Source organism: Cypionkella sp. TWP1-2-1b2, assembly GCF_049896245.1.
Classification (GTDB): Bacteria; Pseudomonadota; Alphaproteobacteria; order Rhodobacterales; family Rhodobacteraceae; genus Cypionkella.
In genome coordinates, this window is sequence record NZ_JAFCTX010000003.1 from 1 (window position 1) to 194,856 (window position 194,856).

General features: G+C 59.8%; 191 protein-coding genes, 4 tRNA genes and 3 pseudogenes. 119 read left to right on the plus strand and 79 right to left on the minus strand.

The annotated features are described in order from the left end of the window. On the plus strand, window positions 1–2,714 hold a 2,714-nt coding region (locus ACP7AP_RS02115; protein ID WP_426031758.1), incomplete at its 5' end, for a Hint domain-containing protein. A gap of 66 nt (window positions 2,715–2,780) precedes the next feature. On the opposite strand, the gene ACP7AP_RS02120 is transcribed toward ACP7AP_RS02115, so the two are convergent. Continuing rightward, window positions 2,781–3,368 carry a nucleotidyltransferase family protein gene (locus ACP7AP_RS02120; RefSeq protein WP_426031760.1) on the minus strand — a complete coding sequence of 196 codons (588 nt, stop codon included), beginning with the start codon at window positions 3,366–3,368 and terminating at the stop codon, window positions 2,781–2,783. A gap of 223 nt (window positions 3,369–3,591) precedes the next feature. Continuing rightward, window positions 3,592–6,009, minus strand: a complete 2,418-nt coding sequence (locus ACP7AP_RS02125) for a GcvT family protein (protein WP_426031762.1) — start codon at window positions 6,007–6,009, stop codon at window positions 3,592–3,594. Between the two features lie 170 nt (window positions 6,010–6,179). On the opposite strand from ACP7AP_RS02125, the gene ACP7AP_RS02130 reads away from it, so the two are divergent. After that, window positions 6,180–7,712, plus strand: coding sequence for an ArnT family glycosyltransferase (locus ACP7AP_RS02130; protein WP_426031764.1), 1,533 nt, complete (start codon window positions 6,180–6,182; stop codon window positions 7,710–7,712). On the opposite strand, the gene ACP7AP_RS02135 is transcribed toward ACP7AP_RS02130, so the two are convergent. The 6 genes from ACP7AP_RS02135 to ACP7AP_RS02160 all read right to left on the minus strand — a co-directional run bounded on the left by ACP7AP_RS02135 (window position 7,687) and on the right by ACP7AP_RS02160 (window position 13,282). Continuing rightward, a complete protein-coding gene (locus tag ACP7AP_RS02135; RefSeq protein WP_426032111.1) occupies window positions 7,687–8,982 on the minus strand; it encodes a branched-chain amino acid ABC transporter permease in 1,296 nt (431 codons plus the stop codon). The two genes, ACP7AP_RS02130 and ACP7AP_RS02135, sit on opposite strands and share 26 nt — an antisense overlap. Window positions 8,983–9,121: 139 nt before the next feature. Beyond that, a complete protein-coding gene (locus tag ACP7AP_RS02140) occupies window positions 9,122–10,126 on the minus strand; it encodes a branched-chain amino acid ABC transporter permease (RefSeq protein ID WP_426032113.1) in 1,005 nt (334 codons plus the stop codon). Continuing rightward, a complete protein-coding gene (locus tag ACP7AP_RS02145; RefSeq protein WP_426031766.1) occupies window positions 10,126–10,485 on the minus strand; it encodes a hypothetical protein in 360 nt (119 codons plus the stop codon). Before ACP7AP_RS02145 ends, ACP7AP_RS02140 begins: the two co-directional genes overlap by 1 nt. Window positions 10,486–10,488: 3 nt before the next feature. Then, the gene (locus ACP7AP_RS02150; protein ID WP_426031768.1) at window positions 10,489–11,199 is read right to left on the minus strand and encodes an ABC transporter ATP-binding protein; all 711 of its coding nucleotides are present in this window, start codon (window positions 11,197–11,199) and stop codon (window positions 10,489–10,491) included. Next, window positions 11,192–11,983 carry an ABC transporter ATP-binding protein gene (locus ACP7AP_RS02155; RefSeq protein WP_426031770.1) on the minus strand — a complete coding sequence of 264 codons (792 nt, stop codon included), beginning with the start codon at window positions 11,981–11,983 and terminating at the stop codon, window positions 11,192–11,194. Before ACP7AP_RS02155 ends, ACP7AP_RS02150 begins: the two co-directional genes overlap by 8 nt. A gap of 108 nt (window positions 11,984–12,091) precedes the next feature. Beyond that, on the minus strand, window positions 12,092–13,282 hold the full coding sequence (locus tag ACP7AP_RS02160) for an ABC transporter substrate-binding protein (RefSeq protein ID WP_426031772.1): 1,191 nt from the start codon (window positions 13,280–13,282) through the stop codon (window positions 12,092–12,094). A 291-nt stretch (window positions 13,283–13,573) separates the two neighbouring features. Between ACP7AP_RS02160 and ACP7AP_RS02165 the strand changes: the two genes are divergently transcribed. After that, window positions 13,574–13,981, plus strand: coding sequence for a DUF805 domain-containing protein (locus ACP7AP_RS02165; RefSeq protein WP_426031774.1), 408 nt, complete (start codon window positions 13,574–13,576; stop codon window positions 13,979–13,981). A 6-nt stretch (window positions 13,982–13,987) separates the two neighbouring features. Here the strand turns inward: ACP7AP_RS02165 and ACP7AP_RS02170 are convergent, their stop codons facing one another. Next, entirely contained in the window at window positions 13,988–15,013 is a 1,026-nt protein-coding gene (locus ACP7AP_RS02170; protein ID WP_426031776.1) for a GlxA family transcriptional regulator, read from the minus strand. Between the two features lie 153 nt (window positions 15,014–15,166). On the opposite strand from ACP7AP_RS02170, the gene ACP7AP_RS02175 reads away from it, so the two are divergent. Continuing rightward, on the plus strand, window positions 15,167–16,537 hold the full coding sequence (locus tag ACP7AP_RS02175; RefSeq protein WP_426031778.1) for a class II 3-deoxy-7-phosphoheptulonate synthase: 1,371 nt from the start codon (window positions 15,167–15,169) through the stop codon (window positions 16,535–16,537). Between the two features lie 120 nt (window positions 16,538–16,657). Here ACP7AP_RS02175 and ACP7AP_RS02180 read toward each other — a convergent pair. Then, window positions 16,658–17,305: pseudogene (locus ACP7AP_RS02180) on the minus strand (PAS domain-containing protein). Between the two features lie 173 nt (window positions 17,306–17,478). On the opposite strand from ACP7AP_RS02180, the gene ACP7AP_RS02185 reads away from it, so the two are divergent. From ACP7AP_RS02185 to ACP7AP_RS02195, 3 genes are read left to right on the plus strand one after another with little or no spacing between them, the layout of a single operon-like run. Further along, window positions 17,479–18,378: a YicC/YloC family endoribonuclease gene (locus ACP7AP_RS02185; protein WP_426031780.1), complete on the plus strand. Its 900-nt coding sequence runs from the start codon at window positions 17,479–17,481 to the stop codon at window positions 18,376–18,378. A gap of 2 nt (window positions 18,379–18,380) precedes the next feature. Then, window positions 18,381–19,028: a guanylate kinase gene (gmk, locus tag ACP7AP_RS02190; RefSeq protein ID WP_426031782.1), complete on the plus strand. Its 648-nt coding sequence runs from the start codon at window positions 18,381–18,383 to the stop codon at window positions 19,026–19,028. After that, window positions 19,025–19,546, plus strand: coding sequence for a gamma carbonic anhydrase family protein (locus tag ACP7AP_RS02195; protein ID WP_426031784.1), 522 nt, complete (start codon window positions 19,025–19,027; stop codon window positions 19,544–19,546). The genes gmk and ACP7AP_RS02195 overlap by 4 nt, the downstream gene beginning before the upstream one ends. 57 nt (window positions 19,547–19,603) lie before the next feature. Here the strand turns inward: ACP7AP_RS02195 and ACP7AP_RS02200 are convergent, their stop codons facing one another. The 4 genes from ACP7AP_RS02200 to gap (ACP7AP_RS02215) all read right to left on the minus strand — a co-directional run bounded on the left by ACP7AP_RS02200 (window position 19,604) and on the right by gap (ACP7AP_RS02215) (window position 22,253). Beyond that, window positions 19,604–19,765, minus strand: coding sequence for a hypothetical protein (locus ACP7AP_RS02200; RefSeq protein WP_426031786.1), 162 nt, complete (start codon window positions 19,763–19,765; stop codon window positions 19,604–19,606). A 235-nt stretch (window positions 19,766–20,000) separates the two neighbouring features. Beyond that, entirely contained in the window at window positions 20,001–21,005 is a 1,005-nt protein-coding gene (gene gap, locus ACP7AP_RS02205) for a type I glyceraldehyde-3-phosphate dehydrogenase (protein ID WP_426031788.1), read from the minus strand. A 93-nt stretch (window positions 21,006–21,098) separates the two neighbouring features. After that, window positions 21,099–21,242, minus strand: coding sequence for a hypothetical protein (locus tag ACP7AP_RS02210; protein WP_426031790.1), 144 nt, complete (start codon window positions 21,240–21,242; stop codon window positions 21,099–21,101). 12 nt (window positions 21,243–21,254) lie between these two features. After that, entirely contained in the window at window positions 21,255–22,253 is a 999-nt protein-coding gene (gene gap / locus ACP7AP_RS02215; protein WP_426031792.1) for a type I glyceraldehyde-3-phosphate dehydrogenase, read from the minus strand. 191 nt (window positions 22,254–22,444) lie between these two features. Here gap (ACP7AP_RS02215) and ACP7AP_RS02220 point away from each other — a divergent pair, with 191 nt between their 5' ends. Further along, a complete protein-coding gene (locus ACP7AP_RS02220) occupies window positions 22,445–23,416 on the plus strand; it encodes a DUF808 domain-containing protein (protein ID WP_426031794.1) in 972 nt (323 codons plus the stop codon). Between the two features lie 118 nt (window positions 23,417–23,534). Here the strand turns inward: ACP7AP_RS02220 and tkt are convergent, their stop codons facing one another. Further along, window positions 23,535–25,550, minus strand: coding sequence for a transketolase (tkt, locus tag ACP7AP_RS02225; RefSeq protein WP_426031796.1), 2,016 nt, complete (start codon window positions 25,548–25,550; stop codon window positions 23,535–23,537). A gap of 225 nt (window positions 25,551–25,775) precedes the next feature. Between tkt and ACP7AP_RS02230 the strand changes: the two genes are divergently transcribed. Genes ACP7AP_RS02230 through ACP7AP_RS02240 form a run of 3 tightly spaced genes read left to right on the plus strand, consistent with a single transcriptional unit; the run spans window position 25,776 to window position 26,984 of the window. Beyond that, window positions 25,776–26,285, plus strand: coding sequence for a hypothetical protein (locus tag ACP7AP_RS02230; protein ID WP_426031798.1), 510 nt, complete (start codon window positions 25,776–25,778; stop codon window positions 26,283–26,285). Then, entirely contained in the window at window positions 26,278–26,649 is a 372-nt protein-coding gene (locus tag ACP7AP_RS02235; protein WP_426031800.1) for a cell division protein ZapA, read from the plus strand. The genes ACP7AP_RS02230 and ACP7AP_RS02235 overlap by 8 nt, the downstream gene beginning before the upstream one ends. Further along, entirely contained in the window at window positions 26,646–26,984 is a 339-nt protein-coding gene (locus ACP7AP_RS02240) for an MliC family protein (protein ID WP_426031802.1), read from the plus strand. The genes ACP7AP_RS02235 and ACP7AP_RS02240 overlap by 4 nt, the downstream gene beginning before the upstream one ends. A gap of 101 nt (window positions 26,985–27,085) precedes the next feature. Here the strand turns inward: ACP7AP_RS02240 and grxD are convergent, their stop codons facing one another. From grxD to purL, 4 genes are all read right to left on the minus strand, one after another. Beyond that, window positions 27,086–27,448, minus strand: coding sequence for a Grx4 family monothiol glutaredoxin (grxD, locus tag ACP7AP_RS02245; protein ID WP_322323593.1), 363 nt, complete (start codon window positions 27,446–27,448; stop codon window positions 27,086–27,088). 10 nt (window positions 27,449–27,458) lie between these two features. Beyond that, window positions 27,459–27,959: an SF0329 family protein gene (locus ACP7AP_RS02250; protein ID WP_426031805.1), complete on the minus strand. Its 501-nt coding sequence runs from the start codon at window positions 27,957–27,959 to the stop codon at window positions 27,459–27,461. Between the two features lie 4 nt (window positions 27,960–27,963). Beyond that, window positions 27,964–28,200 carry a BolA/IbaG family iron-sulfur metabolism protein gene (locus tag ACP7AP_RS02255; protein WP_426031807.1) on the minus strand — a complete coding sequence of 79 codons (237 nt, stop codon included), beginning with the start codon at window positions 28,198–28,200 and terminating at the stop codon, window positions 27,964–27,966. Between the two features lie 70 nt (window positions 28,201–28,270). Next, window positions 28,271–30,430: a phosphoribosylformylglycinamidine synthase subunit PurL gene (purL, locus tag ACP7AP_RS02260; RefSeq protein ID WP_426031809.1), complete on the minus strand. Its 2,160-nt coding sequence runs from the start codon at window positions 30,428–30,430 to the stop codon at window positions 28,271–28,273. Window positions 30,431–30,609: 179 nt separating this feature from the next. Between purL and ACP7AP_RS02265 the strand changes: the two genes are divergently transcribed. The 3 genes from ACP7AP_RS02265 (at window position 30,610) to ACP7AP_RS02275 (ending at window position 33,088) form a co-directional block, all read left to right on the plus strand. Then, the gene (locus ACP7AP_RS02265) at window positions 30,610–30,957 is read left to right on the plus strand and encodes a YciI family protein (protein ID WP_426031811.1); all 348 of its coding nucleotides are present in this window, start codon (window positions 30,610–30,612) and stop codon (window positions 30,955–30,957) included. Between the two features lie 9 nt (window positions 30,958–30,966). Further along, window positions 30,967–32,193: an RNA polymerase sigma factor gene (locus ACP7AP_RS02270; protein ID WP_426031813.1), complete on the plus strand. Its 1,227-nt coding sequence runs from the start codon at window positions 30,967–30,969 to the stop codon at window positions 32,191–32,193. Between the two features lie 376 nt (window positions 32,194–32,569). After that, window positions 32,570–33,088, plus strand: coding sequence for a hypothetical protein (locus ACP7AP_RS02275; protein ID WP_426031815.1), 519 nt, complete (start codon window positions 32,570–32,572; stop codon window positions 33,086–33,088). 27 nt (window positions 33,089–33,115) lie between these two features. Here ACP7AP_RS02275 and ACP7AP_RS02280 read toward each other — a convergent pair whose 3' ends face one another. After that, on the minus strand, window positions 33,116–34,009 hold the full coding sequence (locus ACP7AP_RS02280; RefSeq protein WP_426031817.1) for a LysR family transcriptional regulator: 894 nt from the start codon (window positions 34,007–34,009) through the stop codon (window positions 33,116–33,118). Window positions 34,010–34,210: 201 nt separating this feature from the next. Here ACP7AP_RS02280 and ACP7AP_RS02285 point away from each other — a divergent pair, with 201 nt between their 5' ends. The 15 genes from ACP7AP_RS02285 to ACP7AP_RS02355 all read left to right on the plus strand — a co-directional run bounded on the left by ACP7AP_RS02285 (window position 34,211) and on the right by ACP7AP_RS02355 (window position 46,051). Further along, complete coding sequence (locus ACP7AP_RS02285) at window positions 34,211–35,089, plus strand: lysophospholipid acyltransferase family protein (protein ID WP_426031819.1); 879 nt, start codon at window positions 34,211–34,213, stop codon at window positions 35,087–35,089. Between the two features lie 53 nt (window positions 35,090–35,142). Continuing rightward, complete coding sequence (locus ACP7AP_RS02290) at window positions 35,143–35,955, plus strand: glutamate racemase (RefSeq protein ID WP_426031821.1); 813 nt, start codon at window positions 35,143–35,145, stop codon at window positions 35,953–35,955. Window positions 35,956–36,310: 355 nt separating this feature from the next. Next, window positions 36,311–36,460, plus strand: coding sequence for a hypothetical protein (locus tag ACP7AP_RS02295; RefSeq protein ID WP_426031823.1), 150 nt, complete (start codon window positions 36,311–36,313; stop codon window positions 36,458–36,460). Between the two features lie 73 nt (window positions 36,461–36,533). Further along, window positions 36,534–36,806 (plus strand): BrnA antitoxin family protein, encoded by a 273-nt coding sequence (locus ACP7AP_RS02300; RefSeq protein ID WP_426031825.1) that lies wholly within the window; start codon window positions 36,534–36,536, stop codon window positions 36,804–36,806. Window positions 36,807–36,949: 143 nt separating this feature from the next. After that, window positions 36,950–37,699, plus strand: a complete 750-nt coding sequence (locus ACP7AP_RS02305; RefSeq protein ID WP_426031827.1) for a DUF1684 domain-containing protein — start codon at window positions 36,950–36,952, stop codon at window positions 37,697–37,699. A 58-nt stretch (window positions 37,700–37,757) separates the two neighbouring features. Continuing rightward, entirely contained in the window at window positions 37,758–38,786 is a 1,029-nt protein-coding gene (gene argC / locus ACP7AP_RS02310) for an N-acetyl-gamma-glutamyl-phosphate reductase (protein WP_426031829.1), read from the plus strand. Window positions 38,787–38,804: 18 nt separating this feature from the next. Then, complete coding sequence (gene ccmE / locus ACP7AP_RS02315) at window positions 38,805–39,248, plus strand: cytochrome c maturation protein CcmE (protein WP_426032115.1); 444 nt, start codon at window positions 38,805–38,807, stop codon at window positions 39,246–39,248. A gap of 99 nt (window positions 39,249–39,347) precedes the next feature. Beyond that, entirely contained in the window at window positions 39,348–39,959 is a 612-nt protein-coding gene (locus tag ACP7AP_RS02320; RefSeq protein WP_426031831.1) for a holin-associated N-acetylmuramidase, read from the plus strand. Further along, on the plus strand, window positions 39,950–40,435 hold the full coding sequence (locus ACP7AP_RS02325; RefSeq protein WP_426031833.1) for a holin family protein: 486 nt from the start codon (window positions 39,950–39,952) through the stop codon (window positions 40,433–40,435). The genes ACP7AP_RS02320 and ACP7AP_RS02325 overlap by 10 nt, the downstream gene beginning before the upstream one ends. Window positions 40,436–40,523: 88 nt before the next feature. After that, window positions 40,524–42,269: an arginine--tRNA ligase gene (gene argS, locus ACP7AP_RS02330; RefSeq protein ID WP_426031835.1), complete on the plus strand. Its 1,746-nt coding sequence runs from the start codon at window positions 40,524–40,526 to the stop codon at window positions 42,267–42,269. Window positions 42,270–42,338: 69 nt separating this feature from the next. After that, window positions 42,339–43,412, plus strand: coding sequence for an SPOR domain-containing protein (locus tag ACP7AP_RS02335; protein WP_426031837.1), 1,074 nt, complete (start codon window positions 42,339–42,341; stop codon window positions 43,410–43,412). Further along, a complete protein-coding gene (gene nagZ / locus ACP7AP_RS02340; RefSeq protein ID WP_426031839.1) occupies window positions 43,409–44,416 on the plus strand; it encodes a beta-N-acetylhexosaminidase in 1,008 nt (335 codons plus the stop codon). The genes ACP7AP_RS02335 and nagZ overlap by 4 nt, the downstream gene beginning before the upstream one ends. Then, window positions 44,409–45,206, plus strand: a complete 798-nt coding sequence (locus tag ACP7AP_RS02345; protein ID WP_426031841.1) for a segregation and condensation protein A — start codon at window positions 44,409–44,411, stop codon at window positions 45,204–45,206. Before nagZ ends, ACP7AP_RS02345 begins: the two co-directional genes overlap by 8 nt. Next, the gene (scpB, locus tag ACP7AP_RS02350) at window positions 45,203–45,844 is read left to right on the plus strand and encodes an SMC-Scp complex subunit ScpB (protein ID WP_426031843.1); all 642 of its coding nucleotides are present in this window, start codon (window positions 45,203–45,205) and stop codon (window positions 45,842–45,844) included. Before ACP7AP_RS02345 ends, scpB begins: the two co-directional genes overlap by 4 nt. A gap of 3 nt (window positions 45,845–45,847) precedes the next feature. Next, the gene (locus ACP7AP_RS02355; protein WP_426031845.1) at window positions 45,848–46,051 is read left to right on the plus strand and encodes a hypothetical protein; all 204 of its coding nucleotides are present in this window, start codon (window positions 45,848–45,850) and stop codon (window positions 46,049–46,051) included. 47 nt (window positions 46,052–46,098) lie between these two features. Here the strand turns inward: ACP7AP_RS02355 and ACP7AP_RS02360 are convergent, their stop codons facing one another. From ACP7AP_RS02360 to ACP7AP_RS02370, 3 genes are read right to left on the minus strand one after another with little or no spacing between them, the layout of a single operon-like run. Next, window positions 46,099–47,076, minus strand: coding sequence for a methyltetrahydrofolate cobalamin methyltransferase (locus ACP7AP_RS02360; RefSeq protein ID WP_426031847.1), 978 nt, complete (start codon window positions 47,074–47,076; stop codon window positions 46,099–46,101). A 15-nt stretch (window positions 47,077–47,091) separates the two neighbouring features. Beyond that, the gene (locus tag ACP7AP_RS02365; protein ID WP_426031849.1) at window positions 47,092–48,006 is read right to left on the minus strand and encodes a methylenetetrahydrofolate reductase; all 915 of its coding nucleotides are present in this window, start codon (window positions 48,004–48,006) and stop codon (window positions 47,092–47,094) included. Window positions 48,007–48,026: 20 nt separating this feature from the next. Then, entirely contained in the window at window positions 48,027–48,329 is a 303-nt protein-coding gene (locus ACP7AP_RS02370) for a virulence factor (protein ID WP_426032117.1), read from the minus strand. 261 nt (window positions 48,330–48,590) lie between these two features. Here ACP7AP_RS02370 and ACP7AP_RS02375 point away from each other — a divergent pair, with 261 nt between their 5' ends. Together ACP7AP_RS02375 and ACP7AP_RS02380 are read left to right on the plus strand one after the other, a co-directional pair. Beyond that, complete coding sequence (locus ACP7AP_RS02375; protein WP_426031851.1) at window positions 48,591–49,724, plus strand: Ppx/GppA phosphatase family protein; 1,134 nt, start codon at window positions 48,591–48,593, stop codon at window positions 49,722–49,724. Next, the gene (locus ACP7AP_RS02380; protein WP_426031853.1) at window positions 49,721–50,488 is read left to right on the plus strand and encodes an RlmE family RNA methyltransferase; all 768 of its coding nucleotides are present in this window, start codon (window positions 49,721–49,723) and stop codon (window positions 50,486–50,488) included. Before ACP7AP_RS02375 ends, ACP7AP_RS02380 begins: the two co-directional genes overlap by 4 nt. Before the next feature lie 113 nt (window positions 50,489–50,601). Here the strand turns inward: ACP7AP_RS02380 and ACP7AP_RS02385 are convergent, their stop codons facing one another. Continuing rightward, window positions 50,602–51,162, minus strand: a complete 561-nt coding sequence (locus tag ACP7AP_RS02385) for a YcbK family protein (RefSeq protein WP_426032119.1) — start codon at window positions 51,160–51,162, stop codon at window positions 50,602–50,604. 357 nt (window positions 51,163–51,519) lie between these two features. On the opposite strand from ACP7AP_RS02385, the gene ACP7AP_RS02390 reads away from it, so the two are divergent. The 4 genes from ACP7AP_RS02390 to ACP7AP_RS02405 all read left to right on the plus strand — a co-directional run bounded on the left by ACP7AP_RS02390 (window position 51,520) and on the right by ACP7AP_RS02405 (window position 55,881). Beyond that, window positions 51,520–53,139, plus strand: coding sequence for a L,D-transpeptidase family protein (locus ACP7AP_RS02390; RefSeq protein ID WP_426031855.1), 1,620 nt, complete (start codon window positions 51,520–51,522; stop codon window positions 53,137–53,139). 130 nt (window positions 53,140–53,269) lie between these two features. Next, the gene (locus ACP7AP_RS02395) at window positions 53,270–54,361 is read left to right on the plus strand and encodes a UDP-3-O-(3-hydroxymyristoyl)glucosamine N-acyltransferase (protein ID WP_426031857.1); all 1,092 of its coding nucleotides are present in this window, start codon (window positions 53,270–53,272) and stop codon (window positions 54,359–54,361) included. A gap of 30 nt (window positions 54,362–54,391) precedes the next feature. Then, on the plus strand, window positions 54,392–54,673 hold the full coding sequence (locus ACP7AP_RS02400) for an acyl carrier protein (RefSeq protein ID WP_416136338.1): 282 nt from the start codon (window positions 54,392–54,394) through the stop codon (window positions 54,671–54,673). Then, on the plus strand, window positions 54,670–55,881 hold the full coding sequence (locus tag ACP7AP_RS02405) for a beta-ketoacyl-[acyl-carrier-protein] synthase family protein (protein WP_426031859.1): 1,212 nt from the start codon (window positions 54,670–54,672) through the stop codon (window positions 55,879–55,881). The genes ACP7AP_RS02400 and ACP7AP_RS02405 overlap by 4 nt, the downstream gene beginning before the upstream one ends. 196 nt (window positions 55,882–56,077) lie before the next feature. On the opposite strand, the gene ACP7AP_RS02410 is transcribed toward ACP7AP_RS02405, so the two are convergent. After that, window positions 56,078–56,746, minus strand: a complete 669-nt coding sequence (locus ACP7AP_RS02410) for an invasion associated locus B family protein (RefSeq protein WP_426031861.1) — start codon at window positions 56,744–56,746, stop codon at window positions 56,078–56,080. Window positions 56,747–57,212: 466 nt separating this feature from the next. On the opposite strand from ACP7AP_RS02410, the gene ACP7AP_RS02415 reads away from it, so the two are divergent. Both ACP7AP_RS02415 and ACP7AP_RS02420 read left to right on the plus strand, forming a co-directional pair. After that, entirely contained in the window at window positions 57,213–58,769 is a 1,557-nt protein-coding gene (locus ACP7AP_RS02415; protein WP_426031863.1) for a helicase HerA-like domain-containing protein, read from the plus strand. Window positions 58,770–58,841: 72 nt separating this feature from the next. Further along, complete coding sequence (locus tag ACP7AP_RS02420; RefSeq protein ID WP_426031865.1) at window positions 58,842–60,119, plus strand: CAP domain-containing protein; 1,278 nt, start codon at window positions 58,842–58,844, stop codon at window positions 60,117–60,119. 87 nt (window positions 60,120–60,206) lie between these two features. Here the strand turns inward: ACP7AP_RS02420 and ACP7AP_RS02425 are convergent, their stop codons facing one another. The 4 genes from ACP7AP_RS02425 to ACP7AP_RS02440 are packed head-to-tail and all read right to left on the minus strand — an operon-like array spanning window position 60,207 to window position 64,181. Then, a complete protein-coding gene (locus ACP7AP_RS02425) occupies window positions 60,207–61,475 on the minus strand; it encodes a transporter associated domain-containing protein (protein WP_426031867.1) in 1,269 nt (422 codons plus the stop codon). Continuing rightward, window positions 61,472–62,440 carry a site-specific tyrosine recombinase XerD gene (locus tag ACP7AP_RS02430; protein WP_426031869.1) on the minus strand — a complete coding sequence of 323 codons (969 nt, stop codon included), beginning with the start codon at window positions 62,438–62,440 and terminating at the stop codon, window positions 61,472–61,474. The genes ACP7AP_RS02425 and ACP7AP_RS02430 overlap by 4 nt, the downstream gene beginning before the upstream one ends. Next, entirely contained in the window at window positions 62,441–64,057 is a 1,617-nt protein-coding gene (locus ACP7AP_RS02435) for a hypothetical protein (RefSeq protein ID WP_426031871.1), read from the minus strand. Then, on the minus strand, window positions 64,047–64,181 hold the full coding sequence (locus tag ACP7AP_RS02440; protein WP_426031873.1) for a hypothetical protein: 135 nt from the start codon (window positions 64,179–64,181) through the stop codon (window positions 64,047–64,049). The genes ACP7AP_RS02435 and ACP7AP_RS02440 overlap by 11 nt, the downstream gene beginning before the upstream one ends. Before the next feature lie 190 nt (window positions 64,182–64,371). Between ACP7AP_RS02440 and ACP7AP_RS02445 the strand changes: the two genes are divergently transcribed. The 6 genes from ACP7AP_RS02445 to ACP7AP_RS02470 all read left to right on the plus strand — a co-directional run bounded on the left by ACP7AP_RS02445 (window position 64,372) and on the right by ACP7AP_RS02470 (window position 69,275). Beyond that, entirely contained in the window at window positions 64,372–64,911 is a 540-nt protein-coding gene (locus ACP7AP_RS02445) for a shikimate kinase (protein ID WP_426031875.1), read from the plus strand. A gap of 1 nt (window position 64,912) precedes the next feature. Next, window positions 64,913–66,031 carry a 3-dehydroquinate synthase gene (aroB, locus tag ACP7AP_RS02450; RefSeq protein WP_426031877.1) on the plus strand — a complete coding sequence of 373 codons (1,119 nt, stop codon included), beginning with the start codon at window positions 64,913–64,915 and terminating at the stop codon, window positions 66,029–66,031. A 171-nt stretch (window positions 66,032–66,202) separates the two neighbouring features. After that, on the plus strand, window positions 66,203–66,964 hold the full coding sequence (locus ACP7AP_RS02455) for an ABC transporter ATP-binding protein (RefSeq protein ID WP_426031879.1): 762 nt from the start codon (window positions 66,203–66,205) through the stop codon (window positions 66,962–66,964). A gap of 33 nt (window positions 66,965–66,997) precedes the next feature. Next, the gene (locus ACP7AP_RS02460; RefSeq protein WP_426031881.1) at window positions 66,998–67,762 is read left to right on the plus strand and encodes a transporter substrate-binding domain-containing protein; all 765 of its coding nucleotides are present in this window, start codon (window positions 66,998–67,000) and stop codon (window positions 67,760–67,762) included. Continuing rightward, window positions 67,762–68,499, plus strand: a complete 738-nt coding sequence (locus ACP7AP_RS02465; protein ID WP_426031883.1) for an ABC transporter permease — start codon at window positions 67,762–67,764, stop codon at window positions 68,497–68,499. The genes ACP7AP_RS02460 and ACP7AP_RS02465 overlap by 1 nt, the downstream gene beginning before the upstream one ends. Beyond that, a complete protein-coding gene (locus ACP7AP_RS02470; RefSeq protein ID WP_426031885.1) occupies window positions 68,499–69,275 on the plus strand; it encodes an ABC transporter permease in 777 nt (258 codons plus the stop codon). The genes ACP7AP_RS02465 and ACP7AP_RS02470 overlap by 1 nt, the downstream gene beginning before the upstream one ends. 202 nt (window positions 69,276–69,477) lie before the next feature. On the opposite strand, the gene ACP7AP_RS02475 is transcribed toward ACP7AP_RS02470, so the two are convergent. Beyond that, window positions 69,478–70,092, minus strand: coding sequence for a TetR/AcrR family transcriptional regulator (locus ACP7AP_RS02475; protein ID WP_426031887.1), 615 nt, complete (start codon window positions 70,090–70,092; stop codon window positions 69,478–69,480). A gap of 111 nt (window positions 70,093–70,203) precedes the next feature. Here ACP7AP_RS02475 and tgt point away from each other — a divergent pair, with 111 nt between their 5' ends. The 5 genes from tgt to ACP7AP_RS02500 all read left to right on the plus strand — a co-directional run bounded on the left by tgt (window position 70,204) and on the right by ACP7AP_RS02500 (window position 75,262). Continuing rightward, the gene (gene tgt / locus ACP7AP_RS02480; protein WP_426031889.1) at window positions 70,204–71,331 is read left to right on the plus strand and encodes a tRNA guanosine(34) transglycosylase Tgt; all 1,128 of its coding nucleotides are present in this window, start codon (window positions 70,204–70,206) and stop codon (window positions 71,329–71,331) included. A gap of 10 nt (window positions 71,332–71,341) precedes the next feature. Then, window positions 71,342–71,896 (plus strand): hypothetical protein, encoded by a 555-nt coding sequence (locus ACP7AP_RS02485; RefSeq protein WP_426031891.1) that lies wholly within the window; start codon window positions 71,342–71,344, stop codon window positions 71,894–71,896. A gap of 228 nt (window positions 71,897–72,124) precedes the next feature. Continuing rightward, entirely contained in the window at window positions 72,125–74,533 is a 2,409-nt protein-coding gene (lon, locus tag ACP7AP_RS02490) for an endopeptidase La (RefSeq protein ID WP_426031893.1), read from the plus strand. Between the two features lie 161 nt (window positions 74,534–74,694). Further along, window positions 74,695–75,174, plus strand: coding sequence for an HU family DNA-binding protein (locus ACP7AP_RS02495; protein ID WP_426031895.1), 480 nt, complete (start codon window positions 74,695–74,697; stop codon window positions 75,172–75,174). A gap of 13 nt (window positions 75,175–75,187) precedes the next feature. Beyond that, a tRNA-Val gene (locus ACP7AP_RS02500) sits at window positions 75,188–75,262 on the plus strand. Between the two features lie 380 nt (window positions 75,263–75,642). Here the strand turns inward: ACP7AP_RS02500 and ACP7AP_RS02505 are convergent. The 8 genes from ACP7AP_RS02505 to ACP7AP_RS02540 form a co-directional block, all read right to left on the minus strand. Further along, the gene (locus tag ACP7AP_RS02505; protein WP_426031897.1) at window positions 75,643–77,412 is read right to left on the minus strand and encodes an ABC transporter ATP-binding protein; all 1,770 of its coding nucleotides are present in this window, start codon (window positions 77,410–77,412) and stop codon (window positions 75,643–75,645) included. Continuing rightward, complete coding sequence (locus tag ACP7AP_RS02510) at window positions 77,409–78,368, minus strand: acetamidase/formamidase family protein (RefSeq protein ID WP_426031899.1); 960 nt, start codon at window positions 78,366–78,368, stop codon at window positions 77,409–77,411. Before ACP7AP_RS02510 ends, ACP7AP_RS02505 begins: the two co-directional genes overlap by 4 nt. A gap of 1 nt (window position 78,369) precedes the next feature. Beyond that, entirely contained in the window at window positions 78,370–79,986 is a 1,617-nt protein-coding gene (locus ACP7AP_RS02515; RefSeq protein ID WP_426031901.1) for an ABC transporter substrate-binding protein, read from the minus strand. 68 nt (window positions 79,987–80,054) lie between these two features. Next, complete coding sequence (locus ACP7AP_RS02520; protein ID WP_426031903.1) at window positions 80,055–80,975, minus strand: ABC transporter permease; 921 nt, start codon at window positions 80,973–80,975, stop codon at window positions 80,055–80,057. Continuing rightward, the gene (locus ACP7AP_RS02525; protein ID WP_426031905.1) at window positions 80,976–81,857 is read right to left on the minus strand and encodes an ABC transporter permease; all 882 of its coding nucleotides are present in this window, start codon (window positions 81,855–81,857) and stop codon (window positions 80,976–80,978) included. It lies immediately after the preceding gene. Then, a complete protein-coding gene (locus ACP7AP_RS02530) occupies window positions 81,835–82,440 on the minus strand; it encodes an ANTAR domain-containing response regulator (protein ID WP_426031907.1) in 606 nt (201 codons plus the stop codon). Before ACP7AP_RS02530 ends, ACP7AP_RS02525 begins: the two co-directional genes overlap by 23 nt. After that, window positions 82,437–83,519: a transporter substrate-binding protein gene (locus tag ACP7AP_RS02535; protein WP_426031909.1), complete on the minus strand. Its 1,083-nt coding sequence runs from the start codon at window positions 83,517–83,519 to the stop codon at window positions 82,437–82,439. The genes ACP7AP_RS02530 and ACP7AP_RS02535 overlap by 4 nt, the downstream gene beginning before the upstream one ends. Window positions 83,520–83,913: 394 nt before the next feature. Continuing rightward, window positions 83,914–85,071, minus strand: coding sequence for an aminotransferase class I/II-fold pyridoxal phosphate-dependent enzyme (locus tag ACP7AP_RS02540; protein WP_426031911.1), 1,158 nt, complete (start codon window positions 85,069–85,071; stop codon window positions 83,914–83,916). A 37-nt stretch (window positions 85,072–85,108) separates the two neighbouring features. Here ACP7AP_RS02540 and ACP7AP_RS02545 point away from each other — a divergent pair, with 37 nt between their 5' ends. Continuing rightward, window positions 85,109–85,867 (plus strand): MBL fold metallo-hydrolase, encoded by a 759-nt coding sequence (locus ACP7AP_RS02545; RefSeq protein WP_426031913.1) that lies wholly within the window; start codon window positions 85,109–85,111, stop codon window positions 85,865–85,867. 6 nt (window positions 85,868–85,873) lie between these two features. Here ACP7AP_RS02545 and ACP7AP_RS02550 read toward each other — a convergent pair whose 3' ends face one another. Continuing rightward, a complete protein-coding gene (locus ACP7AP_RS02550; RefSeq protein WP_426031915.1) occupies window positions 85,874–86,611 on the minus strand; it encodes an SDR family NAD(P)-dependent oxidoreductase in 738 nt (245 codons plus the stop codon). A gap of 287 nt (window positions 86,612–86,898) precedes the next feature. Here ACP7AP_RS02550 and ACP7AP_RS02555 point away from each other — a divergent pair, with 287 nt between their 5' ends. Further along, the gene (locus ACP7AP_RS02555; RefSeq protein ID WP_426031917.1) at window positions 86,899–87,606 is read left to right on the plus strand and encodes a pentapeptide repeat-containing protein; all 708 of its coding nucleotides are present in this window, start codon (window positions 86,899–86,901) and stop codon (window positions 87,604–87,606) included. Between the two features lie 418 nt (window positions 87,607–88,024). Here the strand turns inward: ACP7AP_RS02555 and ACP7AP_RS02560 are convergent, their stop codons facing one another. Next, window positions 88,025–88,309 (minus strand): hypothetical protein, encoded by a 285-nt coding sequence (locus ACP7AP_RS02560; RefSeq protein ID WP_426032125.1) that lies wholly within the window; start codon window positions 88,307–88,309, stop codon window positions 88,025–88,027. A 79-nt stretch (window positions 88,310–88,388) separates the two neighbouring features. After that, complete coding sequence (locus tag ACP7AP_RS02565; protein ID WP_426031919.1) at window positions 88,389–88,580, minus strand: hypothetical protein; 192 nt, start codon at window positions 88,578–88,580, stop codon at window positions 88,389–88,391. A 388-nt stretch (window positions 88,581–88,968) separates the two neighbouring features. Between ACP7AP_RS02565 and ACP7AP_RS02570 the strand changes: the two genes are divergently transcribed. Then, window positions 88,969–89,044 (plus strand) — tRNA-Val (locus ACP7AP_RS02570). Window positions 89,045–89,063: 19 nt separating this feature from the next. Here ACP7AP_RS02570 and ACP7AP_RS02575 read toward each other — a convergent pair. The 5 genes from ACP7AP_RS02575 to ACP7AP_RS02595 are packed head-to-tail and all read right to left on the minus strand — an operon-like array spanning window position 89,064 to window position 92,177. Then, a complete protein-coding gene (locus tag ACP7AP_RS02575; RefSeq protein ID WP_426031921.1) occupies window positions 89,064–90,212 on the minus strand; it encodes a tyrosine-type recombinase/integrase in 1,149 nt (382 codons plus the stop codon). Further along, window positions 90,202–90,486, minus strand: a complete 285-nt coding sequence (locus ACP7AP_RS02580) for a helix-turn-helix transcriptional regulator (RefSeq protein ID WP_426031923.1) — start codon at window positions 90,484–90,486, stop codon at window positions 90,202–90,204. The genes ACP7AP_RS02575 and ACP7AP_RS02580 overlap by 11 nt, the downstream gene beginning before the upstream one ends. Beyond that, window positions 90,486–90,767, minus strand: coding sequence for a hypothetical protein (locus ACP7AP_RS02585; RefSeq protein ID WP_426031925.1), 282 nt, complete (start codon window positions 90,765–90,767; stop codon window positions 90,486–90,488). The genes ACP7AP_RS02580 and ACP7AP_RS02585 overlap by 1 nt, the downstream gene beginning before the upstream one ends. Beyond that, entirely contained in the window at window positions 90,764–91,051 is a 288-nt protein-coding gene (locus ACP7AP_RS02590) for a DUF4326 domain-containing protein (RefSeq protein WP_426031927.1), read from the minus strand. The genes ACP7AP_RS02585 and ACP7AP_RS02590 overlap by 4 nt, the downstream gene beginning before the upstream one ends. After that, complete coding sequence (locus ACP7AP_RS02595) at window positions 91,044–92,177, minus strand: phage Gp37/Gp68 family protein (protein WP_426031929.1); 1,134 nt, start codon at window positions 92,175–92,177, stop codon at window positions 91,044–91,046. Before ACP7AP_RS02595 ends, ACP7AP_RS02590 begins: the two co-directional genes overlap by 8 nt. 27 nt (window positions 92,178–92,204) lie before the next feature. Between ACP7AP_RS02595 and ACP7AP_RS02600 the strand changes: the two genes are divergently transcribed. The 13 genes from ACP7AP_RS02600 to ACP7AP_RS02660 all read left to right on the plus strand — a co-directional run bounded on the left by ACP7AP_RS02600 (window position 92,205) and on the right by ACP7AP_RS02660 (window position 101,376). Next, entirely contained in the window at window positions 92,205–93,059 is an 855-nt protein-coding gene (locus ACP7AP_RS02600) for a hypothetical protein (protein WP_426032127.1), read from the plus strand. After that, window positions 93,020–94,063, plus strand: a complete 1,044-nt coding sequence (locus ACP7AP_RS02605) for a hypothetical protein (protein WP_426031931.1) — start codon at window positions 93,020–93,022, stop codon at window positions 94,061–94,063. Before ACP7AP_RS02600 ends, ACP7AP_RS02605 begins: the two co-directional genes overlap by 40 nt. Beyond that, window positions 94,063–95,043 (plus strand): hypothetical protein, encoded by a 981-nt coding sequence (locus ACP7AP_RS02610; RefSeq protein ID WP_426031933.1) that lies wholly within the window; start codon window positions 94,063–94,065, stop codon window positions 95,041–95,043. Before ACP7AP_RS02605 ends, ACP7AP_RS02610 begins: the two co-directional genes overlap by 1 nt. 266 nt (window positions 95,044–95,309) lie before the next feature. Beyond that, complete coding sequence (locus tag ACP7AP_RS02615) at window positions 95,310–95,663, plus strand: hypothetical protein (protein WP_426031935.1); 354 nt, start codon at window positions 95,310–95,312, stop codon at window positions 95,661–95,663. After that, window positions 95,660–96,136: a M15 family metallopeptidase gene (locus ACP7AP_RS02620; RefSeq protein ID WP_426031937.1), complete on the plus strand. Its 477-nt coding sequence runs from the start codon at window positions 95,660–95,662 to the stop codon at window positions 96,134–96,136. The genes ACP7AP_RS02615 and ACP7AP_RS02620 overlap by 4 nt, the downstream gene beginning before the upstream one ends. 143 nt (window positions 96,137–96,279) lie before the next feature. Then, window positions 96,280–96,516, plus strand: a complete 237-nt coding sequence (locus ACP7AP_RS02625) for a hypothetical protein (protein WP_426031939.1) — start codon at window positions 96,280–96,282, stop codon at window positions 96,514–96,516. 95 nt (window positions 96,517–96,611) lie between these two features. Continuing rightward, window positions 96,612–96,809, plus strand: coding sequence for a hypothetical protein (locus tag ACP7AP_RS02630; RefSeq protein ID WP_426031941.1), 198 nt, complete (start codon window positions 96,612–96,614; stop codon window positions 96,807–96,809). Window positions 96,810–96,838: 29 nt separating this feature from the next. After that, a complete protein-coding gene (locus ACP7AP_RS02635) occupies window positions 96,839–97,069 on the plus strand; it encodes a hypothetical protein (RefSeq protein ID WP_426031943.1) in 231 nt (76 codons plus the stop codon). Window positions 97,070–97,071: 2 nt separating this feature from the next. Next, entirely contained in the window at window positions 97,072–97,470 is a 399-nt protein-coding gene (locus ACP7AP_RS02640) for a winged helix-turn-helix domain-containing protein (RefSeq protein ID WP_426031945.1), read from the plus strand. Between the two features lie 61 nt (window positions 97,471–97,531). Then, window positions 97,532–97,933: a hypothetical protein gene (locus tag ACP7AP_RS02645; RefSeq protein WP_426031947.1), complete on the plus strand. Its 402-nt coding sequence runs from the start codon at window positions 97,532–97,534 to the stop codon at window positions 97,931–97,933. A gap of 4 nt (window positions 97,934–97,937) precedes the next feature. Beyond that, the gene (locus ACP7AP_RS02650) at window positions 97,938–100,679 is read left to right on the plus strand and encodes a hypothetical protein (protein WP_426031949.1); all 2,742 of its coding nucleotides are present in this window, start codon (window positions 97,938–97,940) and stop codon (window positions 100,677–100,679) included. Further along, window positions 100,676–100,969: a hypothetical protein gene (locus tag ACP7AP_RS02655; protein ID WP_426031951.1), complete on the plus strand. Its 294-nt coding sequence runs from the start codon at window positions 100,676–100,678 to the stop codon at window positions 100,967–100,969. The genes ACP7AP_RS02650 and ACP7AP_RS02655 overlap by 4 nt, the downstream gene beginning before the upstream one ends. Then, the gene (locus ACP7AP_RS02660; RefSeq protein ID WP_426031953.1) at window positions 100,966–101,376 is read left to right on the plus strand and encodes a winged helix-turn-helix domain-containing protein; all 411 of its coding nucleotides are present in this window, start codon (window positions 100,966–100,968) and stop codon (window positions 101,374–101,376) included. The genes ACP7AP_RS02655 and ACP7AP_RS02660 overlap by 4 nt, the downstream gene beginning before the upstream one ends. A gap of 259 nt (window positions 101,377–101,635) precedes the next feature. Here the strand turns inward: ACP7AP_RS02660 and ACP7AP_RS02665 are convergent, their stop codons facing one another. The 5 genes from ACP7AP_RS02665 to ACP7AP_RS02685 all read right to left on the minus strand — a co-directional run bounded on the left by ACP7AP_RS02665 (window position 101,636) and on the right by ACP7AP_RS02685 (window position 105,165). Further along, window positions 101,636–102,022, minus strand: coding sequence for a hypothetical protein (locus ACP7AP_RS02665; RefSeq protein ID WP_426031955.1), 387 nt, complete (start codon window positions 102,020–102,022; stop codon window positions 101,636–101,638). A 476-nt stretch (window positions 102,023–102,498) separates the two neighbouring features. Then, on the minus strand, window positions 102,499–102,987 hold the full coding sequence (locus tag ACP7AP_RS02670) for a hypothetical protein (protein WP_426031957.1): 489 nt from the start codon (window positions 102,985–102,987) through the stop codon (window positions 102,499–102,501). A 170-nt stretch (window positions 102,988–103,157) separates the two neighbouring features. Further along, window positions 103,158–103,784: an SOS response-associated peptidase gene (locus tag ACP7AP_RS02675; RefSeq protein WP_426031959.1), complete on the minus strand. Its 627-nt coding sequence runs from the start codon at window positions 103,782–103,784 to the stop codon at window positions 103,158–103,160. 329 nt (window positions 103,785–104,113) lie between these two features. Beyond that, the gene (locus tag ACP7AP_RS02680) at window positions 104,114–104,341 is read right to left on the minus strand and encodes a hypothetical protein (RefSeq protein ID WP_426031961.1); all 228 of its coding nucleotides are present in this window, start codon (window positions 104,339–104,341) and stop codon (window positions 104,114–104,116) included. A 554-nt stretch (window positions 104,342–104,895) separates the two neighbouring features. After that, entirely contained in the window at window positions 104,896–105,165 is a 270-nt protein-coding gene (locus ACP7AP_RS02685) for a hypothetical protein (RefSeq protein ID WP_426031963.1), read from the minus strand. 165 nt (window positions 105,166–105,330) lie between these two features. Between ACP7AP_RS02685 and ACP7AP_RS02690 the strand changes: the two genes are divergently transcribed. Next, entirely contained in the window at window positions 105,331–105,840 is a 510-nt protein-coding gene (locus ACP7AP_RS02690) for a hypothetical protein (protein ID WP_426031965.1), read from the plus strand. 86 nt (window positions 105,841–105,926) lie between these two features. Here ACP7AP_RS02690 and ACP7AP_RS02695 read toward each other — a convergent pair whose 3' ends face one another. The 4 genes and pseudogenes from ACP7AP_RS02695 to ACP7AP_RS02710 all read right to left on the minus strand — a co-directional run. Beyond that, window positions 105,927–106,274: a type II toxin-antitoxin system RelE/ParE family toxin gene (locus ACP7AP_RS02695; RefSeq protein WP_426031967.1), complete on the minus strand. Its 348-nt coding sequence runs from the start codon at window positions 106,272–106,274 to the stop codon at window positions 105,927–105,929. Next, entirely contained in the window at window positions 106,258–106,533 is a 276-nt protein-coding gene (locus ACP7AP_RS02700; protein ID WP_426031969.1) for a ribbon-helix-helix domain-containing protein, read from the minus strand. The genes ACP7AP_RS02695 and ACP7AP_RS02700 overlap by 17 nt, the downstream gene beginning before the upstream one ends. Before the next feature lie 82 nt (window positions 106,534–106,615). Then, window positions 106,616–107,722 (minus strand): Fic family protein, encoded by a 1,107-nt coding sequence (locus ACP7AP_RS02705; RefSeq protein ID WP_426031971.1) that lies wholly within the window; start codon window positions 107,720–107,722, stop codon window positions 106,616–106,618. Between the two features lie 131 nt (window positions 107,723–107,853). Then, a pseudogene (locus ACP7AP_RS02710) lies at window positions 107,854–109,134 on the minus strand (site-specific DNA-methyltransferase); the annotation flags it as partial. Here ACP7AP_RS02710 and ACP7AP_RS02715 point away from each other — a divergent pair. Next, entirely contained in the window at window positions 109,027–109,380 is a 354-nt protein-coding gene (locus ACP7AP_RS02715) for a hypothetical protein (RefSeq protein WP_426032129.1), read from the plus strand. The pseudogene ACP7AP_RS02710 and the gene ACP7AP_RS02715 sit on opposite strands and share 108 nt — an antisense overlap. Window positions 109,381–109,733: 353 nt before the next feature. On the opposite strand, the gene ACP7AP_RS02720 is transcribed toward ACP7AP_RS02715, so the two are convergent. Next, on the minus strand, window positions 109,734–109,916 hold the full coding sequence (locus tag ACP7AP_RS02720) for a hypothetical protein (RefSeq protein ID WP_426031973.1): 183 nt from the start codon (window positions 109,914–109,916) through the stop codon (window positions 109,734–109,736). Between the two features lie 296 nt (window positions 109,917–110,212). Between ACP7AP_RS02720 and ACP7AP_RS02725 the strand changes: the two genes are divergently transcribed. The 6 genes from ACP7AP_RS02725 (at window position 110,213) to ACP7AP_RS02750 (ending at window position 116,007) form a co-directional block, all read left to right on the plus strand. Beyond that, window positions 110,213–110,764 (plus strand): efflux RND transporter permease subunit, encoded by a 552-nt coding sequence (locus tag ACP7AP_RS02725; protein ID WP_426031975.1) that lies wholly within the window; start codon window positions 110,213–110,215, stop codon window positions 110,762–110,764. A gap of 468 nt (window positions 110,765–111,232) precedes the next feature. Beyond that, window positions 111,233–111,556, plus strand: a complete 324-nt coding sequence (locus tag ACP7AP_RS02730) for a Rid family hydrolase (RefSeq protein ID WP_426031977.1) — start codon at window positions 111,233–111,235, stop codon at window positions 111,554–111,556. A gap of 154 nt (window positions 111,557–111,710) precedes the next feature. Further along, window positions 111,711–112,598 (plus strand): class A beta-lactamase, encoded by an 888-nt coding sequence (gene bla, locus ACP7AP_RS02735; RefSeq protein WP_426031979.1) that lies wholly within the window; start codon window positions 111,711–111,713, stop codon window positions 112,596–112,598. Window positions 112,599–112,902: 304 nt separating this feature from the next. After that, on the plus strand, window positions 112,903–115,080 hold the full coding sequence (locus tag ACP7AP_RS02740; protein WP_426031981.1) for a prolyl oligopeptidase family serine peptidase: 2,178 nt from the start codon (window positions 112,903–112,905) through the stop codon (window positions 115,078–115,080). 98 nt (window positions 115,081–115,178) lie between these two features. After that, complete coding sequence (locus ACP7AP_RS02745) at window positions 115,179–115,835, plus strand: glutathione S-transferase family protein (RefSeq protein ID WP_426031983.1); 657 nt, start codon at window positions 115,179–115,181, stop codon at window positions 115,833–115,835. Window positions 115,836–115,860: 25 nt separating this feature from the next. Then, complete coding sequence (locus tag ACP7AP_RS02750) at window positions 115,861–116,007, plus strand: hypothetical protein (RefSeq protein WP_426031985.1); 147 nt, start codon at window positions 115,861–115,863, stop codon at window positions 116,005–116,007. A gap of 93 nt (window positions 116,008–116,100) precedes the next feature. Here the strand turns inward: ACP7AP_RS02750 and ACP7AP_RS02755 are convergent, their stop codons facing one another. Further along, window positions 116,101–117,165 carry a nucleoside hydrolase gene (locus tag ACP7AP_RS02755; RefSeq protein WP_426031987.1) on the minus strand — a complete coding sequence of 355 codons (1,065 nt, stop codon included), beginning with the start codon at window positions 117,163–117,165 and terminating at the stop codon, window positions 116,101–116,103. A 465-nt stretch (window positions 117,166–117,630) separates the two neighbouring features. On the opposite strand from ACP7AP_RS02755, the gene ACP7AP_RS02760 reads away from it, so the two are divergent. The 6 genes from ACP7AP_RS02760 (at window position 117,631) to ACP7AP_RS02785 (ending at window position 122,025) form a co-directional block, all read left to right on the plus strand. Then, window positions 117,631–118,524, plus strand: a complete 894-nt coding sequence (locus tag ACP7AP_RS02760) for a helix-turn-helix transcriptional regulator (RefSeq protein ID WP_426031989.1) — start codon at window positions 117,631–117,633, stop codon at window positions 118,522–118,524. A 182-nt stretch (window positions 118,525–118,706) separates the two neighbouring features. Further along, entirely contained in the window at window positions 118,707–119,243 is a 537-nt protein-coding gene (locus tag ACP7AP_RS02765) for a cupin domain-containing protein (protein WP_426031991.1), read from the plus strand. Between the two features lie 538 nt (window positions 119,244–119,781). After that, a complete protein-coding gene (locus ACP7AP_RS02770; RefSeq protein ID WP_426031993.1) occupies window positions 119,782–120,621 on the plus strand; it encodes a calcium-binding protein in 840 nt (279 codons plus the stop codon). Between the two features lie 93 nt (window positions 120,622–120,714). Then, entirely contained in the window at window positions 120,715–121,644 is a 930-nt protein-coding gene (locus tag ACP7AP_RS02775; RefSeq protein ID WP_426031995.1) for a pirin family protein, read from the plus strand. Between the two features lie 199 nt (window positions 121,645–121,843). Beyond that, window positions 121,844–121,920: transfer RNA gene (locus ACP7AP_RS02780), tRNA-Asp, on the plus strand. A gap of 28 nt (window positions 121,921–121,948) precedes the next feature. Then, a tRNA-Asp gene (locus ACP7AP_RS02785) sits at window positions 121,949–122,025 on the plus strand. Between the two features lie 132 nt (window positions 122,026–122,157). Here ACP7AP_RS02785 and ACP7AP_RS02790 read toward each other — a convergent pair. Continuing rightward, window positions 122,158–122,601, minus strand: coding sequence for a GNAT family N-acetyltransferase (locus ACP7AP_RS02790; RefSeq protein WP_426031997.1), 444 nt, complete (start codon window positions 122,599–122,601; stop codon window positions 122,158–122,160). Between the two features lie 221 nt (window positions 122,602–122,822). Between ACP7AP_RS02790 and ACP7AP_RS02795 the strand changes: the two genes are divergently transcribed. Beyond that, complete coding sequence (locus ACP7AP_RS02795; protein WP_426031999.1) at window positions 122,823–123,086, plus strand: DUF1344 domain-containing protein; 264 nt, start codon at window positions 122,823–122,825, stop codon at window positions 123,084–123,086. A gap of 47 nt (window positions 123,087–123,133) precedes the next feature. Here the strand turns inward: ACP7AP_RS02795 and ACP7AP_RS02800 are convergent, their stop codons facing one another. Beyond that, a complete protein-coding gene (locus tag ACP7AP_RS02800) occupies window positions 123,134–124,504 on the minus strand; it encodes a M20/M25/M40 family metallo-hydrolase (protein ID WP_426032001.1) in 1,371 nt (456 codons plus the stop codon). Window positions 124,505–124,625: 121 nt separating this feature from the next. On the opposite strand from ACP7AP_RS02800, the gene ACP7AP_RS02805 reads away from it, so the two are divergent. The 4 genes from ACP7AP_RS02805 to ispG all read left to right on the plus strand — a co-directional run bounded on the left by ACP7AP_RS02805 (window position 124,626) and on the right by ispG (window position 128,903). Continuing rightward, window positions 124,626–125,030 (plus strand): hypothetical protein, encoded by a 405-nt coding sequence (locus tag ACP7AP_RS02805; RefSeq protein WP_426032002.1) that lies wholly within the window; start codon window positions 124,626–124,628, stop codon window positions 125,028–125,030. Window positions 125,031–125,138: 108 nt separating this feature from the next. Beyond that, window positions 125,139–126,362 carry a 5-aminolevulinate synthase gene (hemA, locus tag ACP7AP_RS02810; protein ID WP_426032004.1) on the plus strand — a complete coding sequence of 408 codons (1,224 nt, stop codon included), beginning with the start codon at window positions 125,139–125,141 and terminating at the stop codon, window positions 126,360–126,362. Window positions 126,363–126,477: 115 nt separating this feature from the next. Next, window positions 126,478–127,683: a helix-turn-helix domain-containing protein gene (locus tag ACP7AP_RS02815; RefSeq protein WP_426032006.1), complete on the plus strand. Its 1,206-nt coding sequence runs from the start codon at window positions 126,478–126,480 to the stop codon at window positions 127,681–127,683. Between the two features lie 89 nt (window positions 127,684–127,772). Then, complete coding sequence (gene ispG / locus ACP7AP_RS02820) at window positions 127,773–128,903, plus strand: flavodoxin-dependent (E)-4-hydroxy-3-methylbut-2-enyl-diphosphate synthase (RefSeq protein WP_426032008.1); 1,131 nt, start codon at window positions 127,773–127,775, stop codon at window positions 128,901–128,903. 130 nt (window positions 128,904–129,033) lie between these two features. Here ispG and ACP7AP_RS02825 read toward each other — a convergent pair whose 3' ends face one another. Continuing rightward, window positions 129,034–129,780, minus strand: coding sequence for a DsbA family protein (locus tag ACP7AP_RS02825; protein WP_426032010.1), 747 nt, complete (start codon window positions 129,778–129,780; stop codon window positions 129,034–129,036). 91 nt (window positions 129,781–129,871) lie between these two features. On the opposite strand from ACP7AP_RS02825, the gene ACP7AP_RS02830 reads away from it, so the two are divergent. The 4 genes from ACP7AP_RS02830 (at window position 129,872) to prfB (ending at window position 136,127) form a co-directional block, all read left to right on the plus strand. Further along, window positions 129,872–131,044, plus strand: a complete 1,173-nt coding sequence (locus ACP7AP_RS02830) for a pyridoxal phosphate-dependent aminotransferase (protein ID WP_426032012.1) — start codon at window positions 129,872–129,874, stop codon at window positions 131,042–131,044. Between the two features lie 6 nt (window positions 131,045–131,050). Further along, window positions 131,051–132,250, plus strand: coding sequence for an N-acetylmuramoyl-L-alanine amidase (locus ACP7AP_RS02835; RefSeq protein ID WP_426032014.1), 1,200 nt, complete (start codon window positions 131,051–131,053; stop codon window positions 132,248–132,250). A gap of 130 nt (window positions 132,251–132,380) precedes the next feature. After that, a complete protein-coding gene (locus ACP7AP_RS02840) occupies window positions 132,381–134,930 on the plus strand; it encodes a penicillin-binding protein 1A (protein WP_426032016.1) in 2,550 nt (849 codons plus the stop codon). A 69-nt stretch (window positions 134,931–134,999) separates the two neighbouring features. Then, on the plus strand, window positions 135,000–136,127 hold the full coding sequence (gene prfB / locus ACP7AP_RS02845) for a peptide chain release factor 2 (RefSeq protein WP_426032018.1): 1,128 nt from the start codon (window positions 135,000–135,002) through the stop codon (window positions 136,125–136,127). Window positions 136,128–136,227: 100 nt separating this feature from the next. Here the strand turns inward: prfB and ACP7AP_RS02850 are convergent, their stop codons facing one another. The 5 genes from ACP7AP_RS02850 to ACP7AP_RS02870 all read right to left on the minus strand — a co-directional run bounded on the left by ACP7AP_RS02850 (window position 136,228) and on the right by ACP7AP_RS02870 (window position 140,965). Beyond that, window positions 136,228–137,676 (minus strand): MFS transporter, encoded by a 1,449-nt coding sequence (locus ACP7AP_RS02850; protein ID WP_426032020.1) that lies wholly within the window; start codon window positions 137,674–137,676, stop codon window positions 136,228–136,230. A gap of 27 nt (window positions 137,677–137,703) precedes the next feature. Continuing rightward, entirely contained in the window at window positions 137,704–138,213 is a 510-nt protein-coding gene (locus ACP7AP_RS02855) for a bactofilin family protein (protein WP_426032022.1), read from the minus strand. After that, complete coding sequence (locus tag ACP7AP_RS02860) at window positions 138,203–139,531, minus strand: DUF5930 domain-containing protein (RefSeq protein WP_426032121.1); 1,329 nt, start codon at window positions 139,529–139,531, stop codon at window positions 138,203–138,205. Before ACP7AP_RS02860 ends, ACP7AP_RS02855 begins: the two co-directional genes overlap by 11 nt. Before the next feature lie 163 nt (window positions 139,532–139,694). Beyond that, on the minus strand, window positions 139,695–140,486 hold the full coding sequence (locus ACP7AP_RS02865) for a ferritin-like domain-containing protein (protein ID WP_426032123.1): 792 nt from the start codon (window positions 140,484–140,486) through the stop codon (window positions 139,695–139,697). Between the two features lie 17 nt (window positions 140,487–140,503). Further along, window positions 140,504–140,965 carry a peroxiredoxin gene (locus ACP7AP_RS02870; protein ID WP_426032024.1) on the minus strand — a complete coding sequence of 154 codons (462 nt, stop codon included), beginning with the start codon at window positions 140,963–140,965 and terminating at the stop codon, window positions 140,504–140,506. 139 nt (window positions 140,966–141,104) lie between these two features. Here ACP7AP_RS02870 and ACP7AP_RS02875 point away from each other — a divergent pair, with 139 nt between their 5' ends. From ACP7AP_RS02875 to uvrA, 7 genes are all read left to right on the plus strand, one after another. Further along, window positions 141,105–144,512 (plus strand): DUF3971 domain-containing protein, encoded by a 3,408-nt coding sequence (locus ACP7AP_RS02875; RefSeq protein ID WP_426032026.1) that lies wholly within the window; start codon window positions 141,105–141,107, stop codon window positions 144,510–144,512. Further along, the gene (gene queA / locus ACP7AP_RS02880; protein WP_426032028.1) at window positions 144,509–145,540 is read left to right on the plus strand and encodes a tRNA preQ1(34) S-adenosylmethionine ribosyltransferase-isomerase QueA; all 1,032 of its coding nucleotides are present in this window, start codon (window positions 144,509–144,511) and stop codon (window positions 145,538–145,540) included. Before ACP7AP_RS02875 ends, queA begins: the two co-directional genes overlap by 4 nt. Before the next feature lie 102 nt (window positions 145,541–145,642). Further along, the gene (locus ACP7AP_RS02885) at window positions 145,643–146,875 is read left to right on the plus strand and encodes an MFS transporter (RefSeq protein ID WP_426032030.1); all 1,233 of its coding nucleotides are present in this window, start codon (window positions 145,643–145,645) and stop codon (window positions 146,873–146,875) included. 63 nt (window positions 146,876–146,938) lie between these two features. Next, the gene (locus ACP7AP_RS02890) at window positions 146,939–147,526 is read left to right on the plus strand and encodes a DUF924 family protein (protein WP_426032032.1); all 588 of its coding nucleotides are present in this window, start codon (window positions 146,939–146,941) and stop codon (window positions 147,524–147,526) included. A gap of 75 nt (window positions 147,527–147,601) precedes the next feature. Next, a complete protein-coding gene (gene lpdA / locus ACP7AP_RS02895) occupies window positions 147,602–148,996 on the plus strand; it encodes a dihydrolipoyl dehydrogenase (RefSeq protein ID WP_426032034.1) in 1,395 nt (464 codons plus the stop codon). A 117-nt stretch (window positions 148,997–149,113) separates the two neighbouring features. Then, entirely contained in the window at window positions 149,114–150,280 is a 1,167-nt protein-coding gene (locus ACP7AP_RS02900) for an MFS transporter (protein WP_426032036.1), read from the plus strand. Window positions 150,281–150,388: 108 nt separating this feature from the next. Continuing rightward, window positions 150,389–153,253 carry an excinuclease ABC subunit UvrA gene (uvrA, locus tag ACP7AP_RS02905; protein WP_426032038.1) on the plus strand — a complete coding sequence of 955 codons (2,865 nt, stop codon included), beginning with the start codon at window positions 150,389–150,391 and terminating at the stop codon, window positions 153,251–153,253. A gap of 28 nt (window positions 153,254–153,281) precedes the next feature. On the opposite strand, the gene ACP7AP_RS02910 is transcribed toward uvrA, so the two are convergent. Then, window positions 153,282–153,710, minus strand: coding sequence for a hypothetical protein (locus ACP7AP_RS02910; RefSeq protein ID WP_426032040.1), 429 nt, complete (start codon window positions 153,708–153,710; stop codon window positions 153,282–153,284). A gap of 433 nt (window positions 153,711–154,143) precedes the next feature. Between ACP7AP_RS02910 and ACP7AP_RS02915 the strand changes: the two genes are divergently transcribed. After that, window positions 154,144–155,574, plus strand: coding sequence for an NCS1 family nucleobase:cation symporter-1 (locus ACP7AP_RS02915; protein ID WP_426032042.1), 1,431 nt, complete (start codon window positions 154,144–154,146; stop codon window positions 155,572–155,574). Between the two features lie 59 nt (window positions 155,575–155,633). Here ACP7AP_RS02915 and ACP7AP_RS02920 read toward each other — a convergent pair whose 3' ends face one another. Both ACP7AP_RS02920 and ACP7AP_RS02925 read right to left on the minus strand, forming a co-directional pair. Beyond that, the gene (locus tag ACP7AP_RS02920) at window positions 155,634–155,825 is read right to left on the minus strand and encodes a YgaP family membrane protein (protein WP_426032044.1); all 192 of its coding nucleotides are present in this window, start codon (window positions 155,823–155,825) and stop codon (window positions 155,634–155,636) included. A 112-nt stretch (window positions 155,826–155,937) separates the two neighbouring features. Continuing rightward, window positions 155,938–157,437 (minus strand): CoA-acylating methylmalonate-semialdehyde dehydrogenase, encoded by a 1,500-nt coding sequence (locus tag ACP7AP_RS02925; RefSeq protein ID WP_426032046.1) that lies wholly within the window; start codon window positions 157,435–157,437, stop codon window positions 155,938–155,940. A 206-nt stretch (window positions 157,438–157,643) separates the two neighbouring features. On the opposite strand from ACP7AP_RS02925, the gene ACP7AP_RS02930 reads away from it, so the two are divergent. The 8 genes from ACP7AP_RS02930 to iolB all read left to right on the plus strand — a co-directional run bounded on the left by ACP7AP_RS02930 (window position 157,644) and on the right by iolB (window position 166,241). After that, window positions 157,644–158,531, plus strand: coding sequence for a LysR family transcriptional regulator (locus tag ACP7AP_RS02930; RefSeq protein ID WP_426032048.1), 888 nt, complete (start codon window positions 157,644–157,646; stop codon window positions 158,529–158,531). Between the two features lie 51 nt (window positions 158,532–158,582). Continuing rightward, window positions 158,583–159,017, plus strand: coding sequence for a CBS domain-containing protein (locus ACP7AP_RS02935; RefSeq protein ID WP_426032050.1), 435 nt, complete (start codon window positions 158,583–158,585; stop codon window positions 159,015–159,017). 190 nt (window positions 159,018–159,207) lie between these two features. After that, window positions 159,208–159,711 (plus strand): pantetheine-phosphate adenylyltransferase, encoded by a 504-nt coding sequence (gene coaD / locus ACP7AP_RS02940; protein ID WP_426032052.1) that lies wholly within the window; start codon window positions 159,208–159,210, stop codon window positions 159,709–159,711. Between the two features lie 72 nt (window positions 159,712–159,783). After that, the gene (locus ACP7AP_RS02945) at window positions 159,784–160,611 is read left to right on the plus strand and encodes a MurR/RpiR family transcriptional regulator (RefSeq protein WP_426032054.1); all 828 of its coding nucleotides are present in this window, start codon (window positions 159,784–159,786) and stop codon (window positions 160,609–160,611) included. Window positions 160,612–160,716: 105 nt separating this feature from the next. Continuing rightward, window positions 160,717–162,615: a bifunctional 5-dehydro-2-deoxygluconokinase/5-dehydro-2-deoxyphosphogluconate aldolase gene (locus tag ACP7AP_RS02950; RefSeq protein ID WP_426032056.1), complete on the plus strand. Its 1,899-nt coding sequence runs from the start codon at window positions 160,717–160,719 to the stop codon at window positions 162,613–162,615. Beyond that, window positions 162,612–164,435, plus strand: a complete 1,824-nt coding sequence (gene iolD, locus ACP7AP_RS02955) for a 3D-(3,5/4)-trihydroxycyclohexane-1,2-dione acylhydrolase (decyclizing) (protein ID WP_426032058.1) — start codon at window positions 162,612–162,614, stop codon at window positions 164,433–164,435. Before ACP7AP_RS02950 ends, iolD begins: the two co-directional genes overlap by 4 nt. Window positions 164,436–164,467: 32 nt before the next feature. Further along, window positions 164,468–165,364: a myo-inosose-2 dehydratase gene (gene iolE, locus ACP7AP_RS02960; protein WP_426032060.1), complete on the plus strand. Its 897-nt coding sequence runs from the start codon at window positions 164,468–164,470 to the stop codon at window positions 165,362–165,364. A 61-nt stretch (window positions 165,365–165,425) separates the two neighbouring features. Further along, window positions 165,426–166,241, plus strand: coding sequence for a 5-deoxy-glucuronate isomerase (gene iolB, locus ACP7AP_RS02965; RefSeq protein WP_426032062.1), 816 nt, complete (start codon window positions 165,426–165,428; stop codon window positions 166,239–166,241). A 3-nt stretch (window positions 166,242–166,244) separates the two neighbouring features. On the opposite strand, the gene ACP7AP_RS02970 is transcribed toward iolB, so the two are convergent. Continuing rightward, the gene (locus tag ACP7AP_RS02970; RefSeq protein WP_426032064.1) at window positions 166,245–166,604 is read right to left on the minus strand and encodes a hypothetical protein; all 360 of its coding nucleotides are present in this window, start codon (window positions 166,602–166,604) and stop codon (window positions 166,245–166,247) included. A 194-nt stretch (window positions 166,605–166,798) separates the two neighbouring features. Here ACP7AP_RS02970 and ACP7AP_RS02975 point away from each other — a divergent pair, with 194 nt between their 5' ends. The 7 genes from ACP7AP_RS02975 (at window position 166,799) to phoB (ending at window position 174,187) form a co-directional block, all read left to right on the plus strand. Beyond that, complete coding sequence (locus tag ACP7AP_RS02975; RefSeq protein WP_426032066.1) at window positions 166,799–167,827, plus strand: sensor histidine kinase; 1,029 nt, start codon at window positions 166,799–166,801, stop codon at window positions 167,825–167,827. A gap of 220 nt (window positions 167,828–168,047) precedes the next feature. Next, the gene (locus tag ACP7AP_RS02980) at window positions 168,048–169,103 is read left to right on the plus strand and encodes a substrate-binding domain-containing protein (protein ID WP_426032068.1); all 1,056 of its coding nucleotides are present in this window, start codon (window positions 168,048–168,050) and stop codon (window positions 169,101–169,103) included. 78 nt (window positions 169,104–169,181) lie between these two features. Next, window positions 169,182–170,630, plus strand: a complete 1,449-nt coding sequence (pstC, locus tag ACP7AP_RS02985; RefSeq protein ID WP_426032070.1) for a phosphate ABC transporter permease subunit PstC — start codon at window positions 169,182–169,184, stop codon at window positions 170,628–170,630. Further along, window positions 170,627–171,979, plus strand: coding sequence for a phosphate ABC transporter permease PstA (gene pstA, locus ACP7AP_RS02990; protein ID WP_426032072.1), 1,353 nt, complete (start codon window positions 170,627–170,629; stop codon window positions 171,977–171,979). The genes pstC and pstA overlap by 4 nt, the downstream gene beginning before the upstream one ends. 11 nt (window positions 171,980–171,990) lie before the next feature. Further along, window positions 171,991–172,785 carry a phosphate ABC transporter ATP-binding protein PstB gene (gene pstB, locus ACP7AP_RS02995; protein ID WP_426032074.1) on the plus strand — a complete coding sequence of 265 codons (795 nt, stop codon included), beginning with the start codon at window positions 171,991–171,993 and terminating at the stop codon, window positions 172,783–172,785. A gap of 11 nt (window positions 172,786–172,796) precedes the next feature. After that, the gene (phoU, locus tag ACP7AP_RS03000) at window positions 172,797–173,501 is read left to right on the plus strand and encodes a phosphate signaling complex protein PhoU (RefSeq protein ID WP_426032076.1); all 705 of its coding nucleotides are present in this window, start codon (window positions 172,797–172,799) and stop codon (window positions 173,499–173,501) included. Beyond that, window positions 173,501–174,187, plus strand: a complete 687-nt coding sequence (gene phoB / locus ACP7AP_RS03005) for a phosphate regulon transcriptional regulator PhoB (RefSeq protein ID WP_370651078.1) — start codon at window positions 173,501–173,503, stop codon at window positions 174,185–174,187. The genes phoU and phoB overlap by 1 nt, the downstream gene beginning before the upstream one ends. An 845-nt stretch (window positions 174,188–175,032) precedes the next feature. On the opposite strand, the gene ACP7AP_RS03010 is transcribed toward phoB, so the two are convergent. The 3 genes from ACP7AP_RS03010 to mazG form a co-directional block, all read right to left on the minus strand. Continuing rightward, window positions 175,033–175,980 (minus strand): nucleoside hydrolase, encoded by a 948-nt coding sequence (locus ACP7AP_RS03010; protein WP_426032078.1) that lies wholly within the window; start codon window positions 175,978–175,980, stop codon window positions 175,033–175,035. Between the two features lie 119 nt (window positions 175,981–176,099). Then, window positions 176,100–177,107, minus strand: a complete 1,008-nt coding sequence (locus ACP7AP_RS03015; RefSeq protein ID WP_426032080.1) for a Fe(3+) ABC transporter substrate-binding protein — start codon at window positions 177,105–177,107, stop codon at window positions 176,100–176,102. A gap of 122 nt (window positions 177,108–177,229) precedes the next feature. After that, window positions 177,230–178,075, minus strand: a complete 846-nt coding sequence (gene mazG / locus ACP7AP_RS03020) for a nucleoside triphosphate pyrophosphohydrolase (protein ID WP_426032081.1) — start codon at window positions 178,073–178,075, stop codon at window positions 177,230–177,232. Window positions 178,076–178,130: 55 nt separating this feature from the next. Here mazG and ACP7AP_RS03025 point away from each other — a divergent pair, with 55 nt between their 5' ends. From ACP7AP_RS03025 to ACP7AP_RS03065, 9 genes and pseudogenes are all read left to right on the plus strand, one after another. Continuing rightward, entirely contained in the window at window positions 178,131–179,294 is a 1,164-nt protein-coding gene (locus ACP7AP_RS03025) for a M20 aminoacylase family protein (protein ID WP_426032083.1), read from the plus strand. 80 nt (window positions 179,295–179,374) lie between these two features. Then, a complete protein-coding gene (locus ACP7AP_RS03030; RefSeq protein WP_426032085.1) occupies window positions 179,375–179,791 on the plus strand; it encodes a DUF6636 domain-containing protein in 417 nt (138 codons plus the stop codon). Between the two features lie 76 nt (window positions 179,792–179,867). Beyond that, a complete protein-coding gene (locus tag ACP7AP_RS03035) occupies window positions 179,868–181,265 on the plus strand; it encodes an aminotransferase (RefSeq protein ID WP_426032087.1) in 1,398 nt (465 codons plus the stop codon). A gap of 259 nt (window positions 181,266–181,524) precedes the next feature. Continuing rightward, window positions 181,525–182,490 (plus strand): agmatinase, encoded by a 966-nt coding sequence (gene speB, locus ACP7AP_RS03040; protein ID WP_426032089.1) that lies wholly within the window; start codon window positions 181,525–181,527, stop codon window positions 182,488–182,490. Beyond that, window positions 182,487–182,942 (plus strand): DUF1499 domain-containing protein, encoded by a 456-nt coding sequence (locus ACP7AP_RS03045; protein ID WP_426032091.1) that lies wholly within the window; start codon window positions 182,487–182,489, stop codon window positions 182,940–182,942. The genes speB and ACP7AP_RS03045 overlap by 4 nt, the downstream gene beginning before the upstream one ends. Window positions 182,943–183,137: 195 nt before the next feature. Then, on the plus strand, window positions 183,138–183,731 hold the full coding sequence (locus ACP7AP_RS03050; protein WP_426032093.1) for a CHAP domain-containing protein: 594 nt from the start codon (window positions 183,138–183,140) through the stop codon (window positions 183,729–183,731). 71 nt (window positions 183,732–183,802) lie between these two features. Then, window positions 183,803–184,858 carry a peptide chain release factor 1 gene (gene prfA / locus ACP7AP_RS03055; RefSeq protein ID WP_426032095.1) on the plus strand — a complete coding sequence of 352 codons (1,056 nt, stop codon included), beginning with the start codon at window positions 183,803–183,805 and terminating at the stop codon, window positions 184,856–184,858. After that, window positions 184,855–185,706, plus strand: a complete 852-nt coding sequence (prmC, locus tag ACP7AP_RS03060) for a peptide chain release factor N(5)-glutamine methyltransferase (RefSeq protein WP_426032097.1) — start codon at window positions 184,855–184,857, stop codon at window positions 185,704–185,706. The genes prfA and prmC overlap by 4 nt, the downstream gene beginning before the upstream one ends. A gap of 187 nt (window positions 185,707–185,893) precedes the next feature. Continuing rightward, window positions 185,894–186,140: pseudogene (locus ACP7AP_RS03065) on the plus strand (DUF4167 domain-containing protein); the annotation flags it as partial. Between the two features lie 404 nt (window positions 186,141–186,544). Here ACP7AP_RS03065 and ACP7AP_RS03070 read toward each other — a convergent pair. From ACP7AP_RS03070 to lptF, 7 genes are all read right to left on the minus strand, one after another. Then, complete coding sequence (locus tag ACP7AP_RS03070; RefSeq protein ID WP_426032131.1) at window positions 186,545–186,895, minus strand: hypothetical protein; 351 nt, start codon at window positions 186,893–186,895, stop codon at window positions 186,545–186,547. Window positions 186,896–187,138: 243 nt separating this feature from the next. Further along, the gene (rsmA, locus tag ACP7AP_RS03075) at window positions 187,139–187,981 is read right to left on the minus strand and encodes a 16S rRNA (adenine(1518)-N(6)/adenine(1519)-N(6))-dimethyltransferase RsmA (protein ID WP_426032099.1); all 843 of its coding nucleotides are present in this window, start codon (window positions 187,979–187,981) and stop codon (window positions 187,139–187,141) included. Window positions 187,982–188,038: 57 nt separating this feature from the next. Next, a complete protein-coding gene (gene pdxA, locus ACP7AP_RS03080; protein ID WP_426032101.1) occupies window positions 188,039–189,007 on the minus strand; it encodes a 4-hydroxythreonine-4-phosphate dehydrogenase PdxA in 969 nt (322 codons plus the stop codon). A gap of 24 nt (window positions 189,008–189,031) precedes the next feature. Next, entirely contained in the window at window positions 189,032–190,306 is a 1,275-nt protein-coding gene (locus ACP7AP_RS03085; protein ID WP_426032103.1) for a peptidylprolyl isomerase, read from the minus strand. Beyond that, a complete protein-coding gene (locus tag ACP7AP_RS03090; protein ID WP_426032105.1) occupies window positions 190,260–192,392 on the minus strand; it encodes an LPS-assembly protein LptD in 2,133 nt (710 codons plus the stop codon). Before ACP7AP_RS03090 ends, ACP7AP_RS03085 begins: the two co-directional genes overlap by 47 nt. Beyond that, window positions 192,392–193,492, minus strand: a complete 1,101-nt coding sequence (lptG, locus tag ACP7AP_RS03095; protein ID WP_426032107.1) for an LPS export ABC transporter permease LptG — start codon at window positions 193,490–193,492, stop codon at window positions 192,392–192,394. The genes ACP7AP_RS03090 and lptG overlap by 1 nt, the downstream gene beginning before the upstream one ends. Further along, window positions 193,489–194,619: an LPS export ABC transporter permease LptF gene (gene lptF / locus ACP7AP_RS03100; RefSeq protein ID WP_426032109.1), complete on the minus strand. Its 1,131-nt coding sequence runs from the start codon at window positions 194,617–194,619 to the stop codon at window positions 193,489–193,491. Before lptF ends, lptG begins: the two co-directional genes overlap by 4 nt. Between the last annotated feature and the right edge of the window lie 237 nt (window positions 194,620–194,856).

The window sequence follows — 194,856 nt, forward strand, 5'->3', positions numbered from 1 at the left end:
GCGACGACGGCAGCGATACGCTGTCGGGTGATGCGGGCGCTGATCTGCTCTACGGCGGCACCGGCAACGACACCCTGAGCGGCGACGACGGCAGCGATACGCTGTCGGGTGATGCGGGCGCTGATCTGCTCTACGGCGGCACCGGCAACGACAGCCTGCTTGGCGGTTTGGGCAATGACAGCCTGCTCGGCGGCGATGGCGATGATACGCTGGACGGTGGCACCGAAGCCGACAGTCTGCTCGGCGAGGCGGGCAACGACAGCTTGCTCGGCGGCGATGGCAATGACAGCCTCTATGGCGGCGCGGACAATGACACGCTGTCGGGCGATGCGGGCGCTGATCTGCTCTACGGCGGCACCGGCAACGACAGCCTGCTTGGCGGTGCTGACAACGACACCCTGAGCGGCGACGACGGCAGCGATACGCTGTCGGGTGATGCGGGCGCTGATCTGCTCTACGGCGGCACCGGCAACGACAGCCTGCTTGGCGGTTTGGGCAATGACAGCCTGCTCGGCGGCGATGGCGATGATACGCTGGACGGTGGCACCGAAGCCGACAGCCTGCTCGGCGAGGCTGGCAACGACAGCCTGCTCGGCGGCGATGGCAACGACAGCCTCTATGGCGGTTTGGACACTGACACGCTGTCGGGTGATGCGGGCAATGATCTGCTGTTCGGGGGCCTTGGCAACGACAGCCTGCTTGGCGGAGCTGACAACGACACGCTCTACGGCGACGACGGTTCGGATACTCTGGACGGTGGCGCGGGCAATGATCTGCTTTATGGCGGCACCGGCAACGACAGCCTGCTCGGCGGTTTGGGCAATGACAGCCTGCTCGGCGAGGCGGGCAATGACAGCCTGCTTGGCGGCGATGGCGATGATACGCTGGACGGTGGCACCGAAGCCGACAGCCTGCTCGGTGGCGTGGGCAATGACAGCCTGCTCGGCGGCACCGAGAACGACACGTTGTCGGGCGATCTCGGCAATGACAGCCTGTTTGGCGGCTTGGGCAATGACCAGCTTTATGGTGGTGACGGCAACGACACGTTGTTTGGTGATGCGGGCAATGACACGCTGGATGGCGGGCAGGGAGCTGACAGCATTGACGGCGGCGATGGCAATGATTCCATCATCGGCGGTCTGGGCGTGTGGAATGACACGTTGCTTGGGGGCTTGGGCGACGATACCATCTTGGGCGGCGACGGCACCGACCTTGCCTATGGTGGCGCGGGCAATGACACGATCTCGACCGGCCTTGGCAATGACACCGTCTATGGCGATGCAGGCAATGACACCCTGTCCGGGGGCGATGGCAATGACCTGCTCTATGGCGGTCTTAACGAGGATTCTCTCAGCGGCGGCATCGGTGACGATCTGCTGGACGGTGGCGACGGCAACGATAGCCTTGACGGCGGCTCGGGCAATGACAGCATCCTTGGCGGCGCAGGCAATGACACATTGCTCGCTGGGGCCGGTGACGATGCGCTGAGTGGCGGCGATGGCAATGACTCGATCAACGCCTCACTTGGCAATGATACCGTCGATGCCGGGGCAGGTGATGACAGCGCGGACGCAGGTTCGGGCAATGACCTGATCTACGGCGGCGACGGTCAGGACAGCATTTTCGGCGGCGCCGACACTGACACGATCTATGGTGGCACGGGCCATGACCAGATTTTCGGCGGCGACGGCACCGATTTGATCAGCGGCGATGCGGGCAATGACACGCTGTCCGGCGATGCGGGCAACGACACGCTTTTTGGCGGTGCTGACAACGATCTGCTGTACGGTGGCGACGGCAATGACCTGCTCTATGGCGGGCTTGGCAATGACGTGGTCTATGGCGATGCGGGCGATGACACGCTGCGGGGCGAGGCCGGGGCCGATACGCTGTACGGCGGCGCGGGCAACGAGCTGTTTCTTGTCGATGGCAATGCCAACGCATACGGCGATGTGATCGCAGGCGGTGAGAATGTCGGCGACAATGACGTGCTTGATCTGACCAGCTGGGGCTGGGCGCTGACCAATATCATCTACGATCCGATGAATCCCGAGAATGGCACCGTCGAGTTCCTTGATGCTGCGGGCCATGTGATTGGCACGATGACCTTCTCGAACATCGAGAAAGTCATCCCCTGCTTCACCCCCGGCGTGATGATCACGACGGATCGCGGCGATGTCGTGGTCGAGGATTTGCGGGCGGGCGATCTGCTGTTGACCCGCGATCACGGCTTGCAACCGATCCGCTGGATTGGCAGCCGTACGCTGGGTTTGGGCGATCTGATCGCGCATCCGCACCTGCAGCCGGTGAAGATCGGGCAGGGCGCGCTCGGCTATGGCCTGCCGCAGCGCGATACATTGGTTTCGCCGCAGCACCGCATGCTGATCGAAGGTGCGTTGCCGGAAATGCTGTTTGGCGAGGCCGAGGTGCTTGTGGCCTCCGCCCATCTGACCGCCTTGCCGGGGGTTGTGCAGATTTTGCCGCCCGGTGTGACCTATATTCACCTGCTGCTGGAGCATCACGAGATCATCTGCGCCAATGGGGCCTGGACCGAAAGCTTCCAACCCGCCGAGCGGATGTTGGATGCGATGGAAGATGGCCCGCGCGCGGAAATTGCAGAATTGTTCCCCCAGCTTATGCTGGATCACGCCGATTACCCGGCGGCGCGTCTGACGCTGAAAGCGCATGAGGCCAAGGTGCTGCTCTCGGCGTGATCCGCCGATTTCCGTGACGGAAATCGTGACGGAAATCGTGTCGGAATTCGTGTCGAATTCCGCGCGCTAGCCTTGTCGCCTTGCGTGCCATGCCGCCCAAGCTTCCGGTGTGTCCAGATCGGTCAGCGCGTGCTGATCGGGCAGGGCGATCAGCCTGACACGCGAGGGATACTGCGTCAAAACGCTCCGCGCCCCCTCATCGCCGCGCAAATCCTGCAACACCCCCCGCAAATCTGCGGGAAAAACCACCGGATGCCCTGGCCTGCCATCGCTGCTTGCCCCGCGCAGAATGGCGCGTGGTGCCTGATCGAAAGCCGCGATCAACGCCAGCAGATCATCCGCGTTCAACTCTGGCATATCCGCAGGCAGGATCATCAACGCGCCCTGTGCCGCCTTAGCCCCGGCGCGGATCGAGGCCGCCATGCCCTCGTCTGCCGCAGCAACCGACAGCACCACAGCGTCAACACCCGCCACAGCCTGCCGTCGCGCCACATCCTCGATGCGCAGCGTCACGATCACTTGGGCACAAACGTCCCGCGCCATCTGCGCCTGCCTGCGCAGCATCGCCACACCGTCCACCAATTCCAACAGCTTATCGCCGCCGCGCATACGGCTGCTGGCTCCGGCGGCGGGGATCAGGATGGTCAGCGGCATGGAACAAGCGTGACGCAAAGCCAAGCCCCGGTCAAGCAACCGGGTCTGGCGTTTGGTGTGTCTCACGCATCGAAAACCACGTCATTCAGACCTTTACGACAACATAGTGTGGAAATATGCCCAAAAACTGGCCAATACCACAAGTCATTCCCAGCGGGGAATGACCGTTCCAGCCAAGAAGCGGCGCGCATCATCAAAGACATGCAACCGTTTCAAGCCAGTTTCAGCCCCGCATCCGCGCGCCGTCCGCGTCAAACAATGGTGCCAGTTGCACCACAGCTTTGCGGTGCTCACCAAGGATTTCGATATGGCACTCAAGCCCATCCTTGACTTTATCGGCAGGCAGGAACCCCATTGCCACCGATTTCCCGGTGAAATGGCTGAACCCACCGCTGGTGCAGAAGCCTACGACCGCACCCTCCAGCCAGATCGGCTCCCACGCCACCACATCGGCATCCTTGGCATCGACGATAAAGCTGACCAGCTTGCGCTTCGGACCTGCGGCTTTCTCTGCCGTGGCCGCCGCCTTGCCGATCCATTCGGCATCCTTGTTCCAGCGGATGAAGCGATCCAGCCCCGTCTCGCAGGGGGTGTAATCCGGGCTGAACTCACGCCCCCACGAGCCAAACCACTTGTCCAACCGCAAGCTCATCATCGCCCGCATCCCGAACGGCCGCAGGCCCAAATCGCTGCCCGCCGCGTTCAGCGTGTCCCACAGATGCCGCACCGACATGTGATCGCAGAAAATCTCATAGCCCAGATCGGCGGTGTAGCTGACGCGCTGCACGATGCAATTCGCCATCCCCACCGTCATCCGCTTTACGTCCATAAACTTGAACGCAGCGCCCGACACATCGGTGCGCGTCACCCGAGCCAACAACTCCCGCGCATTCGGCCCGGCAATCTGGAAGCCCGTCCGCGCATCCGAGACGTTTTCCACCGTCACGCCATCCATCGCGTTCTGCTCAAACCAGCGGTAGTGCCAGCCCTGCGCGCCATAGCTCGCGGTCAGCTGGAACTCGGTTTCCGACAGGCAAGACACCGTGAAATCACCGATGATCTTGCCGGAATGTGCCAGCATCGGCGTCAGGGAAAGGCGGCCAACCTTGGGGATATTCCCCGCCATGATCTTGTCCAGCCAAGCCCGCGCATTCGCACCCTTGACGATATACTTGCCGAAATTCTGCAATTCGTTGATGCCAACGCCCTCGCGCACCGCCAGCACTTCCTGCCGCGTGGCTTCCCAAGCGTTAGAGCGTTTGAACGTCGGCTCCTCATAGGTCGGCTCACCGGGCAGGGCATAATAGTTGACAACCTCAAGCCCGTATTGCTGGCCCCAAACTGCGTTCAGCGCGGTGTTGGTGTCATGCATCGGCGTGGTGCGGAACGGCCGCGCTGCCGGGCGTTCCTCGTTCGGGTAGCCGACCGAGAACCGCATCTGATAGTTCTCGATCACCTTCGGCACGGTGTAGCCCGGCGTGGTCCAGGTGCCGAAACGGCTGACATCAAAACCGCGCGGATCACGCTCAACCTCGCCCTCGATCATCCACTGCGCCAGCGCCAACCCCATGCCGCCGCCCTGAGAGAACCCAGCCATCACCGCACAAGCCGACCAGTAATTCTTCAACCCCTGCACCGGACCAATCAGCGGGTTGCCGTCGGGGGCAAAGGTGAACGGCCCATGGATCACGCGCTTGACACCCGCTTTTTGCAGGGCGGGGAAGCGGCGGTAGGAAAATTCGATGCTGTCGGCGATCTTGTCATAGGCGTCGGGCAGAAGTTCCTGCCCCCAAGTCCAAGGGGTGCCGTCGATGCTCCACCCCTCGCAGGGTTTTTCGTAAAAGCCGATGCAGAAGCCCCGGCCCTCCTGCCGCAGATAGGATTCGCCGCCGGGGTCCATCACATGCGGAAACTCGCGCCCGCCACGGGCGACGATCTCGGGGATGTCGTCTGTCACCAGATATTGGTGCGCCATGGGCAAAAGCGGCAGGTAAACCCCCGCCATCGCGCCCACTTCCCGTGCCCAAAGTCCGGCGGCGTTGACCAGATGCTCGCAGGTGATGGTGCCTTTGTCGGTGACAACCTCCCAGCCGTCGCGGGTGGGATTGGTTGCGATGACCTTGGTGTGCAGCACAATCTCGGCCCCGCCCATCTTGGCGGCTTTGGCATAGGCGTGGGTGGTGCCGTAGGGGTCAAGGTGACCATCAAGCGGATCATAAAGCGCGCCGATGATGCCTTCCAGATTGACCATCCCGTCGGTCAGCTTGGCGATTTCCTCTGGGCCGAGAATTTCAGTGTCAAGCCCCATGTAGCGGTGCTTGGCGCGTTCCGCCTTCAACTGATCAAAGCGTTCCTGATTGTCGGCCAGCGTAATGCCGCCCACATGGTGCAGCCCGCAGGACATTCCCGTGATCGCCTCCAACTCTTTATAAAGCCGGATCGTATAGCCCTGCAACGCCGCCATATTGGTGTCGCCGTTCAGCGTATGAAAGCCGCCCGCCGCGTGCCAGGTGGAGCCGCTCGTCAACTCAGACCGCTCAATAAGCGTCACATCCGACCAGCCTAATTTGGTCAGATGATACAAAACCGAGCAGCCGACAACGCCGCCGCCAATCACAACAACGCGGGTATGGGTTTTCATCTGTGAATCCTTTTGAAATCGCGGGGCCGCAGCCCTTTTGCGCTAAAATAAGCCCTCCCGCACAAATCACCGCCCCGTCCACGACAAAATGCGTCGCAAATGAAGCGCAAGCGCCACGGTAGACCCTAGCGGCGGATCATTGTAGCAAAGGCGCAGCAACGGAGGCGCAAATGCTGGGTAAACTTTGGCCAATTCTGATCGGTGTGGCGGTGGTGCTTGCCGCCCTTGTCGCCATGCGGCCACTATTGCCGATTGACGAAACGCGATATCTGTCCGTCGCGTGGGAGATGTGGCTGTCCGGCGACCCTGTGCATCTGACCAAGAATGGCGAGATGTATACGCATAAAACGCCTTTGCTGTTCGTGATGATCAATCTGGTCTGGCTGCTTACGGGGGTATCCGAATTCGCCGCCCGCCTCGTCGGCCCTGCTTGTGCGGTTGGGATGGTCGCTGGCACGACGCTGCTCGCCCGCCGCCTGTGGCCCGCCGAGAACCTGGGAATCCGTGCGGCGCTGATCCTGTCAGGCTTTCCGGTGTTTCTGATCTACGGCTCGGCCACCATGTTCGACGCATTGCTTGCGCTTGGCGTCCTCGGCGGCATCGCAGCTTTGTGGAGCATTGGACAGGGCAGGGGCGGCTGGATAACCTTCGGCCTCGCCCTCGCGTTCGGCGTCTATGCGAAAGGCCCGGTCATCCTCGTCCACCTGATGCCAGTGCTATTGACCATGCCCTACTGGGCACCGAACCCGCCCAAGGCCACCGAAATCGCCAAGGGCTTTGGCGGCGCGTTGCTGGTTGCCCTCGCCCTGATCGCCCTCTGGCTCGTGCCAACCCTGCTCACCGCCACGCCGGAATTCCGCACTGAACTGCTCTGGACCCAATCCGCCGCCCGCGTGGCTGGCGGCATGGCCCACGACCGCCCGTTCTGGTTCCTGATCGCCCTGCTGCCGCTTTTGCTGTTCCCATGGGGCTGGTCGATCCGCCTGTGGCGCGGGTTCAGTGGCTCATGGAGCGACCCCGCGATCAAACTCTGCACGATCTGGGCCACCTCCACCCTGATCCTGTTCTCGCTGATTTCCGGCAAACAAGCCCATTACCTGCTGCCCGCCTATCCCGCGATGGCGTTGCTGTTCGCCCATGCCTCTGTGCGCGCCAAATCCGGCAGTATGGCTTGGGCTGCCCTAGTGCTGATCGCCGCCGGGGCAGGGGCCATCGGCCTTGGCCTGATCCCCGCCAAAGCCGATCTCGCGCAACTCGCGCCCTACTGGCCGCTCACCGCCTTCGCAGCCCTGTGCCTGATCCTCTCCCTGATGATCTGGCGCTTGCCGCGCATCCCCGGTCATTTGCTCGCGGGCGTCGCCCTAACCCTCGGCCTCCACGGCATCATCGCCACCACCGGGCTTTACGCGGCCTATGATGGCCAAGCCCTTGCCAACATCCTTGCCACCTATGAAGCCAACGGTCTTGCAGTGACCAACGCCGAATACAATGCCGAGATCAACTTCCTTGCCCGTCTGACCACGCCTATCGCTCTGACCCCCGATCTGCCAAGCCTGAAAACTTGGGCGCAAACCCATCCCAACGGCATGATCTTTGGCCGGGTAAAAGAAAACCCGCTGACGGCAGCGCCGCAGCAGGTTTTCCATTTCTTCGCGCAGGATTGGGGCCTGTGGCCCGCTACTTCTCTGGGATCAGCCCCTTAGGACTGAACCGCAGCACCAACAGCAACACCGCTCCCAACGTCACCAACCGCAGATGCGGGGCGGCATCAATCAGATGCGCCTTCAAGGCCCCGGCTGGCAGCGGATAGGTCAGATAGCCCATAAACACCGGGCCCGCGTTCTCGACAATCAGCCACAGCCAGCCCAGCAGCAACCCACCCAGAACCGCGCCCCAGTTGTTGCCAGAGCCGCCGACAATCACCATCACCCAGATCAAAAACGTAAAGCGCAGCGGCGAGTAATTGCCGGGCGTCAACTGCCCCTCCATCGAGGTCAGCATCGCGCCCGCCATCCCCACCACAGCCGAGCCGATGATGAAAATCTGCAAATGCCGGGCGGTGACGTTCTTGCCCATCGCAGAAGCCGAGACTTCATTATCCCGGATCGCCCGCATCATCCGGCCCCAAGGGCTGTTCAGCATCCGCTCGGATATCCAGATCAGCGCCAGCAAAACCAGACCAAAGATCAGCATATACAACAGCTTGACGAGGATGGTGGAGGCAGAAATCGTATCAAACCCCCAATTCTGCGCCCAGCCAACAAACTCGGCTGACTTTTGCAAATCAACCTCATACGGCACCGGCCAAGGCCGTGGCAGACCGACAAGGTTCTTCACCCCGCGCGACAGCCAGTCCTCATTCTTCATTACCGCCAGCACAATCTCGGCAATCCCCAGCGTCGCAATCGCCAGATAATCCGAGCGCAAACCCAAAGCGACCTTGCCAATCGCCCAAGCAGCCACCCCTGCAAACAGCGCTCCCACCGGCCAAGACAGTAGCGATGGCAAACCAAAGCCGCCGATATTGCCATAGATTGCCGGATTAAACGCCTCAATCGCCGTCACCGCCGGGTCATAAATCGCGCGATAGGCAAAGAAGCCACCGATCAGGATCGCGGCCACGGTCCAGTTGCGCGCACGTCCCTGCATCCGGCGATATGTCGCCACCGCCGCTGCGATCACCGCCAAACCGAACGCAAGGCTCACCAACAAACGCGGCCCGCCCGCAGCCCAAGCCTCTGGCACCGGCTGCGCTGACACCACCACCACCGCCAAACCACCCAAAGCCACCGAGCCCATGATCCCGGTTGAAAACAGCCCGGCATAGCCCCATTGCATGTTCACGCCCAAAGCCATGATCGCGCTCAGGATGCCGATGTTGAAGATTTGCAGGCTCAGGTTCCAGCTTTGCATCAGTCCCGTCGCTACAAACAAGAAGCCCAGCAAAGCGAACAGGCCAAGGTTCCTGTGCAGCATAGAGCCGATTGGGATCAGTGCCAAAGACGCGCCCAAAACAATCCATTCGCCGACTGTCAAATTCAGCCCGCCAAACATTTCCGCTGCCGCGAAAATGAGGCCTAGTCCGATCCAGAGCAAACGCATCGGATTCATGTCACTTCCCCTTGAAGATGCCGGTCGGCATGAACAGCAACACGATAATCAGGATCGAGAAGCTGACCGCGAATTTGTAATCGGTGGACAAAAGTTGCAGCAGTTGCGTTGGTGCCAGATCAACCGAGGCCAGATACAGCACCACCTTTTTCCACGCATAAGTCACAAAGACTTCCGAGAACGCGATGACAAAGCCGCCCGCAATAGCACCCAGCGGGTTGCCAAGACCACCCACCACCGCCGCCGCCGCAATCGGCAACAGCAGTTGGAAATAGATGAACGGGCGGAAGGATTTGTCGATGCCGTACAGCGTGCCCGCGATCACCGCCAAAGCCGTGGCGATGATCCAAGTCACCATCACCACCTTTTCGGGATTGATGCCGGACAGCAGCGCCAGATCCTCGTTATCCGAGAACGCCCGCATCGACTTGCCGGTGCGGGTTTTCTGCAAGAACCAGAATAGCAACGCCACACAGACCGTCGCCATGATCACGGTGATCGCGGTGGTGGATTTGATCGCCAGACCCTCTTGCAGCCCGGTCATGTCCTTGAATTGCTGCGCCGTCATCACAAACCGCGCGCCATCGGCAAAGCTTTGCTCCTCTGGCCCGATGATCATCCGGGTCAGCCCATTCAGGATGAACATGACACCCGTGGAGACAATCACCAGAATGATCGAGGCCGCCTTTTTCTTGCGGTAAAACCGATACACCACGCGGTCGGTGCCAAGCACAAAAGCGCAAGTGATCGCAACCCCGAAGGGCAGGGCAAGCAGGGCCGTCGGCAATGGCCCCGCAGAAATCCCCATGCTTTGGAACCACCAGGTGATCAGGATCACCCACATCGTGCCAAACGCCATGGTATCGCCATGTGCAAAGTTGGAAAACCGCAGGATGCCAAACACCAAGGTCAACCCCAGCGCACCCAGCGCGAGTTGACTGCCATAGGCAAAGCCCGGCACCACGACAAAGTTCAGAAAGGCCACAAGGGCGTTGAGCATATCCATCATTGCACCTCACAGACGCCGGTGGATTTCCAGACCGATCCGTCCGGGTCCGCAATGCTGTAGGTGAAGGCATTGGTGACTTTCGACCATATAACATATTCGCGGTCGCCGCTTGCGCTGGTGCCGCGCCATTCCACAGCGGTCCCTGACTTTTTACGCGTCATCGCGATGGTTTCAGCATGACTGCGCATCGTGGTTTTCTTGGTCACCATGTCCTGCAAACGCAAAGAGCTTTCCTCATCCGTTGTGGCATGGCATTTGCCATTCGGGCGGCAGATGGTGTCAGGCATGCACCACAACTCGGCAGCGAAGCCGGGCGCGGGCAGCAGCGCCACAAGCAAAACGATAATCCTGCGCATCTTTCAGCCCCCCAGAAACGAACGACGGACTTCGGGATCAGCAAGCAAAGCCTGCCCCGTGTCGGTAAAGCGATTGGCGCCCTGCACCAGAACATAGCCTTTATCGGCGATATCCAGCGCCTGACGGGCGTTCTGTTCCACCATCAGAATGGAAATCCCGGTGCGGGCGACCTCGATGATGCGGTCAAACAACTCGTCCATCACGATTGGCGACACGCCAGCGGTCGGCTCGTCCAGCATCAGAACCTTCGGCTGTGTCATCAGCGCGCGCCCGACTGCCACCTGCTGACGCTGCCCACCCGACAATTCCCCCGCCGCCTGAAAGCGCTTTTGCTTCAGGATCGGGAACAGATCGTAGATCTGCGCCATAGTATCGCGGGTATCATCGGTGCGGATAAACGCCCCCATCTCAAGGTTTTCTTCCACCGTCATCGAGGTGAAAATGTTGCTGGTCTGCGGCACAAAGCCCATGCCCTTGTGCACGCGGGCCTGCGGGGAAAGCTTGGTGATATCCTCCCCATCCAGCATCACCCGCCCGCCACGCAGATTGAGCATGCCAAACACCGCCTTCATCGCAGTGGATTTGCCCGCGCCATTCGGGCCGACGATTACCGCGATCTGGCCCTTTTCGACAGCAATCGTGCAGTTGTGCAGAATATCCACCGGACCATAGCCGCCGGTCATATTCTCGCCAATCAGGAAGGGGTCAGACATGTGCCGCCGCCTCCTTCACCTTGTTCTTCAACCCGGTGCCCAAATACGCCTCGATGACCTTTTCGTTGTTCTTCACTTCCTCAACCGTCCCCTGCGCCAGCACTTTGCCCTCGGCCATGCAGATCACCGGGTTGCAGATGCGGGCGATGAAATCCATGTCATGTTCGATGACGCAGAACGTATAGCCGCGCTCTTTGTTCAGCCGCACAATCGCATTGCCAATGGTGTTGAGCAGGGTACGGTTGACGCCTGCGCCGACCTCATCAAGGAAAACCATCTTGGCATCGACCATCATGGTACGGCCCAGTTCCAGCAATTTCTTCTGCCCGCCCGAGATATTGCCCGCGCGTTGATCGGCCAGATGGGTGATCGTCAGAAATTCCAACACCTCGTCAGCCTTCTCGCGGATGCGCTTTTCCTCAGCCGCGACAGCGCTTCGGTTGAATACGGCGTTCCACAGGCTTTCGCCCGATTGCGCCGCGGGCACCATCATCAGGTTTTCCCGCACCGTCATGCTGCCAAATTCATGCGCGATCTGGAATGTACGCAGCAGGCCCTTGCCGAACAACTCATGTGGCGGCAGGCCGGTGATATCCTCGCCCGCCATCTTCACCCGGCCAGAGGTTGGCGATAGCCTTCCCGCGATCACATTGAACAGAGTGGTTTTGCCTGCACCATTCGGCCCGATCAGGCCGGTGATTGATCCGGCCCTAATCTCTAATGACGCCCCGTCAACAGCCCTGAAGCCGCCGAAATGCCGATGAAGGTCTTCGACAACGATCATATTTCCCCCTGTCCGCCGCCTCTTGTCATGTCTCCATGCGGGCGTGCTTTTTGACAGCAACGGCCCGAGGCGTAACCCCGGGCCGTGCTTAGATGTTTCAGACCAAAATCAACGGAACTTGATGGTTTCGTATTTGCCGCCCTTGACTTCAAACTCGCGGTAACGGCCAGCGCTTTCGCCCGGACCGATCAATTCCACGCCCGACGCGCCATCATAGTCGATGTCTTTGCCAGCCGCGATCAGCTCCAGCGCTTTGCCGATTTCGCCGGGCAGAATCTTTTCACCCGGCGCATTGGCGACTTCCATCACCTTGTCTTTGTAGACTTTCGAGTCGGTGGAATTTGCCGCCTGCATCGCCAGCATGATCAATGCCGCCGCGTCATACGATTCCATCGAATAGGGCGAGGTGGCATCAAAAGGTGCTGCCGAAGTTTTGCCCATTTCGGTCAGGATCGCAGCACCGGGGCTGTCCGATTGTGCGACTTGGCCGTACGAGCCGTCCAAAGCCGGACCGATGGATTTCGGCAGGTTATCCCCGACCATACCGCCCGGCAGACCGAATTTGGTGAAAGCGCCCGCGTCAAGCGAGGCTTGGATGATGCCCTTACCGCCTTGGTCAAGATAGCCCGCCACAACCAGCAGATCGCCACCAGCCGCCGCCAAGGACGCGACTTCAGCCGAGTAATCAGCCTTTCCGTCTTCATGCGGGATATTGATGGTCACGGTGCCGCCCTTGGCGGTGAACGCCGCGGCAATCGCCTCGGACAGACCCTTGCCGTAGTCGGTGTTGGAATAGGTGAGTGCTATCGACTTCACGCCATGCTCGACCAGAATGTCGCCCATGACTTCACCTTCGCGTGCATCCGAAGGTGCGGTGCGGAAGAACAGGCCGTCATCTTCAGCGCTCGACAAAGCCGGCGAGGTGGCCGAAGGCGACACCATCACGATGCCGTTCGGACGCGCGACGTTCTGCAACACAGCCCCGGTCACACCCGAGCAATCGCCGCCCATGATGCCCTTGACGCCGTCAGCCGTCACAATCCGCTCTGCTGCCGCAGTACCGGCAGCCGAGTCGCCGCAGGTATCATCTGCACGGACTGAGACAAAGTTCCAGCCGTTCAGCGCTTTGCCCGAAGCATTGGCTTCCGACATCGCGAGCTCAGCCGCATTGGCCATATGGCCGGTCAGCGATTCGATTGGCCCGGTAAAGCCGATCAGCACGCCAATTTTCACATCTTCCGCCGAAGCGGCACCAGCCAAAAGCGCGGTTGCCGCCGAGGCCAAAAGCAGTTTTTTCATTGTTATCTCCCATGTTGGATCGCAATCCTGCCGTCGAGCCTAGAGCGGCGTTTCGCAAAAGAAAAGCGTCTTAAAGGACAACTTTTTCTTCCGATACATCAGCTTTGGCTGCGACAGGTTGAAAACAGGCTAGTGTCGGAAGGACACTATTTCAAGCTTAAAGTAGTAAGGCTCGGCGAATGTGTAGGCGTTTGGGTGAAAACTGGGCGGCGTTGCAGCTTGGACTGGCATTTTCTGGACAGATTATCGGGCAGCGTGCAAAGGTGCCAAATTGCGTTTGGGAAACTGTGCATGAATTTTGTCGAAGCCGTGAAATCTGGCTATGCCAACTACGTCAATTTCTCAGGGCGCGCGCAGCGCTCGGCCTATTGGTGGTGGGTGCTGTTTCAGGTTGGTGTTGGCTTGGCCATCGCGCTGATCGAGGGCGGCGGTTCGTTCAGCCGTGGCGCAGGCTCGATGCAGTTTGCCGTGGTCGGCGGCACGTTCTCGATGATCTGGTCGCTGATCAACCTGCTGCCCGGCCTCGCGGTTGCGGTGCGCCGCCTGCATGATCTGGATAAATCGGGTTGGTGGCTGCTGATCGGTCTGATCCCGCTGGTCGGCGCGATCATCCTGCTGGTCTGGTTTTGCTCGCGCGGCACCGGCGGAGCCAATCGTTTTGGCGCAGATCCACTGGGTTCAAACGCCAACGTGTTCTAGGCGGCCTCAGATCGACAACCGCACACCAATGCCGGGGCTGGGCATCCCTTGGGTGCCCCGCTCGCGGTAAGGCGTGGTGTTGTAATGGCTGCGGTAGCATTTTGAGAAATGCGACGGGCTGGCAAAACCGCAAGCCAAGGCGACGTTGATCACCGACATATCGGTCTGCATCAACAGGTTGCGCGCCTTTTGCAGCCTGAGTTCCATGTAATAACGCTTGGGTGAGCGATTGAGATAGCGGCGAAACAACCGCTCCAACTGCCGGGTAGACATCCCCACATCCTCGGCCAGATCCGCCGGGCTCATTGGGTCTTCGATGGCGTTTTCCATCATCTGAATGACCTGAGACAGTTTCGGATGCCGCACCCCGATCCGCGTCGGGATCGACAAGCGCTGGGTGTCCTGATCGGTGCGGATGCTGGAATAGATCAACTGGTCGGCCACGGTATTTGCCAGATTCTCGCCATGATCGGTGGCCACCACTTTCAGCATCAGGTCGATGGGCGAGGTGCCCCCTGCGGTGCTCCAGCGGTTGCCATCCATCACAAAGATCGACCTGGTCAGTTTGACATTTTCGAATTCCTCAAGAAAGCTATCCTGATTTTCCCAGTGGATGGTGGCTTTCTTGCCGTCCAGAAGACCGGCCTTGGCCATCGTATAAGATCCGGTACAAATTCCGCCAATCACCACCCCACGCCGCGCCTCGCGGCGCAGCCAGTTCAGCACATTCTTCGTAGTGCTCCTCTGGATATCAAGACCGCCGCAAACCAGCAGAACATCCTCACGCTCGATCTCATCCAGCCCCATGTCCAATTTGAACGCGGCTCCGTTCGAACATCGTACCTCCAGCCCGCCTTCACCCGCCAGCGCCCAGGAATACAACGCTTCACCCGATGCCCGGTTGGCCACCCGCAAGGGCTCCAATGCACCCGCAAAGGACATCATCGTGAACTTGTCCAGCAGCAAGAAGACAAACCGACGCGGCGCGTCAGCCTTTTCTACTTGGGTGGCTTTGCGCGGAAGGGCGGACATGTTGCGACCTGTTTGTGTCGGTTTTGTTGCAAGGAAACAGGAAATAACGGCGTCCGCAAGGGCGAACCATGCACAATCACCGCCTTTCGCTCTTTGCAATCCCGCATATTTTTTCTATACCGCCCCGATATCGCTAACAGAGGGGGAACTCCCATGACCAAGGGTTGGACAAAGTCGGATTGGCGCGCAAAACCGCGCGTGCAGATGCCTGATTATCCAGACACCGCTGCGCTCAACACGGTTGAGGCGCAACTGGCCAAGTATCCCCCGCTGGTCTTTGCTGGCGAGGCCCGCAAGCTGAAGAAACAACTGGCCTTGGCGGGCGAGGGTAAGGCGTTTCTGCTGCAAGGCGGTGACTGCGCCGAAAGCTTCGCCGAATTCTCGGCCGACAACATCCGCGACACTTTCCGCGTCATGCTGCAAATGGCGGTGGTGCTGACCTATGGTGCGAAAGTTCCGGTGATCAAGGTTGGCCGCATGGCAGGGCAATTCGCCAAACCGCGCTCGGCCAACACCGAGATCATCGGCGGCGTCGAATACCCGTCCTACCGGGGTGACATCATCAACGGCTTTGAGGCGACGGCCGAGGCGCGTCGCCCTGACCCTGCGCGGATGCTGCAAGCCTATACCCAAGCCGCTGCCTCGCTGAACCTGCTGCGCGCGTTTTCGACGGGTGGTTTCGCCGATATCCACCGTGTCCATTCCTGGACCCTTGGCTTCGCCGAGCATGACAAGGCCGAGCGTTACCGCGAACTCTCGAACCGCATCTCTGATGCGCTGGATTTCATGTCGGCGGCTGGTATCAATTCCGATTCAGCGCCTTCGCTGGCGACCGTCGATTTCTACACCAGCCACGAGTCGCTGTTGCTGGAATATGAAGAGGCGCTCTGCCGGGTGGACAGCATCACCGGCCAGAACGTGGCAGGTTCGGGCCATATGATCTGGATCGGCGACCGCACCCGTCAGCCCGACGGCGCGCATGTCGAATTCGCGCGTGGCGTTTTGAACCCGATCGGGTTGAAATGCGGCCCGACCACCATGGCGGATGATCTGAAAGTGCTGATGGCCAAGTTGAACCCGCAAAATGAGGCCGGCCGCCTGACCCTGATCGCGCGCTTCGGTGCCGGAAAAGTTGGTGAAAACCTGCCGCGCCTGATCAAAGCCGTGCAGGAAGAAGGTGCCAACGTGGTCTGGTCTTGCGATCCGATGCACGGCAACACCATCAAAGCCGCGTCGGGCTACAAAACCCGCCCTTTTGAATCGGTGCTGCGCGAGGTCCGCGAATTCTTCCAGATCCACAAAGCCGAAGGCACAGTGCCCGGCGGCGTGCATTTTGAGATGACCGGCCAAGACGTCACCGAATGCACTGGCGGCCTGCGCGCGGTGACCGATGAAAATCTGTCCGACCGCTACCACACCGCCTGCGATCCGCGCCTGAACGCAAGTCAATCGCTGGAACTGGCGTTTTTGGTGTCGGAAGAACTCTCCGCCCAACGCGAAGCGGCCCGCCGCGTCGCGCTGTAAGCAGCTCATAAACTTAATATAAAAGGGCGGGGACATTGCTCCCCGCTCTTTTGCATTTCACATTGGCGCAAATACTCTCGGGGGTGAGGCGAAGCCGAGGGGGCGGAAAGCCCCCTTTTTTTACCCGCGCGAACTCACCAGCCGCAACTCCGCCCGCCCCGAAGCACGCGGCGGCGCAGGCTCCAAGTGCCCCGCATCCGGCACCAGCCGCAAGCCAGATCCCGCCACCAATTCACGCACCAGTCCCGAAATCGCAAACCGTCGCGGCTGCCGCCCTAACTGGCCTTGCGTCACCAAACATCCCAACGCCAGCTTCGGCTCACCCGCAGCGCCCGCCAGCGGCAACAACAGCATCCGCCCCGACAAGGCGGGCCGCCCCACCGAACGCTCTGCCTCCAGCCAAACCTCCATGATCGCAGGCGAGGCAAACACCTGCTCCAACTCATGCCCGATCCGCGCCCGTGCCACCGGCTCAAACAGGGCCGACAGCGGCATCCCACGTACGTCCATGCCCAGCAGATCGTTCAAAGCCATCCCCGCAAGTCGAAACCGCGCCAGCCCCGGCGCGATCTACTCGATCAAAAACACCTTGTCCAAACAATCTGCCATGCCACGCGGATCAATCTGGCCACGCGCAGGCAGGCCACCCGCCACCCGCAACGCTTCCCAATAACCGCGCACCACTTGCAACGCCGCCAGAGTGTCAGCTGAGGACCCGCTGCGATCACCGCCCTTGCCATGCGGGCCTTTACCAAAGAAAGTTACCATCGTAGGCCCTCCAGCAGGCTTCGGTTTTACGGCAATCTAGGCGTGCAGGGTCTGCAACTTAAGATTGCTTACTGATAAGTTAATATACACCGGTTGCCGCGCATTTTGCAGACAATCTCAACAAATGGTAAACACCCAAGCGTCCCCAGCGCATGGTGCCAAAGGAGCAAGCGATGACAGTTTCGATGACAGGATTCGCCGCGCGCAAAGGGCAGGGGGCGGGTTACACTTGGGCTTGGGATATCCGTTCGGTGAACGGCAAGGGCCTTGATCTGCGCCTGCGTCTGCCTGATTGGATTGATGGTCTGGAACTTGCCTTACGCTCTGAACTCAGCCGCGCCCTGCAACGCGGCAACGTCAGCCTGTCGCTGAAAGCCAGTCGCGATGGCTTAGCCGAGGGCGCAGAAACCCTCCGCCTCAACCCCGCCACGCTGTCCGCTGTCCTCAGCGCCTTGGCCCAAATCGAAGACGCCGCCATGGCCGCAGGCGTCACCCTTGCCCAGCCGACCTCGGCCGACGTGCTTGCTGCCCGCGGTGTGCTAGACACCACAAGCAGCGATAGCGACGCCACCCCGATCCGCACCGCCCTTCTCGCCGACCTGCCCGGATTGCTGAGCGATTTCCAAGCGATGCGCGCCTCCGAAGGCGCAGCCCTCAACAGCGTGATCGCGGCTCAACTCGACAAGATCACCGATCTGACCGGGCAGGCCGACGCCGAGGCCAAAGCCCGCCGCGACGCAGCCCCCGCCACCCTTCGCGACGCGCTTGCCAAGGTTCTCGCCAATGCCGAAGGCGTCGATGAGACGCGCCTTGCTCAGGAACTCGCACTGATCGCGGTCAAAAATGATGTGACCGAAGAACTCGACCGCCTGCGCGCCCATATCGACGCCGCCCGTATTCTTTTGAGCGAAGCGGGGCAGGTTGGACGCAAATTTGATTTCCTGATGCAGGAATTCATGCGCGAGGCCAACACGCTGTGTTCCAAATCGCAAAGCTTGGGGCTGACCCGCATCGGGCTTGACGTGAAGACCCTGATAGATCAGATGCGCGAACAGGTTCAAAACGTGGAATAATCATGGCCCAAACACCCACCCGTCGCGGCCTTTTGCTGATCCTGTCCTCACCGTCCGGTGCGGGCAAATCCACGCTCGCGCGCAGGCTGATGCAATGGGATCCGACTTTGCGGTTTTCGATCTCAGCCACCACCCGCCAACCCCGCCCCGGCGAGGAAGATGGCCGCGAATATTATTTCCACCCGCGCGAAGCCTTTGAGTCCTTGGTGCAATCGGGTGAAATGCTGGAACATGCCGAGGTGTTCGGCAATTTCTATGGCTCGCCGAAAGCCCCGGTCGAGGCCGCAATGCGCGAGGGCCGCGACACGCTTTTTGACATTGATTGGCAAGGCGGCCAGCAAATCCGCAACTCGTCGCTGGGCCGCGATGTGGTGTCGATCTTCATCCTGCCGCCTTCCATAGCTGAATTGGAGGCGCGCCTGCGCGCCCGTGCGCAAGATAGTGATGAGGTCATCGCAGGCCGGATGGAGAGATCCCGCGATGAAATCAGCCATTGGGCTGAATATGACTACGTTATCATAAATCGCGATATCGACAGCGCTTTCAATGAGTTGACGGCCATTCTTCAAGCAGAACGCCTGAAACGCGACCGTCAGCCTGACCTGTCGGATTTTGTCCGCAATCTGAACCGAGAGTTTGAAACCCGATGATCTACGCCCTCGACGGCATCGCCCCGCAGATCGACCCTTCGGCTTGGGTCGCCGACACCGCCGTGCTGATCGGCAAGGTGACGTTAGAAGCTGACGCCAACATCTGGTTCGGCGCGATCCTGCGCGGCGACAATGAGGAAATCCGCATCGGGCGCGGCTCGAACATCCAAGAAAACGCCGTGTTGCACACTGATATGGGTTACCCGCTGACCATCGCTGCAAACTGCACCATCGGTCACAAGGCGATGCTGCACGGCTGCACCATCGGCGAAGGCAGCTTGATCGGCATGGGGGCAACGGTGCTGAACGGGGCGAAAATCGGCAAAGGCTGCCTGATCGGGGCAGGGGCGCTGATCACCGAAGGCAAGGAAATTCCCGATGGTTCTTTGGTGATGGGTGCGCCGGGCAAGGTGGTGCGGCAACTTGATGCCGAGGCGCAAGCGCGCTTGATAAAATCCGCCGAAAACTATCAAGCGAACGCGAGACGCTTCGCCAAAGGCTTGGAATTTCTCAAATGAAAAGGGGGCCAACTGGCCCCCGTAACGTCGCAGATTTTCGGCCTAAGCCATGGCCGCTTAACCCCAGACAGCCTTGCGGGCGATGCGTTCTGCATCCTCGGGGAAGATGCCCAGATCGAGTGCGACCCGGCGCGGCATCCCAGCGATCTCATCGCGGGTGCGACGATACAAGGCATGTTTCTCGGCAGCGACACGCAGTTGAGCAATAAGCGATTTCATCGTGTTTCCTTTTCCTCTGCGATGACTTGGCCCGGATGGCTTTGTCCCTTTCGCATGATCAAAATATAGGAAAGCTGTTAGCGCCAACAACCGACAATGCTGCGTTGCGACATTGCGTTTCGTGCATAGCTTGTGCATTTGCGCCGTAACGAAAAGGGGGCACCCAAAGGCACCCCCAACCGATTTCTATCAGAAATCGTGCCGGAATTCGCGCGAATTCCGCCCTACGCTCGTCTCAAATCAGCTTACCCATGGCCACAGCGGTATCCGCCATCCGGTTTGAGAAGCCCCATTCATTGTCATACCACGACAGGATCGAGCAGAAAGTGCCGTCCATCACCTTGGTCTGGTCCATGTGGAACACCGAGGAATGTGGGTCGTGGTTGAAATCCGACGAGACATTCTTGAACTCGGTATAGCCCAAGATACCTTTCAGCGGCCCGGAAGTCGCAGCTTCCTTGATCGCGGAGTTAATTTCCTCCACCGAAGTTGCCCGCTTGGCGATGAACTTCAGATCAACAACCGAGACGTTCGGCGTAGGAACGCGGATCGCGAAGCCATCCAGCCGGCCTTTTAGATCGGGCAGCACCAGACCAACCGCCTTCGCAGCCCCGGTCGAGGTCGGAATCATGCTTAAAGCCGCCGCGCGACCGCGATACAGATCCTTGTGCATGGTATCCAGCGTCGGCTGATCACCGGTATAGCTGTGGATCGTCGTCATCATACCCTTTTCGATGCCGATCAGCTTGTTCAGCACATAGGCCACTGGCGACAGGCAGTTCGTGGTGCAAGACGCGTTGGAAACCACCAAATCCGCCGAAGTCAGCGTGTCATGGTTCACCCCAAACACAATCGTCTTATCGGCATCCTCACCCGGGGCAGAGATCAGCACGCGTTTCGCACCATTCTCCAGATGCGCCTTGCACTTCTCTTTGCTGGTGAAAATCCCGGTACATTCCAGCGCGATATCCACATCGCCCCACGGCAGTTCTGCCGGATTGCGCAGTGCCGTCACCCGCATCGGGCCACGGCCCACGTCGATGGTGTCGGCGGTGGTGGTCACAACATGCGGAAAGCGGCCATGCACCGAATCAAAGCGCAGCAAATGCGCGTTGGTTTCCACCGGGCCCAGATCGTTGATCGCGATCACTTCGATATCGGTGCGGCCCGATTCGATGATCGCGCGCAGCACGTTGCGGCCGATCCGACCAAATCCGTTAATGGCGACTTTTACGGCCATGAGCTAACCTCCTGAAAACGGCGCGACTCGCGCGCAACATTGCTAGCGCTAACATCACGAAACTGGCGTGACAATCAACGGCAAGTTTGAACCTTACCGCCAGATCATCACATATTGAACCAGATCGAGCAACTTGCGCAGCAAAAACAGGCAGGCTTGCCCGCCATTGAAGACCGTATCCAGCCCAATCACTGCGGCAATCAGCAGGGCTAGCACCAAAGCAATATGGTCGGTCACGGCATCTCCGCTTTATTGCAGCAGCCGCCCCATCACCCCGGCCACGTCGGCCATACGGCAGGAAAAGCCCCATTCATTGTCATACCAAGCCAGCACCCGCACCGAGCGGCCCACCACTTTGGTCTGGTCTGGCGCGAAGATAGACGAATGTGGCGTGTGATTGAAGTCGATTGATACTTTGGGTTCGGGATCATAGGCCATCACCATTCCCATGTAACCCGCAGCCGCCGCGCGCACGATCTCGTTGACCTCATGCACCGTCACCGACTTCTTGGCGATGAAGGTCAGATCTACCGCCGAGACGTTGGGCGTCGGCACCCGGATGGAGGAGCCATCCAGCAACCCCGCCAATTCCGGCAGCACATCCCCCAGCGCCCGCGCAGCCCCAGTCGAGGTTGGAATCATCGCCATCGACGCCGCCCGCGCCCGGTACAAATCCTTGTGGCGGCGGTCCAGAGTTGGCTGATCGCCGGTATAGCTGTGGATCGTGGTCATGATCCCGCTCTCAATCCCGATGGCGTCGTTCAGAACCTTCGCCAAGGGCGCGAGACAATTCGTCGTGCAAGACGCGTTTGAGACCACATGATGATCCGCCGTCAGCCCGCGATGATTGACGCCATACACCACCGTCATATCCGCCCGCTTGGCCGGAGCCGACACCAACACCCGCCTTGCCCCGCGCCCCAGATGCACCGCAGCCTTCTCACGCGCGTTGAATTGCCCGGTACATTCCAGCACCACATCGACGCCGTCCCAGTCCAATTCCTCGGGGTTATAGGTGCTCATCACCCGCATCGGCCCACGGCCTAGGTCCAGCTCGTTGCCCGAGATCTTCACCACACCCGGAAACCGCCCATGCACCGAATCATATTTCAGCAGATGCGCATTGGACTCAATCGGCCCGGTCGCATTGATCGCCACCACCTGCACATCATTGCGCGCGGATTCCGCGATATGCGCCAAAGTGCAACGGCCAATCCGGCCAAATCCGTTGATCCCGATGGTTATCATGCGCGCATCCCTTGGTTTCGACCTCTATCCCATTGTGCTATAGGCAAGCCGGACGTGGGCGAAAAGTATGAAAACGACGCAAATTCAATATGTTATCGCAAACATAGCCTGTTCGCGCTAACACGCCACAGGTTTTGCTTTTTGCATGTGCAGCACCTAGATACTTTAGGCAGAATAGCGATGAGGCAGGCATGAGCGGTTTACTGGCACTTCTGGATGATGTCGCGGCGATCGCCAAAGTGGCCGCGGCGTCGATTGACGACATCGCGGGGGCTGCGGCGAAAGCCGGGGCGAAAGCGGCGGGGGTGGTGATCGACGATGCCGCCGTGACGCCGAAATACGTCCACGGCTTTGAGGCCAAGCGCGAGTTGCCGATCATCTACCGCATCGCCAAAGGCTCGCTGAAAAACAAGCTGATCATCCTGCTGCCCGGTCTTTTGGCGCTGAACGCCTTCCTGCCACAAGCGATCACGCCTTTGCTGATGCTGGGAGGGGCCTATCTGTGCTTTGAAGGCGCTGAGAAGGTGTATCACGCGCTGCAGCCGCATGGCGATGATCAGGTTCAGGAAGATTTCGACACCAAAGACCCTGCCCATCTGGAAGAAGAAAAGGTCGCAGGCGCAATCAAAACCGATTTCATCCTGTCAGCCGAGATCATGACCATCGCGCTGGCCGCCATCCCAGCTGGTGGTTTCTGGATGGAGGCAATTACCCTCGCCATCGTCGGCACCATGATCACCGTGGTCGTCTACGGGGCGGTGGCGCTGATCGTTAAAATGGATGACGTCGGCCTGCACATGGCAACCCATCGCAAAACCTCTGCCGCCCGCAGCTTTGGCCGGGGCCTTGTCACTGCGATGCCGAAACTGATGAGCTTTCTGTCCACCGTCGGCACCCTCGCGATGCTTTGGGTCGGCGGCAATATCATCACCCACGGCTTGGATGTCTTGGGACAACACGAGCCCTATGCCACCATCCACCATTGGGCCGTCACCGCAGCCGAAACCTTGCCGCAAGCCGCTGGTCTGGTGGAATGGGCTGTAACTGCCGCCTGCGATGGCGTGCTGGGTCTGGCCTTGGGGCTTCTGCTGATCCCGGTTGCCACCAAGATCTTCATGCCCGCATGGTCCGCGATCACCGGCAAGAAAAAGGCCGCGCATTAAGCGCGGCCCATTTCAAATGTAAGCGACATCGAAATTTGAGAAATTTCGTCCCGGATTTTGAGAAAATCCGGCATCTACGCGGGGGTATGGCGGGGTTCACCCCGCCATTACGCCAATCTCAAAGCAGCGCTTTAACCTTCGCCACAGCATTCTCAGCCGTGATGCCGAATTCTTTGTACAGCCGCTCCATCGGAGCCGAGGCCCCAAAGCTCGACATCCCAACGAAATCAGCCTTGCCATCACGGCCGCGCTCACCCAGCAACCAGCGATCCCAGCCCTGACGCACACCGGCTTCAATCGCCACCCGCACTGGACCGGGCGGCAGCACCTTGCGGCGGTACGCCTCGTCCTGCGCCGCAAACAGCTCCATCGACGGCACCGATACCACACGGGTGCCAATCCCCTCGGCTTGCAGCAAATCGCGCGCCTTCAGCGCAATCTCCACTTCCGAGCCCGTCGCCATCAGAATGACCTGACGCTTGCCGACGGCCTCCTCCAGCACATAAGCCCCCTTGGCGACCAAGTTGGTGTTGGTATGCACCTTCCGCACCGTCGGCAGGTTCTGCCGCGACAAAGCCAGCACCGACGGAGTTTTCTTCGAGGTCAGCGCAATCTCCCAAGCCTCAGCGGTTTCCACCAAATCTGCCGGACGAAATACATAAGTGTTTGGCGTCGCCCGCGAAATCGCGAGATGCTCAACCGGCTGGTGCGTCGGGCCATCTTCGCCCAAGCCGATGGAATCATGCGTCATCACATAAACCACCGGAATCCCCATCAGAGCCGACAGACGCATCGCAGGCCGCGCATAGTCAGTGAAGCACATGAAGGTGCCGGAATACGGACGCACCCCGCCATGCAAAGCCATACCGTTCATCGCCGATGCCATGCCATGCTCGCGGATGCCGTAATAGATGTATCGGCCCTTGCGATCTTCCGCGCTAAACACGCCCAGATCGGCAGTCTTGGTGTTGACCGACCCGGTCAAATCCGCCGAGCCACCAATGGTTTCCGGCAAAATCGGGTTCACCGCCGCCAGCACTTTTTCGGACGCCGAACGGGTCGCAAGCTTGGCCCCCGCTTCTGAAGCTGCTTTCTTCACCCCACGAATGATCGCAGGCAGTTTCGCCACCACATCGCCTGCGAAAATCCGCTTGAACTCGGCCTGCTTGGCCGGAGACAAAGCCGCAAACCGCGCCTCCCATTCGGCATGGGCAACCCCACCGCGCAAACCAAACGCCTCCCACTGCGCCTTGATCGCAGCCGGAATAACGAAGGGCTCAGACGTCCAGCCATAAAGCTCTTTCACGGCCTTCATCTGCGCCGGGTCCGTCAAAGCGCCGTGGCCTTTGGACGTGTCCTGCGCCGCATGACCCAAAGCGATATGGGTTTTGCAATCAATCAACGTCGGCTTGTCCGACTTTTTCGCCGCCGTCAAAGCCCGGTCAATATCCACCGGATCATGGCCGTCGCAATGCAGCACGTTCCAACCGCTGGCGGCAAACCGCGCCCGCTGATCGGTCACATCCGACATCGACACTTTGCCATCGATGGTGATGCCGTTGTTGTCCCACATCACGATCAAGCGGCTTAGCTGCAATTTACCAGCCAAACCAATGGCTTCCTGCGAAACCCCCTCCATCAGACAACCATCGCCCGCGATCACATAGGTATAGTGGTCCTGCACCTTGGACCCCCAACGCGCCCGCAAATTCTCCTCGGCAATCGCAAAACCCACCGAATTGGCAATGCCCTGACCCAGAGGCCCGGTGGTGGTCTCGACCCCCGACACATGACCATATTCCGGGTGCCCCGCCGTAATCGCGCCCCATTGCCGGAAATGCTTGATCTGCTCAATCGTCATATCCGCATACCCGGTCAGGTACAGCAGCGAATAGATCAGCATCGAGCCATGCCCCGCCGACAGAATAAACCGGTCCCGGTCCGCCCAACGCGGCGCTTTCGGATCAAACTTCAGGTGCTTTTCGAACAACACCGTCGCCACATCGGCCATGCCCATCGGCATGCCAGAGTGGCCGGAATTGGCGGCGGCAACGGCGTCCAATGTCAGCGTGCGAATGGCGGCCGCGCGCATCCAGTGATCGGGGTGGGCGGTGCGAAGCGTCTGGATATCCAAGGTTGATGTCCTGTTCATAAAATTGGGTGGGCTGAAAGCTGCATAACAGCCCGTGCGGCAAGATCAAGCGCGCCCCGCAAGGCCTTGGACGCAAAAGACAAGACGACCCCGCGCCAAGCGGCTAAGATTGCCCATAACGCAAGGCTCTGCCGATTCGCGCGCAGCGACGGGGCAGGGCACTCCCGGAAAAACCGGCCCAGAAGAAACAGAAAGGGCGTCAGACCCATGCAAGATATCGCAGAGCTAGAGCGGCGCATCACCGCAGCCTTAGAGCGCATCGGGCGCGGAGTGGAAAGCCTCAGCGCAGCGGTGCCGATGCTCACCGACACCCCCACCGCCATGCTGCCCGAAAGCGATTTCGCCGCGCTGAACGAACAGCTCGACGAAGAGCGCATGCTCAACGCCCAGTTGAAAGAACGCCTGCGCGCGGTGCATCAAAAGGATGAGGCCGCGAAATCCGCGCTCACCGATGAAGTCTCGACGCTGAACGCCCAGCTTGCCGCGCAGTCCGATGAACTCGCCCGCCTGCGCGCCACCTCTGCTGCGCTGAACGAAGAACTCGCCGCCCTGCGCGATGTGGCAGAGTTGGGCGTCACTGAACCTGAACATATCAACAAAGCCATGCTCGCCGAACTTGACGCCCTGCGCGCCGCCCGCGCGTCTGAGGCCGAGGAGCTCTCGGAAATCATCGCAGCGCTGAACCCGCTGATAGAGGAGGCCGCCGCCAATGCCTGATATCGAAATCACCATCGGGGGCCGCAACTTCACCGTCTCCTGCCAACCCGGCGAGGAACATTTCCTGCGCGGGGCGGCAGGCATGCTGAATACCGAGGCCACTCCTTTGGTCGCCCAAATGGGCCGCCTGCCGGAAGCGCGGATGCTGCTGATGGCTGGTCTGATGTTGGCTGATAAAACCGCTGCGATTGAGGATGAGAACCGCCAGCTGAAACTGAAACTGGCCGAGATTGAGTCCCGTCCGCAGCCCGAACGCGAAAAACTCGAAGTCGCCGTGGTTCGCCCCGGCCTGCGCGAAACCTTGGCCGAGATCGCAGCCCGCGCTGAAGCCATGGCCGCTTCCATCGAAGATCGTCTGCAATGATCCGCAGATTTGCTTTGCTGGCCCTGCTCGCCGCCTGCACGCCCGATGGCGCTGACCCTGTCGCCGCTGACCCGAACGCCACGCAATACCTGTGCGCGGACGGCACCAAACTGGCTGTGATCTATGGCACAGACGGCAACCTCAAACTCACCGTCAAAGGCGAAACAGTCACTCTGCTGGCCGAAGAAGCCGCCTCTGGCGCGCGCTATGGCTGGCCGTCGGATGGCTCCAACTATGTCTGGTGGACCAAGGGCCGCGAGGGCACGCTCTATTGGAAAGACGGCACCAAAGGCGGCTCCGAGTCCGTGCTGCACGCCGCGTGCAAAGAGCAATAACAAATTTCAGACAATTTGCCTAAAATTGTCATCCTCTCTGCTCAAATATCCCGGGGGTGCGGGGGCTGGCCCCCGCTCCGCCAGATCAATCAGCGCAGTCCTTAGCCGGCATTGGCTTCGCGAATTTTCTCCGCCGCCGCCTTGTCAAACGCCACGCCATTGGCCTCAAGCAACGCATCCAACTCGCCCGAAAGCGTCATCTCGATGGCAATATCGCAGCCGCCGACAAACTCGCCCTTGACGTAAAGCTGCGGAATCGTTGGCCAATCCGAGAATTCCTTGATGCCCTGCCGGATTTCCGCATCCGCCAACACGTTCACATCGGCATATTCGACACCGAGATAATTCAAAATCCCCGCCACCTTCGACGAGAACCCGCACTGCGGCATCAACTTGTTGCCCTTCATAAACAACACCACATCGTTCTTCGTCACGGTGTCTTTGATCGTTTCTAGAGCGGTCATTGAGTTTGTCCTATGCATTGGCTTGGGGCTTTGGAACAGCGACGAGGCGATTGCCCTCCGACGCCTCCAGCCTTAGTTTTACGAAACGGGCGATCACGGTATGACTTTTGAATCTGTCAGCAATTTCGCGAAACCTACGCTTTCCGACGCGCCGGTCCAATACCGCGAGAATTGTTTTGACGGTCCTGCCTGTCGCCAAGGCACCATCGACAGATATATTCAGATAGTCGAAAATTTCGCGGGGAAACTGCCAACCCGCGACAAGGCCTTGCTTATCAAGCACTGCCGCGGCTTCGTCCTGTGAAAGATGTTTGTCGCGCATCAGATCCCATCCCGCCATCACATGATTGAAATAGCAAGCATTGAGCCAGACCTCGCCGTCGACAGTGATTGTGCCGCGCTGTTCTGCATCATGCGTTGCCCGCAATACGGTTAGGTTCAACCTCACGCGACTACCAAGTTCGGGCGCAAAGTTACCTTCGGCAAGCTGTTTAACCTTCGACCAGCGCATGAAATCACTCCATCGCCTTCGTCGTCAGCGCCAGCGCGTGCAACGCGCCGCTTGGCCCGTCCATCTTGCCCTTCAAACTGGCGTAGACCGCGCGCTGTTGTTGCACCCGGTTCATGCCCTTGAAGCTGGCATCAATCACCTCAGCCGAGAAATGCGCACCATCGTCGCCCTGCACGGTGATCTTAGCCTGCGGGAAGGCCGCGCGGATCAAGGCTTCAATCTCATGGGCTTCAATCGCCATTGCGCACTCCTTGGCATTTCACCGCAAATGTAAGCCTGCTGCCGGGACGCTGCAAGGGGCTCGCGCGTCCTTAGCCGACCGCCTTCTCAAACGCCCGACGATACAGGTTCGACAACTCCGCCAAGCTGGCCTTGTCGCCGCCGAAGTCCACCAGATCACCGCCAAAGCGGCCAACCCGGATCACCTCGACGCCGTCGAGCAAAGCCGCAGCCTCCAACTTCGCCGCCCCGGCCTCATCCACTGCCACCAAATACCGCGCCTGATCCTCGCCAAACAGCGTCGCAATATCGCCCGCGATCAGCGTCACACCCAAGTCCGCCCCCTCGGCCATCTCAAACGCCGCCAACCCAAGGCCACCATCTGCCAAATCGGTGCAGGCTCGAATGGCCTTGCGGTGCGCCAAAATAAAATCGCCGCTGGCCTTCTCGGCCTCCAGATCAACACGCGGAGCATCCCCCGCCTCAATCCCAAACGCCTCGGCCAACAGCGCCGACTGCCCCAGATGCCCAAACGTCTCGCCCACCACCAGCGCCACGTCGCCTGCCACCGGACGCCCCGCGATCAGATCATCCAAAGATGCCAAAATCCCCACCGCGCCAATCGTCGGCGTCGGCAAAATCCCCGAGCCATCGGTCTCATTATAAAGGCTAACATTGCCCGACACGATTGGCATATCCAGCGCCAGTACAGCCGCCCCAATACCCTTGATCGCCCCCACCAACTGCCCCATGATCTCGGGCTTTTCCGGGTTGCCGAAGTTCAGATTATCCGTCGTAGCCAGTGGCTTGGCTCCCACAGCGATCAGGTTGCGATAGGCTTCCGCTACCGCCTGCTTGCCACCCTCAAACGGGTTCGCCTTGACATAGCGCGGCGTCACATCCGAGGTAAACGCCAGCGCCTTACCCGTGCCATGCACCCGCACCACACCCGCGCCAGCTCCCGGAGCCACCACCGTATCGGCCCCCACCATGCTGTCATACTGCTCGTAAACCCAAGCCTTCTGCGCATAGTTCGGCGAGCCGATCAAAGCCCGCAGCCCCGCAATCGCGCCAATGCTGGGCACTTCGCCCAAAGGTGCCGCGCTCGGCGTTTCCACCCAAGGCCGATCATATTCCGGCGCAGAAGACGACAGCTTCGACAACGGCAAATCCGCCTTCACCTCAGTGCCATGCAGGATCAGGAAGCGATCCTCAGCAATAGTCTCGCCGACAATGGCAAAATCCAGATCCCATTTCACGAAGATCGCCCGCGCCACGTCTTCCAGTTCCGGCTTCAGAACCATCAACATGCGTTCCTGCGACTCCGACAGCATCATCTCATAGGCCGTCATATGGGTTTCGCGCTGCGGCACCGCATCGAGTTGCAGCTTGATCCCCAAACCGCCCTTGTCGCCCATCTCTACCGCCGAACAGGTCAGCCCAGCCGCCCCCATATCCTGAATGGAAATTACAGCGCCCGAGGCCATCAGTTCCAGACACGCCTCCAACAACCGCTTCTCAGTAAAGGGGTCGCCAACCTGCACAGTAGGGCGCTTATCCTCAATCGTGTCGTCAAACTCCGCCGAGGCCATCGTCGCCCCGCCAACCCCGTCACGTCCGGTCTTCGCGCCCAGATAAACTACCGGCATCCCGACGCCCGAGGCCACCGAGTAGAAAATCTTATCCGCATCCGCGAGGCCCGCCGCAAACGCATTCACCAGACAATTGCCGTTATAGCTTTTATGAAACCGCACCTCGCCCGCGACCGTCGGCACCCCAAACGCATTGCCATACGATCCCACACCCTCAACCACACCCTTCACCAGATAGGCAGTTTTCGGATGCGACGGCACCCCGAACGACAGTGAGTTCATCGCCGCAATCGGCCGCGCCCCCATGGTGAACACATCGCGCAAAATCCCGCCAACGCCGGTGGCAGCGCCCTGATGCGGCTCGATGTAAGACGGATGGTTGTGGCTCTCCATCTTGAAGATCACCGCTTGCCCGTCGCCAATATCGACCACGCCTGCATTCTCGCCCGGCCCACAAATCACCTGCGGCCCGGTGGTCGGCAGCGTGCGCAGCCACTTCTTTGACGACTTATACGAACAATGCTCATTCCACATCGCCGAGAAAATCCCCAACTCGGTGAACGTGGGCGCGCGCCCGATGATCTCTAGCAGGCGCTGGTATTCATCCGGCTTCAGCCCGTGCTTTGCGATCAGATCAGGCGTGATGGCAGGCTCGGTCATGGCATTCCCCGGAAATATGAGAGTTGCGGGCGTCATAGGCCAAGCAGGCCAACAGGGAAAGGCCCGGGGCAAATTTCCCGCAATTTTTTCGCCGCCGCCGCACTTATTTTGCCAGCCCTGTCGAAATCCACCAGCGCCAAGCGTCCTTGTGCTATCGAAACCCAAACAAGGAGACTGAAATGCAATTCATCGCCCTGATCTACTCCACTCCCGGCAGCGAACCACCCTACGGAACCCCGGAATTTGACGCTTTCATGCAGGGCTATTTCGCCCTCACCGCCAAGCTGAAATCCGATGGTGCCTTCATCGCGGGGGAGGGTCTGAAGCCCGTGCAAACCGCCACCTCGGTGCGGCTGCGCGGTGGTAAAGTCGAAACGATGGACGGCCCGTTTGCCGAAACCAAAGAACACCTCGGCGGCTTCTATTTGTTCAAGGCCGAGACCCTAGAGGCCGCCATCGCCTATGCCGCCATGGTGCCCTCGGTCGCTTGGGGCAGCGTCGAATTGCGCCCGGTCATGGAATACTGAGGCCCAACCATGACTGACCCCGCCGCAGCCTTAGCGCACTGCCTGCGGCGGGACCGTGGCCGCATCCTCGCCGCCCTGATCGCCCGCGTGCAAGATTTCCAACTCGCCGAGGATGCGCTGCAAGACGCCTGCGTCTCGGCGCTGATCCATTGGGGCAGGGCGGGGCCGCCGCACCGCCCCGAGCCTTGGCTGATCCGCGCCGCCTTCCGCAAAGCCATTGATCGCCTGCGCGGGGCCGCCCGAGATAGCCGCCAAACCGCAGCCCTCAGCCAACTCGCCCGCGATGAGGCCGCCGATGATCCCGCCAGCATCCCCGACGAACGCCTCAGGCTGATCTTCACCTGCTGCCATCCCGCCCTTGAAGAAAAATCCCGTTGCGCCCTCACCCTGCGCATCGTCTGCAGCCTCACCACCGCCGAGATCGCCGCCGCCTTCCTTGATACCGAACCCACCATGGGCCAGCGGATTTCCCGCGCCAAAGCGCGGATCGCGGCGCTCAATCTGCGCTTTGATCTGCCCGACCCCGCCGATTGGCCCGAACGCCTGTGCTCGGTGCTGACGGTGATCTACCTGATCTTCACCACCGGCCACACGCAATCCAACACGACCCTATGCCAAGAGGCGATCTTCCTTGCCCGCTTGCTGCAAGACCTGTTGCCCAATGATCCCGAAACCCAAGCCTGCCTTGCGCTGATGCTGTTCGCCCATGCCCGCGCCGCCGCCCGCGCCCCAAACGGTCAAACCATCCCACCCGAAGCCCAAGACCGCAGCCTGTGGAACGCCAATGAGATCACCGAAGCCCTCACCCTGCTCAACGCCGCCATCTCTCAAAGCCGCCCCGGCCCGATGCAGCTGAAAGCCGCCATCGCCGCTGCCCATATTCTGCCCTCCAGCCCAGACTGGCCGCAGATCGAGGCGCTCTATGCCCGGCTGTTAGAACTCGAACCCACCCCGGTTGTCGCCCTCAATCACGCCGTGGCTTTGGCCGAAACGGGGCAGGCGGCACAGGCCCTGCGCCTGCTCGAAGCCCTCGCCGAACCCCTTGCCAGCTACCAACCCTACCACGCCGCGCTTGCGCATCTGTTGGCGCTAACAGCGAATCATCCCGCCGCACACGCCGCCTATACCCGCGCCATCGCACTTGCAGAAAATCTCGCAGACGCAGCATTTTTGGCCGAACGTCGTAAAAATCTGCTTGATGCGCAGGCAGTTAGCAAAATTACCCCCGAAACCTAAAAAAAAGGCCGAGCTTTCGCTCGGCCAAGTCCAACAGGGAGGTATGAAGCAACAAGAGTGAACTCGACTGCTGCCTCACAGTGGTGTCTATACCTATGGCTGAACTGCCTCAATAAAGAACAGGCTGCAAACGCAGCAATGCCGTCATGCGCCCCGCGCATGGCTTTGACCTTTTGGTAAAACAAATAGCGGATCAGCGCTATTTTTGGGGTAGGTCGCTATGGTGCTGCAATGGCCCTGCTGGTTCATTGGCGGACTTTGACGCCCCCCGGATATTGCGACACAATTTTGCCGCGCGCGCCAGTTAACACAGTACCAACTGGCCAGGGTGTCGGCCCGCATGAGGGCCGTCACTTAAGTGTAGATTGGAAACTAAATGTATCCCACGACGTTGCGCACGTTGAAAATGCTTTTCCTGCTCCCTCTGCTCTTAGCGCTGCCCTTGTCGGCCCTTGCCCAGCAAGAAAGTGCGCAAGTCCCCCCGAACACGGTAGTAAACACCCTGTCCGGCAAGACGGCGCGCTTCATTTCGGAAAGACTTGGCGCAGGCGTGATCTTCTTTGATCAGAACGGCCGCGCCCTGCTGTGGTATCCCGGTCAGCCCGAAATCTTGAGTGGGCGTTGGGCGGCAGAGACCATCCGAGGCACGAGAGGGGCCGACGCCGAAGCTTTTACAAATAATCTCATCGCGCTTTATTTCCCTGCTGTCGAGGCCCACCGCATCGACACAGCGCGCACCCGGATCGGCCTGCTTGCCTATATTGATGCCAATCAGATTGACTTGGATCTGGCGGTCAAAGTGGTGGCAGACGGCGATGTTCTGCGCTTGGCAGTGGGGCAGCCGCCTTGCCGTATGTGCAGTGCAGAAACGACTTTCGCACAAATGGTGCGCTAGCGCGGGCCCCTGATCCCGCCCGCTGCCCTACAACTGCTGCCGCTTGCGAAACGCGAAAATCTCCTCGGTGACGAAATCCCGAAACGCCGAGACCCGTTTGGAGTGCCGCAATTCCTCCGGGTAGGCCAGAAATACCGGCACTTCGGTGCTTTCGGTCTCCGGCAACACCCGCACCAGATGCGGGAAATCTTCGGTCAGATAATCCGGCAGCACCCCGATGCCGAGATGATTCAACACCCCCTGCAACACCCCGAAATAGTTGTTCACCGTCAGGGTGGACGGAATGTCATGGCTCATCAGATCAGCCACCAGATTGGCCCCCGCCGCCACTTGTGCGGTGCCCGCATGCTGACAAATCAAGCGGTGCTGGGTGAAATCATCCATCGTCAGCGGCGTGCCGTGTTCGGCCAGATATTCCGGCGTCGCATAAAGCCGCATCCGAATGTTCATCAACCGCTTGCGGATCAGATCGGCCTGACTTGGCTCTTTCATCCGGATCGCCACATCCGCCTCCCGCATCGGCAGATCGAGCACGCGCTCCTCCAGCATCAGATCAATCTTCAAACTCGGATACTTCTTATACAAAGCAGGCAACCGAGGTGCCAACCACAACGTCCCAAACCCGGTCGTCGTCGTCACCCGCAACTCGCCAAACACCTCATCCTCAGAATCCCGGATTCGCGCCGCAGTCGCGTCCAGCCGTTTGACCATGGCTTGGGTCGCATCATACAGCAACTCACCTTGTTCGGTCAGGATCAACCCGCGGGCATGACGGTGGAACAACGTCACCGAAAGGCTCTCCTCCAGCGCCCTGACCTGCCGACTGACGGCGGATTGCGACAGATGCAGCACTTCCCCCGCATGGGTCAGGCTGCCCTTTTCGGCAACCGCGTGAAAAATGCGCAGCTTGTCCCAGTCCATCGGTGCCTCAAAATTATTTCACGGATGATACCATGAGCCTGCTTATCTATGCACAAATTCCGCCCTGTAAACCGGGTATTTCGGCAAATTTTCCCCCTATTTGGCAGTCCTGTCTCCCGCGCGCTGTCATTTCAGCGTCACGCAGAGCCATTACCCTGCAACAAACCCGTCATGCTGCCCGCGCAAACCCCCGAGGTTCCCATGCTGCAAACCAACATCAGCCGCGACATTTCCTACGCCGCCTCCGCCCGCACCAAGCCAGGACGCGCGCTGATCCGCGTGCTGGAAAACGTAAGCGGCAGACGCCAGCTGATCGACCGCGCCTCCGGTTACGAACATGACATCGCGCAAGGCCGCTCGTTCTGGCAAGTCATCCCCGAACGCTATGGCCTCTCGCTCGACCTCATCGCAGGCTCCATCGCCAACATCCCCCGCGAAGGCCCCCTCGTGCTGATCGCCAACCACCCTTACGGCATCCTCGACGGCTTGATGATGGGCCACCTGCTGGACGCTGTCCGCGGCGATTTCCGCATCCTGTCCAATGCCGTGTTCCGCCGCGCCGAAGCCCTGAACAAAGTCCTGCTCCCCATATCCTTCGACGACACCAAAGCCGCCGTCAAACTCAACCTGCAAACCCGCGCCACCGCCCTCAGCTACCTAAGCGAAGGCGGTGCCATCGGCATCTTCCCCGGCGGCACCGTCTCCACATCCCTCAAACCGTTCTCCCGCCCGATGGACCCGTCTTGGCGCAACTTCACCGCCAAAATGGTCGCCAAATCAGGCGCCACCGTGGTGCCGATCTACTTTGAGGGCCACAACTCCCGCCTGTTCCAACTCGCCTCGCGCGTCCACGCCAACCTGCGTGTCGCTCTGCTGCTGAAAGAGTTCAAATCCCGCACCGACACCCCCGTCCGCCTTGTCGTAGGCCAACCGATCCCAAGCACGACCCTGCAATCGCTGAAATCCGACCCCACCGCGATGATGGAAACCCTGCGCCAAGCCACCTACGCCCTTTCACCCGCGCCACTTCCCTCTTATGCTTTGGGTTACGAATTCGAGGCGAAATACAAATCCCGCTAAACCGCAGCCCCCAAAGTCTGTGAAAGAGCTGCGAAAGCGGGCAGGGGGCAAAGATGGCAGTAGGCGTATTCGACAGCGGCATCGGCGGGCTGACAGTGCTGGACGCATTGCAAAAGCGCCTGCCCGACACCCCGTTCGTCTATTTCGGCGACAACGCCCACGCTCCCTACGGTGTGCGCACCCATGACGACATTTTCAACCTGACCTGTGCGGCGGTCGAACGCCTGTGGGCGGAAGGCTGCGATCTGGTGATCCTCGCCTGCAACACCGCCTCCGCCGCTGCCCTAAAGCGGATGCAGGAGACTTGGCTGCCCGCTGACAAACGCGTCCTGGGCGTGTTTGTCCCCCTGATCGAGGCACTGACCGAACGCCAATGGGGCGACAATTCCCCGCCGCGCGAAGTCAGCGTCAAACACGTCGCCTTGTTCGCCACCCCGGCCACAGTAGCGTCCCGTGCCTTCCAGCGTGAACTCGCCTTCCGCGCCATCGGCGTCGATGTCGAAGCCCAACCCTGCGGCGGCGTCGTCGATGCGATTGAGCAAGGCGACGAAATCCTCGCCGAAGCCCTCGTGCGCAGCCATGTCGAGGCCCTCAAACGCCGGATGCCCCACCCGCAAGCCGCCGTCCTTGGCTGCACCCACTACCCGCTGATGGAAAAAACCTTCGCCGAAGCCTTGGGGCCCGAGGTGAAAGTCTACTCCCAAGCCAATCTCGTCGCAGAATCGCTCGCCGACTACCTGCACCGCCGCCCCGAAATGCTCGGCCAAGGCACGGTCTCAAAATTCATCACCACCGGCGATGCCGCCTCTGTCTCCAACAAAGCCACGCAATTCCTACGCAAAAAAGTCACCTTCGAAGCCGCGTAACAGATAGGGTGGATGGTTGCGCGCCGCTTCGCGCGGGTTCACCCACCACGCCACAAAGCCTGGGCCCTCTAGGCTCGGGCCTCACACAACCGCCCGTAGCGCCGCATTGCCTGCTCGCCGCATTTCCCTGATCCCAAACCCCAACATTTTCACATTGGCCCAAATACTCCCCGCAGAGCGTTCCGAACCCACAACCCGCGCACCGCTTCACCCCCGTGAGTAGGGCGGGGTTCACCCCGCCACCGCATTTCCAAATCAAATGCGCAGTCACAAAACCCATAGTCCCGCTCGGAAAACTCAACTTTTACTGCCCCACTGCCTCCCTTGCATTCTCTAATTAATGTAGTTACATTAAATGCAGATCGAATACGACCCCATCAAACGCGCCGCGAACTTGCTCAAACGGGGTTTGGACATGGTCGAAGTCAGCGCAATCTTTGAAACTGAGATTGTCACCGTTGAAGATGGCCGCATGGATTACGGCGAACCACAGTTTGATATCTGAATGCTCGAATGATGTTCGTAGCGTGGACACCAAAGGGGCAGCGTGAGGCGCATCATTAGTATGACGAAAGCAAATGACCGTGAAATTGTCAAATTCAGCATCGACCAAGGCTTTGGTGATTGACCCAGAATCCGAGCCTGACGACGATATTCCCGACCTGACCACCCCCTACTGGGCTGCCAAATTCGCCGCCGCCCGCGTCCAGCGTGGCCGCCCGAAATCCGCCGCCCCGAAAGTCTCCACCACCCTGCGCCTCGACCCCGAAGTGCTGGACGCCTTCAAATCCAGCGGCCCCGGCTGGCAAAGCCGCATGAACGAGGCGCTGCGGAAGGCGGCGGGGCTGTAGGGTGGGGTTCCACCCCACCACGACTTTTTCCCACCCCACCACCCCTCAAACCTTAACAAACCCTTAAATCCACCACCCCATCCCATTGAAACTAAAAAACAAAAAAAGGTCCCGAGTTGGGACCACCCCAAAAGGTTCCTCAAATGCTCTCCCTAACCCAACACCGCGCCGCCCGCCTGGAGGCCCTGCAAGCCGAGGACGGCTGGCTCAACCTCACCGACCGGGTTGATCTAAACCCCGGCCCACAATCCGCAGGCACCGCCCCCGACAACCAAATTCAGCTCTCCACCGGCCCCGCCCATCTGGGCGCAATCGACCCCACCACCGAAACCCTGACACCCCCCAACCAAGCCCCGATCCCGTTCCTCCCCACCCCCTCCGGCTACCCCCAACTCCGCCACCAAACCCTCCTGCTAGAACTCCACACGGCAGACGGAACCCCCGCCCTCCGTGTCCGCGACCTCACCCTGCCGCGCCAAGCAACCCTCCACTACTTCCCCACCAACGAAGCCCTGATCCTCCGCGCCCGCTGGCAAGCCCTGCCCACTCCGATCCAGCAATCCATCGACCAAAAAGGCGGCGCACCCACCACCGTCAACCTCACCCACACTGCCCACTTCACCCACGACGACCACACGATCACCCTGCTTGCGACCCATTGGAAAGACGGCAAGCCGATGTTCGTGATCCGCGACCAGACCAGCGGCATCGAGTCCTACCCCGCCTCGCGCTTCCTGATCGGCGAGGACGCCTCTGACACCGAGATCACCCTCGATTTCAACCGCGCCTTCACCCCACCCTGCGGCTTCACCGATTTCGCGATCTGCCCACTGCCGCCACGCGAAAATATCCTGCCATTCCGTGTGGAAGCAGGCGAGCGCCTGACACCATAATTTCACTTGCATCCTCCCCCCCCAAACGCCACATCTGCGCCAACAAACGGAGGCTCGCATGACACATCGCATCGCCATTCTGGGGGCCTCGGGCTATACAGGCGCGGAACTGGTTCGCCTGATTGCCACGCATCCTTCGATGAAAATCGTCGCCCTCTCCGCCGACCGCAAGGCCGGGATGGCGATGGCTGAAGTCTTCCCGTTCCTACGTCATCTTGACCTTCCGCGCCTGCAAAAGATCGACGAGATTGACTTTTCTGGCGTCGATCTGTGCTTTTGCGCTTTGCCCCATGCCACCACGCAGGTTGTCGTCTCGGCTCTGCCGCGCGATTTGAAGATCGTCGATCTTTCGGCTGATTTCCGGCTGCGCGACCCGGCGGAATATGAGAAATGGTATGGCCAAGCCCACACCGCCACCCAGTTGCAGAAAGAAGCCGTCTACGGGCTGACCGAGTTTTACCGTGACGACATCCGCAAGGGGCGGCTTGTTGCAGGCACGGGGTGTAACGCGGCCACTGGCCAGTATGCCTTGCGTCCCTTGATCTCGGCGGGCGTGATTGATCTTGATAGCATCCTGATTGATTTGAAAGCAGGGGTGTCTGGGGCAGGGCGTAGCCTGAAAGAAAACCTACTGCATGCCGAGCTTTCGGGTGGCACGCATACCTATTCGATGGCCGGCAAGCATCGCCATTTGGGCGAGTTTGACCAAGAGTTTTCTAAACTCGCCGGACGGCCCGTCCACATTCAGTTTTCGCCGCACCTGCTGCCGATGAATCGCGGGATTCTGGCGACGACCTATGTGCAGGGCGATGCGCGCGCCATTCACCAAACGCTGACTGACGCCTACGCGTCCGAGCCATTTCTCCAAGTGCTACCCTTTGGCGCACTCCCCTCGACGCGCGACATTGCAGGGTCTAACTACTGCCATATCGGCGTGATCGGGGATCGGATTGCGGGCCGCGCTGTGGTGGTTGCTGTGTTGGACAACCTGACGAAAGGCTCGTCGGGGCAGGCCATCCAGAACGCCAATTTGATGCTGGGAATTGAGGAAACAGCGGGGCTTATGTTAGCACCGATGTTCCCGTAAGGAGCTGATATGGCTGGGTTGAAGGGGTTGAAAAAACGTCGCCGTGTGCAGTTGATCCTGTTCGCGTTTGTGCTGCTGGCGGCTTCAACCGCGCTGATTGGCTTTGCGATGCGCGATGGGATTAACTTTTTCCGGTCGCCCAGCCAAGTTTTGACCGATCCACCCCGCGCCGGGGAGGTGTTTCGCATCGGTGGGCTGGTCGAAAAAGGCACGCTCGTGCGCGGGCAGGGCGAGACGATCAGCTTCAGCGTGACCGATACCAACAAGACCATTCCTGTGAAGTTTACCGGCGTTTTACCCGATCTGTTCGCCGAGGGTGCGGGCATGGTTGGCACCGGAGAGATGGAGGGTGATACCTTTGTCGCCAGCGAGATCCTTGCCAAGCATGACGAGAATTACATGCCGAAAGAAGTCGTGGATGCGCTGAAAGCCCAGGGCGTTTACGTAGCACCGCAGAAGTAGTGCCGCAGAAGTAATTCCGCAAAACCAGCGCGCGCTTCCCTCGCAGCAGATTAACCGTTTCCCGCTAGCATAGCCCCCGGCAATCCAAGGGGAGATGCGATGAAATCTGTGCAAGATTTGGCGGCTGAGATTGTCGCCCGCGAGGGTGGTTTTGTGAGCGACCCGGATGATCCGGGCGGTGCCACCAACCACGGGGTTACGCTGAACACTCTGCGCCGTCTGGGTATCGACATTACGCGTGATACCCGTATTGACGTGGCCGATGTTCGGGCATTGAGCGCCACCCAAGCGGTGGATATCTATGTCGAACATTACTACCGCCGCACCGGGATCGGGGCTTTGCCGGAAAGCTTGCAAGCGTCGGTTTTTGATATGTATGTCAACGCCGGGGCCAATGCGGTTAAGGTGTTGCAGCGCCTGCTGACCAGCATGGGTTTTCCCTGTGATGCAGATGGACAGATTGGCCCGCAGACCATTCGCGCGGCTCAAATGGCGGCAGAGGCGGCCCCAAGCTATATCGCCGATGCTTATGGGATTTCGCGGCGCAACTACTACTACAGCCTCGCCGATGCCCGCCCTGCCAGCCGTAAATATGCGCGCAGGCGTGATGGTGGCAAAGGCGGCTGGATCACGCGGGCGGAAGAATTTATCGCGCCGAAATATCGACTGACAGAGGCGCAACATCAAGCACGGGTGGCAGCATGGGTTTGATCGGAACTGTTTTGAACGCACCGGGGGCGGTGGCGGCTTTGGGCGATGCCGCAAAAGGCGTGGCTGAGGTGTTCGTGCCCTCGGCCACCAAACGGATGGAATTGTCCGCACAGGCACAAGCCGCAGCACTAGCGCAATTTGGTGACGAATTCAGCAATGCCTCGACCAGCTGGTTTGATCGGTTTGTCAATGGCTTGAACCGCCTGCCACGCCCACTTCTGGCCTTTGGCACCATTGGTCTGTTCGTTTATGCGATGATTGATCCGCCAGATTTTGCTTTGCGTATGGTGGGGTTGAATGCTGTGCCGGAACCGCTCTGGTGGCTGCTGGGGGCAGTGGTGGCGTTTTACTTTGGCGCGCGTGAGACGCATTACTTTCGCAATCGTCCGGTGAAGCTGCCCACTGAGCTGACCCCCTCGGCGGCCCCATCTGACGCCAATCCGGCCTTGGATGATTGGCGTTCCGAGCAAAACTAGCTCTATTCACGGCTCCAAAACTGGGGCCGTCCTTGACCTGTCTTGCAGGCTCTGGCATGCCCGCACCAACGAGACAGGAATTGATCAAATGAACCTCTTTGCCGAAATCCGCAGCTTGGTGACCGACAGCCTGACGGCTTTGGCCGCCGAGGGCGTGTTGCCCAATGGTCTGGACTCTGCGCAGGTAGCCGTTGAGCCGCCGCGCGATCCGGCGCATGGCGATATGGCGACCAATGCGGCGATGGTGCTGGCGAAACCCGCAGCGATGCAGCCGCGCGCGATTGCCGAAGCTTTGGCTGCCAAGCTGATGCTGGACCCGCGCGTGACCGGGGCCGAAGTGGCGGGGCCGGGGTTTTTGAACCTGCGGCTGGCGGCAAATGTCTGGCAGGGCGTGGTGAAAGCGGCGCTGATCGAAGGGTTGGCGTTTGGCAAATCCAGCGCCGGGGCAGGGCGGAAAGTCAACGTCGAATTCGTCTCGGCCAACCCGACCGGCCCGATGCATGTCGGCCATGTGCGCGGGGCTGTGGTCGGAGACGCGCTGGCACGGCTGCTGGCGTTCTCGGGCTGGAACGTCACCCGAGAATACTACATCAACGATGCGGGCGCGCAGGTCGATGTGCTGGCGCGCTCGGCCTACGAGCGCTACCGCGAGGCCAATGGGCTGGAGCCGGAAATTCGCGAGGGGCTGTATCCCGGCGATTACCTGATCCCGGTGGGTGAGGCGTTGAAGACGAAATTTGGCACCAGCCTGCTTGACAAGGGCGAGGAGGTTTGGCTGGCCGACATACGTGAGATCGCCTCCGAGATGATGATGGAAGAAATTCGCGGCGATCTGGCGGCTTTGGGCGTCAAGATGGACGTGTATTCATCGGAAAAGGCGCTTTATGGCACTGGCCAGATTGAGGCCGCCATACAAGCCCTGCGCGATATGGGCCTGATCTATGAAGGCACGCTGGAACCGCCAAAGGGCAAGACCCTTGAAGATTGGGAACCCCGTATCCAGACCCTGTTCCGCTCAACCGCGCATGGCGATGATGTTGACCGCCCGGTGATGAAATCGGATGGCACATGGACCTATTTCGCCCCCGATATCGCCTATCACTACAACAAAGTGCAGCGCGGTTTTGACGAGCTGATCGACATTTTCGGGGCTGATCACGGCGGCTATGTCAAGCGCATGAAGGCGGCGGTCTCTGCCCTGTCGAACGGCAAAGTTCCGTTGGATATCAAGCTGGTGCAGCTGGTGAAGCTGTACAAGAATGGCGAGCCGTTCAAAATGTCGAAACGCGCCGGCACCTTCGTGACCCTGCGCGATGTGGTCGAACAGGCTGGCGCTGATGTAACGCGTTTCATGATGCTGACCCGCAAGAACGATGTGACCTTGGATTTTGACTTTGCCAAGGTGCTGGAGCAATCCAAGGACAATCCGGTGTTCTATGTGCAATACGCCAATGCCCGGATCAACTCGGTGCTGCGCAAATCGCGCGAGGCGGGGATTGATTGCAGCGATGCGGCCCTCGCAAACGCCGATCTGGCGATCCTTGGCCATCCCGCCGAGATCGAAATGGCCAAAAAACTTGCTGAATGGCCGCGTTTGGTGGAAATCGCCGCCAAGGGCAATGAGCCGCATCGGATCGCGTTTTACCTCTATGAACTTGCCTCGGAATTTCATTCGCTGTGGAACAAAGGCAACGACGATACCAGCTTGCGCTTCATCCAAGACGGCAATGCGGCAACATCTTCGGCGAAAATCGCCCTTGCGCGTGCCACGGGCGTTGTGATTTCGGCGGGCCTTGGTATCCTTGGTGTTACTTCGGTTGAGGAAATGCGGTAAGTGCCCGGCCGGAATAGGCAAAATAACAAGCAGGGGTGGCATGTATCGCCCTTGCACGCGAGGCAAGACATGGCGGACGTGGATTTCGATGAGTTCGACGGCGGTTATGCCGAGCATGAGATAGCCCATGGCTATGCGACGGGCCGCGCTCGCGCGATGATCAATTTGGCAGGGGCCGCGTGCTCGATTGCCTTGGTGATCGGTCTGGGCATCTGGGGCTACAAGCTGGCGGTGCGCGATGTCTCTGGCATCCCGGTGGTGCGCGCGCTGGAAGGCCCGTTGCGGATCGCGCCAGACAATCCCGGTGGCGATGTGGCGATGCATCAGGGTCTGTCTGTAAATGCCGTGGCTGCTGCCGGAACCGCCTTGCCTTTGCCCGACAAGCTGATCCTTGCACCGAAAGAGGTGGCTTTGACGGCAGAAGATCAGGCTGGAACCGCCGAGTTGGCGCAACTGCCCGCTGTCGATCCTTTGGCAAATGGTGTCGAAGTGGTCGAGGTGGCACCGCAGGCTCCGGCGAGCCTAGCGCCGATTGAGATTGATCCGGTCGTCACGCCCGAGGCTTCCGCCAGCGCCGATGCGCTGGATGCGACCAGTCTTGCGGTGACAGCACCTTTGCCAGCGACGCAGGAAGATGCCGTCGCCGCAGCCCTCGCCGCCGCTTTGGCGGATGGCGAAACCGCAGAGGGTGGGCTGAGTGAGGTCGAAGTTGCTGCCGTTGATCCGGTAAAATCAATACGCCCGAAGCTGCGTCCGGCCAGCCGCAGCGCCGCTACCGTTGCCGCCGTTGAACCTGTTGCCGCTACCGCCGAGGCTGCACCGGAGACAACGAGCGGGGCACCTGTCGCAACCACCGCCGCCGCGGCCGAAATCGACCCCAACACTATTCCTGCAGGCACCCGGCTGGTGCAACTTGGGGCGTTCGATGATGAGGCGAGTGCGCGCGCCGAATGGGCCAAGCTGCAAGCCGACTTCCCCGATCTGCTACCGGGCAAAGCAATGGTGGTGCAATCGGCGCAAAGTGGCGGGCGCACCTTCTACCGCCTGCGCGCGCATGGCTTCGCCGACGAAGATGTGGCACGCCAATTCTGCGCGGCCATGCTGGCACAAAACGCCTCCTGCATCCCAGTTGCGCAAAAATGATCGGCTCGGGGGCTGCAATCTTCGGCTGCGCCGGGCTGTCCCTGACCGCAGCCGAGCGGGATTTCTTCCGCGACTATAATCCTTTGGGTTTCATCGTTTTCGCGCGGAATGTTGAGACTCCAGAACAACTTATCCGCCTGACCGCCGAGTTGCGCGACTCTGTTGGCCGCGATGCCCCGATCCTTGTTGATCAAGAGGGTGGCCGCGTGCAACGCCTGCGCCCGCCTTATTGGCGCGAATGGGCTGCCCCGCTGGATACTGTTGAAAAGGCCGGAGCCAACGCCGCTAAAGCCATGGCGCTGCGCTCGCTGGTGATCGCCGCTGAACTCCGCGCCGTTGGCATCGACGCCAACTGCGCCCCTGTTGCTGACATTGCCGGCCCCAATACCCACCCGTTCCTGCGTAATCGCTGCTACGGTCAAGACGTGGAAACCGTCACCCAAATCGCCCGCGCCGTCGCCGATGCGCATCTGGAAATGGGTGTGCTGCCTGTGGTCAAACACATGCCCGGCCATGGCCGCTCGGTCAACGACACCCATCACGATCTGCCCACTGTCACAACGGATCGGGCGGCCCTGACCGCCACCGACTTCGCCCCGTTTCGCGTGCTGGCCGATCTGCCGATGGCGATGACGGCGCATATCATCTTCTCGGCCTATGATAATTTGCCCGCAACGCAGTCGCCCGCGATGATCAAGGCGATCCGGGATGAGATCGGCTTTGCGGGCCTGCTGATCACCGACGATCTGAACATGCAGGCGCTGGCGGGCAGTTTGGCGCAGCGGACGGCGCGCTCGATGGCTGCGGGCTGCGATGTAGCACTGCATTGCAAGGGCGATATGGCCGAAATGCTGGAAGTCGCCGAAGCTGCTGGCGTGATGACCGAGGCCTCCCGCGCCCGCGCGACGGCCGCGCTTGCGCAACGCCGTCCGGCTAAATCCGTTGACATCGCCGCGCTGGAGGCTGAGTTTTCGGCTCTGCTGGGCGAAGGTGCGCATGGGTGAAACGGATACCGACGATTGGGGCGCGGCGACGCGCATTCCGGCTGCCGAGAGGCTGGCCTCGGAAGCGCTGATCATTGATGTCGATGGTTTTGAGGGGCCATTGGACCTTTTGTTGATGCTGTCGCGCACGCAAAAGGTCGATCTGCGCAAAATCTCGGTGCTGCAACTGGCCGAGCAATATCTGGTCTTCGTGTCGCGTGCAGCCGCCCTGCGGATTGAACTTGCCGCAGATTATCTGGTGATGGCGGCTTGGCTGGCCTTTCTGAAATCCCGTCTGTTGCTGCCGCCCGAACCCGGAGAAGCTGGACCTTCGGCAGAGGATTTGGCAGCGCATCTGGCGTTCCAGTTGGAGCGACTGTCGGCGATGCGCGAGGCCGCTGCCCGCCTGATGGGTCGTGATCAACTGGGCCGCGATTTCTTTGCACGCGGTGTGCCCGAGGACGTTACCCGCAAGGTCACGGTCAGCTATACCGCGACCCTGCTCGATCTGATGCGTGCCTATGCCCGCACCCGCACCCGTGATGAATTCCGCCCCTATGCCTTTGATCGTCAAGATGTCTATACCATGGAAGACGCGTTGGAACGGATGCGCGGCTTGCTGGGTTATGTGGGGGAATGGTCGGATTTGACCAGCTTCATGCCCGAAGGCTGGGAGGTTTCCCCCGCCCGCCGCAGATCGGCCACTGCCGCGCATTTTGCCGCCATTCTGGAAATGGCAAAGCGCGGTCAGGTGCAGATCAAACAAGGTGAGATGTTCGCCCCCCTGATGATCCGCAGGACAACGCCATGAGCGATCCGATTGAAAAAAGCCTGTTCGAAGCGCCGCCGATGGGCGAGCAGGAACGCATGGTCGAAGCCATCCTGTTCGCCTCGGCCGAGCCCGTGACTCTGGCCGAGTTGGTCAAGCGGATGCCGCATGGTTGCGATCCCGCCGAGGCTCTGCTGACCCTGCGCCGTCGCTATGACGGGCGGGGGGTGAACATGGTCAAGGTTGGCGATGCTTATGCCTTCCGCACCGCCGCCGACCTTGGGCATTTGATGCAAAAGGAAAGCGCCGAGCAGCGCAAACTGTCGCGCGCGGCGATTGAGACGCTGGCGATTGTGGCCTATCATCAGCCGGTGACGCGAGCCGAGATTGAGGAAATTCGCGGTGTCGCGGTCAGTCGGGGCACCGTGGATCAGTTGTTGGAACTGGATTGGATCAGGCTGGGTCGTCGGCGGATGACTCCGGGGCGTCCAGTGACCTTTGTGGTGACGGATCACTTTCTTGACCATTTCGGGCTTGAATCCGCCCGCGATCTGCCGGGCCTGAAGGAACTGCGCGCTGCCGGGCTTCTTGATAGCCGCCCCTTGCCGGGTGGGCTGACCACCCCATCTGAAGACGAAGAACAGCCCAGCACCGGGCAGAGCGAATTGTTTGAGGACTAAGCCATGGATCGCATCATTCAGATGATCTTGAACAAACTTTTGGGGCGGCTGGTCAATACCGCCGTCAACAGGGGTGTTGATTATGCGGCGCGTCGGGGGAAGTCCCCCGATGATATGACGCCCGAAGATCATGCACAGGCCGGCGCGGGCAAGGAAATGGCCAAACGCGCCCGCCAAGCGGCCAAGCTGACCCGCCGCATCCGCTAAAGCAAAAGGCCCGCCAATGGCGAGCCTTTTGTCGCAATATCGAAAGCTTAGCGCGCGCGACGACCGCCGCGACGCCCCGAAGTGGCCGCCGTTGCCGCAGCCGAAGCCTCGGCAAAGGTCGCCCCAGCCTCAACAGCCTCCAGCACCTTGGCGAACCTGATCCACTCACCACCATTGGCATCATGGTTCATCAGGAAGTTGGCGGCGCGAATGGCTTCCATCTCTGGCAGACGCACCGGGTTCATGATTGCCGAAGTCATGCCTGCGCCAATCGCCATCGGCAAAAACGCCGCGTTGATGCCGTGACGATGCGGCAGGCCGAACGATATGTTCGATGCCCCGCAAGTGGTGTTGACGCCCAATTCTTCGCGCAGACGCCGCACCAAGGCGAACACTTGCTGGCCAGCCGAACCCATCGCGCCGACGGGCATCACCAGCGGATCAACCACGATGTCATGCGCCGGGATGCCAAAATCTGCGGCACGTTCGACAATCTTTTTCGCCACTGCAAACCGCACATCGGGGTCTTGCGAAATCCCGGTGTCGTCGTTGGAAATCGCCACTACCGGCACGTTGTATTTTTTCACCAGCGGCAGAACCAGTTCCATGCGGTCTTCTTCGCCCGTCACCGAGTTCAGCAGCGGACGGCCCTCGCAGGCCATCAATCCAGCCTCCAACGCGCCGGGAACCGAAGAGTCGATGCACAACGGCACATCGACCACGGCTTGAATCCGCAGGATCAATTCGCGCATCAGTGGCGGCTCGACAAAATTGTTGTCGGCATAGCGCGGGTCTTCTGCCATTTTGTTGGTGAACACCGCCCCCGAGTTCACGTCCAGAACGTTGGCACCGCAGGCGACCTGCTCTAGCGCGTCGCGCAGAACGGTTTCAAAATTGCCCGCTTCCATTTCGGCTGCCAGCTTTTTGCGGCCCGTCGGGTTGATGCGCTCACCGATGACGCAGAACGGTTCGTCAAAACCGATGATCACGGTTTTTGTTTTGGATTCGATAACGGTACGGGTCATTCTTAAACCTTCTCTTTAAGCATTTGCGGGCACACCAGCGTCGCCGCCATTTTCAGTAACCCAAGCCGCATTGGTCTTAATGCCGCCCAGCGGGAAGAAGTGAACGTGCTCAACGCCAAAAGCCGAATTAGCCGCTTTGTGCGCGGCGAGGCCCGAGATAAACTCGGTCGGCTCATAGGGCAGCAGCAGTTTCGTCACATCCATAGCACGTTTTTGCAGCACGCGCAGCGAAGCACCCACGCCACAGGAAATCGCGAATTTGATCAAGGTTTGCAGCTTGGCGGGGCCTGCCACACCGATATGGATCGGCAGATGCACGCCGGCCTCGGCCAAGTGGTTGGCCCAGGCGATCACCGGACCCGCCTCAAAGCAGAACTGCGTCGCAATCGCCATTTTCGCATCCGAGCGTTCAGAAAACGCCTGTTTCCACTTCAAAGCCTGCATGACGATGGCATCGCCGCCGTCTTTGTCGATGTCCTTGTTGCCCTCGGGGTGGCCAGCGACATGCAGACGCTCAAAACCATCGAACAGCCCGGTTTCCATCAACTGCATCGAGCTGTCAAAATCACCAGCAGGGGTGTTGACACCACCGCCAAGCAGCAGGGCTTGCTTGACGCCCGCCTCGGTCTGATAGCGCTTGATCCAGTCGGCCAAGGTGGCCTTGTCATGGATGATGCGCGCCGGAAAATGCGGCATCACGTCAAAGCCTTCGCCTGCGATGCGCTTGGCGGTGGCCACCATATCTTCAATCGGCGTGCCCTCGATATGGGCGATATACACGCGGGTGCCTTTCGGCAGCAAGGCGCGGAAATCTTCCACCTTTTCGGCGGTGCGCGGCATCACTTCGATCGAATAGCCTTTCAGAAAGGCCTCATTCGCATCGGTGTTGGCGGCGGGTTTAGTGTCTTTGCGGAAAAAGCTCAGTGCCACGCGGGCCTCCCTTAGAACGGTCAGGCTTGCGCCCAGCCCTCGGCGTTGATCAGCGTTTTCAGGCGCTCGGTGTCATAGGTGGCGTCAAGACGGGCGGCCTCGGCAGCGGCGACCTCGGCGGCTTCGCCTTCCACCGGATAGGGATCGGCTTTGCGCCATTCGGCCAAGTAAGCGTCGGCACCTTTAGCGCCGATTTTCATCGCACAACGGTCAATCGCTTGCTCAAACCGCTCGGGCAGTTGCACCTTAGACGCAGACCGCCCCTTACCGACAATCACCTGTGCCGGAATATCGCGCCAAAACACTACTGTTACATCCGGCATAGCTGATTCCCCCATCTATTTTGTCTCCTGTTCTATGCGGCGATACGCGACACATACGGTCGGTTTTCGACATAGAACATGCTTGTAGCGACCACGCTTGTTGCTAGCGACAAACAGGGCGTGCGACCAGAGCCTGCGGATGGAGAAATTTTCATCATCTGTATGAATGCTCAGATCACGTTTGCTGATGGGTCGGGCAGGGTGCTTGCCACTGACCGGTAACGCGACTACCTTTGAGGCAACCACCAATGGAGGGCGATTATGGCGCCCGAGCGTCCCCTGGGGGCGGACGCGATGCGAACAGCGGTCGAGGCACCAAGTGCTTTCCGCGAAACTGACCCGTCGGCCCCCCCAGGCCTGTGGTCCAAGGGGCTTTATGCTGCCGTGGACTTAGGCACAAATGCGTGCCGCATGTTGATTGCCCAACCAAAGGGCAGTCAGTTTGTGGTTGTGGACAGCTTTTCTAAGACTGTCCAACTGGGCGCGGGGCTGGAAGCCTCGGGCCGGCTTGGTCGTGCCTCAATGGGGCGCACGATGCAGGCGTTGCGGATTTGCCAGAAGAAGATTGAGCAGCATGGCGTGACGCGGATGCGATTTGTCGCAACCGAAGCCTGCCGTCGGGCGCGCAATTCCAAAGAGTTCATGCGGCAGGTGAGGCGCGAAACTGGGCTGATTGTCGAGATTATTCCGGCCGAGGAAGAAGCGCGGTTGGCGGTGATTTCTTGTGCGCCGCTGGTCAATCGCTCGACTGAACAGCTTTTGGTGGTCGATATTGGCGGCGGATCAACCGAACTGGTCTGGATTGATCTGTCGGCGGTGGCCCCCGAAGATCGGCCAAAGTCGATCATGCGGCTGCACCGGGGCTTTCAGGTGGAGCCTGCGGGGGCGCGGGTGGTGGATTGGATTTCGGTGCCGCTGGGGGTGGCGACGCTGAAGGATCAGTTTCAGGATGTCGAGGATGACGCGGCGCGGTTTGCGTTAATGAGTTGGTTTTTTGAGGAGAATCTGGCATCGTTCAGTCCCTATGCCTCGGCGCAAAAGCGTGAGGGGTTTCAGATTATCGGCACCTCGGGCACCGTCACCACGGTGGCGGCCAGCTACTTGGGCCTGCGGCGGTATGATCGCACCAAGGTCGATGGCTTGCAGATGACCAGCGATCAGATTGATCTGGTGATCCGGGAATATCTGACGCTGGGGCCGGAGGGGCGGCGCAATGATCCGCGGATTGGCCGTGACCGACATACGCTGATCATGTCCGGCGCGGCTATCCTTCAAGCGCTTATGCGGATATGGCCAACGGATAGCCTCTCTGTTGCAGACCGTGGCCTGCGTGAAGGGCTTTTGTATGCACAGATGAGCGCCGATGGCGTGTTAGAGGACGGGCCGTTCGAATGACCGAGAAAACCACATCAGGGAAGAGCACGTCCGGTCGGGGCCAGCGCGAGCTGCGTGTGCGGGTCAAAACCGCCAAGGGCCGCAAGCTGTCCTCTACGCTGTGGCTAGAGCGGCAGTTGAACGACCCTTACGTCATCCGCGCCAAGAAGGAAGGGTTACGGGGCCGGGCGGCGTATAAGATTGCCGAGTTGGATGAGAAATACGGCTTCCTCGTGCCGGGGGCGCGGGTGGTGGACCTTGGCTGTGCGCCGGGGGGCTGGTGTCAGATCGCGGTGAAGCGGGTTAATGCTTTGGGCGACAACCCTAAAAAGCCGATTGGCACCGTGCTGGGCATTGATCTGCAAGAGATTGAAAGCATCGCGGGCGCGCAAATTCACCAACTGGATTTCCTCTCGGATGAGGCGGATGCCTTGGTCAAGGGCTGGTTGGGCGGCAAGGCTGATGTGGTGATGTCAGATATGGCGGCCTCGGCCTCGGGGCATAAGGGCACCGATCACTTGCGCATCATCGCGTTGATTGAGGCGGCTTTGGCGTTTGCCTTTGACGTGCTGGAAGAAGGCGGCACGTTTATCGCCAAGGTTCTGGCGGGCGGCGCGGAAAATGAGATGCAGGTGCAGTTGAAAAAATCGTTCAACAAGGTTGCCAATGTGAAGCCGCCAGCGAGCAGGGCGGATAGTTCTGAGAAATTTGTCGTGGCACAGGGCTTCCGAGGTAAGGCGACGCTGACCGGATCTTTCGCACCACGTTCCGAGGATGAAAATTGATCTGCCGCGATTAAGCGGGTTGCAGAAACAATCCTGAACCCTGCGAAAAACAAAAGGCGCCCAGTCGGCGCCTTTTTGCTTAAATGTTGATCGACCTTGCGCGAAAACCCGCCTCAGCCGCCCCAGGTGCGGATCGGACCGCAATCCATATGCACGAAGTTCGAACCGTAGTAATGGCCGACACCACCCGCCGAACAGGCCTCTGCCGCCTTGGCCATCTGGCTGACCGAACGCGATTTCAACCGCAAGTCAGCCGCCATACCCTTCATGTGCAAAGAGTGCTTGGCTACTCCGCGCGAATGCGAGCGCAACATCGCGTTGGTCGCCGGGCTGCGATAGCCCGACAGCAGCATGTAGGGCTCGCGGACATCCAGCAGGCGGTGTGCGGCTGCGATGATGTCATAGTTGCGGGGGTCCATCCCAACCACTTCGTCCGAGCGCCAATCGCGCATGAAGTGGTTGATTTCTTTGGTCACTTCCGGGATGTATTCGCCTTCGACCCAATAGATCGTGTCGATACTTTCCCCGGTGCGACCCGAATACATCCGGATCCGTCGAATATCGCCTGCGCCCCTCAGAAGGCCGAAAGCATTGGAGTAAGTCGGTGCGGCGATTACAGCAGTTGCCGCAAAAACCCCAAGCAGCCCACGCCGCGAGATCACGTTCGATGTCATATTCGCCATTCTTTGCGCCTGTCCCGTCGCTGGTCTTTGACCGCCTGAAGTCGCGGTTCTGTTCGTCACTTCATCCCCAAGTGCTGGCCACCTTATGGCACAGCTTGCGGTGAAGCCAAAGAGCAGAATGGCCGCCGAATCCAAGTCTGGCAGCAATAGGCAAAAAATTGCTGAAAATGAGGGAACCAAGTGGGGATTTCCGTATCTGCCTTATTCGTGGCGAATATGCGACAATCGCTGGGTTAGTCGCGCCCTCTGCGCAGGCAGATGCGTTAACACGAGTTTACAGTTTCAACGATTTCACCCAAGCTTTTCAAAGTAAACCACTATCAGATGCGACAGGGCTTGGCCCGACCAATGGGAATCATCGTGCACATCAGTTTTTCCGCGCGCGCCTGCGGAGTTATCCGCCGCCTGACCGCCACCACTGCTTTGACCGTCGCCTTGGCGTGGGCCGCGCCCGTCTTGGCGCAAAGCGACGCTTTCACACGCTCTTTGGCGGAAGCCTCGGCCGCAGATGAGGCGGTCGCCGCGTTTTACCGCAGCCATGGCTATCAACCGTTGTGGACCGGCCCGGATGATCAAGCGCGGCGTCATGCGTTGATCATGGCGCTTTCGACGGCTGAAGATCAGGGCCTGCCGGTGAAGCGCTACGATCCGGCTGATCTGATCGCGTTGGCGAAAGCGGCGGTGACGGAAGGTGATCGGGGCCGCTTGGAAATGGCGATGACCACGGCCTATTTGTCTTATGCGCGCGATGTCAGTTCGGGGGCTTTGACGCCGAAAAAGATTGATCCGACCATCCTGCGCGAGATCATCCGGCCTGATCCGGCGGTGTTGCTGGCTGGAATGGCGGCCACGACTGCGCCCGACGCCTACCTTAAGGCTTTGCTGCCCATCGCCGCGGAATATGCCCGGTTGGTGAAGGAAAAACTGCGGCTGGAGCGCGAAGCGCCGTCGTTGATCGGAATTTCGGCGGCAAAACTGTCACCCGGAGACAGCAGCGACGCGGTGGTGGCGCTGCGGGATCGCTTGATCGAGCTCGGCTATATGGGCCGCTCGGCCACAGCGATTTATGATGGCCAGATGCAGCGCGCTGTGCAGCGCTATCAGTTGGATCAGGGCTTGGCCGCCGATGGTGTGGCAGGGCAATCCACCATTGAGGCGCTGAATACGACGCCAGCCGAGCGGTTGCAATCGGTGACCGTGGCACTGGAGCGGATGCGGTGGATGGCGCATACTGATCTTGGGGCGCGGCATATCTGGGTCAATCAGGCGGATTTCACTGCTGAAATCGTCGATGACGGCCGGGTGACGTTTCAAACGCGTGTGGTGGTGGGCAAAGCCGCACCCGAGATGCGCAGCCCGGAATTTTCCGATCAGATGGAATATATGGTGATCAACCCCAGCTGGGGGGTGCCGCGCTCGATCATCGTCAAGGAATACCTGCCGATGTTGCAGCGCAACCCGAATGCGGTCGGGCATTTGCAGGTGATTGATGGCCGGGGGCGGGTGGTGCCGCGTGGGGCGGTGAATTTCGCGGCCTATTCGGCATCGAGCTTCCCGTTTGGCCTGCGTCAGCCGCCGTCGGACGGTAACGCCTTGGGCAAGGTGAAGTTCATGTTCCCGAACCCCTACAACATCTATCTGCATGACACGCCCGCGAAAGCGCTGTTCGCCAATGAGGTGCGGGCGTTCAGCCATGGCTGCATCCGCTTGGGCGACCCGTTTGATTTTGCCTATACTTTGCTTGCCAAGCAGACCAGCGATCCGAAAGGCCTGTTCCAAGAGCATCTCGATGCCAAGAACGAAAGTTCAGTCTCGCTGGAGGTGCCGGTGCCGGTGCATCTGGTCTATTACACCGCTTGGCCGACCAAGACAGGGATGGCTTACCGGCGCGATGTCTATGGCCGCGATGGCAAGCTGTTTGAAGCGCTGACCGAGGCGGGTGTGGCCTTGCCGGAAGTGCAGGGCTGATGTCCCGTTGGGATAGCAGATTGAAACAATGTGATTTCCCTGCGGGGAAATCCGTCTGGCAGTTGTAAGAATTGTGGTTCAAGCTGCCGGTTATCCGCGCTAAACCTTCTGCAAAGCGCCGGAGGATACCATGGCCCATACGATCCGCGACATTGCGCAGGCTTTAGGGGCTGAGGCCGAGGGCGATCTTGACCTGCTGATTGTGCGTGCCTCGGAACCTGCAAGTGCTGGTCCGCAGGATTTGGCTTTGGCGATGGACCCGCGTTATGGCGACGGTTTGGCAAAGGGTCAGGCGCAGGCGGCGATGCTATGGCCGGGCGCGGATTGGCGGAGTTTGGGGCTGAAAGCAGCGATTTTCGCGCCACGCGGACGGCTGGCGATGGCGGGGCTGTCGGTGATGCTCGATCCGGGGCCTGTGATTGCTATCGGCGTGCATCCGATGGCGCTGGTCGATGCCTCGGCGGTGATCGGTGCGGGGGCTGCGGTTGGGCCGTTTGTGGTGATCGGGGCGGATGTTCGGATCGGCGCACGGGCTCGCATCGCCAGCCATGTCTCGATTGCCGAAGGCGCTGTGATTGGCGATGACGCGCTGATCCTACAAGGCGCACGGATTGGTGCGCGGGTGACGATCGGGCATCGGTTTATCTGCCAGCCGGGGGCGGTGGTGGGGGCGGATGGGTTTTCGTTTGTGACCCCTGAGAAATCCGGGGTTGAAGAAATCCGCGCAAGTCTGGGCAAGCGCGATGAAATTCGCGAGCAGCGCTGGGTGCGGATACACTCGCTGGGCGCGGTGACGTTGGGCGATGATGTGGAGCTTGGTGCGAATGTCGCGATTGATCGTGGCACGATCAGAGATACGGTGATTGGATCGGGGACGAAGCTCGATAATCTGGTCCATGTCGGCCATAACGTACAGGTGGGCCGCGATTGTTTGCTGTGTGGGCAGGTGGGGATTGCGGGCTCGGCCAAGATCGGCGACCGGGTGGTGCTGGGGGGGCAGGTTGGGGTCAGCGACAATATTTTCATCGGCGATGATGTGATCGCGGGCGGGGCTACGAAAATTTTGACCAATGCGCCTGCGGGCCGGGTGCTTTTGGGCTATCCTGCGGTCAAGATGGAAACCCATGTCGAGATACAAAAGGCGCTGCGCCGCTTGCCCCGGCTGGCGTCCCGCGTGGCGGAATTGGAGAAAGCCATATCCCTGTTACCTGATGTTGATTAGACAGGGTAAACGGACAGGTTAGGAAACCCGATGAACATGCAAAGCCAAGTGATCAGCGTGCAGGATCAAGTGATCGCGATTATTGCCGAGCAGGCGGTGTTGGATGTGGCCGATGTGACCCCGGCACAATCGCTCGATAGCCTTGGCATCGACAGTCTGGGGCTGGTTGAGACGATCTTTGCGATTGAGGAAGCCTTCGACATTTCCGTGCCGTTCAACGCCAATGAGCCGTCGAAAAGCGGCTTTGATCTGACCTCGGTGGCCTCGATTGTGGCGGCGGTTGAAGGCCTGATCTCTCAGAAAGCCGCATGAGGCGGGTTGTCATCACCGGAGCAGGCACGGTCAACGCCTTGGCGCGCGATGTGGCGGGCACCTATGCGGCGTTTGCCGAAGGTCGTTGTGGCATTGCCGAGTTGGACATTCGTGACAAGGACCGGCTGAGTATCCAGATCGGCGGGCAGGTGAAGGGTTGGGATGCCGAGGCTTTGTTCAGCCGCCAGCAGATCACGCTTTATGATCGGTTCACCCAGTTTACGCTGGTCGCGGCGGCTCAGGCGATTGCACAGTCGGGGCTGGTTTTTGAGGGTGATCTGGGCGACTGCTCTGGCGTGGTGCTGGGCACCGCAGCGGGGGGTGTCAACACCTGGGATGACAGCTACCGCGCGGTTTATGCCGAGGATAAAAACCGGGTGCATCCGTTTGTGGTGCCAAAGCTGATGAACAGCGCCGGGGCCAGCCATGTGGCGATGCAGTTCGGTCTGCGCGGGCCTAGCTTTTCGGTCTCAACCGCCTGCGCGAGTTCCAATCACGCGATGGGTTTGGCGTTTCAGGCGATCCGCGGTGGTGGCGCCAAGGTGATGGTCACTGGCGGTTCGGAATCCATGCTGTGCTTTGGCGGCATCAAGGCGTGGGAGGGGTTGCGGGTGATGTCGCAAACCGCTTGCCGTCCGTTCAGCCTCAACCGCAGCGGCATGGTGCAGGGCGAGGGTGCCGCGATCTTTGTGTTTGAAGATTACGACCATGCCCGCGCACGCGGGGCTGAGATTCTGGCCGAAGTGATCGGCTTTGCGATGACTTCGGATGCGTCAGACATCGTGATGCCGTCGCAGGAAGGCGCTGCACGGGCGATCCGGCTGGCGTTGCGCGATGCCAAGGTCGCGCCGGATGCGGTGGGCTATATCAACGCGCATGGCACGGGCACGGCAGCGAATGACAAGACCGAATGTGCGGCGATTGCGCAGGTGTTCGGGGCTGCGGCGGACAAAGTGATGCTATCCTCGACCAAATCCATGCACGGCCATCTGATTGGCGGCACCGGGGCGGTGGAGTTGCTCGCCTGCCTGATGGCGTTGCAGCAGGGCGTCATTGCGCCGACGATTGGCTATGAGGTGGCGGACCCTGAGTGTGCGTTGGATGTGGTGCCCAATCAGGCGCGCGAGGTGCCTGTCGATGTGGTGATGTCGAATGCGTTTGCCTTTGGCGGGCTGAATGCGGTGCTGGTGTTGCGCAAAGCGGCATAACACCGGGCTTTTTTGCAGACACGCTGGACAGTGAAAGTTCTTCCCCGCTGGGAATGACTTGTGTGATTTGTGAATTTGCGCGCGCTTTTGCACAAGATGTTGTGGTCAGGCACTTCGCGTGCAAGGATCAGGCGGCTATATTGCATGAAAAAGCCCGCCCAAACCGGGGCGGGCTTCTTGCAACATGCGTCAGATTTTACTTCTTCGGCATCGTGGCCGCGACGGCCTCATAGCCCGCGGTGAAGCCCTTCAGCTCGACCGCCAGTTCAACCTTTTGATCCGGTGCCGCAGCAGGCACGATGGTGATCGTGGCCTTGGTGCCCTTTTTGAACTGGGCAACTTCATCCGCCGTGAAGCCAACGCGGGCGACGCAGCCCAGTTGGGCGCAGAAGGTGAACGGGTAGATCTTGGCTTTGCTGCCATCCACCGACACTGCCAGATTGGCGGTCAGCAGGGTTTCCAGCGGTGCGATGATCGTGGCACCCGCAGCAGCCTTGCCGCCAGCGGGCAGCGCAAACATGCTGATTTCAGCAACATTGGTGCCGTCTTTGTCTTTCAGCAACTGATACAGCTCGCAGGGGTCCGAGCCGTCTTTCATCTTGGTGCAGCGCTGTGCCCAGGCATCGAAGGTTGCGAGTTGGTAAATCTGACCCTCAGTCGCGGCTTCTTGCGTCAGCGGCGCGGGCGGCGTGTTGGTGTCAACACCCATATTCAGATCTTCGGCTGCCGGCGCGGTGGTGTCCACCGTCGCAGCCGGGGCAGGCTCCGCCGGAGCGGCCTCTTGTGCGAGGGCTGGAAGTGTCGCGGCCGCAAAGGCCAAGCCGAGAGAAAACGCGAGGGAACGGTGCAGAGTCGTCATCGACATCACTGTCTCTTTCTTGATTGTTTGGCTGCGCAATACCATGGCAAAGCCGGGAAGTCAGTGAAAAAAAACATCACATCTTCGCGCATGTTGGCGTAAAACGGCTGTCGCAATCACGACTGAAACAATCCTGCTAACCGGGCATACCAAAAAGGAAAAAAGGCCGGACAGCCGACCCTTTTTCAACTTTTTTATGCTCCCTGTCGGACTGGCCGACTTATGACGCAAAAGCTACGGCGCTTTCAAATCCGCGTCAACTGGAATTGTAACCGATTGTGACAGACCCGCGATGTAAAAAAAAAGGCCGCGCTGTTTGATCAGCGCGGCAGTCTGACAGGGAGGAAGTCATCACGACAAACACCGAAGCATGTGCGCGGTAAGATCAAGACTGGCAGAGTTAGGTTAACAATGTATTTTGACCGGGAACGGTTGCCGATCGGCAACTTGTAATCGTGCAAAAGGTGGCAGCATGGGCGAGACGATTTTTGTAGGTGGCGGCGGTGAGGCTTATGGCATGCCACAGAACCTGCTGTTGAGATACGGCAACCGCCATGGGTTGATTGCCGGGGCCACTGGCACGGGCAAAACCGTCACCTTGCAAGTGCTGGCCGAGGGGTTTTCGGCAGAGGGTGTTCCGGTGTTCATGGCCGACGTGAAGGGCGATCTGTCGGGCTTGGGTGCCGCAGGCTCGACCAGTCAAAAGCTGCACGACAGCTTTATGAAGCGCGCTGCCACCATCGGGTTTGATCTGCAATACCGCACCTTTCCGGTAACATTCTGGGATATGTTCGGCGAAAAGGGCCATCCGATCCGCGCTACCGTGGCCGAGATGGGACCGCTGCTGCTGTCGCGCCTGCTGGAATTGACCGAACCGCAAGAGGGCGTGTTGAACGTCGCCTTCCGGCTGGCGGATGAAGAAAAACTGCCGCTGCTCGATCTGAAAGACTTGCAAGCCCTGCTGGCGTTTGTCGCTGAACATGCGACCGAAATTTCGGGGCGGTTTGGTCTGGTCTCGCCGACCTCGGTGGGGGCGATTCAGCGGCGTTTGTTGGTGCTGGAGAATCAAGGGGCCGCCGAGATGTTTGGCGAACCAGCGCTTGATCTGGCCGACCTGATGCGATGTGACGCCAATGGCGCGGGGATGATCAACATTCTGGCGGCGGAAAAGCTGATGAATTCGCCCCGGCTGTACGCGACCTTCCTGCTGTGGCTGCTGTCGGAACTGTTCGAAAACCTTCCCGAAGTCGGCGACCCGGATAAGCCGAAACTGGTGTTTTTCTTCGACGAGGCGCATCTGTTGTTCACCGACGCGCCGAAGGCTCTGGTTGCCAAGGTCGAGCAAGTGGCGCGGCTGATCCGCTCGAAAGGTGTGGGCGTCTATTTCATCACCCAGAACCCCGCCGACGTGCCCGAGATGATTCTGGGTCAGTTGGGCAACCGCGTGCAGCATGCGTTGCGGGCTTTCACCGCCAAGGATCAGAAAGACCTGAAACTGGCGTCTGAAACCTATCGCCCCAATCCGCGCTTCGCCATTGAAGACGCGATCCGCGATGTCGGCACGGGTGAGGCTGTGACCTCGTTTCTGGAGTCTAAGGGTATTCCGGGTGTGGCAGAACGCACATTGGTGCGCCCGCCGTCGTCGCAACTTGGGCCGATTGATCCGGCCTTGCGCGCGCAACTGATTGCGGCCTCACCGATGGGGGCTAAATATAACGCTGTGGTTGATCGTGACAGTGCTTATGAGCGACTGCGGGCACGGGCTGAACATGCAGCCCAAGAGGCCAATGCGGCAGAGCCGCCGAGCCAACAGCAGGCAGATCAAGCAGATTCCGAATTCCGCAATGCCCGCCGCTATGATGGCGGCAGCGCCGGGCGGACCACACCTGCCGCCCCCAAGAAGGCAAACTCCAGCCGATCCGATTCGATCGGCGAGACTTTTGCGAAAAGCTTTGCTAGAAGTTTGGGCTCTAAAACTGGGCAAGCGGTGATCCGTGGCGTGCTGGGGTCGCTTTTCCGCAGCCGCTGACACAATCGCGTCGCGGCTTCGCCTTATTCGTCCGGCAGGTTGTATCGGTCTGCTTTGAATGGGGAGGCCGCGATGGCTTTGACGGCTGCTGAGCAATATTTGCTGGAACTGATCAACCGGGCGCGACTTGATCCGGCAGCTGAGGCTGCGCGCTATGGCATTGATCTGAACGCGGGCATTGGCGCAGGAACCATCTCTACCGCCTCTAAGCAGGTGCTTGCCCCCAACGCCTTGCTGGAAAATGCAGCGATTGGCCATTCGCAATGGATGCTGGCGGCGGATGTGTTCTCGCATACCGGCAGAGGTGGCTCGCAACCTTGGGATCGCGCGGCGCAGGCGGGTTATGGCTGGTCGGGTATCGGCGAGAACATCTCGTGGCGCGGTTCTACCGGAACGGTGGATCTGAACGCCGCAATCGCAGCGCACCATCAGGGGTTGTTCCTCAGCACGACGGGCCACCGCCAGAACATGCTGAATGGCAGCTACCAAGAGATTGGCATCGCGCAAGAATACGGTAGTTTCGCCCAAAGCGGGACGAGTTACAACGCTTCGATGCTGACCGAATTGTTTGGCAGGCCCGCGCCGACCTCGGTGGTTGTCACCGGCGTGTTCTACAATGATACTGACAGAAACGGCTTCTATTCCATTGGCGAGGGCGCGGCTGGCGCCAGACTTACCATCGAAGGCAATTCTACTGTCAGTGCGGCTGCAGGCGGCTATGCGCTGGCGGTTCAACAGGGTGCTGGCTTTATGGTCTCGGGCCAAGTTGGCACGCTAAGCTATCAATTCGCGATGGCACAGGCCACTGGCAACGTCAAAGTCGATATCGTGAACCAGAACCTGCTGCTCACCTCGAACACTGTCGCGCTGAAGCTGGGGTTGAGCAACGTGACCCTGCTGGGCAACTCTGATGTGAACGCGACCGGCAACGAAGCCAGCAATACCATAAGTGGTAATAGCGGCGCGAATTGGCTGAATGGTGCGCAGGGCAATGATACGATGTTTGGCAATGCCGGCAACGATACGATCTGGGGCGGTGTCGGCGACGACCGGATTGCAGGTGGCAGCGGAAACGATAGGCTGGGCGGCAATGCGGGCGTCGATGTGTTTGTGTTTAACAATGAGTTTGGTCGCGACGTGGTGGCAGATTTTTCTGTTGCCGCGAGAGAGAAGCTTGTCTTGGATGATCTAATCTGGGGCAGCACTGCGTTAAGCGCGCAGCAGGTCGTTTCGCAGTTTGCGCATGTGGTGGCGGGTACGGTGGTGTTTGAATTCAGCGCGAATGAAGTCATCACGCTTTCGGGTGTCACCTCGACGGTCGGCCTCGCTGATGCGTTGATGATCGTCTGACGCGGTTTGCAGATTTCCTCAGCAAGCTGATCTCGCTGCGCGAAGCTTTTGGCGTGCGCTGCGGAACCACACAAACAAAAAATCGCTTCACCTCAGCTTTGTCATCGGCCGCAGTTTCAGCTTGGCAATACGGTTTTCGTGGCGCTGTGCCACTTCGATGCGGAAACCGTGGAAGTGGAATACCTGGCCCTCAGACGGGATCATCTGGGCTTCGTGGATCACCAGCCCAGCGAGGGTATTGGCCTCGGCATCGGGGAGTTGCCAGTCGGTCGCGCGGTTCAGATCGCGGATCGTCATGGCACCGTCGATCAGATAATCGCCATTGCCATCGCGCTTTAGCCCGGTATCGCGCGCAACAACATCGAATTCATCGGTGATATCGCCGACGATTTCTTCAAGGATATCTTCCAGCGTGATCAACCCCTGCAACGCGCCGTATTCGTCAACCACCAAAGCGAAATGCGTGCGTCGTTTGAGAAACTCGCGCATTTGTTCGTCTAAGTTGGTGGTGTTGGGGATGAAATAGGGCTTCTTGGCGACCTTCAAAATATCAAGGCTTTCAAGCCCTTCGGGGGCATCGCCGCGCAGCAGGCGGTCAAGTTCGCGCAAGAGGTCCTTGGTGTGAACAAGGCCAAGGATGTTTTCGGTGTCATCGCGGTAGACTGGCAGGCGCGAATGCGGAGAGGCAAGCATTTGGCTGATAATCTCGCCGGGCGGATCATCGGCATTGATCATCTCGATCTGCCGGCGGTGGCGCATGATTTCTTCGACTGACCGATCCGACAGGTCTAACGCCCCCAGCAGACGGTCGCGGTCTTCCTTTTGCATCGCACCGCCGGAATGACCCAACGCAATCGCACCTGCGATGTCATCGCGCAGGGCATCATGCTGTTCGGCCAGATCGAAGGTCAGCCCAAAGCCGCGCAGGGCGGCTTGCTTCAGCATTTGCATCAGGGCGGCGAGCGGGGCAAATACCCATGCAGCGATCAGACCGAACATGCCGAGACGGGCAAGCGTGGACTCGGCTGTTGCAGTGCCGATGGCGGAGGGGATGATGCGGCCCAACAAGGCCAGCGCAATACCTGCGGCGAAGGTCAGCCAAGCGAAATCGAAGCCTGCCCAGTCGCGGGCTTGCCACAGCAGGCCGGAAAGTGCTGCAAGTGCGGTCAGGCTATGGGCAAGCCGCAGCGCCATCAGGCCCATCTCGCCACGCCCGATCAGCTTGGCCGCGGCTGCGGAATGGCCCGAGGCGCGGCCATGCGGCAGGTTCTGCACAGCGGCAATCACAGCTGTGAGCAGGGCTGCGATGCAAAGCATGGCAAGGATCAGCGCGTATATCCAGAGGTGTTGCATCATGTCTTGGTCTTGTCCGAAGTCGCCAATGGGTGATGCGTCAGCACCAGACGGCGCAGGTCTTCATCCAGGACATGGGTGTAAATTTCGGTGGTCGCGACATCGGCATGACCGAGCAGGGCTTGGATCACCATCAGATCGGCACCGCCCGCCAAAAGATGCGTCGCAAAGGCGTGGCGCAGGGTGTGCGGCGTCACGGTGCTGGGATCAACGCCGCCCTGCACGGCGATATCCTTGATCAGCAGATAGAAATGCTGCCGGGTCAGGTGACCATCGACGCCGGAGCCGGGAAACAGGTATTTTGAGGCAGGCTTGCCCAGCTTGCGCCCGGCATCTTCCTGCGCATCACGCTCGGCCAGCCAGTGCTGCACCGCCACGCGGGCGGGGGGCGACAGCGGCACCATGCGTTCCTTGTCGCCCTTGCCCTTCACCAGAATCATCTTTGGATTGCCGCGCACCGCCGCGACAGGCAGGCCGACCAGTTCTGACACGCGCATGCCCGTTGCATAAAGCAGTTCCACCAAAGCACAGTTGCGCAAGCGTTCCGGTTCAGACCGACCCTTGCGGCGGGCGGCATCCAGCAGACGCTCCACCTCGGGCAACGACAGCGTTCCCGGCAGGCGCTGGCTGGCACCGGGGCCTTTGATGCGCAGGGCAGGGTTGTCGTCGCGCCAGCCTTCCTCATGTGCAAAGCGGTAAAGCTGGCGGATTGCGGATAACCTGCGCGCGCGGGTGGCTTTCGACAGACCTTGGGCGTCACAAAACACCAGATAAGCCTCAACCTGATCGCGCCCCGCTGCGGCAAAGCTGCTGGCATGGCGGATAAGCCAATCGGCGAAATCCTTCAGATCACGACCATATGCCAACTGGGTGTTTTTCGCAGCGCCAAGATCGGCGGCTTGGGCGGCAAGAAAGCTGGAAATCCAACTGTCAGGATGGGTGGGGGCGGTGCTGGCAGGAGCGGGCATTTATCCGCGCCGTTCCAACAGCATCAACTGCAAGGCGGTGCGCCGCGCGATATCTTCCAGCCCAAGTTTTCTTAGCACCGACAGGCCCTCGGTGACCTTGACCAACTCACCGCGCAGACCGGATTCGATGCGGATCATGGCTTGCAACATGGCCTCGCCAACGCGTTTTTGCGCGATCAACTCGGCAATATCTGCGGGCAGTTGCGGATCGGAGAATGCGGGGGCAATGGCGCGGGCCATGCTGTCAGGGGCGATCAGGCCCTTGACCGATCCTGCCGCGAGCCCTGCCAGAAATACGCTGCGCGCGTCGGCCCCGGAATCGGGAGATTTGGCGAGGCGTTCATATTCCGGCGACAGAAGGCCCAATTCATAGCTGGTCCGCGCGGCATCGCCCGTCAAATGCAGCGTTGCCAGTGGCCCCGCGAACAAAGTGGCGAAGGGCACTTCCACCTCGACATCGCGCATCCGGGCATAGGCCAGCGGCAGGCGTTGCTCGACCGCTGCGGCGTCGCGTTTGGTCAACGCCGCATCAAAGCGCTGGAACGCATCGGCACGGTCCCAGACCCCACCCGAGGCCGCAGGCGCGCGGTCGGTATAGAGGCCCAGCAGGACGTTCGGCGTGATCGCACCTGCCCGCGACAGCCGCTCGGCGGCCTCGATCTGCGATTTCCATCCGGCATGGTCGGACAGATCCGCATGGGCAAAGGCCGGGGGCAGGGTGGCGGTGGGCAGAGGTTCGCCCAACGCATCATAGATGCGCCAGACCAGCGGCGTGATCGGCTTGGGGGCGGGCGGCATCGGCTCGCCGTCAAACTGTTCAGGATCAAGAAAGCGCGACAGCAGGGCGTCATCCTCGGCGCTGATATTGCCCAAAGCTTGTGCGGTGCGCAGGGTCAAAGCGGCGGCGTTCCAGTCGCCAGCACGGGCGAGGCAGAACACGCGGGTGGTCAGCGTTGGGGCCAGTCCGGGGGCGGATTTCAACACCTCACAGGCATTGTCTTCTTCACCGGTCAGCAGGGCCACGTCAAAACTGCGGCGAAACAATTCGGGCGAACTGGTTGCCCCCGCCGCCGTGATCAGCGCCTGCGCCTGATCCAAAGCCCCCATCGTCAACAGCTTGTCGATCCGCGCGATCAGCAAATCGCCCGAACCTGCCGAATCCGCAGGCGCCTCTGCCTCGGCCAGCAAAAGCGTCATCAGCAAGGATTGCAGCGCTGGCACATCACCCTGGCCAGCCTCAGTTATATCAGCGGCAATTTCGGCGCTGTGGCCGATGCCCCACAGATCATGTGGAAATCCGGTCACTTGCGGCGGCAGCAAGCCGACCGCGTCGAGCGAAGTGCCGCCCAACACCGTAGTCGCCACCTGGTCGGGCAACGCATCGGTGGTGACTTTCGGCTCATTCGCGACGGGGGGCAGATTGGCCTGCGTGCCATTTTTCACCGCAGCGCTGGCAGGTTCAGCCGGGGCCTGTGGGGCGACACTGCCTTTCGGCATTGGGGTTTTGACCGATTGCGACAGCCAGTCGATGGCGGATAACGGCTTTTTCTCGGCACCAGCGGCTGTTGGCAGCGCAAGTGCCAAAGCCACGCAGAGGCCGAGGTGGTTAATCAACATTCAGGGTCACCGGCAGCTTTATCTCTGATGCGGTCGGAGAAAGATCCGCGAGATAAGCGTAACCCGTAAGCCCAATGAAGCCAAGCACCGCCAAAACCACCAAAACCTTGATCAGACGCCCCATGCCCGCTTCGCCTTTACTGCTGCGCCGGGTTTACCCCGCGCGATTGTTGTTGTTCTACGCTGCAATGCAGCACAATGCATATTGTATATGGCATTTGCGCCGAGTTCACGCCATTCAGGGAACAAAGATTTGACTTGGGCGGCGATGCGCCATTTGCGCGCCGGAAATCAAGCCAGACAGGGATAAAACAGTGCCGCTGAAGAAAACCGTGGTGATGGTCGGGATGATGGGGGCGGGCAAAACCGCCGTCGGCACCGCATTGGCGCGCCTGCTGGGCGTGCCCTTCGTTGATTCGGACGAGGAGATTGTACGCGCCGCGGATCGCTCGATTGCCGAGATATTCGCGCGTGACGGCGAGGCGTTTTTCCGTGCCCGCGAAACTGAAGTGATCGCGCGCCTGTTGCGCGGCGCGCCCTGCATCCTGTCGACGGGCGGGGGGGCTTATCTGACAGAGGCAAACCGCGCGCTGATCCATGAGGCGGGTGTTTCGGTCTGGTTGCGCGCCGATCTGGAACTGCTCTGGCAGCGTGTGCGCCACAAAACCACGCGGCCGTTGCTGCGCACCTCAAATCCGCGCGAAACCCTGCGCGGGCTTTACGACGCCCGGCTTCCCTTCTACCAGATGGCCGATCTGGTGGTCGATTCCTCTGCGGAGCTGTCGGTCGAGGATATGGCGCAGCGGGTGGTCGAAGCGTTGAGTACCCGCGCGGACGTGCTGGAAAGGACCTGAGATGAGCCTGAATGTGGTCAATGTCGATCTTGGACCCCGCAGTTACGATGTGCGTATCGGTCAGGGCCTGATCGCGCAGGCAGGCCGTCAGATCGCGCCCTTGCTGCATCGCCGCAAGGTCGCAGTGATCACCGATGACACCGTTGCGGCCCGCCATCTGATGGATTTGGCGAAGGCGTTTGAAACCGAAGGCATCGCGATGACCGCGCTGACCATCCCGCCGGGCGAGGGTTCGAAGGGCTGGGAGCAATTCGCCCGCTGCGTCGAATGGCTGCTGGAACAGAAGATTGAACGCCGCGATGTGGTGGTAGCGTTTGGCGGCGGCGTGGTGGGTGATCTGGTTGGCTTTGCTTCGGCTGTGCTGCGGCGCGGGGTGCGGTTCGTGCAGATGCCGACCACGCTTCTGGCGCAGGTTGACAGCTCGGTCGGCGGCAAGACCGGGATCAACACGCCGCAGGGCAAGAATTTGGTCGGGGCGTTCCACCAGCCCAGCCTTGTGCTGGCAGATATTGATGTGTTGGGCACTTTAGCCCCGCGCGATTTTCTGGCGGGCTATGGCGAGGTGGTGAAATACGGTCTGCTCGGCGACGCGCGGTTTTATGATTGGCTGGAAACCAACGCCCCGGCGATGGCGCAGGGCGATGTCGGCTTGCGGCAATATGCGGTGACACGCTCGGTTGAGATGAAGGCGGGCATTGTCAGCCGTGATGAGACCGAAGAAGGCGAGCGTGCCTTGCTCAATCTTGGCCACACCTTCTGCCATGCGCTTGAAAAAGCGACCGGATTTTCAGATCGGCTGTTGCATGGCGAGGGCGTTGCTATCGGTTGTGCGCTGGCGTTTGAACTGAGCCAACGTCTTGGCCTGTGCGCGCAGGAAGCCCCGAGTCGGGTGCGCGCGCATCTGAAAGCCATGGGGATGAAAACCGATCTATCCGACATCCAAGGCGATCTGCCGGGGGCCGAGGCGCTGCTGGCGCTGATGGGACAGGACAAAAAGGTGATCGACGGCAAACTGCGCTTCATCCTTGCGCGGGGCATTGGCGAGGCGTTTGTGGCCGAAGATGTGCCGCATGACGTGGTGCGGGGCGTGCTGTCAGATGCGCTGGCGGCGCGGCACTAAGGCGCAAATGACGCTAAATTAATCCGCGTTCGCCCAGTTTTTCCGCGCTAACGGACGGATTTCTTGGCTACCGGAACGCAATAGCTGAATAATTCGCTTGCACAATTCCGGGTCGGCGCATTTGATGGCTGAAATCATAACGGCAGGAAACACATGCCGATTCAGGGAACTATGGCTGAAAAGCCCATCGCAATCCGTGTGGCTGGTCTGCACAAATCATTTGGCACCCATGAGGTGTTGAAAGGCGTATCGCTGACCGCCTGCGAAGGCGACGTGGTGGCGATCATCGGCGGCTCGGGTTCGGGCAAATCGACGATGCTGCGCTGTATCAACTTTCTGGAAACCCCCTCGGGCGGCAGCATCGAGATCGGCGGCGAAGCGGTTGCGATGCGCGCAGATGGCACAGCCTCGGACCGCCACCAGTTAGAGCGGTTGCGGCAAAGCCTTGGCATGGTGTTTCAGAACTTTAACCTCTGGACCCACAAAACCGTGCTGGAAAACCTGATCGAAGTGCCGGTGCATGTGCTGAAACTGCCGCGAGCCGAGGCCGAGGCGCGGGCGCGCAAACTGCTGGCACGGGTTGGCTTGGCGGAAAAAGAAGGCGCCTATCCGGCCTATATGTCGGGCGGTCAGCAACAACGCGCCGCGATTGCGCGGGCGCTGTGCATGGAGCCGCGTGCGATGCTGTTTGACGAGCCAACCTCTGCGCTCGACCCCGAACTGGTCGGCGAGGTGTTGCAAGTGATCAAGGGGCTGGCCGACGAGGGCCGCACCATGGTGCTTGTCACGCATGAGATGAAATTCGCGCGCGAGGTCGCAAGCCATGTGATCTACCTGCACAACGGTGTGATCGAAGAACAGGGCCCACCCGCCGAAGTGTTTGGTGCGCCGAAATCTGAAAGACTGAAACAATTCCTGAAAACCGTGGGTTAACCCGGCTAGTTAAACCAACTTGTGAGGATTAATATGAAGAAACTCGCCCTTGTTGCCGCAGCATCGCTGCTGTTTGGCACGGCTGCGCTGGCCGCGCCGCTGAAAATCGGCGTCGCAGCCGAGCCTTATCCGCCGTTCACTTCGCCCGATGCCAGCGGCAACTGGGTCGGCTGGGAAATTGATTTTCTGGGTGCCGTCTGTAAAAAAGCAGCACTTGAGTGTGTGATCACACCGACGGCTTGGGATGGCATTATCCCGGCACTGACCGCTGGGCAGATTGACGTGATCATGTCCTCGATGTCGATCAATGAAGAACGCGAAAAGAGCATTGATTTCACGGATAAATATTACAACACTCCGACCGCTGTGATGGCGGCCAAAGGCTCGGGTATCCTGCCCACGGCTGAGGGTCTGAACGGAAAAATCATCGGCGTGCAGGTCTCGACGATCCAAGAGGCTTACGTTCAGGCGCATTTCCCGGATTCAGAATTGAAAAGCTACCAGACCTCGGACGAATCCTATCAGGATTTGGCGGCGGGCCGGATTGATGCGGTTGTCGCCGATTCCATCGTGGTCGCTGATTTCCTGAAAACCGAGCCGGGTGCCTGTTGTGATAACGTCGGCAACGTGGCCGATGATCCGGTCATTCTGGGGCGCGGCGTCGGCTTTGGTCTGCGCAAGGGCGATCCGCTGAAAGAGACGTTGAACAAGGCGATAGCGGATGTGCGTGCTGACGGCGAATACGACGCGATCAGCAAGAAATACTTCAGCATCGACATCTACGGCCCCGCAAACTGATGACCTGCCCCCCGCCCGCAGAGCTTTCGAGCCTTACCCTGCTTGGCTTTGGCGAATGCGGTTGGGGGGCAACCCTGCTTTGGGGTTTTGGCAATTCGTTGATGATAGCACTTGGCGCCTATGCGATTGGCTTTTGCATCGGAGTGTCTGGGGCGTTTGGCAAACTTTACGGCGGGCCGGTGGCGAAAGACCTGCTCGCCGTTTACACGACGATTGTGCGGGCGGTGCCGGAACTGGTGCTGATCCTGATCCTGTATTACGCCGTGCCTGCGCTATTGAACCAAGTGATGCTGGGTTTGGGCTATGAACGCATCAATCTGCCGCAATTCATCACTGGCGTGGTGGTGCTGGCGGTGGTGCAGGGCGCCTATCAGATCGAGGTTTTGCGCGGCTCTATCCTTGCGGTGCCACAGGGTCAGATTGAGGCCGCGCGGGCGATGGGGATGTCGCCAGTGATGCTGGCCCGGCGGATTACCTTGCCGCTGATGACATCGAATGCGATCCCCGGTTTGGGAAATTTATGGCTGAATGCCACCAAGGACACGGCTTTGCTGGCGGTGATCGGTTTTACCGAACTGACCAAGGCGACGTTCCAGGCTTCGGCCACCACAAAGGCGTTTTTCACGTTTTATGGCGCGGCAATGGCGCTTTACATGGCGATTTCGTTGATTTCGATCCTGCTGTTCGGGCGGCTTGAGAAAATCTCGCGCCGTGGCCAACGCGACGCGAGGGGCTGATGCGCGATTTTCTCAACCTGCGCCGGGTGATTATGATCGCGGTTGCGGCGGCGCTGGTGACGTGGTGCGCCTATTCCTTGCGATGGGATTGGCTGGCGAACCCGAAATATCAGTCGATGATGCTGCGGGGGTTGTGGCAGACGATCTGGATGCTTGTGGTGACGATGGTGATCGGTTTCGCACTGGCGATCCCGATTGGGTTCGTGCAGGCGGCGGGGCCGCGTTGGCTGGCGTGGCCAGCGCGGGTGTTCTGTTCAGTGATCCGTGGCACGCCGTTGTTGATGCAGATATGGCTGCTGTATTATGGAATCGGGTCGTTGTTTCCGTCGATACCGTGGATCAGGGATTCTGCGTTCTGGCCGATCTTGCGGCAGGCCTGGCCCTATGCGGTGGTGGCATTGTCACTTTCAGTGGCGGGCTATGAGGGCGAGGTGTTGCGGGGTGCGTTCAAATCTGTGCCGCATGGCCAGTTGGAAGCGGCGCGGGCGATGGGGATGCCGCGGTTTACGATCTTCCGGCGGATTTGGTTGCCGCAGGCGATCCAGCGGGTGTTGCCGACGATTGGCGGCGAGACGGTGTTGCAGTTGAAATCGACTCCGTTGATATCGACCATCACGATCATGGATATTTATGATGTGGCGGGACGGGTCAGGCGCGACACGCTGGTGGTCTATGAGCCGCTGTTGTTGCTGGCGGTGACTTATATGGCGATCACGGCGCTGATTGTTTTGCTGTTCAAATGGTTTGAAAGCCGGTTTCCCAGCAAGGTGGCGTGAGCGGGTTTTGGGTTTTCCCCGCTGGGAATGAATTGTGTTAGCTGGTGGATTTGCCACAATATGTTGTGGTGCATGGGGCAGATGTTGAAGCCTCCGGCGGGAGTATTTAAGCCAGTCTGAAAGCAAATTTTAGGTAAATTTTAGAGGATTATGGCAGGGAGCGGATGAATTTCGGTTTTTTTGAAATTCTTTTTGTGCCGGGTTAGGTGCCGCCAAGCCTGAGCCGCGCGAACAGAACGCAGCCGTCCAACCCGTTTTTCACTGCCAATTCATCGCCCCGGCGCAGCCAATCCAGCCAGAGGCCGTCTAGCGTGGCCATGATCAGATCGGCGACGGCGGGGATACGCTCAAAGGCGTAGCCAGCGGCCATGCGGTCGAGCAGGCGTTCCAGCGCGTCGCGGTGGCTGTCGTAAAGCGCGCGCTCGATGGAGGCGATCTGGACTTGCGTCAGGGCGGCGGACCACAGGTCAATTTTCAGGCGCAGATGGGCGGGGGTCATCAGGTCAGTGGTGAAGCCTGCGCGCAAAAAGCGGTCGAGACGCTCGGATGGGGTGCCGCCGGGTTGGATCAGCGCACGGCGGCCTGCCTCTTGCACCTGATCGGCGGCAAGGCGGAAGGCGGCGCAGAGCACTTCGGCCATGTCTTTGTAGTGATAGGTCAGATGGCCGAGCGACAAGCCGGCCTCGGCCGCTACCTTGCGCGCGGTCAGGCCGGCATGACCGTGGGTTTGCAAGGCGCGTAGGGCGGCCTCGGCGATATGCTTGCGGCGGGTTTCGGCGGTGAGGCGGGTTTGCGGCTTGGGAAGCGTGTCGGACATGTGTTCTTTCCACGGGTCGGCAAAGTACGGGCAGGATTAGGCTTGGGCGCGCATCCCCCTTCACTTTCTGCCCGTATTCCCGCAGAAGGGCAACGCTTACAGGGGTCCAGCATGACAAAATTCGGCTTTGATTTACAGGCAACTGATGGTGCTGCGCGCACAGGCGTGATCCGCACGCCACGCGGTGATATTCGCACGCCTGCTTTCATGCCGGTGGGCACCGCCGCCACGGTGAAGGCGATGCTGCCCGAATCTGTGCGCGCCACCGGGGCCGATATTCTGCTGGGCAACACCTATCATCTTATGTTGCGGCCCACGGCGGAGCGGATCGCCGCTTTGGGTGGTTTGCACAAGTTTATGAACTGGCAGCGGCCGATCCTGACGGATTCGGGCGGGTTTCAGGTGATGAGCCTAGCCGCTTTGCGGAAGTTGACCGAGGAAGGCGTGCGGTTTTCCAGCCATATTGATGGATCGAAACACATGCTGTCGCCCGAGCGGAGTATGGAGATTCAAAAACTTTTGGGCTCGGACATCGTGATGTGTTTCGATGAATGTCCGGCGCTGCCTGCGACAAATGCTGAGGTGGCAAAGTCGATGGCGCTGTCGATGCGGTGGGCGCAGCGGAGCCGTGATGCCTTTGGCGACCGGCCCGGACATGCGTTGTTTGGCATCATGCAGGGCGGGGTGACGAAGGCTTTGCGCGAAGAAAGTGCCCGCGCGCTGACGGCGATTGGTTTTGATGGCTATGCGGTGGGCGGTTTGGCGGTGGGCGAAGGCCAAGAGGCGATGTTCGGCGTGTTGGACTATGCGCCGGGGATGCTGCCCGCCGACAAGCCGCGCTATCTGATGGGGGTCGGCAAGCCCGATGACATTGTGGGCGCGGTCGAGCGCGGCATTGATATGATGGATTGCGTGTTGCCGAGCCGCTCGGGGCGGACCGGGCAGGCTTGGACGCAGCGCGGTCAGGTCAATATCAAGAACGCGCGGCATATGGATGATCCGCGGCCGCTGGATGAGACTTGTGCTTGCCCGTGCTGTGCGCATTATTCCCGCGCCTATCTGCATCATGTGTTCAAATCGGGCGAGATCATCGCGAGCATGCTGCTGACTTGGCACAATCTGCATTATTATCAGCTGTTGATGCAGGGCTTGCGCGATGCGATTGCCGGGCAAAGGTTGGCAGGCTTTGTCGCGCAGTTTCATGCCCAGCGGGCGCAGGGCGATATTGAGCCGATCTGAAGGGGGCATGATGCGGGGTTTGTGGATCGCGGTTTGGGCGGGCTTGGCGGGGATGGCTGCGGCTGATCCCTATTGCAAGCCGAGTGCGACAGAGTTGGCAGCTTTGCCGGGGCTGCTGGCGGGTGATTGGCAGGGCGAGATCGTGCAGGGTGTGGCGGTGCAGGGCGGCCGACCGAGCCTTTTGCCGAGCGGTGGTGTGCCGTTGCCTGCGACTTTGACGGTGGCGGGGCAGTCGATCCGCTTTGCCGATGCCGCCACGCCCGCGCCTGTGTTTTTGACTACGGCTTCGGGTGCTGTGGACTTCGCATTGCCGGGGGAATCGCCGCTGGGGGTCGAGGAATTGCTTGGCCCGTTGTTGCAGGAAGCTGGCTGTGCCGCAGGCGATCTGCCGCAGTTTGAGGGCGCTGCCGCGATGGCTGCGGGCATGGCGGTGCGGTTTCGCGCTTATCTGCTGGCGGCGGATCAAATGCTGATGGTGATGCAGGTCGGGCAGTTTGGCCCGATGGCCAAGCCCAGCGGCACAGGCGTGCGGGTGGTGCTGCGTTATGGCAGGCAGGCTGAGTAGAAAGACTGCGATGCGGTTAAAATCGCAGCGCTAATCTTAGCCAATCTGCTCTTGCCCCTGCCAGATCACGGGCGCATGATCAGACAAGATGTGGTGGTTGACAGGCAGGCTTGGCGCACCCAAATACCTAAGACGGAAATAAAGACGACACCAAAACTCCGAAGGGGAAAGCCCATCGTGCTGCCGATCACCGGGGCCACGGCTTTCCTGCCAGATAAGGAACACGATATGACTGATACTCTTGCCACGAGCTACCCGGTTCTGCCGCTGCGTGACATCGTGGTTTTCCCGCATATGATCGTGCCGCTGTTTGTGGGGCGCGAAAAATCGGTGCGGGCGCTGGAAGAAGTGATGGCGGATGACAAGCAGATTTTGCTGTCGTCGCAGATTGACCCTTCCGTTGATGACCCGGCGACCGATGGCATTTACCAGATTGGCGTGTTGGCCAATGTGCTGCAACTTTTGAAGCTGCCCGATGGCACCGTGAAGGTGCTGGTTGAGGGTAAGGCGCGGGTGAAGATCACCGAATTTGTCGAAAACCCCAGCTTCTTTGAAGCTAAGGCTGTGCGTTTGGCGGAACTGCCGGGCGATAAGGAAGCTGCCGAAGCGATGGTTCGGATGGTGGCTGAGGAGTTTGAGCGCTACGCCAAGATCAAGAAGAATATCCCGGAGGAGGCTTTGTCGGCCGTATCGGAAACCCGTGAACCTGCGCGGTTGGCGGATTTGGTTGCTGGGCATCTGGGCGTTGATGTTGGTCTGAAACAGGATTTGCTGGAGACGCTCGATGTGGCCGAGCGGCTGGAGAAGGTCTACGGCCAGATGCAGGGCGAAATGTCGGTCTTGCAGGTTGAGAAAAAGATCAAGACCCGTGTGAAGTCTCAGATGGAGCGCACCCAGCGCGAATATTATCTGAATGAGCAGATGAAGGCCATTCAGAAGGAACTCGGCGATGGCGAAGATGGCCAGAACGAAATGGCCGAACTTGAGGCGCGGATCAAGGCCACCAAATTCTCGAAAGAGGCCCGTGACAAGGCCGAGGGTGAGCTGAAAAAGCTGAAAAACATGTCGCCGATGTCTGCGGAAGCGACCGTGGTGCGCAACTATCTTGATTGGTTGCTGGCCGTGCCGTGGGGGGTGTCTTCCCGCGTGAAGAAAGATCTGGCTGCGGCGCAAAAGGTGCTGGATGCGGATCACTACGGGCTGGAAAAGGTCAAGGAACGTATCGTTGAATATCTGGCGGTGCAGGCGCGCTCGACCAAACTGAAAGGCCCGATCCTGTGCCTTGTTGGCCCACCGGGTGTGGGTAAAACCTCGCTGGGGCGGTCGGTGGCGAAGGCGACCGGGCGTGAGTTCATTCGGATTTCTCTGGGCGGCGTGCGCGACGAGTCGGAAATTCGTGGCCACCGGCGGACTTATATCGGCTCGATGCCCGGTAAGATCATTCAGGCGCTGAAGAAGGCGAAAACCACCAACCCGTTGATTCTCTTGGATGAGATCGACAAGATGGGGCAGGATTTCCGGGGTGATCCGGCGTCGGCTATGTTGGAGGTTCTGGACCCGGAACAAAACTCAACCTTCGTCGATCACTATATGGAGGTGGAATACGACCTGTCGAACGTGATGTTCATCACCACGGCGAACTCTTACAACATGCCGGGGCCGCTGCTGGACCGGATGGAGATCATTCCGCTGTCGGGTTACACCGAGGACGAAAAGCGCGAGATCGCCAAGGGCCATTTGGTCGCCAAGCAAATCGCTGGGCACGCCTTGAAGAAGGGCGAATTCAGCATCACCGATGGCGCTCTGACCGAGATCATCCGCACCTATACCCGGGAAGCCGGGGTGCGGAATCTGGAACGCGAAATTGCCAAACTGGCGCGCAAAGCTGTGACCGAGATCGTCAAGAAAACCGCGAAAGTGGTTGAGGTGACGGAGGATAAGCTGGAAGGCTACCTCGGCGTGAAGCGCTATCACTATGGTCTGGCCGAGCAAACCGATCAGGTCGGCGTGGTCACAGGGCTGGCCTGGACATCGGTGGGCGGCGATCTGTTGCAGATCGAGGCGTTGCGATTGCCGGGTAAGGGCCGGATGAAGACCACCGGTAAGTTGGGCGATGTGATGAAGGAATCCATCGAAGCGGCGGCGTCGTTCGTGCGATCAATCAGCCCGGAACTTGGGGTGAAGCCGCCGAAGTTTGAGACGATGGACATTCACGTCCACGTTCCAGAAGGGGCGACGCCGAAAGACGGGCCCTCGGCGGGTCTGGCGATGGTGACATCCATCGTGTCGGTGATCACCGGAATTCCGGTGCGCAAGGATATTGCGATGACCGGCGAGGTTACGCTGCGCGGCAATGCCTTGCCGATTGGGGGGCTGAAAGAAAAACTGCTGGCGGCGTTGCGCGGCGGCATCAAGACGGTGTTCATTCCGGCTGAGAATGAAAAAGACCTGATCGAGATCCCGGATAACGTGAAGCAAGGCTTGCAGATCATCCCGGTCAGCAATGTGCGCGAAGTGCTGAAACAGGCTTTGGTGCGTCAACCAGAGCCGGTGGAATGGGACGAAGCCGCCGAAGAAGCCGCAGCTGCTGCACGGGCGTTGTCGGCGGGCAATCCTCCGGCATCTTTGGCCCACTAAGCGCGTTCAAAAGTTAAGCAAAGGCGCGGGGGAAACCCTGCGTCTTTGTGCATTTATGCCCCGCAGGCGGTGGTTTTGCGAAGATTTGGCAGGTATTGGTTTCGCGTTAAGAAATTGTCTTCTATGATCGTTTCAAAATAAGAACCAATGGGAGAGCATAGATGCCCACGAAACCCGCGGCTGCAAAAACCAACAAAGCTGCGCCACAAACCACAGCCAAAGCGGCAGTCGCAAAGCCTGCAGCCGCCAGAAAGGCCCCGGAAAAATCGAAGATCGCCGCAGCAGCGGCCAAGCCCCAAATTAAAGAGCAAAGCATGAACGAGGTTACCGAAATCAACGAATCCGGCGCAAAAGTTGTGGCGCTGATGAAGGTGAAACACCTGATCGACCGGGTCGCTGCGGCCTCGGATCAGAACAAGAAGGACGTGCGCGCCGTTGTCGAGGCGACTTTGGCTGAACTTGGCAAGGCTTTGGAAGCGGGCGAAACCCTGATCCTGCCGCCGCTGGGTCGGGTGCGGATTGCCAACCAGAAGTCGGACACCACTGGGCAGATCATGACGCTGAAACTGCGCCGTGGTGGCGAAAAGAAGCCCGGTAAAAATGCCGCAGAGGCCCTTGCAGAGGCCAGCGAAGCCAGCTAAATACCCAGCCTATGGGAGATTAGCTCAGTGGTAGAGCGCGTCGTTCACATCGACGATGTCAGGGGTTCAAATCCCTTATCTCCCACCATCATAACATAGTGATCTTAAAGAAACCCCTTGAAAAACAAGGGGTTTCTTACGTTTTTGTTTTACAAATCACAGTGCAAAAGAGACGGTGACACAGGGGCAGGCGGCAGCACAGTGGCGGGCAAGGTCAGACAAATGCTGAAGCGCGGCGGTCGCTGCTTTGCGGCTTGCGATTCCAAAGGACTTAGGCGCGCATCATGGATGGCAAGTGCCCGTTGGGTTGCCCGCAAGACTGAGGAGCGAGTCATCGGGCGCATCCGCGGATTTGCTGCCCATGCAGAGCTAAGCGGCGCAGAGGCTTTCGACACTACCTCTGCGTGCGTATGGCGAGGGGCGTTCAGAAGCAGGTGATGCCCTTAAGCCCATTCATTCGCCCAAGTGTCATGCCTCTTGCGCAACGAGGTGGCCGTCGCCGATATCGCGCATGACCAAGCGCGCCGGGCCTTGCCCCAAGACGTGCACCGGACTTGGCACCTCACCCGCCAAACGCGGCAGAGCGGTGCGGATATGGCTGGGGTCGGGCACGGGCACGGCGTCGATCAGACGGCGGGTGTAGGGATGTTGCGGGTTGCCGAACACCTGCGCGCGGGTGCCGGTTTCCACGATTTGGCCCAGATACATCACAGCCACGCGATCTGAGATATTCTCGACTACCGCCATATCGTGGCTGATGAACAGGAAAGCGATGCCAAATTCGCGTTGCAGGGCTTGCAGCAGATCCAGCACACGGGCCTGCACCGACACATCCAAGGCGGATACAGATTCGTCGGCGATGATCAGATCGGGTTGCAGCGCCAAAGCGCGGGCGATGCAGATGCGCTGGCGCTGGCCGCCGGAAAATTCATGGGGATAGCGGTCGAGTTGATCTGTCGTCAGCCCCACCCGCTGCATCAGTTCGGACGCGCGGGCGCGTTGTTCAGCAGGGGTGCCAATGCCGTGGATCAGCAACGGCTCGGCGATCAGCGCGCCGACGGTCATGCGTGGATCAAGCGCTGCCATCGGGTCCTGGAACACGATCTGCACGCGGCGGCGCAGGGCTTTCTGGCCCGACGCATCAAGATCGGCAAAACTTTGGCCTGCGATTTCGATGCGGCCCTGGTGTGGGGCAATGCCGACAATCGCCTTGGCAATCGTCGATTTGCCGCAGCCGGATTCGCCGACAAGGGCGAAGGTTTCGCCGCGCCGGATGTCAAAGCTGACATGCTCCACCGCATGAACCTGGGCTATGGTGCGGCCCAGAATACCGCCTTTCAGCGGAAAGCGCACCACCACATCGTTTAGGCTGGCGACGGTATCTGTCGTAGTTTCAGGGCGCGGTTTTCCCTTGCCCATCCGCGGCACAGCGGCGAGCAGGTCTTGCGTGTAGGGCATCTGCGGGCTTGCGAAGATTTGCCGGGTGCTGGCTTCCTCCACCGCCTTTCCGGCTTTCATAACGATCACGCGGTCGGCCATTTCGGCGACCACGCCCATATCATGGGTGATCAGGATGATCGCGGTGCCAAATTCGCGTTGCAGATCGCGCAAAAGGTCCAGAACCTCGCGCTGCACGGTGACATCCAGTGCTGTGGTCGGCTCGTCCGCGATCAGCACTTCGGGGCGCAGGGCAAGCGCCATGGCGATCATCACGCGCTGGCGCATCCCGCCGGATAGCTCATGCGGATATTGTTTCAGGCGCTGTTCGGGCTGCGACAGCCGTACGGCTTGCAGCGCGGCCAATGCCTGCTTGCGCGCCTCGGCGCGGGAGGCATCGGTATGGGCGCGGATCGCCTCGGTCAGTTGCGCGCCGATGGTCAGCACCGGGTTCAGCGAGGTCATCGGTTCTTGAAAAATCATCGCAATCCGCGCGCCGCGCAGGGATCGCATCTGCGCTTCGGGCAGTTTGGTCAGTTCGGTATCGCCCAAGCGAACGCTGCCCGCCGTGATGCGCACCGCAGGCGGCGGCAGCAGGCCCATGATCGCCAGCGAGGTGATCGACTTGCCCGATCCACTTTCACCCGCAATCGCCAGGGTCTCACCCCGGCGCAAGGTGAAGGACAGGTTTTCCACCAGCGGGCGGTCGCCAGCTGGGGTGCGGACAGATACCGTAAGGCCTTGAACGGAAAGCACTTCCGGGGCCAGCACGGCCCCGGTATCAGTCTGCGCTGCGTTCATTCAAACACACAGCGCGGGAAGTAAAAGCTGACCACCCAGTTCGGCATATCGACAATCTCGGAAATCCGCAGATCGCCGCAGGTCGATACCAGCATATAGGCATCCACCGCCGCCATGCCGCGCTGCGCACACAGCAGGTCGATCATCCCCGCCACCGCATCGCGCGAGGCGGCCATCAGATCAGGTCCGATGCCTGTGGTGACTTCATAGCCTTTGGCATCCAAATGGCGCGTCACCGGGCCGGGGGTGGTAAAACGCGGGTTTTTCAGGTTGGCACCTTTGACCAGATCGAGCGTCAGCACCACATCCATCGGGCTTTCAATCGCCGTGCCGCAGACCTCGCCATCACCCTGCGCTGCATGGGTGTCGCCGACGCTGAACAACGCGCCCGCGACTTCCACGGGCAGATACAGCACAACACCCGCGTTCAGATCGCGGATATCAAGATTGCCGCCAACCCGACGCGGGGGGACGACCGAGTGCAGACCGGGTTCGGCCAACGCATTGCCGATGGTGCCCGCGAAGGGTTTCAGCGGCACGCGGGCTTCACGGCCAAACAGGGCAGGACCCATCTGGCTTGGATCATAGCTCCAGCTATGCAGGGCAGGGTCGAGGAATTGATCGGCGAGCAGGCCAAAGCCGGGGATATTCGCTGTCCAGCCAAAGCCGCGCCCGTCAAAGCTGCGCGGTGCAAAACTGTCGATTGTCACCTTGATCGCATCGCCGGGCATCGCCCCTTCGACATAGATCGGGCCTGACACCGGGTTGATCTTGCCGAAATCGAGTGCTGTCACATCCGCCAGTTTCGACTGCGGGCCAAGCTGGCCCGCAGAGGAATCCTGACAGTGAAACAAGATCGTGGCGCCCGGTTCCACCCGTGCGGCTGGGGGATTTGAATTGTCCCAGCCGAAATGATGTTGCGCGCCGTGGATCGTGTAGTTGCAGGCTTTGCACATGTTATTTCACATACACATAGTCAAAGTTGACGGTGGCAATCGGATCGACAAACAGCGCATCCGCGCCGCCCATACGGTCTGATTTCATGGTGAACCGCTGGTCGTTATAAACCGGCGCCCACGGCGCATCTTCCATCACCTTCATGTAGATATCAGACCATGCCTTCAGACGATCTGCGGTTTTGGCAGGGTCGGACATGCTGTCGGCAGCGACGGCGGCTTTGTCGAGTTCGGGGTTGCAATACTTCGACCAGTTCCAACCGCCTGCCTCGGCTCCGGCGCAGCCCAAGATCGGGCCGTAGAAGTTCGACGGATCGGGGAAGTCGGCAACCCAAGCCATGCCACCCGACCAGATCATCGGCGCTGTGCCCGCACCGCCCGCTTCAATCACATTGGCCTGCGCCAGCGACTGGATGTTGGCTTTGATGCCAATCGCCGCCAGATCTTGCTGGATGGCTTGCGCAATCCGCGGGTTCGGATCGGTGTTCATCGCGTAAAGATCAGTTTCGAACCCATCCGGGTAGCCAGCATCGGCCAGCAGCTTTTTCGCGCCTTCAACGTCAAACGGATAGCCTTTGTAGTCTTTGGTATAGCCCGGCATTGCAGGCGGCAGCGGCTGCATCGCAGGCACGGCGCGGTTGTTGACCACCTGCACGATGCGGGTTTTGTTGATCGCCATGTTCACCGCACGGCGCACTTCGACCTTGTCAAACGGAGCGGCTGTGACATTCATCGTTATGTAGCCTGTGTGCAGCACATCGCCGGTGACGACGCGGGCCTTTTGCGCCGGATCGGCCATCACTTCGGCGAATTTCGCAGGCGCGATGCCATCGCCGGGAATGTCGATCTCGCCATTCTGCAAGCGCAGCAGGGCGACGATAGGCTCTTGGCCAAATTCATAGGTGATCTGGTCCAGATAGGGCTCGCCTTTGCGCCAGTAGTCGGTGTTGCGCTCGAAAATCAGGCTTTGACCCAGTGTCCATTCCTTCATCTTGAACGCACCGGTGCCGACCGGCATCTTACCGAAATCGCCATTCGCAGCCTCGACCGCCTCTTTCGGCACCACGGACGAGAAGTTGATCGCCATGACATGCAGGAAGGTGGCGTCGGGGCGCGACAGTTCGATCTTCACCGTCAGCGGGTCAACGACAGTGACGCCTTCAAGGCTGGTGGCGGTGCCGCCGACCATCGCGTCATAGCCCTTGATCGAGCCGAAAAAGCCTGATCCCGGCGATTGCGTGGCGGGTAAAGTTACGCGGTCCAGCGAGTATTTCACGTCGTCCGCCGTCATCTCGCGGCCATTGTGGAACTTGACACCCGCGCGCAGATGGAAGGTGTAGGTCAGCCCATCCTCGGAAATCTCATACTTTTCCGCCAATCCGGGGCGCAGATCGGTGGTGCCGGGGACATAATCCATCAGCCCATCGAACAAGGACCGGATCATTGACCAGTTTTGCCAATCATAGCCAATCGCCGGGTCCAGCGTGGCCACGTCGTCTTTGTAGGTCATCACGATCAAGCCGCCCTGTTTGGCAGCCGGATCGGGAACATAGTCTTGCGCCAGCGTCGGGCCACAGAGGGCCAGCATCAAAGCGGTGGAGGCGAGTAGTTTTTTCATTTTTGTCTCCTGTTGGTCGTGTTGGTGTTTTGCGGCGTCACAGTTGAAAAATCATTTCAGTTTAATGTTTATTTTAGTTTGATTCTAGGGTCGATGAACGGGGCGATCAGGTCTGCCAGCAGGTTGCCCAGTACGATGGCGACGGCAGATACCAGCGTGACGCCCATGATGATCGGAATGTCTATGCGCTGGATCGCTTGCCATGCCAGCTGACCGATACCGGGCCAGCCGAACACCGATTCCACCACCACGATGCCGCCCATGAACACACCGATATCAATGCCGATCATCGCGATAATCGGCAGGATGGCGTTGGGCAAAGCATGGCCTAAAACCACCCGCACGCGGCTTAGCCCCTTTGATCGCGCGGTGCGGATATAATCGGTGCGCATCACGTCGATCATCGACGATCGCATCATCCGGCTATACCAGCCCGAGCCAAGGATGCCCAAGGTCACCGCAGGCAGCACCAGATGCCGGAAGGTGCCGTAGCCGCCAATCGGAAACCAGCCGAGTTTCACCGCGAACACATACAGCATCAGCAGGCTAACGACGAATTGCGGGGCGGAAACGGTGACGAAAGAGGTCATCATCAGCGCCTGATCGGTAAAGCTGTCGCGGCGCAGGGCCGCGATAATTCCCATCGCAAGCCCGATCAAAAGCTCGCAGAAGATCGCGGCGACCATCAGCAGCAATGTGGCGGGCAGACGCGAGGCGATCAGCACCGATACTTCGGATTTTTGCAGATAGCTGCGGCCCAGATCGCCCTGCACCAGCCCGCCAAGATAATGGCTGAACTGGATGAGGAAGGGCTGATCAAGGCCCAATTCGTGCCGGATGCTTTCCACTTGTGCGGCAGAGGCCGAGCGCCCGGCGATCTGGCGCACCGGATCGGCGGGCAGCACGAACAGCAGGAAAAACGTGATAAAGCTGACGCCCAGCAGGATCAGGGCCGATTGCAGCAGGCGGCGCAGGATATACGTCGGCATTTATTCGCGCCCCCGCTGCGTTGGGTCCAGAACATCGCGCAACGCATCGCCGACCAGATTGAACGCCAGCGCCAGCAGGATGATCGCGGCCCCGGGGATGAAAACCAGCCACGGCGCGGATTGAAAGTAGGTCTGGTTTTCAAAGATGATGTTGCCCCAGGACGCCGTTGGCGGCTGCACGCCCACGCCCAGGAAAGACAGCGTCGCCTCCAGCAGCACCGTGGTCGAGATCCCCAAAGTGCCCCAGACGATGATCGTGGGCACCAGATGCGGCAGGATGTGTTTGAACAAAATCCGCCCGGTGCCTGCACCCAGCGTCCGCTCGGCGGCAATAAAGTCGCGGGTGGCAAGCGACGTCGTCTCGGTATAGATCACCCGCGCGGTCTGCACCCAGTTCACTAGCGCGATGACCAGCGCCACGATCCACAGCGACGGCTGAAAGATCGCCGCCAGACAAATCGCCAGCAGCAGCGCCGGGAAGGCCATCATCAGATCGGTAAACCGCATCAGAACCGAGCCCACCCAACCGCGAAAATATCCCGCCGTGATGCCCACCAAAGTGCCAATCAGCAATGCCAAGCCATTCGCCACCACCCCGATCACCAGCGAGGTGCGTGCGCCGTAAAGGATACGGCTGAACAGATCGCGCCCCAGCAAATCGGTGCCCATCACATAAACCCCACCCGGTGCCATCGGCGCACCTTCAATCGTCAGCCCGTCAAAATTCTGCTGATCAGGCGCAAACGGGGCGATCCACGGCGCGAACACCGCGCCCGCCACCACAATGGCGATCAGCACCATGCCAAATACCGCCAGCTTGCGGTCCATCAGTCGCCGCACAGCGCCTTTCGGTGCGAAATTAACCCCGGTTGCGCTGGTCATCGCTGCCCTCCGCTGCATAACGCGCCACCACCCGCAGGGCCGCATCTTCAAAACTGATCTGCCACGCCATCGCCATTTGGCGTAGTTGTCCATAAGCCTCGGCCTCGGATTTGCCGCGTTGCATCAACAGCATAACGGCGCGGACCACGGTTTGCCGCTCATCCAGCCTGCGCCGCAGATCGGCAATTTCGGCGGCCTGTGCCCGCTGGCGGTCAAACGCATCGCGCGCGATCAGCACGGCGGAATAGACACCGCTGCCGGTGATCGGTTTCAAAAGCTGCGCATGCGCGCCGATCTGCAACGACCATTCAATCCGCCCCGGAGCTTCGGACCCGATCATTGCAATCATCGGCATAGGGGCTTCGCCCGCAGGCCAAGGAAACTGGCCGTCATAGCCCATATCGGCGTCAAAAAAGATGAAATCGGCGGCCAAAGCCTGCGGGCCGAGTTCCGGCCAAGCCTCGTCTACCACCAGCCCAATCGCGCGCAGCTGCCGAGTCAGCGCCAGCACGTTCAGGTGCGGGCGGTGCAAAATCACAGCCCGTGCCCCGCCGAGTTGCTGAATACGCACTTGCCGCTTCATGACACCACCCGCAGGGGCAGCGCGGCTGTGGTCAGGTTGCGCGACAGGAACGGATCGCCAAGCACCTCTCCGCGATGCTGGATCACTTTGAACGCGCCGTCGCGCACCTGTGCGATGATCACGGGGAGGCGGGTATGATGGGTGCCGGGATCAATCGGGCCGCCCGCGCCCGCCAACAGGTGCGCCAAAGGCCAATCTTCTGATCCAGCCCCGTGATACGCCAGCAGTCGCGCCAATTCGGTAACGGCGGCATAACTTGCAGCCTCATGCGATGATCCGAATTCGGCAGCCCCCGGCCAGCCCGAACTTCCGCGAAAATACGGACCCGCCGCGATCAAGCCTTCCGCAGCCTCAGCCAAAGGCGGCAATTCACATTCCGTAAGGTTGCACGACAGCATCGGACAACGCTCGGGTGTAAAGCGCGGATCGGTCAAGCCGAGTGCGTGATAGGCGCGCAAGAACGCGTAAGACGACGCGCCGACCAGTGAATTCAGCACGAAATCCGGGCAGGTGGCGCGGATTTCATCAATCATCCGCTCGACATCCTGCGCGCCGATCGGCAGATAACGCTCGCCCAACACCGCGCCACCCGCTTGCACAATGGTCATGCGGGCCAGCCGGTTGATCTCCCAACCCCAGATGTAATTCGAGCCCGTCAGATAGACCCTGCGGCCATGTGCAGGCAGCGCCCAATCGAGCAGCGGCAACAGGTGCTGATTGGGGCAGGCATGGGTGTAGACCACGTGATCCGATGCCTCAAACCCCTCATAGGGCAGCGGATACCACAAAGTTCCACCCAGCTTTTCGAGGCTTGGGATCACCTCTTTGCGGCTGAGCGAGGTGACACAACCCACGACGTGCCGCGCTGGGCTGTCGCGCAGGATTTCCTCGCACAGCGGGCCATAGGCATCGGCATTGCCGCCCGGATCGCGCTGAACGGGTATAAAATGCACCGGCATCGCCGCATCGGCATTGACCGCCGCAATCGCAGCCTGTGCTCCGATCAGGCTGGCCTGCGACAACAACGCATAGCTGCCCGAGCCCGAATGAAGCAAACCAAGCGCAATACGACGTTTCACCAGAGCAGCCCCAAATAAAAACGCCCCGCGCTGAACCCCAAAAAGGTTCAAACCGCGAGGCGCAAATGCCTTCCGGCCCATGACCGGTATTTAACTCAAGATGACTCAATGCCAACCTTAGGTCAACGCGCATTTGCAACGGTGTCACTACAGTGGCGGGCAACAATTTGCGCCCTGCAAAGTTTTGCGGACGTAAAAGCAGAGCAGACCGCGCGCGGCTTAAGTCGCAAGGCGTTTTGGACGGGTCCCTGTTGTCGTTGTAGCCCACGATTCGGCGAGAGAGCCGAGTCGCAGGTACAGTTTGCCGAAAGCGTGATAGTGGCGTCGGTTGCTTGTGGCGGATATCGTCGGGACTGGGCATGACGATTGCCTGCACCGTAACTTTCCCTTGAGTTCAGACAACGTATTCGGACGTTGGCGAGCGAACACCTTGCCAGTCATGCAGCGCTTGGGAAAGCCGACCCAGCCCATCTTGAAGTCGCACGGCAGCGCCGCCGCCCACGCCCAGCCGAATGTGGGTTGGCAGATCATAGGCGCTGCCGGGCAACAGAAAGGTGCGATAGGGCGGCGCAAGCAGAAAGCGCGCGAAAGCGTCGCTGTCAAAGCCCTCGGGCAGGCGCGCAAGCCCGATCAGACCGGCTTTTGGCGGCACCCAAGACAAATGATCCTGTGCCGCGACCCATGCCTTCATCTGTACCAGATTGGCCGCCCCTTCACCACGGGCACGCTGAAGCGCGGTTGCATAGCGCGCTGGCCGCAAAGCCACCTCGGCAATCAGTTCTCCCATGATGTTCATGATTTCGCTGGAGTTTTCACGCAGGATCAGTGCATCCCGCATATGTTCGGCGTCGGGGCAAATCATCCAGCCGGTGCGCAGCCCCTGCAAGCCAAGCGCCTTGCTGACCGATCCCGTTGTGATGCCGCGCGCATATAATCCTGCGACCGCTGGCGCGCGCGGGCCGTCCCATTCCAGCCCCGCATAAACCTCGTCCACCAACAACCACGCACCGACCCGGTCCGCGATGGCGACCACTTCGGCCAGATCGGCAGCGCTCATCAGATCGCCGGTCGGGTTGTTTGGGTTGGTCAGAAAGATCATCCGGGTGCCGGGGGTCACGGCTGCTGCCAAAAGGTCCAGCGGCAAGCGCCAACGCTCGGCCTCTGACCGCGCAACCTTGACGATTTCCGCACCTTTGGCTTTGGCGAGCACTTCGGCTTGCGGCCAGCCGGGGGACTCAATCACGATGCGCTCACCGGGTTGCAGACGCTGCATGATCGACAGGAAATTCGCCTCGGCAGCGCCTGCGGTGATCAGCACATCTGCGGGCGTGCATATGCCCGTCAGCCCGGCTTGCGCCAGAACATGATCGCGCAGTTCTGGCAGGCCGCGAAAGTCGCGGCTGTTCCAGTCCAGCGACTGGTTCGGATCGAGATCGGACAGATATTCTCCGAAGCGCGGCGAGCCGGACAGCGAAAAGCCGACAATCGCCTCGGGGGCGGCTTCGGTGGTTTCGAGAAGGTATTGGAACAACGTGTGGATCTTGACTTTCAACCGGGCGCTCCGCTTCATCTGGCAAGGGGGTGGCACTATGATGGATCAGATTGCGCTGAAGGGGAAACCCATTCGGCTGGCGGTTTTGGATTATGGCTTGTTCGAGGTGCATTCAGGCCCGCGTACGATTGGCATCTGCGGTTTTGCGGTGCAGACCGATGCGGGCGAGGTAGTGCTGATCGACACTGGCTTTCCAGAAAAGTATATCGTCGATGCCGCCGCTGCGACGGCCGAAGACGGGCTGGGCAGCTTTGGCCGGGTGTTAAGCATCACGCCCGAAAATACGCCCGACGCACAGCTTGCCAAGTTGGGGCTGTCGAAGGCCGATGTGACGCTGATGATCCAAAGCCATACCCATATTGATCATGTCGGTCATATGGGGGGCTTTCCCGGCGTGCCGACCCTGATTGCAGCGGCCGAGCGGGATTTGCCGCGCCCGATGTATTGGTCAGGCAAGCAGGCGATGGACTGGCCCGCGGGCGATTATCATCTGGTGACGCAAGATTTCACGCTTGGAGCGGGGTTTCAGGTGTTTCTGTGTCCCGGCCACGCCCCCGGTCAACTGGCCTTCATGATCCAGTTGCCGCAAACCGGTTGGCTGCTGCTGACCTCGGACGCGATCAGCCGCGCCGCTGAAATCGACGAGGGCTTCGCTGGATCGTGGGATGTGCCCTTGGCGATCCATCATGGCGCGCGATTGATGAACCTTGCGCAAGATCGGGATGCGCTGGTGATCTTTGGTCACAGCCCGCAGCAATGGCCGACCTTACGCAAAGCCCCCGAATGGTTCACTTGAACGCGCTTACCTTACATCGCGCCCCTGATTGAGAATGATCACATTGCCGCTGCAAATATCCCCGGCGGGCGAGATCAGAAACCCGACCCATGCCGCGACCTCGCTTGGCTGCATCGCATGACCATGCGGCATGGCGGCGATGGCGCGCGCCAACACATCTGCGGTCAGCACATTGAACAAAGGCGTCTCGGTCATCGCCGGGGCCAGCGAGTTCACCGCAATCTTCTCGCGGGCATAGCGCCGTGCCAGGTCCTTGGTCAGCGTGTCCAGCGCCGCTTTCGAGGCGCGGTAATGCGGCGGATCGAACACATCAAAATTATAGGCGCCGTTTGAGCTGATATTGACGATCTTGCGGACCCCCACGCGGCCCTCCATCAGCTTGATCGCGGCCTGACAACAATGGAACGCGCCCGAGAAATTGATCGACATTTGCCGGTCTAATTCCTGCGCCGGAATCTCGGGGAAGTCGGACATAAAGCAGGTGCCCGCGTTATTCACCAAAGCATCGACGCCGCCATGATCCTGCGCGATCTGTGCGAAGACCGCCGTAATCGCCCCCGCATCGGTCAGATCGGTGACATGGTAGCTAAATCCGGGCCCGCTAAATCCGGGCTGCGCCATGCTGGTCAAACCTGTGGCATCAATATCCAACCCAATCACATGCATCCCGTCGGCCAGCAATTTGGCACTGATCGCCCGCCCCAGCCCACCCGCAGCCCCCGTCACAACGGCTATCTTTGTCATGCTTCACCCTATTCCAATATCCGCAAGATGCCGCGGCCTGCCGGAGATCAGCACAGATAGATCGGGCAGCGCAAGACCAGCATTTGGGGGCCACCGCATCGCGGGTATGCTCGGCGCGTTTTTGCGGCGTGGGCGAACTTCATGCATGTCACTTCGTGCATGCGCAGCCTGACACCCGTACCATTTATACTGTTCCCGGCGGCTTGATGCCGCAAACAGTATAAAGCTGGCCCTTTGCCCTGTGGCGGAGCAGTGCTAGATTGTGGCAATCTCGCTAAGGACACGCCATGAACCACGCTGTACGCAGGTTACCCGCAAAGCTTTGGCTGGCTGTTGCCATATTATTGGCTCAGTTTGCGATCTCCCAGCCCGTGCAAGCGGGCTGTAGCGATGGGCCGGCGGCGGCGGTGGATTGGACGGGTTGCTCAAAAGAACGTTTGATGCTGAACGGCATGGATATGACGGCGGGCATCTTCGAGAACGCGTTTCTGTCGGGCACCGGATTCAAGGCAACTTTGATGGCCGGGGCAAACCTGCAGCGCAGCGAATTGGTGCGCAGTTCGTTCGTCGGGGCGGATCTGACCGGGGCGAACCTTGAAAAGTCGCTGGCCAGCCGGTCGGATTTTAGCGGGGCGATCTTGCGCGGTGCGCGGCTTGTGAAGGCCGAGTTTTTGCGCGTCAGCTTTGCAAAGGCCGACCTGACCGATGCCGACCTCAGCGGCGGCGATTTCTATCGCAACGATTTCAGCGATGCGCAGATGACCGGCGCTGATCTGCACGATGCCATCATGCCGCGCGCCGTGTTCACCGGGGCAACGATGAAGGGGGTAAATCTGGCGGGTGCCTTTTTGCTGCAAGCGCATTTTGAGAAAGTGGACTTGTCGGGTGTCGCAGGTCTTGAACAGACACAGCTGGATCTGGTTTGTGGTGATGAGACAACCATTCTGCCCGTCGGGCTTACCGCGCCCACCCATTGGCCCTGTTCAGAGGAATAGACCCTCAGCAGCAGACCTCGCCGCGCGAACTTGCCGTCATTCTCTCGGTCAATCGGGGAATAAACACCTGGACATGAGCCGTTTCTGGTAGTGAGTGCCAACCTGCAAATTTGCGATGGGACGCTTGGTTCGGCTTTGGGCCGGGTAACCCGCTTAGCATAACGGCAGCTCTGTCAAAATTGCTGCATAGGCAACGCCGCGTAAGCCAATGACGGCTTTCCAGCCAAGGCACCGATGATGGGGTTTGATCGCATCTTGGTCACCATGTTCTGCCAAACGCCAAGAAACCAAGTGAAGACAGAAAAGTTGCATTTTGAAGTTTTTCTGCTGGCCCGTTGTCGTGAGAGAAGCTTTCGCGCCCAATCAGTCGCCGCAACCGAATACACCACCCAGCCACATCGTTACTCTTTTTAGCACGTCACTGATTTTCGAGGCTTACGAGCTTTAGGGGGCGCAACTGTCGTACTGATGTGCCACTGGTGTCCCAGACACCTGCCATATTCAGTTTCTGTCGTTTGGTTTCGAAGTCAACGCCCGACAGCAGGCCGTTGTGCATGTGCCTGCGTTTCGGGTTGTAGAACATCAGGCTGTCGTGAAACACATCCTGCCTTGCGGTCTCGCATGGGGGTATGTCTGCCGCCAGACGGTCATGAGAACGGCCTGCAAGGCAAGATCGGTGGTCATCCGCCATTGCATCGGCCATCTGTTACCCGGAAGGAATTTGCCGGCAAATCACGCAAGGCGACCACGCGCCGTGAGAAGAAGTCGATGACAACCGCGAGCTACAGCCAGCCGTCAAGCGTCTTGATATAGATGAGGTCGCTCAACGTTGGTGTTGCCATCGCCGCAGCTGCCGAGGCCATTTGCGCGGCAAGTGGAAAACCTGAGAGGCTGACACCTAAGCCTGCTGAGGTGACGCTTAAGCCCGCCAAGCCGCAAGAGATCACGCTTTCTGAATCTGAATATTCGGACATTGGTCGATCTGACGATTTGGACCTTTCTAAAGCTTCGGACACCCTCGACCTGAAAGCCGCCTAAGCCTTGATCACCACACCTACGACCTAAGCCGCCCGGCTGGCGCGCTGGCCGCTTTCTTTCATGTCGTCCAACCGTCCTAAACCGTCCGCCATATTCCCTGGCGGCTTCCTTCCACGCTGAAGCGGGGTTCATTCCATCATCCATTGCGGCTTTACACAGTGTCGCTTAAGTAGTTAATTTTATGAATAATAATCAGGTTTCAAATCCCTTATCTCCCATCATGATACAGAAAACACCGCCTTCGGGTCGCGTTTTTTGTTAGGGTGGTGCGGGGCCAGATTGGGGGCTTGTGCTGCTGTGGGGCATTGGCTATAGCGGCGACGTGGGTTGTTAGCTCAGTTGGTAGAGCGTCTCGTTTACACCGAGAATGTCGGCGGTTCGAGCCCGTCACGACCCACCATTTTCAATGACTTAGCAGATCAGTCGGCCTCTGTGTTCCCAATCCAAGCGGGCGTGTTCCCAATTTCTGGAATCAGCAGCATGGTCGCGGCGTTCATATGTTCGCCTTTTGCCCGTCGGGTGTAGTGCTTTGCCATGCGCTCGGAGAGGTGGCCGAGCATGGATTTCACCCTGTCAATACCGCCAAATATCTCAGGGTTTCGCGCGACCGCATTGGCGATCATCGTCGCGTTGGTATGGCGCAGGCCGTGGAATGTGGGCTGGAAAGCACCCTCAGCGTATTCTGCCACTGTCGCGGGGCGCAGCTTCAGCCGGATCAGCTCTTTCGTCCACGACGCGCCGAATCCTGAAGGCGTCCAGGGCTTGCCGCGCGAATTGGTCAACAGGGGCCGCTTCGGGTCGACAATGGCAGCTTTGCGGCGCGCTGCGCGCTCGATGTCGATGATGGCCAGCACGACTGGATGCAACGGGACCGGCACCGCGGTGCCTGTCTTGCCTTGCGACAGATACCATACGCCGCCATCAACTGTGTGATCCTGCAAGCGCAACAGCACGTCGCCGCGGCGCTGGCTGGTGTAGACCGCAGCCAGCACGACCTTGACGATCTCCGGCCTGCCTTTCTCGATCAGCGTGGCAAGATCTGCCTCTGGCCACGGCTCGTAGGATCCTTCGCTTTCGACCCGCTCGATCTTGCGGCAGGGATTCACATCGGCAAAGCCGCGCGTTCGACCCCATCCAAACACACTGCTGATGTCATCGAGGCGGCGGTTCGCAGTGGCAGGGCGATCTGACAGGCTGTCATAGAGTGCTTGCACATGGATCGGTCGAATCGCTGAGGCTTCGAATTTTCCCCAGCGCTCACCCATCAGATCCAGCGCCAGATTGCGGCCGGATTTAGAGGCTGCCGGCAGACGTTTGTATTTCTCACTGAGGCGATGCTGGCGCACCAGCTCGGCCACGCCGGTGGGGCTTGCCAGAGCATTGGGGGCCATGCCGAACACTGCCTGGTGTGCTGCATCATAAGCGGCGCGATACTCGGCCGAAAAGGGATGCGGCAGCGGCATGCGGGTCTCTTTGCCATCGCGCACGACGCGGAAATAAAAATATTCCCGATAGCCGCCGCGCTGCTTTCTGATGACATAATCTTCTAACCGTAAATCAGCCGCCACGGCTTGCCCTCAATATCGGATCATCATCATCTGCGGTGCCAGATCCGATTCCGTCCAGCTTTTTCTCGATCTCGGCCCATTTCCAGCGCAGCGTGCCGCTGGGGATGCGTTTGGGTTTGGGGATATATCCGAGCTTCACCCAGCTGTGGATTGTCGCCTCGCTGGCATCCAGCAGCTCGCATAGGGTGCTGATCGAGACATAGCCAATCAGGCGCGGCACCGCCTCGCTTTGCTGCGGCAGGTTGACGATCGTGGCGCGTGGGTGCTGGCCCATTATCGCTGATCCTCGATGGGGGTGGTTGCTTGTGCGGCGGCAGCCCATCGTGGGTAGACCGTGGGCCGATAGAGCCGGCGCGCTTCTTCGACAGTGCGGCGCACGATCTCGGCTGGCGGGATAGGATACAGTCCCCAACCGCCGCATTCATTGCATTCGACAAAGACGTGCCGATGATCGGTGATGGGGCCGTAGCCGTTGCTTTGGCCAGTAATTTCCTCACGGCGCAGCGCACAGGCTGGGCAGGGCTCGCAGTTGCCATGAAGGGTGTGGTCAGTCATTCGTTTGCCATCTCCAACAGCACATCGGCATGGCAGGGCGTTCCGGGTTTACACCAGCACGCTAGGTTCTTGCCGCGCAGCTCGGCGCGGATCGCCGCCACAAGGGTGGCTTGCTCGGGGCGCGTGAGATAATCGCGGAACAGGCTGACTAGATATTCTTGGCTCCCGTCGCCATCCTGCCCAGCTTGATAGGGATTGCCCCACCGCGTGCTGCGGTCAACCTTTGCCGTGTTGGGCGGCATCCGCCAGCCTTTGGCGCGGGATAATTGAACGCGGTCAGCCATGCTTCACCTCAGGGAACTGCGACCATTCCACGCCATCAAGCTTGCGGCCTGCGCGCTTCTTGCCGACGCGGAAGATCGACATTGATCTTGGGTGCGAGAATGCGCGCGGGTGCACGTTGTGAAGTACGCCAGCTTTACCCATCGGATGGACTATGTTGCCACCCGAAAGACTTAGGCTGTCGTATTTGCAGCGCCGCGATGCATCGGGGTGGCGCGCAGGGGCTGGGTGGTAAAGGGCTTCGCCATCCTCATCGGTGATTTGATCGTAGGGGGCCCACTCACCCCACTGCTTGAATAGGAACGGCACGCCAGCTGCTACGCATTGATCGCGCAGGGATCGGGCCCAGTCTGGGTGCATCGGGCGGGCATGGTGGCCGCTCTCGCCGCCGACGATCACCCAATGCAGGCAACCCGGAGGCTCATCAAGGCCACCAGTGCCGCGCAGCGCGTCAATGATGACGGAGGCCCGCAGGTCTGGACGCGCCATGGCAATCTCCGTCAAATCCACCGGGCCCAGCAGCGGCTCGGCGCTGATGAAGCGGATGGCGGCGGGGCAGGCTAGCAATTCGGGGATGCGCAGATCGGCGCTGGCTTGGTCGCTGATCGAGGTGCCGAGCCAGACGTTAGGCAGGGGCCAGACAGTCAGATCAAGGGCGGGTGTATTCCAGCGCCCTGTAGCAGCCATCAGTGCCGCAAGGGTCATTGCAGGGTGGCGGCCATCGTGCCGCGCCAAATACTCCCGCGCCCGCTCGGGGCGTTTGGTCAGCACCTGAAACGTGTGCTGTGAGGCCAGCGCCATGACAGCGAAAACCTTGTCGATCCATTCATCCGGCACGGCAGGGTGAAACAGATCGCCGTGGGCGCAGACGAAGATCCTGCGGGGTATGCGCCAGCGGAGGGGCTGATCCAGCCACTGCTCGTTAAAGCGCACCTCGCCTGTGAACTTGGATTCACCTGCCGCGTTTTTGCGGGCGAGTCCCTTGCGGCTGGGGTGGTTGCCGATGGCGTGCCAGCTGGTGATCAGGTGGGCGGCGTAACAATGGCGGCAGCCATCATCGACCAGCGTGCAGCCGGTGATGGGGTTCCACGTGGCATCGGTCCATTCGATCAGGGATTTGTCAGCCATGACTGGTCAACCCTGTGGATAAAAGCGGTGGCCGGTGATGCGCTGTGCGCCCACATCCGACTCGGCGCAAAGGGTGACTTCTCTGATTTAACCGCCGCCACAATGGACTCATTGGCGACACTGCTGGGCGATCAGTTGACCGTGTTGCAAACGATCAGCGATTACCTCACCGGCGGCGGCGCGGACGCGGTCTATCTGCAAACACTGGCTGCCAGCCTTGGTGCGTTGCAGGGCCAATTCGGCCTCGCGAACACTGATCTGGTCATCCAGCTTGCCGCCCCGATGGGCGCGCTGACCACGGGCCTTGCCTCGCTGGTCGCCGCGATCAATCTGGACATCGCTGATCGCGCAGCGCGGGCGGCAGCAGATGCGGCATCTCAATCGGTGGCGGCGGCGGCAGAGGCGGCACGGTTGGCAGCGGCCCAGTTGGCGGCGGCAGAGGCGGCGCGAGTTGCGGCTGCGGCGGCAGCAACTATTGCAGCACAGGTTGCAGCGGCGGCTGCGGCTGCGGCGGCAGCAGCCGAGAATATCCCGCGCTCCGGAACCGGCCTGACGGAACATGGTGGCTTTGGCCGCTTTGCCGCTGGTGGCGATCACACGGGCGGTTTGCGGCTCGTCGGCGAGAACGGGCCGGAACTGGAAGCAACCGGGCCTTCCCGGATCTTCACCGCCAGCCAGACCCAACGTATGCTGCAAGGCAGCGGCAACGGTGGCGGCTTCGCTGCGGTGGTCGGAGAGTTGCGCAGTGTGCGCCGGGAAATCTCAAACCTGCGCGATCAGCAGCGTCAGCTCGATACGCAGATCCTCAGCGAAAGCCGCAAATCGCGGAAAACCACCGATGATTGGAACATCAACGGGATGCCCGGAGTACGCACAATATGAAGGTATTAACCCCTATCACGATCACGCCCGCTGTCTACAATTTCGCCGTCGCGCCATTTCAGCTTGGCGATTATGCCGAATGGAGCGCCGCCACTGCCTATGTTGCGGGAAATCGCGTCTGCATCAATGCCCAGCGGCGGCAGTATCAATGCCTTGTCGCCAATACAAATTTCAGCCCGGTTACAAATCCAGACAAGTGGGTAGATATTGGCGCAACCTTGCCTTGGAGGCCCTTTGATGGGTTTCTGTCATCGACCCTGACGAGCATCACCTATGGCAGCGTTATCTCCGACCCACTGCTCAAAAACCCCGGAAGCCTTTACGATTTGAGGCTGGATTTCTATGCCTTCCCATTCTGGGCGCTTGGCAGTTTTGACGCTATCGCGGTGATGAACACAACTGCGGCTTGGGTGCGGGTCGTATACTATAACCGGACAGGGGCGGTCACTTACGACAAGAAAATCTATTCGGTGGATACCTCTGTCGTCATTGACGCCTCGAGCTATTGTTTCAATGACCAAGCCACGCGCCGTGATTTCATCTTTGATGGGATTGATGGCTGGGGCACCACGACAGGCGATCAGGTTCACGTGCTTATATCAAATGGCCCAGACGGCACCTTGGCTGCGGTCAGCGATGTCATCCCGGTAGCGGTGGGCGAGATCATCATCGGGGAAGCCCACGAACTCGGCGCGTGTCACGCAGATGCGGCGATCCAACTGATTGATTACTCGAAGAAAGAAATTGACGTTTACGGCACGGTCAAAATTGTTCAGCGCGCCTACAGCCTGAACGGATCCTTTGAAATTGAGGTTCCAACGGCAAATCGCCCGCGTATCCAGAACCTTATGGCCAGCCTGCGTGCAACCCCCTGCGTTTACTTCCCCAGCGAGTTCGATGCCAACGCGGGCGTCGTCATCTACGGGTACGTCAAAGACTACAACACCACCTATTCAACCCCCGAGCGGGCTTATGCCAGCCTCGAAGTCGAAGGAATGATCTAATGGTCACGACACCTCCCGTCGCCCCCAACCGGGCTATCCCTTTGCTGTTCTCGCAGCGCATGGATGACTTTCTGGCTTGGCTGGTTATTGCTGTTCCAGAGTTTAACACGCTGGCTCTTTCGACTGGATCGGGCAGCTTTACGCTTGGGGCAGAGGCCACGCCGTCGATCACGTTTGTCGGCGATACCGACACCGGGATTTGGCACCCCGCAGCCAATTCAGTGGGTGTTTCTGCGGGCGGGGCTGAAATCGCGCGCTTCCTGCCGGGGGGCTTTAGGCTTGGCAACCCGGCGGCGGCGGTTCCGGGCGCGACAGCGCTTCTGGTCATCGAGGCTGTCGGGGCGACCGGCCAGACCATGAAACGAAACAGCGCAGACGGTGCGGGGCCGATCCTCTACATGGCAAAAAGCCGGGGGGCCGCCTTTGCTGATCTAACGATTGTCGCTGCCAATGATACCCTTGCGGATATTCGGGCGCACGGCGCAGACGGCACCACGCACGTTTTCGCTGCCAAAATCTCCGCCCTTGTCGAAGGCACGCCGACCGCTGGTAACGTGCAGGCAGGCTGGCGGTTCTCCACAGGAAGCGGCCCGGGCGTGGTTGCCGAGGCGCTCAAGATCGACACCAACCAAGCCGTGCTGGCGACAGGCATGGGGGGCTTGGGATATGGGCTAGGATCAGGTGGCGCTGTCACCCAAGCAACCTCGCGCGCAACCGGCGTCACCCGCAACACGCCGAATGGCCAAATCACCATGTTCAGCGCTGCGGGTGCCGCCACTTGGGCCAGCTTCACGCTGACAAACTCTGCCATCGCCGCGGGTGACACCATCCTGCTCACGCAGCAAGGCGGCACCAACGTCTACAACTTCACCGCCAAAGCGCAGGCGGGTTCTGCGGTGATATCTTTCCAGACCACCGGCGGCGTGGCCGTCGATGCGCCGATCATCAACTTCGCGGTCATCAAGGCCGTCAACGCATAAGGACCTCCCGTGGAAAAACAGGTTTTTTTGATCCCCTCCGATCTTGTGCATCGGCTGGGTAACTACCTCGCGCAAATGCCTTACGCTCAGGTTCAAGGCTTCATCGCCGAATTGTCGAAGTGCCAAGTGGTGACAATGGGGGATCCAGCCAGCACGCACCCCGCTGCGCCAGTGGACACCGATCACGTCAACTAACTGATACCCCGAGTTAATTTCAGAAAGCGCCCGCCGACTGTGCTGGCGCTTTTTGCTTTGGCGCTGATTGAATGGAGCTGAGAAAAATGAGTGAAGGTAAGCCGATGATCGAAAATGCTGACCGGGGCATCACGCTCGCAAAGCCTCTGGCGTGGACAATGCTTGTCGCCATTGTGGCGGTTGTCTGGTTTGGCGGCACTACCGTCGCCAACCTCAGCCTTTCAACGCAGGCGGTCACGACTGCTCTGTCAAACATGCAGGGCGCAAACGTCCAGATCGAAGGCCGTGTCAGGATTTTGGAAAACAACGCATCGGCCGCACTCGCCCGATATGACGCGCTCAAACAATCGCTTGAAGAAGTCAAAGATCAAGTGCGTGAATCCAACGCGTTGCTTCGGCAAATCTTGCAGGGAAATAAACCATGACCGGCTACACCCTCGGGGCGGCAAGCCTCAAAGAACTCAACGGCGTGCGTCCGCTTCTGGTCGGAACGATCAAGCGCGCGATCACCATATCGAAGGTCGATTTCACGGTGCATGACGGCATCCGCACGATTGAGGAACAGCGCCGCTATGTGGCGGGGGGCGTGTCCAAGACGATGAAATCCAAGCACCTCGAAGGCCGCGCCGTTGATCTGGTGCCGTGGATCGACGGCAAGCCGCGCTGGTGGTGGCCGCAGATATATCAGATCGCCGCCGCCATGTGCATCGCCTCGCGCGAACTGAAATCCGCCATTGTCTGGGGCACCGTCTGGGATATGCGGCTGGCTGATCTGGCTCCGGGCGTCACTGATATCGACAAGCTGGCCGAGGCCCTGAAACGCGAAGGGCTGGCCTACAACGTCCGCCATGCTGGGTCTGATTTTCCAGACGGGCCTCACTTTGAGATCACGCCATGATCCAGCCGATCTTTGACTGGCGCTTCATCCTCTGGCTGCACAGCTTCGGCATCGGCATCAAGCGCCGCCCGTAACCTCTCACAATTCCGCGCAAAGCGGCATCCCCCGCCCGAGGGTCAACGGGCGCAAAAAGGAATAGACAGATGAATGTCTTGGCACGTTTTCGCTGCATCGAAATCAAGCATCTTGTGACGAGTTCACCCACTGATCAGATGGCGGCAATCGTTTTCATCCCGGTCTACAATGACGGGAAGGGCAACGAGTCTTGGTCCAAATATACGCCATCCGGCAAACTGGAAATGAACGTCACCAACCCCTCGGCGATCGCGGCCTTTGAGTTGGGCAAGACCTATCAGCTTGAGTTTACGCCGGTCGAATAACCCGCAGGGCGGGTGCATAGCCCGCCCTCATCCCGCCACCTCGAACACCCTCGAGCCATGCGTTTCGCGTGGCCTTTTGGCATAGGAGCCAGCCGATGAATCCTGTCTATATCCGCCTCGGCCTTTACGTTTTTTCGACCGCAATCGCGGCGATCCCTGTCGCCTACGCCGGCCTGATTTCTTACGACATGGCCCGCGATGTCCTCACCATGAAGCCGATGGGGATCCTGTCGTCACTGGCCGGCGGCGGCGCACTTTCCGGCGGCATCTTTGCCGTGTGGGGCAAAAAGTAACCCGATCAAGAACCATATTGGAGGCCATCATGGCTGCTGTATTAGACGAAACGCTGCGCCGGGAATTTTACGCGGCGGCCCTGTCGGGTTTGCTCGCCTCGGGCAAGATCCTTGAGGTGGACATTCTCACCGACGACGCAGGGCAGCCCAAAGGGCACCGGATGGAGCATGGCCCGCTGGTCGCACAGATGGCGGGGGTCATGGCCGTGTTGGCGGTCGCAGCATTCAAAGCGCCGAAGCCGCCGGCTCCGAAGGTGTGACAATGGGCGACCAGCATGAACTGCGGCACTTCAAATCGATGACCTTGGACCTGTGCTGCCGCGCCGTCGAAATCAACGGCACCCGGTTTCGACTGACGGTGGGCGAGTTTACAATCTTGGCCATGCTGACTCGCCGGCCGGGGGCTTTGTTCTCTCGCGATCAACTTCTCGACGCTTTGTATGGCGCAGCCGGCGGATGCTACACAGACCGCACGGTTGATAGCCACATAAAGCGAATGAGGCGGCAGGGCATCACCGGCATCGTGACGCACTACGGCTCAGGCTATTGCTGGGAAGATCGGGTCTTTGAGAAGCGCGACAACGCCATGTATGCGCAAAGACTGACCGTCCCTGTAGTGCCCCCCAGATGCTGCGATCACTGCGGCGCACCGATAAGCTGACACGATCGCGATCAGCTTTGTCCCACACTTCACATCAACTTAAACTTCAAAGGAGGCCACAATGGCTTTTCAATTTTCTGTATCCGCTCGGAATGCGGCGCTTGATGCGATCGAAACTGCGATCGGTGTTTCACCGACGCTTGAACTGCGCAGCGGGACGGCACCGGCCAACTGCGCAGCTGTGGCGACTGGCACTGTGCTGGCGACCATGGCTCTTCCCGCTGACTTCCTCGCTGCGGCTTCGGCTGGTGCAAAGGCATTGCTCGGCATCTGGCAGGATGCCTCGGCTGATGCAGCTGGAACGGTCGGTCACTTCCGTATCAATCAGGGTGGCACCTGTCATTGCCAAGGCTCTGTGACGATCACGGGCGGGGGCGGTGATATGACGCTCGATAACAACGTGCTGGCACTTGCCCAGCAGGTGACGATCACCGCGTTTACGCTGACGGCAGGGGGGGCATAACGCTGTGCCAGCCGCCAATTTTCAGTCAGTGAATGCGGACGGCTGGTCAAACACCTACGCGAGCCCGCCGACATTTGCACCTAATGTCACGCCCGAGTCTTTCACAGTTTCACGCCAGGGCTTTGACATCACGGGCGCGGCGATCACGGTCGCTGAGGATATGATCTGCACGCAGCGCATTCGTCAGCCCTATCCGTCTCAGGCAAGCCTGACGACCAATCTGGTCGCGATGTCGGACTACGTATATTCCACGGACACCATTAGCGGTGTCACCAACAACTCCACCGAAATCAGCCCCAAGCCGATTACAAACTGGGCGCTAACTGATCACAGGGTTGTCGGTAACACCGTGCATCTCGAAGTGGTGGGGTTTCATCGAAACGCCCGTGATCGTGAAGAGATTGCATGCGTGGAGTTCTCGGCCACAGACGGCACGACAACAGTCACGCAAAAAGTCAGCACCTCTATCATCCTTGGTCATCCCGGCGACCAGTTTCCTGTCATCGGCTATGCCTGCGATCTGAACATCTCCACACTTGCCAATCCTGCGACCGTAACCTGCAATGCCAAGGTATACCCGTGGATCGGCGGGCCGGCTGCGGTCGCAGATAGCGCGGCTTCCTCGGTCGCACGCGAGTTCTCACCCCGCGTCTATCTGCGCAATACGACGCTGGCCGCGAACCCGGTCTATGTCTATGTCAACGCCACGACCGGCAATGACACTACTGGGGCTGTCAGCACGACTGCGGCGACAGCAGAGGCCGCGCCGTGCCTCACAATCGCCGGGGCAATCAACCGCCTGCACGGGGTGAACACATCTGTTGATGGCTGCATCATCCGTTTGATGGCTGGCACGCATGTTTTCGCAACAACTGCCATCGTAGCTACTCGCACGCAGAGCGTTGGCGAGTTAATTATTACCCGTGATCCCAACACGACGCGGGCAGCGGCAATCGTGCAATACAGCAGCGTTCGCCCGAGGCTCGGGGCAGCAGGCGGCTGGTTGCGCTACAGTGATGTTTCCATCCAGCGAACAAGCACAGGCACAACGCAGGGAGAAACAGCGTCGATCCTTAAGCTGACATTTGAGAGTGTGAACTACGACAACGGCACTAACAATGCGACCGCCTTGAGTAACTCTGACGCGCAATGGCTTGGAGTAGTATTTTCAAATGTCGTCGGCTGCAACAGCTTCACTGGGGCGTCTACCCGCGAAAACCGTATGTATCGGGGGGTTATTGCGACCCTATCTCAAGCAACAACTTTGGAAGGATGGTTCGTTGTCGGGTCACTATTGACGACTGCCGGGTCGCTTTCCTTTGGTACGCGGTCGGCATCCGGGGCTATCGTCGCCTTCAACAAGTTTTCAAGCGCACCTGTCGCGTCGACTTTTTCGGTCGGCTCGTCCAGCGATGTGATTGGCGCAGCCTTTGTTCAGAATATCGTAGAATATGTGAGCGCCACGTCGAACACCTCGCTCTTTCTTTGCGCAGATGCCGCAACGGGCAATACCCAACACGTAGTCATTCATAGCAACACATTTACCGGGTTTTACAATAACGGGCGGAGCAACTTGTTCTATGACGAAGGTGCCACCCCCCGGACGAACAAACTCCATTCTGTGCGCGGAAACATCCATGTGCAGGTCAACACCAAGGGCGACGTTTTTGTTACCAACGGCGCACGCGTCGGAAACTGGGCATACCTCTATGGCGTTGGCTGCGAAGCGGAATTTTCGCAATTCATCGATGCAGGCAATGGCGGTCTGGGCACATCGTTTGCGCAAGCCTACGCTGGCCTTGCGGCTAACCTCGGCACCAGCCCCACGGCCCGGAACGACCCTCTTTTCGTGTCAAACCAAGGCACAACGTCTGGCCCTATGGCTGGCGCAGGCGGCGGAAATTATGCGCTGCAAGCTGGCAGCCCCTGCGCAGCAAAGGTCAAACGCCCTCCGCTTCGGTTTGATATGGCGGGCGCTACCAGATCGGCAACATTAGCGACTATCGGCGCTTATGAAATTGTCGTCTCGAATATTGTGGGCACGGCATCAGGCACCATCGGATTTACTGGCGCAGCACAGGGCGCGGCACCGGCGCTTGGGGCGTCCTCGGGTGGCGTGGCAATCACTGGGGCAGCACAAGGCATTGCCCGCGCAGATGCTCAAGCCGCTGGGGCCGTCGCATTTACCGGGGCAGCCTCAGGCGTTTCCATCGTCGTAGGTGCTGCTGCGGGGTCGATCGCCTTCGCGGGCGCATCCGCTGGCGCAGCAAATGTCAACGGCGCGGCGTCGGGCACGTTGCCCCTCACCGGAGCAGCTGCTGCTATCACAGGTGCTGCGTCGATTGGTGCTGCGTCCGGGCTGGTTGCATTGAGCGGCATGGCGGCTGGGTTGGCACCGGCGACGGGCGCGGGGGCAGGTGCGATCAGCCTGACCGGACAGAGTCAGGGTATCGCTCCTGCCGCCGCTATGGTGGCGGGCGTAATCAGCTTTGCAGGATCGGGGCAGGCCGCAGCTTTGGCACGCGGAGCCAGCACAGGAGCGCTTGCATTTGCGGGCGTATCTCTCGGCATGACAATAATCGTCGGCTCAGCATCGGGTGCCGTAAATTTCACGGGCACGGCCCGAGCCGGCGCTGTAACGGCTGGCGCCATCGCGATGTTCCGCGTGCCAGCATTCTGGGCGCTGCACACCACAACTGCCGCATGGCGGATCTACAATATCCCGGCCCAATGGAGAGCGGCATGACAATCACCACCTACGCGAATGACAGCCTGATCATCGACTTTCCGGTGACGTTCCCCACCACCGGGCCTGTGACCGCTCTGGGCGGTGTGGCCTCGGTGTCGGCGGATTTGCTGACCGGCGGGGCTGCCATCGTCGCGGCAACCAGCATGGCGGGCAGCACTGTCACCGCGACTTGGGTAGCCGGTGCGCTGGCTGTGGGAATCTACCGCGTGCAGCTCAAGTTGACGATTGCGGGCCAGGTGCAGACGGTGGCCGAGGTGAAGCTGCGGGTATTGCCGAGTAACGCATGAACGGTCACGAAATCCGCCAGTTCAAAACCCTTACCCTCGATCTGTGCTGCAAGGCGCTGGAGATCGGGGAGTTGCGCCACCGGCTGACGTTCAGCGAGTTCGCGATTGTCGAAATGCTTACCCGGCGACCCGGCGTGCTGTTCTCGCGCCAGCAACTCATGGATGCGATGTATGGCGACGGCGCGGGCTATTACACCGAGCGCACCGTCGATAGCCACATCAAGCGCATCCGGCAGCAGGGCATCACCGGCATCATCTGCCACTACCGGACCGGATATTGCTGGGAGGATCGGGTGACGGTTCGCTCTGGCAAGCCCGGAGCCAGCCCGCGCGAGAAGACGGCTGCGGCGGTGATCCAGCCGAGAGTCTGCGCGCATTGCGGTGCGCCCATAGGCGACCACAAGTAAGGCGGCTCATCTGCCGAAAAACAACAAGTGAGAACGCGCTTGCCAGAATCGCGCGCCGTTCGCTATCCGTTCCGCATGGCCGATCTGCTTTTCCATCCCGCCGCAACGCATGTTCTGGTGACCTACTGGCGATGCCGGCATGAAGTCACTCAATATCCTAGCGATGTGCCGGATGGGATCGAGGCGTTAGCGTTTCAGCTACGGCACCAAGTCGTCCGGGTAATACGAACAACAGGAGCGTGGACATGCTGCTAAAACACTAAAGTTGCGACTGATTCAACAAAACTGGAACGCTAAGGATGTTCTTCCATTTATTGACCTTGTATTCGACCATTACATCAATTTTACTTGGTGACTGGAATATCAGTGGTTGGAAGGCAAGCGGGATTAAGTCATGACCTTTAATTTTGGCTTCAATATCAATGCCAAAGTCGTGTTTAATCTCATTAGTCGACACTCGGAACTTTAAGCTATGTGGACCCGCTGAAGGAAAAACTACTCTAACAAGTATAGACAAATTAAGTACAGCTGGAAACGCTCCGACATTGAGTTCGGAGCCGTAAATACCCACCGCAATAAGTTTGTTATTGTCCTCTCGCCGAATCAAATCGCATAGAATCGCATATGCAGCCGTTGCATTAGACACTGGCGTTTTCCTTAATTACAATCACGGTTCCTGCAGAAGTTGGTGACACGTACATTCCACCCATAGGAGGATGCAGGTGAACTGAGGTGGTTGTGACGTTACTTTGCCTGGTTGTTGCCGGCGCAGGTGCGAATGAACTATCCATTTTCCGCGTCTTCAAATCAGGGTCTCCCGTGAGCCACGTGGGTCGAGTTAGATTTGCAGGTGAACCTAAATCTGGATCTTGAGTGTCCAAACATACAAGATTGCCGTTTATCGCGAACAGAAGTTTGGCGGCAGTATCGATGGTCCAATTGCCTGGCCCGCCCAAGTGTCGATGGAGCTGACCCCTGTCAATTTTCAATTTTTTGGCTAGTTCAGCCTGAGATAGGCCACTACGATTGAATTCACTCATAACCATATGATAAAAATCATTGCGAAGTTTACGACCCACGTAACTGAGCACGGTGGGTGGTATTGCTCCATCGCCAATAGGTTTAGACAATGTATACATTTTGACTCACATGCTCCGCTGGGTTAAAACTAAAAAAGGGTTTATCGTCTGGAAATAGAGAGTTCCAAACGAATTGCGCCTCGACCAGAGCCTCACTAAAGTGGCGTTCGTCTTTACTACCAAGTTCAGCTCTCGTGCGTATCGTAAGGCCAACAAAGGTGTCCGCCTCGGTGAACGCACCGAAAAGCCGCATAGCGGGTGAAGGGGCCAAACTTCGCACATCAAATATTCCCATTTCGACAGGATCAGTTCGCGCCATGAATGCAATTTTCTTTTTCTCAAAGGGGTGGTCTCCGAACGAAATAAACTGTCCTGACACGAAGTTATCCACATCCTGCAGCAGCCCTGCTAGCCTCTTGTCGTGACTAGAGCGCCCCGACATCGCAGCGTAAAGTCGATCTGCAAGCTTAGCCTCCAAAAACATGGTGCGGTGACAGGATTGACCCTTGATCTGTGGGGGAACATGGACCACTCGCCCGTCTCTGTTAAGATTATTTAACACGTCTCGTGTTGACATATAAATCAATTTTCCTTTGGGTCAATACACCGGATGCTCAAAAAACGTGCCACAACGCGTCCTACAGAGCGAAGAAAACAGATAGTTGTTCTGGTGACACACTCTTAGCTAACTTCGTCGTCTCGTCAAATAGCCCCCCACGAAACGAGAGCTCCATCTGGCAACGGTCGCTGGAGCAGCTTTGCTTCCATCCAAGGCCAACTTAGCCAGCCCTGCCACTCATCCGGCTCGGTCAAGATCACTGGCATAGCTTTGGGATGTATTTCCGCGACTTCTGCATTTGGCTCGGTGGTCAGAAATGCAAATAGGTCGTCGGTCGTTGGCCCATCCTTTAGCTTTCGGACCGACCTCCACTTCGGCACCCAAATTCCCGCGAAGAATGCGGGGCGACCATCCGCAGGCGCAAACCATGCATAGCCTGCTCCCTTGCCTTTCCGGGGTTCTGAGAAGCGGTCCAGCGGCACAAGACAACGGTTCGCGGGTGTCAGCCAACGACGCCAGTGCGAGCTGGCTGTGTTGCGGATGTTTGTCACGCCTCGATCAATGCCACTGGCACTGTGAAATTGCTGGGGCGATGGCATTCCCCACCGTGCCCGTTGCAAGGCATGCCCTTGTGGCGTGGCTGTGATGATGGCCCCCATGCGATCAGGATAGACGTCTCCCGGCTCAAGGTTGCCCGCCCGGTTATCCAGATCGGCGAACAGCTGCCGCATGGCTTCCACACCGCGGGTCATGTTGTAGAGATTGCACATCCGCGCGGCTCCTCTCGAATCGTCGTAGTTCAAGGCTTACCACGTCACCAGCGCTTTTTGATATTGTCAGAATCGCCGGACGTTCGCTATTCGTTCACAAATGACGAAAGCCCAGCATGATCTACACATCACCTGCGCCTGCGGCCACACTGTCCAGATACGGGCCGAGGATATGCCTGACGGTTGGACGGATGAAACTGGCCTGAATTTCCACGCTTGGATATTTGATCGGATGCGCTGTCGCAGGTGCGGGCGATGCGGCAGGCCACAGTCCACGAATATCTCGCCCGTCGAAAACCGCAGCAAGGGCATGTCGCGGACTTAGCCCGTCAATGCTCGACGGTCACAGCTATCGCGCCAAGCCCATCCGCCGGGCAGCCAAACAATTCCGCCGCGTCGTCTACGGTGAACGTCTCGGCACCATCTCCGACGACAGTATATCCTAGCGCTGTACAGAGGGCTTGCGCTTCGGCCTCGCTACTTGCCTTGCCGATGATCCTAGAATGATCTTTGCCATCAACAGCAGTCGGCACTGCGATGACATGGTACTGCGGCATGATCGGCCCTCCCTAGCTGATGATCCGTTATAGGCGATTCTTTTTCGCTACTCCATCTTGTTCCCAAATTCTCGATTTGTTCACGGTAAAACAGGTCAAATTTGAGCGGACGTTGGGAACGCAATATTGATTGCACGTCGAGAGTTAGGGGTGTTTCTGTCTCGTTTACACCGAGAATGTCGGCGGTTCGAGCCCGTCACGACCCACCATTTTCAATGACTTAGCGGATTGGTCGGCCTCGTGTTCCCTATCCAAGGGGGACGGTTCCGAATGTCTGGAATAAGCAGCATGGTGGCGGCGTTCATATGTTCGCCTTTTGCCCGCCGCGTGTAGTGCTTTGCCATACGCTCGGAGAGGTGGCCAAGCATGGATTTCACCCGGTCAATCCCGCCAAAGATGTCTGGATTTCGCGCGATGGCATTGGCAACCATGGTGGCGTTTGTGTGGCGCAGGCCGTGGAACGTGGGCTGGAAAGCGCATTTAGCATGTTCAGCCACCGTGGCGGGGCGCAGCTTCCGGCGGATCAGTTCTTTGGTCCACGACGCGCCGAATCCTCAAGGCGTCCAAGGCTTGTCGCGCGAGTTGGTCAGCAGTGGGTGCTTGGGGTCCACAATGGCAGCTTTGCGGCGCGCAGCGCGCTCGATGTCGATAACGGCCAGCACTACGGGATGCAGCGGCACAGGCACCGGAGTGCCTGTCTTGCCTTTAGGCTGTGATGGCGACAGCGCATCCATGATCGCCTTGATGTAAGGCGTGCGGCTGGTCGAGAGGGTCCGGCCCCGGACGCCGCCCGCGATGACAGAAAACGATGCCGATCTGCCCATTCAGAAACCGTCATTGCCGGATCGGGGGTCAGCCCACGCGCCCAGGCCCGGCGAATATCGTCGGCACCGCCATAGCTATCAGCGAAGCTCAATCTTTACCTCTGCCATCTCGGAGGGTGCGTCCGCAGGTAGCGATCCAGCACCTGTTCCATTGCATGGGCCTCGATGCCCAGTTCGGCCGCCATGTTGGCAGCGATCCGGGGCGGCCAGTTCAGCCATGCATCCAGTTCGCGCCGCGCCAGATCGAACACCTGCGTCGTGGCCCGTGCCCGGTCGACCAACTCGCCCGTCAGCTTTTACAGTTTGATCTTGCCGGTCTGCGCCTGCAGCACCTCGTTCGCCATTCTGGCACGCAGAAGCGAAATATCACCGCCGCCAGTTTCCCCCTGTCCGTCGCCGCCAACCTCGCGCAGTGTTTCGGGCACCGCCTCGATGGCGGCGCGCGGCACAGGCTTTGTGGCCGTGGCTCGCGTGGTGGAAACTGCGGTCTGGGTGCCCGGCGCGATGGATTGCAGACCCCCGCTGCTTGGCCATACCGGTTTGCGACGACCAATCCTGATCCGCTTTCACTGGATCAATGGTGCCGTCGGCCTCGACGCTGACCCTGCCGCTGGCAATCGCTTTGCGCACGTCAGTTTCCGAAATGCTGCGATTCGCCGCAGAGGCGCTGCGTGAAAGACCCATGCCGTCCCCGACTGTTTTGGTGATTTATTGATGGCGAACGGGCGGTCCTGCCACGCTGGCCAATGCCCAAGTATGGGTTAACGCTGCAGGAGCCGTGTCAGCATGTGGCGGACGTGATCCTGACCGCCGAAAAAGATGGCAAGAATGCGGACCCGTTGTTCCACTTCGTCAACTTCGAACCAATAGATGGCCCGGTCAATCGTCAGGTGTCGTAGCCCCGGTCGCAGGTCGTCGTGGCGCTCACCACGATGTGGTACCCCACCCAGCCGGTCGGCTTCCTGGCGAATGTCGCGGATGCGGTCCTCGCAATGGTCCAGTGCCGCTTCGACACTTTCGCCAAAGCTGCGGTAACTCTCGAACAGGTAGTCGAAGATCAGGGCGAAATCACGCTGGGCTTCCGCCGAAAACTCAATTCTGAACCGCATGTGCGCGGCGCTTCTCAATGAACATACGCGAAATCGACTTATCCATCTGGGCGCCTGTGACAAACGCGCCCGCACTGCGTTGGTCCAGCAGTGCTTTCAGGGCCGACCGTTGTAGATCTTCATCCTGCACCCGTTGCCGCAGGAGATCGATCCCTTGTTGCAGCACTGCGCTGACGCTTGAATAGCGCCCGGCTTCGACAAGTTCTTTGGCGAACGTGTGCTGCTCGTCGGTGAGCGAGATCGAGGATTTGATCGTCATGTCCGGTCTCCTTTGTCACAAAGTAGTACCAAGTAGCACCACGGTCAATCTTTCTGACCACCCACATCTTCATTTGTCGCTTCTAATCCAAAACCAGTGAATAGCTGGTGCTCCGCCCGCCAGCTGCATCCTTTGCCAGAACGCCGTGGGTCAACAGATCATCAATGTCTCGCAGGGCGGTATCCTGCGAACACTTGGCAAAGACCGCCCATTTCGAAGAGGTGAGCTTGCCCTCGAACCCGTTTAACAGGCGGTTCAGGATCGTGCGTTGCCGGTCGTTGAAGGCCAGATCACGATGCCCTTCCCAAAACCGCGCCTTGGTCATGATTGAGGCCAGAGTCTGCTCTGCGCCATCAAAAGCGCGGTCGAGGCAGGCGAGGAACCATAGGGTCCACTGTGTCACGTCCAGATCGCGTTTCTGGATCTGCTCAAGAATCTCGTAGTAGGCTTTTCGCTCGATCCGGATTTGCGCCGACATGCTGTAGAACCGTTGCGCCGTGCCCTCGGACCTCGCCAGCGCCATGTCGGCGATGGCGCGTGCGATGCGGCCGTTGCCATCGTCAAACGGGTGGATGGTCACGAACCACAGATGGGCGAGGGCGGCCTTCAGAACTGGATCAACGGTTGCGGCGCTGTTGAACCAGTCCAGAAACGCCTGCATTTCCGCGTCGAGCCGTTGGGCTGCGGGGGCTTCAAAATGCACCCGTTCCCGGCCCATCGGCCCGGATACAACTTGCATCGGTCCGGTTTGATCTTTTCGCCACGCCCCGACAGTGATGCGGGTCATGCCGCTGCGCCTGGTCGGAAACAGGGCTGCGTGCCATCCGAACAATCGATCCGGTGTCAAAGGCTCAGCATAGCGCTGCGTGGCGTCCAGCATCATCTCGACCACGCCTTCAACATCGCGGTCCTTGGGGGCCAGTGCGCCAATATCGATGCCAAGCCGTCGTGCAATGGAGGACCGGACCTGTTCCTTGTCCAGCATCTCGCCTTCGATCTCGCTGGATTTCAGCACATCTTCGGTCAAGGTTTGCAGGACGGCTTCGGTTTGCAACTGAAAGCCCAGCGCCTCCATCCGCCCCATCAGCCGACCTTGGCGGTGGCGGACGGCGGCCAGTCGCGCGGTGAGCGCGTCATTGCGCCATCGGTAATTGGGCCAATCAGTCAGTTCGTGGGTGTAAGTTGTCATTCGCCGCACCTCTTGCGGTGAACATACGCTGTATTCGCCGCAAGGCGCAATCTATTTCACCGCACGCCTTGCGGCGAATAGGGCAGGTATTCACCGCATTGCGGTTCGGTCACGCCGAAAGCGCGCTGTGATGCCGGCTTTCGCTCGGCCACGATCTCACAAAAAGCACGACCAGCACCGTCCAGCGTGGCTATCTGGACCGTGAACCGCTGCCATCTCTCCACCGCCACGTCAATGTAGGCCGGATTGAGTTCGATCCCAAGGCAAACCCGCCCGGTGGTTTTCGCCGCGATAAGGTTGGTGGCAGATCTGGTGAACGGTTCATAGATCGCTGGCAGGACTGGAGTTGTTCAGGATCGGGCGGCGCATGCATGCGACCGGCTATGGGGTGCCATGCACGGTTTCGGCATCCTGATCCCGGCTGGAAATATGCCAGAGCGTCGTCTGTTTGCGGTCGCACGCCCAGTGGCCTTTGCCCTTTCTGCGCACCGCATACCAGCAAGGCTCATGCTGCCAGTGGCAATCGCCCCGGCTTAGAACAAGCCGTTGCTTGGCCCAGATGATCTGGGAACGGATGGCAAAGCCCGAAATCGCAAGGCTTTCAGCAACCACCGTCGCGTGCAGCGCACCGTGCCAGACATAGGCGACATCGCCGGGAATCAGTGCCCAAGCCTCGCGCCAATCGGCACGATTATCGTTCAGCACCTTGCGGGTGCGCTTGGTCGCGGATGCGTTGGTCTGGTTGCGCCAAGCCGGATCGTATTCCACAGCGCAAGGCAGATCGGTCACCATCAGCATCAGGCTGGCCGCCCCGAACAGCCGAGAGACGTCGGTGGCCACGGTGGAATCACCGCACAGCAAACGATGTGGCCTTGTGATCCACAGATCGCGGGGCCGCGAGATTGGATCGACCGGGGGGCTGGTATATCGTCCTCGCCATCGACAGCATCGCCGACGCCGGGGGGCTCCAAATCTGACAGCAGAAGATTCGGTTCCTCGTGCGCAAACCCGATCAGGTCAAGGTCGAAATCCATGTCCTGCAAGGTGGCCTGTTACGTTCGAAGAAGGTCTTCGTCCCAACCGGAATTCTTGGCGGTACAGTTGTCGGCGATGATCAATGCCCGGCGCTGGGCGTCTGAGAGGTGAACCAGCACGATTACCGGCACTTCGGGCAATTCCAGCATCTGGGCGGCACGCAAACGATCATGCCCGGCGATGATCACGTTGTTGACGCCAATCAAGATCGGGTTGGTGAACCCTAACTCGGCAATCGAGGCCGCAATTAGGGCAATCTGTTCCTCGGAGTGGGTCCGCGCATTGCGGGCACGCGCCGCTGGATGCTTGCCGCTTATGCCTCGGGCGAAATCCGCGTCACCGTGACTGTCGCCGTGCTGACCGAAGGCTGGGATCATCCCCACCTTCTGTGTCGTGCTGCTGCGCCCCAGTTCCTACAAGTTGACCATGATCCAGATGGTCGGGCGGGACTTGCGCACGGTGGCCCCGAGCAATATCCGGGCATCGTCAAGACCGACCGCATCGTGCTGGATTTCGGGACGTCGAGCCTGATCCACGGCACGCTGGAACAGGATGTCGATCTGGACCGCAAGACCGAAACCGGGGAGGCCCCCCACCAAAGCCTGCCCAGCATACAAAGCTGAAAACCCGCTCGCGGCCTCAGAATGACCGCTGTGCGGCGGCTTTCCCGCGTAAAGTCGCAGAGAGCGGCGAAGGGGGATCAGCGCCATGGCGGGCTGGCCATCGAACTGGCAGAGTGGACACTGCACCAAACATCGCGCACGCCGGATTGGCGGTGGGCATCCAAGACGCTGGCCCCTTGCAGACGCGACAAGTCCACGGCCTTTGGGGTAACGCTGAGGCGTTCGATGTACTGGCCAGCCATGTCACGGCAACGCTCGGGTGCGCTGGTTGACCAGATCACCTCGACGGTTCGGGCGTCACGTTCGGCGCTGTAAGGGTCAGGTCGGCGCGGGGTGTCAGCATTTCTGTCGTGTCAGGCATTTGGAACGTCTCGGTTTGCAACGGGCGACGGCGGACCGAAACTTAGGCCAAGCGCGTCGGTTCGTGCCTTGTCGGCGGCAATTTCGGCATCGGCCTGTTCAGCGTTGTAGCCCCGCTTGGAAATTGCCTGACGGCGGCTTTTGAAACCTGCGTTGGTGGCGAGTATTCTGGCCACGACGTCCTTCTTGGGAGCCCACATAGTCGAATTTTGGCGGCAGCCACTTGCAGGCGAGATAGGAGACTGGGGCACGGTCGAAGTCCCGCGCGGGCAGATCGCCCGACAGGACAGCCAGCCGCACAAAGCGGTCCCAGACCGGAGGACAAAATAGATGCACGACGACATTGTGTTGCAACTGCTCGACATTGTGTTGCAACTGCTCGGCGCGCCGCCGAAACTCGATCAGCCCAGCGCGGATTGAGCAGTAGGTAACGCCCTTCAGATCAACGGAAACCAGCTTATCGGGCAAGCCGATGCCAGTAGGGCAAGCCGATGCCAGCGGCTGCGCTGCGAAGGTGGTTCTTGACGAAGGGGCCATAGGCGTTGCTATCGGTCTGGTTGGAAAACCTGATATCATCTTGCGCCTGCGAGAAGACGTCGGGCAGGATTTGTCCTGCATGGCAGGTCAGCGTATTGCCAGCAACACCGGCGTGCCGATCCCGCAGCAGGTGCTAGCAACGCCTGCACTCGGCTTGGGGCCAAGTTTGATCGAGTTGTATGACCGACAGTACAGCACCTTGGTTCAGACCGATCTGGCAGAGGGAGACTTGCTTGGTCCGGCTTCTGCCGCCGCGGCCACGGTGCCCCTTGCCATGGCCCTGCCAGAGGGCGCGTCGATTAAGAGTGCGGGCGATGCCGAGGTGATGGCCGCGATATTCTTCAGCTTTGCACTGGCGATAGGGGCCGGTACCTTGCTGGTGGAGTTTGCCATCGAAGGCATCAGGAATGGTCTGCACCGCGACCATGCGATCATGGAATCCGGTCACAAACGGGCGCGGCGGATCATCATGACCTTTATGCCATGATCGCAGGCATGGTGCCCCGCGCCTTTGCCTTTGGGACGGGCCGAGAGTTTCGTGTAGCCATGGCTGTGGCATTGACCGGCGGGCTTCTGTTGACGACGCCGCTATCGCGCTGTGCGTGCCATCGCTGTTCTGCGGCATCAACAGGCTGAAAATCCACTTGCGACGTGGCCTTGTTGTGGTTTTGGGTGCGAACCAGCCCCGCCCAGTCCGGCCCAGCCCCGCCCAGCGTCGTCAACCGGCATGCCTGACTGCCCCGCGCCGCGACCGGCCAGTTTGCAAGATAAGCGTGTGTCCGCCTACGCCAGTTGTATGTCCAGGTTGCATTCGCTAGGTCTGTAACTTGAAGGCCGCTCGGGTTGGAACCTTGGCGGCCATGTCATCAAGACAATCCGACATGTTCGAGGCCGCGCTGGCCAAAGCCGGTGCAGTGGTCGGCAAAACCATGGTTCATGTGAGAGGAACCAGAAAATGACCAACCTTGAAGCAATCTTTCCGGTCAATCGGCATGCTTTGTATACAAAGCAGCGCTACCCGGCGGCAATCCGATCGGGTGTTGGTGTTTTCGTATCCGGACAGCTGGGAAGCAGAGCCGACGGCTCGGCCAAGCCAGACGATGAAAACCACGAGGCACTTGCTTTTGACAATCTGATTGCTTTGCCGAAAGCGGCTGGGTGCAGCCTGAACGATGTCGTTGATGTCACGTTCTTCCGTACCGGTCCGACACCATCTTTGCAGTTCGTGATCGGTTCATCACCGATATACCTTTTCCGAACCGGGCGGCGGTCGGCGTGAACTGGCTGGCGGATTTTGAGATCAAGATCGTAGCCCGCGTCTCGCAAGCCGCGTGAGTGTCGCCACGGTCATCAGCTAAATCATGGATGCGACCCTCGCTGCGTTTTCATCGTGAGGGATGGGATACCAGCTTCAGACAAGGATTTTACGACAGATGACGCCACAATTTTACAAACCACTGCGTGCTGCAGTTGGCGTAGTGTTCAGCCTGCTGCTCGCCGGGCCCGGATACGCGCAGGACGCCGAAACACATCTTGCCGATACTATCAGTGCGCTTGAAACCAGCCTCGACGCGCGCATCGGTGTGCTGGTCCGCGATAGCGGGTCGGACTGGCAATGGGGCCACCGCGCGGAGGAGAGGTTCCTGATGGCCAGCACGTTCAAATCCGTGCTTTGTGCAGCCGTACTTGACCGTGTGGCCGCGGGCACGCTGTCGCTGGACGAACTTGTAAAGGTGCGCCCGCAGGACATCCTCGAATACGCGCCGGTCACCGAGGCGCATTCGGGCGGGACCATGCCGGTTGGCGAGTTGTGCCGTGCAGCGCTTGACATGAGCGACAATACCGCCGCCAACCTGCTGCTCGACCGGCTGGGTGGCCCGCAGGAGGTCACGTCATTTCTGCGCCGCATCGGCGATTCCGTCACGCGGCTCGACCGCAAAGAACCTGATGTGAATCTTTTCGACCCCGCAGACCCGCGCGATACCACCAGCCCCAAAGCGATGCTGTCGACATGGCAGGCGATGCTGCTAGGCGACGCGCTGCCCGCCGCGTCTCGCTCGCAACTGACAGACTGGATGAGCGGTGGCGCTGTGACGGGCGGGTTGATCCGGGCCAGCACCCCCACTGGCTGGCAAGTGGCGGACAAGTCGGGCAGCGACGACGGCTTTACCCGCAATCTGGTGGCGATGATCTCGCCCCCCGACCGGGCACCGTATTTTGTGGCTATCTATATCTCGGATTCGCCAACGGATTTTGAGACACGGAATGCCGCGTTGATCGAGATCGGTGCCGCCGTGGTCGAGGTTCTCAAAAGCCGTTGAGGCGATGGCCTAATGTATTTGCAATGGTCGTTGGTGACAAATGGCGCGGAAACGACCGACCGGCTGGTGTTGAAAATCCTGAAACCAATCTGGTCTAGTGGCAATTTACGGAGCGGACCGCCGCGCATAATGCCGCTTCCAAAGGCAATCCGGGCGCGGGCAAGCCATCCGACAAGATCATCGCTGAGGCCGCTGACATGTGGGCCTTTGCAGCGCATTGGGCGGGGCTGGAGGTGGGGGCGGCCCCGGTGGGCGAATGAACAGTGCCCCGCGTGCCACGATCAACCCTGAACCGGAGACGATCATGACCAACCATCTTTCGCTGCGAAAGCTATGTCTGGGCGCGTTTCTTGCGCTGCCGCTCTGGACGTTAACCCAGCCCCTTTTTGCGCAAACGGAGTCCGCAACAGCGATGAAATCCCTCAAATATCCTGAAACCGAACGCGGCGATGTTGTCGATGATTACTTTGGCACCGAAGTCGCCGATCCGTATCGTTGGCTGGAAAACGAAGCCAGCAGCGATGCTGCTGTGGCAGATTGGGTCGCCGCCCAGAACAAAGTCACCGAAGACTATCTCGCGACGCTGCCCGGGCGCGCTGTGTTCCGCGAACGGCTGGCCGTGCTGTTTGATTATGACCGCATATCCTCGCCCTACAAACGCGGCGATCGCTATTTCTACACCCGCAATTCCGGTGCTGAAAATCAGGGCGCGCTGTATGTGCGTGATGGCGTCGACGGTGAGGACCGTGTCCTGATTGATCCCAACACCTGGTCTACAGATGGTGCTACCGCCCTGGCGGAATGGATGCCGTCCGAGGACGGCGCCTATGTTGCATACGGCGTGCAGGAGGGTGGGTCAGACTGGCGCACCATCAATGTGCTGGATGTGGCGCGAGGCGAGATGCTTGAAGACACGGTCAAACGGGTCAGGTTTACGTCCATTGAATGGGCTCGCGATGGCGCAGGCTTCTTTTACGCCCGCTTTGCTGATCCCGCCGAAGGGGCGTCAGCGCAGGCGGCGATTGTGGGCCATTCCATCTATTTCCATGCGCTTGGCACCGCCCAGTCAAAGGATCGGCTTGTGTATGCAACACCCGATCAGCCGAATATGCTGCATACATTCAGCATCACCGATGACGGGCACTATATTGCCATTGCGTCCACGTCGGATACCAAGACAAATAGTCTGACATTGGTGGACCTTGCGCAAAGCGATTGGCCGATCCTCCCGATCATCACCGACTTCACTGGTCAGTGGGGTGCCATCGGCAATGTCGGCACAACATTCTACATTATGACGAACAAGGATGCCGACCGCTACAAGATCGTGACGCTGAATATCGCGGACCCCGACGCTGATTTTGTCGATCTGATCCCCGAGCAGAAAAACATCATGAATGACGCATGGATGGTCGGGGGTATGCTGCTGACGTCATCGCTCGACAATGCGACCGCACTGATCAGTCGCTACAAGCTTGATGGCACGCCCGATGGCGAGGTGAAACTGCCCGGTATCGGCAGTGCGGGTGGGTTTCGCGGTGATCCGCAGGACAATGAGGCCTTCTTTATCTTCACCAGTTACAACATGCCCACCACCGCCTACCGCTATGACGTTGCAGCCAACACCTATTCTGTCTGGATCGACCCGGATGTGGCCACAGATCTTGACCAGTTTGTCGTAGAACAGCAGTTTTTCACCTCAAAGGACGGCACCGAGATGCCGATGTTCCTCGTGCGGCGCCGCGATGTGGCCGGTGCTGCACCGACGCTGCTCTATGCTTACGGAGGTTTTGGCATCAACTTGATCCCGGTTTATTCACCCCCGCAACTGGCGTGGGTCGAACAGGGCGGCGTGATTGCCGTCGCCAATATCCGCGGCGGTGGTGAATATGGCGGTGCGTGGCACGACGCCGGGCGCAGGCTGAACAAGCAGAACGTGTTTGATGATTTCATCGCGGCTGGTGAGTATTTGATTGCGGAGGGGATCACCCCGGCGGGTGGGCTGGCCATTCAAGGAGAATCCAATGGCGGGCTGCTGATCGGGGCGGTCGTCAATCAACGCCCTGATCTGTTTGCGGCTGCCCTTGCCGGTGTCGGCGTCATGGATATGCTGCGCTATAACCAGTTCACCAGCGGGCAACTGTCGGTCGACGAATACGGCGATCCGGCGGTGGAGGCGGATTTCCGCAACCTGCTGGCCTATTCGCCGTACCACAACATCGCACCGGGGCAAGATTACCCCGCGATCCTTGCCACCACCGCCGATACAGATGATCGCGTGGTGCCCGGCCATACCTTCAAATATGTCGCCGCCCTGCAAGCTGCCGATCTTGGGCCAATGCCGCGCCTTGCCCGTATCGAGACCCGCGCCGGGCACGGGGCAGGCAAGCCGATCGACAAGGTCATCGCCGAAACGGCAGATCTATGGGCCTTTGCCGCGCATTGGACGGGGCTGAAAGTGGGGGCGGTGATGGGTGAATGATCACAGCACGGAGCATCGTTTAATGTATGTGAAGGGTCTGTTCTTGCCAGACAGATCGCACACCGAAGGCGAATAGGTCGCAAAACAAAGAAATCAGCATGTCCAGTTCCAAGCCCCCCACTATCACCGCCTTTGCCCAATCGCCCGATGAAGGTCAGGGACTGGCGCGCGACATGCGCGTTCGCTGGGCATTGGAAGAAGTGGGGCAGCCGTACGACGTTTGCCTTGTGTCGTTCGCTGCGATGAAAGAACCTGCGTATCGGGCCTTGCAGCCATTCGGGCAGATCCCGAGTTACCAAGAGGGCGATCTGATCCTGTTCGAGTCGGGCTCAATTATTTTGCATATTGCACATCACCATGCGGGCCTTCTGGCAGCCAATGCGAATGTCCGCGCGCGCGCAATCACATGGATGTTCGCAGCCCTTAATACGGTTGAACCGCCCATTGTCGAACTGGAACAGGCATCTTTTCTGAAGCTCTACAAGGCTTGTCACGCACAACTTATCCCAATCTTGGAAGATCGCGTGCGTGCCCGACTGGGCGAGCTGTCCAACCGGCTTGGTGATGCCGACTGGCTTGACGGCGCGTTCAGCGCCGGTGACCTGTTGATGGTCATGGTGCTGCGTCGGTTGGACGGAACGGGCATAGTGGAGGAATATCATAACCTTGGCGACTATGTCGCCCGCGGCGAAGCGCGGCCCGCTTATCAGCGTGCTTTTGCCGCTCAGTTGGCGGTGTTCAAGGGCAAGGCTTAGACCGGCTGATGCCGGTGATCGCGTCGTGCCCGGCGATACATTCTTCTATTTTGCAACTTTGCAGGCCGCTGATCTCGGCCCAATGCGGCGTCTGTCTGGTTTTGAAACCCGCGATGGGCATGGGGCGGGCAAGCAGATCGGCAAGGTGATCGTTGAAACCACTGACCTGTGAGCGTTTGGGGCGCATCGGGCGGGGCTGGAGGTGGGCCTGAGCGAACACTACCGTCCGAATTGACTAGGTGCGCGGGCCAAGGCTTGCCCATCGTCACCTGACAATCAGAACATCGTGCAGTAGCGCCGACGTTTCCGGGCAGTAAAGCGCAACAGAACCCTCCCTGTTGTCCCTCGCCGTTGCGGGCATCTCGACCACCAGGCTGTCGTGCGGCACTAACCAGAAAGTCCATTCCCAAGCCATTCGGGCGGTAACTTCGGCACACTTAAACCGAGCGGGGTCAGTGATGTAGGCCGCCGCGATCCAGTCAAACGGATAGAACCCCGCTAAGCCGACGTCGTCGTTCCAGAAGGCCAGCCAATCCCTGGCGGTGTACGCGACCCATGCATGCGATGGACTTTGCCGGGCGAGGCTATCGAGGTCAGCAGCGGTGATCATCGTCGCTCGGGCCGCGTCATAGGGGATAAGGGTCATCGGCAGGCGCATCGCCAAAACGGCCCGTGTGGCTGCGGAATCGACCGATACGTTCAGGTCACGAAAGATCGGGCCATGGCCAAACAACGCGCCGGTGCCTTTGCCTTCGGTCGGGTGAAACAGATGACCCGCCCGGTGGCCCATCACGGCGACAATCCGCGTCACATTGCGCTGCAGGTCGGGACGGCCCTCCAGCGCCGAGGCAACATTGCTCAGTGGACCAAGGGCGAGAATGGTCAGCGGCCCTGCCTCCAACGCCGCTTGCAGTGCAATGACGCCGGGGGGCGCTGCTGCGCCGGTGCCAAGCGGTGCGCCATGGCCGCGGAACACGGGCGGAACCGACATGCCATCAAGCGCCATCTGCGCCACAAGGGCGGCGACCCGGTCTGCCACAATATCGCCGTTGGCATTGCCGAAACTGGTCAGCCCCGCAATATCCGCGCCGTGTGACAACAGCCACAAGATCGCCAGACAATCATCAGGGTCGGTGCGGGCCGTGGCACCACACGCCGCATCTGTGTCAATCCAGATCCGGCCCGGTGGTGATATTTCTGGCCCGCCGGTGATCAGCGCCATCGGGACCAAATCCTGGCGTCCCGTGCCCCAATGGCCCCATTGGCTCGCCACATAGGCCGCTCCGGCGGCTAAAAGCGCGGCGAACACGATGGAGTGCGGTTTAATCACTGGTTTTCCTTGCAGATAACGCTGTCGAGCACGCCTCAGAAACCCTGTCTCTTCCCTATGGCTTAGCGCGACAAGCGCCATTTCATCTGTGCAGAAGCAGGCGCGACATTGCGCCGCTTGAACCTGATCCCTTCCGTCCAGATATCGGCAGGGTTCCGTAGTTGGTGATGTTGGCCCTTTTTCTGCGTTTTGAGCCCCCGCTGAAGAAATCTGCCATTTCCTGGAAAACAGCGCAACGCATGGTGGCGGCATCTGGCGTGTTTGCCCGAAGCAATGTCGCACCTTGCGATTGATCGTGCCCGAGCCGGCATGAGCGGATATGCACGCATCATTCGCTGAATGTCCAATCCTGCTGATCATGTGGATGACCGAGGGAGCATAAAGCTGTAGGGCTCGCTGCGTGGGCATGGCTCGTCAACGGTGCTGATCCTCTGCGCATCCAAGAAATCTGATCGGATAAAACAAATGCCAGCGAGCGAAATCTTCTGGGTCAAAGACTTGCTGCCCGATGGGGCCGTACTGCGGGCGGCTCACCGGACGGCCAAGCTGACCCTCGCGCGGTTCAGCCATGACCATGACGACGAAATTTTGCTTGAAGCGTACCCGGAAGATGCCTTCGTCGCTGTCATTCACCTGGGCGCGATGCCCGCACATCATTCGCTTTTCAATAACCACCACCACAGGCACGCCTCAGGCCGGAACACATCGTTCAACTTTGCCGATCTGCGGACGTCCCCCACCTGCCGCATCACTGGCAAGCTGGACAACTTCCATCTGCACATCCCGCGCGCCGCCATGAATGACATGGCAGATGACGCGAATTCGCCGCCCATCGACCGCCTGCACGCGCCGGACGGCTGGGATACGGTTGATCCCATTCTGGATGCGATCAAGCAAACTCTGGTGGGTGCCATCCACCGCCACGAGGAAATGAGCCAGCTGTTCATCGACCACATGATGCTGGCATTGCACGCGCACCTTGCCCGCACTTACGGCGGCATGCGCGATGCAACACGCCGCCGCAGTGGCGGATTGGCACCCTGGCAGGAACGGCTGGCAAAGGAATTGATCGCGTCGAACCTGACACGCGAGCAGACCTTGGGCGAGGTTGCCGATGAATGTCGCCTCTCGATCACCCATTTCGCGCGTGCGTTCAAGGCATCGACCGGCATGACACCGCATGGCTGGCTGCAAGCGCGGCGGATCGAACGGGCGCGGGACTTGCTGGCGACAGATCTGTCTTTGGCCGAGATTGCGCTGGAATGTGGCTTTGCCGACCAAAGCCATTTCACGCGGGTGTTCAGCCGGATTGCCGGAAATACCCCCGGGTCGTGGCGCAGATACCGACTGGCGGCCTGACACTGGCCCCTATTACCCCGTCAGTGTCGGGCGTGCCGACCAGTGGGTAGTGAAACCCACGCGCGTCGGTTGCAATGACCGGATCGTCCAAAATGTGTTCGTCCTGTGCAAGAGGTAGGGCCTTAAAGCGCCTATTCCCAAGTCAACATCGGACTTCTCCGGTGGTCGAAACAGGAAATAGTATGACAACGCTTGATAAATCCGGCCTTCGCCGTCGCGGCTTTGTTGCAGGTGCTGCACTTGTAACCGCGGTCGCGTCCGTGCGACCGGTTCTGGCCGAAATGGCCACAGTCCACCCGCACCATATCGCACCCTCCGCCGATCTGGACTGGTTCCCGACGGTCCCGGGCGAGCAAATGGCGATCCATGTGCCAAGTGCGCAAATTGGCGGTCGCTTTGCAGTTGTTGAGACGATTGCAGAACCGGGTGCAGCCGCGCCGCCCCACATCCACCGCAGCGCCGACGAATATTTCTTTGTCCAGCAGGGCGAAATGCACTTTGTCTGTGACGGTGTCGAGTTTGATGCAGCAGCAGGCACCAGCGTGCTAATCCCGCGCGGCGTGGCCCACACTTGGGTGAACCTGACCGATAAACCGGTACGCACGCTGGTAACATTCACACCTGGCGGGATCGAGCAGATGTTCAAGGAACTTGCCGCCGTGTTCCCGCACGGCGTCGAAGACCTTGCCGCGCGGTATGATACCTATCTGACCACTTAGATTTAGGGTCGAGGAACCTCTTACATCCGATAAACCAGCCTGACTTTGATTTGCCGTGGTTCCTCGCCACCCAAAAAACAGGTCGGTCATAGCGCGCGGCTAACCGCGTCACCGAGGCGTCAACTGTAACACCACAATGCGGGATTATACATCTTTAGGGACCGCCGGTTGGAGAACAAGAACAATATCTTCGCGTTGTAATGCTGCTGCGATGGTACCCAGCGTCTTGCGTGGCGGAGGGCGTGGCCGTCGCTTGTTGTGGTGATGATGGCCGGGCCTGTCAGGATAAGGGGTCAGCCAGTTCCAAGTTCCCCGCCTTGGTGTAGAGATCAACAGTCAGCCGCGACTGGCCGCCCGATGTTTATAGCCTGAATATCGGTTGCAGGCTTTTCAATCCGGCGTTGTGTCATGGATAGCGGTGTGGCGTATTTGCGCGCGCAGGCGTGGATCAGTATTGCGCGATAGGACTTTCTTCATATGATTGCACAGTATTTGGTCGAGACGCGTATGGCGGCAGGAGTCATCATGACTGTCAACAATGGGCAGCAACTCTGCTGACACGTTGTTTGACGGGGCGGGCGACGATATTTTGCGGGGCTGGCTGGAGGGCAATGCGACCAGCGATTTCGGGCCCGTCAGCGATGCCGATCTGCTGGTGGCGGATCTGGGGCAGGATACGTTGTCGGGAGGTGCTGGCAATGACACGCTGTATGGCGGGGCCGAAAATGACAATCTGCGCGGCGGCACCGGCGAGGACACGTTGTACGGTGGCGCGGGCGATGATCTGATTCAGGGCGGCACCGACAATGATTTGTTCTTTGTCGGTGCTGGCGAGGGTGCCGATAGTATTGATGGCGGCTCGGGGTTGGATTTTCTGGTGTTTGACCGCAGCGGCTCGGCTTTGGCGCTGAATTTTACGCTTGCAGAGCCGGGGATCGCGCAAAGCTTGGCGGATGGCAGCTGGTTCTTTGGCATCGAGCGGATGCTGTTTCGCGGCGGTGAAGCGGGCGATCAGGTTGGCGGCGGCGGTTATGCGGATCAGCTTTTCGGCAATGGTGGTGCTGATATTTTGCGCGGCGGCGGCGGGGTGGATGAACTTTACGGTGGCGCTGGGCTGGATGCGCTGTTTGGCGGGCTTGCGGGCGATCTGCTTCTGGGTGGCGCTGACAAAGACCAGCTTTATGGCGAGGCTGACAACGACCAGCTTTACGGTGAAGCGGGGCGTGATCTGCTTTACGGCGGGGATGGCGCGGATGCCTTGGCGGGTGGTGCGCAGGATGACGCCGTCTACGGCGATGCCGGGGCCGCAGCAGCTGCGCAGTTTGCGCAGGTGGCGGCGGGGCTTGATCTGACGGCGGATGATTTCACCGTGCTCTGAGGGTTGCGCGATCACGCACAGAAGCCGCGCGCAAAGCGGTCTATGGTGCGGCGGTGTTTGCGCCTATCTTTGCTTCAACAGATGGAGGCGAATATGAGCTGGAATCCTTTGCTGGATGCGTCAATTCCGATCGGCGAACAGGTGGACGCGATTGAGGCGCTGATTATTCCGCGTGCGCGGGATTTAGGCGGATTTGAGGTGCGCCGGGCTTTGCCCTCGGCACAAAGACAGATGGTGGGGCCGTTTATTTTCTTTGACCAGATGGGGCCTGCCGAGTTTCTGACCGGCAAGGGCGTTGATGTGCGCCCGCATCCACATATTGGCCTGTCGACGGTGACTTACCTCTTGCAAGGTCGGATGCATCACCGCGATTCTCTGGGCACCGATGCCTGGATCACGCCGGGCGAGGTCAATCTGATGCAGGCGGGGCATGGCATCACCCATTCCGAGCGCACCGATGGCGCGCTGCCGCAGACGTTGTTTGGTTTGCAGACATGGTTGGCGCTGACCCGCGCGCAGGAAGATGCGCCACCTGCGTTCCACAATCTCGGCGTCGATGCGCTGCCGTTGCTAGAGGCAGAGGGCAAGCAGGTGCGGTTGATTCTGGGCAGTGCATGGGGTGCCAAGGTGCCGTTGGATCTGTCATCCGAGACGTTTTATGCCGATGCGACTTTGGCTGCGGGGGCGTCGCTGCCGCTGCCCGATGAGCATGAGGATCGCGGGATTTACGTGTTGACGGGCGAGGTTTCTCAGGGCGGTCAAACCTATGGCACGGGCTCGATGCTGGTGTTCCGGCCCGGCGATGGCATCTCGGTGAAGGCAGGGGCGACAGGCGCACGGATCATGGTTTTGGGTGGGGCTACGATGGATGGGCCGCGCCACATCTGGTGGAACTTTGTGGCCTCGTCGAAGGAGCGCATTGAGGCTGCAAAAGAGGCTTGGCGGGCAGGCGATTGGGCGCATGGGCGGTTCCAACTGCCGCCTGCGGACCATGATGAATTTATCCCCGCACCAAATCGTTGAAAAACCCAGATCGTTGAAAAACTTAGATCGCTGAAAAACCCAGATCGCTGAAAAACCCAGATCGCTGAAAAACCCAGATCGCTGAAAAACCCAGATCGCTGAAAAACATCGGCGAACCTGCTTGACGCCGCTTTGCCCCTTGCGTAATACCCCGGCACGCCTATGAGAATAGGTGCCTCGGGCAACCGGGGGCAAGGCGGCGGTGGTAGCTCAGTTGGTTAGAGTACCGGCCTGTCACGCCGGGGGTCGCGGGTTCGAGCCCCGTCCACCGCGCCACTTGCCCCTCTGTCAGATGTGAAAATGCGCGGTGGTAGCTCAGTTGGTTAGAGTACCGGCCTGTCACGCCGGGGGTCGCGGGTTCGAGCCCCGTCCACCGCGCCATTTCACAGAAATTCCCCTGATTGTTGCCTGACGCGTTTGCGTGCTGCATGGGCGTGCGTGGGGTTTTGCACCCCACACCCCGCAGAGTATTTTTGCCAAGATGAAACAATTTGAGATAAGTTTTAGGGATTTTTATAGCTTCAGGCGGTAGCGCACATGGCCGTCGCTGGGGATGATGCTGTCATAAAGACGACGGGCGGTTTGATTGCCTTCATCAGTGTGCCAATACAAACGATGCCAGCCGTTGGCTTTGGCGAGGGCCGCAAGGTCTTCAATCAACGCGCGACCCACACCTTTGCCGCGCGCAGCTTCATTGACGAACAAATCTTCCAGGTAGCAATCTTCGCCGATCACCCAAGTTGAGGGGTGGTGCAGATGCACGGCGAAGCCCAGAACCTTGTCGCCCTCGACCGCCAAACGGATTCGCATCGGGCTTTTCGGATCGTGCGCGCGGGCCCAAGTGTTGGCGGTGACTTCGGGTGCGAGATCGACGTTGTAGAAGGCCAGATATTGCGCCCAAAGCCCGCGCCATGCGGTTTCATGCTCCGGGGTGGCACTCAGGATTTGAACAGTCATTTCAGGGCCTTCTGGTTGGGCGATCACGGGGAAATCTCGCAGCTTTCACGCGGCTTCACAAGGCGGTTCCCCCGGATATCCTTTTCGCAGGCCGGGTGTATAACAGCCCGTGAAGCCGGGATCTGCCGGACGGAACATCTTCCGCCGACGCGACAGACCGAGACGGTTTCGACACTGGGCCGAAGGGGTGCGCCCCCGGTCCAAAATTCGGAGTTACGCAGATGCGTGCTTTTATGCTTCCCGCCGCGATCATTTTGTCCATCGGTTCGGCCTCTTTGGCGATGGCCGCTGCCACCACCACGGATGGGGTGATCAAATCGCTTGATATGAAAACCAACACCATCACGCTGGCGGATGGCACCGCCTACATGCTGCCGAAGGGTTTCAAGGACCCGGGGCTGAAGGTGGGCGAGAAGGTTGCGGTGGTGTGGGATCTGAAGGGCAACATTCATGAGGCCACGGCGGTGAGCATCGTCAAAAGCTGAGACTGGCCGCAAGGTTAGGGAGCGGGGGCCGTTTGGCCCCCGTTTTTTTATGTCAGTTTCGCGAGGATGCGCGCCCAAGACCGGATGCCTTTGTGAAAACATTCCAGATCGTATTTCTCATTCGGGCTGTGGATCTGGTCATTGTCACGGCCAAAGCCGATCAGCATGGCATCCATATCCAGATAGGTCTTGAAGTAGCCCGCGATCGGGATCGAGCCGCCGCAGCCGATATAGGCGGCGGGCTTACCCCATTCCGCGCCCAAGGCCAGCCGTGCGGCTTCAAAAGCCGGGTCTTCGATCGACATCACACTCGCACCGCCACCACCGTGGCCTTTCCATTCGACACTGCAATCGGCGGGCAGCTGCGCCTCGACCCAAGCGCGGAAATTCTGCCGGACGGCATCTGCGTCTTGATCGCCCACCAGACGGAACGAGACTTTGGCGTGGGCCTGCGCCGGCAGCACGGTTTTGAAGCCATCACCGGTATAGCCGCCCCACATGCCGTTGATCTCCGCTGTGGGGCGCGACCAGAGCATTTCCAGCGGTGTGCGGTCTTGCTCGCCGATGGGGATGCTTAGCCCGACGTCGCCAAGATATTTCGCGTGATCGAAGGCGAGCGATTGCCACTGGGCGCGGATGTTGTCGGGCAGTTCGGTGACGCCATCATAGAAATGCGGGATAACGATGCGGCCGGTATCGTCTGTCATGTTGCCGAGAATTTTCGCGAGGATTTTGATCGGGTTGGCTGCAGCCCCACCGTAAGAGCCTGAATGCAGGTCTTTGTTCGCGGCGTGAACCGTCAGTTCTTCGCCCAAAAGCCCGCGCAGCATGGTGGTGATGGCGGGGGTGTTGTCGTCAAACAGCCCGGTGTCACAGATCAGCGCGATATCGGCTTTCAGCTCGTCGGCGTTTTCCTGCATGAACGGGATCAGGCTGGGTGAGCCCGATTCTTCTTCGCCCTCAAGAAAGATCGTCAACCTGCCGGGCAGGGTGCCGTAGATGGCTTTCCAAGCGCGGCAGGCTTCCAGGAAGGTCATCAACTGGCCTTTGTCATCGGACGCGCCGCGACCCCGGATCACCTTGCCTGCGGCGGTATCCTGAATTTCGGGATCGAACGGGTCGCGATCCCACAGGGTCAACGGATCGACGGGCTGCACGTCGTAATGGCCGTAGAACAAGAGGTGCTTGTCACCCTCACCGCCACGCGCGACCACCATCGGGTGGCCGGGGGTGGGGCGCGATGAGGCGTCAAAGCCCAAAGATTTCAGATCTTCCACCAGCCAATCGGCGGCTTTGGCACATTCTGCCTTGTAGGCGGGGTCGGTGGAAATCGACGGGATGCGCAAAAGGTCAAGCAGGCGGTCCAGCGCCTGCGGCAGATCGGTGTCGATGCGGGACAGGACGGCATCCAAGCTCATCGGGCTCTCCTTGATATATCGGCGATTATTGGCGAAGCGAAGCCTAACAGGACGGGGGGGACTGTCCAGTGGCGGCGGGCTGCGCTAGAAAGCCTGAAATTCAGGCAGCCGGAGATGTGGCATGATGAAGTACATAGGGGTTGGTGTGGTTGTGGCGCTCGGGCTGGCGACGGCGGGTGCGGCGGAAGCGGTCAAGACAGAAACCGTGGCGTTGGGCGCATCCAGCATCACGCTGCATCTGCAGCCGTTTCTGACTGAGACTGAACTGGCCACGCTGCGGGTGGTGATGACCAACACGGACGCTTTGGCGATTTTCGTGCCTGACACCAGCAAGGGGTTTGCCGCGCTGGCCGTCTCGCCGGATGATGGGTTCCTGCCTGCGGGTGCGCCGGCGGCTTCTGCACAGGCGATTGGCGGCTTACCGGATGCCGCTTCGGCAGCGATAGATGCACTGGCGGCTTGTGACAAATTGCGCAAGGGTGACGCCGCTTGCGTGCTGGTGCTGGAGATTGCACCGAAGGGCTGACCCTTTGGCGTGGCAAAATGCCGTCTTTCGCCCGCCGCTGGTTTGACGCACATCAAGGTATCTTATGGCCATATGTTTAGATTGGGCCGCAAGGTGATGGAGAAGACAATGAACTACGAAGCAGCCCTTGATACCGCGATTGGCCGCCTGCATGACGAGGGCCGCTATCGCACCTTCATCGACATAGAGCGTCGCAAGGGCGCTTATCCGCATGCGATCTGGCGCAAGCCGGATGGCACCGAGGCCGATATCACCGTCTGGTGCGGCAATGATTATCTCGGCATGGGGCAGCATCCGGTGGTTTTGGCCGCGATGCACGAGGCTTTGGATGCCACCGGGGCAGGCTCGGGCGGCACACGGAATATCTCTGGCACCACGGTCTATCACAACCAGCTTGAGGCGGAATTGGCTGATCTGCACGGCAAGGAAGCGGCTTTGGTGTTCACCAGCGCGTATATTGCCAATGATGCCACCCTCAGCACCTTGCCGAAACTGTTTCCCGGCCTGATCATCTATTCCGATGCGCTGAACCATGCCTCGATGATCGAAGGCGTGCGCCGCAATGGCGGTGCAAAGCGGGTGTTCCGGCACAATGATGTGGCGCATTTGCGCGAGTTGTTGGCGGCAGATGATCCGAGCCTCCCAAAGCTGATCGCGTTCGAGTCGATCTATTCGATGGATGGCGATTTTGGCCCGATCAAAGCGATCTGCGATCTGGCGGATGAGTTCGGCGCGCTGACCTATCTGGATGAAGTTCACGCCGTTGGCATGTATGGCCCGCGCGGGGCAGGGGTGGCGGAGCGTGATGGCCTGATGGGCCGGATTGACATCATCAACGGCACTTTGGCCAAGGCTTACGGGGTGTTCGGCGGCTATATTGCTGCAACTGCGAAGATGGTCGATGCGGTGCGCAGCTATGCGCCGGGGTTCATTTTCACCACCTCGCTGCCGCCTGCGGTGGCGGCAGGGGCTGCGGCCTCGGTGCGCTATCTGAAGGCCGGGCAACACCTGCGCGATGCCCAGCAAACTGCTGCCCGTATCCTGAAGCTGCGCCTGCGCGGTTTAGGCCTGCCGATCATCGACAATGGCTCACATATTGTGCCCGTGCATGTTGGTAACCCCATCCATTGCAAGATGCTGTCCGACATGCTGCTAGAGCAATTCGGCATTTATGTGCAGCCGATCAACTATCCCACCGTGCCACGCGGCACCGAACGGCTGCGGTTTACGCCGTCTCCGGTACATGATTCGGCCGCTATTGACGCAGTTGTGATGGCGATGGACGCGCTTTGGGGGCAGTGTGCGCTAAATCGTGCCGAGGCTGTGGCGTAAATGTCTTTCTGCACATGCAGAATCGCTTGCCCTATGCTAGGTTTTCCCCAATAGGCAAAATATGAGTCGCCCTGAAGGGTGACAGGGATATCGGGGCAGATATGGGGCTCAGCGCATGATCGGGCGGAGGGTGAAAACTCCGGCAGTCGAAGTGGATAAGCCGAAGGGCTTTGACGATTTTGAGCTGCGCTTGGGGGATTTGATGCGCGGCGAGCGGGCCACGCTGGGCAAATCGCTGCTGGATGTTCAGCGCGAGTTGAAGATCAAGGCCACCTATATTGCCGCGATTGAAAATGCCGATGTGTCGGCGTTTGAAACCCCCAGCTTTATCGCAGGCAACGTGCGGTCTTATGCGCGCTATCTGGGGATGGACCCGGACTGGGCCTTCGCCAGATTCTGCCGCGAGGCTGGTTTTGAAGTCGCACATGGCATGTCGGCTGCGGCATCTTCGGTATCTATGACAGCCTTGCGGGCGCGTCAGGTGGCGAATGAAGGCCAGAGCGGTTTTGGCGATCTGAACACCGCGTTCATTCCGCGCGGCGAAAGCCTGTTTGCACGGGTGGAGCCGGGGGCGATTGGCTCGCTGGCGGTGCTGGTCGCTTTGATCGCGGCGCTTGGCTATGGCGGCTGGTCGGTGTTGCAAGAAGTGCAGCGCGTGCAACTGTCTCCGGTCGAGCAGGCCCCGGTGGTGGTTGCGGAACTTGACCCGCTGGCGGGCGTGAAAGCGGCACCGGGACAACTGGCGGATGCGGGCACCGATGCGCAGGCGGGCAGCGATCAGTTGGATCGCTTGTATCAGCCAGAGGCGTTGGAAGCTCCGGTGTTGACGGCACGCGATGGCCCGATTGGCACGATCAATCCGCGTGCGGCGGGTGTTCTGACGGCGGATGCAGGGGTTGCCCCTACGCCGCAAGACAGTTTGCAAGCGGCGATTGATGACACGGTGCAGGTTGTGGCCGAGGCCAAACCCGGCGTCGAAGTGCTGGCGGTGCGGCCATCCTGGGTGCGCGTTTCGGCTGCCGACGGCACGGTGTTGTTCGAGAAAATCCTCGATGCGGGGGAGCGTTATGCGGTGCCGCTGTTGCAACAACCGGCTGTCTTGCGCTCGGGCAATTCGGGGTCGATCTATTTCATTATCAACGGCACCACTTATGGCCCCGCCGCCCCCGGCGCGCAGGTGATCAAGAACGTGGCCTTGTCGGCTGAAGCACTGACCACCGGCTATCAGACGGCTGACATCAGCGGCGATGCCGATCTGGCGCAGTTTGTGAATGTGGCTGACGCAAGTGTGCCTGTCGCGCCCGTGGTGCCCTCGGAATAGAACTTACAAAGTTGATGCTGGCAATGGCCCCGGACGGTTGCTCCGGGGCTTTTGCTTGTCTATCTATGGGGCGACAGAAGGAGCCCGCCATGACCCATAATCCGATCCGCCCTTGGCGCAACATCGAACGGCGGGTGTCGCGGCAAATCCGCGTCGGCAAGGTGCTGGTCGGGGGCGATGCGCCGATTTCGGTGCAGACCATGACCAACACGCTGACCACCGATGTCGCGGCGACGATTGAGCAGATTCAGCGCTGTGCGGTGGCGGGGGCGGATATTGTGCGGGTGTCTACGCCGGATGAAGGTTCCACCTTTGCCCTGCGCGAGATTGTACGCGAAAGCCCGGTGCCGATCGTGGCGGACATCCATTTCCACTATAAGCGTGCCATAGAGGCAGCGGAGGCGGGGGCAGCTTGCCTGCGCATCAACCCCGGCAATATCGGCAATGCGCAGCGCGTGCGCGATGTGGTGCAGGCGGCGAAAGATCACGGCTGCTCGATCCGTATTGGCGTCAATGCCGGGTCATTGGAAAAGCATCTGCTGGACAAATATGGCGAACCTTGCCCGGATGCGATGGTCGAATCTGGCATGGATCATATCCGCTTGCTGTTGGACAATGATTTCCACGAGTTCAAAATCAGTGTCAAAGCCTCGGACGTGTTCATGGCCGCCGCCGCCTATCAGCAACTGGCCAGCGCCACCGATGCGCCGATCCATCTCGGGATCACCGAGGCGGGCGGGCTGGTGTCGGGCACGGTGAAATCGGCGATTGGCCTTGGCAATCTTTTGTGGTCGGGCATCGGCGATACCATCCGGGTGTCGCTGTCGGCTGATCCGGTGGAAGAAGTGAAGGTTGGCTTTGAGATTCTGAAATCGCTTGGCTTGCGGCATCGCGGCGTGACGATCATCTCTTGCCCGTCCTGCGCGCGGCAGGGGTTTGATGTGATCAAGACGGTTTCGGCGCTGGAGGATCGGCTGGCGCATATCACCACGTCGCTGAGCCTGTCGATCATCGGTTGCGTGGTGAACGGGCCGGGTGAGGCTTTGATGACCGACATTGGCTTTACCGGCGGCGGCGCGGGGGCGGGGATGGTGTATCTGGCGGGCAAGCAGCATCATAAGCTGGGCAACGCGGGCATGGTCGATCACATCGTTGAACTGGTTGAGAAAAAAGCGGCAGAGATTGAGGCGGCAGAGCTTGAGGCAGCTCAAGCAGAGTAATCGTGGCGCGTCTGTCACCTGTTGACCGGGGGTTTCACACCCCCGCGCTGCATTGCTAAAGCAGCAATGCAGCTTCCCCCGTGGGATATTTGAGCAGAGAGGATGAAAACTTTAGATAAGTTTTAGCGGCTTAGCTTTTACGCTCGGATGCCACGATCTGCTGCATGCCGTCCAACGGTACATAGCCACGCAGCATTTGGCTGTCGATCACGAAGGTCGGGGTGCCGCTGATTGCCATTTTGTTGCCAAGCTCTTGGTTGGCCGCGATCACGGCGCTGACTTCGGGCGAGGCCATTTTGTCGAGCACGGGTTTGGCCTCAAAGCCTAAATCCGTCGCAAGGCGGCCCAAGGTTTCAACATCGGGGGCACCACGCAGAGTGATCAGCGCGTCATGGGCTTTCTTATAGGCGTCATTGCCATGCAGTTGCAGCACCGCGATGGCAAAGCGGGACGAGGTCACGGAATCGTCGCCCAGGATCGGGTATTCTTTCAGCACCAGACGGATGTTGCCATCGGCTTTCACCAGATCCTCGACCTCTTGATAGGCTTTGCGGCAATAGCCACAGCGGTAGTCCATGAACTCGACCATGGTGATGTCACCATCCGGGTTGCCGCCGACCCAAGAGGCTTGATCGGCGAACAGATCGGCTTTGTGGTCAATCACCAACTGCTTATCAGTCACCTGATCGGCCTGTGCTTGACGGTCTTGCAGCACGTTCATCGCCTCGACCAGCACTTCGGGGTTTTCAATCAGATAGGCTTTCACCTCGGCCCGGAACGCGGTGCGCTCGGCCTCGGTCATCGACTCAAGCCCTCCGGCAAGGCTGGGGGTAGCGAGGCTGCAGCTCAGCAGGGCGGCAAGCAAGGGAAGGCGCATCGGGAAACCTCGGGCTGGGCCGGACGGGTCGGCCGGGGTTGACGAACGCCTTGTAGGCGACACTATTGGCGGCAACAATAGGGGCAGGGTGATGGATAGATCAAGCCGGGGTCAGGTTGATCCCTTCATTGTGATGGATATGGTGGCAGAAGCGGCTGCATTGGAGGCTTTGGGGCGGCGGATTATCCATATGGAGGTCGGTCAGCCCTCAACCCCGGCCCCTGCGGACGCGATTGCGGCGCTGTCGGCGCGGATGGGCAGCGATGCTTTGGGCTATACGGTGTCACTGGGTATCCCGGAATTGCGGGCGGGCATCGCAGCATTATATCAACGCTGGTATGGGGTTACGCTGAACCCCGAGAGGGTGATCGTCACCGCGGGGTCTTCCGGTGCGTTCCTGTTGGCGTTTACCGCACTGTTTGACGCGGGGGATCGGGTGGGCTTGGGGGAACCCGGCTATCCGTCGTATCGGCAGATTTTGAAGGCGCTGTCGTTGCAGCCGGTGGGGATTGCGACACGGGCGGAGAACCGCTTGCAGCCGGTGCCGGAAGATTTGGCGGGCGTCGAGATGAAGGGGCTGATTGTGGCCTCACCGGGCAATCCCTCGGGCACGATGTTGTCGAAAGACGCGCTGCGCGATCTGATCGGCTATGCGCATCAGCGCGGCATCAGTTTTGTCTCGGATGAGATCTACCACGGTCTGCATTATGGCGAGCGGGCACATTCGGCGCTGGAAATCAGCGATGATGTCTATGTGATCAACAGCTTTTCCAAGTATTTCAGCATGACCGGCTGGCGGGTCGGCTGGATGGTGGTGCCGGAAGATCATATCCGCACGGTCGAGCGGCTGGCGCAGAACATGTTCATCTGCGCGCCGCATGTGAGCCAAGTGGCGGCACTGGCGGCGCTGGATTGCATTGACGAGATGGAGGCCAATCGCGCGGTCTATGCCGAGAACCGTCGCATGATGCTGGAAGGGCTGCCGCGCGCGGGCTTTGATAAAATCGCGCCGCCGGATGGGGCGTTTTATATTTACGCCGATGTCAGCGACTTCACCCACGACAGTTTGGGTTTTGCCCGCGATATTCTGCACAAGGCCGGGGTGGCGGTGACGCCGGGGTTGGATTTTGACCCGGTGCGCGGCGGGCAGACCTTGCGGTTTTCTTATGCGCGCGGGACGATGGATATTGTGGAGGGGCTGGAGCGGTTGGCCGCGTATATGGCGCAAGTCGGGTTAAAAAGAGCCTCCGGCGGGAGTATTTAGGCCAGTATGAAAGCGCTTTTCCGTCTTGTTTTGGTGATCTGTGCGCTGGCTTCTCCGGGGGAGGCGCAGCAGCTGTCGGGTTTGGCGAAATTTAATCCCGACGCGTCTGAGATTGTCGATGCGGGATCAGGCGTGCAGATTGATCTGGGCCTGTCACAAGCGGTGCCGTGGCGGGTGAGGGTGCTGGATGATCCGGCCCGGCTGGTGGTGGATTTCCGCGAGGTTGATTGGACCAGGCTTGCCGATATGCCGCAGGCGAGCGACGCGGTGGTGGCGCTGCGGGCCGGGGTGTTTCGCCCCGGCTGGTCGCGCTTGGTGATCGAGCTTGCGGGGCCGATGCAGGTGACTTCTGCCGAGATGCGCACCAGTGGTGGGGTCGGTGTGCATCTGCGGTTGGAGCCTGCGACCCGAGCCGCCTTTGCGGCATTGGCGGCGTTGCCAGAACCTGCCGATTGGACTTTGCCGAAGCCCGTTGATCTGCCTGCCGCGCCGAAGCAGGATGGCAAACTGGTGGTGGTGCTAGACCCCGGCCATGGCGGCATTGATCCGGGGGCCGAGCGCGACGGGCAGAACGAGAAAACTCTGGTGCTGAAATTTGCGCGCGAGTTGAAAGAGGCTTTGCTGCGCGATGGCGGTTTTGACGTGGTAATGACCCGCGACGCGGATGTGTTCGTGCCGCTGGAAACCCGGATTTCGATTGCGCATCAGGCGGGTGCGGATGTGTTCCTGTCGCTGCACGCCGATGCGATTGCCGAGGGCGATGCGGTGGGGGCAACGATTTATAGCCTGTCTGCGGACGCCAGCGATGCGGCTTCGGCGGCTTTGGCGGAACGTCATGACCGCGACGATTTGCTGGCGGGGGTGGACCTTTCGCAACAGGATGATCTGGTGGCCGAGGTGTTGATGGATATGGCGCGCACCGATACCTCGCCCCGGACCGAACGCTTGGCGATGGCGTTGGAGGTGGCGATCAAGGCGCAGGGGCTGAAGATGCACCGCCATCCAAGGCAGCAGGCGAGTTTCTCGGTGCTGAAATCGGCGGATATTCCCTCGGTTTTGCTGGAGCTGGGGTTTTTGTCGTCGGCGCGTGATCTGAAACGTCTGGATGATCCGAAATGGCGGGCGAAGATGGCGGAGGCCTTGGTTTCGGCGCTGAAAGCTTGGGCGAAGCAGGATGCGGGCTTGCAGGCTTTGCCGCTGAAGTAGCCTTGATGACTGGCAGCACTTCGCCCGGTTTGAAAAATCGCAGCGGAGTGTTTTGACCTTTCCGCCCGCCCGCGTGTATAAGCGCGCGTGCGCGGGCAGAGGGCCGGACGCAGGGACGGGAATAACAGGCGTGCTCAGGTTTATCGGCTCTTTCCTTGGGGGCATTTTCACGACGATCACGCTTGGTCTGTTGTTCGGCGCGCTGACCTTGGGCGCGGTGTTCTGGATGTATTCGGCGGACCTGCCGAGCCATGAGAGCCTAGCGCGCTACTCTCCCCCGACCATCAGCCGAATTTACTCGGGTGAGGGCCGGATTATCGACGAATTCGCCAAGGAACGCCGCTTGTTCGTGCCGATTGAGGATATTCCGGTGCTGGTGCGCGATGCGTTCATCTCGGCCGAGGACAAGCATTTCTATACCCATCGCGGCTATGATGTGCAGGGTATGATCTCGGCGGCTTGGGATGCGATCAAATCGCGCGGCAAGAACACCCGGGGGGCCTCGACGATCACCCAGCAGGTGATGAAGAACTTTTTGCTCGATGGCTCGCGGTCGGTGGAGCGTAAGGTCAAGGAATTGATTCTGGCATCTAGGCTGGAGCAGACTTTGTCGAAGGATAAGATCCTTGAGCTTTACTTAAATGAGATTTTCCTTGGGCAAAATTCCTATGGTGTTGCCGCCGCAGCCCAGACCTATTTCAACAAATCGCTGGATCAGCTTAGCCCGGCAGAGGCTGCAACCTTGGCGTCGATGCCGAAAGCGCCGTCTGATTACAACCCGGTGACGCAGAAAGAGCGTCTGACCACCCGGCGGAATTATGTGCTGAATGAGATGTTCCAGAACGGTTATATCGACGAGGCCAGCTTTAAGGAGGCCAAGGATGAGCCGCTGAAATCGGTGCAGAACGGCGATTATCCGGCGTTCCGCGAGGCACTGCCGCCGCGTGATTACTTCACCGACGAAATCCGCCGTCAGCTGTCGGGCACCTTTGGCGAGGAAGAATTCTTCGGCGGCGGTCTGTCGATCCGCGCCACCGCTGACCCCGAATTGCAGGAAATCGCCGCCGTGGCCCTGCGCCGGGGGTTAGAGAAATACGACCGCAATCAGCGCGTTTGGCGTGGCACGGGTAAGGTGCTGCCGACCGAGATTTTGGGCGATGAGACCGCATGGCGCAAAGCTTTGTCCGAGGTCAAGGACATGCCGCGCGATGTGGAAGGCTGGCATGTCGCCGTGGTGCTGTCTTTGGGCGAAACCACTGCCGAGGTCGGCATCGAAGGCATTGATGGCACGCAAGAAATCCCCGCCGCCGATGTGACTTGGGCGCGCAAGCGTTTGGAGGGCGGTAAGCTGGGTAAGAAAGCCCGGGTGCCTGCCGATCTGGTTGCGGTCGGCGATGTGGTGCTGGTGCGCCAGATCACCGATGACAAAACCAATGAATTCGTGCGTTGGTCGCTGCGGCAAGTGCCGGAAGTGCAGGGCGGTTTCATGGCGATGGACGTGAACACCGGTCGCGTGATGGCGATGCAGGGCGGGTTCAGCTATCAATCCTCGGTATTCAACCGTGCCACGCAAGCCACCCGGCAGCCCGGCTCCAGCTTCAAACCCTTCGTTTATGCGGCGGCCCTCGATTCCGGCTTCACCCCTGCCACCATCATCGTCGATGCGCCGATTGAGGTCGAAACCCCGCAGGGGCTGTGGACGCCGAAGAACTCCACCAACAAATTCTACGGCCCGACGCCAATGCGCACCGGGATCGAGCAATCGCGCAACCTGATGACGGTGCGGATCGCGCAGGAAATCGGTATGCCGCTGGTGGCGAGCTATGCCGAGAAGTTTGGCGTTTACAAACCGATGCAGCCGTTCCTTGCCAACGCTTTGGGCGCGCAGGAAACCACTTTGTACAAAATGGTCGCCGCCTATGCGATGTTCGCCAATGGCGGCGAGCGGGTGGAGCCGACGCTGGTTGACCGCGTGCAAGACCGCTACGGCAAGACGATCTACCGCCACGATCAGCGCAAATGCGAGGATTGCAACTCGCCGCGTCTGCCGAAAGGTGACGGCGTAAAAATCGACAGCAACCGCGAACGGGTGATGGATGCGATCACCGCCTATCAGCTGACCTCGATGATGCAGGGCGTGATCCAGCGCGGCTCTGGCACCGGGGTCAAGCTGCCGGTTCCGGTGGCGGGCAAGACCGGCACCACCAATGACGCGAAGGATGTGTGGTTCATCGGCTACACCTCCAACACCGTGGCGGGCTGCTATATGGGTTTTGATCAGCCGCGCACCTTGGGTCCGGGGGCGTTTGGCGGCACTCTGTGCGTGCCGATCTTTCAGGAATTCATGAAAGAAGTGGTGAAGCGCCGGGGTGGCACCACGTTCAAAGTGCCACCGGGAGGGTATTTCCAGAATATCGACCGCTTTACGGGTGCATTGCTGGGTCCCGATGCCTCGGGCGCCAATGTGGTCGCTGAATACTTCCGCGAGGGCGAGGAGCCTTTGTTTGCATTGGGCGAAATCATCGACGGTGGCTTTGCGATGGGCTCGAACCTGCCGCTGTTTGCCAATGGCGAAAGCGATGTTGGCGGCTCGGATACGCTGACCACCTCGGATGGCCAGCAGAAATCGGTGCCGAAGAAGGCGAATTTCGGCACGCTGTCCTCAGGCGGGCTGTATTAGCGGCGCTTGCTGACAGGGCTTTGCCACGCTATCACCGCCGCCAAACACCGATCTGTTAAGGACTCCGCCATGCGCACCGAGACGCAATATAATGTCGATGCCATCACCAAATCTCTGCGACTGCTCGGGCAGCGGATGGATTGGGAGACGGCTGCGCATCGGCTGGAAGAATTCGACGCAATGATCGAGGCTCCCGATCTGTGGAATGACCCCGCCCGCGCACAAAAACTGATGCGTGCGCGGCAGGGTCTGTTGGACCAGATGTCAACCTACCGCCTGATCGAGTCCGGCTTGCGCGACAATGTCGAGTTGATTGAACTGGGTGAATCCGAAGGCGATGAGGAAATCATCACCGAGGCCGAGGAGGCACTGAAAGCGCTGGTGGACCTGTCGGGCGCGAAGGAGCTGGAGGCTTTGCTGAATGGTGAAGCGGATGGCAATGACACGTTCCTGGAGATCAACGCAGGCGCGGGCGGGACAGAGTCTTGTGACTGGGCCAGTATGCTCGCGCGGATGTATATTCGCTGGGCCGAGAAAAAAGGCTATAAGGTTGAATTGCAGTCGGAAAGTGCTGGCGACGAAACCGGCATCAAATCGGCGGGTTATAAGATTTCCGGGCTGAACGCTTACGGCTGGTTGAAATCCGAATCCGGCGTGCACCGCTTGGTGCGGATCAGCCCTTATGGCTCGGCGGACAAGCGGCAAACCTCGTTTGCCTCGGTTTGGGTCTATCCGGTGGTCGATGACAATATCGAGATCGACATTCCCGACCGTGACATCCGCATCGACACTTACCGGTCTTCCGGCGCAGGCGGTCAGCACGTCAACACCACCGACTCGGCGGTGCGGATCACCCACTTGCCGACCAATATCGTGGTGACAAGCTCGATGAAATCGCAGCACCAGAACCGCGAAGCCTGCATGAACGCTTTGCGCTCGCGGCTGTATCAGGTCGAGTTGGACAAGCGCAACGCATCCATAAACGCGCAGCACGATGCCAAGGGCGATGCGGGCTGGGGCAACCAGATCCGCTCTTACGTCTTGCAGCCGTATCAAATGGTGAAAGACCTGCGCACCGGCCACGAGACCAGCGATACCGGCGGCGTGCTGGACGGCGATCTGGACAAATTCATGGCGGCGACCTTGGCGATGGATGTGGCAGGCAAAAGTCGTGCTGAGGCCAACGCTGAAGACTAATCCGCAGCGATTGGTGCTTTTTCTACTACATATAGTGTAAAGCAGTGCCCATTTTGTCGAAAAACACAAATCACTCCCTCGTGGGAAAGCCTCCGCGGTTCTAGCGCCGCGCTCGAAGACCCCAAGCTGACACCAAAGCCGACGCGAGCGAAGCAGCCGCCGCCAAGGCCGCGATATGCGCAAAGCCCAAACTTGTCGCCGCGATATGCGCAGCACCGCTGGCAATAACGCCAAACCCCGGCGTATCCGCCCCTACCGCGCCATAACCCGCAGCCGCCATCCGCCCCATCAAGGCAATCGCCAAAAGGCTTGCGGCCCGTGCAACCGCATTGTTGATCCCCGAAGCCGCGCCCTGATCGGCGTCGCTCGCCGAGGTCATCACCACGGTGGTCAATGGGGCCACCAGCAGCGCCATGCCAAACCCCGACAGCCACATCAGCGGCACGGCACGGGTCCAATACAACGCTTCATGCGCGGTGATCGCCAAGCCGGCTTGCGCCAAAGCCACCAAGATCGCGCCGCCGACCAAGAACCGCGCCGGGCCAAGCCGATCCGCCAGCTTGCCCATGCGGGTCGACAGGGTGGCAATCATCAGTGCCCCTGGCAGGAAGGCCGCCACCATCGCCAATGCATCCGCACCCCAAGCCGACACGGCGGTCATAGGCAGGTAAAACCCGATGCCGGTGACGGCGAAATAGAGCAGGAAGGTGGCGAGGTTGATGGTGGAAAAGCGTCGCACCCGGAATATGCTCAGCCGGATCATCGGGGCAGGGCAGTACACCTCCCAAAATAAGAACCCCGCAAGAACCGCAAAGCCCAAGCCCATCAGCGCCAAAGATTCCCCGGTCTCGGCGCTCAACCCATACGCCACCAACCCGAATCCCAGCGTCGCCAAACCAGCCCCAACATAATCAATCGGCACGCCGGGGCGGCCCTTGTCGGCATAGGCAAACCGCGCCAGCAGCCACAGCGAAATTCCACCCAGCGGCAGGTTCAGCGCGAAAATCCAGCGCCACCCGGCCACCGGATCAACCATCAGACACAGCCCCGCCAAGATAGGCCCTGCCGAGGCGGTGGCAATGGACGCCGCTGCCCAGAGCCCCAGTGCCGCGCCACGTTCTTCACGCGGAAACGCCCGGCCAATGATCGCCATCGAGCCCGGCACCATCAGCGCCGCCGCCACGCCTTGCAAGCCCCGCGCCACGATCATGCCCACGGGGCTTACAGCCAAAGCGCAGCCTAACGAGCTGACCACGAACAGAATGATCCCCAAGCCAAAGCCGCGCGCGGTACCAAAGCGATCGCCCAACGCGCCGCCGACCAAGATCAGTGAGGTCAGCGCCAACAGATAAATCCCGCTGAACCACTGCGCTTGCGGCAAGCTTGCCGCCAAAGACGCGCGCATCGCGGGCAGCGCATTGGCCGTCACCGACGAGTCGATAAACCCCATCGACGAGGCCAAAATCGCCGCCCATAAAATCGCCTGTCGACGCTCGGGAGCACAAATGACAACGGGCACCAGGGTTTCCCCCGATGCCCGTGCGGTCATTTCCATCTCAGACACTTGTGCGAGAGCTTAGGAGTCTTCGCTGGAGGCCGGAGCTTGCACGATCCGGCTGGCCGGGGCTGCTGCGCGGCCTGTTGACAAAGGATCATCCTGACGCTGCACCGAGCCTTCAAAATGCGCGCCGCTCTCGATAGCGATGGTCTTGTGGATGATGTCGCCTTCCACCTTGGCGGTCGAGGTCAGGCGCACTTTCAAGCCCCGCACCCGGCCAATCACCCGGCCATTGACGACGATATCATCCGCCACGATCTCACCGCGAATGGTGGCGGTTTCGCCAACGGTCAGCAGATGCGCGCGGATATCGCCTTCAACCGTGCCTTCGACCTGAATATCGCCGGTGGTGCGCAGATTGCCCACGACGGTCAGATCGGCGGACAGCACAGAGGCAGCCACCTTGCCCTTCGGTGCCGAAGGGGTAAATTCCATTGAAGGTTTGCTCACAGGGGCCTCCGGGGCTTTGGGTTTATCGCTCTCGCCAGCCTTGGGGCCCGGTTCGTTGATGCGGCTTTTAGAAAACATTGGTCGCTGCCTTTATGAAGGTCATCGGATTTATCGCAGATCCACCGATGCGGATCTCGTAGTGCAGATGTGTGCCAGTAGAGCGGCCCGAGTTGCCCATATCACCGATCCGGTCGCCGCGCGATACCTTTTGGCCGACTTCCACCCTGATCTGCGAAAGATGGCCGTAGCGGGTCTCGATGCCAAAGGCGTGCTGGACCTTGATCAGACGACCATAACCGTTTGACCAGCCCGCAAAAGTCACAACGCCGTCAGCGGTGGAATAAATTGGCGCACCGTAATCGCCCGCCAAATCCTGGCCCTCATGCATCCGCAGGCCACGGCCTAAGGGATCATCACGCCCGCCAAAGCCCGAAGTATAGCGCACAGCGGTTTTCACCGGCATCCCGAACGGCGCTTTGAAAGCGGCGATGCGGTACATATTCATGTTATCAAGGCTTTTCAGGATCGCATTGGCGCGAAGTTCATCCATCGACGCCGCTTGCCCCGAGGTCGACAGCGAAATCGGCGTCAGCGGCCCACCTTGGCCACTATAGCCTTTGCGCACCGCTGACAGCAGATCATCCGGCGAAAGGCCAGCGGCGCGGAACATCTTGTCCAAGGGCTCAACCGAGACATTCATCGCCTGTTCCAACTGCGCGAAAATCGCGTCGTTACGGGTCTCAATCTGTTGTTTTTCTTGGGTCACCTTGGCGGTGCGGGCATCGGCTTTCTCGGCCTCGGTCTGCATCACATCGCGGGCTTGTGCGGTTTCGCCCAAGCTGGCGGTCATCATTTCAAGCGTGGCATCGGCATCCGCCAGCTTTTCTGCCTCCGTCCGGCCCGCCGTGGGGGCGGTGGACAAAGAGGCCACCTGATCGCGTGCAGAATCGCGTTCCTTGATCACGCCGCGCAGGGTGTTCTGGATCACGTCGATGCCGGTTTCCAACTCACGCCGGCGATCTTCCGAGGCGAGTAGTCGTGCCTGCATCTGGGACACCTGTGCAAGAGCCAGATTGAACCGCCCCTGCGCCGAAGCCGCCTCGTCCGCGCGCAGATCGCGGTCGGCAGAAAGATCGTTCAAGCGTTGTTCGTAAAGCGCCTGCTGGCGCGCCACTTGCTGCCGCGAAGTGCCCGCCGAAATCGAATCGAGCAGCAGGATCGCGGTCGCCAGTATCGTCCAAGCCAAAGCCAGCGAGCCGAACACCACAGCGATCGCTTGCGTGCTTGGCCGCAGCCGAATGAAGCGCGTCTCGGTATCAGATTTCAGGAACAACCGTTGTTCCGGCAGATACCGCTCCAAAGTGGTGTGAATCCGATAGGTGAAGCGTGTCAGCACAGCGGCATGTTCCGGTTCTTTAGGCGCAGAGGGCGATGGGTTGCCCATTTGCCGGGCTGCTGCCTGATTAGCCAGCGCATGGCCCAGTCGCAACAAATTTGACCAAAGCGCTGGGAACCGGGGCGGAAACTCGCCAAGATCGGCGGGATTCCGCCGATAAATCTTAAGCCTGATCGACCAGAGGCCAGTAGAAATCGGGCGGTATTCCGGCTTCGGCGCGCTTTTCTTCGTTGAACGGCGGCTTCAGATTGCCGTGGAAGTATTTGCGCACAAGGCTGTGGAATATCTCTTTCGGATCGTCCCCGGCACGGCCACAGAGCCAGTTGAACCACTTCGAGCCATAGGCCACGTGTGCCACTTCCTCGGCATAGATCGTATTCAGCGCGGCGATGACTTGGGTTTCGCGGGCTTGGGTGAACAAAGCGATCATCCCCGGCGTAACATCCAGGCCGCGCGCTTCCAGCACCATTGGCACCACGGCAAGGCGGCCTAAGAGATCAGCGGCGGTATCTTCGGCGGCCTGCCACATGAAGGCATGGGCGGGCATCGCGCCATAATGGCTGCCCATCGCCTCCAGACAATCGCACAACAGATTGAAATGCTTGGATTCGTCATCCGCCGCCTGCACCCAATCGTCGTAGAATCCCAAAGGCATCGAAGTGTCGGTGAACCGCGCGATGATGTCCCAATGCAGATCAACCGCGTTGAGTTCAATATGCGCCACCGCATGCAGCAAGGCGATGCGGCCCAAAGGCGAGCCGGGGCGGCGGCGCGGCACCTCGCGCGGGTCCAGCAGATCGGGCTTTTCGGGGCGGGCAGGGCGCTGCGGGGGGGTGGCTTGCCCTACGGTCAAAGGCGCACCCGCCGCCCGCGCCACGCGCCAACTGGCCGCATGTTTATGCGACAAAGCAGTTTTCGCGCGCCCGTCAGCGGTTGTCAGCACCTCGACCGCCATCTCTGCCAGCGATAGCGTCAAAGTGCGCGCACCGCCGCCAAAACCGCCTCCGCATGACCCTTGACCGAAACCTTGTTCCAGACCTGCGCCACCTGACCCGTACCGTCGATCAGCACCGTGGTGCGCTCGATCCCCATATAGGTCTTGCCGTACATGCTTTTTTCCAGCCAAACGCCGTAGTCTTCGCAGGTGGTCCCGGCCTCATCTGACGCCAGCACAATCGACAGCCCGTGCTTTTTGCAGAACTTGTCATGCGCCTTCACCGAATCCTTGGAAATCCCGATCACCGTGCAGCCCGCAGCAGTGAAATCCGCCAAACGCGCGTTGAAATCCTGCGCTTCCAGCGTGCAACCCGGCGTGTCGTCTTTCGGGTAAAAATACAGCACCACCGTGCCGGGGCGCAAAGCAGACAACGTAACGCTGCCACCGCCATCGCGCGGCAGGATAAAATCGGGGGCGGTTTGGCCTGAGGTTATCATGCGCGGCTCCTTGCTATTTGAATATCAACCCTTTGCGATCTAGTTGCCTTTGGGCAAAGATAAAGGCAAGCCCCAGCGAAGGAACGGCCAGCACCCGCATTGGCGGTATCGGTCGGCATTGGGAAAGGCAGCGGCAGCGATGACGACCGATCAGCAGAGTGAGGCAGCCCCAGATCCGGGCCATGCTTCTGTTGTGTCGGATGCGCCGCCAGTTGCACCCACCCCGGCTGATTCTCCGGCCAAAAAACCCAAAAAACGCCACCGCACCGGCCTTGGCGCACGGCTGTTCTGCCTTGCGCTGATTTTCGGCATCATCTTTGCAATCTTGGGCCTGTCCGGCAAACCGATCCCGATGCCAACTTGGGTTGTGGCCGAGATCGAACAGCGGGCCAACACAGCGATTGCCAAAGCCCTGCCGGAAGCCGCCATCGCCATTGGCGGGGTTGAGATCACTGTTGAAGATTGGGTGCCACGCCTGCGGCTTGACGATCTGCGGTTGCTGAAAGCCAACGGCCAAGCCTTGCTGACCTTGCCTGATCTGCGCCTGACGCTGGACCCTTCGGCGCTTCTGCAAGGCCAGATTCGCACCCGCAGCCTGAAATTGGTCGGAGCGCATCTGCAGATCACCCGTGACCGCGACGGCAATTTTGATCTCTCGCTGGGCGGCACTGAAATGCAGCCGAAAATCCGCAGCCTGCCGGAACTGTTTGACGCGGTGGACCGGGCCTTTGCCAGCCCCGCCGCAGCCCATCTGACAACGATTGAAGCCGAGGCGCTGACTCTGACGCTGCAAGACCAAAGCTCGGGTCGGCAGTTTGATCTGGGCGATGGCCGCATGCGGCTGGAAAATCGCGCCACGGAAGTCGCGGCAGAGGTCAGCCTGTCGCTGATCAGCAGTGCGACGCCTGCGCGCGCGGTGCTGACCATCGTGTCACAAAAGAGCGACGATCAAGCCCGGATTTCGGCGCAGATTGAGGGGGTAGCGGCCAAGGATGTCGCCGCCCTTGCCGCCCCTTTCGCGTGGGCCGGTCTGCTCGATGCGCCGATTTCGGGCGAGATTCACACCACCCTGCGCGCCGAAGGCATCTCGGCACTGGAGGCCAGCTTAAGCTTCGGCAAGGGTGCGCTGCAGCCCAGCCCGGAAGCCCGCCCGATCGCCTTTGACAGCGCCAGCATGGCGATGCGTTTCGTGCCCGACCAAGGCCGGATGGATCTGACAGCGCTTTCGGTGCAAAGCCCGACATTGCGGGTGAAAGCCTCGGGCCACAGCTACATGATCCGCGCCGATGGCAGCCGCATCATCGGCGCTTTGGCGCGTGAGGTGCCGGATGCCTATCTCACCCAGCTGGAGTTCAGCCAAGTGACGCTCGACCCTCAGGGCCTGTTCCAAGAGCCGGTCGAGTTCAGCCATGGCGCACTGGACACCCGGATGCGCTTGCAGCCGTTCTCGGTCGAGATTGGTCAGTTGGCGCTGACCGAAGCCGGGCGGCGGCTGACGGCTTCCGGTAAGATCGGTGCCGATCAACAGGGCTGGCGCGCGGCGATTGATCTGGCGCTGAATGAGATCCAGCATGATCGGCTGGTCGCGCTGTGGCCAGTGACGCTGCTGCCAAACACCCGGCTTTGGGTCGATAAGAACGTGCTCAGCGGCTCACTGACCGAGGTGCGCGCGGCGTTGAGGATCGAGCCGGGGGCGGCGCCGCGCCTGCATCTGGGCTATAACTTCAACGATGCCGATGTGCGGTTTCTGGCGACTTTGCCGCCGATCAAGGCGGGCGATGGCTATGCTTCGGTTGATGGCCAGACCTACACGATGGTGCTTTCCAACGGCACGGTGACCCCACCCGAGGGCGGCGATATCAATGTCGCGGGTTCGGTGTTTGCCATCCCCGATGTGACCAAGCGCCCCGCGACAGCCGAAATCACCCTGAAAACCCAGTCCAGCCTGACCGCCGCTTTGTCGCTGCTGGATCAGCCGCCGTTTCACTTCATGTCAAAGGCCGATCAGCCGGTGACTTTGGGGCAGGGCAGTGCGGCGATTGAGACGCATCTGAAAATGCCACTGCAAAAGAAAATTGCGCTGAAAGATGTGCAATATCAGGTGGTTGGCACGGTTTCTGACTTTTCCTCAGACACGGTGGTGCCGGGGCGCAAGATCACCGCCGACAGCCTTACGGTTTCGGCAGACACCACCGGCCTGACCATCGCCGGGCCGGGGCAGATTGGGGCTGTGCCATTTGACGTGAGCTACCGCCAAGGCTTCGCGCTGGACCAGAAGGGTAAGGCTCGGATCGAAGGCGCTGTCACGCTGTCACAGAAAACCGCCGCCGAATTTGGCCTTGGCCTGCCCGATGGCATGGTTTCGGGGCAGGGCCGGGGACAGGTAAAGATTGATCTGGTGCGCGGCCAGCCGGGGCATCTGTCGCTGGTGTCCGATCTGGCCAATATAGGTCTGACCATCCCCGAGGTCGGTTGGACCAAGCCGAAAGCCGCCAAGGGCCAGTTGAGTGCCGAAGTCCGCTTGGGCAAGCCGCCTCTGGTGGAAAGCATCAGCCTGAAAGCCAGCGGTCTGGATGCCACTGGGTCGGTGACGATGAAAGCCGGGGGCGGCTTGGATGTGGCAAAGTTTAACCGGGTGCGCTTGGGCGATTGGCTCGATGCGCCGGTGGAAATTCGCGGACGCGGGCAGGGCAAATCGGTGGGCCTCGCGGTGACGGGGGGATCGGTCGATATGCGCCGGATGCCGCCTGCCTCTGCGCGTAAATCCAGCGGCAAATCCGGCGGCAGCCCGCTTTCGCTGCGGCTGGATCGTTTGCAGGTGTCGCAGAGCATCGCTTTGAACAGCTTCCGGGGTGATTTCTCGCTGACAGGCGGCTTGAACGGCAATTTCATCGCCGCGGTCAATGGTAAAGCGCAGGTGAAAGGCACGGTGGTGCCTGCCCGCAACGGCACGGCGGTGCGGCTGTTGTCGGATGATGCGGGGGCGGTGATGGCGGCGGCTGGCATTTTCGCATCGGCGCGTGGCGGGTCTTTGGATCTGACGCTGCAACCTCGCCCCGAGGCGGGCAGCTATGACGGCATTGTCACCATGGGATCGCTGCGGGTGCGCAACACCAATGTTCTGGCAGAACTGTTGAACGCCATCTCGGTGGTTGGCATCCTTGAGCAGCTGAACGGCGCGGGGCTGTTGTTCAGCAATGTCGAGGCCGCCTTCCTGCTGACCCCCAATGCAATACAGGTGCATCACGGCTCGGCGATCGGTGCCTCCTTGGGCGTCTCAATGGCGGGCGTCTACAAAAGCGCCAGTGCCGAGTTGTTCATGCAGGGCACGATCTCGCCGATCTATCTGCTGAACGGCATTGGATCTGTGTTGACCAAGCGCGGAGAGGGGCTGTTCGGCTTCAATTATGCACTCAGCGGCACGGCGGCCGATCCGCAGGTCAGCGTAAACCCGCTGTCGATCTTGACGCCGGGGATGTTCCGCGAGATTTTCCGCAGCCCCGCACCGGTGATAGGCTCCAAAGGCACAGAAGGAAGTGGCGGATGAAGCTGTCGGATTTTGACTTTGATCTGCCCGGGGCGCTGATCGCTACCCGCCCGGCGCGCCCGCGCACGGCGGCGCGATTGCTGCTGGCGCAAGGTGATCAGATCACGGACCTGCATGTGGCTGATCTGATCGACATCTTCTGCCCCGGTGATCGTTTGGTGCTGAACAACACCCGCGTGATCCCGGCGCGTCTGTTCGGGCACAGACAGCGCGGCGAGGCGGTGGCCAAGGTGGAAATCACCCTGCTGGAACCCCAAGCACAAGGCTGGCGCGCGCTTGCCAAACCCCTGCGCAAGGTCAACGTGGGTGAGATGATCCGGTTTTCCGATCAGCTTTCCGCAACTGTCGCCGCCAAGTCTGAGTCCGATCTGCGGCTGGAATTCAACCTGACCGGCGATGACTTCGACACCGCCCTGAACGCCGCAGGTGCGATGCCACTGCCGCCCTATATCGCCGCCAAACGCCCCGCCGATGCGCAAGACAACACCGATTACCAAACCGTCTTCGCCCGCCATGCCGGGGCCGTCGCTGCCCCCACCGCCAGCCTGCATTTCGACGCCGACCTGCTGGCAGCTTTAGCGGCGAAAGGTGTGGCGTTCACCGAAGTCACCCTGCATGTCGGCGCAGGCACTTTCCTGCCGGTCAAGGTCGAGGACGTCACCACCCACAAAATGCACGCCGAATGGGGCCAAGTCAGCCCCGGGGCGGCCGCCGAGATCAACGCCACCAAAGCCAGTGGCGGCCGCATCATCCCGGTCGGCACCACCGCTCTGCGCCTGATCGAATCGGCGGCAGTGTCGGGCCGGGTTGAGGCGTGGGAAGGCACCACCGACATTTTCATCTATCCCGGCTACCGCTTCCGCGTCACTGATGCGCTGATGACCAATTTCCATCTGCCGAAATCGACGCTGCTGATGCTGGTCTCGGCGTTGATGGGCAAGGCGCGGATAGACCGGATCTATGCCCATGCCGTGGCCCATCAGTATCGTTTCTTCTCCTACGGCGATGCGTCTTTGCTGATCCCATAACTTGCGGCGGGGTGAACCCCGCCCTACATCGCCCACCCCGTCGCAAATATATCACGCGGTAAGCTTTACCATGCTACCTTGCCGCCGAAACCGGAGCGCCTCATGTTGAAAGTCCTCGCCCAATCCTGGCCCCTCTTGCTGGGCGTCATGTTGCTGATGGTCGGCAATGGCGTGCAAGGCTCGCTGTTGGGCATCCGGGGTGCGCTGGAGGGGTTCAGCACCTTCGAGCTTTCCATCGTGATGTCGGCCTATTTCCTCGGTTTCCTTGGCGGCTCCCGCATGGCTCCCGAAATGATCCGCCGCGTCGGCCATGTCAGGGTGTTTTCCGCCTTGGGGTCGATGATTTCCGCGGTGCTGGTGCTGTATCCCTTGATGCTGGATTGGCAGGCCTGGGCGGTGATGCGGGTGCTGATCGGGTTTTGTTTCTCGGGCATCTATGTCACCGCCGAAAGCTGGCTGAACAACACCGCCAGCAATGAAACCCGTGGTCAGGCTTTGTCGGCCTATATGATCGTACAGATGCTGGGCATCATCGCTTCGCAGGGGCTTTTGGCGATGGGCGATCCCAGCGGTTTCGGGCTGTTCATCATCCCCTCGGTACTCGTCTCGCTGGCGTTCATGCCGATCCTGCTCGCCGACACCCCCGCGCCCACCTTTGACACCATCAAACGCATGAGCTTTGCGCAACTGTTCCGCACCTCACCGCTCGGGTGCGCCGGGATGCTGCTGACAGGCGGTGTGTTCGCTGCGATGTTCGGCATGGCCTCGGTCTATGGTGCCATGTCGGCGATGACCATCGGCCAGATCGCGATCTTTGTGGCGGCGATGTATGTCGGCGGCCTTGTGCTGCAATACCCGGTCGGCTGGCTGTCTGACCGCGCCGACCGCCGCGTTCTGATCCTGTGGATGGCTACCGCCGGGGCTGTGGTGATGGCCGTCGCCGCTGCCGTGCCCTTGCCGTTCACGCTGGAGGTGCTGGTGGCAGCCCTGCTGGGCGGTATCATCAACCCGCTCTATTCATTGCTGATTGCGCACACCAATGACTACCTTAGCAAAGAAGATATGCCCGGTGCATCCGCCGGTCTGATCTTCCTCAACGGCTTTGGCGCAATCTTTGGCCCCTTGCTGGCAGGCTGGTTGATGAGCGCAATCGGGCCCAAAGGCTATTTCCTGATCATCGGCGGCTTCTTTGCCGCCCTTGCAGGCTATGCTGGCTATCGGATGACCAAGCGGGTGGCCCCGGTGCAAACCAACACTTACGCCGGCCTGTCGCCGACCGCGTCGGCGTTGGCGGTGGATGCAGTGCTGCAAGAGCAGGAAGAACCACGCCGCTGACGGCTTCCAAAGCGGTTGCGGCGACCTTGCGAACCTGCCACCTTGCTGCAAAGAGGGATGCTTATGTCTGATCCGATTGAGATTCTCGACTTCTGGCTGGGTGAAATCGGCCCTGACAGCTGGTATGCGGGCGGCGATGAAATTGATGGCAGCATCCGCGACCGCTTCGCCGAAATCTGGCAAGCGGCTTTCGATGGCGGGCTGGAGCATTGGGTCGAAGGCACCGTCGGCACCTTGGCCTATCTGATCCTTTGCGACCAATTCGCACGCAATATGCACCGCGACACCGAAAAGGCTTTCGCCACCGACCCGCAGGCACTGGCCGCCGCGAAAAAGGCGGTCGCTGAGGGCTGGGATTTGGACGCCCCCGAACCCGAACGGCAATTTTTCTACATGCCATTTGAACATTCCGAAGACATGGCCGATCAAGATCGCGCGGTTGAACTGATGACAGCGCGCTTGGCCTCTGACCCCGAAATGGCTCTTCACGCGCAAGCGCATCGTGAAATCATATCGCGGCTGGGGCGTTTTCCAAACCGCAACGCAGCTTTGGGTCGAGAAAGCACTGCCGAAGAGCTCGATTTTCTCAAGTCTGGCGGTTATTCCGCCGTTGTGACCGCGCTGAAAGCCAGCCATGCAAGCGACGCATAGGCCTTCAGCATTGCCAATGTTGCTTGGGTTTATAAAATAGTTTAATGGCAAACTACTTTTTCTGAGGAGGGAAAGATGGCTGCTCAAACATTCGACGTGATCGTAATCGGCGCAGGTCCGGGGGGCTATGTCGCCGCTATCAGGGCCAGCCAGCTGGGGCTGAAGGTGGCGATTATCGAGCGTGAAAACCTCGGCGGCATCTGCCTGAACTGGGGCTGTATCCCGACCAAAGCCCTGCTGCGCTCGGCGGAAGTTTTCCACCTGATGCACCGCGCCAAGGAATTTGGCCTGTCGGTGACCGGTCTGGATTTCGATCTGAACGCCGTCGTCGCCCGCTCGCGCGGTGTGGCGAAACAACTGTCGGGCGGCATCGGCCATCTGATGAAGAAGAACAAAGTCACCGTGTTCATGGGGGCGGCAACCCTACCGAAAGCCGGAACTGTCACGGTGAAAACCGACAAAGGCAGTGATGAGTTGACCGCCAAATCCATCATCCTCGCCACAGGCGCGCGCGCCCGCGAACTGCCGGGGCTGGAGGCCGACGGCGATTTGGTCTGGACCTACCGCCACGCCTTGCAACCCAAACGCATGCCGAAAAAGCTGCTGGTGATTGGCTCTGGTGCCATCGGCATCGAATTCGCCAGCTTCTTCAATACCTTGGGCGCGGATACCACTGTGGTCGAGGTGATGGACCGCGTGCTGCCTGTTGAGGATGCCGAAGTCAGCGCCTTCGCGAAAAAGGCCTTCGTCAAACAAGGCATGAAGATCCTCGAAAAAACCACCGTGAAGAAGCTGGATCGCTCACCCGACAAAGTCGTCGCCCATCTGGAAGACGCCAAAGGCACCACCACCCAAGAATTTGACACCGTGATCTCGGCGGTTGGCATCATCGGTAACATCGAAAACCTTGGGCTTGAAGCCTTGGGCGTCAAAATCGACCGCACCCATGTGGTGACCGATGAATTCTGCCGCACCGGGGTCGCTGGTCTGTATGCCATCGGCGACATCGCGGGCGCGCCGTGGTTGGCCCACAAGGCCAGCCATGAAGGCGTTATGGTGGCCGAACTGATCGCAGGCAAACATCCGCATCCGATCAAGCCGAACTCCATCGCCGGCTGCACCTATTGCTACCCACAAGTGGCAAGCGTTGGCCTGACCGAAGCCAAAGCCAAAGAGGCCGGGTTCGAGATCAAAGTCGGTCGCTTTCCCTTCATCGGCAACGGCAAGGCGATTGCTTTGGGTGAGGCTGAGGGCTTCATCAAAACCATCTTTGATGCCAAAACCGGCGAGATGCTGGGCGCCCACATGATCGGGGCCGAAGTGACCGAGTTGATCCAAGGCTATGTCGTGGCGCGGGGCCTTGAGAGTACCGAGGAAGACCTGATGAATACCGTGTTCCCGCATCCCACTTTGTCGGAAATGATGCATGAATCCGTGCTCGACGCCTACGGTCGCGCCCTGCATATGTAAGGCGCTTTGCTGCGAAAAATCAGGGGGGCTTCCGCCCCCCTCGGCTTTGCCTAGGTCACATTGGCCAAGGCCAATGTGACTAACCCCCTGAGGATATTTGAGCACAGAGGATGACCCATGCGCGCCGTTTTAACCGTTCTCGCACTTTGGGCGGCGGGATTAGGCGCGGCGGCGCAGTTCGGTAAGATTTCCGTTCTCTATCAAACGCTGCAGACCACATACGCTGCCCATGCAGGTGTCGGCATCGGCCTGATGGTGTCCATTGTCGGCATCGTCGGGCTGATTTTCGGCACCACGGCGGGCCTGCTGGTGGCAAAAGTCGGCCCGCGCCGTGCCATCCTGTCCGCATTGGCTTTGGGCGCTGTCGTCAGCCTGATTCAATCCAGTTTCCCCAGCTATCCGCTGATGATGCTGACCCGCGTGCTCGAAGGTGTGTCGCATTTGACCATCGTGGTCGTTGGCCCCACCGCGATTGCGGGCGTGACATCGGCGCGGCATCAGGGCTTGGCGATGACGCTGTGGTCGTCGTTTTTCGGCGTGACTTATGCGGCATTGGCCTATTTCGCGCCCGGCTTGATTGCATTGCATGGCCCCGGAGCATTGTTTCAACTGCACGGCGTCTGGATGCTGCTGTGCTTTGCCGCCATGTTTGCACTGCTGCCGCCAGACCCGCAACATCGCCCAACACCGGGCCAAGGCAACCTGTTGGCACAGCACGCAGCAATCTACGCCTCGCCCTATATCGCAGCACCCGCGATGGGTTTCGTATGTTATACAGTGACTTACGTGGCTGTCCTTACCCTGCTGCCCGCCGCCGTTACCCTCGGTTGGGGTCCGTTCATCGGTGTGTTCATGCCCTTGGTGTCGATCACCGTCTCGCTGACCCTCGGCGTCTGGCTGCTATCAAAAATCCCCGCCTTCCGCCTTGTGCAAGCGGGTTTCGCAGTGGCCATGTTCGCCAGCCTGGGCCTATGGGCGACATGGGGGCAGGGCGCGCCTGAAGCCGCATTTGCCTTGTTACTGGCCGCCGCTTTGGGCGTTGTGCAGGGCGCGAGTTTCGCCAGCCTTGCCCAAATCAACCCCAGCGCCGAGGATCGTGCGCGCGGCGCGGGGGCGATTGCGCAACTTGGCAATCTTGGCACCACCACCGGCACGCCGCTACTGGCACTGATCCTCGCACAGGCCGGGGCCACCGGGTTTGCGCTGTTCCTGATCGGTTTTTCCGCCTTAGGCATCGCGATCCACGCTTGGCAGGCCCGTCGCAGGCTTAATCTTCCGCGTTAACCCAATAAAATATGCTGCATCTCGCCGATTGTTCACACTTCGTTCACATTTTGCAGTTGGAGACTCACCACATTCACCCTATCTATGTGACGTCGAATGGGGTGGGTCATGGCCGAACATAAGTTCATCGAAGTGCGCGGCGCGCGCGAGCATAACCTGAAAAACGTCGATGTGGACATTCCGCGCGATCAGTTCGTGGTGATCACCGGGCTGTCTGGCTCGGGTAAATCCAGCCTTGCGTTCGATACGATCTATGCCGAAGGCCAGCGGCGCTATGTCGAAAGCCTGTCGGCCTATGCGCGGCAATTCCTTGATATGGCTGGCAAACCGGATGTGGATCACATCAGCGGCCTGTCGCCTGCGATTTCCATCGAGCAGAAAACCACCTCGAAAAACCCACGCTCAACCGTCGGCACCGTGACCGAGATTTACGATTACCTCCGCCTGTTGTTCGCCCGCGTTGGCACGCCGTTCAGCCCCGCCACGGGTCTGCCGATCACCGCGATGCAGGTGCAGGATATGGTTGATGCGGTGATGGCGATGCCGGAAGGCAGCCGCGCGTATCTGCTTGCCCCGATCATCCGCGACCGCAAAGGCGAATATAAGAAAGAATTTATCGACCTGCGCAAGCAGGGCTTCCAGCGCATTAAGGTAAACGGTGAGTTCTACGAATTGGAGGAGCCGCCCGTTCTCGACAAGAAATTCCGCCACAATATCGACGTGGTGGTGGATCGTATCGTGGTGCGCGAGGGCTTGGAAACCCGCCTCGCCGACAGTTTCCGCACCGCTTTGAACCTTGCCGATGGCATTGCGGTGATTGAAACCGCCCCTGCCGAGGGCGAAGGCGATCCGCAGCGCATCACCTATTCCGAGAAATTCGCCTGTCCGGTTTCGGGTTTCACCATCGCCGAGATCGAACCCCGGCTGTTTTCCTTCAACGCCCCCTACGGCGCTTGTCCGGTCTGCGATGGCTTGGGAATGGAGTTGTTTTTCGACGAGCGCCTTGTCGTCCCCGACCAGTCGCTAACCCTGTTGGGCGGAGCCATCGCGCCGTGGTCAAAGTCAAAAAGCCCGTATTTCACTCAGACCATCGAGGCGATCTCAAAGCACTATGGCTTTGATAAGAAAACCAAATGGAAAGACTTACCCGAGAACGTCAAACAGGTGTTCCTGCGCGGCTCGGGTGGCGATGAGATCCTGTTCCGTTATGACGAAGGCGGTCGGGTTTACCAAGTTTCCCGCGTGTTCGAAGGCGTCATCCCCAATATGGAACGCCGCTACCGCGAGACCGACAGCTCGTGGAGCCGCGAGGAGATGGAGCGATTTCAGAACAACCGCCCCTGCGGTGCCTGCGGTGGCTACCGTCTGAAACCCGAAGCGCTCGCGGTAAAAATCGGCGGTCTGCATGCGGGGCAGGTGGTGCAGATGTCGATCTCGGAAGCGCATGATTGGATCAGTGCCGCGCCCGAACATCTGACCAAGCAAAAGAACGAAATCGCCAAGGCGATCCTGAAAGAAATTCGCGAGCGTCTGGGTTTCCTGGTAAATGTCGGGCTGAACTACCTGACGCTGTCGCGCAACGCAGGCACGCTTTCAGGCGGGGAATCCCAGCGAATTCGCTTGGCCTCTCAGATCGGCTCCGGCCTCACAGGTGTGCTCTATGTGCTTGATGAACCCTCCATCGGCCTGCATCAACGCGACAATGACCGCCTGCTGACCACGCTGAAAAACCTGCGCGATGCGGGCAATACCGTGCTGGTGGTGGAGCATGACGAAGATGCGATCCGCGAGGCCGACTACGTGTTTGACATGGGGCCGGGGGCCGGGGTGCATGGTGGATTTGTCGTCAGCCACGGCACGCCAGAACAGGTGGCCGCTGACCCTAACAGCCTGACCGGACAGTATCTTTCCGGTGCGCGTGAGGTCAGGGTTCCGAAAACCCGCCGCAAGGGCAGTGGCAAGAAACTGACCGTCGTAGGCGCTACCGGCAACAACCTCAAGAACGTCACCGCCGAATTTCCGCTGGGCATGTTCGTCTGCGTCACCGGGGTTTCGGGCGGCGGCAAATCGACTCTGACCATTGAAACCCTGTTCAAGACTGCCGCCACCCGCCTCAATGGCGCGCATGAAACGCCGGCACCCTGTGAGACAATCAAGGGGTTTGAGCATCTCGATAAGGTCATCGACATCGACCAGCGCGCCATCGGTCGCACGCCGCGCTCTAACCCTGCGACCTACACAGGCGCATTTACCCCGATCCGTGATTGGTTTGCCGGGCTGCCCGAAGCCAAGGCGCGCGGCTATCTGCCGGGGCGGTTCAGCTTTAACGTCAAAGGCGGCCGCTGTGAGGCGTGCCAAGGCGACGGCGTTTTGAAGATTGAGATGAACTTCCTGCCCGATGTTTACGTCACTTGTGAGACCTGCAAGGGCCATCGCTATAATCGTGAGACTTTGGAAGTTAAATTCAAAAACAAGAGCATAGCCGATGTTCTTGATATGACATGTGAAGATGCGCAGGTGTTTTTCCAAGCCGTGCCGAGCATCCGCGAAAAGATGGATGCGCTGTGTCAGGTTGGCCTTGGCTATATCAAGGTCGGCCAGCAGGCGACGACTTTGTCGGGCGGCGAAGCGCAACGGGTCAAGCTCTCGAAAGAGCTGTCCCGCCGCGCCACCGGACGCACCTTGTATATTCTGGATGAGCCAACCACCGGCCTGCACTTTGAAGATGTGCGCAAGCTGTTGGAAGTGCTGCATGAATTGGTCGATCAGGGCAATACAGTGGTGGTGATTGAGCACAACCTTGATGTGGTGAAAACTGCTGATTGGGTGATCGACATTGGCCCAGAGGGTGGCGATGGCGGCGGGCAGATCGTCGCTGTCGGCACGCCGGAGGCCATCGCAAAGGCCGCGCACAGCCACACCGGGCATTACCTTAAAGACCTGCTTACACCACGCCGGGCGGCGGCGGAGTAACCAGACCCCCGGCCCTAGTGCCCAAGCCTCAGTTCCCGGACAACACCTGCAAAATCGTCAGGATCGCGCGGGTTTCCGGATCAATGCGCATCAGGCGATCTTCATAGCGGCAATAGGTGCCTGCGGGCAACGATCTGTAGCGGGTATACGAGACGGTTATGCAATCGTCGCGGACATAATCCCCAATCCGATAGCGCCCATTCCGACCATGCAACACGTTGTCTGAATGGTCGTCGTTGTAATAGGGGCGGTCGTGGCCTCTGTCCTTCGCGTGGCCCGGCGGGATGCAGGCGGGCGATTTCTTCGCCAGACCGGGCGGGCAAAACTGTGTCGCATGGTGCGTTTTGGACTTTTTGCCGTGGCCCTTGTCGCCATGGCCTTTGCCATCTGCCAAGGCCGCACCCGTCGAGAGCGCAAGAACCGTCAGTGGTATACAAAGCAATTTGAGCATGTTCATGGCAGAGTCCTGCAAATGGTATTTGATACGGCTGTACATCTAACGCCGATCGCAGTCTTATGTTCCTGCACTCTCCTCGCCTCGGCGGTTCGGCGCGCATTGGGCAGATCAGCGCAATGCGGTGATGCGACGATGAATCACCGCAAGTCCCGTTCTATTTTCGCCCAAAATCAGGGCAATTCTTCGGTCTTCCCCAAAACATTTTCAAAAAAATCCGAAAGGTCCATTTGAGATTAACCTAATTGTGTGAAAACGCGATCAGGCGCAGCTTAGGCGCGGGATGATCCGGCAGAAGACCGGACCCATGACCGAAGCCAATTTTTCGGTAAACCAACACAAAGCCCGACAAGGGCACAACGGTTTCGCAGCGCGCGGGCTTTGGCGCTATGGCGTCCAAAACAGCGTATCTGCGCCATAGGATAGGGACAGCACGATGCAACTTACCAACCCGTCACCCTTGCTTCACAACGAGGATCTGGCACCCGCGACCGAGCGAAAATGGGGCGCGTTTTCGATTTTCAACGTCTGGACCTCGGACGTTCACAGCCTGTGGGGCTATTATCTGGCCGCCAGCCTGTTTCTGCTCTGTGGCAGTTTCGTCAATTTCGTGATCGCGATTGGCGCGGGATCGCTGGTGATCTTCGTGCTGATGAGCATGGTCGGCAACGCGGGCGTGCGCACCGGCGTGCCGTTTCCGGTGCTGGCGCGGGCGTCATTCGGCACATTCGGGGCCAATGCCCCGGCCATCGTGCGGGCGATTGTCGCCTGTTTCTGGTATGGCGCACAGACCTCTGCCGCCTCAGGTGCGATCGTTGCCCTGTTGATCCGCAGCCCCGGCATGTTGGAATTTCACACCAATTCCCAGATGCTCGGCCATTCAACGCTTGAGGTGATCTGCTTCTTTGTCGTCTGGTGCCTGCAACTGCTGATCATCCAAAGCGGCATGGAAACCGTGCGCAAGTTTCAGGATTGGGCGGGCCCTGCGGTCTGGATCGCGATGCTGTTGCTCGCGGTCTATCTGGTGGTCAAGGCGGGCACCTTCTCGTTCGGCGCTGAAATCCCGCAAGATGTTCTGCTGAAAGCCACTGCCGATGCCGGCGTCCCCGGAGTGCCCGGTTCCACTGCAGCCCTCGCCGCTGTGGCAGCCACTTGGATCACCTATTTCGCCGCCCTTTATCTCAACTTCTGCGACTTCTCGCGCTATGCCACAAGCGAACAAGCCCTGCGCAAAGGCAATCTCTGGGGCCTGCCGATCAACCTGCTGGCGTTCTGCTTGGTCGCAGGCATCACGACCACCGCCGCATTTACCGTCTACGGTGAGGTTCTGCTGCACCCCGAACAGATCAGCGCCAAATTCGACAGCTGGTTCCTTGCAGCGCTCGCAGCCCTGACCTTCGCCGTTGCCACCTTGGGCATCAATGTGGTGGCGAACTTCGTCTCCCCGGCGTTTGATTTCGCCAACGTCTTCCCGCGCCACATCAGCTTCAAACGCGGCGGCTATATTGCGGCGGCCATCGCGCTGATCCTATATCCTTGGGCGCCGTGGGAGACCGGTGCTGCGCATTTCGTCAACTTCATCGGCTCTACCATGGGCCCGATCTTCGGCATCATGATGGTGGATTACTACCTGATCCGCCACGGCAAGATCGACGTCAACGCGCTGTATCAAGAAAACGGTGAGTTCCGCTTTGAGGGCGGCTGGCACGTCAAAGCCTTTGTCGCCTTGGCAATCGGTATGGTGTTCTCGTCGATCTTGCCGACCTTCACCAGCCTTTTGCCAAGCTGGTGGGGCACGTATGGTTGGTTCTTCGGCGTTGGCATCGGCGGCGGGGTGTATTTCCTGCTGCGGATGGGCGCACGCTAAGCCACTGATACCAATGCAAAAGGGCGGGAGATCATTCCGCCCTTTTGTCAACTCGAAGCTCAGGTCCGCAGGCCCAACACTGAATAAAGCGGGCAAGTGCGCAGCAGTGCGGTGCCAATGGCCACCAGCCCGATCAGTTTGGCGTAGTGCCAGAACCCCGTGCCCTGATCCATGAAAAACCACAGCAGCAACGCGGCACCCACCACCACGCGCAGCATGCGGTCCAGATTTCCGACATTGGTTTTCAACATGAGGTTTCCTTTCAGACATCCCCGCCCGCGCAGCGGCTTTGTCCGAAAGATAACCCATATCCCTCCCATCGACTTTGATCTGACCCCGGATTTCCGGGGCCAGATCAGATATTTACTCCATCTGCTTGAAGTTAAACTCGCCACCTTCTTTGATCCCGGACGGCCAGCGCGCGGTGATCGTCTTGGTGCGGGTGTAGAATCGGAAGCTGTCCGGCCCGTGCTGGTTCAAATCGCCGAACGACGACTTTTTCCAACCACCAAAGGTGTGATACGCCAGCGGCACCGGGATCGGCACGTTAATCCCGATCATCCCCACGTTGATCCGCGCCGCAAAGTCGCGCGCGGTGTCGCCGTCGCGGGTATAGATCGCGGTGCCGTTGCCATATTCATGGTCCATCGCCATGCCGAGCGCTTCTTCATATGTCTTGGCGCGCACCACCGAAAGAACTGGGCCGAAAATCTCCTTGCGGTAAATCTCCATATCCGTGGTCACGTTGTCGAACAAATGCGGGCCAACGAAGAAGCCATCCTCATAGCCTTGCAGTTTGAAATCGCGGCCATCGACCACCAAATTCGCCCCCTGCGCCACACCGGATTCGATCAGCTTCAGGATATTGGCTTTCGCAGCTCCGGTCACCACCGGGCCGTAATCGACATCATTGCCCGCCGTGTAGGGGCCAACCTTCAGCTTCTCAATCCGGGGGATCAACCGTTCAATCAACGCATCCGCCGTGGCTTGCCCAACCGGCACCGCCACCGAGATTGCCATGCAACGCTCGCCAGCCGCGCCAAAACCTGCACCAACCAAAGCATCCGCCGCCTGATCCAGATCGGCATCCGGCATGATGATCATGTGGTTCTTGGCACCACCAAAGCACTGCACCCGCTTGCCGTTCGCCGTGCCGCGCGCATAGATATACTGCGCGATCGGGGTGGACCCCACGAAGCCGACGCCCGAAATCATCTCGTTATCAAGGATCGCATCGACCGATTCCTTGTCGCCGTTGATCACCTGCATCACGCCATCCGGCAGACCAGCCTCTTTCATCAAAGCCGCCAGCATCAGCGGCACCGTCGGCGCACGCTCGGACGGCTTCAGGATAAACGCGTTGCCGCAAGCCAGCGCAGGCCCCATTTTCCACATCGGGATCATCGCTGGGAAGTTGAACGGGGTAATCCCCGCCGCCACCCCAATCGGCTGGCGCATCGAATACATGTCAATGCCGGGGCCAGCCGAATCGGTGAACTCGCCCTTCAACAGATGCGGCGCACCAATGCAAAACTCGATCACTTCCAGCCCGCGCTGAATGTCGCCCTTGGCATCCGGGATGGTTTTGCCATGTTCCGACGACAAAGCTTCCGCCAGCTTCTCCATATCGCGGTTCAAAAGCCCGACCATCGCCATCATCACCCTCGCGCGGCGCTGCGGATTGGTCGCCCCCCACTTGATCTGCGCTTTGGCCGCATCAGCGGTGGCAGCGTCCAGTTCCGCCTTCGAGGCCAAAGCCACCCGCGCCTGCACTTCGCCCGTCGCCGGGTTGAACACATCGGCGAACTTGCCCGAAGTGCCCGCAACCAGCTTGCCGTTGATCCAGTGACCGATCTCTTTCATCATATCTCTCCCATGAGTTGCCGCCACAATAGCCTTGCGAAAATGCCAAGGGTAGCGGTAATATTTCAAATAAGTTTTGCAGTTTTGCATAGGCTTGCAGGCCGGTTTTGGCTGCAGCCACTACATCTGGTGGAAAAATGCAGTTTTAGCCGCCCATAACACAAGTCATTCCCTGCTGGGAAGACCGGTCCCGAAAGGTGAAGGCAATGGATTGGGATGATCTGCGGGTATTCCTCGCTGTGGCACGATCAGAAAGTCTGTCCGGGGCAGGGCGGCGCTTAAAGATCGACCCTGCCACGGTGGGCCGCAGGGTAGCACGTCTCGAAGAAGCCATGGACGCGCGGCTGTTCGCCAAAACCCCACAAGGCTATAGCCTGACCGAGCAAGGCACCCGCCTGCTCACCCACGCGATCCGCACCGAAGCGGCGATTGACGGCGCGTTTGAGGCGCTGACGGGCCCCGAGGGCCTTACCGGACAAATCCGCATCGGTGCCCCCGATGGCTGCGCCAACTACCTGCTGCCGCAAGTCATCGCCCGCATCTGCGACGCCAATCCGGGGCTAGAGGTGCAGATCGTCGCCCTGCCGCGGGTCTTTAACCTGTCTAAACGCGAGGCCGATATGGCCATCGCGGTGTCACGCCCCGAAGCTGGCCGCCTCACCGTGCAGAAACTTACCGACTATCATTTACACCTTGCTGCCAGCCGCGATTATCTCGCCAGCCACCCGCAAATCCTGACGCCCGCTGATCTGAAAGCCCACCGCCTTATCGGCTATATCCCCGATATGATCTTCGACAAAGAACTCGACTACCTCACTGAAATCGGTGCCTCCGCCCCGCCACTGGCCTCCAACTCCGTCTCGGTGCAGCTGAATTTTCTGCGTCACAGCGCAGGCATCGGCGTGGTGCATGATTTCGCGCTACCAGCAGCCCCCGAACTCGCCCGTATTATCCCCGAGCAAATCCATCTCACCCGCGCCTTCTGGCTGATCCGCCACGCCGATGATGGCCGGGTCGAACGCCTCAACCGCTTCGCCGCACAACTGATGCTTGAAGTTAAGAAAGAAATGCAAAGGCTTGAAGCAATTCCTTGACAGAATCTAACTCAGGCCAGACGCTTAGACGGACAGATAGGGAGGAACCTCATGCTTGTCAGTCAAATCCTGAAATCGAAATCCGATGACGGCGTCGTCACCCTACCACCCGGCACCATCATCAGTCGCATTGCCGAGGTGCTTTCGGCCCGCCGCATCGGCGCCGTGGTGATCTCTCCCGATGGCAAAAAGCTGGTCGGGATCGTGTCGGAACGTGACATCGTGCGCGAAGTTGGCAGGCGGGGTGGTGCCTGCCTGAACGACAGTGTTGACACCATCATGACGGCCAAAGTCATCGGCTGCACACGCGGCGACAACGCCGATGATGTACTGCAAAAGATGACAGATGGTCGCTTCCGCCACATTCCGGTGCTGGAGGGGGATGAGCTGATCGGGCTGATCTCTATTGGCGACGTGGTGAAAGCTCGTCTGTCCGAGTTGCATATGGAGAATGACGCGCTGGAAGGCATGATCAAAGGCTTCTAGCAATCCGCCTGCATCTGGGCACGCAATATCGCTGCGTGCCAGAAATTCGCTTGCATCCCGGTACGCTATATTGTTGCGTGCCAGAAATTCGCTTGCATCCCGGCACGCTATATTGTTGCGTGCCAGAAATTCGCTTGCATCCCGACACGCAATATTGTTGCGTGTCGGGGACTTAGGCGAGGAACCTGCCATGCGTATCGGTCTTTATCCCGGCACTTTTGACCCCATCACTTTGGGGCATGTCGATATCATCCAGCGCGCCATGGCACTGGTGGATCGTCTGGTTATTGGCGTCGCCATCAACCGTGACAAAGGCCCGGCCTTCACGCTGGAAGAACGCGTGGTGATGGTCGAAGCCGAATGTGCCGGTATCCTCGCCAAAACCGGCGGTGAGATCATTGTTCATCCGTTTGAAAATCTGCTGATCGACTGCGCCCGTGATGTTGGGGCCTCGGTGATCCTGCGCGGCCTGCGCGCTGTGGCGGATTTTGAGTATGAATTCCAAATGGTTGGCATGAACCGCGCGATGGATGCCAGCGTTGAAACCGTGTTCTTGATGGCCGATGCGCGCAGGCAAGCGATTGCCTCGAAGCTGGTGAAAGAAATTGCGCGCCTCGGCGGTGACATTTCAAAATTCGTCACCCCCCCGGTGGCCGAGGCTTTGGCGCGGCGCTATCCTAGGCCGCAGAAATAACTCTTGGAATGTTTGTTCCACAACGTTACCCTGCGATAAATCGTTCGAAACCAACACAATGATCGCAGACCAATGACCGCCCTAGATGTAGAAAACCTGACCGCACCCGCCACGATCGAGGAATTTCGTGATCGTCTGGCTGCGATCACCGAGGGCCTGCCGCGCCGCCTGCGGCAATGCGCCGATCATATCGCCGCCAACATCGACCGTATCGCGGTGTCCACCGTGGCCGAACTTGCCGCCGGGGCCGACGTGCCGCCCTCGGCGCTGATGCGATTTTGCCAAATCCTCGGATATTCCGGCTTTTCCGAAATGCAAAAGCTGTTCCGCGACGCCTATTCCCCGGGTTTCCCCGATTACTCCACTCGGCTGCAAAATCTGAAAGACGGCGGCACGGGCACCCCTTCGGCGCTACTCGCTGAGTTCATTGAAGCCGGGCGGCTATCACTGGAGGCCCTGGCGAAATCCGCGGATGAAGCGGCCCTCGCCCAAGCCGTAGCCCTGCTTTCCGCCGCCGATACCATACATGTCATCGGTCTCCGTCGCGCCTTTCCAGTCGCCGCCTATCTCGCCTATGTGTTTGATAAGATGGCCGTTCCCGCCATGCTGCACGAAGGCACCGGCAAGCTCGATCATCGCCACGCCCTTCGCCCCGGTGATGCAGTTCTGGCGATCACCTTCGCACCCTATTCCGAAGAAACCATCGCCCTCGCGCAAGACGCCCGTGACCGAGGCTTGGCTGTGGTCGCGCTGACTGACCGCATCACCAGCCCACTCGCCCGCGTCGGCGATGCAATCCTCACCGTGCCCGAGGTTGATTTCGGCGCATTCCGCTCGCTGTCCGCCACTCTTGCGCTGGCGATTGCGCTGGCTGTGGCGGTGGGGTCGGCACGCGGTTAGATCAGCAAAGAAAACGCTTTTGCTTTGCACAAAAATGGAATAAATATTCCAAAACGCTTGCGCAACTGAGTCTTGCCGCAGCGCCTGTCCCCGGAGGAGCCTGCCATGAAAACGCTCGACACCATCACCATCGGCCGATCCTCGGTGGATCTTTACGGCGCACAGATCGGCGGGCGGCTGGAGGATATGGCGAGTTTTCAGAAATATATCGGCGGCTCGCCGACCAATATCGCCGCTGGCACCGCGCGTTTGGGCCTGAAATCGGCGCTGATCACGCGGGTCGGCGATGAACATATGGGCCGTTTCATCCGCGAAGAACTGGCGCGCGAAGGCGTTGATGTGCGCGGCGTTAAAACCGACCCTGTGCGGCTGACGGCACTTGTGATCCTTGGTATCCGCGATGAAACCCAATTTCCGCTGATTTTCTACCGTGAAAACTGCGCTGACATGGCTTTGTGCGAAGATGATATCGACGAGAGCTTCATCGCCGAAACCCGTTCGATCATCGTCACCGGCACGCATCTGTCGCACGCCAACACCGAAGCCGCTGTGCTGAAAGCCGTTGAACTGGCGCGCAAACACGGGGTGAAAACGGCTCTGGATATCGACTACCGCCCTAACCTCTGGGGTCTGGCGGGCCATGGCGACGGCGAATCGCGCTTCATCGAATCCGCTGCCGTCACCGCTAAGCTACAGGCATCATTGCACTACTTCGACTTGATCGTCGGTACCGAAGAAGAATTCCACATCGCAGGCGGCTCGACCAACACCATCGAAGCCCTGCGTGCCGTCCGTAAGGTCTCCGCCGCCACCTTGGTGTGCAAACGCGGTGCCGCAGGGGCCGCTGCCTTCGAGGGCGCAATCCCCGACAGCCTCGATCAAGGCCAAACCGGCCCCGGATTTCCCATCGAAGTCTTCAACGTCTTGGGCGCAGGCGACGGTTTCATGTCGGGCCTGATCAAAGGCTGGCTTGACGGCGAAAGCTGGCCCGTAGCGCTGAAATATGCCAACGCTTGTGGCGCTTTCGCGGTGTCGCGCCACGGTTGCACCCCGGCTTACCCGTCTTTGGAGGAGTTGAATTTCTTCCTGGATCGCGGCGTGAAGACCCCAGCCCTGCGCAAAGACACCGAGCTAGAGCAAATTCACTGGTCCACCAACCGCCGCAAACAATGGTCCGAAGTGCGCGCTTTCGCCTATGACCACCGCTCGCAGCTGGAAGAAATTCCCGGTGCCAATCCTGAAAACATTGGCCGTTTCAAAGAGTTGTGTCTGGAAGCTACAGTGGATGTTTCGCAGGGGCGCGAGGGTTATGGCCTGCTCTGCGACAGCCGCCTTGGAAAATCCGCTTTGCACAAAGCCTCAGGTCAAGGCCTGTGGATCGGTCGCCCGGTGGAATGGCCCGGCTCGCGCCCCTTGACGTTGGAACCTGAAATTGGCCCCGATTTTGGCGGCCTGTCCGAATGGGCTTTGGAGGATGTGGTTAAGGTGCTGTGCTTCTGCCACCCTGATGACAACGCAGAAATGCAGGCCGAACAGGAAGCCGTCGTCACCCGCCTGTTCCATGCTTGCCGCCGTAACCGATTGGAAATGCTTCTAGAAATTATACCGTCGAAAGTCGGCCCCGTCGATGACCACACCAACGCCAAGCTGATCAGCCGCTTTTATGACATCGGCATCTACCCTGATTGGTGGAAACTGGAGCCGATGCAAACCCGCGCCGCATGGGCCGCCACCTGTGACGCCATCACCACGCGCGACGCCCATACCCAAGGCATCGTGATCTTGGGCTTGGGGCAATCCGAGGCCGAACTGGCCTCCTCCTTCAAACTCGCCGCCGATTTCCCGCTGGTCAAAGGCTTCGCAGTCGGCCGCACCATCCACGCCGATGTTGGCCGCCAATGGATCGCGGGCAAGATTGACGATGCGACCGCCGTGGCCACAATGGCCGAAAATTTCCGCCGCCTTTGCGGCATCTGGGACGCCGCCCGAGGAGCAAAAGCATGAAAACCATCCGTCTGACCGCCGCCCAAGCCATGGTGCGCTGGCTTTCCGTGCAGATGACCGAGGACGGCGCGCGCTTTATCGAGGGCATCTGGGCGATTTTCGGCCATGGTAACGTGGCCGGGATCGGCGAAGCGCTGCACGGCGCGAAAGACACGTTCCCGACTTGGCGCGGCCATAATGAACAAACCATGGCCCATGCAGCCATCGCTTTTGCCAAGGCGAAAAAACGCCGTCGCGCGATGGCCGTGACCACCTCGATCGGGCCGGGGGCTTTGAATGTCGTCACGGCGGCGGGCGTGGCCTTCGCCAACCGTTTGCCGCTGTTGATCATTCCCGGCGATGTCTTTGCCAACCGTGCCCCCGATCCGGTGTTGCAACAGCTGGAAGATTTCAACGACGGCACCGTTACAGCCAATGATTGCTTCCGCCCGGTGACCCGCTATTTCGACCGGATTTCCCGCCCGGAACATATCCTGACCGCCTTGCCGCGCGCCTTCCGGGTGATGACAGATCCCGCTGATTGCGGCCCGGTGTGCCTCGCGTTCTGCCAAGATGTGCAGGCCGAAGCCTTTGATTACCCTGAAAGTTTTTTCACCCCGAAGGTCTGGAAAATCCGTCGCCCCGAAGCAGATGCTGATGAACTCGCCGCAGCGATTGCCGCGATCAAAGCCGCGCAGAACCCAGTGATCGTGGCAGGCGGTGGCGTGATTTACTCCGGTGCCGAGGCCGATCTCGCGGCCTTCGCCAGCGCCCATAATATCCCGGTGGTCGAAACCCAAGCCGGCAAATCCAGCCTCGATTTCGACCATGCTTTGAATTTTGGCCCGGTGGGCGTGACCGGATCGGTCTCTGCCAACACGGTGTGCGAGAATGCCGATCTGGTCATTGGCCTTGGCACCCGGTTTCAGGATTTCACCACCGGGTCGTGGTCGCTATTCAAGAACCCGAACCGCCGTATTCTGTCGATCAATGTGGCGGCGTATGATTCCTACAAGCACGGCGCGATTAACTTAACCTCAGATGCGAAGATCGCCCTACAAGCCATTGGTAATGAACTTGGAAGTCAGAAATGGCCCAATATTCCGGGTCTGCAGGCCGATTGGGCCGCTGCCACCGCTGCCGTCAAAGCCGCACCCACCAGCAACGCTTTGCCGACCGATATGCAGGTGATCGGCGCTGTGCAGCGTACTGCCTCGAAAGCCACGGTGGTGATGTCAGCGGCAGGCACCATGCCGGGCGAGTTGCATAAGATTTGGGATGCGCCGACTGGCGGCTACCATATGGAGTATGGCTTCTCTTGCATGGGCTACGAGATTGCCGGGGCGATGGGCATTAAAATGGCCCGTCCCACCGCCGATGTGATCTGTATGCTCGGCGATGGCAGCTATATGATGGCCAATTCGGAGCTGGCGACCGCCGTGATGATGGGCGTGGCCTTTACCGTAGTGATCACTGATAATCGGGGCTATGGCTGCATTAATCGGCTGCAAAAAGGCACTGGCGGGGCAGGGTTTAACAACCTTCTCGACGAATCTTACCACGTCAATCCGTCCCATATCGACTTTACCGCACATGCAGCCTCCATGGGGGCGAATGCCGTCAAAGTCACCACGATTGCCGAGTTGGAGGCCGCCCTGACCGCCGCCAAGGGTGCAAAAATTCCCCAAGTGATCGTGATTGATACTGATCCCTGGCCCGGCACCGAGACTGGTGGCACATGGTGGGATGTCGGCGTGCCTGCGGTCTCAACGCGTGCAGAGGTCAATCAGGCCCGTGCCAATTATGAAGAAAAACTGAAAGATCAGTGGCTTGTCGACTGACCTTCGCGCTACCCTTAAAATTTGAGGAAATGATGATCCAATACGGCACCAACCCGATCGCTTGGACCAATGACGACGACCGCAGCCTTGGTGCGCATATCAGCCTTGAGCAATGTCTGGATGAAACTGCCGCAATCGGCTTTGATGGCATCGAAAAAGGCCATAAAATGCCGATGACGGCTCGTGAGTTGAACGCGCTTTTCCAACCTCGCGGGCTGAAATACATCTCGGGCTGGCATTCCACCAACCTCTTGGTCAACTCGATTGAGCATGAAAAGACCGCGATGCAGCCTTATCTCGACCTGTTGAAGGGCATGGGCTGCAAGGTGATTATCGTCTGCGAAACCTCAAACGCCATCCACGGCGACGATGGCAAAGCAGTAAACGACCGCCCGCATCTGCCCGATGCCGAGTGGAGAAAATTCGGCCAAGGCATTGAAGCTTTGGCTGAATTTAGCGCCGCCCAAGGCGTCAAACTGGTCTACCATCACCACATGGGCACCATTGTTGAAGCTGAGTGGGAGATCGACCGTCTGATGCATGAGTCCGGCCCGCACACCCATCTGCTGCTCGACACCGGCCATTGCTATTATGGCGGCGGCGATCCGGTGCGGGTGGCAAAAAAGCACATGTCCCGTGTCGGCCATATCCATGCCAAGAACGTCCGCCCCGACATCATGAAACAGGTGCGCGAGCAGGGGCTGTCGTTCCTGGAAGGCGTGCGGCGCGGCTCTTTCACCGTGCCGGGCGATGCCGAGGGGGCTGTGGATTTCTTCAGCGTTCTCGAAGTCGCGGCCCAGCACAATTACTCCGGCTGGCTGGTGATTGAGGCCGAGCAAGACCCATCGGTGCGGATTCCGATGGATTATCAAAGCCTTGGTTTGCGCTCACTCAAGGGCTTTGCCAAGCGGGCTGGCTTGGATAAGTAAAAGGCTCGATAAGTAAAGGCTGGAGGGCACGCCCCCCAGACCCCGTATCTGGGAGACGAACATGGCCGATCTATTGCGTAAACCCAATGGTACAACGGGCAAGGTGCATGACATCACGCCTGAGAACGCGGGCTGGGGCTATGTCGGCTTCGGCCTCTACCGTCTGCAACCCGGCGAAACCGCAGCCGAAATCACCGGCGACCGTGAAGTCATCCTCGTGCTCGTCGAAGGCAAGGCCCAGATCACCGCCGCAGGCCAAGATTGGGGCGTCTTGGGCGACCGTATGGATGTGTTTGAGAAAACCCCGCCACACTGTCTCTATATCCCCAACGGCAGCGACTGGTCTGCCACCGCCACAACCGCCTGTACATTGGCCATCTGCACCGCCCCCGGCAAGTCCGGCCACAAAGCGGCGCAAATCGGCCCGGATGGCATCACCCTGACCCAGCGCGGCACCGGCGCAAACACCCGCTTTATCAACAACATCGCGATGGAAGCTTTGGATGTGGCCGACAGCCTGCTGGTCACCGAAGTCTTCACCCCCTCGGGCAACTGGTCGTCCTATCCCAGCCACCGCCATGATGAAGATGATTTCCCCCGCATGACCTATCTGGAGGAAAGCTATTACATGCGGCTGAACCCTGCGCAGGGTTTCGGCATCCAGCGCGTCTATACCGAAGATGGCAGCCTTGATGAGACGATGGCGGTGAAAAACCACGATGTCACCTTGGTGCCCAAGGGCCATCATCCTTGCGGCGCACCTTACGGTTATGAGATGTATTATCTGAACGTCATGGCAGGCCCGCGCCGCAACTGGCGGTTTCAGAATGACCCGGATCATGACTGGATCTATCAGCGTGACACCGCTGCGGTCTAAAGCTTATTCCAACGGCGCCTCCGAAGTCAAAAGCTGCACCTGCATCGCACCCTTGTAACCGCGCAATTCGGCCTCAATCAGATGCGGTTTTGGCAGCCGGGGCGTCAGCACCAGACAGCGCCCAGCATAGCCTAATTCGTTCAGCCGTGTCAGCACCACGATCGCGTCCAAACTGGCGCTGAACAGCGGAAACACCACCAGATCGGGGGCGATACGGGCAAGTTTTTCCGGGCAAAGCTGCGCGAAGGGCAGCGAGAAGATCATAGCATCCTGCGACGCCGGGGCAGGCTCACCCCCGGCCAGATACAGGATTCGGCGGCTTGGCGGCTTTTGGCCTTGCAACAACCCCAACTGCGGTGGCATGTTCGCCTCCCACTCACTCTACAGCGCGCTTTGGGGCTGAGAGGCGACGATATTCTGCGCCTCCACAGCCAAAGCGCGAATTTCCGTTACGACACTCGCCTTATGTTAGCGCACACACGCCCGCGTGAGCAAGCACGAACCGGCATGATCAGTTGGCTCGGGATACAGATGGGCAAAGGCGAAGGGGACGGGCGATGGATCACGCGGCCACAAAAGCATTGCTGGGCGGGCTGCCGCTGCCGGTGATCCTGATAGCAATGGATGAGCGGATCGTGCAGGCAAACGGCCCCGCCGTGGCGCTGTTCGGGGCGGCGATCCTGGACCGCCATCATGCGCTCAGCTTCCGGCAGCCAGAGTTTTTGCGCGCCATCACCCAAGCGATGCAGCACGCCGAGACGGGTCGTATCCGCCTGATTCTTGCTGGGGCTGCGCAAGATACTATCTATGAAGTCTCGGTCAGCCCGGTGCCGCAGGGCGTGATTTGTGCCTTCGAGGATCGCTCGGCATGGGAGCAGATGGACCTGATGCGCCGCGATTTTGTCGCCAATGTCAGCCACGAGTTGCGCACGCCGCTGACCGCTTTGCTGGGCTTTATCGAAACCCTGCGCGGCCCCGCCCGCAATGACGCCCCTGCGCGCGAGCGGTTCCTGACTATCATGGCGAGCGAAGCCGAACGGATGAACCGCCTCGTCCGTGATCTGCTGCATCTCAGCCGGGTTGAGGCCGAAGAACGCGTGCTGCCGGGAGATGAGGTTGATATTGCAGGGCTGTTGCGCACATCGTTGGCCAGCCTGCGCCCCGTGGCCGAAGCCGCACGCGTCACGATCAAGGTCGAGGGCTATGATCAACCGCTGATAATCCGCGCCGATGCCGATCAGATGACGCAAGTGCTGACCAACCTTGTCGAGAACGCGGTCAAATACGGCAGCCCGGCGGGAGCAGAGGTGCGCGTCGCCTTGACCATTGAAAAAGGCCCGCGCGGCCAACAACTGCGCATATCTGTCAGCGATCAGGGCGAGGGCATCGACCCGTTCCACATCCCCCGCCTGACCGAACGTTTCTACCGCGTTGATGGCCACCGCTCACGCGAAAAGGGCGGCACCGGTTTGGGTCTCGCTATCGTCAAACACATCGTCAACCGCCACCGGGGTAGGCTGATCATCGAAAGCGCCAAAGGCAAAGGCAGCCGATTCTCGGTGCTGCTGCCCTTTGATCCCCGCTAACCAAGATCGCGCCACAAGGACATTCATTTTGGCTCAAATATCCCCGCCGGAGGCTCCCCCGCCGCCGCACACACGCCGTTTCAGGCCATTTCCCCCCGCTCCACCCATCCCGTCATATATATGTTACAAAACTGTCGCAAAACCATAGGATATCCTGCCTAGACGGGGCTGCGAAGGGCAAGCCATCCGGGCCGCCCTCAGGAATTAACTGGAGAGCAACATGTCTCTGATCAAACTGATCCCTTCCGCCGTGGCGATCCTTGCCGCTACGACCGTAATCGCTTCGGCGCGTGACCAACTGCAAATCGCGGGTTCTTCCACCGTGCTGCCTTACGCCACCATCGTGGCCGAAGCGTTCGGCGAAAACGGCGAATTCAAGACTCCGGTCGTTGAAGGCGGCGGTTCGGGCGCTGGCCGTAAGAAGCTGTGCGAAGGCGTGGGCGAGTCGACCATCGACATCGCGAACTCGTCGTCGCGTATCAGCCAGTCTGACATCGACCTGTGCAAAACCAATGGCGTCACCGACATCATGGAAGTCCGCATCGGCTATGATGGAATCGTGTTCGCTTCCGACATCAACGGCCCGGATTTCGTGCTGACCCCGGTTGACGTGTTTAACGCCATCGGCGCGCAAACCGCAAAAGACGGCGCTTTGGTTGCCAACACCGCAAAGACCTGGGCAGACGCCAACGCGGCGCTTCCGGCACAAGACATCCTCGCCTTCATCCCCGGCACCAAGCACGGCACGCGCGAAGTGTTCGACACCAAAGTGCTGCTGGAAGGTTGCAAAACTAACGGCGCTTACGATCTGTTCCTCGCCGCTTCGAAAGAAGCTGACGATGGCGCCAAGAAAAAAGACGCTGAAAAGCAGTGTTTCACCACCCGCTCGGATGGCACTTCGGTCGATATCGACGGCGACTACACTGAAACTCTGTCGCGCATCGCTGCCAACAAGAACGCTGTCGGCGTGTTCGGTCTGTCGTTCTACGAGAACAACACCGACAAGCTGAAAGTCGCAACCGTCAACGGCATCAGCCCGTCAGTTGAGACGATCTCGAAAGGCGAATACCCGGTGTCGCGCCCGCTCTACTTCTACGTGAAGAAAGCCCATATCGGCGTGGTCCCCGGCCTGAAAGAATACATCCAGTTCTTCGTGTCCGATGACATGGCTGGCCCGGATGGCAAATTGGCCGAATACGGTCTGGTTCCCGATCCGGAACTGGCGGCTACCCAAGCCGCTGTTGAAGCTGAAACCGTGATGGGCCCGCTGCAATAATCCTAAGCTAAAGGCGGCGCGAGGCATCTCGCGCCGCTTGTCTATCCAGCGCCTGTCCCTGTCATTGGTAGGAACCCCATGAGCCTCGGACTCATCTCCGTTATCATTCTCGCCCTCGCCGTCGCGGGCTATGTGATCGGCCGCCGTAAGGCTGTCGGCCAAGTCGAAGGCGATATTCGCAAATTACATTCCCTGCCGCCGTTTTATGGTCGCATCACCGCTTTGCTCACCGCTGTGCCTGCGTTTTTTCTGATCGCCGCATGGCTTTTGGCACAACCGTTGTTTTTGGAAAACAAAGCGATCAGCCTGATTAACCCCGCCGAGCTTCCCGCAGGCAAATCCGCCGAGCTGGTGATGGCCGATGTCCGCCGTGTCGCCGCTGGCCTGAACATGCTGGAAGCGCGCGGCGATGATGTTGGCCCCTTACTTGCCAGTCCAACCGCGCTGAAAATTGCATTGAATGGTGCGGGTGTGGTGTTGGAAACCGAGCCTACGTCCTCAACCTTGGCCGCCACGGCAGCTTTACGTGACGCTGGCGAAACCTCTCGCCTTGCAATGGCCGGGGCAGCACTTCTGCTGGCGCTGGCTGGTCTGGCCTTTGGCCTCAGCCGGATCAATCCCGAATACCGCGCCCGCAACGCCACCGAGCAATTTGCAATGTGGTTGTTGATGGCCTCAAGCCTGATCGCGGTACTGACCACGGTGGGTATCGTCGCATCCTTGCTGTTCGAGTCGATCCACTTCTTCCGGCTGTATCCGGCTTCTGAATTCTTCTTCTCAAGCGTCTGGAAACCGCAGTTCGGCGGTGGCTCCAGTCTCGGCATCCTGCCTCTGCTCTGGGGCACGCTTTATGTCTCGGTGATAGCTTTGATAGTCGCCGTGCCAATCGGCTTGATGTCAGCGATCTATCTGGCTGAATACGCCTCCCGCTCGACCCGCGCTTGGGTGAAACCGGCGATTGAGATCCTCGCCGGTATCCCGACCATCGTTTACGGCCTGTTCGCGCTTGTCACGGTTGGCCCGCTGCTGCGCGATTACTTCGCCTCACCGCTTGGCCTTGGCAATTCGTCCTCCTCGGTGATGACCGCAGGCTTGGTGATGGGCATCATGGTGATCCCTTTCGTGTCCTCGCTTTCCGACGATATCATCAATGCCGTGCCGCAATCTCTGCGCGATGGCTCGCTTGGTCTTGGGGCAACCCCATCCGAAACCATCAAACAAGTGGTGATCCCCGCAGCGCTTCCCGGCATCGTCGGTGCGGTTTTGCTGGCAGCCTCACGTGCGATTGGTGAGACGATGATCGTGGTGATGGGGGCAGGGGCCGCCGCCCAGCTGTCGATGAACCCGTTCGAAGCGATGACGACGGTAACTGTGAAAATCGTCAGCCAGCTTACCGGCGATACCGAATTCGCCAGCCCTGAAACCTTGGTCGCCTTCGCCTTGGGTCTGACATTGTTCTGCCTGACCTTGGCGCTGAACATCGTCGCCTTGGTGATTGTGCGTAAATACCGGGAGCAATACGAATGACCGCCCGCCCGTTGAACCCACGCGCCGCCATCGACACCCGCGCGTCGCTGCTGGTGCAAGACCCGCGCACCAAAGCCCGCAACGCCACCGAAAAACGCTTCCGCGCCTATGGCCTGACTGCTATCGTGGTGGCCCTCTTGGCCCTCGTCTGGCTGCTGGTCTCGATCTTCGGCAACGGCCTGCCAGCGTTCAAGCAGACTTTTATCACTTTGCCAGTTACCCTTGATGAAAGCCTGCTCGACAAAGGCGGCAAACGCGATCCCGCTGATCTTGTCAAAGCCACCACCGTCACTTATGGCAAACTTCTGGCAGCGTCACTGGAAGCCGAAATCACTGCCAAAGGCCTGAACTTGGGCGAGATGAATCCCAAAGACCTTACCAAAATGATCTCCGAGGAATCGCCCGCCACCCTGCGCAACCGTGTTCTGGCCGACCCCTCGCTGATCGGCACCACGATCAAGGTCAATGTCTTGGCCTCGGGCCGCATCGACGGCTACTACAAGGGCCGGGTGACGATGGAATCCGCCGCCTTGGACAAAAACACCTCGCCCGCGCAACTGGCGCTTGCCGATCAGCTGAAAACCGCAGGCGTGCTGAAAACCCAAATCAACCCCGGCTTCCTCACCATGCCCGATGCGTCAGACAAACGCCCCGAAGCCGCAGGGCTTGGCGTGGCCATCGTAGGCTCTCTCTACATGATGTTCGTGGTACTGGTGCTGGCATTGCCCATTGGCGTCGCCACGTCCGTCTACCTCGAAGAATTTGCCCCGAAAAACAAATTCACCGACCTGATTGAGGTGAACATCGCCAACCTTGCCGCCGTGCCCTCCATCGTCTACGGCATCCTTGGCCTGTCGATTTTCATCAACTTCGCAGGGCTTCCACAGTCTGCCCCCATCGTCGGTGGCTTGGTGCTGACCCTGATGACCCTGCCGCGGATCATCATCCCGACCCGCGCCGCCCTGAAAGCCGTGCCACCCTCTATCCGCGACGCAGCCCTCGGCATTGGCGCAAGCCGTTTGCAAACCATCACCCACCATGTCCTGCCGCTCGCAATGCCCGGTATCCTCACCGGAACCATCATCGGCCTCGCACAAGCCTTGGGCGAAACCGCACCGCTGCTGCTGATCGGCATGGTCGCCTTCGTCCGCGACTTCCCCGGCGCCCCACCCGAAGGCCTGTTCGACCCGGCCTCGGCGCTGCCTGTGCAAATCTACAACTGGACCCAACGCGGCGATCCCGGCTTTGTCGAACGCGCCTCTGGGGCCATCATCGTGTTGCTGGTTTTCCTGATCGCAATGAACGCCGTGGCGATCTACTTCCGCCGCAAATTTGAACGCCGCTGGTAAGGGAAAATCACATGAAAGACCAACGATTGGAGACCCGCGTGGACACCCAGACCATCAAGATTGAGGCCCGTAAGGCTCAGGTTTACTACGGCACCAACCATGCCATCAAAGATGTCGATGTTGATATCATGGACAAAACCGTGACCGCCTTCATCGGCCCGTCGGGTTGTGGCAAATCCACCTTCCTGCGCTGCCTGAACCGGATGAACGACACCATCCCGTCCTGTCGTGTGGAAGGTTCGATCACGCTGGAAGGCGAGAGCATCTACGACCCCCGCGTCGATCCGGTGCAACTGCGCGCCCGCATCGGCATGGTGTTCCAAAAGCCAAACCCGTTCCCGAAGTCGATTTATGACAATGTGGCCTACGGCCCGAAAATCCACGGCCTGACCCGCAACAAAGCCGAACTCGACGCAATCGTCGAATCCTGCCTGCGCAAAGCCGCCCTGTGGAACGAGGTGAAAGACCGCCTGCAAGCCCCGGGCACTGGCCTTTCCGGCGGCCAACAGCAACGCCTCTGCATCGCCCGCGCCATCGCCACCAGCCCAGAAGTGCTGCTGATGGATGAACCTTGCTCGGCACTTGACCCGATTGCCACCGCACATGTCGAGGAGTTGATCGACGAGTTGCGCAGCCAATTCTCGGTGGTGATCGTCACCCACTCGATGCAGCAAGCCGCCCGCGTCAGCCAACGCACCGCCTTCTTCCACCTGGGCAATCTCGTCGAATTTGGCGAAACCGGGCAGATCTTTACCAATCCGAAAGATCCGCGCACGGAATCCTATATCTCTGGCCGGATCGGTTAAGGAACACAAACATGTTGAATGACCCCCACATCGCCCGCGTTTTCGACCGTGATCTTGAAGCGGTTCAGGCCATGATCATGAAAATGGGTGGGCTTGTTGAAGCCGCCCTCTCAGATGCCGCCAAAGCGCTGGATACCCAAGACGAAAGCCTCGCCGATCAGGTGCGCCAAGGTGACATAGCCATCGATCAGCTGGAAGAAATGATCAACACTGAATGTGCCCGCCTGATCGCTTTGCGCGCGCCGATTGCCACCGATCTGCGCACCGTGCTGACCGTGATGAAAATCGCCTCCAGCTTAGAGCGTTGCGGTGATTATGCCAAAAACCTCGCCAAACGTGCTCGGGTGCTGAACGCGATGTCGCCGATCCCCGGTGCCGCAGGCTCGATCCGCCGGATGGCGCGCCAAGTGGGCCTTCAACTGAAGGATGCGCTTGATGCCTTCGTGTCGCGCGATGCAGGCCTTGCCGCCGAAGTGCGTCTGCGCGATGAAGAAGTCGATCAGATGTATAACGCTTTGTTCCGCGAATTCCTCACGCATATGATGGAAGACACCCGCAACATTTCGGCCTGTATGCACCTGCATTTCATCGCTAAAAACATCGAACGTGTCGGCGACCACGCCACCACCATCGCCGAGCAGGTGATCTATCTCACCACCGGATCGCTGCCCGATGAGGCCCGCCCGAAAGCCGAACTTGCTGGCGGAATTGCCTGATGGCACCCCGTCCATCGGTTCTGCTGGTCGAGGATGAACCAGCACAACGCGCCGTCCTTTCCTATAATCTTGAAGCCGAAGGCTTCGAGGTGCGCACCGCTGACAATGGCGAAGACGCATTGGCTTTGATCGGTGAAGAAGCCCCCGACCTGATCCTTTTGGATTGGATGATGCCGCATGTTTCCGGCATCGAGGTCTGCCGCCGCCTGAAAGCCCGGCCAGAAACCCGTGGCATCCCGATCATCATGCTCTCGGCGCGCTCGGAAGAAGTCGATAAGGTGCGGGGTCTGGAAACCGGGGCCGATGATTACGTGATCAAACCCTATTCCGTCGTTGAGTTGATGGCCCGCCTGCGCGCGCAACTGCGCCGCGTGCGCCCCGCCACAGCAGGCCTTTTGCTGGAATGGGGCGACATCCGCCTCGATACAGAAACCCACCGCGTCTACCGCAGCGACAAAGTGCTGAAACTCGGCCCCACCGAATTCCGCCTGCTCGCCACCTTCATGGAAAAACCGGGTAGGGTGTTCTCGCGCGAAAGCCTGCTGGACCGCGTCTGGGGCCGCGACATCTATGTCGACACCCGCACCGTAGATGTCCACATTGGTCGGTTGCGCAAATCGCTCTGCACCTTCGGCGGCGATGATCCCCTGCGCACCGTGCGCGGGGCGGGCTACGCTCTGGGGTAAGACGCGCCCGGAAAACCCTCCAGTGGAGGGTTTTCAGCGTCGAACGCCCTCGCACGCCTGCGAGGGTTGGGTGGATTTTAGACCCATGAGCAACATACATAACACAGGGCAGCGCCCTACCGCCGGCTGGGCGCTGCAACCTTTGTTCCAAGCGCTTTATGCCTCAGCCAATTCCCCAGATGTTCTAAGCGGGACAGCGCGAAAGCGCCTGCCCGTGGCCGGGCTGGGAGGCAGGCGCTGCCCGGCAGCGCATACGCGCCTTGATTCTGGGCGGGTGAGTTATTCTAAAACCGCAGGAAGGCACGCGCGCAGACGTCAAAATCTTAGGGTCTGAATATTGTGAGAGTGCGCCCGAAGTTTCGAGTTGAGCAACTTATCTAGCGACTCGAAATTTTTCGCCCTAAATGCTTTTCGACCAAAGCGCGAAGACTTTCCAATCCACCGACTGCATCCTCAAGAGCTTTCCGCAGTTTCTGATCATGGTTGGGGCGGTACTTTCCACCCTTGGTTTGTTCGCCGCAGCCACACATGCATTGCAAGTCCGCCATTTCACCTGCCTTCAAGTTCTTGACGGCTCTTGATTGGTCAAAATGTCGGTGCAATAGGTGCTGAGTGATTAACGGTGTAGGTCGGTCTTCGTGATTGTCTAAACCACCATCCAAACTGTTTTATCTCGGCCTCTGGTTGCCTTACAATTTCACACTGGCATAAATATCCCGGGGGTCCGGGGGCTGGCCCCCGGTCCAACGCTTCAATGGCGAAACATTAACAAACCCTTACCGCCGCCCCGTAACCCATTGATTTCCCTAACCCCCAAAACGGTCCCAACTCGGGACCGCCCCAAATCACAACCGCGCCAACCTCTCGGTCAGCAAATGAAAGAACCCCTGCGCGTCCACATCCCCGATAAACAGCGCGTTCTTCGGCCGATCCGTCACCCCCCACCAATCCGCAACCGTCATCCCCAAAGTCAGTTCCGACTGGGTTTCAATCTCCACATTGATCAGCCGTCCCTTAAACAGCTCCGGCTTGATCAAATATGCCACCACCGTCGGATCATGCAGCGGCCCGCCATCCGAGCCATATTTCTCCTTATCGAACCGCTCAAAGAAATCCGCCCATTCGGCGGCCACGCGCCCCACCTCGGTGCCCATCGCCCGGAACGCCTGAACCCGCGCCTTTGTGGTCAGCACTTTATGGGTCACATCAAGCGGCATCACCACCAAAGGCACACCAGACCGGAACACAATCTCAGCCGCCTCGGGATCAACATAGATGTTGAACTCGGCGGCAGGCGTGATGTTGCCACCCTCAAAATATCCCCCGCCCATCAGCACGATTTCCTGCACCCGCCCCACCACATCTGGGGCCTGCAAGAACGCTTTGGCCACGTTGGTCAGCGGCCCCAGCGGACACAGGGTCACCGATCCAGCAGGCTCGCGCCGCAGTGTCTCAATAATGAACTCCACACCATGCTGGGCTTGCAGGGGCATCACAGGATCCGCCAGCATAGGGCCATCCAGCCCAGTTTTGCCGTGCACATGCTCGGCAGTGACCAGCTTGCGCTTCAGGGGGCGATCGCTGCCTGCGAACACCTTAATATCCGACCGTCCCGCCAGCTCACAGATCATCCGGCTGTTTTTCTGGGTCAAAGCCAGCGGTACATTGCCCGCCACCGCGACGATGCCCAGCACCTCAATATCTTCCGGGCTGCCCAAGGCCAGCATGATCGCAAAAGCGTCGTCTTGGCCGGGATCGGTGTCGATGATGATTTTGCGCGGGGTTTTAGGCATCGTCTGCTCCTTTTTGGCCGACAGAAAACGCCATTCCCCCCAATTTGTCCAGATGATCAAAATAGAAAAAGGGCGCAACTGCGCCCTTTGATAACTCATAATTTGATCGCTGGTTCCGATCAGTTGTCGAAATCGACTTCTTCGATCAGCTTCAAAGCTGCCGGACGCTGCGCTGCGACATCCGCCAAAGCCAAGTTGTCAGGCGTGAAGTCGCCCCAGCTTTTCACCAAAGCCGAGCGTTCCACACCAGGTTCCACCGGGAATTCGTAGTTGGTTTCGGCATAGATCTTCTGCGCCTCATCCGACGACAGCCATTCCATCAGCTTCAGCGCCGCATCGTGGTTGGGTGCGGCCTTGGTCATCGCCACGCCTGAGATGTTCATATGGGTGCCGCCGCCTTCAAACACCGGGAAGATGATGCGGACGGCGTTGGCCCAGTCTTTCTGCTCGGGGTCGGCCAGCATCTGCCCCAGATAATAGGTGTTGCCAATGGCAATGTCGCACTCGTTCGCCCAGATCGCTTTGACCTGATCGCGGTCAGCGCCATTGGGTTTGCGGGCCAGGTTGGCCTTCAGACCCTCCAGCCAAGTCTTGGTGAACGCGGCGTCGTGATGCGCCAGCATCGCCCCGGTCAGCGCCACGTTATAATCATTGGTGCCCGAACGCATACAGAGCCGACCCTTCCATTTCGGATTGGCGAGATCTTCATAGGTGGTGACTTCGCCATCCTTTACCCGGTCTTTCGCCGCATAAACGATGCGCGAACGGGCGGTCAGGCCGAACCATTGTTTGCCCGGATCGCGGTATTCGGCGGGAATGTTTTTCTCCAGCACTGCCGAGTCCACCGGCTGCGTCACGCCTGCGTTCACCACTTCCATCAGCCGCGCGATGTCCACCGTCAGGATCAGATCGGCGGGCGAGCGATCACCTTCCGCCACCAGACGCTCGGCCATACCCTTGTCAACAAAGGCAATATTCACCGTGATGCCGGTGTCTTTGGTGAAGGCATCAATCAGCGGCTGGATCAATTCGGGCTGGCGGTGCGAGTAGATATTCACCTCCTCGGCCAGTGCAGGCACGGCGGTGCTGGCGAGCGCGAGCGCGAACAAGGAAAAACGCAGCTTCATGGTTGAGTCCTTTGGTCAGGTATATGGCCGCGCTTAAAGCCCCTTCCGGCGGCGCGGTCAATGCCTGACTAAAAGACTTTAGAGTGGTCGACAATGCTTTGCCCTGTGAAAGTCGTGCGGTTTCAGTCCGATTTCAGCGCCTTTTCCTCGGCCTTGGCGCGGTTCCACAGCGCATCCATTTCCGCCAGATCGCTGTCGGCGGGGGTGCGGTCATCCTCGGCCAGCCAATCCTCAATCCGGCCAAAGCGGCGCGAGAATTTGGCGTTGGCGGCGCGCAGCGCAGCTTCCGGGTCAACATCCAGATGCCGCGCCAGATTGGCCATCACAAACAATAAATCGCCAAATTCTTCAGTGACTTCCGCGTGGCTCAACTGATCGCGCGCCTCAACCAGCTCCGCCGCCTCCTCGGCAATTTTGGCGACCACCTCATCGGTTGAGGGCCAGTCAAACCCTACCCGCGCCGCCCGCTTTTGCAGCTTTACCGCGCGGGTCAACCCCGGCAATCCCAGCGCCACACCGTCCAGCACACGGGCGTTCTGCGCGCCGCGCTCTGCGGCCTTGATCGTCTCCCAATCCAGCGTCTGCTGCGCGGGCGTTTTGTCGCGGCTCTCGTGCCCGAACACATGCGGATGTCTAGTTACCATCTTGTCAGAGATTGCCTGCACCACGTCCTGCAAGCTGAATATCCCCTGATCGGTCGCCATCTGGGCATGAAACACCACCTGCAACAACAGATCGCCCAATTCCCCTGGCAACTCGCCCCAAGCCTGCCGTTCGATCGCATCGGCGACCTCATGCGCCTCCTCAATCGTATAGGGCACGATGCTGGCAAAGGTCTGCTCAATATCCCACGGGCAGCCCGCAACCGGGTCACGCAGTCGCCGCATGATCTCCAGCAATCTGTCGATCCCGCCTGCAGGGTCACGCACAAGTTGGTCGGATGCGTCGTCAGAATGAGGCAGGGGCATTGCCGATCCCTTCCAGATAAGATTTGATCAAAGGCAAGCAAATCAGGAGATCCCCATGCCCGTCCTCAACCGTATCGCCGCTTATGCCGAGGAAATGAAGGGCTGGCGCAGGCATTTGCACGCGAATCCCGAACTGTCTTTCGACTGCTTCACCACCGCCGCTTATATCGTCGATCGTCTTAAAGAGATCGGCGTCGATGAAATTCATCCCGGCATCGCCAAGACCGGCATCGTGGCGATTATCAACGGCCAGGGAGATGGCCCAACCATCGGCCTGCGCGCCGATATGGATGCGCTGCCTATTCAGGAAATCACCGGGGCCGAATATGCCTCGACCATCCCCGGCAAAATGCACGCCTGTGGCCATGATGGCCATGTCACCATGTTGCTGGGGGCCGCAAAATACCTCGCCGAGACCCGTCGCTTCAAAGGCCGTGTCGCACTGATCTTCCAACCCGCCGAGGAAGATGGCGCGGGGGGCCGCGAGATGGTGAACCAAGGCATGATGGACCGCTTTACCGTCGAGCAAGTCTACGGCATCCACAACGCCCCAAACGTGCCCTTTGGGCATTTCCTGACCACGCCGGGGGCGCTGATGGCCTCAGTGGATACCGCTTATGTGTATCTGACGGGCAAAGGCGGCCATGGAGCCACGCCACATGATTGCGTCGATCCCATCGTGGCACTGGTGGGCATGATTTCCGCAATCCAAACGATCATCCCGCGCAATATCTATGCGTTAGACGAGGCGGTTTTGTCGGTGACTATGGTGAACTCCGGCACCGCGTCGAACATCATCCCCGAAGAGGCGATGTTCGCGACTACCATCCGCTGCTTCAAACCCGAAGTCCGTGCTTTGCTGAAAAAACGTTTCCATGAAATTGTCGAAGGCCACGCAGCCGCTTACGGCGTGCAAGCGCGCATCGACTACGACTGGGGCTATCCCGCCACCATCAACCATGCCGATCAAGCCGCCTTTGCCGTCGAAGTGGCGGCTGAAATCGTGGGCGACACTGCCGTCGATGGCAATTCGGTGCGCGAAATGGGGTCGGAAGATTTCTCTTACATGCTGGAAGCCCGCAAAGGCGCTTATCTGTTTATGGGCACCGGCCCCGGCGCAGGCCTGCACCACGCGGCTTATGATTTCAACGACGAGGCCGCCCCGATTGGCGCGTCGTTCTTCGCAAGGCTGGTTGAGCGCGCGCAACCGCTCGCCTGATCTCATCTTGGTCTAAACAATGCTAGCGCAGCCGCCACCGGCTGCGCTAGGCTGCTTTCATTGATTTGCAAGGAGCCATTATGATCCGCCTGACCTTCGCCCTGAGCTTGTTGGCAGCGCCGATTTTTGCAACAGCCGCCTTGGCCGATGATTACCTCGCCTTCCACTCACCTTCGGGCAATATCCAATGCGGCATGTCCACCGGGGACTATGCGCAAGTGCGTTGCGATATGGGCAGCCTGACCCCCACCTATCGCAAAGCCCCGCCCGATTGCGAATTCGACTGGGGCAGCAGCTTTGCGGTGGATGCGGGCGGGCCGGGCTATCTCGCCTGTGTGTCCGATTCTGTTGCCGATCCGGGCGGGATTGAGCTCGGCTACGGCAAGTCGATCTCGCTGGGGCCGTTCACCTGCTCGTCGGAGAAATCCGGCATAGAATGTAGCAACCTCGGCGGCCATGGTTTCAAGCTGTCAAAGGCCAAGCAAAAGCTGTTCTGAAATTTGATCAAATACCCTCTGGTCTTTTTACCGCGTTTGGCTATCTTGGCCAAATCATATTGACTGGAGATTCAAAATGAACGCCCCCGCAAGCCTGCCCAACACATCCGCGTTTGAGATGGACCGCGCCCATGTCCTGCACCCTTGGGCTAACTTCGGGCCGTTCGAGAAAGCGGGCTCTTTGGTGATCGCGCGCGGGCAGGGCGCAAAGCTGTGGGATGAACAGGGCCGCGAATACTTCGACGCTGTCGGCGGCATGTGGTGTACCAACATCGGTCTGGGTCGCCGCGAGATGGCCGATGCGATTGCCGAACAGGCCGAGCGCCTCGCCTTCGCCAACCATTTTGTCGATATGACCAATGATCCCGCAGCACGCCTCGCCGCCAAACTGGCCGAACTCGCGCCCGGTGATCTCAACCGCGTGCATTTCACCACCGGCGGCTCAACGGCGGTCGATACGGCCGTGCGGGTGGTCAGCTACTACCACCACGCCCGCGGCAACCCGGATAAAACCGACATCGTGGCGCGGGAAAACTCTTATCACGGCTCGACGTATCTCACCCAATCGGTGGGCAAAAGGAACGGCGACCGCATCGAAGAATTTCGCTACAAGACCGAGGGGATCCACCATCTGAGCTGCCCCAACCCCTACCGCCGCCCCGACCATCAGACCGAGGCGCAGTTCTGCGATGATCTGATCGCCGAATTTGAAGCTCTGATCGCAAAAGTCGGTGCTGACCGTATCGGCGGCTTTATCGCCGAGCCGATTCAAGCCTCGGGCGGTATCATCATCCCGCCGCAGGGCTATCTGCGTCGGATGTGGGAAATCTGCAAACGCCACGACATCCTGTTCATCGCCGATGAAGTCGTCACCGCCTTTGGCCGCATCGGCCATTGGTTCGCCAGTGAGGATGCGTTCGGGGTGCAGCCGGATATGATCACCACCGCCAAAGGCCTGACCTCGGGCTACCTGCCTTTGGGCGCGCTGATCCTGTCTGAACGGATCTGGGCTGCAATGGCCGAAGGCGGGCACCGCTGGTTCACCACCGGCCTGACCTATTCGGGCCATCCGGTCAGCTGTGCTTGCGCGCAAAAAAACATCGAAATTCTGGATCGCGAAGGCCTGCTCGCCAATGCCACGAAAGTCGGTGCCTATTTCAACACCCGGCTGAAAGCATTGGAAGACTTGCCACTTGTCGGCAATGTGCGCGGGCAGGGCTTGATGCTCTGCGTCGAAAACGTTGCCAACAAGGCCACCAAAGAATTGCTCCCCGATGAGGTCAATGAAAGCAAACGCATCTCCGATGTGGCAGAATCGCTCGGCCTGCTGGTGCGGCCCATTGGCCATCTGAACGTGATGTCACCGCCGTTGATCATCACCGAAGCCGAGGTCGATTTTGTCGTCGATACCCTCGAACACGCGATCCGCCGCGTCAGCGATGATCTGGTGCGCGAGGGGCATCGGTTGGGGTAACAGCGTGGCGGGGTGAACCCCGCCCTAGCCATGACTGGCCAGCGTCGAAGCGCTCTGCGCGGGAGTATTTCGGAAACAGCAATTTCATCTTGGCCTAAATACTTCCGCGCGGCGCACTCCGGCCTTGCCGCATATCCGCCGCATCAGGCTTGACAACCTCCCAAGCCTGCCGTCCTTTGAATCACCCGGATCCGCGCGTCTCCGGCTTGGGTTGTGACCCGAGGATAAAGACGCAAGCGCCGTTATCTCCGAGAGAATCATGGCCTTAGAAGACGCTAAAACCGAAATCGACACCGCTTTCACCCGCACCACCCAGCGCGGTTATGCCTTTGAGAACGCGTTCTCGGGCGCCACCTCATTCCTGCGCCGGACCTACACCAAAGACCTCACCGGGGTAGACCTTGCCATCACCGGCGTGGCGTTTGACCAAGCCGTCACCCACCGCACCGGCACCCGCTTTGGCCCCCGCGCGATTCGCGAAGCGTCAACTTTGCAGCCCTACGATCCGCCCTACGGCTGGCCGACCAATCCGCTGGAAGACCTCAACATCATCGACTACGGCGATTGTGCGTTTGACTATGCCAAGACCGCCGATTTCCCCGATACCCTGACCGTGCATATCCGCAAAATTCTGTCAGCTGGCGCCGGCACGATCACCTTAGGTGGCGATCACTACATCACCCTGCCGATCCTGCGCGCCTATGCCGAGAAATTCGGGCCGCTGTCAGTCATCCATTTCGACGCCCATTCCGATCTCTGGCCGGATGACGACATGAGCCGGATCGACCACGGCACCATGATGTATAAGGCCGTCAAGCAGGGCTATGTTGACCCAAACCGCTCGGTGCAGATTGGCATCCGCACCACCACCGAAGATTACCTTGGCTTCAACGTCATTGACGCCCGCTGGGTGCATGAAAATGGCACGGCGGCGGTGGTGGCGAAGATCAAAGACATCGTCGACGATCACAAGACCTACCTGACCTTCGATATTGACGCGCTCGACCCCTCGGTGGCCCCCGGCACTGGCACGCCGGTCTGGGGCGGCTTGCATTCTTGGCAAGCGGCAGCCATCTTGCGCGATCTGGCGGGCATCAACATGGTCGGCGGCGATATTGTTGAAGTCTCGCCACCCTATGACACCACCGGGGCCACGGCGATTGCAGGCGCGCATGTCGGATATGAGTTGATCTGTCTCTACCATTGGGCGAAAACACAAAGATGAACAAACGCATGACCCTCGCCGTTTTGATCCTGATCGTGGCAGCGGGGGCCATGGCGTTTATTCGCCTCGCCCCGACCGATCCATCCTTGTGGCATCTGGCCCTCGATCCGCGCCCGCTGGATATCGCCACCCCTAGCCCGGACAAGGTTACCGGCTTGCCAAATGGGGCCTATGCCGATCTGATCGCAGCACCCGATCAGAGCCAAGCGCTGCTGGCCAAACTGGATGGTATCGCGCTGGCCACGCCGCGCACCATCCGCATCGCGGGCAGTGCTGAAACCGGGCGGATCACCTGGCAAACCCGATCGGCGTTCTGGGGCTTTCCCGATTACACCACTGCCGAATCTACCCCCGAGGGCGTGACGCTTTATGCCCGCCAGCGCTTTGGTGCAGGCGATTGGGGCGTCAATGCGGCCCGTTTGACCGCATGGATCAGCGCTTTTAACGCCTGAAACTGCGTTCGGTTCCGCTAAATCGCCAGTAATGCGCCGATTGTGCGGAAACCTGCGGCGGATTCTCGCCCACGGATATTTCAGTTTGTTGAACTTTGTCACGGATCAGTGAATGTCTGCCGCAGCGCAGAAACAACTTGGCCTAACCAAGACCTTCTGTGCGGAACAGAACATAAAAAGACTTGGGACATTCACATGGCTGTAACCTTCCGTAATTTGCCGCGCTTGGCCGCTTTGTGCGGCATTCTGGCCCTCAGTGCCGCCTGCGTGCCAAGCAATTCGGAAGTGACGATGCTCTCCGCCCACCCCGATCTGATCCAGCCGGGGCTGAACCCGAACTTTGTCTCGAAAGCTATTGGCAATGCCAAAGCCAAGCGCGCCAAGGGCCAAAAAGTCTGGTGCGTACCGTTCGCGCGCGATGCCAGCGGTGTTGAGATCATGGGCAATGCGGGCACTTGGTGGGGCAAGGCCAAAGGTAAATTCGCTCGTGGCCACGAGCCTGTCGTGGGTGCGGTGATGGCGTTTTCGTCGACCCGCAAACTGCCGAAAGGCCATGTGGCTGTGGTGTCAGAAGTGGTGTCGGACCGCGAGATTCTGATTGACCACGCCAACTGGAAGCCCAGCCAGATCTCGCTGGGCATGACTGTGGTGGATGTCTCGACCAAGAACGATTGGTCGGTGGTGAAAGTCGCAAGCGCGGGCGATACTTTGGGCCGCCCGTACCAGATCGACGGCTTTATCTGGAACCCACCTGCACCGCAGGCTACATTGCTTGCGATCACTCCCTAACTGGTTGCGCCAAAGATGCAGGTGTCGCTCTTGGACTTGACCAAAGCCGCCGAACTCTGCAAACCCACCGCATGGTTCCGTTAGAAAAACTCGCCCAGATCACCCAGCGTTTCGAGTTTCTCGAAGCCAAGCTGAACGCAGGCGCCTCTCCCGCCGAGATTGCGACTCTGTCGCGCGAATATTCCGATCTGAAGCCCGTCGCGGATGAGATTTTGGCCTATCGCCGCGCCTTGGATGATCTGGCCGAGGCCGAGATCATGCTTGCCGACCCCGAAATGAAGGCTTTGGCGGAAGATGAGATGCCGCTGCTGAAAGCCCGCATCCCCGAGATGGAATCCCGGCTGCAAATTGCGCTGCTGCCGAAAGACGCCGCCGACGCCCGCCCGGCAATTTTGGAAATCCGCCCCGGCACGGGGGGCGATGAAGCTGCGTTGTTCGCCGCTGACCTGCTGCGGATGTATCAGCGCTATGCCGAGAAGATGGGCTGGAGCTTTGAGGTTCTGGAACAGCAAGACAGCGAACTTGGCGGTATCAAAGACGTTCAGGTGCATATCGCGGGCGAGGGCGTCTTCGCCAAGCTGAAGTTTGAATCCGGTGTGCATCGTGTTCAGCGGGTGCCGGAAACCGAAGCCCAAGGCCGCGTCCACACCTCTGCCGCCACCGTCGCCGTGCTGCCCGAAGCCGAGGAGGTTGATCTGGTGATCCCGGCATCCGATATCCGCATCGACACCATGCGAGCCTCTGGGGCAGGCGGCCAGCACGTCAACACTACCGATTCTGCCGTGCGGATCACCCATATCCCGACGGGGATGATTGTGGTCTCGGCGCAGAAATCCCAACACCGCAACAAAGAAATCGCCATGCAAGTGCTGCGCGCCCGGCTGTTCGATCTGGAACGCGCCCGCGTCGATAACGCCCGCGCTGCTGAGCGGAAATCTCAGGTCGGCTCGGGGGATCGTTCGGAACGCATCCGCACCTATAATTTCCCGCAGGGCCGGATGACCGACCACCGCATCAATCTCACACTCTATTCCTTGGGCCAGATCATGCAGGGCGATCTGGGTGAGGTGGTCGATGCTTTGGTCGCCCATGACCAAGCCAGCAAACTGGCCGAGATGGAAGGATGAAAGCGCAAGACGCCCTGCGCTTGGCCATCCCCCGTCTGACTGCCGCAGGCATCGACAACGCCCCCCGCGACGCCCGCCTGCTGCTCGCCTATGCGATGGGCATTGCCGCTGATCGCCTGACGCTGCATCTGCCCGATGCGCTGACCGAAGCCGCAGCCATCACTTACGCCACCGCCATCACCGCCCGCACAAATCACCAGCCTGTCTCGCAAATCACCGGAGCGCGCCAATTCTGGGGTCGCAGCTTCAAAGTCACTCAAGACACCCTAGATCCGCGCCCCGAAACCGAAATCCTCGTGGCCGAAGCCCTAACCCGGCCGTTCCTGAAACTGCTCGACCTTGGCACCGGCAGCGGCTGCATCCTGCTGTCCTGCCTTGCGGATATACCTATGGCCAGTGGCATCGGCTCTGACCTGTCCGCCAAAGCCCTCGACGTCGCCAAAGAAAACGCCACCACGCTGAACCTCGCCACCCGCGCCAAGTTCATCCAATCCGACTGGTGCGCCGATATCCACGGTCGCTTCGATCTGATTACCTCGAACCCGCCCTATATCGCCGCCGCCGAGATGCCCAACCTCTCACCCGACGTGCTGCAATGGGAACCGCACGCCGCCCTCACCCCCGGCGGTGATGGCTTGGATGCCTATCGCAAAATCGCCACCCAAGCCCCCGCCCGCCTGATGGCGCAAGGTCGCCTGTTGTTGGAAATCGGCCCGACCCAAAGCGCCGCCGTCACGGCCCTGCTGCACGCCCAAGGCATGATCAACATCCGCACGATGCAAGACCTCGACGGCCGCGACCGGGTGATCTGCGCCGAAAAGCCGCAAGACGCCAGCATTTGCGGCTGACTGTCGCCATTCTGACAAGAATCCACTTGTCAGAACGCCGCCCTTGTGATTATTCGTACCCACGCGACATTCGGTGCAATTCGGCACTGACCCGCGCAAACCCGGTCATTGCTGCCATGCCCCATGGGCTGACGATCCCCGAAAGGATCAGGCGCAACCTCCCGGACCATCTGGATCAAAGGACAAGATGCGCTCTTCCAAGTCCCGTTCGCGTTCAAAGACGAACCGCCCGCGCACCCTCGGCAATATCATCAACCGTGTCTTCGACAGCTCTGGCCCCGAAGGCAAAGTGCGCGGCACGCCGCAACAGATCATCGAGAAATATCAAATGCTGGCGGGTGACGCCCAGCGTTCCAACGACCGCGTGGCCGCTGAAAACTTTAGCCAACACGCCGAACATTACACCCGCATGCTGGCCGAAGCCACGCGTGAGATGGCTGCGGAACAGGAAACCCGTCAGCAGTATCAAGGCGGACAGAATAACCAAAACAGCCAGAACGGTGGCCAGAACAACCAAAACGGCCAGAACAACCAGAACAACCAGAACAACCAGAACAACCAGAACAATCAGAACGGCGGCCAAAATGGCAACCGTGATCGGCAAGACTATCGCAACGAGCGTGGTGATTACCGCCCCGAGCGCAGTGAGGCGGGAAACGCCGAGCAGCCATATACTGGCGGCTTCAGCGTTGTCGATGAAGATGAGCACAGCCTTGTCGATCTGCCCGAGGCCAATCGCCAAGCGCCGCGTCAAGACAATTTCCGCCGTGATACTCAGCAGCGCGAATATCAGCCGCGCGACAACAACCAACAGCGCGACAACCAACAAAGCAACCAGTCACGCGACAATAACCAACCGCGCGACAACAATCAGCCGCGCCGCCAAGACAACAATCGCCCGCGTGACGACAAAAATCGCGAGCCGCGCCCACCGCGCGCTGAACAACAGCGCAACGATCAGCCGCGTTCTGAGCAGCCTCGGGCCGACCAACCTCGGGTTGAGCAGCCGCGTAATGATGCCCCGCGCGCCGAGCAGCCCCGCGCTGAAGCGCCGCGTTTCGTAACCACCCGCGAAGAAACCGCAGTTGAAGCGCCCCGTGTCGAAGCCCCGCGTGTCGAAGCCCCGCGTGTCGAGACACCGCGTGTTGAAGCTCCGCGCTTTGAATCGCCCGCCGCTTTGGTCGCGCAAGTCGAAGCCGCAGCAAGTGCTCCGATCAAAACCCGCGCGCCACGCGCGCCAAAGCCAGTTGCCGAGACCTTGCCCGGACTGGAAGCCGCGCCAAAAACCACCCGCGCGCCCCGGCAGAAAAAGCCTGCCGCTGTGGAAGCCACACCGGACAAATCCGAAGCCGCAGAATAAACGCTGAACAAATCCCCACCAAAAAGCTTGCCAAGTGCGGGCTTTTTGCGTTCCAAGGCTGGGAGAAAAGCGTCAGCCTGCGGCCACAATCCGCGCCAAGGCGCAAAATCGCTCTAATTCAATCTCTTCGGCTCGTGCCGTGGGCGGTATCCCTGCCGCCTCTAGTTTCGCCTCAATCGCAGGCCCCATCCCCTTCAAACTTGATCGCAACATCTTGCGGCGTTGCCCGAAGGCCATCGTGGTGATCCGGTTCAGCACCGCTTCATCTGCTGGAAACCGGGGCTGCTCTAACCGAGTCAGATGCACCACCGTTGAATGCACTTTTGGCGCGGGGGTGAACGCCTCGGGCGGCAGATGCATCACAATCTTGGCATCGCAGCGCCAGCCGACCAGCAAAGCCAAGCGGCCATAGTGATCGGTGCGGGGCTTGGCGACGATCCGCTCCGCCACTTCCTTTTGAAACATCAGCGTCAGGCTTTGCCAGAACGGCGGCCAGATTTTTGGCGTCAGCCAGCGGATCAGCAGTTCGGTGCCGACATTATACGGCAGGTTCGCCACCACCCGCACCGGCGCATTAAGATGCCCCAGCACGTCGATCTCCATCGCATCGGCGTTGATAATGTGCAACCGCCCCGGATAAGCCGCGCCAATCTCGGCCAATGCAGGCACGCAGCGCGGATCTTTCTCCACCGCCAACACCCGCCGCGCACCTTCCACCAATAATCCCCGCGTCAGGCCACCGGGGCCGGGGCCAACCTCCAGCACATCACAAGCCGACAAATCTCCCGCCAATCGCGCGATCTTCGCGGTCAGGTTCAGATCGAGCAGAAAGTTCTGCCCCAACTGCTTTTTCGCCACCAGATCATGCGCCTTGATCACCTCCCGCAGAGGCGGCAACCCGTCAATCGTGCCCAACAGAAAGCCCTTTCATACTGGCTCAAATATTCCGGGGTCTGGGGCTGGCCCCAGTCTTTACCCCAATCGCGCCGCTGCCATCTGATGCGCCATCCGCAGCGCCGCAATCAAACTATCCGGCCGCGCCAAACCCTTGCCCGCGATGTCGTACGCCGTGCCATGATCCGGCGAGGTTCGCACGAACGGCAACCCCAAGGTCAGATTTACCCCGCCATCAAAATCCAGCGTCTTGATCGGAATCAGGGCTTGGTCGTGATACATGCAGATCGCCGCATCATAGCCTTCGCGCGCGCGGGGATGGAACATGGTGTCGGCGGAATTCGGCCCGCGCAGATCAAAGCCCTCGGCCCGCAGCCGCTGCAACACCGGGGTGATCAGGGTGATCTCCTCATGCCCCATCGCGCCGCCTTCACCGGCATGCGGGTTCAACCCCGCCACCGCCAGCCGAGGCCGCGCCAGCCCGAAATCCCGCCGCAAGCCAGCGTCGGTGATCCGAATTGTGTCCTCCAGCAAGTCAGCCGTCAAAGCCCCCGGTACATCGGCAATCGCGATATGGATGGTCACTGGCACCACCCGCAACAAGGCCGAGGCCAGCATCATCACCACGCGGTGGACCCCGGCCAGATGTGCGAGAAACTCGGTATGGCCGGCAAAAGCAAAGCCCGCGTCATCCATCAGCGCTTTCTTGTGAATCGGTGCGGTGCAGATCGCCGCCGCTTGCCCCGATTGCACCAAAGCCACCGCCCGCTCTATCACCGCAATCACGCCTGCGGCGTTTTCCGGCGCAGGTTGGCCGGGCATGGCAGGGCTGGCAAAGCGGTGCGACAACACTGGCAGCAGGTGCGCTGGCACCAATGCCGCTTCAGCGGGCAGGGCAATCTCTTGAAACGCGTCCGATCGCAAATGCCGCGGATCGCCGATCCAGAACAGCGGCAGTTCAGTTCCCAAAACCGCGCGCGCCGCCAACGCCAATTCCGGGCCGACCCCAGAGGGGTCGCCACAGGTCAGCGCTACGGGAAGTGTCATGCGGGCAGTCTCATGGCATGCGGATCATGGTGTGCGAATCTGGGCTTCAGACCGCAGTTCTTCCAGATAAATATCCGCCTGTGCGCCCAAAACCTGATTGGTCAGTTGGATCTTCACCTCGTCCCGGCTGGGCATCTCGTTTTCCGGCGGACCTCTGCGGCACAGCATCAAAAACACCCGCCAGCCGCCCCGCGTGACAGCGGTAGACGACTCGCCCGCATCCAGCACAGACAACGCCCCGGCGATATCGCGCGGCACTTGGGCTTGCGGCAGGGTTTCCCGGATCAGCCGATCCGTCGGAAGCCCCTTGGCCACCGCGTAAAGATCGTTGCAGGTATCGACCTTTGCCCGCACTTTGGCGGCAGACGCGCCATCGTCGGGCAGCAAAAACGCGGCATAATCCACCACGATACCGCCGGAAGGCTTCACCATCTCCTGCTTTTGTTCCTGCAACTGATAGATCACCACCTGATCATCCAGCACCACCGGCGCCGAAACCTGACCCGGAGCCAACCCCCGCACCGCTTTCGCCGCATCCGGTTTCAACGCGGTCAGCAACATCCAATCCAAAGCCCCACCTCGCCCCGCCGAGGCCGCACTGGAATTCTGCCGTGCCAAGGCTGCGAAATCCTCGCCGCCGCGCAGCAGCAGGCGCAAATGATCGGCCTTTTGCAACGCCGCCGTGCGACCAGCCCCCACCGCCGGGATCACGATCTCAGACAGCTTGACCTGCAGCGCCGCAAGCGGCCTGCCATTTGCCAAAGCCCGGTCGATCTGGGTTTCCGAGATCGACACCGTTGGCGCGAATTTGCCGCGAATGATTTCCCGCCACACCAGCCCGGATTCGACGAAATCGCGGAAAGTTTCCGGCTGCACCCCAGCCTGACCGATGATTTCGACAAACTTCTCGGCGGTCAGATTGGCCCGGGCGGCGAATTCTTCCATCCCGGCTTTCAACTGCTCAGGTGACATCTTGACGCCAAACTGCTTGGCCGCTGACATCCGCAAGCGGTCATCCACCAGCGAGGACATCGCCGCCTTTTCCAGATCACCCGGTTGGCGCAACAGCTGCATGAACAGCACGCGCTGCTCGAATTCAAACTGTGTGATCGCCTGATCGTTGACGATCTTGATCGGCGTAAAAGGCCCGGCCGCAACAGGTGCGCCAAAGCCAATCGACGCCATCAGCGCCAAAACCATCGTTATACCTGCGGGTCGCACCATGATCACCTGCCGTCGTCCGTTTCTTATCCTAGCGCCTGCATTGGCGCGCCGGCCCCGGCGCAGAGCTGCCGCCAAAACCCAATAGTTCCACCGAAAGCCCGAAATCCGTGGTCGGTTTCACACTAGTCGAGGATGTGAACCGACGCGAGAGAGAAAGATCGACCAGCAAACATTCGTTGCGGAAGGTCAGCCCCAGCCCGGCCTTCGCCGCCCGCTCGGCCTCAAAATCATAGCGACTGGCGACGCGCCCCGTCCAGTTGTCGGCCAACTGATAGCTGGTGGCCAAAGTCAGCTCGGATATCGGGGTCAGCCTATTTTCTGCTGCATCCGCTTCGGTATGGACGTAGCCTGTCGCTACTGTGAATCGATCACCGCTATAGGCCGCCTGCAATTCGGCTTTGGTCATGTTGAACTGATCGTCGAACAACAGCCGATTGGTCAAATCAAACCGGGCCATATCCAACTGCCACGCTGCCATCCAATCCGAACTGACCCCGCTCAGGCCCGAGCCATCGCTGAATTGGCCCAAATCTTCCGTCCGCAGCACCCGACCCACGGTGACCCCCAAGGTCCAGCCATTCGGGTCCAATCGCAGATAGCTGACGCCCAAATTCGCCCGCGTGCCATTTTCCACCGCATCTGCCCCCGGAAAGCGGCTGAGATCGAACAGATTCGCCTCGTCAAATTCCACCAGCGCCGAATCCTCATTCGGGATCGAACTGTCGGTGCGCGAGCCCAGCACGATCTGCATCACCGGCTCGATCACCTGAGACACGCCATTGGCCTGCGATTTCACCCAAGGCCAGCGCAACTCCGCCCCAACCGCCGCATGCGATCTGGTCTTGCTGCCCTCATAGACCGCATCCTGCCCAATCATGTAGAAATCTGCTGCAGCTTCGCCCAGCACAGCCGCTTCCATGCCGTTGTCCAGCAAGAAATTCTTCCGCCAATCGGCGCGCAGCGACACCCGTTGCATATCGCGGCCATCGGCGATGCCATCGCTGTTGCTGTCGGACACTGCATCATTCGAGGTGCGCTCATGGCCATGCGCCTGCAACTCAAAGCCACCTTCGCCGCCCCAACCACCCAAAGTAAAGCGGCGGTGATAGGTCAGATCCATCATCCGCGAGGGCAGGATGGCGTTGTCTTCGCCATCGCGGATCGAGTGAAACGCGATCAGTCGTCCCGAGATATATTCGTTGCGCCGGGTGCGACTGACCTCGGCGCGGCTCTCCAGACGGTCCCCCGTTGGATAATCGTAATCAAGGATATAGGCCGGGTCGCTGACCGCCTCGACGCGCAAATCCAGCCTAAAGCCGCGCGGCAGCGCAAATCCCCCGGTGCCCAGCACATAGCCGCGCGTCTCACCAGGGCGAAGATCATCGCGCGATACCCCGCCCGAGATTTCAATGCCGCCGGTTGCAAACGCCTGCCGATAGCGCAGATTGACCGTGCGGCTGCCCTTGGTGGTGAAGAACGGCGTCACGGTCAAATCGCGGCTGTCACCTATTTTGATGAAATAGGGCAGCATCAGCCCGGTGCCAAAGTTGGAATTGTTCTTCAGCGATGGCAGTAGAAACCCTGAGGCACGCTTCAGGGTCGGGTCGGGCATCCGCAGGCGCGGAATATACGCGACAGGAACACCGCCGACGCGAAGCTGCGCGTGATCGAAGTAAAGTTGCCGCTCGGTTTGATCATGCACCACCCGGCGGGCGCGGATTTCCCACAACGGCGTCGAACTCCCTGCGCAAACCTTGCAACTGGAGGCTACCACCCGCTGCATCGCGGTGTAGCGCCCATCGACCCGCTGGATTTCCGCTGCCGCAAGTTGCAACTGTTGCTGCAACACCAACCGCGCCGAGGTCAAAACCCCTTGGGTCAAATCGGCGCTCATCTCGGCCTGACTGGCCAAAATCACCGTGCCTTTGCCATCACTCAGCACAATCGGGCCTTCAATCAGCAGCCGATCCTTGGCCTGATCGTAGGTCACGCTCTGCGCGGTCAGCTTCTGGCTCTGATAAAAAATCTCGACATGACCGCGGGCGATCAGGGTAGAGTTGTCCTGAATTTGCAGCGCATCGGCAACCAAAGTCGCCTTATCCTGCGCCAAAGCGGGCAGGGCAAACAGCAGGGCTGCGATAAAACTCAGGAGGCGAAGCATCAGCCATCCTCCAGATGCAAGAGGAGCCCCAGCGCCAGAAACGTCGCCGCAATCGGCGGGCTCCACGCGGCCAGCAAGATCGGAATCTGGCCGTTTTGCCCCAAAACTTGTGCGAAGTTGCGCAGGAAAAAGATCAAAAAGCCGCCAAGCAACGCCAAAAGCACCATCTGCCCGGTCTTGCCAAAGCGGGCGTGCCGCATGGTAAAGCCCGCCGCAATCAGCACCATCGCCGCCAGCAAGACCGGCAAGGCCAGCTCCATCTGCATCCACACCTGATAGCTGCGCGCCGAAAAGCCAGCCCGCTCCAAGGCTTTGATATACGAGGGCAGCGCCCAAAACGCCACAGATGAAGCATCGCCAAAGCCGTCGCGCAGTCGGTCTTGGGTCAGATCGGTGGGCAGGCGCATATCCACCGCCGTCGCAAGTGCTGTCTGTTCAGGGTTCGCATCGGTCAATGACCAGCGCTTGGCCCCGTGCAGAAGCCATTCCCCCGGCAGCAGTTGCGCCGAGGTGGCTTCAATGCGCTGCGTCGGCGTGCCTTCCAAGCCAAAGCTGATCACAGTGACACCTTGCAACGTCGTGCCATCGGGATCGCTGCGCACCGCCTTGATCACCGATTGCCCTGCCTCGCTGCTGCCACCCGCATTGCCCTGCCGCATCCACAAGCCATCCTCCGACAACGACAGCAGCGAGCCCTCTTGCCCACTCTGCGCCGACAAGCGGTCATAGGTCTTCGAGGTTGCCGCCACCAACGGATTGAACACCGCCACCGCCACCGCGCCAATCAGCAAGGCCATCACCACAGGTACTGCCAAAAACTGCAACCCAGACCGCCCCGAGGCCCGCACCACCACCAGCTCTGACGACCGCGCCAGCCCCAAAAACAGCGCAATCGCCGTCAAAATCATGATCAACGGCAGGATCTGATACAGGCTCTCTGGCACGTTCAGAAGCGACAGATAAAGCGCTCCGCTCAGGCTGACCCCAACCTTACGCAACTGATCAATCACGTCGATCAGCAGCAAAATCGCCGCAAACACGCCAAACACCAGCCCGAACATCTTCAAAAACCGCCGCGCGATATAAAAGGTCAGCGTCATGTTGCCACCGTGTCTAGCACTGCCAGCTTCGGCACCCGCCGCGGCCTTTGCGTCAACCACAACTCGAACACCCCAATCGCGATCCCCACCACGGGAGCTACATAAGCCAGCATCCAGCCGCGCGGCACATCTTCGCCGACACTGGTCGAAACCGTCGCAATCGCCTGCACCAGCAGCAGCAGCAGCACCGCCACGCCGACCTGCCGCCACAACCCGAACCGACTGAACGCCCCCAGCAGCAGCGAGGAAAATCCGATCAACGCAGCCGAAAGCGCCATAAACGGCTGCGCAATCCGGTCATGGCCCTCAAACAGCATACTCGCCTCGGTCTGCTGCACCTCTGCCATCAGCGCCGGGGTCGGGGCCAACAACTCGGGCGTCGACAACTCCGCCATACTGCGCGTCCGCAAAGCAGGCGCCGCCATCAACCCCGCCAGATCATAGGTGAAATCGGCAAACCGCGTCACCGACAACTGCCCCTTCGGCCCCAACAGCTGCACCATGCCATCGACCATCAGCAGCTTCGGTCCCGCATCAGTACGTGCAAAAAATGCCTTCTTCGCGGTGTAAAGCGCGCGTTGTTCCACAACTCGATCATCCGCCAGAAACAGATCCAGCAATTCCCCCGTCGGCGCAATCTCACGGATATAAAGCGTGATGCCGTCCGAGGGATGAATGAACTGGCCATCCTTCAAAAACCGCGCCGAGACATTCTGCGAGATCGCCTCTGACCGCTCCGCCAAAGCACTGCGGCTTTCGGGCACCAGCACATGCATCAGCACCAGCATCATCCCCGTCACGATCAACCCAAAATACCACACCGGGCGCGCCAGCCGAAATGCTGAAAATCCGGTCGCCTGCATCACCACCAGCTCTGATTCCGACATCAACCGATTGGCCACATAAACCGCGCCAATAAACGCCGAAATCGGCAAAACCAGCCGGATCACATTCGGCAGCGTCAGCAAGGAGAACTGCAAGAAAACCACTGCCGACTGGCCATCGCCGATCAACTGATCAAACAGCCCCACCGCGCGGTTCACCCAATAGACCGCCACAAGCACTAGCGAGAAAAACCCGAACAGCGCCAGCAGTTGCGACAGCAGATAGCGGTCGAATCTTGACACCTAAAACCAAACTCCCAAAATCCTTGGCCGCGAACTTAGCGGAAAACCCCAGCGGGGAAAACTGGTATCTGGCCTTCCCGCCCCCCCTTCGCTAGCTTGCGCCAAAGCTGCGCCAAAAAGCCCCCCGACGAAGCCCCCCGACGAAGCCCCCCGACGAAGCCCCCCGACGAAGCCCCCCGACGAAGCCCCCCGACGAAGCCTCCCGACGAAGCCCCCGACGAAGCCCCCCGACGAAGC

Excerpts from the sequence above, each read along its gene's own strand:
- bla (WP_426031979.1), top strand. The coding sequence starts at position 111,711 with ATGACGCCACAATTTTACAAACCACTGCGTGCTGCAGTTGGCGTAGTG.
- ACP7AP_RS02975 (WP_426032066.1), top strand. The coding sequence starts at position 166,799 with ATGGATCACGCGGCCACAAAAGCATTGCTGGGCGGGCTGCCGCTGCCG.
- ACP7AP_RS02230 (WP_426031798.1), top strand. The coding sequence starts at position 25,776 with ATGCAAGATATCGCAGAGCTAGAGCGGCGCATCACCGCAGCCTTAGAG.
- ACP7AP_RS02320 (WP_426031831.1), top strand. The coding sequence starts at position 39,348 with ATGAAATCTGTGCAAGATTTGGCGGCTGAGATTGTCGCCCGCGAGGGT.
- ACP7AP_RS02390 (WP_426031855.1), top strand. The coding sequence starts at position 51,520 with ATGGGAATCATCGTGCACATCAGTTTTTCCGCGCGCGCCTGCGGAGTT.
- ACP7AP_RS02370 (WP_426032117.1), bottom strand. The coding sequence starts at position 48,329 with ATGCCGGATGTAACAGTAGTGTTTTGGCGCGATATTCCGGCACAGGTG.
- ACP7AP_RS02185 (WP_426031780.1), top strand. The coding sequence starts at position 17,479 with ATGACAGTTTCGATGACAGGATTCGCCGCGCGCAAAGGGCAGGGGGCG.
- ACP7AP_RS02460 (WP_426031881.1), top strand. The coding sequence starts at position 66,998 with ATGAAGAAACTCGCCCTTGTTGCCGCAGCATCGCTGCTGTTTGGCACG.
- ACP7AP_RS02425 (WP_426031867.1), bottom strand. The coding sequence starts at position 61,475 with ATGATGCAACACCTCTGGATATACGCGCTGATCCTTGCCATGCTTTGC.
- purL (WP_426031809.1), bottom strand. The coding sequence starts at position 30,430 with ATGACCGAGCCTGCCATCACGCCTGATCTGATCGCAAAGCACGGGCTG.
- ACP7AP_RS02645 (WP_426031947.1), top strand. The coding sequence starts at position 97,532 with ATGGCTTTTCAATTTTCTGTATCCGCTCGGAATGCGGCGCTTGATGCG.
- hemA (WP_426032004.1), top strand. The coding sequence starts at position 125,139 with ATGAACTACGAAGCAGCCCTTGATACCGCGATTGGCCGCCTGCATGAC.
- ACP7AP_RS02760 (WP_426031989.1), top strand. The coding sequence starts at position 117,631 with ATGCCAGCGAGCGAAATCTTCTGGGTCAAAGACTTGCTGCCCGATGGG.
- ACP7AP_RS02275 (WP_426031815.1), top strand. The coding sequence starts at position 32,570 with ATGTATCCCACGACGTTGCGCACGTTGAAAATGCTTTTCCTGCTCCCT.
- ACP7AP_RS02300 (WP_426031825.1), top strand. The coding sequence starts at position 36,534 with ATGACCGTGAAATTGTCAAATTCAGCATCGACCAAGGCTTTGGTGATT.
- ACP7AP_RS02515 (WP_426031901.1), bottom strand. The coding sequence starts at position 79,986 with ATGAAAAAACTACTCGCCTCCACCGCTTTGATGCTGGCCCTCTGTGGC.
- ACP7AP_RS03090 (WP_426032105.1), bottom strand. The coding sequence starts at position 192,392 with ATGCTTCGCCTCCTGAGTTTTATCGCAGCCCTGCTGTTTGCCCTGCCC.
- ACP7AP_RS02705 (WP_426031971.1), bottom strand. The coding sequence starts at position 107,722 with ATGACAACTTACACCCACGAACTGACTGATTGGCCCAATTACCGATGG.
- ACP7AP_RS02680 (WP_426031961.1), bottom strand. The coding sequence starts at position 104,341 with ATGCCGCAGTACCATGTCATCGCAGTGCCGACTGCTGTTGATGGCAAA.
- ACP7AP_RS02950 (WP_426032056.1), top strand. The coding sequence starts at position 160,717 with ATGAAAACGCTCGACACCATCACCATCGGCCGATCCTCGGTGGATCTT.
- ACP7AP_RS02325 (WP_426031833.1), top strand. The coding sequence starts at position 39,950 with ATGGGTTTGATCGGAACTGTTTTGAACGCACCGGGGGCGGTGGCGGCT.
- ACP7AP_RS02285 (WP_426031819.1), top strand. The coding sequence starts at position 34,211 with ATGCTGCAAACCAACATCAGCCGCGACATTTCCTACGCCGCCTCCGCC.
- ACP7AP_RS02875 (WP_426032026.1), top strand. The coding sequence starts at position 141,105 with ATGACGACCGATCAGCAGAGTGAGGCAGCCCCAGATCCGGGCCATGCT.
- ACP7AP_RS02980 (WP_426032068.1), top strand. The coding sequence starts at position 168,048 with ATGTCTCTGATCAAACTGATCCCTTCCGCCGTGGCGATCCTTGCCGCT.
- ACP7AP_RS02170 (WP_426031776.1), bottom strand. The coding sequence starts at position 15,013 with ATGTCCGCCCTTCCGCGCAAAGCCACCCAAGTAGAAAAGGCTGACGCG.
- ACP7AP_RS02360 (WP_426031847.1), bottom strand. The coding sequence starts at position 47,076 with ATGACCCGTACCGTTATCGAATCCAAAACAAAAACCGTGATCATCGGT.
- ACP7AP_RS02790 (WP_426031997.1), bottom strand. The coding sequence starts at position 122,601 with ATGACTGTTCAAATCCTGAGTGCCACCCCGGAGCATGAAACCGCATGG.
- ACP7AP_RS02685 (WP_426031963.1), bottom strand. The coding sequence starts at position 105,165 with ATGGGCAGATCGGCATCGTTTTCTGTCATCGCGGGCGGCGTCCGGGGC.
- ACP7AP_RS02265 (WP_426031811.1), top strand. The coding sequence starts at position 30,610 with ATGCAATTCATCGCCCTGATCTACTCCACTCCCGGCAGCGAACCACCC.
- ACP7AP_RS02155 (WP_426031770.1), bottom strand. The coding sequence starts at position 11,983 with ATGATCGTTGTCGAAGACCTTCATCGGCATTTCGGCGGCTTCAGGGCT.
- ACP7AP_RS02580 (WP_426031923.1), bottom strand. The coding sequence starts at position 90,486 with ATGGGCCAGCACCCACGCGCCACGATCGTCAACCTGCCGCAGCAAAGC.
- ACP7AP_RS02410 (WP_426031861.1), bottom strand. The coding sequence starts at position 56,746 with ATGTCGATGACGACTCTGCACCGTTCCCTCGCGTTTTCTCTCGGCTTG.
- ACP7AP_RS02725 (WP_426031975.1), top strand. The coding sequence starts at position 110,213 with ATGCCAGTAGGGCAAGCCGATGCCAGCGGCTGCGCTGCGAAGGTGGTT.
- ACP7AP_RS02505 (WP_426031897.1), bottom strand. The coding sequence starts at position 77,412 with ATGAACGCAGCGCAGACTGATACCGGGGCCGTGCTGGCCCCGGAAGTG.
- iolE (WP_426032060.1), top strand. The coding sequence starts at position 164,468 with ATGATCCAATACGGCACCAACCCGATCGCTTGGACCAATGACGACGAC.
- ACP7AP_RS02405 (WP_426031859.1), top strand. The coding sequence starts at position 54,670 with ATGAGGCGGGTTGTCATCACCGGAGCAGGCACGGTCAACGCCTTGGCG.
- ACP7AP_RS02835 (WP_426032014.1), top strand. The coding sequence starts at position 131,051 with ATGAAAGCGCTTTTCCGTCTTGTTTTGGTGATCTGTGCGCTGGCTTCT.
- ACP7AP_RS02855 (WP_426032022.1), bottom strand. The coding sequence starts at position 138,213 with ATGTTTTCTAAAAGCCGCATCAACGAACCGGGCCCCAAGGCTGGCGAG.
- ACP7AP_RS02305 (WP_426031827.1), top strand. The coding sequence starts at position 36,950 with ATGCTCTCCCTAACCCAACACCGCGCCGCCCGCCTGGAGGCCCTGCAA.
- gap (WP_426031788.1), bottom strand. The coding sequence starts at position 21,005 with ATGGCCGTAAAAGTCGCCATTAACGGATTTGGTCGGATCGGCCGCAAC.
- ACP7AP_RS02530 (WP_426031907.1), bottom strand. The coding sequence starts at position 82,440 with ATGAAGCGGCAAGTGCGTATTCAGCAACTCGGCGGGGCACGGGCTGTG.
- ACP7AP_RS02900 (WP_426032036.1), top strand. The coding sequence starts at position 149,114 with ATGCGCGCCGTTTTAACCGTTCTCGCACTTTGGGCGGCGGGATTAGGC.
- gmk (WP_426031782.1), top strand. The coding sequence starts at position 18,381 with ATGGCCCAAACACCCACCCGTCGCGGCCTTTTGCTGATCCTGTCCTCA.
- ACP7AP_RS02140 (WP_426032113.1), bottom strand. The coding sequence starts at position 10,126 with ATGGATATGCTCAACGCCCTTGTGGCCTTTCTGAACTTTGTCGTGGTG.
- ACP7AP_RS02745 (WP_426031983.1), top strand. The coding sequence starts at position 115,179 with ATGTCCAGTTCCAAGCCCCCCACTATCACCGCCTTTGCCCAATCGCCC.
- ACP7AP_RS02150 (WP_426031768.1), bottom strand. The coding sequence starts at position 11,199 with ATGTCTGACCCCTTCCTGATTGGCGAGAATATGACCGGCGGCTATGGT.
- lptG (WP_426032107.1), bottom strand. The coding sequence starts at position 193,492 with ATGACGCTGACCTTTTATATCGCGCGGCGGTTTTTGAAGATGTTCGGG.
- ACP7AP_RS02870 (WP_426032024.1), bottom strand. The coding sequence starts at position 140,965 with ATGATAACCTCAGGCCAAACCGCCCCCGATTTTATCCTGCCGCGCGAT.
- ACP7AP_RS02595 (WP_426031929.1), bottom strand. The coding sequence starts at position 92,177 with ATGGCTGACAAATCCCTGATCGAATGGACCGATGCCACGTGGAACCCC.
- ACP7AP_RS02295 (WP_426031823.1), top strand. The coding sequence starts at position 36,311 with ATGCAGATCGAATACGACCCCATCAAACGCGCCGCGAACTTGCTCAAA.
- ACP7AP_RS02560 (WP_426032125.1), bottom strand. The coding sequence starts at position 88,309 with ATGGCCGATGCAATGGCGGATGACCACCGATCTTGCCTTGCAGGCCGT.
- prfA (WP_426032095.1), top strand. The coding sequence starts at position 183,803 with ATGGTTCCGTTAGAAAAACTCGCCCAGATCACCCAGCGTTTCGAGTTT.
- ACP7AP_RS02815 (WP_426032006.1), top strand. The coding sequence starts at position 126,478 with ATGATCGGGCGGAGGGTGAAAACTCCGGCAGTCGAAGTGGATAAGCCG.
- ACP7AP_RS02400 (WP_416136338.1), top strand. The coding sequence starts at position 54,392 with ATGAACATGCAAAGCCAAGTGATCAGCGTGCAGGATCAAGTGATCGCG.
- mazG (WP_426032081.1), bottom strand. The coding sequence starts at position 178,075 with ATGCCCCTGCCTCATTCTGACGACGCATCCGACCAACTTGTGCGTGAC.
- iolB (WP_426032062.1), top strand. The coding sequence starts at position 165,426 with ATGGCCGATCTATTGCGTAAACCCAATGGTACAACGGGCAAGGTGCAT.
- grxD (WP_322323593.1), bottom strand. The coding sequence starts at position 27,448 with ATGACCGCTCTAGAAACGATCAAAGACACCGTGACGAAGAACGATGTG.
- lpdA (WP_426032034.1), top strand. The coding sequence starts at position 147,602 with ATGGCTGCTCAAACATTCGACGTGATCGTAATCGGCGCAGGTCCGGGG.
- ACP7AP_RS02470 (WP_426031885.1), top strand. The coding sequence starts at position 68,499 with ATGCGCGATTTTCTCAACCTGCGCCGGGTGATTATGATCGCGGTTGCG.
- ACP7AP_RS02630 (WP_426031941.1), top strand. The coding sequence starts at position 96,612 with ATGAATCCTGTCTATATCCGCCTCGGCCTTTACGTTTTTTCGACCGCA.
- ACP7AP_RS02475 (WP_426031887.1), bottom strand. The coding sequence starts at position 70,092 with ATGTCCGACACGCTTCCCAAGCCGCAAACCCGCCTCACCGCCGAAACC.
- argC (WP_426031829.1), top strand. The coding sequence starts at position 37,758 with ATGACACATCGCATCGCCATTCTGGGGGCCTCGGGCTATACAGGCGCG.
- ACP7AP_RS02620 (WP_426031937.1), top strand. The coding sequence starts at position 95,660 with ATGACCGGCTACACCCTCGGGGCGGCAAGCCTCAAAGAACTCAACGGC.
- ACP7AP_RS02635 (WP_426031943.1), top strand. The coding sequence starts at position 96,839 with ATGGCTGCTGTATTAGACGAAACGCTGCGCCGGGAATTTTACGCGGCG.
- ACP7AP_RS02925 (WP_426032046.1), bottom strand. The coding sequence starts at position 157,437 with ATGAAAGAGATCGGTCACTGGATCAACGGCAAGCTGGTTGCGGGCACT.
- ACP7AP_RS02805 (WP_426032002.1), top strand. The coding sequence starts at position 124,626 with ATGATGAAGTACATAGGGGTTGGTGTGGTTGTGGCGCTCGGGCTGGCG.
- ACP7AP_RS02145 (WP_426031766.1), bottom strand. The coding sequence starts at position 10,485 with ATGCGCAGGATTATCGTTTTGCTTGTGGCGCTGCTGCCCGCGCCCGGC.
- argS (WP_426031835.1), top strand. The coding sequence starts at position 40,524 with ATGAACCTCTTTGCCGAAATCCGCAGCTTGGTGACCGACAGCCTGACG.
- ACP7AP_RS02730 (WP_426031977.1), top strand. The coding sequence starts at position 111,233 with ATGACCAACCTTGAAGCAATCTTTCCGGTCAATCGGCATGCTTTGTAT.
- pstB (WP_426032074.1), top strand. The coding sequence starts at position 171,991 with ATGAAAGACCAACGATTGGAGACCCGCGTGGACACCCAGACCATCAAG.
- ACP7AP_RS02640 (WP_426031945.1), top strand. The coding sequence starts at position 97,072 with ATGGGCGACCAGCATGAACTGCGGCACTTCAAATCGATGACCTTGGAC.
- phoB (WP_370651078.1), top strand. The coding sequence starts at position 173,501 with ATGGCACCCCGTCCATCGGTTCTGCTGGTCGAGGATGAACCAGCACAA.
- ACP7AP_RS02120 (WP_426031760.1), bottom strand. The coding sequence starts at position 3,368 with ATGCCGCTGACCATCCTGATCCCCGCCGCCGGAGCCAGCAGCCGTATG.
- prfB (WP_426032018.1), top strand. The coding sequence starts at position 135,000 with ATGCGCACCGAGACGCAATATAATGTCGATGCCATCACCAAATCTCTG.
- ACP7AP_RS02335 (WP_426031837.1), top strand. The coding sequence starts at position 42,339 with ATGGCGGACGTGGATTTCGATGAGTTCGACGGCGGTTATGCCGAGCAT.
- ACP7AP_RS02465 (WP_426031883.1), top strand. The coding sequence starts at position 67,762 with ATGACCTGCCCCCCGCCCGCAGAGCTTTCGAGCCTTACCCTGCTTGGC.
- ACP7AP_RS02355 (WP_426031845.1), top strand. The coding sequence starts at position 45,848 with ATGGATCGCATCATTCAGATGATCTTGAACAAACTTTTGGGGCGGCTG.
- ACP7AP_RS02220 (WP_426031794.1), top strand. The coding sequence starts at position 22,445 with ATGAGCGGTTTACTGGCACTTCTGGATGATGTCGCGGCGATCGCCAAA.
- ACP7AP_RS03045 (WP_426032091.1), top strand. The coding sequence starts at position 182,487 with ATGAACAAACGCATGACCCTCGCCGTTTTGATCCTGATCGTGGCAGCG.
- ACP7AP_RS02795 (WP_426031999.1), top strand. The coding sequence starts at position 122,823 with ATGCGTGCTTTTATGCTTCCCGCCGCGATCATTTTGTCCATCGGTTCG.
- ACP7AP_RS02765 (WP_426031991.1), top strand. The coding sequence starts at position 118,707 with ATGACAACGCTTGATAAATCCGGCCTTCGCCGTCGCGGCTTTGTTGCA.
- nagZ (WP_426031839.1), top strand. The coding sequence starts at position 43,409 with ATGATCGGCTCGGGGGCTGCAATCTTCGGCTGCGCCGGGCTGTCCCTG.
- ACP7AP_RS02690 (WP_426031965.1), top strand. The coding sequence starts at position 105,331 with ATGCCCAGTTCGGCCGCCATGTTGGCAGCGATCCGGGGCGGCCAGTTC.
- ACP7AP_RS02430 (WP_426031869.1), bottom strand. The coding sequence starts at position 62,440 with ATGCCCGCTCCTGCCAGCACCGCCCCCACCCATCCTGACAGTTGGATT.
- ACP7AP_RS02945 (WP_426032054.1), top strand. The coding sequence starts at position 159,784 with ATGACCGCCCTAGATGTAGAAAACCTGACCGCACCCGCCACGATCGAG.
- ACP7AP_RS02625 (WP_426031939.1), top strand. The coding sequence starts at position 96,280 with ATGAATGTCTTGGCACGTTTTCGCTGCATCGAAATCAAGCATCTTGTG.
- queA (WP_426032028.1), top strand. The coding sequence starts at position 144,509 with ATGAAGCTGTCGGATTTTGACTTTGATCTGCCCGGGGCGCTGATCGCT.
- ACP7AP_RS02920 (WP_426032044.1), bottom strand. The coding sequence starts at position 155,825 with ATGTTGAAAACCAATGTCGGAAATCTGGACCGCATGCTGCGCGTGGTG.
- ACP7AP_RS02565 (WP_426031919.1), bottom strand. The coding sequence starts at position 88,580 with ATGTCCGAATATTCAGATTCAGAAAGCGTGATCTCTTGCGGCTTGGCG.
- ACP7AP_RS02740 (WP_426031981.1), top strand. The coding sequence starts at position 112,903 with ATGACCAACCATCTTTCGCTGCGAAAGCTATGTCTGGGCGCGTTTCTT.
- ACP7AP_RS03035 (WP_426032087.1), top strand. The coding sequence starts at position 179,868 with ATGAACGCCCCCGCAAGCCTGCCCAACACATCCGCGTTTGAGATGGAC.
- ACP7AP_RS02825 (WP_426032010.1), bottom strand. The coding sequence starts at position 129,780 with ATGCGCCTTCCCTTGCTTGCCGCCCTGCTGAGCTGCAGCCTCGCTACC.
- ACP7AP_RS02375 (WP_426031851.1), top strand. The coding sequence starts at position 48,591 with ATGGCGCCCGAGCGTCCCCTGGGGGCGGACGCGATGCGAACAGCGGTC.
- ACP7AP_RS02435 (WP_426031871.1), bottom strand. The coding sequence starts at position 64,057 with ATGTTGATTAACCACCTCGGCCTCTGCGTGGCTTTGGCACTTGCGCTG.
- ACP7AP_RS03050 (WP_426032093.1), top strand. The coding sequence starts at position 183,138 with ATGGCTGTAACCTTCCGTAATTTGCCGCGCTTGGCCGCTTTGTGCGGC.
- ACP7AP_RS02800 (WP_426032001.1), bottom strand. The coding sequence starts at position 124,504 with ATGAGCTTGGATGCCGTCCTGTCCCGCATCGACACCGATCTGCCGCAG.
- pdxA (WP_426032101.1), bottom strand. The coding sequence starts at position 189,007 with ATGACACTTCCCGTAGCGCTGACCTGTGGCGACCCCTCTGGGGTCGGC.
- ACP7AP_RS02970 (WP_426032064.1), bottom strand. The coding sequence starts at position 166,604 with ATGCCACCGCAGTTGGGGTTGTTGCAAGGCCAAAAGCCGCCAAGCCGC.
- ACP7AP_RS02395 (WP_426031857.1), top strand. The coding sequence starts at position 53,270 with ATGGCCCATACGATCCGCGACATTGCGCAGGCTTTAGGGGCTGAGGCC.
- ACP7AP_RS02510 (WP_426031899.1), bottom strand. The coding sequence starts at position 78,368 with ATGTGCAAAGCCTGCAACTACACGATCCACGGCGCGCAACATCATTTC.
- ACP7AP_RS02200 (WP_426031786.1), bottom strand. The coding sequence starts at position 19,765 with ATGAAATCGCTTATTGCTCAACTGCGTGTCGCTGCCGAGAAACATGCC.
- coaD (WP_426032052.1), top strand. The coding sequence starts at position 159,208 with ATGCGTATCGGTCTTTATCCCGGCACTTTTGACCCCATCACTTTGGGG.
- ispG (WP_426032008.1), top strand. The coding sequence starts at position 127,773 with ATGACCCATAATCCGATCCGCCCTTGGCGCAACATCGAACGGCGGGTG.
- ACP7AP_RS02700 (WP_426031969.1), bottom strand. The coding sequence starts at position 106,533 with ATGACGATCAAATCCTCGATCTCGCTCACCGACGAGCAGCACACGTTC.
- pstC (WP_426032070.1), top strand. The coding sequence starts at position 169,182 with ATGAGCCTCGGACTCATCTCCGTTATCATTCTCGCCCTCGCCGTCGCG.
- ACP7AP_RS02495 (WP_426031895.1), top strand. The coding sequence starts at position 74,695 with ATGCCCACGAAACCCGCGGCTGCAAAAACCAACAAAGCTGCGCCACAA.
- ACP7AP_RS02520 (WP_426031903.1), bottom strand. The coding sequence starts at position 80,975 with ATGCCGACGTATATCCTGCGCCGCCTGCTGCAATCGGCCCTGATCCTG.
- ACP7AP_RS02770 (WP_426031993.1), top strand. The coding sequence starts at position 119,782 with ATGGGCAGCAACTCTGCTGACACGTTGTTTGACGGGGCGGGCGACGAT.
- ACP7AP_RS02485 (WP_426031891.1), top strand. The coding sequence starts at position 71,342 with ATGCGGGGTTTGTGGATCGCGGTTTGGGCGGGCTTGGCGGGGATGGCT.
- ACP7AP_RS03025 (WP_426032083.1), top strand. The coding sequence starts at position 178,131 with ATGCCCGTCCTCAACCGTATCGCCGCTTATGCCGAGGAAATGAAGGGC.
- ACP7AP_RS02775 (WP_426031995.1), top strand. The coding sequence starts at position 120,715 with ATGAGCTGGAATCCTTTGCTGGATGCGTCAATTCCGATCGGCGAACAG.
- ACP7AP_RS02240 (WP_426031802.1), top strand. The coding sequence starts at position 26,646 with ATGATCCGCAGATTTGCTTTGCTGGCCCTGCTCGCCGCCTGCACGCCC.
- ACP7AP_RS02660 (WP_426031953.1), top strand. The coding sequence starts at position 100,966 with ATGAACGGTCACGAAATCCGCCAGTTCAAAACCCTTACCCTCGATCTG.
- ACP7AP_RS02610 (WP_426031933.1), top strand. The coding sequence starts at position 94,063 with ATGGTCACGACACCTCCCGTCGCCCCCAACCGGGCTATCCCTTTGCTG.
- phoU (WP_426032076.1), top strand. The coding sequence starts at position 172,797 with ATGTTGAATGACCCCCACATCGCCCGCGTTTTCGACCGTGATCTTGAA.
- ACP7AP_RS02655 (WP_426031951.1), top strand. The coding sequence starts at position 100,676 with ATGACAATCACCACCTACGCGAATGACAGCCTGATCATCGACTTTCCG.
- ACP7AP_RS02345 (WP_426031841.1), top strand. The coding sequence starts at position 44,409 with ATGGGTGAAACGGATACCGACGATTGGGGCGCGGCGACGCGCATTCCG.
- ACP7AP_RS02165 (WP_426031774.1), top strand. The coding sequence starts at position 13,574 with ATGAATTTTGTCGAAGCCGTGAAATCTGGCTATGCCAACTACGTCAAT.
- ACP7AP_RS02440 (WP_426031873.1), bottom strand. The coding sequence starts at position 64,181 with ATGGGGCGTCTGATCAAGGTTTTGGTGGTTTTGGCGGTGCTTGGCTTC.
- ACP7AP_RS02160 (WP_426031772.1), bottom strand. The coding sequence starts at position 13,282 with ATGAAAAAACTGCTTTTGGCCTCGGCGGCAACCGCGCTTTTGGCTGGT.
- speB (WP_426032089.1), top strand. The coding sequence starts at position 181,525 with ATGGCCTTAGAAGACGCTAAAACCGAAATCGACACCGCTTTCACCCGC.
- ACP7AP_RS02250 (WP_426031805.1), bottom strand. The coding sequence starts at position 27,959 with ATGCGCTGGTCGAAGGTTAAACAGCTTGCCGAAGGTAACTTTGCGCCC.
- prmC (WP_426032097.1), top strand. The coding sequence starts at position 184,855 with ATGAAAGCGCAAGACGCCCTGCGCTTGGCCATCCCCCGTCTGACTGCC.
- ACP7AP_RS02695 (WP_426031967.1), bottom strand. The coding sequence starts at position 106,274 with ATGCGGTTCAGAATTGAGTTTTCGGCGGAAGCCCAGCGTGATTTCGCC.
- aroB (WP_426031877.1), top strand. The coding sequence starts at position 64,913 with ATGAGCCTGAATGTGGTCAATGTCGATCTTGGACCCCGCAGTTACGAT.
- ACP7AP_RS02175 (WP_426031778.1), top strand. The coding sequence starts at position 15,167 with ATGACCAAGGGTTGGACAAAGTCGGATTGGCGCGCAAAACCGCGCGTG.
- ACP7AP_RS02280 (WP_426031817.1), bottom strand. The coding sequence starts at position 34,009 with ATGGACTGGGACAAGCTGCGCATTTTTCACGCGGTTGCCGAAAAGGGC.
- ACP7AP_RS02130 (WP_426031764.1), top strand. The coding sequence starts at position 6,180 with ATGCTGGGTAAACTTTGGCCAATTCTGATCGGTGTGGCGGTGGTGCTT.
- ACP7AP_RS02585 (WP_426031925.1), bottom strand. The coding sequence starts at position 90,767 with ATGACTGACCACACCCTTCATGGCAACTGCGAGCCCTGCCCAGCCTGT.
- ACP7AP_RS02415 (WP_426031863.1), top strand. The coding sequence starts at position 57,213 with ATGGGCGAGACGATTTTTGTAGGTGGCGGCGGTGAGGCTTATGGCATG.
- ACP7AP_RS02885 (WP_426032030.1), top strand. The coding sequence starts at position 145,643 with ATGTTGAAAGTCCTCGCCCAATCCTGGCCCCTCTTGCTGGGCGTCATG.
- ACP7AP_RS02675 (WP_426031959.1), bottom strand. The coding sequence starts at position 103,784 with ATGTGCAATCTCTACAACATGACCCGCGGTGTGGAAGCCATGCGGCAG.
- ACP7AP_RS02545 (WP_426031913.1), top strand. The coding sequence starts at position 85,109 with ATGATGGATCAGATTGCGCTGAAGGGGAAACCCATTCGGCTGGCGGTT.
- ACP7AP_RS02865 (WP_426032123.1), bottom strand. The coding sequence starts at position 140,486 with ATGGCGGTCGAGGTGCTGACAACCGCTGACGGGCGCGCGAAAACTGCT.
- ACP7AP_RS02385 (WP_426032119.1), bottom strand. The coding sequence starts at position 51,162 with ATGACATCGAACGTGATCTCGCGGCGTGGGCTGCTTGGGGTTTTTGCG.
- gap (WP_426031792.1), bottom strand. The coding sequence starts at position 22,253 with ATGATAACCATCGGGATCAACGGATTTGGCCGGATTGGCCGTTGCACT.
- lon (WP_426031893.1), top strand. The coding sequence starts at position 72,125 with ATGACTGATACTCTTGCCACGAGCTACCCGGTTCTGCCGCTGCGTGAC.
- ACP7AP_RS02455 (WP_426031879.1), top strand. The coding sequence starts at position 66,203 with ATGGCTGAAAAGCCCATCGCAATCCGTGTGGCTGGTCTGCACAAATCA.
- ACP7AP_RS02420 (WP_426031865.1), top strand. The coding sequence starts at position 58,842 with ATGGCTTTGACGGCTGCTGAGCAATATTTGCTGGAACTGATCAACCGG.
- ACP7AP_RS02615 (WP_426031935.1), top strand. The coding sequence starts at position 95,310 with ATGGAGCTGAGAAAAATGAGTGAAGGTAAGCCGATGATCGAAAATGCT.
- ACP7AP_RS02290 (WP_426031821.1), top strand. The coding sequence starts at position 35,143 with ATGGCAGTAGGCGTATTCGACAGCGGCATCGGCGGGCTGACAGTGCTG.
- ACP7AP_RS02255 (WP_426031807.1), bottom strand. The coding sequence starts at position 28,200 with ATGGCGATTGAAGCCCATGAGATTGAAGCCTTGATCCGCGCGGCCTTC.
- ACP7AP_RS02555 (WP_426031917.1), top strand. The coding sequence starts at position 86,899 with ATGAACCACGCTGTACGCAGGTTACCCGCAAAGCTTTGGCTGGCTGTT.
- ACP7AP_RS02910 (WP_426032040.1), bottom strand. The coding sequence starts at position 153,710 with ATGAACATGCTCAAATTGCTTTGTATACCACTGACGGTTCTTGCGCTC.
- ACP7AP_RS02550 (WP_426031915.1), bottom strand. The coding sequence starts at position 86,611 with ATGACAAAGATAGCCGTTGTGACGGGGGCTGCGGGTGGGCTGGGGCGG.
- ACP7AP_RS02270 (WP_426031813.1), top strand. The coding sequence starts at position 30,967 with ATGACTGACCCCGCCGCAGCCTTAGCGCACTGCCTGCGGCGGGACCGT.
- ACP7AP_RS02235 (WP_426031800.1), top strand. The coding sequence starts at position 26,278 with ATGCCTGATATCGAAATCACCATCGGGGGCCGCAACTTCACCGTCTCC.
- tgt (WP_426031889.1), top strand. The coding sequence starts at position 70,204 with ATGACAAAATTCGGCTTTGATTTACAGGCAACTGATGGTGCTGCGCGC.
- ACP7AP_RS02915 (WP_426032042.1), top strand. The coding sequence starts at position 154,144 with ATGCAACTTACCAACCCGTCACCCTTGCTTCACAACGAGGATCTGGCA.
- ACP7AP_RS02380 (WP_426031853.1), top strand. The coding sequence starts at position 49,721 with ATGACCGAGAAAACCACATCAGGGAAGAGCACGTCCGGTCGGGGCCAG.
- pstA (WP_426032072.1), top strand. The coding sequence starts at position 170,627 with ATGACCGCCCGCCCGTTGAACCCACGCGCCGCCATCGACACCCGCGCG.
- ACP7AP_RS02890 (WP_426032032.1), top strand. The coding sequence starts at position 146,939 with ATGTCTGATCCGATTGAGATTCTCGACTTCTGGCTGGGTGAAATCGGC.
- ACP7AP_RS02195 (WP_426031784.1), top strand. The coding sequence starts at position 19,025 with ATGATCTACGCCCTCGACGGCATCGCCCCGCAGATCGACCCTTCGGCT.
- ACP7AP_RS02830 (WP_426032012.1), top strand. The coding sequence starts at position 129,872 with ATGGATAGATCAAGCCGGGGTCAGGTTGATCCCTTCATTGTGATGGAT.
- uvrA (WP_426032038.1), top strand. The coding sequence starts at position 150,389 with ATGGCCGAACATAAGTTCATCGAAGTGCGCGGCGCGCGCGAGCATAAC.
- ACP7AP_RS02525 (WP_426031905.1), bottom strand. The coding sequence starts at position 81,857 with ATGACCAGCGCAACCGGGGTTAATTTCGCACCGAAAGGCGCTGTGCGG.
- ACP7AP_RS02935 (WP_426032050.1), top strand. The coding sequence starts at position 158,583 with ATGCTTGTCAGTCAAATCCTGAAATCGAAATCCGATGACGGCGTCGTC.
- ACP7AP_RS02850 (WP_426032020.1), bottom strand. The coding sequence starts at position 137,676 with ATGACCGCACGGGCATCGGGGGAAACCCTGGTGCCCGTTGTCATTTGT.
- ACP7AP_RS03010 (WP_426032078.1), bottom strand. The coding sequence starts at position 175,980 with ATGCCTAAAACCCCGCGCAAAATCATCATCGACACCGATCCCGGCCAA.
- ACP7AP_RS02930 (WP_426032048.1), top strand. The coding sequence starts at position 157,644 with ATGGATTGGGATGATCTGCGGGTATTCCTCGCTGTGGCACGATCAGAA.
- ACP7AP_RS03015 (WP_426032080.1), bottom strand. The coding sequence starts at position 177,107 with ATGAAGCTGCGTTTTTCCTTGTTCGCGCTCGCGCTCGCCAGCACCGCC.
- ACP7AP_RS02125 (WP_426031762.1), bottom strand. The coding sequence starts at position 6,009 with ATGAAAACCCATACCCGCGTTGTTGTGATTGGCGGCGGCGTTGTCGGC.
- ACP7AP_RS03030 (WP_426032085.1), top strand. The coding sequence starts at position 179,375 with ATGATCCGCCTGACCTTCGCCCTGAGCTTGTTGGCAGCGCCGATTTTT.
- scpB (WP_426031843.1), top strand. The coding sequence starts at position 45,203 with ATGAGCGATCCGATTGAAAAAAGCCTGTTCGAAGCGCCGCCGATGGGC.
- ACP7AP_RS02590 (WP_426031927.1), bottom strand. The coding sequence starts at position 91,051 with ATGGCTGACCGCGTTCAATTATCCCGCGCCAAAGGCTGGCGGATGCCG.
- iolD (WP_426032058.1), top strand. The coding sequence starts at position 162,612 with ATGAAAACCATCCGTCTGACCGCCGCCCAAGCCATGGTGCGCTGGCTT.